Source organism: Enterococcus sp. DIV0008, from assembly GCF_050542615.1.
Lineage (GTDB): Bacteria > Bacillota > Bacilli > Lactobacillales > Enterococcaceae > Enterococcus_D > Enterococcus_D innesii.
This window is the reverse complement of record NZ_CP172937.1, coordinates 3,057,501-3,288,186: the sequence shown is the minus strand read 5'-3', so window position 1 is coordinate 3,288,186 and position 230,686 is coordinate 3,057,501. Positions and strand designations below refer to the sequence as shown.

The window sequence follows — 230,686 nt, the reverse complement described above, 5'->3', positions numbered from 1 at the left end:
TAGCAGAAACCTTGGTTGACCCTGAAACAGGCGAGATCATTGTTGAAAAAGGCACTGTTTTGACTCACCAAGTCATGGAAACACTAGGCGCATTTATCGATAATGGCCTAAACAGTGTAACGTACTATCCATCAGAAGATGGGGTCGTTACCGAACCAATGACCGTCCAAGTCATCAAAGTCTTTTCACCAAAAGATCCAGAACAAGAAGTCAACGTGATCGGTAATGGCTATCCAGATACTGCTACACGTACGGTTCGTCCAGCGGACATCATTGCTTCAATGAGCTACTTCTTCAATTTGATGGAAGGCATCGGCAATGTCGATGATATCGACCACTTAGGAAACCGTCGGATTCGTTCTGTTGGTGAATTATTGCAAAACCAATTCCGGATCGGGCTTGCTCGGATGGAACGTGTCGTTCGTGAACGGATGTCGATCCAAGACACCGAAACTTTGACACCGCAACAATTGATCAATATTCGTCCAGTTGTCGCAAGTATCAAAGAATTCTTTGGTTCTTCTCAGTTGTCACAGTTCATGGACCAAACAAACCCACTGGGTGAGTTGACCCATAAACGTCGTCTATCTGCCTTAGGACCTGGTGGTTTGACCCGTGACCGTGCCGGCTATGAAGTCCGAGACGTTCACTATTCCCACTATGGCCGTATGTGTCCGATCGAAACGCCAGAGGGACCAAACATCGGGTTGATCAACAGCTTGGCCTCTTATGCCAAAGTCAACAAGTATGGCTTCATTGAAACACCATACCGTCGCGTTGACCGCGAAACAGGCCGTGTTACAGACAAGATCGATTACTTGACTGCCGATACCGAAGACCACTACGTTGTGGCCCAAGCAAACAGCTTGTTAAATGAAGACGGCTCTTTCGTAAACGACGTTGTTATGGCGCGTGCTACTTCTGAAAACTTGGAAGTATCGATCGATAAAGTCGACTACATGGACGTATCACCAAAACAAGTAGTCGCAGTCGCAACCGCATGTATTCCTTTCTTGGAAAACGATGACTCCAACCGTGCCTTGATGGGTGCCAACATGCAGCGGCAAGCTGTACCATTGATCAATCCGAAAGCACCTTGGGTTGGTACTGGTATGGAATACAAATCAGCACATGACTCAGGAGCTGCTTTGTTATGTAAACATGATGGGATCGTAGAATACGTGGATGCAGCCGAAGTGCGCGTTCGTCGTGACAATGGCGCATTAGACGTTTATTCTGTTACCAAATTCCGTCGTTCAAACTCAGGAACCAGCTACAACCAACGTCCATTAGTGGCACTTGGTGAAAAAGTGGAAAAAGGCGACATCTTAGCAGATGGCCCATCTATGGAACAAGGCGAAATGGCATTAGGACAAAACGTCTTAGTCGCATTCATGACTTGGGAAGGGTACAACTATGAAGATGCCATCATCATGAGCCGTCGTTTGGTGAAAGATGATGTTTACACTTCTGTCCATATTGAAGAATATGAATCAGAAGCCCGCGACACAAAATTAGGACCTGAAGAAATCACTCGCGAAATCCCGAACGTTGGGGAAGACGCGTTGAAAGACCTAGACGAAATGGGGATTATCCGCATTGGCGCGGAAGTCAAAGATGGCGATCTGCTTGTTGGGAAAGTCACTCCAAAAGGGGTAACGGAACTTTCAGCAGAAGAGCGTTTGTTGCATGCAATCTTTGGTGAAAAAGCCCGCGAAGTGCGTGACACTTCTCTACGCGTGCCTCACGGCGGCGGCGGAATCGTCCACGATGTCAAAATCTTTACCCGCGAAGCTGGCGATGAATTGTCACCAGGTGTGAACATGCTGGTTCGCGTTTATATCGTTCAAAAACGGAAAATCCATGAAGGGGATAAAATGGCCGGACGTCACGGAAACAAAGGGGTCGTTTCTCGCATTATGCCAGAAGAAGACATGCCTTTCTTACCAGATGGCACACCAGTCGATATCATGCTGAACCCATTAGGGGTACCTTCTCGGATGAACATTGGACAAGTATTAGAGTTACACTTAGGAATGGCTGCGCGTCAATTAGGCATTCACGTGGCAACACCAGTCTTTGATGGTGCCAGCGATGAAGATGTTTGGGCAACCGTTGCTGAAGCAGGAATGGCCAGCGATGCCAAAACAGTGCTTTACGACGGACGTACCGGCGAACCATTTGATGGCCGCATCTCTGTTGGTGTCATGTACATGATCAAATTGGCCCACATGGTCGATGATAAATTGCATGCCCGTTCCATTGGACCTTACTCATTGGTTACTCAACAACCATTGGGAGGAAAAGCCCAATTTGGTGGACAACGTTTCGGAGAGATGGAAGTTTGGGCACTGGAAGCATACGGTGCTGCTTACACCTTGCAAGAAATCTTGACCTACAAATCAGATGACGTGGTTGGTCGTGTGAAAACATACGAAGCAATCGTCAAAGGGGAACCAATTCCAAAACCAGGTGTACCAGAATCATTCCGCGTATTAGTAAAAGAATTGCAATCACTGGGTCTAGACATGCGTGTCCTAGATATCGATGATGCAGAGATTGAACTACGCGATATGGATGATGACGATGATGATTTGATCACCGTTGATGCCTTAACAAAATTTGCGGAGCAACAAACAGCCCGTGAATTAGAACAAAAAGCACAAACAGAAGCTAAAAATGCCGCCGACGCGTTGAACCAACAAATCGAGACAGCAGAAGATCGCTTGCAATAATAGACGGCCCTCGCTATTTCCGCCACTAGCGGAAATAGCCCCCGTTCTATCGGATATGTCCATGAAATGAAATGGAGGGAACCTTTTTTGATCGATGTAAATAAATTCGAAAGTATGCAAATCGGTTTGGCTTCTCCTGAAAAAATCAGAAGCTGGTCTTATGGTGAAGTAAAAAAACCAGAAACCATTAACTACCGTACGTTAAAACCTGAACGCGAAGGGTTGTTTGACGAGCGTATTTTCGGTCCAACCAAAGACTGGGAATGTGCTTGCGGCAAATACAAACGGATCCGCTATAAAGGCATCGTTTGTGACCGTTGCGGCGTGGAAGTAACACGTTCAAAAGTGCGTCGTGAACGCATGGGACACATTGAATTAGCAGCACCAGTATCACACATTTGGTATTTCAAAGGCATTCCTTCACGGATGGGTCTTGTCTTAGACATGAGCCCACGTGCATTGGAAGAAATCATCTACTTTGCTTCATACGTAGTGATTGAACCAGGAAACACCAGTCTTGAGAAAAAACAACTATTGACTGAACGGGAATACCGTGAAAAACGTGACCAATACGGTCAAGAATTTTCAGCAGCAATGGGTGCCGAAGCCATCAAACAATTATTAGATGGCGTTGATCTTGAAGGCGAAGTTGCTGAATTAAAAGAAGAATTGAAAAACGCGACTGGTCAAAAACGAACCCGTGCGATCCGCCGTTTGGATATCTTAGAAGCATTCCGTGCTTCAGGAAACAAACCAAGCTGGATGGTCATGGACGTTATCCCAGTTATCCCGCCTGATTTGCGTCCAATGGTGCAATTAGAAGGTGGACGTTTTGCCACAAGTGACTTGAACGACTTGTATCGTCGTGTAATCAACCGTAACAACCGTTTGAAACGCTTGTTAGATTTGAATGCACCAAACATCATCGTTCAAAATGAAAAACGGATGCTGCAAGAAGCAGTCGATGCCTTGATCGATAACGGTCGTCGCGGCCGTCCAGTTGCAGGGCCAGGGAACCGCCCATTGAAATCTCTTTCTCACATGTTGAAAGGGAAACAAGGTCGTTTCCGTCAAAACTTGCTAGGAAAACGGGTCGACTACTCAGGTCGTTCAGTTATCGTCGTTGGTCCATTCCTGAAAATGTACCAATGTGGTCTGCCAAAAGAAATGGCGATCGAATTGTTCAAACCATTCGTGATGCGGGAGCTTGTTTCTCGTGAAATCGCGTCAAACATCAAAAATGCCAAACGCAAAATCGAACGTCAAGAAGACGAAGTTTGGGATGTTTTAGAAGATGTCATCAAAGAACATCCAGTGCTATTGAACCGGGCACCTACGCTTCACAGATTAGGTATCCAAGCATTTGAACCAGTCTTAGTTGAAGGCCGTGCCATTCGTTTGCACCCACTTGTTTGTGAAGCCTACAATGCCGATTTCGATGGAGACCAAATGGCCGTTCACGTACCGTTGAACGAAGAAGCGCAAGCAGAAGCACGTATGCTGATGTTAGCAGCCCAAAACATTTTGAATCCAAAAGACGGAAAACCAGTTGTAACACCATCTCAGGATATGGTCCTAGGGAACTACTACTTGACGATGGAAGAAGAAGGCCGTGAAGGGGAAGGCATGATCTTCCGTGACATGGACGAAGCAGTTACGGCATGGCGCAATGGCTACGTGCATTTACACACACGAATCGCCATCAATCCAAACACTTTAGGGGACAAACCATTCACGTCTGAACAAAAACAACGCTTGATGGTAACAACAGTGGGTAAAGTGATCTTCAACTCGATCATGCCCCCAGAATTCCCATTCTTGAACGAACCGACAGACTACAACTTGACGGTTCAAACACCAGACAAGTACTTTATTGAAGCTGGTACAGATGTGCCTGCCTTCATCAAAGAACAAGAGCTTGTTGGCCCATTCAAGAAGAAAAACTTAGGAAACATCATTTCAGAAGTCTTCAAACGTTTCCGCATCACTGAAACGTCACGCATGCTTGACCGCATGAAAGACTTAGGATACAGCCACTCAACAATGGCGGGTATCACCGTTGGTATCGCTGATATCATGAACTTGCACGAAAAACATGAAATCATCGACAATGCCCACAAACAAGTAGAAACGATCACGAAACAATTCCGTCGTGGATTGATTACCGATGACGAGCGTTATGAACGAGTTATTGGTGTTTGGAATGCAGCCAAAGATGAAATTCAGTTAAAACTGATGGAATCATTGGAAGCGAAAAACCCAATCTTCATGATGTCTGATTCCGGTGCCCGTGGTAACATCTCCAACTTTACTCAGCTTGCTGGGATGCGTGGATTGATGGCTGCGCCTAACGGACGAATCATGGAATTGCCGATCATCTCAAACTTCCGTGAAGGTCTATCTGTCTTGGAAATGTTTATCTCGACCCATGGTGCCCGTAAAGGGATGACCGATACCGCCTTGAAAACAGCCGATTCCGGTTACTTGACACGTCGTCTCGTTGACGTTGCCCAAGATGTCATCATCCGTGAAGACGATTGTGGCACTGACCGTGGTTTAGATATTCAAGCAATTCGCGAAGGAAACGAAATCATCGAATCCTTAGAAGAACGTTTAGTTGGTCGTTACACTCGTAAATCAATCATCCATCCTGAAACTGGCGAAGTGATTCTTGGGGTCAACCAATTGATCACCGAAGACCTAGCCAAAGCAACGGTAGATGCTGGCATCGAAACAGTATCCATTCGCTCTGTCTTTACATGTAACACCAAACATGGTGTATGTAAACATTGTTATGGCCGCAACTTAGCCACTGGTTCTGAAGTTGAAGTTGGGGAAGCAGTCGGTACCATCGCTGCCCAATCAATCGGTGAACCTGGTACTCAGTTGACCATGCGTACCTTCCATACCGGCGGGGTTGCCGGAGACGATATCACGCAAGGTCTCCCTCGTGTCCAAGAAATCTTTGAAGCCCGTAATCCGAAAGGACAAGCGGTCATTACCGAAGTTACCGGAGAAGTCATCGATATCTCAGAAGACCCTTCAACTCGGACCAAAGAAGTGACCATCAAAGGGGAAACCGATACGCGTACGTATACCGTTCCTTATACTGCCCGGATGAAAGTAGCAGAAGGCGACTTTATCCATCGTGGTGCACCATTGACAGAAGGATCGATCGATCCAAAACAACTGTTACAAGTTCGCGATGTCTTGTCTGTTGAAAACTACCTATTACGGGAAGTTCAACGCGTTTACCGTATGCAAGGGGTAGAAATCGGCGACAAACATATCGAAGTAATGGTTCGTCAAATGCTGCGTAAAGTCCGCGTCATGGATCCAGGTGATTCAGGCATCTTGCCAGGAACATTGTTGGATATCGCCGACTTTAAAGACCGCAACTACGACACCTTGGTAGCCGGCGGCGTTCCTGCAACTAGCCGTCCAGTCCTACTAGGGATCACGAAAGCATCCTTGGAAACCAACAGCTTCTTGTCTGCTGCGTCCTTCCAAGAAACCACTCGTGTGTTGACCGATGCAGCGATCCGCGGCAAGAAAGATCCACTTCTTGGATTGAAAGAAAATGTTATCATCGGTAAGATCATCCCAGCTGGTACTGGTATGCCTCGTTACCGTGAAATGGAACCAAAAGAAGTAACAGTTGCCAGCGAAAATGTCTACAGCATCTCAGACATCGAAGCACAAATGGCTGCTGAAGACGCATTGAACAGCCAAAACTAATCAATGCCCAGCACCTGATTGACTCAGTGTGAAGGAAAAGCTTGTCATTCTTCGGAATGGCAAGCTTTTTTTGTTTAGCAAAAGGAGATGTCACGAAAAAGAATGCTCCCTTCTTTCATCTTAGAAAGGGGGGCATTTGGGACGATTAATGAAAGCGTTATTTTTGAAATGTCCAAATCAGTGGACATCGATTAAGAAATACTTGAGCCAAAGAAGGCTATAGTAAAGATACGGAGGGAGACAGTATGAAGCTGAGCAAGAGAGAAACACGTTTGATTGAGCAGTTTATGATACAGGGGATGAATTTGACCGCTAATGAACTAGCCACAGCTGCTAAGGTTTCAACGAAAACCATTTACCGGACGATCAAGCGGATCAATGAGGCTGCTGGTTCAGAAATCATTCGGTCTGAAATCGGCAAAGGATTTTGTTTGGATTATGAAGCATATCTCAGAGGCACGATTGAAAATCAAGAAACGGATCAACATGATGAGCCGCTTGAGCGACGTCATGCGATTGCCTTGCATTTATTGTTTAAATCACCAAAGCGTTTAATGATCAAAGAGTTGTTCGCTCATTACTATTTGAGTGAAGCAGTGATAAGTAGTGATATCAATCGTCTTGCGGAATATTTTCAGTACTTTGAACTCCAGTTGATCCGATCCGATAAGAGAATTGCAGTGATTGGTACCGAAAAAAATATCCGTCGCTGTGTCAATGATCTCTTTACGAAAACCCATGTGTGGAATGAAGAAATGGTCACGCAAAAATATCCCATCAATGCCTTTGATATCAACTTTATTACTTCAATTCTTGAATTCATTGAGCGAAAACTCGCGAACAGTATTGCGTATCCTTACAACATGAATATTTTCTCGCATCTGTATATTCTGATTTTACGAATGAGGGAAGGAGAAATTGACCGTGAAGAGATAATTGAGGGTTTAGATGAGGAAGAACAGCATTTGATTGAACAGCACCAAGAGTTTTATCAAATTGCCCAACAAGTGATTGAAAAAATCAATGCCTATCTCGTGACGGAGCTGCCAGAAAGTGAGGTATTTTATCTCTACCAGTATCTAGTGTCTTCCAGAGTAGAAAACAAACCCTTGGCAATGACCAATCTGACAAAAGAAGCCAGCGAAATCACGGAGTTTTTTACTAAGCAGATGGAAAAAGCACTGGGTATTCAATTGAACCAGCAAACAGACAAGACCGATCTACTTTGCCATATCCAGCCGATGCTCTATCGGCTAAAGAATAAAATTATCGTGAAAAACGGTCTGCTAAATGACATTCAACTAGAGTATCCAAGGATTTTTGAGCAAGTGGCACAAGTCAGCAAGGAAGTGGAGCGAACCTATGGAACGAATCCCATATCGGAAGACGAGATTGGTTTCTTAGTGCTGTATTTTGTGAAATTTAAAGTCATTCGTCGGCGCAGACAGCGAGTCTTAATCATGTGCAGCAGCGGCGTAGGGACTTCTGAGCTGCTGAAAGTCAAAGTCCAACGAGCATTTCCTGAACTGGATATCGTGGATGTGCTTTCCGCTCGTATGTACCGAAAGCATGCGCAAGACTACCAGAATATCGATTTGATCTTAACCACCATTAATTTGCCAGTAGAAACGAAGGTGCCGACGATTTTAGTCAATTCGGTATTTACCAAACAGGATGAAAAGCGAGTCAAACAACTATTAGGAGAGATGTAAAGATGAAAAACGAAAGCCAAACGATCCAAGCGTTCAGTATCGCAGATGTAATCAATCCCAATCTTATCAAGATGGAAATGGAAGCGAATTCAAAAGAAGAGGCAATCACTGAACTCTCTGAACTTTTATATGAAAACCAGATAATTACCGATTTAGCAGGGTTCACCCAAGATGTCTTTGCCCGAGAAATGGAAGGAATGACCGGTATCGGACATGGCTTAGCAATCCCACATGGAAAGTCAGACAGTGTGAAAAAGACTTCCTTAGTGATCGGAAAAACCAAGCGTCCGCTTGAATGGGAGTCCATCGATGAAGCGCCCGTTCAAGTAATTATCTTGTTTGCAGTCAAAAATACCGATGCCAATACGATGCATATCAAGCTGCTGCAAAAGGTAGCGATGCTACTAGCAGATGAATCGTTTATTGATCGTCTCGTTGCGTCAGGGACAAAGGATCAAATGATGACCTTGTTTGCTAAAGATCCAATGGCAGAAAACTAAGAAAGGGGGAGAAGAGATGAAAATCGTTGGTGTAGCTGCTTGTACTTCAGGAATCGCGCATACGTATATTGCTAAGCAAAAAATTGAAACAGCTGCGAAAGAACTTGGTCATGAAGTCCATATCGAAACCCAAGGAACCATCGGGACAGAAAGTGAATTGACAGAAGCAGATATTCATGCAGCTGATGTTGTCATTATTGCGGCAGATATCAAAATCGGCGGCAGAGACCGCTTTGAAGGCAAGCGAATAGTAGAAATTCCAACTAGTATGGTGATCAAAGCGCCTAAGCGTTTGCTTGAAACGATTGAAGAAAAATTAAATCAGGGATGAATCAATGAATGTTCTGACAATGCAAATTTAAAGGGGGATGAAACAAATGATGAAACAGCTGCAGTTGAAAAAACATGCCTTAACCGCCATCTCGTATATGCTGCCGGTCGTTGTAACAGCCGGGCTTTTGATCGCTATCGGAAATCTTACCAACGGCACAGTCATTGAAAATTACGATGCTGCCTATACGATCCCGGATGCACTGGTCTCGCTGGGCGTTTTAGGGATGGGGCTGCTGGCGCCAGTGATTGCTGCCGCGATCGCCTATTCCATTGCCGATCGTCCAGGAATCGCTCCTGGTCTTTTTATGGGACTGATTGCCAATGCGATTGGTGCAGGCTTTTTAGGGGGAATGTTAGGAGGCTATCTCGCAGGTTATCTGGTCTTATTCTTAGTAAAAAACCTTAAAGTACCACGTTGGGCACAAGGTCTGATGCCAATGATGATCGTACCGGTCTTGTCGACACTGATCGTTGGTGCTTTGATGTTCTTCGTCATCGGTGTACCGATCGTGTGGGCTACTGAGGCGTTGACTACCTTCTTAACGAATCTGCAAGGCTCGGGAAATTTCTTATTTGGCGCGATTGTCGGTGGTATGGCTGCCTTTGATTTTGGCGGCCCCGTCAACAAAGTCGCCTCGCTATTTGCTGATGGGCTATTACTGGAAGGCATTCAAGAACCCGAAGCCGTGAAAATTTTAGCCTCAATGGTGCCGCCATTCGGTGTTACGATCTCTTGGGTCCTCTCTCGTCTCTTACGCCGACCCAAATATTCTACGGAAGAAGAAGACAACATCAAGATCGCTTTTCCAATGGGTCTTTGTATGATCACAGAAGGGGTGATCCCGATCGCTGCCGTTGATCCGTTTCGCGTCATTTTTTCTTGTACGGTCGGAGCAGCCGTCGGCGGTGGTCTAAGCATGGTTTGGGGCGTCGGTTCACCGGTACCATCTGGAGGGGTCTTCATCATTCCTGCCATGACGGATCCACTGAAATTTACCATTGCGCTACTGATTGGTTCTGCCATCACCGGTGTTTTGCTCTTTGCATTGAAAAAGGCACCTGTTGAAACGCCCATCGTGGAAGAGGAAGAAGACGTTGACTTTTCGTCGATTGAAATTTCTTAAGAAAAGGAGCGAAGAAGATGTATGTATCAATGAAAGAGATGCTGCAAAAAGCCAATCGAGAAAACTATGCGGTTATGGCGATCAATTGTTTTAACCTAGAAACCGCTAAAGCAGTGATCGATGCCGCTGCAGAAACTCATGCACCCATCATCGTGGATTTGTTGCAAGACCATTTAAAAACCCATCTGGATCATCGTTACTTAACCCAGCCGATCATTCGAATGGCGGAAAATGTCAATGTGGAGGTTGCCATCAATCTGGATCATGGACAGGATATCGCCTTCGTCAAACAATGTCTCCACGAAGGATTCTCAAGCGTTATGATGGATGCCTCTACGCATCCTTTAGAAAAAAACATCGCCATCACCAAAGAGATCGTGCAATTTGCGCAAGCCTATAATGCCAGTGTCGAAGCAGAAGTTGGGGACATGGGAGCAGTGGCTGGGGATCAGTATACCAGCGATGGGATGTATACCGATCCAGAGGAAGCCATCCATTTTATTCGAGCAACCGGGGTCGACTGTCTCGCTCTTTCTTACGGCTCCAGTCATGGGGATTATCCAGAAGGGTACCGCCCGGCATTTCGCTTTGATATCGTTCAAACCATCAAAGAAGCCACTGACCTGCCGCTGGTTTTACATGGTGGCTCGGGAGCCGGCAGAGAAAATATCTTGCGTTCCGTGGCACTAGGAATCAATAAAATCAATGTAGGGGCTGATTTTATGAAAGCCCAAAGAAATGCCCTACACCAACAGCTGGATGCTTGTCCCGAGAGCGATTATCCGACCCTGATCCACCAAACCATCGAAGCAGGAAAAGCAGTCGTTAAAGAGTATATCGAATTATCTGGATCAAAAAACAAATCACTTTAAAAAAGAATGGAGCACACTTATATGTTGATCAATATGAAACAATTACTGACCGTTGCCAAAGAAAATCAATTTGCTGTTGGTGCCTTTAACGTCGCAGACAGCAACTTCTTACGCGTCGTTATCGAAGCAGCGGAAGAAAACGATGCACCAGCCATCATTGCGGTCCACCCCACAGAATTGGCCTTTACAAAGGATGAATTTTTCCACTATGCAGTTTCCAGAGCGAAAAACAGTTCTGTGCCAATCGTGATCCATATGGATCATGGCGACAGTCTGGCGAGTATTATGCGGGCGATCCATTGCGGGTTCAGCTCAGTGATGATCGATGGGTCGTTGCTGCCTTTTGAAGAAAATATTGCTCTGACAAAACAGATTACCGAGATTTGCCATCCGATTGGGGTATCTGTCGAAGGCGAGCTGGGAACGATCGGTAATACCGGAACCTCCGTTGAAGGGGGCGTCTCCGAAGTGATTTATACTCGTCCAGAAGATGCACAAGAATTCATTGAGAAGACAGGCATTGATACACTAGCAGTTGCGATTGGAACTGCCCATGGTATTTATCCAAAAGATATCAAACCGGAATTAAAAATGGATGTCTTGCAAGAAATCAAAGATCGTGTCGATATCCCATTGGTGTTGCATGGCGGATCGGCCAATCCCGATGAAGAAATCGCTCAGGCAGTGGCAATCGGTATCCAAAAAGTAAATATCTCCTCTGACTATAAATACGCCTTTTATAAAAAATGCCGCCAAATCTTAGCAGAAACGGAATTGTGGGATCCAAATGCCATTTACCCAGAATGTATTGAGGCAGCCAAAGCAGTGGTTACGCAAAAAATGACCCTCTTCAATGCAATTGGGAAAGCAGCTCTGTATCGCCAGCAAAACGTCCAGCCATGGCGTAGTGAACAAAATTAAACAGTAAATAAATAACAAAAAAACCCTCGAAAAATCGCTAAATTGCGGCTTTTCGAGGTTTTTTTTTATTGCGCACTCTTTTCTTGCAGCATCCGAATCCCCTTTTCCTGAATCTGCCGAGCGATAAACGCCAAATCATTCGAAGTCAGGTTGATGTCTGCATAATGAAACACATTTTTTCTGCAGGAGGGGGTCAAATTGCCGATGATCAAATCATAAGTCTCGTCCAGTTTGGTCAGAGAAAACGAGTCCAGAGGATTTAAAATCGTGATTGTTAGCTGATAAGGAATAAACTGTTGGATTTTCGTCTGGATAAATTCCGTATGGTAACTATTTGTATCATAAAACAAAGCTAAGCGAAAGTCAGCGTGGGTATCGATGATTTCTTTGGCGAAATTTGGAAAAGAGGTATGGAAAATATAAATTAGGTAATTGATCGTACTTGGTCGAATGATTGGCAAATTCGAATGGGTCAAAACCTGAACGATGTCTTGATTGACTGTCTGTTGGACCAAATCACAGTTATTGACAAAACGAGCAAAGCGATCATCCAAGATGCAGTAAGGAACCTTCAAGTTGATTCCAAGAAAATAGGAAAAGACGACGGCATCCAACTTCTCTTCAAAATTGGCTTCATGATAGTTGTATTTTTTAAATATACGCTTGGTCATTTGATAAAACTCTTGTTTGGTCTCGCGAAAGACAGCGGGGTCTTGACCGATATGGGTTGTGATATAGCCGACCATTTTCTCGACGTAAGCACGACTGTAGCCAGTAAATTCGCTTAAATCGATTTTTTCTAAGAAATATTCGATGTGGTTCCCATTGGGATTGGAAGCGTATAAGCGATCGCGCTTCGTGTTGATATAGATTACAAAGGCAATTTTTTTGATGTCGGAAAAATAAAGTTTTAAGGGTGTCGCAGCAGCCATGATACGGGCGATCTTCAAGAAATCCTGCTCTTGGTTAATGTTGGCATCCACAAATTCATACTGGTACTTCTCTAAGAAGAAAATCAGAAAAAATTGGCGAATATTGTTTTCATTTCCTTTTAACTGGATGGGTTTGGTTGCGATGAAGAAATCATACGGTGCCAGAACCAAATTGATCCTCTTGATCAAACGAATGATCGATGACTTGCTTAAATTTAATTCTAGTGCCAGCATGTCATAACTAGTGAAACTTGATGAGAAGAGTAGTTCTAACAATTGAAACGCAGACGAGCGATTTAAAAACTGGCTGTATACGTCTAGTCGAGTAGCGAAAGGATGCAAGTGTAGGCGAACAGCTGAATAATCGTCAAATTGTAAGTCCAGAAACGAAAATTCATTGTCGATTTCCGCGATATAGGTTTTCGCTGCAGACATTGAAATGGAAAATTTAACTGCCAAATCGTGAAGACTCGTCCCCTGATCGTCTAATAAATACTCAATCAGCTGTAGTTTCTTTTGTGTTGTAGATGATAACAATTTCCGTAACATGATTGCCCCTGAGCCCCCTTTTAAGTAAATAGTATCACGTTTTTACATGTATTCAAAAAAATTGCGTGTTGTATTTTTTTTGAATACATCCCACCCCAAAATTTTGGGAAAATAGAAGTGTGGAATAGTAGTAATACGTTTGATACAAGTAGCAAAGACCAAAATTTTTGAATCATGGGGAGGAGGCAAAAAGCAGTTGTTTGTTGGGATATCTTGCTCACCGTTGAACAATATTATTCGTCGAGCGCTTCCGAGATCAATTGAAAAAATTTATAAAAAGGAATGAACAATTATGAAAAAACAATTTTCTGTCTATATATGTTTGCTAGTCTTGCTTGGTTCTATCCTTTGTGAACCAACGATCATACTGGCAGAAGCAATCAACGCAACCGAAAGCACCGAAAGAACGACCGAAATGTTAGAAAGTACTGAACCTGTGACCGGAACGATCGATACGGAAAAAGCACCTACGGATTCATCGACAGCGGGAGCAGTTCAGTCAGCAACGAGTCAAGTAGAAGAAGAACAAGCAACCGTTCCTAGTGAAAGTCAAGCAACCCAAGCATCTTCGACACTGAATCAAAACAGCATTCAACCCCGAGCACCAGATGCTGAGACGGAAACGGAAGCTTCTGCTACCGCTGAAAATCTTAGTGCCAACCTGAATGAACGGGGCGTGCAGCTTTTTGACAATGTCCGAATCACTGACTTAAACGATCAGCCTTTCACTGCCGAAAATCCACCGATGTATAATGACAATATCAAAATTCATTTTGACTGGTCGTTAGCAGATACGGAAGAAATTCGTGCTGGTGATTATTATACGTATCAATTGCCGAATTATTTTGCCATTCATAACACCGTCAGTGGTGAATTGACCCGTTCCGGCGGACAATCGATCGGAAGCTTTACCTTAGCACTCGATGGTACATTGACCGTTACTTTTAATGAGGCGGCACAAACACTTTCCAACCGCTCAGGGACTATTGATCTGATCACTGAATTAAGTGTAAGCACCGTTACTGAGGAAGTGACCATTCCTACCGGGATTTACGATGAAGATGGCCATGAGATCATCATTACATTGCCTATTTATGAGGTCGATATCATTAAGACTGGTAACGTGACTTCCAGCGGTTCAGTGGTTTGGGAAATTATTTTTAACCAAACCAGTCGTGAATTGCATGATGTGGTGATTACCGATAAGATGCCACAAGGATTAGCTTATAGTACCTCGACAGGCTACTTGTACGATGAATCCACCGATGAATGGATTCGTACCGATGGCTTATATACGTATAACAGTGTTAACAACACGTTTACCTTCAATCAAACGGTTAATCAACCGGTTCGAATCGTCATCAATAGTGCAGTCACCGATCCAACGGCTTCTTCTTTCAAAAACACGGCAACAATCAACGGTAGCGATTTTACAGAAAAAACCGCAGAAGCAACGGTTACCTACGATGAACAATCAGAATACAAACGATTTAAAGGCTACGATCCAGAAACGAAACGAGCATCTTGGGAAATTTCCGTTACATTGGACAAAGATCAAGCCAGAGTTTTGGATCAGACCTACTCGGGAACAGATCCTGAAAAAGCCTTGCACTTTTTTGTTCCAGAGACTTTGGTGATCACAGACAAAGATGGCAACCAAGTCCCTTCAGGAGACTGGTCCTTTGATGGGTCATACCAGCTGGACAAAGAGGGAGAAATCGTACGCTTTGGCATCACGTTTGCCAAAGCTGGCTACTACAAGATCCAATACGACACCCAGTTGTATGAATCGGTTTTAGCCGATACACGTATATACAATTACGCTTCGATCCGCGACAATCAAAATACCTCGTTGACGGGCAGTGGGACAGTGACACCAACCAAAACGATCGGTATCGTGAAAACCGCTGGCACCAAAGACTATGAAACGAAGACTGTCGCATGGAAAATTGAAGCCAATACCAATCAGCAAAAAGTTAGCGACCTGATTATAGAAGACCGCTATCAATTGATCTCTGGTGCAAACAGCAGTGCTTTAGCTTTATTGGCGGATACGCTAGTCGTGACAGCCAGCGGGGTGACCGAGCCTTTAGCGCTCAATACCGACTATACGCTAGAGCTGATCACCGAAACGAAAACGCTAGCCGATGGCTCAACGAAGGAACTTGAGACTGGTTTTCGCATCAAGTTGCAAGGAGCGTACCAAACGACCTCGGCAACGATCACTGCTAATTTCAAAACCAGCTTCGATGTTTCACAGCAGATCGCATTAGGAAGTTCTAGCAGCCGGTTTAGTAATGCAGCGTTTGTCCATTATAAAGATGAAGCCGGCAATACGTTCACGGAAGCTTCTGAATCCAATACTTGGATGGATACCAACTGGTTAAAAAATGCCTTGAAATATGGCCTATTCATTGGTGAAGGGGAAGATGTCGCCAAAGCGATTACCGCTGTATTTGGTCGGAATCTAGGAACTATTTTTGATGAGCAGACTGCTTCAAGCGATCAAGTCTATTGGATGGGGCTATTCAATACGTACAAAGAAAAAATCAACAAAGATGCAATCATCACGGACCAGCTGCAAGAAGGCCAAACCTTGAAAGACTTGGCGCTTTACACGGTCACGGTAACTGGATATACGACACAAATCAGAGCACTGAAAGAGCAATTGGTGCTAAACGAGGATTACAGTTACACTTATGACCCTGACACGAAGAAAGTTACGATCACCTTGCTGAAAGAAACGTCAGAAACACTGGCGGTCTTCTTGGCAACGGAAGCATCTGAAGAAGTATTTACCTACAAAAATACTATTACATTGACGGACAATGACACAACGTTGACGGCTGATGGGCAAGTCGACAAGTCTGCGAAAACGGACTGGTTGATGAAAAACGGCAGCCAGAATGCCGAGAACAATCGATTGCTCGATTGGGAAATCATGATCAACGCGGACAGTCGCAAAATCCACAATGCGGTAGTGACCGATACCATCAACTACAATCAGCACACCTTTTTACGCGATGCCGACGATAACGTGATCGTAGATGTGTATGAAGCGGTCTTAAACAATGGCACTTGGGAAAAAGGGGAAAAAGTCACATTCACCAACGAAGACAATCCGAAAATCACCTCGGATGTGGTCGCAGGGACGCAATCGTTAGTGATCGCTTTTGAAGAATTGATTGATAAACCGTACTTTATCGTTTATCAAACACAACTTGATCCCGGGATTTTGAACAATGAACGGGTGGCCAATAGTGTCAATTTGACGGGTAGTGAGATCGAAATTCACACAGTGACCAAAGAAGTTACCATCAAATCGACAGACGGTAGCGGAACCTCTTCTGGGACGAACGGCTCCTTGACGATCGTGAAATACGATGCCGATGGCACGAAAGAACGAGGGATCGATGAAGAAGCAGTTTTCCAACTAAGCCGCAAAAATGCGCAAAACACCTATGAAGTCATCTTGTCGAATCTGGTGGTGAAAAACAATCAGATCATGGAAAACGGCAACGCCATTGAACGGATCGACAATCTGCGCTACGGTGATTACATGATCCAAGAAATCACCGCACCAGAAGGATATGAACGAGATGCGACTCAGTACACCTTCACTATTTCTGATGAGCAAGTCAATTATGTTTTTGAACTAGCCAATAAGCGAGAAATCAAAGAAACAACCCTTGCCTTGAATGTTCAGAAAATGCTTGATGGACGCGAGTTGAAAGACGGCGAATTTACTTTCCACCTGGTGGATGAAGCTGGCTCTGTGATTTTAACGCAAACCAATGACGGTAACGGTCAAGTTACCTTTGACGCCATCACTTACAACGAGCCTGGCGAGTACCACTATACGATTCGGGAAAAAGCCGGCAACGATCCAACCATCACCTATACTGACAAGGAACTAAAGGTAACTGTGACCGTCACGGAAGAAGACAGCCAGTTGATTGCGAAAGTAGTCTATGAAGGCAATCAAGTCTTTGAAAATGACTATACGCCAAAAGCCGGTAGTGTCGTTTTGAGTGCTGAGAAAGTACTGATTGGTCGTGATTTGAAAGCAGAAGAATTTGACTTCGAGTTAGTCAATGAAGCAGGAACTGTACTTCAAACAAAAGCCAATGATGCAACTGGCAAGATCTACTTTGACGCTCTTCCTTACGATAAAGCAGGTGAATACCGCTATACCATCCGTGAGAAAGCAGGAACTGACGGCACCATCACTTACGATGCAAAAGAACTGGCGGTAGTTGTGACCGTCACCGATGAAGACGGACAGCTTGTGGCAGTTGCCGAATACGAAGGCAACCAAGTCTTTGAAAACGACTATACGCCAAAAGCCGGCAGTGTCGTACTAAGTGCCGAGAAAGTCTTAACCGGTCGTACTTTACAAGCAAATGAATTCGATTTTGAACTAGTCGATGAAGATGGAACTGTACTTCAAACAAAAGCCAATGACGCCACTGGCAAGATCTACTTTGACGCGCTCCCTTACGAGGAAACAGGTGAGTATCACTACACCATTCGTGAGAAGACAGGAACTGACGGTACCATCACTTACGATACGAAAGAACTAGCGGTAGTTGTGACCGTCACCGATGAAGACGGACAGTTGACCGCAGTGGCGGAATATGAAGGCAACCAAGTCTTTGAAAACGACTATACGCCAAAAGCTGGCGGTGTGGTCTTGAATGTAGAGAAAGTGTTGACAGGCCGCACGTTGCAAGCTGACGAATTTATATTTGAACTGGTAGATGAAGAAGGTAACATTCTTCAAACAAAAGCCAATGATGCAACCGGACAAATTGCCTTCGATACTCTTGCATATGACAAGGCAGGCGAGTACCACTACACCATCCGTGAGCAAGCAGGAAACGATGGCACCATCACTTACGATACGAAAGAACTTGCGGTAGTCGTTACTGTGACGGATGAAGCGGGACAGTTGACCGCAGTTGCCGAATATGAAGGTAACCAAGTCTTTGAAAACGACTATACGCCAAAAGCCGGCGGAGTGGTGCTGAATGCTGAGAAAGTATTGACGGGCCGCACGCTGGAAGCCAACGAGTTTGCCTTTGAGCTAGTCGGTGAAGCAGGCAACGTGTTGCAGACGAAAACCAATGACGTAAATGGTCAAATCTATTTCGATGAATTGACATATGGCGAAGTCGGCGAATACCGTTATACGATTCGGGAAAAAGCTGGCGCAGATAGTACCATTACCTATGACACGAAAGAAATTGGCGTTGTCGTAAAAGTCACCGATGAAGACGGGCAACTAGTGGCAAAAGCAACGTATGATGGCAATGCGATCTTTGAAAACGACTATACGCCAAAAGCCGGCAGTGTCGTACTAAGTGCCGAGAAAGTCTTGACCGGCCGCACCTTACAAGCTGACGAATTTGCCTTTGAACTGGTGGATGAAGATGGAACTGTACTTCAAACAAAAGCCAATGATGCAACCGGCCAAATCTACTTTGACGCGCTCCCTTACGATGAAACAGGTGAGTACCGCTATACCATTCGTGAGAAAACAGGAACTGATGGCACCATCACTTACGATGCAAAAGAACTGGCAGTAGTCGTTACCGTCACTGATGAAGACGGACAGCTCGTGGCAGTGGCGGAATACGAAGGCAATCAAGTCTTTGAAAACAGCTATCAACCAAAGGCTGGTAGTGTCGTACTGAGTGCTGAGAAAGTCTTAACTGGTCGTACCTTACAAGCAAATGAATTCGATTTTGAACTAGTCGATGAAGACGGAACTGTTCTTCAAACAAAAGCCAATGATGCAACGGGCAAGATCTACTTTGACGCTCTCGCCTATGATGAAACAGGTGAGTACCACTACACCATTCGTGAGAAAACAGGAACTGATGACACCATCACGTACGATGCGAAAGAACTGGCAGTAGTCGTTACTGTCACTGATGAAGACGGACAGTTGACCGCAGTGGCGGAATACGAAGGCAGTCAAGTCTTTGAAAACAGCTACCAACCACAAGCTGGCAGTGTCGTTCTAAGTGCCGAGAAAACCTTAACTGGTCGTACACTACAAGCAAATGAATTCGACTTTGAACTAGTCGATGAAGAAGGCAACGTACTTCAAACAAAAGCTAACGACGCCACGGGCAAGATCTACTTTGATGCTCTTTCTTACGAGGAGACAGGTGAGTACCACTACACCATTCGTGAGAAAACAGGAACTGACGGTACCATCACTTACGATGCAAAAGAACTGGCCGTAGTCGTGACCGTCACCGATGAAGCTGGACAGTTGACCGCAGTGGTGGAATACGAAGGCGATCAAGTCTTTGAAAACAGCTACCAACCACAAGCTGGCAGTGTCGTACTAAGTGCTAAGAAAGTCTTGACGGGTAGAGATTTGCAAGCCAACGAATTCGCATTTGAATTAGTGGATGAAGCTGGAAAGGTTCTGCAAACCCAACGCAATGATGCAAATGGAAATATTACCTTTGATGCATTGACGTATGACGATGCTGGGGAACATCGTTACACGATTCGTGAAAAAGCTGGCAATGACGCAACGATTATCTATGATGAAACCACTTATCAAGTAACGGTCACAGTCAAAGATCAAGCAGGAAAATTAGTAGCTGAAGCGGAGCAAACGGCAGACATGGTATTCAACAATCGTGTCAAAGAAGGCAAAACAACGAAGCCGGGAACTGACAACTTACCGAAAACCAATGACACCACGACCGCTGGTTGGGTCGTCTTGGGGCTGTTGTTAGTAGTGATCGCAGTAGGCATCTACCTTGATCGCAAAAAACGGACGCCGTTATCATAGGCAGGGGAAGCAACAGAGCAGAAAGAGAAAGCGGGATGAGGCCAACTTGTCCCGCTTTTTCCTGCCCTATTTTTCTTCACTTCAAAGAAAAAAAAGCGTCAAAAGTATGAAACGCTAGAAAGCGAACAATCAGCAAACCAAGACTCAAGAAGGGAACGAAGGGCAACTGCGCCAATCGTTTCTTCCAGATGCCTTGATAGCTAAAAAAAGCGAGGAGACCAAGACTGCTGGCTACTAGTAAGAGGGCCAAAAGTGTCGACGGCGATAGCCAAGTGCCCCAGCCTGCCAGCACTAAGAGATCGCCGTCGCCCATTTTTTCCTGCCAGACAAAAAAGACCAGTGGAACCAGCAAGCCTAAAGACAGCCATTGAAAAGAAGCGCCGCTTCTAAACTGTGCCAGCGCTAGCAGTAGGTGGGCGGGGTACAGCAGTTGTGGGTAGACGCTATAGTCTATCAAGTCGGTCAAGCTGAGTAAAAAGGCACTGGTCAGCCAGACAAAAGCCAGGAAGCTTTCTGAAGCACGAAAGGCAACCCCGCAAAGTCCGCCATAGCATATGCAAGCGAAGATCCAATAAAGTGGGGGTGAAAGCCATCTTGTAGGAAGGAGAAGAAACCAATGGTTATCCGAAACTTTGTTCACTTTCTGGTAGTGAGAACGAGAATCACTTTTTGGTAGATTCCAAAACAGGGTTTGTAAGAGCAAAAGCCAAAAGAAGCCGAGTAAAGCGCCTAAAAAAAACACGAAAATCGTCATTTTTCGTCCCCCCTCATAAAGAAATACGTAAGAGAGTGAGAAATTTTCTCAAATAGATGATTTTGTTGTACTTTTTAATTGTTTCGTATTATCCTTAAAATAGATAATTTAGAGGAGGAATCGTTATGAAATTTGAACAAACAAAAGAAGTATTAAACCAACTTGTTGCTGATTTAAGCCAAATGGCTATGGTCGTTCACCAAACACACTGGTACATGCGTGGACCTGGCTTTTTGACATTGCATCCAATGATGGACGAATTCATGGATGATCTAAATGAGCAATTGGATGAAGTTTCTGAACGCTTGATTACATTAGACGGTTCACCATATTCAACTTTGCGTGAAATGGCAGAACACACTCAAATCCCTGATGAAGTGGGTAACTGGGACCGCACGATTCCAGAACGCTTAGCTACATTGGTGGAAGGCTATCGTTATTTAGCGGACTTATACCAAAAAGGGATCGAAGTATCTGGTGAAGAAGGCGACGATCCAACCCAAGATATCTTCATCGGCTTCAAAACAGCCATCGAAAAACGTATTTGGATGATCCAAGCGCACTTAGGCGAAGCGCCATTGATCGATCCAGCGAAATCTCGCGTACGTCATTAATCCACAAAAAAACCAGCGAAGAATTTTCTTCGCTGGTTTTTTTACTGGCCTGCCAATAATGCTTTGGCGGCTTCAATTTGCTGTGCCACTTGATCAAAACCGGTGCCGCCATAGGAATGACGATTTTTGACGGCGGTGTAGGAGTCAAGTTTTTCAAAAATATCGCTGTCGATGGCAGGATGGATCGCTTGGTATTCTTCCAAGGAAACATCTTGCAGATAGATGCCTTTGCTCAAACACTCGCTGACGAGTTTGCCGACGATCTCATGGGCTTGTCGGAAAGGCACACCTTTGCCAGCTAAGTAATCCGCTAATTCTGTTGCGTTGGAAAAATCCTTTTCAGTGGATTCTTGCATCCGTGCTTGATTGACTTTCATCGTTGCGATCATGCCCGTCATGATCTGCAAGCTTTTCGTGATGGTTTCGGCACTGTCAAACATGCCTTCTTTGTCTTCTTGGAAATCTTTGTTGTACGCCAGCGGCAAACCCTTCATGACCGTCAAAAGACCAAAGAGGTTCCCATAGACACGTCCTGTTTTTCCACGGATCAGCTCCGCCATGTCAGGGTTTTTCTTTTGAGGCATGATGGAGCTGCCGGTGGAGAAGGTATCGGTCAGTTCCACGAATTGGTACTCGTGGCTGCACCAAAGAATCAGCTCTTCACAAAAACGAGACAGATGCATCATCAATAAAGAGGCGTTGCTTAAAAATTCCAAGATAAAATCACGATCGCTGACCGCATCTAGGCTGTTGCTGTAAATATTGCTAAACCCTAACTCTTGAGCGGTGAAATCACGATCGATAGGGAAGGTAGTTCCTGCTAAAGCGGCACTGCCTAAAGGCATCACATCGATGCGACTCAAACTCTCACTGAAACGCTCTTGGTCACGCGTCAGCATACTGTAATAGGCTAAGAGGTGATGGGCAAAAGAAATCGGCTGTGCATGCTGCAGATGGGTATAACCGGGCATGATGGTGTAGATGTTGGCTTCGGCTTGTAAAACCAGCGCTTCTCGCAATTCAGCGATCAAAGTGATCACGTCTTGCACGACTTCTTTCAAATACAAATGCATATCGGTCGCCACTTGGTCATTACGACTACGGGCAGTATGCAATTTGCCTGCCACGGGTCCAATCAATTCATGCAAGAATGTCTCGATGTTTAAATGGATGTCCTCATTTTCAATCGTGAAGGTCAATTCGCCAGCGGCTAATTGCTGTTGAATCGTGGTCAAGCCGCCAATGATCGCTTCGCCATCGGTTTGACTGATGATGCCCGTATGGACCAGCATTTTGACATGTGCCAAACTGCCAAGAATGTCTTGCTTTGCTAACTTTTGATCAAACGTGATGGAAGCCCCAAAAGCATCGATCCATGCTTCATTTTTCCCATCGAAACGTCCGCCCCATAATTTTGCCATATTCTCACCTCAAAAAAAGATTACGGCTGAAGCGGCAGCTTCAGCCGTGCATACTTAAATCAATGTTTCTGTTAGTTGCTGTTGTGCTTGGATCTCAGCGTGCACTTTGCTTGGCAGTCCCCATAATTTGATGAAGCCGATGGCCGCATGCTGATCAAAGGTATCTGCAGAAGTATACGTTGCTAAGTTTTCATCGTACAAGCTGTTTTCAGATTTCCGTCCTTCACAGATGACGTTGCCTTTGAACAATTTCAAACGCACGATCCCGTTGACGTAGACTTGCGTGCTTTTCAGGAAGGTAATCAAGGCTTCCGTCAATGGATTGAACCAAAGACCATCATAGATGACTTGCGCTAATTGCTGCTCGATGATTGGTTTGAAATGCGCCAATTCCCGTACAAAGACCAAATCTTCCAATTCTTTATGAGCCGTCATCAAAGCGATCGCTCCTGGACATTCATAAACTTCCCGTGATTTGATCCCCACCAGACGATTTTCGATATGGTCGATCCGACCAATGCCATGCTCGCCAGCCATCCGGTTCAGTTTCATGATCAATTCTGCTAGATTCATCGTCTCGCCATCAATGGCGGTCGGTACCCCTTGATCAAAAGTGATCTCAACGATCGTTGGTACGTCAGGAGTATCTTCTAATTCTTGCGTGATGGCGTAGGCTCCTTTTGGCGGTGTTGCCCAAGGATCTTCTAAGACGCCGCACTCACAGGCACGTCCCCACAAGTTTTGGTCGATGGAATATGGATTGTCCAAGTCAGCGGGAATCGGCACTCCTTTTTCCGCTGCATAGGCAATTTCTTCTTCTCGGGACCATTTCCATTCCCGAACCGGTGCGATGACTTTCAAGTGAGGCGCTAAAGCAGCGATCGCCACTTCAAACCGAACTTGGTCGTTGCCTTTACCAGTACAGCCGTGGGCGACGGTCGTTGCGCCAGTCGCTAATGCCAACTCCACCAATTTCTTAGCGATCAATGGACGAGACAAAGCGGAAACAAGAGGATAAGAATTTTCATAAAAAGTATTGCCTTGTAAAGCGATCAAAGCAAAATCTTGGGCGAATTCTTCGCGGGCATCGATGGCATAAGATTCAATCGCGCCAACTGCCAAAGCTTTGTCTTTAATGGATTGGGTATCGCGACCTTCACCGATATCTAGGCAGCAAGCCACCACATCATATCCTTGGTCCGTTAACCATTTAATTGAAACGGAGGTATCTAATCCTCCAGAATAGGCCAATATTACTTTTTCTTTCATACTTATTAACTCCTTTTCCACATGTTTTCAAGTGATTGAAGCTATCTTATCAGAATAAAAATAATAAATCAAGGGCAAAATTAAATATTTATACATAAAAATGGTGATTATCAGGTTTTTATACTATTATCGATGGTTAAGGAAAAGAAGTGGATGCTCACTTTATTAATGAAAGTTTATACATGATATTCATAAAGCTATTCAGTTTTAGAAGCCTGCAACAACAAGTTTCGTTTTTCAGAGAAAATGGCAGAAAATGAATGGAGAAAATTTTCAAAAAGAGGCGGAATTACGTTGACATTAGGCTTTATAGAAGGTATTATGTTATATGGTATTGTTTGCCCCACAAGAGCCCCGGAAACTCAAGTGTATGTCAAACATTCGTGAAATTGAATTGGAGGAAAAAATTGTGCGTACAACATATATGGCCAAACCAGGCGAAGTAGAACGTAAATGGTACGTAGTAGATGCAACAGATGTTCCTATGGGTCGTCTTTCAGCAGTAGTAGCATCTGTCTTACGTGGTAAAAATAAACCAACATTCACACCTCATGTGGATACAGGCGATTTCGTAATCGTCATTAATGCAGAAAAAATCAAATTAACAGGTAACAAAGCAAGCGATAAAATTTATTACCGTCATTCAAACTTCCCAGGAGGATTGAAATCAGTCTCTGCTGGAGAATTACGTGCTAAAAATTCTCGTCGTTTGATCGAAACTTCTGTAAAAGGCATGCTTCCTAAAAACACTTTAGGCCGTAAACAAGGAATGAAACTTCATGTTTATGCTGGCGCTGAACACCCACATGCTGCACAACAACCAGAAGTATTGGACATCACAAACTTAATCTAATAGGAGGGAATTTCATTGGCACAAGCTCAATATATCGGCACTGGCCGTCGTAAAAATGCAGTAGCCCGCGTACGTTTAGTACCAGGTACTGGTAAAATTACTGTTAACAAAAAAGATGTTGAAGAATACATCCCACACGCAGACTTGCGTGAAGTAATCAACCAACCATTCGGCGTTACAGAAACTAAAGGTTCATACGATGTTTTTGTAAACGTAAATGGTGGTGGATACGCTGGACAATCTGGTGCAATCCGTCACGGTATCGCACGCGCATTGTTACAAGTTGATCCTGATTTCCGTTTAGCTCTTAAACGTGCTGGCTTACTTACTCGTGACGCACGTATGGTTGAACGTAAGAAACCAGGTCTTAAGAAAGCTCGTAAAGCTTCACAGTTTTCAAAACGTTAATCTTTTTATCGAAGATTTCAAAGCACTCTCCTTTTGGAGGGTGTTTTTTATTTTGAGAATACATATTCTCAAAATAACTATCTTTTTAATATTAGTTCTTTTTCAAATAAAGATCTAATGGTAGATATTGCGAGGAAACAAGCGAAGGAAATATTTATGGTGAATTCACGATAACAATTTTTGTACCCTCCAATATCAGTCTGACGATAACAATTCCTTTATGGATACTTCAGCGTTGGAAAAATTATTTAAAAATCAATTATAATAAGTTATTTCTTACTTGATTTCACAACCGATAGATAAAGAACATAAAGTAAAGTTTTTTAGTGAAATAAATTGCATAAATAGACATGTCGGTTTTTCTCAAGGGAATATTTTAGTGTTGTTTATTGCATTTATTAAAATAATTAAAGGTCTATTATTCGACATATTCTTACAAGGAATAATTGTTGCTATTATTATGATTGGAGTGGGTGTACATATCAATAATATAGAACGTACCAAGGGAGTCGGTGTTATGAAAAGTAGAATAAGCATATAAAGTCTATTTTTTAACTACGCAGCAACTCTGTTTACAGATTTAGCCGTCGCCTTTTCTGTATTAATTCAATTGGTACTTTATTTATTGTGTTTGTTAGATAGTAAGTGGTAAATATTATTCAAATTTTTGTAATGCAGTTTTCAGCTATTCTTGTATCAAGTATTTTAGTAGTTACAATTGGTTTTGTTTCTTATGTTACGATGGTTTTAAAAAGAAGTAATTCGAATGCGAAGGGATCTTTGGATTATGAGAAGAGAGGTTTTGATTTTTATTACTCAGGTGTCCTTAAATAATCAGTCTATCTAAGTTCTCGAAAAAAGTATATAATCAACAATAGAGATCCTGTTTTAGTCATACAAAATTTACGAAGGCAGAAACAGTACAATATCTATTTAAATAATCTATAGATAAATAATTTAGGAACTTTTAAATTTTTTAGAGTAGTAGGTAATGCGAGAAGATAAAAGATAGACGATTTCCTAATTGCCTTTTAAAATATCATTGATTGTTTTGATCGACTTAGTGACGTTTGTTTTTGAAAATGTGTTAGGGGCATTTTTGTAAATGTTTTAGTTTGCTCATTCCGAAATACCTCTTCTCCTCCAACTTCTTCTAAAAAAGAATTTGGTTCTTTAGTATAATTATCTAAAATAAGTCGATCTTCACCTTCATCATGAAACGCAGTTTCTAAAAGTTATTTCATTATAGATAAAACTAATCCAATTCTTCTGGCTAATTGCTTAAAATAATCAATGCGAAAATCCAAGTTCTTATTAGTTGTCATCGTCTTTGAATAAAATAATTCTAATCTATAAGTAGAAGTGATAATAGAGGTGTGTTCAATTAAAGGTTTATAGTAGTAGCAACTTAATCCCATAGCATCATTATTAAATGGATCAAACTTCTATAATAAATTAGCATAAGATAAGGTATCAAAGAGTAGTTCATTAACGATAATTACTTCCTATATTTTATACATTTTGAAATGTATCAAGACTTGAAACAGAGAGAAATTTTGTCCGTTAGTTGTTTGTACAAACTTGATATAATTCAGGTAGAGAAAGGTAACTAAAGTTTATTGTATATTAGGAAAAAGGTTTATTAAACTAAAGATTTCAAATTAATCGATATTTTGTATTCATAAAAAAGCATTGGATTTAGATACTAAAGTAAGATAGAATTCTTTATAACAACTACTATATAATCTTAGAGCATTTGGCTTTGTAGAGATGCACATATATCAATATTAAATCTGTACATATTGAATAAATCTATTTCTCCAGTATATTATTTTGAGAGTTTTCAAATTGGAAGGTGTAAAATTGACTATAAAAAAAATTTTGGAAAGAAAAAGCATTGGTTATTGGGATTTTGCAGATTCAAAATCAATTGGAATACACAAGATAAGTGCGTATCCAGCAACTATGGTTCCCGATATGCAAAAAGAATTAATCAAATCAGTTATGGAAGAAGATCATACAATTAAAAATATATTAGACCCCTTCCATGGATCAGGAGTAACATTAGTTGAAGGTGCAAGTTTAGGATTAAATCCTATTGGATTTGATATTAATCCGTTAGCCAATTTGATCACTAGAGTAAAACTTCAAGGGGTAAGCAAAAAAAGTTTAATAATATCACTTAATAAAATGGAAAAAATATTAGATAATGATGAATTTGAATTTACTTTACATGAATTTACTAATATTAATAAATGGTTCAGAAATGATATTATTGAAAGTTTGAGTAAGATTCGTGCTGCAATTCAATTGGAGAAATATAAAAATATTAGACAGTATTATTGGGTTTGCCTAATAAATTGTATAAAGAGATACAGTAATACGCGAACTTCCACATTTAAATTACACGTTAAAACTGATGAAAATATTCAAGGGATAAGAAATAATGTAATTCATGATTTTTTATATAATATCAAAACGTCATACAAATTCTTACCTGATTTTTCTAGAGAGAGACAGGTTTCTTTATTTATTGGAGATACAGCAAATCTAATTGGTGAAATTGAGGATAACAGTATTGATATAATCTGTACATCACCACCCTATGGAGATAACGCTACTACTGTAACTTATGGTCAGTATTCTATGTTACCTATTTATTGGATAGATAGAAGAGACTTGGGAGTATTTGATGAGAGTCTTATAGAAAATTATTCAAGTATTGATTCTGCTAGTTTGGGTGGAAATAAAAAGAGATCAAATAATACTTTTGATTATTCATCTCATATACTTGAAGATTATTTGGCTAAAATAGATGAGCGAAAAAGGAAAAAAGTTAGGTGTTTTGTAAACGATTATTTAGAAGTTTTTTCTAGTTTGAAATCAAAGTTAAAACCAGATAAATATATGGTTTTAACTTTAGGAAACAGAAGAGTGGATAATCAAGTTCTTCCATTGACTGAAATTACTAGAGAGTTTCTTGAAAAACAAAATTTTACTTTTGAGTTAGAAGTTATGAGAAATATCCCATCAAAACGAATGCCTAGAAAAGTTTCAAAAGTGAAAAATCATGCAGTTAAATCAATGAATACTGAATATGTTTTGATAATGAGAAAAAAGGGGTGAATAGGTTGGAAACAACACAATCACAGATAACTGTCAGCGGTAATATAATTAGCGAATTATCTGAGAAGATTCCTAATAATATTATTGCTTTAAACGAGTTAATAAAAAATTCTTATGACGCAGGTTCACCATGGGTGGAGATAATACTTGATTCTGAAAAGAAGAATCTTATCGTTAGAGACAGTGGAACTGGAATGGATATTGATGATGTTAATAAATTGTTTCATATATCATCAAGTGAAAAAGAATATGGTCATGAGATCGAAGTAAATGGGCATAAAAGATTAATTCAAGGCTCAAAGGGATTAGGATTTTTATCTGTTTTTAAATTTGGACGAAAAGTTAAATGGAAAACTAAGAAACAAGAGGTTTTGGAATTTTCAGTCGATTTTAACAAACTTATTAAAGAGTACAATGTATCAGATTACCCATTAGCAATAACTCATTTTCAAAAAGAAGAGAATGAAACTACCGGTACGGAAATTAGTGTTGAAATTGATGAATACAATATAGGTAATTTGAAAGAGTATCTTTCTGATAAAGTTAATTTAACTAAAATTCTTAATTCTTTTATTTCCAAAAAAAATCAAAAATATAATGAAATTATCCCGGATCCAAATTTCATTATAAAATTGATAATAGATGGAAATGAGTATAGGACAAATACTCAAATTGATTTAGCTATGCAGCATGAGACAAAACAATTTCTTCGTGTTAAATTTTCATCAATCGAAAATAAAATAAATTATTTTTATAAAAACGAATTATTATACTCAGAGGATTTTGTTGCTCAAAACGAGGGTTACTTATTGAATTTAGATATTCAAACTTACATTTTAGAATCTTATGGAAAGAAAAAAATCAATGAACTTTTTTATAATCCTATTTCTCTTGAACTCACACCATTATTGTACGTAAACAATAATCTCTTTAATAATTATTCGATATTTGATACCGGTGTTATGAAACCGATTAAGACTTCTTTAATTTTATCGCAAATGATAGGATATGTGAGTGTCACAAGTTCAGATCCAAGAATTAGTTTTAATTCTGACAGAACACAATTTTCGCAAAATAGTTTAACTGATGATATTACAAATTCTATCAAAGAACTGAATAAAAGAATTCAAACAACAGGTTCAACAATAAAAAACGAGCTCAATGGTAAAACAGCATTATTAAACACAAAAATGATTGATGAAGAAAAAGTTACTGATGAATTTGACACAATGACTTTAGTTAAGTCAGATGTCTTACTAAAAAGCCATATTAATACGAATATTAATAGTGATAAAATTGAGTATAATTTATTTGGTAAAAGTTTTTCTGTAGAAATAATTAAAAAACAAAAGAAAAAAAAAGATATAGAAAGAAAATTCTATTTAGGTGAAATTGATGAAGAGTTTCAGTCTGGAGTTATTAAACTTCGCAGTAACGCTCATAGAAAGATCTTTTATGAAACAGCTGAAACTGATGAAATAAATTTTAATAAGTGTGGACAATGGATCATTAAAGATGAAATGGAAGATGAGATTGTTACTACTACAATAAATATAATTGAACCTGATCCTCCACAAGTCAAGGTTAAAATTAGTGATGTAAAATTGCATCATGAGTATAAATATGATGATCTTTTTACGGTAATAAACAGTTTCGGTGAAAAAGACAAGGGTGTAAAATTAGATGTAATTTGTGATGAATCGGATGTCAACAATCAAAAGAGTAGAGGATTGATAACCTTTGATTCCATAAGAGAAGTTAAATTGAATATAATTCTTAGTGACAAAAAAACTAGCTTAAAACATGAGATAGAGGCATATTTTAGAGTGATAGATCCTTCAAAAGAAATTCAATCTACATTCCACAAACAAGATTTTATTAAGATGCCTGTATCGCAAGCCCATAATTTACCTACAAGTATTAAAGCCTTTGTCACAGAGCTTAACGAACTGGCGCTAAACGATAATTTTAGCTATACTTTTGTGTCCTCAGTTAGAACACTTGTTGAGTTACTTGTCATTGATATTTTAAATAATAGAGGAATTCCTAAAGAGGAAAATTTATCTGATAACTATGAGTTAGTTGTAAAAGATTATGCTCATTTTGTTCAGCTGATTACTGACAACAAAGATAGGCAAATAATTAGTGGTCTAATTAAATCAATTGGCTCAAAGGCTGAGAGAGACAGCTTTTTGGCTTTTCTTAACTTAAGTACGCACGGTAGTAGCAGAATTATTTCTAAAAGTGAGGTTATGAACAAGACAAGAGAGTTAACGACTTTGTTAGAATATTTAAATGCTCTAAACTCATAATTATTTGATATTCAATTAATTAATATATAATAAAATAGCGCATGCTATGGTTTAAATGCAGTCTATAGGATTTTCTTTAACAAGTTTGATGTAGGATTAATACTACCAAGCCATTCATATAAAAGAAATCCTATAGATTGAAATTATAACTGTCTGTTAGCTAAAATGTAGTGCAATTTATTTTAGAGTTCTGATTTTTTAATGGATTATGACAAATTTGGTATAAAAGAATTACACAAAAGAAAAAAGGATAGTACGCAATGGATAATATAAAGGGTGTTCTTTACATAAAGGCCAGGTTTGAAAAACCAGATTCTCTTTTTTGCGAAACAATAAATGAGATTCTTCGTGAGAAGCAGGAATTTTCTTCTAAAGTGTATCAAAATATTGAAAAAATTAATGGTTGGAAAGAATTAGTTGGAGTCAACCCTCTTTACGGATTTATGATGAAGTCTGGTGATTATTTATTAATTGAATCAATTGAAAAAGGGCGATGTGAAATTTTCATTTTGTGGCTAAGTAACATAGAAATTTCTGATTTGTTGGCTTCTTTTGTTGATGAAATAAATCGAAATATACTCAGTGATTGGAAAAGAACTAAATATTACCAAATTTCAACGGTCAAATTGAAATACAATGATACTGAAAAAGTTGTCGTATATCCCGCTTTTGAAGGAAAAGAACAAAAAATAGATTTATATAATGAAATCAAATTTTTGAATTTTCGGAAACAAAACAAGAGATTACCAAGGTATAAAATAGTTTATAATTTCATATTAGTCTTGTTATTTGCCTTTGCTATAATTTTAACAGCTAGTAATAATGAGTCTCTTTACCTTGTTATAGGCATTTTGATACCAATAATAATATCTGTTGTAGAACAAATTATTGATTGGAAATGTTCATTAAAATATGCAATTAGTGTTGATACTTTCAGGATATCAAATGATATTACTAATGATAATGATGCAAATAGTAATATATCTGATCCAGAATAATAATAAGAGGTAGTAAAATGAAAAATAAATTTCCCTATTTTGAAGTAAAACAAAATAATCAAACTTTTTTTATGACTAAAATGCCTATCTCGTTTCTTTCTAAAGTAGTAAATTTTCATTTTCGTAGCCCTTATCAGGAAAATACTGAAGATTTTATGAATTCTGAAAATTATGTTATGAAAACTGAAAGAGAGACCGGTTTAAGATTTGAGAATAATGAAAAAGGTATCCAAAGAAGAACAGATTTGAAACGAATTAAAGACATAGCAAAGTTTGTTAAGGAGTCAGATGGTATTGTTTTTTCTACACCTATAGTTCTTTCTTTTAACGTTTTCGAAGAAAGTGATTATTTAAAGAACTACGATATCGATATAGATTCAAGGAGTCTAAGTTTTTCAGATGAGGTAAAATTTACGATTATAGATGGACAACATAGACTTGCTGGATTAGTAGAAGCATTTAAGGAAACATACAATGACATGGAAATGCCCGTAACACTAATTTTAGATGCTGATTTGTCTGTTGCTACACAGCTTTTTATTGATATTAATGGAAATCAGAGAAAAGTCAATAAATCAATGGTCTATGACCTATATGACAATATCACATACAAAGAGATAGATGAGACTAGGGAATTTGTTCAGGCTGTGAAAATATTAAATTTGAGAGAAACCTCTCCTTTGTATGGGAGAGTGAAACTATTAGGAACAGGAACAGGAACAATATCTCAATCCTTTCTAGTAGATTACTTAAAAATTGTATTTAAAAATATTGATAGTGAATATTTGAATACTCAAGACATTTATTCTATGATGTTTATTTATTTTAATATTGTAAAGACAACATTTCCAGAAAAATGGTACATGCATGATAAAAGTAAAGAAAACAGTCAGTTGGTTAAGACAAATGGTATAGGGGCACTTCTTTTACTATATCCTGAAATTTTCTCAATGTTTGGCAATCCTATAGTTAACAAGGATAAATATAAAGATTACTTTTTTAATAGGAAAGATTTTAACTGGGATGATGAAGACTATAATGGTACTGGGAAAAAGGTTCAAAATCTCTTGAAAGAAAATTTCAAGGAATTTAAAATTAATTAGTAAGTGGTTGGGAAATTGTTAATCGAATAAAAAAACAAGTATAGATTTCTATTAGCATTCAATAGTAGCTGACTTGGTTTTGGTCAATGGGTTCAAAGATTATCCATAAATGTACTTTTTTATCAATAGTCCTTCATATAAAACATAAAAACTGTTAAATATTTATCTAAAAAAATTTTTATAGACTAAAACGCTTAAGCGATAAGAACTTCTGTTTTTAAAAACAAAGACACAGAGAATAATATTGGTCCTAACTCCTCATTACTATATCTTACTTTAAATGCTTTTCTATCCTTGATGTGTATTTTTCTAAGAAAGCAAGTCATTAATCATAGAAATTAATAGCAATAATGTGTTGAATAACGAAATTAATAAATATTATTCCAGAAAATATGTTGCTTATAAAAGTAGCAAACAGTATGATAGGCATCGGTTGATACTTATATAGGTATCAATCGATACATATTATTTATCTAGTAGTTGATGGATTAAAAAAATTTAATTTTTTTCTTTGGTTAAGCCCATTTATTTTTCTAGCTATTAACATGAGAGGAGCGGAGAAAATAATTTTCTTATGTTGTGCTATTTACGAAAACTTTCATTTATCCTCAATCGTCAAAATCTCACGAATATCATCTATATTCAAAGCTTCAGCTATTCGCTCGATGTATTCAATATTGATCCGTTGCCGTTTTCCACTGGATAGTTCACTTAGTCTTGCAATGTCTATATCTGCTCACCTAGAAAGCTCCCGTAAAGAAATATTATATCTTTTCACAAGTTCTTGAATATGGATCACTAACACTTTTTCCTTATACACTAAAATCACCTCTTTATTGATGCTTATATAAGTATCATAGATTATAATGCAAACAAACCTGTTTCTTTATTAGCAAACATAAATGAGTTTTTCTATTTAGTGCTTTAAAGCTAAAGCCACATTCAGTCATTGATATAAACAGAAAATCGGAAAGAGAAAATTGGCTTAATGAGTATCTACTTATCTCTTAAAATGATTTAAAAGTGTGATTACAATGAAATCGTGGTATCAATGCTCACTGGCTTTATAAGAAGTTCTTACATCAGTCAAATTTACCAAATAATCAATACTAGTATTATAATAATTTGCTAACTTTATCAACGTTTGAATAGGAATCTCTAACTCACCGTTCTCGTACCGAGAATACGTGGACTGTGAAATATTTAAAAGAGTAGCAATCTGGTGTTGGGTTAAATCATTGTCTTCCCGCAGATCGCGGATTCGCTGAAACATTCACGTCACCTCGATACTATTCTAAATTATGCTCTTATCGCATATTGACTTTTATGCGTTTTACGCATATTATGTTGTTAGTTACGAGGATAAGGCTTTTGATGGTCTGTTAAATTAAGCAAGTAATCGACGCTAGTAGAATAAAAATCTGCAAGTTTAATCAGAGATTGGGTAGGAATGTCTAATTTCCCTGACTCATAGCGGGAGTAAGTTGTTTGGCTGATATTCAGTAGTTTAGCAAGTTGTTCTTGATTCAAGTCTTTATCTTCGCGTAAGTCACGAATTCTATGATACATAAAAATCACCTCAACCTTATTTTAGGTGAGTAATTTTGTGCTACGGCATATTATGCGTTAAACGCATAATTGTTTTGGATTTTCTGTTAAACATCAATATATTTAGTAACTTACATAGGAAATGAAAGGAGGGAGTACTTGAAAAGCAGAAACAAATTTATCTCTATGTAATTGCCATCTTTAAAGAGGGGTCCATATAGAGGAGAAGTCACTTGGTTGTTACAGACAGGACGAAACACATCAGGAGGAAGCTATGTTCCAAGAAAAAATATTCAATCCAGCAATACTACATGAAAACCGCTTGTCGCCTCGAACCAGTTTTTTTAGTTATGAAACGGTCACAGCAGCTATGCAAGGGGATCCGCAGGCATCTTTTGGGTATCAGTCATTAAATGGTCTGTGGGATTTTTATTTGGGTGAGGCAGAAAATCAAATTGTGTATGAACAAAAAATTGAGGTGCCTGCTCATTGGCAGTTTCAAGGGCATGGAAAACCGATCTATACGAATGTTCAGTATCCTTTTCCAATCGATCCGCCATCTGTTGCGATGGATAATCCAACTGCCTTTTATCGAAAAGCATTTATTGTGGAGGACATCGATCTTGCGTACGTACTTCACTTTGAAGGCGTGGAATCGGTGTTTGAGGTGCATGTCAATGATCAGTATGTTGGCTACAGCACTGGCAGTCGCTTGGTATCGGAGTTTGACATCACGCCATATCTTCAAAAGGGCAAAAATGTGCTTAGTGTGAAGGTGAAGCAATGGAGTGCGATGAGCTATGTCGAGGATCAAGATATGTGGTGGCTTGGCGGAATTTTTAGAGAAGTCTACTTGTTTTCCCGTAAGCCGCAGTCGATCCAAAATGTAACGATCCAAGCAGATTTATGCAATCAATACAAAGATGGCATCTTGGAAGTTTCGCTTTTCTTTAACCCTACAATACCAGAGCAGTTAGAACGTACGATAGAAATCGAATTGCTAGATCAAGAAAATGTAACCGTTTTAAAGAAAGCTGAGAAACGCCACCGAGGAGTGAAAGCGGATTGGACGATTTCTGCAACCATTGAAGAGATAATTCCTTGGAACGCAGAAGAACCATATCTATACCATCTTTTGGTGAAACAGTATCAAGGCGAGGAACTGTTGGAGGTCATTCCGCTCCAAGTCGGCTTTAGACAGATTTCCATAGTTGACGGTATTTTCCAAATCAATGGAAAACGGGTGGTTCTGAAGGGTGTCAATCGCCATGAGTGGCATTGTGAGTCTGGCAGAAGTCTGACGGTTGAGACGATGGAACAAGATGTGCAGATGATGAAAGCATTCAATATCAACGCCGTTCGGTGTTCTCATTACCCAGCAGATACAAAGTTTTATCACCTGTGTGATCGTTATGGGCTGTACGTCATTGACGAAGCAGACATTGAAACTCATGGGATGGATATCACCCAAAGGATCAATGAACTGAGCAGTAGTGAGGAATGGTTGCCGACGTATTTAGACCGAGCAAAAAGAATGGTCGAAAAAAATAGAAACCATCCTTCGATCATTTTCTGGTCGTTAGGAAATGAGTCTGGCTATGGGGAAAACCATTTGAAGATGGCGCAGCTGATCAAGAAATTAGATCCCAGTCGTCTGGTTCATTATGAAGGAGAAGCACGGCACTTGAAAGCCTTGGGAGAATGGCAAGCGTGCCAAGCGTCTGATGTCATTTCGACTATGTATACATCTGTTGGCGAAATGGCAGAACAGGGGGAACGTTCCTTAACACAACCGCATATTTTATGTGAATATGGTCATGCGATGGGCAATGGCCCTGGTGGATTGAGCGAATATCTGAAATTGTTTTATCGCTATCCCCGGTTACAAGGCGGCTTTATTTGGGAGTGGATCGATCATGGCATCAAGAGTATAGACCGCGTTTCTGGTGAGACGTACTACAAGTATGGCGGTGATTTTGCAGAGGAAATCCATGATGGCAACTTTGTGATTGATGGATTGCTATTTCCAGACCGTACGCCATCCCCAGCATTGTTCGAGTATAAGAAGGTGATTCAGCCTGTCAAAATCACCTTCCAGCTCTCAGAACAGATCTATCACATCACTAACCGCTTCGACTTTCGAAATTTAGCGTCTTTACAGCCAGTCCTGCAAATCAAAGAAGACGATCAGGTGATTTTCTTACAAGAGCTGCCAAGAATCAATCTCCTGCCTCAAGAAGAAACAACCATTTCCCTGCCAGAAGAAGCTACGCTGAGCTTAGCAGGAAGAGCACAGGCAGTGGTCACGCTGTTTTTCTTTGAAGAAAGTGCGCCAGATTTTTCTCTAGAACACGCAGTTGCTTGGGAACAAGCCATCATTGATCAACCAATAAAAAGCGTACAAATACCTAAAGCGGATGCCTTTCACTGTTCAGAAACGGCCAATGAACTGAGGATTACTTTGGCTGAGCAGACCTATATTTTTCATAAGAAAACAGGTACCTTGAGCCAGTGGCTCATCGAAGGGCAAGCCTTGCTTACTGAACCGATTGAAATGAACTTTTGGCGGGCACCGACTGACAACGACTTGTTAGGCAGTGAAGAGTTTGGTTCGGCAAGCATCGCCAAGGAATGGGAAGCATTTCGCATTCGCCATTTAAAGGAGCGTGTGCTCGCGTTTACCTATGAACAGCGCCCTGATGAAATAAAAGTCGAGATTCGCCGCAACAGCATGCCTATTTCCCTCGACTGGGGAATTGACTTGTTCTTTACGTATCGTCTTTCATTGGCAGGCGACATCCGTGTCGCAGTCCAAGGAACCCCGTTTGGAAACGGACCGAAAACCCTGCCGCGAATCGGTGTGCAGCTGATGATGGATAAACAACATCAGAATGTTCAGTGGCTGGGACTTGGGCCGCATGAAACCTATCCTGATAGTTGCCAAAGTGGGTTTTTCGATTGGTGGGAAAGAACCGTTCCAGAGATGCACACGCCGTATGTGCGGCCGCAAGAAAATGGCAACCGCATGAAGACCAAATTCTTCCGTTTGTCTAAGCCTTCTGGAGCGGGACTGACTATTTCCAGCAAATCGCTGAATTTTAGTGTGCATCACTACACCCAGAACAATTTGGAACAAGCGACCCATACCAATCAATTAGAAACCAGCGACGCAGTTGCCGTCAACATTGACTATGGGGTGCAAGGACTAGGAAGTGCCAGTTGCGGTCCCGGTATTTTACCGAAGTATTTATTGCAAAATCAGGCGTTTGCCTTTGATTTTCAGATGAACTATCAAAAAGAAGTGGAAGGAGCATGACAATGAAAAAAATAGCTTTATGTATGGCAATGATAGGACTAGGAGGCTTAGCTGCTTGTGGGAATGGCAGCGATACGCCAAAGCGTGAGGGGGGCGAACAAAACGGCGCAGAGGAAATCACCATCTGGGCGTGGGACCCAAAATTCAATATTGCAGCCTTTGAGTTGGCGGAATCGTATCATCAAGAAGAAAATCCAGATTTCAAAATCAATGTCACTGAGATTTCCCAACAAGACAGCGTACAAAAAATGAATACCATCTTTAGTTCAGGCAGTACCCAAGGATTGCCTAATATCGTCTTGATTGAAGATTTTCGCGCCCGTAATTTTTTAGAAGTGTTTCCAGAGTATTTCGTTCCATTGACTGAGTATATAAATGTTGACGATTTTATGGATTACAAAATCGAGGTGTCTTCGATCGATGGCGAGCAGTATGGGATGCCGTTTGATTCAGGGGTAGCGGGCGTTTACTTGCGAAAATCGATCATTGAAGAAGCGGGTTTGGAACTGTCAGATTTCACCAATATCACTTGGCAAACCTTCAATGAATTGGGGATCCGTGTGAAAGAAGCAACTGGCAAACCATTGCTGTCCATCGATATGAATGATCTAGGACATTTGCGAATGATGATGCATTCCAGTGGTTATTGGTATACCGCAGAGGATGGTGAAACGCCGTTTATTGACGGCAATCCTTCTTTGAGACAAGGGATTGAAGATTTGAAAATGCTGCTTGATTCAGGAGTAATGACAACACACAATGGCTGGGACCAAATGCTAGCAGGTTTTAACAGCGGCGAAGTAGCAGGCGTTTTACAAGGAAACTGGATCACGCCATCGGTGAAAGCAGAAGAAAGCCAAAGTGGCGATTGGGCAGTCGTTCCAGTACCAAAGCAAGAATCGATCGAAAGTTCTGTCAATGCGACCAATCTCGGAGGCTCGTCAATTTATGTGTTAGATATCGATGGGAAAGAAGAAGCCCTGAGCTATATTGCTGACGTATTCGGCAAAAATATCGCCTTTTACGAAGAGCTGATTCAAACCGTCGGAGCAATCGGTTCTTACGTTCCCGCTTCACAAGGAGATGCGTATCATGCACCAGATCCCTTCTTCGACGATCAGGCTATCTATCAAGATTTCATGAACTGGGCAAATGAAATTCCTTCAGTAAACTTTGGGAAAAACACTTATGCGTTGGAAGACATCATGAATCAAGGCTTTTTGGACTATGTCAATGGAGCAGATTTGGACGAAGTCTTAAAAAATACGCAAATGATTGCTGACAATCAATTGAATTAACACGGACTGAGGGGCATGTACGATGAAAAATAAATTATTTTATAAAAAAGGAGTGATCACGGGGTGGCTATTTATTGCTATCCCGACACTCTTAATCTTCTTTTTCTCTTTTTATCCAATGATCCAAGCGTTTCTATTATCCTTGCAATCAGGAAGCGGCACCGGGCTGACCTTTAGCGGACTAGCGAATTATCGGCGGCTGTTTTCGGATCAAACCTTTTTGACAGCCACGAAAAATACTTTGATCTTTTTGGGCTTTCAAGTGCCTGTCATGGTCTTGTTGGCCATGTTCTTTTCCGTCCAGCTCAATCAGAAAACCCTAAAGCTAAAAGGCCTGTTTCGGACGATCATTTTTTTGCCAGCAGTGACTTCATTAGTCGCATACTCCATGGTCTTTAAATCACTGTTTGCAACAAATGGCGTGGTGAACGCCCTTTTAGTGAGACTGTCGATTGTCTCTGAGCCGATCGCCTTTTTCTCTAGTCCCTTTTGGTCAAAAGTCATTATCATTTTAGCCATCACTTGGCGCTGGACCGGCTACAATATGATTTTCTTTCTATCGGCTTTGCAAAACATTGACCCAGCAATTTATGAAGCTGCTAGAATCGATGGCGCTTCTCCGACCAAACAATTTTTTAAAATCACCGTCCCTTTGCTGAAGCCAGTCATTTTGTTTTCAGCTGTGACGTCAACGATTGGGACACTACAGTTATTTGATGAACCGATGAACTTGACCCAAGGTGGACCAGGAAACGCCACATCGACGATTTCCCAATATATTTATAATCTCTCCTTTCGCTATACACCAGATTTTGGCTACGCCTCTGCAGTTTCTTATGCCATTGTCGTCATGGTCATCTTCTTTTCCATGATCCAATTTAAGATCGGAGGAGAGGACAAATGAAAAAAGTAGGCACATATGTATTTTTGGGTGTTTTTACCATTCTGTTTGCCTTTCCCTTTTATTTCATGTTAGTGAGTATCACCAATCCTACCGTAAATATCATGCAAGGCAAACTATTGCCAAGTACCCATTTGCTAGAAAACTGGCGTAACCTAGTCGCAACCTATGACTTGAAACAAGTATTCTTTAATAGTGCAAGAATTGCGTTGTTACAGACGATTTTATCCGTGACGATCGCTTCGTTGGCCGGCTACGGATTTGAGATCTATCAAAGCCGATTAAAAAATATGCTTTTTAATATTTTGCTCTTGTCGATGATGTTGCCTTTTGCCGCCACCATGATTCCGCTGTTTCGAATGTTCGGCAGCTTTTCAGTAACGATTCCTTTTATTGGGCTCGATACAGTAGCTTCAGTCATTTTGCCAACACTATCGACCGCATTTCTGATTTTCTTTTTCAGACAAAACACAAAAATGTTTTCCAAGTCACTGCTTGAAGCTGGGCGAATGGATGGCCTGTCGGAACTAGGCTTGTTTTTCCGAATATACATGCCAACCATGAAAACAACTTATGCGGCCGCTGCCATCATTACCTTCATCAATAGTTGGAACAGCTACCTATGGCCGTTGATCACCCTTCAATCACCAGAAAAGCAAACCTTCCCTCTGATGATTTCTGCCATCGGTGCCGCCAATAATCCAGATTATGGCTTAATGATGCTAGCAATCGTGATCGCAACCCTGCCAACAATGGTGGTCTTCTTCTCGCTGCAAAAGTATTTTGTGGCTGGGATGTTGGGATCGGTGAAGTAGGGACGTTTAGAAAGATAGGAAGAATAAAAGACAGACGACTAATTGAGATAGTCATCTGTCTTTTGTTATTGAGTCATTCTGATTTATATCTGATTATTTCTAACTATATCCGCTATAAGCATTGTAATTCTCCAATCAACCTGCCATCAACCTGCCATCAACTTAAAAACTGTCGTCCTTCCTTCTCAATCAATTCACAAGTCCATTTATCCTCAAACAACGACGCCATCTGTCTTGCTTGGGCAAATAAATCCGTATCTCCGATCGCAAAACTTTTTCGAGCAGTGGCTAACGAACAGTAATCATAGCGCTTGCTCTTTTTTGCCAATAGCAGGGCTTGATCCGCGGCTTCTTTCGCCTCTGGGTGTTGCTGTTCTTGCAGATAAAGCAAGGCGACATTCAAATGAATCGCACACTGTAAAGGCACAGTATTTTCTAGTGCTTCGTATTTTTTTAGCTGATGGATCAATTGTTTGGCAATGACGTGGGCGGTTTCAACTGGAAAGTGGTATAAAAGACAATTGATCAATTTGATATCATCAAGGGTCCAGTCGGAATAAGCTTGAAGCGTATCCCAGGGAACCGTCAAAAGAACTTTGGGCAGGCAAGGAATTTCTTTTTCTGCATTCGTTGAGAGCGCTGTGAGAGAGTCGATTACATACAACAATAAGTCAATGGTTTTACTGACGGATGTTTTTTGGGAAAGTAAACATTGCTCTTTCAAAGCAAGCAATGCTTTTAGATCCTGGTTGGAAAACAAAGAGAAAAATTGATGCAAGATTTGTTGTTTTTCATTTAAACGGTATCCTTGGGCGATGTAAAAAAATTCATCAAAACCGCAATCGATTCGCGCTAAAAGTGCGATAAAAAGGGTAACGGAAGGCGTTAATTTTTCATTTTCAAATTTAGACAAGGTGGTTCTTGAAAGCAGGTCTTTACAAACTTGCGCTTGCGTGATGCCGCGGCTTTTTCTGATTTTACGATATGTGGTTCCTAAATTATTCATAGGCGCCTCCTTAAGCAATGTGATTATAGTGTACATAAGATAATTTTGCCCGTCAATCTGGTATAGTAGAACTATTAGACAGCTAGGCAACACCAGATAGAGGAGGCACGAACAAAAATGAATCAGACAAAATAAAATCCTTTACTTAGCAAATGGCGATCAATAACTAGAAAAACGAGCAATCGTTATTTCTAAGTAAAGGTGGAAAACAAATGAAGAGGAATCAGGGATTTACCCAATTGATCATTGGCCAAACAGTGGCGAATGTCGGGGATACCATTTATATTGTGGCAATTATCAGTTCTATTTTTAGCTGGACAGACTCTGCTTTGGCAGCGGCGCTGGTCCCGGTACTAGTAACAGGAGGCGGTGTCATTTCCGGCTTCCTCTCACCGGTCATCACGAGTTATTTTCGCTTAGAACAAGTGCTGAAGGTCAGCCAGATGTGCAAAACAGCCGTGCTCTTTTTTATGACCGCGTATCTCTATTTGAAAGCTGAAACGATGAATCTATTGGTTTTATATTGCCTTGTCGCATTGATTTCGTTTTTGGACGGCTGTTCAGAACCAATTAGCCGTGCCTTGATCCCAAAATATGTGGAAAAGCATCGACTCGTCAAAGCCAATGGAATCTTCAATTCGATGCTTCAAACAGTCAACATCGGCAGTTGGGCGATCGGAACCTCCTTGCTGCTGGTATTTTCTGTTCATCAGTTGGTTTTATTAGACAGCTTTCTGTTTCTAAGTGCCTCGATAGTATTAGCGTTTTTGCCTAGAACGACTCGAGAAAAAAACGAAAAGCAGCCGTTAGCACACCAGTTGTTTATTGGTTGGCGCTGGATTATGAAAGATCCTCTTGTTCGGGTAATCGTTGGCATGGACATGCTGGAAAGTATCGCCAATACAGCCTGGGTGTCCGCAATTGTGTTAGTATTCGTTCGAGAAGTGATGCAGACACCTGATGCTTGGTGGGGCTATATCAACGCCACTTATTTTGTTGGCGCGTTGCTAGGAAGTGCGTTGGTGATGCGATTTTCCGAGCGGTTTGATAAAAACAAACGAACAGCGATTGTAATGGGTGCTGTCTTAGGCGGACTGATCACTGTTGCCGTTGCCCTATCAGGCGATCGCTTTTTGATTCTAGGATTATCCGTTTTAATCGGGCTCTTTTCCCAGATCAAAAATATCCCACAAGCCTCATTAATCCAACAAAAAGTAGCAGCCGATCGATTGGTTGCCATCTACGCTGCCTCAGGCATCTTGAATTCCGGTGTTTTTGCTTTATTCACCTTGTTGATGGGACAGGTGGCAGATGTTTTTGATGTACGGTGGGTGTTTGTTCTTTCCGGCAGTTTATTGCTTCTAGTGGGGCTGATTGCAGGGAAGCTTAAAGTTAGTTAAAAGTAAGCGAGGTAGTGGTCAAGATAAAAACTCCTTTACGAGGTTTTTATAAGATGAAACTAGCTTTAATAGTTTACTTTGATAATGGCACATGAAGATGAAAAAGTAGATACAGCTAGTTAGGAACAGTCCCTGACTAGCTTTTTGTGTGGTGATCTAAACGTTCTTACATCGAGAATACAATGATTATTGTAGATTTGATCGGTAGCTAATCACAGATTATTCATATGCAAAAGTATTATGTGGCTGAATATTGAGATTGACTAAGTATGGGGCTGCTATAGGAGGAAAGCGCAAGCGTCTCTATAGAAAACTTGATTACTTGAAAGAAAAGCTTTGTATTGATTTGGAGTAAATTCACAATTTTTTGAATATCTTTAGTTTTCCGAGATTCCCCTAAAAAGTTCATCTAACAGCTCCTAACCTTATATACATTTACATATCTAACTCTTATCTTTTCGCTTTTAGTTAGTTAAAAAGCAAAAAATAAATGTGAATCCGAGCTATTTTTAAATAATTAACCAGATAATCTTCCGATTGGAACGGTTAAATAGTGAATGATTGGTAGAAAAGAGATTAGAGGATGCGAGTTGTGATAAGTAAACTCATAAAAGAAGAATGCTAGAAAAGTAGAGAAAAAATAAGATTAATGAAATAATCGAGATCCTTATTTTATAACAATTTTCGAAAACCATAAATGAATTGAAGGAAGCTTAGTGTGGGTGAAAGAATAATTACAAAAAAATATTGACTTAAAAAAATGGCTATGGTAATCTATAAACGAAAATGGTGGGAACGTTTCCAAAATGCATCTTCGTTAAATTTTTATTTTTTTAAACGAAAATGGAAACGTTTCTAAAATGTATTGGGAGGAGATTGAATTGGAAAAGACATTGGGACCAGGTGGTGAGATAAGGGCGGTACAACGGGATAAAAAAAATATCTCGAAGTGGGAAAAATTAAAGAAACAGTTGCGGCGTGATAAGTGGATGTACTTGTTGCTCTTACCAGGTATCATCATGACGTTTATCTTTAAGTATGTGCCAATGTACGGTGCTGTGATTGCATTTAAAGACTATAATCCTATGCTAGGAATTTTGGAAAGTCCTTGGGTAGGACTTGATCACTTTAGGGAATTTATTAGTTCACCAAATTTTACGCTTTTGCTGAGCAACACATTAAAAATTAGCATTTATGGTTTATTGTTAGGTTTTTTTCCACCAATTATTTTAGCACTGAGCTTGAATCAAATTATCAATAAAAAAATAAAACAGAAAATCCAGTTGATTCTATATGCGCCGAATTTTATCTCAGTAGTTATTATCGTGGGGATGCTGTTTTTGTTCCTATCCGCAAATGGACCTATTAACGGGTTAGTAGAAAAGGTTACGGGGCAACCAATTATGTTCATGTCTAATCCAGCTTATTTCAGAACGATTTATATTTTATCGGGAATTTGGCAAGGAATCGGCTGGTCATCCATTCTTTACACCGCGACGCTGGCGGGAGTCAGTACCGATTTATATGAGGCAGCAAATATCGATGGGGCAAATATTTTACAAAAGATTTGGCATATCGATTTGCCTGCATTGAGGCCTGTGATGGTGATCAGCTTCATCTTGGCCGCCGGCGGTATTATGAATGTAGGATATGAAAAAGCCTACTTGATGCAAACTTCAATGAACATCCCTGCATCAGAAATCATTTCCACTTATGTATACAAAGTCGGCTTGCAATCAGGTGATTATGCCTACTCTGCTGCTGTTGGTCTGTTCAATATGATTATTAATGTCGTTTTATTACTGATTGTCAACAATATAACCAAGCGGCTAAACGATGGTCAAGGCTTGTAATGAAAGGAGAAAATTATGAATAGTGCTTTATCAAAAATCGACCGTCAAATCTTATGGTTGAATCGAGTGATTGTAACTTTTTTAGTCGTCATCACCATTGTTCCGCTGATTTATGTACTGGTAGCTTCTTTTATGGACCCAGCTACTTTGATCAATAAAGGTATAAGCTTCAATCCGAAAGATTGGACAATACAAGGATATCAGCGGGTACTTGCAGATGACTCCATTTTACGCGGTTTTATAAATTCGTTGTTTTACTCTTTTAGCTTCAGCTTATTGACTGTATTTATTACGATGATCACTGCGTATCCTTTGTCTCGACCTAATTTTGCTGGCAAAAAGATTATTATGACTTTTTTTGTCATTACAATGTTCGTTGGTGGCGGCTTGATACCTACCTATTTATTGGTAAAGAACTTGGGCATGTTAGATAGTGTATGGGCGATTATCGTACCAGGTGCTATAAATGTGTGGAATATTATCTTAGCCCGTACCTATTTTAGTGCTTTGCCAAAAGAACTTTCTGAAGCTGCTACTATCGATGGCGCCAATGACTTGCAAATACTGTTCAAAGTCATGCTTCCATTAGCTAAACCAATTATGTTCGTATTGTTTTTATATGCCTTTGTTGGGCAATGGAACTCATATTTTGATGCCATGATTTACATCAAAGATCCCGACTTACAGCCGTTGCAACTCGTATTAAGAAATATTTTGATCCAAAACCAACCCTCACAAGACATGGTGGGAGCCAATACTGCCATGGCAGAAATGAAACAAATTGCTGAGTTGATCAAATACGCAACGATCGTCATTTCTAGTCTGCCATTAATCATAATGTATCCTTTCTTCCAAAAATATTTTGATAAAGGTGTTTTAGTTGGTTCTGTTAAAGGGTAAGAATTATTCACTATTTGTATGAATAAAAATTATAAAGGAGATTTTAAGATGAAAGCAAAATGGATGCTGCCAATCGTTTTTACTTCCGTACTAATTTTGGGGGCTTGTGGAGGCTCAAAAGAAAAGAGTAAATCAAGCCCTGATTATGAACTAGAAAATGTCTCTTTTCCATTGAAAGAAAAAGTATCTTTAAAAATGATGTCTCAAAGTGCCCCTTTGGCTCCCAATGATCCTAATGACAAATTGATTTTCCAACGATTAGAAGAAGAGACCAATCTCCATATTGATTGGACAAACTACAGTAGTGATTTTGCCGAAAAAAGAAATTTGGATATCGCTAGTGGTGATTTACCAGATGCCATCTTCAACGCCGCTGCAGGTGACTATGATTTATTAAACTGGGCGGAAAGTGGCGTTATTGTACCGATTGAAGATTTGATCGAAGATTATATGCCAAATCTGAAGAAAATTTTTGATGAAAACCCCGAATACCGACAAATGTCTACTGCACCTGATGGTCACATTTACTCTATGCCTTGGATTGAAGAATTAGGCGAAGGAAAAGAGTCGATTCATACAGTAAATGGGATGGCTTGGATCAACAAGGAGTGGTTGGATAATTTGGGTCTTGAAATGCCGCAAACCACTGATCAGTTGATGACTGTGTTGGAGGCTTTCAAGACGCAAGATCCAAATGGTAATGGTGAAGCAGATGAAATTCCTTTTAGCTTTATTAACAATGGAGGAAACGAAGACTTAAAATTTTTAATGGGGGCATTCGGTCTAGGTGATAATGATGACCACTTAGTCGTTGATAACGATGGCCAGGTACAATTTACTGCTAACAAAGAAGGGTATAAAGAAGCCATCAAATATTTCAATGAAATGAATAATAAAGGTCTTATTGATAAAGAGGCTTTCGAACAAGATTGGAATTCGTATGTTGCCAAAGGGAAAGAACATAAGTATGGCGTGTACTTTACTTGGGATAAAGCAAATATCACGGGTGCAGATGATAGTTATGACGTCTTGCCAGTCTTAGCGGGACCAGATGGAACGAAACACGTTACTCGTACGAATGGCATGGGTTTCTCAAGAGATCGTTTCGTAATTACTAGTGCGAATAAAAACTTGGAACTTACAGCTAGGTGGATAGATAAAATGTATGAACCGTTACAGTCTGTCCAAAATAACTGGGGAACCTACGGTGATGAAGCACAGGCGAATATTTTTGAATTAAAGGATGGTATGTTAAAACATTTGCCTTTAGAGGGGACAGCACCGGGGGAACTAAGACAAAAAACCGAAGCTGGAGGACCATTAGCAGTTCTTGATTCTTATTACGGCACAGTCACTACTATGCCAGATGATGCGAAGTGGCGTTTAGATTTGATGCATGACACGTATTTGCCATATATTACAGAAGACAATATCTATCCACGTGTCTTTTTAGAAAAAGAAGAAACAGATCGATTAGCAAAAATTGAAACAGATATGTGGGATTACATCTATCGCAAAAGAGCAGAGTGGATCACCGGCGGTAAAATCGATGAAGAATGGGAAGAATACCTTGCTGAATTGGAACGTGTAGGTTTGGAAGAATGGATTCAAATAAAACAAACTGGCTATGATAATTTTTTGAAGGGAGCACAATAAGTGTTAGTAGAAGAAACGGCGATTTTGGATAAAGCAAATCGATTTATTGAAATGATGCGAGGAAAAGTTAACCCTCAGTATCGACAAAACTATCATTTTTCTGCACCCATCGGGTGGATAAATGACCCCAATGGGTTTATATATTACAAAGGGCATTACCATCTCTTCTATCAATACTATCCTTACGATAGTCGATGGGGGCCCATGCATTGGGGGCATGCGCGCAGTAGTGATTTGGTCCATTGGGAAGATCTACCAGTAGCGTTAGCCCCAGATCAACCTTATGACAGCGGCGGGTGTTTCTCAGGAAGTGCAATTGAAAGAGACGGAAAACTATATTTATTTTATACAGGCTGTCAAGAAATTGATGGTATTAGCCATCAGCATCAATGTTTGGCGGTCTCTGAAGATGGTATTCATTTTAGCAAATACAGTGGTAATCCTGTGGTAGCAGAAAAACAGCTAGGTGAAAATGGGCTGATACAAGAATTTCGTGATCCTAAAGTAATTGTTCACAACGATGCTTACTATATGGTAGTAGCTACTAAATCTACACAGTCTACTGGTAGAATAGTGATGTTTCAATCGTCAGATTTGTATACTTGGCACTTTTACTCTGTGTTGCTAGAAGGGACTTTAGAGCAAGGAATAATGTGGGAATGTCCTGATTTATTCCATTTAGACGGACGAGATGTCTTAATCATGTCACCGATACAAATCAAGAAGAACGGACTGGAATATCATAATATCAGTTCTACCATGGCTTGTATTGGTGAGGTAGACTGGGAAACAGGTCAGATGATAGTTGATAATTTCCATGAAATGGATTTTGGAATGGATTTTTATGCACCACAAACAACAACAGATCCTAATGGTGGACGGGTGATGATTGCTTGGATGCAGATGTGGGATCGTACATTGCCTACACATGAGTTAGGCCATCTTTGGGCAGGCTCTATGAGTTTGCCCCGAGAGTTAAGAGTGAAAAAAAATCGATTGGTACAAAAACCCATCTCAACTGTATATAGTCATTTAGTTTATCAACAAGGCAGTGAAAATATCGCAGTGACTGACACATCAGTCGTATTTCGAAACGCACTGTCGGATTCTTCATATTTACATCTAGTCGCAGATTTGGAGAAAGCAGAAGTTTTTACAATTGAATTACTGCGGTCTAAGACGGATTGTCTCAAACTAACTTATGACACTGCTAAACAGGTTTTTGAATTGGATCGTCAGAAACTAGGAAGAGAGCTTACAGGGGCGGAAGAAGACCCTCTGAATGTCCGAAAAGTTGAAGTACCTTTGATTGATAATCAGCTCGTTCTTGAGATTTTTAGAGATACCTCATCAGTTGAAGTCTTTATTAATGGGTTAGAAGTTATGACGGCTACTTTCTATGAGCTGGAAAAAGCTCGAGATATCTTGTTTCATTCGATTGGAGAAAGTCGTATTCAAGCTTTTGAAACAGCGAGTGTGAAATAAATGTTTGATTGCTTAGGCGATGTATCAATTATTTAATAGGTTTTGAAGGATAATGTTTTTAGAAAAGAACAGATAGCTAGATTTCCCATGGCTTTGCTATTAGTATTTTGAAAAAATTAGTAATTTATGACAAAATTCATTATACTAAACTTGTGCAGAAATGTGAGGGATCAACTATGAAAGCAACAATGAAAGATGTCGCAAAATTAGCAGGTGTCGGAGTAGGAACTGTTTCCCGGGTATTGAATAACGGTTCTGTTAAAGCTTCTACTAGAGAAAAAGTTGAAGCAGCAATGACAGAGTTAAACTATCAACCAGATTTTTATGCCCGGGGGTTAAAGATGAAGCATACGAACACGGTTGCTTTGATTCTACCCACTGTATGGCATCCATTTTTCGGCGAATTTGCCTACCATGTAGAAACAGCATTAGAAAGACAAAACTACAAGCTTTATTTGTGTAACTCCAGTGGTAATAGTGAAAAAGAACAAGAATATATCCAGATGGTCAGCCAAAATAAAGTAGACGGCATCATTGGAATTACTTATTCAGATATCGATGAATACATTTCGAGTAATCTGCCTTTTGTTAGTATCGACCGTTATTTCACTGAAGAGGTGATTTATGTGACCGCTGACAATGCGGCCGGTGGACGTTTGGCTGCAAATGAACTTTATCGCCGAGGATGTCAGAATGTAGCATATATCGGTGGGTACCAAGAAACACCGAATGAAACGAAGAGTCGTCGAAAATATTTTGAGATCGAGTGCCGTCAACTGGGGATTTCCTATAAAGCGTTAGATATGTTAGAACCTTTAGACCATCTCTCAGAACGTGTAACAAATTTTTTGTTAGAGAATCCCGATATCGATGGGATTTTTACGATCAACGATCCGATGGCATTAGCTGTCATTGGTATGCTTGAAAAAATAGGGAAAAACGTACCAGAGGATGTACAAGTTATCGGATTTGATGGTCAAAAGATGACAGAAGGAGACCCTTATCTCGTATCAACGATTGCCCAACCTACAAAGCAAATGGCGGAAGTGGCAGTGGCAAAATTAATTGCTGTCATTAATGGAGAGACAGTAGAAAAACGTACCGTATTGCCGATTGAATTTGGCGAAGGTGGCACAACGAAACCTTTAGTGAGAAACGATTTTGCTTAGTGCAAATACGTTTCTTTTTTTGAAAATGAGTGAATGAAAGGTGTAGATAAAATGTTATATGGTGGAATAGAAGCCGGTGGAACAAAGTTTGTCTGTGGGATTGGTAATGAACAATTACAAGTGATAGAACGGAAAAGTTTTCCTACCACAACACCAGAAGAAACGATGAAGCAAGTGTTTGATTTCTTTGATAAGTACAAAGGAAATATCGCATCAATTGGTGTAGGAGCATTTGGGCCTATTGATATTCAAATCGAATCAAGAACTTACGGATATATCACCAACACACCGAAGTTAGCTTGGCAAAATTATCATTTTGTCGGAGCTTTGGAAAACGCCTTGTCGGTTCCCATCTATTGGACTACCGATGTAAATGCTGCTTGTTATGGAGAATATATGGCAGGTTATGGAAAAGGTAAAAATAGTGTTCTGTATTACACCGTTGGTACTGGTGTTGGTGGTGGTGCTGTAGTGGGTGGGAAAATAGTCGCAGGTTTCAGTCATCCTGAAATGGGACATATGCTCTTACAACGTCATAATGAAGATCAATTTGAAGGAATCTGTCCTTTTCATCATGATTGTTTGGAAGGGTTAGCCTCAGGACCCGCGATTGAAAAGCGCTTTGGAAGAAAAGCCCAGACCATTTCATTTGATCATCCTTATTGGACGATTGAGGCAGATTATCTTGCTCAGTGTGTGTATAACACAACGTTACTATATGCACCGGAAGTAATAATTTTAGGTGGGGGTGTAATGAAACAGCCGCAACTACTCGAGTTGATTCGCCAAGCGTTTAAAGAAAAAATGGGTTCCTATGTGGATACCCCTACTCTCGAAGAATACCTACTAACTCCAATGCTTGCTGACGATGCAGGATTGATCGGCTGCTTAGCTTTAGCAATAAAGAAGTTGGAACAATAGCAGCATGTTAAAGAACGTGTGAGAGAGTTTTTATAGCAGTTAGGATAGATAAAAAGGTTAACTAAAATGTGAGCTAGAAAAAAGGATGGCTAATAATAGATGTTCATATGTATCTTTTTCGTAATCGAATGTTGCGAATAAGAATTTTTTCTTTCGTTCTCCCCTTCAGTTATATTGTTGTCTAGCTGCCTCAAAATTACTTCTTAGTGCTTGGTTTTTTTCTATTAGCCCGAGCAAAGAAAAAGGAAACAGAATGTCTTATTAAAGCCAATTAGGCCTACGCCTAATTGGTTTTCTATATTCCTGTGCTAATTGTGTTTGGGTGGATGAATATCCTTTTTATTAATAATAGTGACGGTGTAATGAACGGTTTTGCTAACGGTAAAATAAGTATATCTAATTCAACTTTCTACTAACGCGAATATCCTTTGAATTTGATTTACTAAAAGCTGGGTAGCTTCTCATCAGTCATCCTGCCCTATTCTCAACAAGTACCTGCCTAATGCCTTCTTCAAACGTTGTGATCTTAAAATGAGGAAATGCCTTTTTGAATTTATCAGAGACAAAAAGATTATCCATCGTGTATCTAGGTAATAACTCACTTAGTTCGCGCGCGTTTTTACTGAATAGCGTAGCAAGTTTAAATTGCCACAAAGGAATGACGCGGTATTTCAATGGTTTGCCTTCAATTTTTTCGGCGAGATCGATCATGTCTTGGAAACTATGAGGTGTATCACAGGGCAAATGCCAAGTCTGGCCATAGGCACTAGGCGTATTTCCGATAAGGGCCATGGCTCGGCTAGCATCAGGTGTCCATATAAGTGTGCGTAAAGTGTCCTTATTGACAGGTATTTTGACGGGAGCATTGTGGACTATATTGTTTAAGACGAGTGTATTAGTAATGCTCTGGGTCTTGCCTGGTCCGTAAAACTCTGGGGCTCGACAAATCACCGCATCTAAACGGCCACTTTCCATCTCGGATAAAACCAATTGAGCCATTTTAGAGCGTACGAGGGACTTCCTGCCTGCTGGAGAAAATGGCGTGTCTTCCTTTTGGGGTGTACGATCCTTTGGATACATATAAGTATTATCAAAAAAAACCAGTTTGCTCTGTGCTTCTTGGCAAGCGCGGATGACATTTTCTGTGATTTTCATAAAATTGGTTTCCCACAGCTCAGCGTCCATCGGTAACCCAACAGTGAAGTAAACAATCTCACTATGTTCAATCGCTTTCTTCGTTTGCGAAAAGTCCATCAAGTCTGCGGAAACGAGCTGGTCTGTAGGATTGATTCTTTGAGGCTTCCGGCTAACTAGTCGAAGCTCATTTGTGTAATTTTTGTATAGTTCTTTTGCTAGTTCATAGCCGATTTGTCCATTGCTTCCTAAAATTGTTTGCATGACTGTACCTCCTCAAGATATAGTTTTGCTACAGCACGTACAGAAAAAGGATTTTGGCCAGTGATAATCCGTCCATCTTTTAGGGCAAATGCTTTATAAAAGCGTCTTTTTTTGAATTGAGCGTTTCGTTCTTCTGCGGCGGTTTGATTAAAGAAAGGAACTTTGTTCATTTTCCCGGCGAGAAATTCTTCTGTTTTCGTAAATCCGGTGATTTTTTTCCCAGAAATCAAAAAGCTTCCTTCTCTATCTTTTATATTTAGTAAACCAGCGATTCCGTGGCAAACAGATAAAATATACCCATTATTTTCATAAATGGCTAAAGCGAGTTCTTGCAGCTCTTTATTATCAGGAAAATCCCACATGACACCATGCCCTCCGGTAAAATAAATCGCATGGTAATCGTTCGGATTTATCTCTGAGGGTTTTTTCGTGTGAATCAAGCCGCTCTGAATGAAATTTTCTTCCAGATAAATGTTCATAATGGCTTGATCTATATATTTCATGCTTCTTGGATCTAGAGGAACAAAGCCTCCCAATGGACTTACGAAATCAACGTCAATCCCTTGTTGGTAGACTTCATCTAGAAACTCGGCACTTTCTCCTAACCAAAGTCCGGTAGCTTCGTTCGTGCCAGCATATTTTTGAATGTTTGTTTCAACAACTAATACTTTCTTCATGATTGGTCCCTCTCGTTCATAATGTGAATGACTTTCGTCAAAAAAGATTGGAGTTTCTTTATTTCTGTTTGCTCGTGATCGAGATAGTAATAATTTTTTGTTCCTTCTTGTCTGAAATTCACGATTTTGGCTTCTTTCAAGATTTTCAAATGATGTGAAATGGCGGGTCTAGATAAATTGGTGGCCTCTAATAAGGAAGTGACCTGTAAGCCAGCACAATTTTCCGCTTCTAGCAACCGAATGATGATAGCTTGTCTTTTTTTGTCACCTAGCGCGATTAAAAAATCACTTAATTCAGAAAAATCTTGTTGCAGATTGGCATAATCTATCATAATTGTCTCTCCTATATGGTTTAAAAGTTTAAACCATTAAACCATAGAGAGAAGATTTTTGCAATGAAAAAAGCTCGAACGCTGGAACCTCTTCCGTCCTATTTTTTGACTATATACGTAACCCTTTTTAGTAGGGGCGTTATGACCGTAGAAAGATGAACCATTCTGAGGCAGCTTTTAAGGCTGCTATCAAGCAACTAGTTGGCAACAATAATGATTAAACGATTGTTCAAACTGGCTAGAAGAGATGGGTGTAAGGCTATTCCTATCACATTATCAAAGCAAGTAGGGCTGACACGTACGGGGCGGTTTACTTTCACACAAGGCACTGGTGGCTAGCAAGGGGGAACCCTAATGTCAAAAATAATTAGGTATCTAATTATTAGGTAGCGAATCTTTTTATTGACTTTCCTTTTTAACCGGTGTATATTCTTTTCGAATAGTTAGATATCTAACATTTGGCGAAGGGGGAGTCGTTTTGGAGGAACTGATCGTTTCGAATTTGATGCGTTCCATTATGAATAAGTCACGGGAATCGATGGAACTGCGTATAAAAGACCTGGATATCAGTCAGCAGCAAGGAAGAATGATTGCGTATATCGCACAAAATGAAGACAAGGGATTGATTCAGAAGGATTTGGCCCAAGTGTTTCAACGTCGTGATGCTAGTATCACAAGTATGCTTCAAGGGTTAGAAAAAAAAGGGTATATCGAACGCCGCATCCCAAAAAATAATGAGCGGCAAAAAAATATATACGTTTTGCCCAAAGGAAAAGCGTTGATTGATCAAACCAATGAAGCTTTTTATGCGGCAGAAAAAGAACTGGTCCAAGCACTGAATGCAGCAGAAGTCGAAGAACTGACTCGTTTGTTAAGAAAAATCGATCAAAGTCTATGAGCAATAAGCAGTCAATCACTGCTTATTGCCTTAAAGTTAGAATTCTAACAGTTAACTATCTAATAGAAGGAGGAATCATCATGGAAGAAGTCACAATGAATGAATCCAATATTTACTACTTAAGCGAAAGTCCGGTGCGAAAGGCAATTGCCCATTTATCGATCCCGATGATGGTTGGTATTTCAACCACGACGATCTATAATTTGATTAATGCCTATTTTATTGGATTGATCCATGATACCAATATGATGTCGGCGATTACCTTGGCGATGCCCATTACGATTCTGTTGATGGCCGTTGGGAACATGCTGGGTGTTGGTGGAGGAAGCTATATCACACGACTACTAGGCAATGGAGACACTCAAAAGGGCAAGAAAGTTGCCGGCTATGCGTTTTACTCGAGCATCCTGCTCGGTGTGATCATAGGGATTGTCGCAGTAATTTTCATGGATCCGTTTATTCATTTACTAGGAGCAGATGGGCAGACATTTTTGTATACAAAACAATATTCACTGATTTTGTTTGTTGGTGGAGCATCGTTCATTTTAAATTTTGCTTTGGAACAGTTGGTGCGTTCAGAAGGGGCCTCAAAAGAATCAATGTATGGCATGTTTGTCAGTGTTGCAGTGAGTATCCTACTTGATGCATTATTGATTCTCGTCTTTAACCTACATGTGATCGGTGCAGGGCTATCACTGGTGATTGCGAATATCGCTTCAACAACGTATTATGTCTGGTTCCTAGAAACGAAAAGCGAGACATTGAAGGGCTTTTTAAAGAGCATGAAACTTTCAATCAAAGATCAGCTAGAAGTTTATAAAATAGGGATATCCGAGCTGTTTAAATCAGCTTTCATGATCGTCACCACATTACTATTGAACAATTTTTCTGCTGAATATGGGGACAATGTTGTGGCTAGCTTTGGTATCGCTGTTCGAATCACGCAATTACCGGAATTTTTAACAATGGGTCTATTTTTGGGCGTCATACCGTTATTTGCCTACAGTTTCTCTGCCCATAACACGAAACGAGTGAAAGAAGCACTGAAAGAAGTATCTTTGTGGATAGGGGGAATCTCCATCCTTTTTGCATTGATTGTGTATTGGTTGCGAGTGCCTGTGCTGGGATTATTCACAAGTGATCCTCGTGTGATCCAAGTTGGCTTAACGATTTTAGGGGCACAGTTGGTTTCTTCGATCTTTAATGGTTTCTCTGGTTTATTCACGGGCATCTTTCAGGCATCTGGACTAGGTGCTCAGACCGGAGTGATGTCCACGATTCAAGGAACATTCTTTATTCCGATCGTTTTAGTGCTGCATCATTTTTATGGATTGGATGGATTGATTTGGTCAATGACGATTACAGAAGGTATCGCGTTTGTTGCGGGTGTCTTAATGATGATTCCTTATCTAAATAAACTAAATAAGAATGATCTGCCCGCCATGCAAAACCAGTAGCATATAAGAAGCAGGTACGTTTGAACTATTGGTTTCTGGATGAAAAGATAGCGAAAGGTTTCTTTTCGAGTCTCGGGCATGGGAAGCTCAACGAAGTTTGCTTTGTTGGGCTTCTTTACTTGCTATTTATTTTCTTTGCATTAAAGTAAGAGGAGATGTTCATTCTGTTATACTTACAATTGAAAAAAATTCATTCAAAGGTCAATGATTTTTGAATGTGTTGATAGAAGAAAAGTGTCTAAAATGAACGTTATTAGCAAAATTATCAAGCGATTGAGGAATCTACTATGCAAAAAAAATTTTATAAAGTTGTCTCTGTCTCGAATAATAGTCGTCTGTTTGCGATTTTAATGGCTTTTTCAGGCGGGGCATTAGATGTTTATTCTCACAATTACTTTCATGGATTAGTTGCTACCCAGACGGGGAACATTATTTTGATGGCTTCGAATTTATCCCAATATAATTGGCAGCAAATGCTGCCTAAGATCGTATCGATCGTTTTGTTTACGGTAGGATTTTTATTAGGTATTCTTCTAAAGCGCAGCAATTTCAGTCATTATTGGCGCAGTTACACCATGCTACCTGTTATTTTATCGAGCTTGATCATTCCATTGTTGTCTCAAAACTTGCACCTTTTTAAAATTGGTCTGCTTGCTTTTGGCAGTGGCTTGCTGATGCTGACGTTTACTGGAACGCAAATCGAAGGAAATCCTTATACGATCATGATGACCTCAGGCAATTATCGGAAAATGCTAAATGAATGGTATCTGTATCTGACCTCACGGAATAAAACGTCGCTTCAAAAACGCAATGCCCATAACTATACGATCGTCGTGCTCTCATTTGTCATTGGTGCTTGTTTACTAGCCTTTGTCAGTCTTGCTTTAAAAAAATATTCAATTTGGATCGTAACTTTCACGTTTCTGCTGGCTCTTTTTATTGAAATCCATCAAGCGAAAAAGACGATTCGATAGTCAAATAAAACCGTCAGAGGGACTCCTTCTGGCGGTTTTTCTTATAAGCTGAAAGAGGAATATTTTTTAGAATGTCCTCACAGCTCCGCAATCTTCCGTACGGTATTGATGGTTCGAATCGTAATCTGTTTGCCGACGATGGTACTGGCTGTTTTTTTCCACCAATTGGTTTTTTGATAGTCTTTGCGGAGGTAAGACCAGAAGACGACGTCTTTGTAAGGAAATACCTGTTCAAGCTCGGCATTCGGAGTCCCGAGTTTTTCAGATAACTCCTCGTAGGTCAGCGAAGGCATCAAAAAGATCAGGTTGTCATAGATGGTTTTATCTTCCGTTCCTGACCAGGCGGGCATATGGGTCAAGCGTTCCTGCAGCTCTGATTGGCGAATGATATAAATAGCGATATCAAAGGAAAAGTACCGTTTGATCATTGCTTTAATCATTTCGGCAAGGGCTTGTGGATCATCACTTTCACTGGAAAAAATCACATTGCCGCTATTCAAATAAGTGACCACATTGCTAAACCCCAATTCTTCAAAACCGGCTTTCAATTCTTTCATAGAAATTTTGTTCTTTCCACCGACATTGATGCCTCTTAATAAAGCGATGTATCGTTGCATGGATAACTCCTCCTTTAAACCCCTTCTTTTAGCTGATTATAGAATGGATGAAGCGGAAGTACAATCATGGCTTCTCAGCTGCCCAAAATACGTGAGCGAGAAACGACGATTGCAAGCTTATTGGTGGAGTGGCTATGGCGCATGTATTTCCGCGCTGCTGATTAGTAAAAACGAAGAAACAGCCTGGAAATGATAACAACCCTCACAAATTTGCTCAAGCAAGCGAATTTGTGAGGGTCACTTTCAGTCGTTTTCTCTGTTTCTGGCTTCGTTGTTAATCCACCGCAATCCTCACAGACACGGTCTGTACGGGGACATCATAAAAGGGATCTTCTCGTCGGCCTAAAAAGTCTTGGGCTTGTTGAGGGAAGAGGGCGTACATCAGCACGTCTTCTTCGCTTTTGGCATACTCAGCGATTTCTTCCCGAAAGGCTGGCAGTTGTGGTGCCAGTAGATCAGCTGGTCTGACGGTGATCACTTCAGCATCTCCGATGATTGTTTCTTTGATTTCGTCGCTGATGGGTGCTGGCGATTGACCGTAAAGTCCTTTGACGTAATCTTTGATCTCACTTGGGACAAGTTTGTAACGTTCTCCTGAAATCACATTCATCAAGGCTTGGGTACCGACCATTTGCGACAATGGGGTCACTAGTGGCGGATAGCCCAAGTCTGCTCTGACTTTTGGTACTTCTGCTAGGACTTCTTCATACTTGTCTTGCAATCCTTGTTCCGTCAATTGGCTGAGTAGGTTTGACAACATGCCACCAGGTACTTGATAGATCAAGGTTTTAGGTTCAATATCTTTGACTTTTGGATTCAGCAGACCTTCTTCACGGAAGCGATCACGAACGGGATTGAAATGTTCAGCAATCTCAGCGACTTTCTGCAAATCAAGTCCCGTAGCAAAGCCGCAATCTTCTAAGGCGATCGCCACAGATTCGGTTGCTGGCTGACTGGTGCCGCCAGCAAAGGAGGAGATGGCGGTATCAATGATGTCTGCACCGGCTTCCGCAACTTTTAAATAAGTCATCTCAGCGATGCCGCTGGTGGCATGGGTATGGACTTCTAGCGGTAGATCGACGGCATCTTTGATTCGGCTGACCAGCTCGTAGCCAGTTTGCGGCGTCAAAACGCCGGCCATATCTTTGATACAGATGGAATCGGCGCCGAGGTTTGCCATTTTGTTGGCAAGGTCAACGAAGTAATCCACGGTATGGATTTGGCTAGTAGTATAAGAGATTGCCGTTTGACAGTGTCCACCGGCTGCTTTTGTGGCGCGGATGGCGGTTTCTAAATTGCGAACATCATTTAAGGCGTCAAACAAACGAAGAATGTCGATGCCGTTTTCGACCGATTTGGTCACAAAGTCAGCAACGACGTCATCGGCATAGTTTTTGTAACCTAAGAGATTTTGTCCCCGTAAGAGCATTTGCAATTTGGTCTTTTTCACTTCTTTGCGGATCGCCCGCAATCTTTCCCATGGGTCTTCATTTAAAAAACGCAGACAAGCATCGAAGGTCGCGCCGCCCCACATTTCAAGGGCATGATAGCCTGCTTGATCCATGGTTTTTAAAATCGGCAGCATATCGCTGGTAGGCATTCGCGTGGCGATCAGACTTTGTTGGCCGTCCCGCAAGACGGTTTCGGTAAATTTGATTTTTTTCATTCTTTCACTCTTTCCTGAATGATTTTACGGATCTGCTGCTGCATATCTGCTACGCTATGAGTTCTAGCACGGCCACAAACTTTGGCATCTTGTTCACAGACGTAGCAGCTTCTTGCTGGCAGTCCGATTTCGGTGCGGCTGATAGGTAAAAGCTGGTCTTGGTTTTTGGCTAAGACATCCAGATCCACCAATCGACCATAAGGATGATGGGTCTCAATCTGAACCATCATTCGTTTTAGTTCATAAGGATCTGTGGGCAGTACGAGATAATATTCCGGTCCAGTTTCCAAACTACGGTATAGGTTTGCCAGTGGAATCAGTTCCTTGACGGCCTCTTCGATTTCCGTAATGAGTTCTTCAAAAACGGCGGTCAATGGGACAGAATTTTTCACGGGACCGGGAATATTCATGGTGGCAACAAGCAATGCCGCTTTTTCATCCGCAGCGAGAAGCTCCCGTTGAAGGGAGCTTCTATTTTCTCGTGCCTGCAGCATGTCGATTAGCGTCACAGGGGTTCCTGAAAATAGGGCATCAGACATTTTTGACCACATCAATGATCGTGCCGTCGCGGTATTCGATCAAAGCGACGGTTTTTTCCCCGTACTTGATTGGTTCGGGTTGACCGACAATGCTGTAGGCTTTTTCTTTTAATTCTTCAATGGTGTATTGGGGAATATCCAATGCTTCAAAATGGCTGATCAAGTCTTTGCGAGCAGGATTGATGGCGATCCCGATTTCCGTAACGACGACATCAATACTGGCACCTGGCGTGACGATCGTGTTGACGGTATCGACGATCGTTGGGATCCGTCCCCGCACAAGAGGAGCGATCACTAAGCTCATTTTGCACGCCATACTAGTATCTGAGTGTCCGCCAGAAGCACCGCGGATCACACCGTCAGAACCGGTGATGACATTGATATTGAAATCCGTGTCTACTTCCAGTGCGGAAAGAATGGCGGTATCCAATTGATTGATAAACGCCCCTTTGCTTAACGGTGAGGCATACATATTGGCATCGATCTCGTAATGGTTGGCGTTTTTCCCTAGCGATTGCGCGGAAGGATGATCAAAGTCTTGGACATCGATCAGTTTTTCCACTAATCCTTCTTCTAACAGTTCCACCATGGCATTGGTAATGCCGCCGAGGGCAAAGCTGGCTTTGATCTCATCTTTGATCATCGCTTCGCGTAAAAAACGAGAAACGGCTAATGCGGCACCGCCAGTTCCGGTTTGGAAGGAGAAGCCTTGTTGGTAGTAAGGCGAGCTGGTGATGACCTTGGCTGCATACTCAGCAATCAGTAATTCCTTTGGATTTTTGGTAAAACGGGTCGCACCTTTTGCGATCCCTGCAGGATCACCGATGGCGTCGACTTCCACGACATAATCGACATCCGTTTGGGGAATGCTGATTGGGGTATTTGGAAACGGCACCAGGGTGTCGGTGATGATCACGACTTGGTCGGCGTATTTTGCATCGACCATCGCATAGCCCAATGAGCCGCAAGTTGCTTTTCCGACGGTACCATTAGCATTGCCATACGCATCTGAGCTAGGCGCCCCTAAGAAAGCGACATCGATGTGGATATCGCCGGCGGCAATCGCACGAGCCCGACCGCCATGAGAACGGATAATGACTGGGGCATCCATAATGCCTTCGGAGATTGCGGCACCGACTTTGTCCCGCAGTCCGCTGGAGGTGATATTGGTCACGACGCCAGATTTGATATGTCCGATCAATGGTTCATGGACATTCGCGATGGAACTAGGGGCAATCGCAAGATTCTTGATGCCCATTTTTGCGATCTCGTCCAAAACGAGATTCATGATAAAGTCCCCTTCGCGAAAATGATGGTGGAAGGAGATCGTCATGCCGTCCGTTAACCCTGTTTTTTCAATGGCTTCACGAATACTGCCCAAGACCTTGCTTTTGCCCGGCAGGACTGGCTCGATCTTGCGACTCGCTTCTTTGTAGGCATGGATATTGGCTGTTTCATTTTCAAAGACCCCGTATTGGGTGGCATAGCATTCAGGGATGTCTTTTCCTGCTTTGTTTAACACCATAATTACACTTCCTCCTCGGTAATCAATTTCGCTGCTTTGGCAAGGGCGATCACGCGTTCCGCTCGCTCAACGATTGGTTTATCGACCATTTTGCCATTCAAGGAAATCACACCAGAGCCTTTGCTTTCGGCTTCGCGAATGGCCCAGATCACTTCTTTGGCCTGTTGGATCTCGGCTTTTGAAGGCGCATAGATCCCATTGACTAGGGGAATCTGCCGTGGATTGATCACTGATTTTCCGTCAAAACCAAGCTGTTTGATGCGAGTCGTTTCAGCGATAAAGCCATCTGTGTCATTGATATCAGAAAAGACGGTATCAATGGCGGCGATTCCCGCAGCTCTAGCTGCATGCAAGATCATACTGCGGGCAAACAACAATTCTTGCCCATCTGGGTAGCGACGGGTCTTCATATTGGTGACATAATCTTCTGCCCCTAAAGCGATCCCGATCAAACGCTCGGAAGCTGTGGCGATGTCTCGGGCATTTAAAACGCCTTCGGCCGACTCGATGGCAGCCATCATTTTGGTGGTTCCTACAGGCAAATCGTTTTCTTCTTCTACTTGTGTGATCACAGCGGCAACGTCAATGATGTCTTGGGCGGTTTCGGTTTTCGGTAGACGAATGACGTTGACCCCCGCTAGGACCATCGCTTCGATATCAAGGGCACCCACCGTGTCGAGGCCGTTGATGCGTACGACGGTTTCGATGGCAGAATAGTCAAAGGTTTTTAAGGCAAAATGCACCAGTGTCCGAGCGGAGTCTTTTTCATTCAAGGAGACCGCATCTTCTAAATCAAACATGACGGAATCGGCGCCATACAATGGTGCATCTCGTAGCATGGCAGCGTTAGCTCCTGGTACAAACATCATCGTTCTTCTTAAACGTTCCATGTGTCGATCTCCTTCCAAGCATACTGTTCTTGTTCGGCTGCCCGATGAACGGCTGTCAGAGTTCGGGCTTTGATGGTACAGTCCAATGCGCCTTTATCGGTGGCGGTGATTTTGGCCTGGGTCACGCCTAGATGGTTCAGTGTCTCAAGGATGACGGCGCGAATTTGTTTGCCGAATTGTTTTTCGACACTGCTATCGAGGGTCAGCTCGATGGTTTGGGTTGTGGTGGGCTCGATCGCGATCAAGATATCACTGGATTCAACAGAGCCGGCAACCGCACTTTTTTTGATTTCCACTTATTATCACCTCTAAATATAGTTATGCTGCATTAAAAATGTGAACGTTGTTTCTGGCAAAAATTGCTGCAAGGAAAGTAAATCTTTTTCTGCAATCGCTTTCCGGGCTTTTGTAGCCGAAACGGTTGATTGGTTGATCTTCAGACGGTCGATCACGATCAGTTCAAGCTCGGGTGAAAAAACGGCAGCCATGGCCTCGTTGTAGAGTTGGGTCACGGGCGAGTAAGGCTCTGAGCCTACAAAACGCGTAGTGATCGCCAACAGCGGGGCAATTTTTTCTTTGAAGAGGGTTGCATCAAAGGCGGCTTGTTTTTTGGCGATCGCCTCAGGTGCTTGCTCTTTCAAGAAATAACTGGGAAAGACCGCCGAAGAGACAAGATAGTTGTTGGTCGGCAGCACCGTTACATTTGGCAGATGAGCCACACCATCCGTCACCATCTGCAGCCGTTCGCTGGCAGAAAATTGCGAGCGGTCTTCTGATAAAACGAACACATAAACCTGTTCTTTTTGACTCGCAGCCGTTTCGACTAAGTACAAATGTCCTTTAGTAAAAGGATTAGCGTTCATGACGATCGCGCCGTTGTTTTGTCCAATTCGCTGCCGTTGCAGCTGTTGGGCATAGCTTTCAAAAGAAGGAACGCCTTGTTCCATGAACAAGATGTCTTGTGCTGCCAGCACTTCACGAAACCCGAGGGATTCAAAAAACAGGCGGTTTTTCGGTGCTGTATAGACGAAGGACTTGCTGAAGCCTTCGTCTTTGATATGATCGCTAAGGTGTGAAATCAATTGCGTCAACAGCTGTTCGGAGCGTCTTTTTTCACAGACCACTACATACTTGATGATATTGGCATAGCAAGAAGCAGTAGCAATCAAGGTTTGCTGATCAAAAATGCCCACGGTATAGGCTACTTCTTCACCGACGGCTAAGCCAGCATGAGTGATCAATTTTTGCCATTGCAAAAAGACTTCCGGATCTTTTTGCAGCCAGATTCTTTTTAAGGTATACATACAATGCCTTCTTTATTTTTTTACTGGAAAGAGCTTCGACAAAAGCAAGGATGCGAAGTAGATGATCAGGATCACGACAAAGACGCCGCCCCAACCGAATAACAACAATTCAAATGAAGTCAGTAAATCTTGACTCATAGTTTTCCTCTCCTTTCTAGTAACCTAAGCAATCAGTGCCAGCAGTAAGCCACCGGCGATGACCGAAGCAATCTGTCCTGAAACGTTGGCACCGGCTGCATGCATCAAGATAAAGTTTTGCGGATCTTCATCTGTCGCCATTTTTTGGATGACCCGACTAGACATTGGAAACGCAGAGATACCAGCTGCACCGATCATTGGGTTGATTTTTTCTTTACGGAACAAGTTCAGCACTTTCGCAAACAACACGCCGCCGACGGAGTCCATAATGAAGGCAACCAGCCCTAAACCAATAACCATCAATGTGTCGACTTGTAAAAATTCTTCATATTGCATTTTCACAGAAATTGATAAACCTAGGAGGATACTGATGATATTCACCAGTTCGTTTTGAGCAGTGATGGACAAACGATCCAAGACACCACATTCCCGCAAGAGATTTCCGAACATCAAAAATCCAACCAATGGCAATGAAACAGGCGCAATCAACCCTGCTACGATCGAGATCACGATTGGGAACAAAATTTTTGCCGTTTGCGAAACTTCTCCGGCACGATACGTCATACGGATTTTTCGTTCATGCTTGGTCGTCACTGCTTTGATGGCTACCGGTTGAATGATCGGTACTAGCGCCATGTAAGAGTAAGCTGCCACCATGATCGCACCCATATATTTCGAGTTCAGCGTATTTGCGACAAAAATCGACGTTGGTCCGTCAGCGGCACCGATGATCCCGATGGAAGCCGCGTCGTTTAAATCAAAGCCAAGCAGCACGGCAACGATGATCGTAAAGAAGATCCCGAATTGTGCAGCAGCGCCAAACAACAGAAGAAATGGATTTTGCAGCAATGGACCGAAGTCGATCATCGCACCAATCCCGATAAACAAAAGCAAAGGGAATAATTCAGTTGAGATCCCCATATCAAACAATACTTGGAACGGGCCAGCTTCTCCACCAGCACTTAACACACCTGAGTTCGGGAAGTTCACTAACAACGTGCCCAATCCCATAGGGACTAACAAGGTTGGTTCATATTCTTTCTTGATCCCCAAATACATCAATAGACCACCGATGAACATCATAACGATCCGTCCCGGCTCTGATCCTAACCCGACTACACCTTCAATTAACGTTTCCACTACGTCACTTCCTTTTCAATAAATTAGCCGATCGTAATCAGCAGTTCTCCTGGGTTGACCATATCGCCCGCATTGACTGCAATGGCAACCACGGTTCCGGCTTTTGGTGCCACGATCTCATTTTCCATCTTCATGGCTTCTAAAATCATCAATGACTGATTTTCTTGTACAGTATCACCTACATTGACCAAGAGACGTAAAATCGTTCCCGGCATCGGAGAATGAATCGGCTCGCCGTCAGCAGGGAGCGTAGCTGGCGCTGGCTGTGGTGCGGCTTCTGGTTCTGGTGTGCTGACTGGCTCTGGTTGAGTAGGTACCGCTGCGGGAGCCGGTGTTGGCACTGCTGGGGCAGGAGCGGTAGTTTGCGGCGCACCGATTTCTTCCATTTCGACAAGGTATTCTTGCCCATCGATTGCTATTTTAAATTTACGTAACATGTTTTTCCCTCACTTGTTTTCATTTTTTTGGCTATTTTTTTGATTGTGAACTGAGAATCAGGCAGCTCTCCGGCGGCAATACTGGCGGCTATCAGGGTGACTCGCTTAAATTCAGGATTGCGTTTCTCAATTCTACGAATGACAAACTGACTTTCAGGGGAACACTCGGCACCTAGTGCGGCGGCTATCAGACTGACTAGTGGATAATCTTCTGCTGGCGCCGGCTGATAGCTCGACATTTCTTGCCAAACAGATGCGGGTGGATCCGCTATCATTTCCCTTGGCTTCAGAGGAGGACTGACAGGCGCATCTGGTTCATCATGCGTTTTTTTGAACAATCTTTTAATAAGATTCATGGGCTTCTCCTTTCTCAATGATTCGTTCTCTTTCATTATAGAAACTCCTGTTCAATCAGCGAGAATTATTTCAGCTCAAAATTGTTTTTTCAGTGTTCCTTTTTTGAGAAAAGAGCGAAAAACCGAGATAAACGTTGTTTTATCAAGGTTTTTCTTGCGTTAATATTCTGTTAAGAACTTTTTAAACGAAAAATAAGATTTGAAAAGAGAAATTGTTTTTTTGCTGTTCTTTTTGTAAACGGGTCTTTTTTTCTAATTCTTGATTGTTTATTCTTAGACGTGTAAAGCATTCAATAACATTATTTCCTTTAAGAAAAGAAAAATTTTCACAAACTAGTGGCGCTTGTCACTAATAAATTACGGGCCTGTAATTTTTTTAAAAATGTTTTTTGATAACGCTTACACATTTCGATGCATGAAAGGAAGAAGAAAATGTTCTTAACAATTTTGTCCTATGCCATGATTATTGTCTTCATGTTTGTCATCATGAAGAAAAAAATGTCACCCTTTACATCCTTAGTAATTATCCCATTACTATTTACCCTCGTTGCGATGGTTGCCGGTGTTTCCGAAAAAGGCAACATCGGAGATTTTGTTCTTGAGGGAATCTCCACTACAGCCAACACAGGGATCATGTTGCTGTTTGCGATTTTGTACTTTTCCATTATGTTGGATGCCGGTTTATTTGATCCAATCACGAAAAAAATGATTTATTTTGCCAAAGGCGATCCGATGAAAGTCTTGATGGCAACGGCAGTCGTTGCCGCTGCAGTCTCTTTGAACGGTGATGGAACGACCACTACCTTGATCTGCTGTTCTGCGTTTATTCCCATCTACAAGAAGCTGAATATGAAAATGATGAACCTTGGTGTCTTGATCATTTTGCAAAACACCATCATGAACTTATTGCCATGGGGCGGACCGACTGCTCGGGCAATGGCGGTGTTGGAAGTTGATGCGGATATTCTTTCTTATTTGTTGCCAGGAATGATTTTGTCTCTGTTATATGTGATTTTCTTCGTGGCTCGCAGAATGGGGATCCAAGAACGGAAACGTTTAGGGGTTACGGAACTGACGAACGATGAGATTTTAGAAATGACGACTGTGACTGATCCTGATACATTAGCGATCCGTCGTCCGAAAAACTTTGTCTTCAATGGTATCTTAACGATCGTCTTGATTGGCTGGTTAGTAGCAAGCTCCTTTATTTCTAGTATCGCTTTACCACCAATCTTGTTATTCCTTGTAGGTACTTGTATCGCATTGATGGTCAACTATCCAATTTTGAAAGATCAATCGTCACGGATCGGTGCCAATGGCGGCGACGCTGTGCAAGTCGTAATTTTAGTTTTTGCAGCGGGCGTCTTCATGGGCTTGTTCCAAGGCTCCGGGATGGCTACGGCCTTAGCGAATAGTTTCACGCAAATTATTCCTAAACAATTGGCCGGTTTCTGGGGGTTAGTTATCGCCCTGATTTCCGCACCAGGAACCTTCTTTATTTCCAATGACGGGTTTTACTTTGGGGTCCTGCCGGTCTTAGCAGAAGCAGGTCGCTCGTATGGCTTCACCAATATGCAGATGGCCTTGGCGTCCTTAATGGGCCAAGCATTCCACTTGTTAAGTCCATTGGTTGCCTTCATCTACTTGCTATTGCGCTTGACGGGCTTAGATATGGGGCAATGGCAAAAAGAAGCGGCGAAATACGCACTGGGAATTTTCGTGATCTTCGTCGTTACGATCGTACTATTAGGTCATATGCCGTTTTATATTCCACAGTAATTTCATACAGAAACTATCGAGCAGGCTGCCATTTTGCTCGGTAGTTTTCCTTGTTTATCGATATATCTATTTTTTCCCAAAAATCTCATTTGTTTTTAGTATGATAGGAGTAAATCATGAATCCAATTATTGATGCAGTAAATAAAAATCTGGATCTGACCAAAAATAAACCATTAAAAGATTTGATCTATGAAGCGTTCAAAAAAACCATCATTTTAGGAGACATTCCCGCAGGCTCTCGCATCAATGAGAAAGAATTTTCCGATACGCTAAATATCAGCCGAACCCCGATTCGTTACGCCATGACTCAGCTCGTGGCTGAAAAACTGGTGGAGCATGTGCCAAAAATCGGCATCGTTGTAAAAGGGATCAGTATCAAGGATGCCTATGAGATTTATGATATCCGCAAATCACTGGATACGTTGGCGACTATTAAAGCAATGGCCTTGATGAGTGAGGAAGATTTCCGGGAGATGCGCTGCTTGTTAGAACATGGCGAACAGCTGAATCGTGAGGATGACGTGGATGGGGTCTTGAAAAACTTTTCTGACTTCAATGCGTTTATTTACGAAAAAAGCCAAATGCTACGGTTAAAAAGTATCGTGCTGGATCTGCAAGCGTACCTCGTGTATTTTCGTGATATTGCGATTCGCTCTTCTAGAAGAAGAGATGCGGCATTGGCGGAACATTGGCTGATTTATCGCGGCATGAGAACCAATGACACGGAACAGATCACGTTGTTGACCCATGAACATTTGGATCACTCCCTGCAATTTATTCTTGCTGAAATGGAGCGAAGAAAAATTGACTGATTCCCGTCTTTTTACCGCCAGCAACTATGCAGTCAATGCGCTGCATTATGAGGTAGCGTTAGCACCCAAGCCTGGTTTAGTAGATCCTTGCTCCTCTGGTGCGCATCAGGACATGAATGTGTTTACCTTTATCAATAGTATCACTTGTTTGGCACCGTTTTTTCAGCGCTATAGCCAAGCCGGTTTCGCCCATACAGGCGCCCTGATCCAGCTGTTTGACCAGTTACGAGGCATCGGTCAAGAAGCAGAAGAAGCGATGCTTCAGGCAACCAAAGGCATCAATACCCACAAAGGGGCGAATTTTTCCTTTGCGATTTTGTTGGGGGCAACAGGAGTCTATTATCAACAAAATGGCAAGGCGGAGCTGACGGCTGAAGATACCAATCAGGTCCTGCAGCTTGCTGCCGATATCTGCCAGCATTTGGTCAAGCAAGACCTGCAGCAAATCACCCACAAAGACCAGTTGTCTTACGGAGAAAAAAATTATTTGACCTATGGCACGATGGGGATTCGTGGAGAAGCTGCAGCTGGGTATCCAACGGTCAAAAAACTGCTGGAGTACTTGCGGCAGCAACCACAAAAAACCTCCGTTTCCTTGTTGCGCGGGTTGGTCTATCTAATGAGTGAAACCGAAGACAGCAACCTCGTCCACCGAGGCGGCTACGAGGCGATGAAGACCGTGCAGCAGGAGATGCAAAAAATTCACCAAGCCAATCTGTCGGATACAGACTTGCTTCGTGAATTAACGACCTATGATCAATTGTTGATCGCACGCCATTTGAGTCCCGGCGGCTCGGCGGATCTTTTAGCGTTGGCCCTTTATTTCTTGCAGCTAGAAGGCGTCTCCTTCTGGTAAAAAGGTATAGCCGATCCCCCAAACGGTTTTCAAAAAACGGGCTTGCTTCGGCTCATCTTCAATTTTGTTTCGCAGATGATTGATAAAAACCATCACGGTATTGGCATCGAATTGGCCATCTTGCCAAACATTGCTGTAAATCTGTTCTTTCGAGAACACTTGATCCGGATTTTCCATGAAAAAGCGCATCAGCATGATTTCTTTTGAAGACAACTTGATGGGCTGATCATTTTTGAAAAACTGATAGCGTTTTTGGTCAAAACGAAACATGCCGCTGCACAGATCTCCTTCCGGTTTAGCGATCCCTTTTTCTCGCAGCACGTTGCGGCGATCTAGAATCGAAACGATTTGTGCTTTTAAGAGTGCCGGTGAAAAAGGCTTCGTAATGTAGTGATCAGCGCCAATCTCATAGCCGTTGATCATATCTTTTTCGTCACTTTTACCGCTCAAAAAGACGATCGGCACCGTGGGGTTTTCTTCTCGAATCAGTTGTGCCAAATGATAGCCGTCATTTTCATGCTCCAAACTGATATCCAGTAAAAAAAGATCAAAGCTGACACGAGAATTGATCGCAATCGTTTTTTCAACGGAATCAGTCTGGTAGATCAAAATGCCCGTCGACTGTAAAGATTTCCAAATCAGCCGCCGAATGGCAGGGTCATCATCAACGATTAAAATTTTTTCATCTCGCAAAATATCCGCCTCCTGTATCAATAGTATTATAGTAAATATGAAAGGGGTTTACAATGAAACCGCCATCAAAGTTTTGGCTGTATTTAAGCGTGGTCGCTACCTTATTCATTACATTGATTGGACTTATTTTTACCTTTACAAGTTATAAAAGCGCACAAAGACAAGCTGAAACCGTCGGGTTGCGGCAGTTAGAAACGGTCAACCAAGCGGCGATCAAGCTGATCAGCCGTAGTATCGAATCGTACCACATGGCTCTTGCCAATTATGCCGATGACCACCTCGAAGGAGCCGCCTTGGCTGACTTGCAGCGGCCCTTAACGTTACCAGTGATCAATTCCGCGAACAATGCCATGGTCGGATTGTTTTTGATCGACCAACAAGGTCAAGTCATCGCTCAAAATACCGCAACGTCTATCAATAAACCACAAGATCCAACGATGCAGGAGCTGTTATTTAAAGATCCATCCTTAGACAAAGTATTAGCAGGACGGCAGGTACAAAATGGGCAAGTCTATTTCGATGGTAAAGAGGCCTATCTAAATGTGTATCAGTCCCTAACCCTTGACGACAAAGAAGCGGTTCTTGTGATGCCTTTGAATCTACAGCGCATGTATCATCATGAATTTACCACCGATCGCAATGTCTCCGGCTATACGATGGTCAAAAACGCCGATATGCGGATCGTTATGCACCCATCGGACGAACAAATTGGTTTTTCCATCGTTGAGAGCCGCAAAAAAGAATTTCCAGAGCTGGATTTCACCGATCTTGAGCGCTTGGAGCAAGAACAAATCGATAATGAAGAGGGCACCTCCGTCTATTATTCTTATTGGTGGAACGAAGAAACACTGCAAAAAGTGCTGAAATTGGCTGCTTATCAATGGATCACCATCGGCGACAGTCGGCTGATCGTCGCCAGCAATGCCGATTTTTTGGAGCAAAGCGGTCTCTTTTTACAAGACAACTTGATTTTGATTGGCCTACTAGGTTTGTTGTTTGTCATTATGATTTTATTGACGGTCCTGATCAAAAACTACATGAAACGCAATCAAGCCTATGTCGAAAACCAAGCATTGAAAGAACGACAACGGCTGTTAAAAGAAAAGCACGAAATCGAAAAAAACATTTTGCAAGAATCAAAACTGGAAACCATTGGCTTATTAACGACCTCGATCGTCCATGACCTAAACAACTTTTTGACGCCCATGATTGGTCATCTGCAATTGCTGATCGAGGAAAACCAACACGATGAAGTCTTGATGGAGGATTTGCAAGAAGTCTGCAATGCAGCAGAAAAAGGCAAAGAGTTATCTAGCAATGTGCTGCGTTTTTCGAAACTCGAAAGTGCCGACAAAACTGTGCAGTCGATCGCCGCCACCTTGACAGAAGCCATCGATACTATGCGCTCGCTATTGCCAAAAGCCTTTTCCCTTACGTATGATATCCAAGAAGCGGGATATGCCGTCTACGAGAAAATCGATCTGCAAGTGATCATTTACAATTTGTTGATGAATGTGTACCAAGCAAATGCCGATTGCAGCATTCGATTGAGTCGCACTTCGACAACAACCGCCAGCTTTCCGTTTCGTAAGCAAGCTTTCTCCGCGCAACAGGAATTTGCTTTGATCGAAATTGCCGACAACGGTCCCGGCATACCAGAAGCGATCCAAGAAAAAATCTTTACCCGCTTCTTCACGACCAAGAGTGCCACTGGCGGTACGGGTCTAGGACTCTTTACTGTCTCTTCAATCGTGGAAAAAAACGACTGGTTGATCGATGTTACGAGTACGCCTAAAGGAACCACCTTTTATATTGGTATTCCTCTAACTGATCCCGAAAAAGCCACTGAAACCAACTGATCCGATGGGGTGGTTTCAGTGGTCTTTTTCTTGGGCATGCTGGAAGGCATTGATTTTTTGCAGGACTAGTAAGACGAGTACCAAAACAAAGATCGCTAAAGCAAAAAATAGGGCATCGTTCGCCATGCCTTGCGTCAATAATAACTCGCGCAAAATCGCAGTGATACTGATCAAAATCAAGTAACGGACGGGAATATGGTGTCCGTCCTTCATATACCGCAGCAACATCAAAATGATTTCTAACAAAATGAATAACGTGGCAATTTCTTCAATCAAAAAGGACAGATGGGGCGCTTCACTTAAAGGAAAGAGCGTCGCGCTGATCATAAAAATCGCTTTTCCCATAAAAATCAAGACGACAACGACTAAGATCGCTAACATGCTATCAATACAGATACTGATCACTCGCTCGAACATCCGGGTCAATTTTTCCATTTGCCACTCCATTTCTGCTTTTTCTTTTATTATACAAAAGAAGGTGCAGGACAAAGGGAAAAGAACAGTGAAAGAACAATCGCGGCCATATCTTTTTACTCGCGAGCTTAACGGTCATTCTATGGGCATGTCTTTTGTGATAGCTTTCAATAGCAGAAAGTAGCGAGGAAAATATAATATCTTTTTTCAAAAAAATTAGGAAATAATGAGAATCAATAGTTAAAATATACACAAATTATTACGAGACACTTAGTTTCTTTTTTTGTTACAATGGTTAAATAAAATAGAACGCTGTTGAAATGTTGCTTAAACAATGTTTTTATCGCTATCGAATAGAAAAATAGTCCGATCGCAAGATATTTACCATTGTTAATAAAGTAACAAGTTGGGCAGAGTTCACAAGAAAAAAGCTTCTTTTCTCATCATATATGACGGGGATCAGTGAGGAGAAAAGAGCAAGAAAAACGGAGGGAAACAAATGAAAAAAAGTGGATGGTCAAAATGGGTGATTGGGGCAGCCTCATTATTGTTGCTTAGTGCATGTGGTGCCGATGGCGGAACAAAAGCCAGCAGCAGTGCGGCAAGCTCTTCTTCAGAAAGTGAAGTCACTTCAGGTGCTTCCCAACAAGAGTATACCGATCCAGCAGAGTTAAAAGATCAATATGATATCGTCATCGTTGGTGCTGGCGGTGCAGGGATGGCAGCCGCCTTGTCGGCTAAAGATGCTGGAATGAATCCAGTCATTTTAGAAAAAATGCCGATCGCAGGCGGAAATACCTTAAAATCTTCTGGCGGAATGAACGCATCAGAAACCAAATTCCAAGAAGCCCAAGGCATTGAAGATTCCAATGAACAATTTTTTGAAGATACCCTTAAAGGTGGTAAAGGAACCAACGATCAAGAATTGCTGCATTATTTAGTAGACAACTCTGCTTCAGCGATTGATTGGTTGGATTCAATGGGGATCACTTTAGACAATATCAGCTATAGCGGTGGTGCCAGTGTAAAACGAATCCATCGTCCTCATGACGGTTCAGCAGTCGGTACGTATTTGGTGGATGGCCTGTTGAGAAACATTCATGAGCAAGAAATTCCTTTGTTTGTAAATGCTGATGTGACAAAAATCAATGAAACAGACGGCAAAGTCACTGGCGTCAACGTGAAAATCAATGGCGAAGAAAAAGAAATCGCTGGTGATGCAGTGGTTGTTACTACTGGTGGTTTTGGCTCCAACAAAGAACTGATCGAAAAATACCGTCCAGATCTGAAAGGCTATGTCAGCACGACTTCTGAAGGAAGTACAGGCGATGGCATCAAGATGATCGAAGAATTAGGCGGCGCAACGGTTGATATGGATCAAATCCAAGTCCATCCAACAGTGGTTCAAGATACAGGCATGTTGATCAGTGAAACCGTTCGTGGAGAAGGCGCCATCTTGGTGAACCAACAAGGGGAACGTTTCTACAATGAATTAGAAACCCGCGACAATGTTTCAGCTGCTATCACGGATCTGCCAGAAAGCTATGCCTACTTGATTTTTGACAATGCGTTAGCAGGTAGAGCCAAACAAGTCGATTACTACAAAGAACAAGGTGTAGTGGTAGAAGCTGACACCATCGAAGCGTTAGCTGAAAAAATCGATGTCGATCCAGCAACCTTGAAGAAAACTTTAGATACATGGAACCAAGCAGTGGCTGACAAAGCCGACAAAGATTTCGGTCGTGAAACGGCGATGGACTATGATTTGACGGAAGGGCCATTCTATGCGATTCAAATCGCACCTGGGATCCACCATACAATGGGCGGCGTCAAGATCAATACGAAGACCCAAGTGTTGAAAGAAGATGGCACACCAATCACTGGCTTGTATGCAGCAGGTGAAGTGACCGGCGGTATCCACGGACAAAATCGAATCGGCGGCAATGCTGTAGCCGACATTATGGTCTTTGGTCGCCAAGCAGGCGCGCAATCCTCTGACTATGTGAAAGAAAACGGGAAATAAGCAGCTGTTTTTTCCTGAAAAAGATCGTCTATAAAGAAAGAAACTTGGAACGAATCCTCTTAAGTGATTAGGAGAATCGTTTCAAGTTTTTTTGTATTTCTCACTGAAAGGACGGAAAACTAGTCATTATAATCTTATAATGATTAGGTCATTTATTATACATATATATATATAAATAAACTATTTTTAAATGGAGGGTTTGCTTTTCACTGAATCGGAATCAATGAATAAACGGATAAGTTTGGTTTATTCGATGATAAAAAATTTTAGGAGGCAGAGTATGAAAAACGCATTGGTAAAATGGTCGGTCGGGGTGGCAATCTTACTTGGAGGGACCTTGTTCTTCACGGGGAAACAAGTATTTGCTCATGGTTATGTGGAATCACCTGTCAGTCGGGGCTATCAAGGGTCTTTGGATCGCAATACGTTAGGGTGGAGCGCTGCGTTTGAAAAATATGGCAATGTCATTTCAAACCCACAATCATTGGAAACTAAAAAAGGCTTTCCAGAAGCAGGACCAGTAGATGGTCGCATCGCTTCGGCAGATGGTGGACTCGGACAAATCGGGGACTTTGTTCTTGATGAACAAGGAACCAATCGTTGGACCAAACAAGACATCAATCAAGGACCATTGCGGGTCAATTGGCATTATACAGCGCCTCACAAGACCACAAAATGGCATTACTATATCACGAAACCAGGTTGGGATCAAAACGCGCCACTTTCAAGAGATAGCTTGGAATTGATCGCTACTGTGAATCACGATGGTTCGGCTGCCAGCAATAGCCCAAGCCATACCATTACCATTCCAGAAAATCGTCTCGGTTACCATGTCATTTTAGCGGTCTGGGATGTTGCAGATACGCCAAATGCCTTTTATAACGTGATCGACGTCAACGTTTCCGGCTCAACGGTCATTCCCGAAAAACCAACAGCACCAGCAAATGTCCGCTCAGAACGAGTGACTAGCAGCACGGTGGCTTTAGCATGGAACGGTCAAACCGATGCGAAAGAATACAACGTGTATCGTGATGGTGCCCTAGTGGCAACGACGACTGAGCCAACCTTTATCGACACGCAATTAAAAGCCAACACAACCTATAGCTATCAAGTAGAAGCAGTCGGCTTTACGGCGTTAGTTTCAGAAAAAAGTGCTGCAGTGAAAGTGACTACCTCAGCAGATAATCAAGTCGAAACACCTTCGACACCAGGCAACCTGCACCAAATGAGCGTGACAGACAGCAGCGTGTCCTTAATGTGGCAAGCATCGACTCATACAAATGGGATCGCTGGATATGACGTTTACCGCAATGGCGTCAAAATTGCTACAGCCACAGGAACAACCTATGAAGACACGAATCTAGCAGCGGATACAACCTACAATTACCAAATCAAAGCAATCAGTAAAACGGGCGAACAATCCGCTTTTAGTAACCAACTGAGCGTGAAAACCAATGCCAAAGAAGAAACGGAAACACCTGGAGGCGGGGAGTCAGAATACCATGTGTGGAAACTAGGTACATTCTCGGCACCAGAAGTGTATACAAGTGGTGAAATCGTGAGCCATAAAGGCAGCAATTATGTCGTGATTAACACCCACTCAAATTACGGGGACACCACTTGGTCTCCTGATCAAGCCCCAACCTTGTTTCAGAAGCTGTAACCCTTGAATGATCAGTAAAGCAAGAGCAGTGCGGAGGCACTGCTCTTGTTGGCTCTTTTATGAGGAAATGAATGAACCTTTGTTTGATTCGTGCAACCAATTGGACGAATTCGTTTGAGGAATGCAAAAAAGTGCTGCTATGCATCATGCGTAGCAGCACCTGTTTTTTTATTTTAGATCAAGAATAGAAGAAACGGATCAAGATCCCACCTAAAATCAACACGATTGCACCGCATAAACGATTGGCCATTTGGGCAAAAGCAATCATTTCCATTCTATCAGAGGCAGACAATACAGCGATATTGCCTGTTCCCCCCATGGAGTTGTTGATCATACCGGCGCCAATTGCGGTTTCAACGGGGTACATCCCCAATACCATCCCGAAGAACCAGCTGGCAGCCCCCATAGATACGACACTGGTTAGGCAAAGCACGACAAATTGCCAAGTAAAGGCAGAGGCCAATGTTGACAGATCGATCAATGCCAAACCAATCCCCGCCAAGACCGCGTGGGTCAGATTCGTCATCACAACATTGTTGAACATCACCACAGAATCTTCGAGTTTCTTAGGGACAATGTTCAAGGCTTTCAGAATAAAGACAATCACGATCATAAAGGCATACTCGTGAATTTTAGGGAAAAAGTCGCTTAAAATTGCACCAACGACCAACAGTGAGAAGGAAAACAGCATCCCGACCCCGATTTGTTGGGCATCAAGCGTTATTTTTGGTTTTTCTAATTCTTCTTTGGTGGCATTGATCAGGGTACCATGGCCATTGTATTTGGTTTTAGCAAAGGCCTTTGCGATAAATAAAGCACCAATAATGGCAAGAATATTCCCGAAAGTAACTGCTGGCGCTAATTGAGAAAAGATGGCGGCTTGATTGCCGTTTGCCAAGCCATCAGCATAAATTTGTGAAAGTGGGGTGATTCCCGCACCCATCCCGCCAGACATCATTGGTAGAGACACATACATCACCGAATCAGCAAAGCCATTGCCTAGCAGCATACCGACAAGGCCGACGGAGAAAAAGCCTACTACCATGGTGATCAAAGCAACAGGAATGAATTTCGTAGAAGCTTTCACCAACAAATTGCGGTTCATACCTAAAATTGAGCCGCAAATCAAAGCGGCAATATAGAAATCAAGAAAGCCAAAACCGCCCCCCATGAAGTCACTGACCGCGTCAATGACTTTCGTGGGTACGAGATGGAAGGAGGCTAAAAGGGTGGCACCAAGCAGGGTAAAAACTGACCCACCGCCCAGATAAGAATTCATGATCGGGAGTTTTTCCCCAATGAAATACAGCAGGTGTCCTAAGGCAACCAGTAATATGGTGATCCCAACCATATTTAATGGCAACTTGTCTAAGGCAATCGCAGTGAATATGACAACCATGAAAAAGAGATACAAGGGAAGACTAATTCCCGAAATCGTCATCGTTTTTAATTTATTCATTTTTCAGACCTTCCTAGTATGTTGGATACCATTTAAGATTTTGGACAGCTTTTGCCATATCGGTTTCTTGCGCTTGGGCTAACCCTTGTTCTTTGGCTTTGTTGGCAACTGCTTCAGCCACTTTGATGGAAACGTCCGCAACGTATTCAAATGGTGGAAGAACAGGTGCACCGGGTTGGCTCAAATCAACCAAACCACTTAATGAGTGAGCAGCGGCACCAATCATTTCGTCGGTCAAGAGAGAGGCTTCTGAAGCTAACATACCCAACCCAAGACCAGGATAGATCAAGGCATTGTTTGCTTGGCCGATTTGGTATTCGACCCCTTTGTATTGGATCGTTCCTGAAGGGACACCGGTTGCCACAAAGGCTTTTCCATCAGACCATTCGATTACTTGTTCAGCCGTTGCTTCTAATTTTTTGGTTGGATTCGAGATAGGGAAAATCACTGGACGAGCAGTGTTTTCACACATCGCTTCCACAACTTCTTTGGTAAAGGCACCGGCATTGGTTGAAGTACCGACCAAAATCGTTGGTTTTGCGACTTTAATGACATTGATCAATTGCGTCATATCGCCAGCATTGGCAAAGTCAGCCCGTTTTTTGGCAAATGGTTTTTGTGCAGGAGTCAAATCGGACATATCATCGAACAAAAGCCCTTGTTTGTCAACCATAAAGAAATGATTGTAGGCTTCTTCTTCTGAAAGACCTTCGCTGACCATTTCGGCATGGACACGGCTGGCAATCCCGGCACCAGCGGAACCACCGCCATAACATAAGTAGACTTGATCCGTTAATTTTTCACCTGTAATATCTAATGCGCCGAAGATACCGCCCAGTACAACGATTCCTGTTCCTTGGATGTCATCGTTAAAAGTTGGAATTGTATGTTTGTATTTGTCCAGAATCGTTGCAGCATTTGAACGGCCAAAGTCTTCCCAATGCAAGTAAAGTTTAGGGAACAATGATTCTGCCGTTTGAACAAATTGATCGATGAATTGGTAGTAGGCATCACCGTAGACACGTTCTTGACGATTGCCTAGATATAAATGATCCTCTAACAATTCTTTACGGTTGGTACCGGCATCGATCACGATTGGTAAAACAGAAGCAGGGTCGATCCCAGCAGCTGCGGTATAAATCATCAATTTACCGACAGAAATATCGACACCTTGGACACCCCAGTCACCAATCCCAAGAATTCCTTCAGCGTCAGTGGCTACGATCAAGCGAATGTCCCGATCGCCAGCGGCATTTTTCAACGTTTCTTCGATGTTTTCTGGATGATTGATATCTAAGTATGCTGCATATTGAGGATCAACGAATAGGCGGCTGTAATTTTCAATGGTATCAGCAATCGTTGGATCGTAGACGATCGGATTGAATTCAACGATATGTTGGTTGAACAAATAGTAGAACAATGTCCGATTGGTATTAAAGATCTCCATTAAAAAGTGACGTTTTTCAATGTCTGATTCTTTGGTGACATATTGCAAATAGGCTTGTTCTGCTTGTTCTTCGATCGTTTGCACGTGAGGGGGCAATAAACCGATCAATCCTAGTTCTTTTCGTTCTTCTTGTGTAAACGCGGTTCCTTTGTTTAAAAATGGGTTATTTAAAATGTCATGTGCTTTCATTATGTTCCTCCAATAGATATATTTTGAGTACTCGATCATTTCCATTAGCTACTTTAATCCTCGGACAGAATTATAGTCAACTATCGGTGGTATAATAAAAATTATTTATAACAAAACCGCTGCTGGTTTAAACCGGTTAAGGGAGGAATCAGACGATGAATATACGAGATTTAGAATACTTTAACGCTTTGGCAGATATGCTTTCTTTTACCCAAGTGGCGCATAAATTTGCCGTCAGTCAACCAACCGTCAGCTACGCTGTCAAACGCTTGGAAGAGCATTATGGCTGTGATTTGATCGTGCGAGAAGCCTCGCATCGCTCCATCTCATTGACCACTGAAGGGGAAATTTTGAAGGCTCATGCGCAATATATCTTAGATGAATTTGTGACCTTGGACCGAGCCATCGACCATGCTAAAAACAACCGGACCCATATCGGTTTGCCGCCAATCATTCGTTCCAAAGTTTTTTCAAAACTCTTAGATGAAAAAGAGATCATCCGCTTTATTTCGAAATTTCACTTGGTATCTGGGGGATCCAATGAATTGCTTTCAAAACTATTATCGGGAAAAATCGATTTTAGCTTGCTGGGCAGTGTCAATCCCCTCGTCCACCCGAATCTGCAGGTGAAGTTGCTGCACCAACAAGAGTTTTTTATTTTTGTGTCAAAAGAAAACCCATTGGCAGAAAAAAAGGAAATCTCATTCGAAGAAGCTGCCGAATATCCCTTTATCCTATTGGAAAAAGGCTATACCCATATGCGCGCCTTTCAGAATTTAAGTGAGAAATCAAAGAAGAAGCCCGAAGTCCCCTTTTATTTTTCAGACGTCCAGACGATTGGCCAGCTGGTCAGTTCCAATATCGGCATTACCTTGATGACGGAATTTCCTGTGTTTCAAGAAATGGAAGGCTTAGTGAAAATACCGCTGGTCCCTGAAGATAAGGAAATTTTTTATATTCAATATGCCTATCTAAAGAGTGCGTTGTTGAATCAAGAGGTCCAAAAGTTGATTAGGATCTTAGATGAGCTGTCTTGGGAGGATGAAGGGTGAAGAATGGGGATTTCTTGAGGTAAGGTCAGAGAAAAATGGTGTAGGTATGTGTTCTTGAGGTAAGAAAAATCTTACAAAGTAGATAAAACGAGTGAATGGTTCCTTTATTTTAGCCCTTTTTATCGCATGAATAAACGCTAAAAACCTTGATAAATATCGGTTTTTAGCGTGGTTTTTGGTATAATAAGGATACAGTAAAGTTTGTGACGGTGGCGCTTTTTTTGAAAGTGAGGTGGTGCATTATGAATGTACTATCGAAATCTGAAGAAAGGAGCAGTCTTTTGCAAGGTGTAGATATAATCGGCATTTTGTTAGCAATAGCGCCTGTTTTATTAGCCTTTATTGGTTTAATCGAAGCATGTGTGAAACTAGCAGATACGATTATAAACACTCGTTCTTCTAAGCGTAAAAGCAAGAAGAAACGAAAAAAGAGTGCAAAAAAATAACCGTCCTCTTTAGCCAGGCGACGATTATTTTTTAAAAAGTAATTAAATCTGGCCACCGTCTTAAGCGGTGCTGTAGGGGAGTTGTTGACGCAACTCCTCTTTACATAGTAATTATAGCAAGATTTCGGTAAGATATCAATCATTGACGCTACAGACGTGCTATTGCACGTCTATTTTTTTGTCCTCCTAATTGGTGGGGCGCAACGATTAGTCGCTTTGGCGTATCACTTGTTTACCAATCAAGATTTCTATGGGTTCGAAGATGGTAAGAAGTACAATATTTCTCCATTAGAAGTATTTTCTGGTATTGATGAAGCTGGTTACCAGTTGATCAAGAAAGTGATCCATCGTAGACTACAGGTTTATTCATTAATCTTAATTATTGTGTTCAGAAACACGTAACAAAATCTATGTTCAGTTATTCAGTCGGTATTAAGTTAGGGTAAAATTTATGATGAAATCGATCAGCCTATAAATTAAGAAGATTACCAAAATACTGACCTTTTATTTTCAAGGGATTACTAAAATAGATAACCATATCGTGCAAAAGCAAAAAAGATAGATCGAAGAGGCTGGTGGAAAAATCGAATCTTTAGAAGAGTGGGTCCCTCTCATGAAAAGATGGGGGGCAACAAATAGAAAGACGAATACGGTAGAATAGCATGTTTTCAGGGATGTAACATGATAATTGCGTGTCTGTTTTGTCGAACACAATGTATAATCCTACTTGACTGATATAGTAATCAGAAAAAATCGGAGATGATCATTGTGAAGAAAATTATTTTAGGGATTGCAGCTGTTCTATCTTTATTAATGGGGTGTAGCAGCTTCAGCTGAAGAATCAGAGATTTGGGTTTCTGAGGGAATTGAAATTATTAGTGATGTTGAAACGGATGCCGATTTAAGCGATCACCCAATTGAAAATATTGGCATAACTATCCCTGGGTTGACTAGAGGAGCTAATGTGCCAAGTAGCAATTGGAACATAGCCTCCAAAGGTAAATATTCCCTTAGTGGAAGTAGTGATCGAGGGGGATACGTGTATTCTTCTTATACATTCAAAGGAAAAACTTCTTATACCGTATCGATTAGTAATACAGGAAAAAATGTTATAGATATAAAGTGTAAAAATAGTAGTACAACGTATATTTCTTTTTCTGTCAAAGCAGGGAAAAGCCGGTCAGTAACCTGGAATGGAATTAAATCTAGTACAACTTGGTATGCTCAATTTTATAATGGTAACTTGATAAACAATTCTTACTCGTTTACAGGTACAATAAAATAATTAGAGCAATTTATGTTTTACAAAATCAATTGTTAAATGGCAATTGCTAAACAAACGAACCCTTGGAGGATAAACTTTATTTATGGAAATCGGAAAAATGTTACGCCAAAAGAGAACTGATTTAAATTTAACACAAGAAGATATTGCGAAGCAGTTTAATGTTACACGTCAAACTGTTTCTCGCTGGGAAAATGAATTATCATACCCTAATATAGATACTCTTGTAGAACTTAGCACTTTTTTTGAATTTTCCTTAGATGAAATTTTACGAGGTGATTCTGTAATGGTAAAAGATTTCGCACAAAAGGTTAATATGTCAAAAAAATACAAAGGATGGAAAATAGCGACACTTTGTTTAACCTTTTTAATTTCTATATTTGTTTTAAACTATTTTTCTCCCTCAATGGATATTGGTAAAGACGATGTAGATTCTGTTACTGTTACTAAATCAAAGGATCACACTAATATTGAGGTTCAATTGAATCTCAATGTATTTGAACAACCTGAAGTCTGGGAATATTATCCGGATCTAGAGGATGGAAAGGGGATTATTGAAGTCTCGAAAAGGATACAGCTACAAGCTATTTTTAATCCAAAGAAGAGAGTGAATTTAGAAATTCCTAATGATTTTCTATCTGATAAGCAAACTATCAAAATTAAAAACACGAATTATACCATCGATTTAGAAACAGGAACTGTAACTAACTAATTCTCTCGTTGAGGATTACTTAACGAACATATAGTGCACGTGAGAGTATCCAGGTAATGTCAACCTATGAAAATATTCCCCTTATTTAATAGAGTGTATTGTAAACCCAAAGGTTGTTTTACCCACAAAATAAAGAGTGTCCAGAGTTATTATCTGGGCACTCTTTATTTTGATCAACTTAATATTATAAATTTAACATCTGATCTAATAAACTATGCTAGGACGGGAGATACTAATCTATTTTACCTCTATCGATTGTTCGTAAAAATCTGAATCACTTTCAATATAGTTAGTTATATTATCCAAATCATTTTTTATATCAGTAATAATCTTCTGATCATTACTCATTACGAAAACACCTAACTTGTTTTTTTCTTCAGAACTGTAGGGGATGAATGCAACATATTTTTGATCAGCCGTAAAAGTGCTAGTATCCGATAATTCTTCACTACCTGAAGCCGACAATGAGACTTCAAATTTATTGTTTTGAGTGGTAAAAATCAATTCTAATTCTCTGCTTTGGGAGTTATTTACAAATTCCGAAGTAACTATTTCTGTCGCTTCTTCAGTCTTTAGATTAGTAGACATGATATGAATGGATTGCCCCGCTTTTTGTTCTACTTTAAACCTTGCGTTATCGCCATCAGTTCTCATAATATCGATGCTATCTCCCGTAGGATTAGTAGCAGAATCACTTGTAGCACTTACTTCGATACTGGAACTACTCGTTTCGTTATTGTTATTTCTGGAAGTACATCCCCCTATAGCCACAAGTACTAGTAATGCTGAAATACTTAAACTGATTTTTTTCATTATAAATCCCTCCTCATTTTACAATATGACTCTTATTTATCTCATTATATATGAATGAGTTCGAATTATGCAAACAAATAAATTTTTAATTTTAAAAGTCTGATAAAGATAAAAAAATAAATAAAGTGCATTATATTATTTATTTACTCTTATGAAAAAAAGATGTATAATAAGTTAAGGCTAGATTAAATTAGTCTAATAAAATTATTTGGAGGTTATCATGAATAAAATTGTTCTTGTGTTATCCGTACTTGTCGGTAGTGTATTTTTGTTGTCAGATAAAGTTTCAGCTAGTCAAATTGAGAACCCTCACGAAATAAATTTTTCAGTTCAAAATATTGATACTGGGGAGTACGCAAATGAAAATGTTGAGATACTAACTAATAAAACTTATGAAGTACCTTCTTTAAGATCAAGTATGATCACTGATGGCAATGTTAGCGAAGAAAAGAGCTACGTTTCTGAGTTTGAGATTGAGTTTACTCCTGAAGATGAAACTATCGGCGATATGATCAAACCATTTGCTAGTAATGATAATGAAACAAATTCAACCGGAGCTGTGAAAGTACTCGCAAGAATTACTTATACAAAATCTGGAGACAACATTAAAGTAACTAGCGCTTCTTCCAGATTTACATTGACCAGTTCCTTTGCAAGTGTTTCAAGCAGAAACTTAAAAGTTCAACAGGGTTTTACCAATGCCTTAGAAAGAACGCCTACTTCTAATTCATTAACCACGTATAATACTGGATGGGGATATGTTTACAATTATGGTGGAGCTGCTACTGCAAAAACTACGGTATCAGGAACAGTAGCAATGTCTGGAATGGCTAGCTATAGAGTTTCTGCAACAGCCTCTAGATTATAAAAAAGGAGAACACAAATGAAAAAAATACTTATCACTCTTATCGGATTTGTCTCATTAACAATATTGTTTGGAAATACTTTACAGGCTAAAGCCGATTCTCTAGCAACTATTCCTACAGTTGAGGCAAAGATTACTTCCGCTGAAGGTGCTGTCGGAGAAGGAAGTACGCAAACAAAAGTTATCGAACATAAGGAATTAACTTATTTAAGTAAATTTTCAATAGTTCCTGCATTAGAAGAAAAGAAGTATGAGACTACTATAGAAGTCGACTATTACTTTACTCCTGATGAATCTGATAATACTAATATTTCCCCATTATCTACTAATACTGGTTCAGCTAATAATGGTGTTGCGAAATCGAGTATAACGTTGACCTATTGGATTTCTGGTAATACTATCAAGGTTGAAAAATGTCATGGATCCTGGAGCAAAGCTTCTACCACATCAATTATCGTCTCCGATCGTTATGTAACTTATAGAGGACCAAATGTTCAACAGACTGCATGGAAATATCCTACTAGCAATACCTTCTCTTATAATACTGGATGGGGATATGCTTCCCAAAATACAGCTGGAAATGGACGTGCATACATGTCTGCTTATACCAGTATTAGTGGTATGGGAAGATTATTCTTGGAAGCAGCACTAAACCTGTAATTGCTTGAAAAATATTTGATTATAATAATAAATATCCCTCGCCAGATTCACTTTATTGGCGAGGGAATTTGGGTGTCCAAAATATACATATAAAAATTTGAGTTTTGGTCCTTATTTTTTGGAAGGCGTATCTAATTAACTTATGTCACGCCCCCATTTTCATTTTACCAATTATATTTTGTTGTTAGTGTTACAGTGTTGTAGCCTGATTTTTTAAACTGATGATACCCTAAAGATTTAGGGCTAGTGTGCAGTATACCAAACGTTGCTTGAGCGCTTCCATATTTGCTATTTTTTACTGTATTCTGATCGCTGTTTATGAGTTTTTTTCCAGATGTATAAGACTCACATTTCGACCAGATAGAATCTTGTTTTTGACTAGCAGTTGAAGTAGCCACAAAAACTAGATTAGATTTTGATAGATTTCCTTTTACTGAAATAGAAGAGCGTGTGCGTGCGTTCGACATTGTTGCTTCGTTTGAGTCAACAACTTCAAGTAGATTTCCTTGTTCGCTTGCAAGAGATGTCGTTGGGGCAGTGAGTGCTATGGTACTTAGAAAGAGTGTAAAAAGCATAATTTTTTTCTTCATTACTTATTCTCCTTTATTGATTTGCTCTAACTTCATGAGTGACTGTTGAATAGCCTGACTTTTTAAATGTCGAATTTGCATAGGTATAGTTTTTTGAAACACTTACTGGTGCATGATTTGTTTTAACAGAATTATAGGCTGTTTTTGTTTTAGTAGAGGACTTATCATTTTTCAGTACACCGTTTGAATTGTAAAGTCGTGATCGTACAAAGATACTGTCCATCATTTTAGCAGCTTCTCCAGTTGCAGAGGACGCTGCACTTATTGGAGCGAGTGTGTAATGGATTGTAGCAGTAGTAGTACACTTGATGGAAGCCCGTGAAACTCCACCAGCCATGGAGCTGGAATCACTATTCGAGACGACTACTTCTTCTAGAATTGGTTCTTCTTGAATATTTTCACCTTCTTCAGAGGCGTATGCAAAACCTGGTAGTGTTGTGAGTGGTAAGAGGCTCAGTACCCCCATTTTATATAGTACTTTTTTCATTATGATGACCTTCTTTCTTTTTATTCTCAAAGTTACCCTTCAAGATGAAAACAATAAATAATACTGCTTTCACGAAAGAGAAACTGTGATTTACTGTATCCAAAGGAACCTCTTTTGCTAACAATAACTGGAAAATAAATGGCACAACTATTGGCGAGATTATGACGTATATACAATATATGAAATATGCGAAAATTAAGTTATTTACAAGATTTGCTGTTTTTTTCATATTTTTCCACCTACTTACTATTTTTTATGAGGATAGGATTTGAGAAATCAATCTCAGTAATAGAATATATCCCATCGTTCATTTGATATGGCGACAGAACATCAACTAATTGAAAAATACTGTTTTCTTTTTTTGTGAAGGGAATTTTAATCGGAATCCTATACAATTTATTATCAGAGATTTCATACACGGTGTTTGGAGGCAGTTCGTTTTTTTCTATGAGAGAGCCATTTACAAAGGAAAGGATAGAGTGTCTGCTGTTCTCATGACTAGTTTGTCCCAAAAGAAGCTCCACACTGTCATTAGATCTTTTTTCAAGTTCGAGGATCGCTTCATTTGAAGATTGAACATTTACCATTGAAATTCTGGCATTGTAATCGTTCGTATCATTATCATTAAGAAATTTAATGGACTGAGGATAGGTACTGTTATTAGTCAAATTGAATCTTAGTCCCATAACTGAGTATTCTAAACTTCTTTCCAAGGTCATCGAGTCGTTCGATTTCGGATATTTAAAAAGTAAAACCATTAGTTCGTTTCCCTCAGAAATATTATCTATTGAAAGGTCTATATTTATTTTCTGTTTATTGGTCAATGAAAACATGTTTGCCGAAGTAACTTCTTTACCATTAACTTCATAGGGAATTTCATGCAAGTCCTTTAAAATGTTTAAGTAATAAAGGTATTGTCCCTCCATATCTTGGATAATTTCAAGATCCCCTGAAAATGAAGATGAGCCGCTTTGGCTTATTTGTGTACCTACATCAACTATCTGACCATTACTATCACGTAATCCATAACTTATGGTGTTTTCGAAAACAATAGTTTGAGTTTCTTCGGACTTATGATTAGTTAATAAGAGGCCGGGCAAAACTAAAAAAATAAGTATGGATAATGCAACTATTGAAAGTATGGTAAACAATAATGACGTTTTTTTATTTTTAAATATTCTCTTTTCCATCATTCACACTCCTTTTCCATTTACATTTTCATAATGCCACATATCTATTTACTTTAAAGGACTAATCTATTTACATTTCAGGTTTACGAAGGGATGTAAACCTGAAGTTTACGTAGTGTAAATAGAACGATACTTATAAATGCCATTATTACAATGTATACTAAGAGAAAAATTTAGAATAGGAGAACGAAATGAACAAAATATTTGCGTTATTTATATTAGGGGTAGGTATTCTTTTTTTTCCAGCCACGGGACTTGCGCACGAAAATGAGGAATTAGTATTTGACCTTGATTCAACAACTATTAGAAGCGAGTCATCGTATATAGATGACTCGGGAGAAACCATTGAACTAATGATTGAAAATATTTCATCCGGTACTAGGGTAGGTAAAGGGACATACAAAGTCTCGAAAAAAAGCACGGGTAATTGGTTAGTGTCGTACAATGTGACTGTTAACTCGAACAAACAATTCACAGCTGCAACTAATTTAAATATGACCACTTATCAAGGAAGTATTACTTCAAGTTCTTTGAGTAGCAATTCATCAAGAGCTATCTGTAATTTCAAACACAAGATTGGAACAATGACTTCTAGTGCGAGCGTGACGACGACTATTTCAAATGGTAAACTGGTTGTAAAATAATAAGTAGGTGTATTTAATGATGGAACTCGGGGAAAAACTTAAGTCACATCGAGAAAACAAAGGATTCTCACAAGTGTTTGTAGCTGAAAAGCTTAATGTTTCAAGACAATCTATTTCAAAGTGGGAAAATGACCGAGGCTATCCTGACTACGATAACTTAATTCTATTGAGCCAACTTTATGAAGTTTCTATTGGAGAGCTACTCGATGAGAATGAAAAATTGAAGAAAAAAATTGAACATAATAATGAAGATATTGCTAGTAAGAAACAGAAGCTCAGACTTTTAAGAAATACCTTGGGAAAAGATGAAAGTCTGGTTTTAATCGGTCTTTCAGCGTTAGCATCGTTCATATTTCCAGTAGGCATTATTGTGTGTATGTTCGTATTTGTCAGAAATAAGCGCTGTAATTCATACTACAAATTAATTTGGCTTATCAGCATTTTAGCACTGGCGTTAAATTTATATGCTGGATACGGACACTTAGCAAATTATATGGGTTGGGGATCAGTTTCGATCGAACAGATTGAATAACGTCAAAATCAGTAGGAGTAAGAATGAAAAAACGAAATTTACTTACTGTTTGTAACGAAAGAAGAAGCGTCAATCAGCAAAAATTAAACTATGCGGAAGAATTTCTTCTATTTAGGGGTAATACTCAGGAAGAACTGTATTCTGATAAAACATTTCTTACACTGATTGATAAAGAAAAAGAATTAGTTCAAGAAAGAGATAAACTATTAAATGAGTAGTCCCATTCTATGGTGAAGACAATTTTAATTCTGAAGGTGTAATAGTAACTACTAAAAATAACCTTTTCGTTTACCTTTAGTAGTAAACCGATGATGTAAACTTTTTGTTCCTTACATTTTTTTCATATTTCAAGGATACTTAGTGTATAAAAAATGAAAGAGGGATCAAAATGAAAAAATCTATCGTAACAACTATGTTAACAGCAATAATTGCATCCACTGTATTTACAGTTTTTGGTGGTGCAGTAACTTATGCTAAAGCAGAAACAATGGAAGAAACTAACGAACTTATTCTTCCTGACGAAAATGCACCAATTTTTTCGGACGAAGGAGCAGAGTACTTAAACATTCCTGAAATTAATCTTGATAATGATACGAACTTGTACTCGGAAGGTACACAAGTAAATACTAGGGTAGCTCAATATAGAATGTGGAGAATTGAATCGAAAACATCAGCTGGTACATCCTATGGCGCATGGAGAAATGGACCGTCTGGAAAGGGAAAAGCAACATTGTCAGCCACTAACTCAAATACTTCTAGTAGATCTGTTTCGTCTTCTATTTCAGGTAGTTATCCAATTGGTGCCGATAAAATCGGAGCATCGTTGGGAATTACAATTGGGCAATCAAAGACTTACGGAGTATCTTATTCTATAAACATCCCCGCAGGTAAAAGACAACAAATAATTTTTAGACCAGTGTACAAATCTACAAAAGTAGTACAGCGTGAATATATAAGTGGGGTCAAAACAAAGACAACTAAAACCGCTACTGTAAAAACCTTTAGTCATTGGGATTACTCATTTAAAAACCTCTAAGGAGAAAAAGATGGAGAAACAATACATTTATAGTTTATTTATCGGATTCATTCTATTTTTTCAATTACAATTGATCAGTTACTGCAACTATCTTTTGGTTAAACAAGGTACAGTCAATGGTGTTTTAGATCCTTATTTATTACTAAAAACGCCATTAATCGTTATCCCCGTCTTGTTTATTTTATATTGTGCATACGGTATTTATAAAACGATTAAGAAATGATAATAAATTAGTGCGCGTGTTAATTCTTCCCCAAATTAACATAATCTCGATATGGAATTCAAAATTAAGAAAAATTATAAAACTGTGGTTACCATTAAAATTGGAGTGTTCAGAAAATGACTGTTTTCTGGACATTCTTTTCTTTGAACAAATTTCTATGAAAAGTATTCTATATAGTGCACAGAAACTCGTAACAAAATCTATGTTCAGCTGAAAATAGGAGACGATGAATTTTAGAACAGTTCGTTACCGGAAGAATATCCACGAAGTTTCAGAGGAAAGCGATAAAAACATAAAAAATCCTCTAGACTCATTCAAATCTACCGAGTATTCGGTTAGCAATTGTGAGTAAGGAGGTGTTTAATAGTTGTTGAAGAAAAACAAGTTGGAAATAGGCACTATTTTTATAGAGTACGTGCATGAAGTTTGAGATTAAACGATTCGTCATTCCAATAGGTGAAACCGATAATATTAGTCTAGCATTTATCAAGTCCGATAACGGAATCTTATATAGAATCAGTACATAGGTGAGGTGGAAGAAATGATTCAAGAGTTGAATCGGTTGATGACGTATATCGAAGAGCGATTAACACAAGAGATTTCACTGGCAGAGGCTGCTAAAACGATGGGGTTATCTGAATACCATTTAAAGCGTACGTTTTCATTTATTGCTGGGATTTCATTAGTAGAATATGTTAGAAATCGACGGTTGGCATTGGCTAATAGTGATTTAATCAACGGTGAATCCGTAACAGAAGTAGCCTTTAAATACGGCTACCAGTCCGTAGAGGGATTTTCAAGAGCATTCCGAGAATGGTCAGGCTTCTTGCCTTCCGAGATTATCAAAAATCAGTTTCAAAAGTCTTTTCCTCCACTATCCTTTTATATTAATGTTAAAGGAGGAGTTTCAATGGATTTTAAAATTGAAGAAAAACCCACATTCAATTTAGTGGGTGTCTCAAAGCGTGTTCCCATACAATTTGAAGGAACAAACAAGGTGGTTCAAGAGCTGGCACAATCAATGACGGAAAAGCAACGAACAGAAATGCGTAAATTAGGGAATATGTATCCTAATCAGGTGTTGAACGCTTCCTACGGGTTCGATGAAGGAAGGATGGAGGAAACAGGAGAACTAACACATTTCATCGGTTTTGCGACAACACAAGAAAATCTTTTTGATGATTTGGAGCAACTACCTATTGCGAAACACAAATGGGCGATTTTCCCAAATAAGGGACCATTTCCTCAGACTTTACAAGATACTTGGGGAAAGATCTACTCTGAATGGCTGCCCTCTTCAAACTACGAATTGGTCCAAGCCCCAGAGCTTTCTTTTACAAACTATGATGAAGGGCTAGAAAATTGTTACAGTGAGATTTGGGTTGCAGTGAAAGAGAAGGAAGCAATTCTTTCAATGTAAAAATATAATAAAGATCATCATTAACCAGAATAAGTCGGCTTTCAGATAACTTATTCTGGTTCTTTGAGTGTCAATATATAGATATGATGTAGCTATTTAGAAAAAAGAATTTTTGAATACTCTTTTTTTCTTTCAGACTTCTTTTTAAGTAAGGTTTTGAAGTGCGAGTTACAGGGTCAGAAACTTAATAGTTTTTGATACGTTGGTAAACACTCGGTATAATAGGCTTGAGAGTCTTCCATAAACTTATTTCATAAAGTTAAGAGGATTTTGCATGATTTTAGATAACATTTTGGTTTAACCAATCAAGCTGCATTAGACAAGGCTGAAGAAAAACTAAGCAAGCAAAAAGCGAAGGAATTATATGATTCAGGAAAAATAAATGAAATCGAAGTTGGCACGTTTAAAGGCTTAGCTGAAATTCATGAGTTTCTCTTTTCAGAAATCTACGATTTTGCAGGAAAAATTCGAACAGTCAATATCACAAAAGGAAATTTTCAATTTGCGCTGGTCATGTACTTGGAGCGTTCGTTAAAGCATATTGATCAGCTGCCGCAAACTTCTTTTGAAGAGATTATCAAGAAATATGTAGAGATGAATATCGCTCACCCTTTTCGTGAAGGAAATGGTCGGACTACTAGAATTTGGCTGGCTCTCATTTAAAAAAAAGAATTGCAGAAAGTTGTCGATTGGTGCTTAATCAACAAAGAAGACTATCTTTCCGCAATGGAGCGCAGTCCAATAAATGACTTAGAAATATGCTATTTAATTTCTAATGCTCTGACTGATAAAATTGACGATCGTGAGTTATATATGAAAGGAATCGATGTTAGCTATTTTTATGAAGGGTACTCTGAATATACGATCGATGATTTGTAAGAGCAGGTGGATCAAATGACAAAATATGGCTATGCACGTATTTCAACTACTTCTCAAAGTACGAAGGAGCAGATTCAACAGCTGCTTGAGAACGATATTGAGAAGAAGAATATTTTTTCTGAAAAATTTACAGGTACAAAACGAGATCGGCCAAAGTTCAATCAGCTTTTGGCTGGTCTCAAGCCTGGAGACGAAATCGTTGTTACGAAACTTGATCGGTTCGCCCGTAATACACGGGAAGCTTTAGAAGTCATTGAGCCTTTGCTTGATGAAACCGTTACGATCAAGGTTTTGAATTTAGGGACAATTGAAAATACGTTGATGGGGAAAATGATCGTCCGCATCTTGAGGAGTATTGCTGAAATGGAACGTGCCATGATCGTAGAACGTACTCAAGAAGGAAAGATTTTTGCTAAAAAGAATAATCCGAACTTTAAAGAAGGACGCCCGAAAGCTACAATTACTCCAAAGAAACACCATGCATATGAACTTCTTATTTCCGGCAAATCATACAAAGAAGTAGAAGCTATCACTAGGTTTAGCCGCAGTACACTTTTTAGAATAAAGAAAAAAATTGAAGAGGATGAGTAAAAAAGTATCAACTATATTAGGATGACTAGTAAAGGAGGACTGGTTTAGCGATGGATATCACCTATAGAAATCTAAATCTGAGTGAGGTTCATTTATTTTGGGATTTGAAAAAGTTATTGGATCAAGAAACTAGGTATATGATGTATGAACCGTCAGAACGAGTGAAAGATGAGGAGAGTTTAAATCAGATTGAAGAGAATATTAAATCAGCCATTAAAAAACGTGACTTTCTTAAGGTAGCATTGAACAATAATAAATTGGTAGGCTATCTATCAGCAGAACGTGGAATTTTTGCTAGAAATCAACATGTAGCCTACTTAACTATTGGAGTATTAAAGGACTATAGCGGACAAGGTATTGCGAAAAAGCTATTTGTATTATTAGACTCATGGGCTAAAGATAATGGGATTGAGAGAATAGAGCTGACAGTTCTTTCACATAATAAAAGAGCCGTTGATTTATATATTCATAACGGTTTTGTTATAGAAGGTGTACGGAAGATATCAATGAAGATAGATGGAGAAAATAAAGATGAGTATTTTATGGCAAAATACTATCATTAGTTTTATGAAAGTAATAATTCAAATGTTGATTGGACCTACAAAGAAAAGAAGTATCTGCTTTGGTTGTGCCAGTTAGATATAGATACCTATGAGACCCTTGAAATGATTCTGGATAAAATTAAGCATATTTGTTTGTTACTTCCTATTCTTCTTATACAACATATATTCAGTGACTACAGCTGCAAGCATATAAACGACGAGACATAAAACAGTATAGACCCCATCTCCAATGAATCCATTCCTATTAAATAGTATTACGATGAAAACAAAAATAAACGACATAGGGAAGAATGTTTTTTGAGCGAACCTCCAGTTTTGATCGTTAGACATACTTTGTTTAGTTCTGTAGCCGATTAGAAAATTTGGTGATGAATTTAATTTGAAAATACTCGCAAGTGATGCTAATAATGAAAGCGTCAGCATAAATAACCCAATATCCACTATGTACCCTCCTTGTTATAACATATATATTAATATATATTAATTGTATCACAGAAAGTAATCGAGTGTCTTTGTGGCTGAAGATGTCCAACTTATTTTTAAGCATGTTATCAATAAGTTTGAAAAAGGTGAAAGTATCGAAGTGAATCTGTTTTTAATAACTTGAAAATTAAATTTCCGAAATATGGTTAAAATTTATAATGAATAGAAAAAAATTAAAGATAGTGTAGCAAGCCGACTTATATTAGTCGTTATTAGCAAGCAAAGCGTTCCCTTTCTTCGCAGTTAGGGAGTGCTTTTATGTTGTAAAGCTAAAATTTTTCTGCCGCTTCCAAACATGGATACGTCATAGATATTAGAGAAAGATTACTTTGTGAGAATAATAGATGCAAAATAATATGAGTACATTCCTAATTATCATCAAATCCTTTTGACATTTTGATACACTAGATGAGACAACTTGCCCCTGAAAGGGGGTGCTTTTATGCTTCAACAAATTCTCACGTTGGTTATCGCCCCAATTTTTTGCGGATTGGATCTGGAAATGATTTCTCGTTGGTTAGACGAGAAAGTCGATGACTAAGAGCTAGTTGTCATTAACCCACACGTTCCGAGTCGCAATGAACGAAAAGAAGCCAGACCTATTGGCAGTAGGGCTGGCTTTTGTACTTCTATGCTCGAAATTCTCACGTTTCGCAAATCTATTTTATCATAGAATATTGAAAAGAACTACCTAGGTCGTTTTTCATATGAAGCGCAACTAAAGATGAACCAAACGGTCCATAATGGTTGCTGTAGCATTGGATCTTTAAAATTTTCTTCCCATTGGTCAAAAGGAAAGATTCGTTGAAATGATCATTTACCCAGTTACTGTTCGCTTTGAGAGTAGAATGAATGAGCTTGATTAAAAGAGACGCAATCAAGCTCATTCAAGGTAGGTGAGTAGAATAGTGAGGTACATATCGAAAATTATTTTACATAATATGGACTCAAATGTGTTTTTCTAACTAGGATACCAGAATAAAGTGCAATATCCAGCAAATCTAATCTGGGTGTTTTTGTTATGTACTAAAGGATAACGTTGACTTATAAGTTAGTTTAAGTTAGTATGTAAATAAGCTTACATCGGCTTAGAGGGAGGCGTATTTATGATTCAAAAGAAAAGGCTTGAGTTAATTTTGGAGGAATTGAAGTCGCGTGGAACTCTTAGTTTGAAGGAAATCGTTACCTTAACAGGTTCTTCAAGAGATACAGCAAGAAGAGATATTGTCAAATTAGCTCAAAATAATGCTATCGATCGCACATATGGTGGAATTAGTTTGCCCAATACCTTTAGTCGTTTAGATGAATATCTTGAACGTACTGAAGATCTTAGTGCTGAAAAAGATATTCTAGCAAAAACTGCTAGTAATTTAGTAAAAGATAATTCCCATATTTTTTTAGATATTTCAACAACGGTCAGTTGCATTCCTAGACATATAAGACCCTATGAGAATATCGTAGCAACGACAAATTCATTAGATATTGCCGATCAACTATTGAGAAATACTAAATGTAAAACTAAGATTTTAGGTGGAACCATCGATCCTATCAAACGAAATGTCGTTGGAACGAAACCAATGCTGGAACTGGATTCATTTATCTTTGATGTTGCTTTTATGAGTGCCGCTGGAATCACAACTTCAGGTATTTATTACGCCTACGATGAAGATATAGATTTCAAAAAGAAGATAAGAAAACAATCCAAATTTGTAGTTTTACTAATTGATAATACAAAAATCGGCTTAAGTCATAACTATAAAGGTTTAGATTTCGAAGATATTGATTTTCTTGTTGTAGAAAGTCGTCTACCAGATGATTTAGAAAGAACAATATCAGATAGTAATGTCTCTATAATAAATTCAAAGTGGGTGCAAACATGATTAAAACGGTGTTATTTGACGTAGATGGAACAATCTTAGATACAGAATTTGTTATGATTAAGTCTTTACAAAAAACTCTAAAAGAAGAGAAAAACTTGGATGTTCCAGAAGAAGATTTAGAGTATATCTTAGGGATACCAGGAAAAAAAGCAATTGAACGGTATTCATCATCTGGAGAGGAAGCTGATAAGCTACATGCATGTTGGTCCGAAAATGTTAAACAATACTCTCATCTTGCGACTTTGTTTCCTCAAGTGGAAGAATCATTGACTAAGTTAAAAGAAAATGAGATACAAATTGGGATTGTTACATCCAAAACAAATGAAGAAATGGAAAATGAATTTGAACATTTTGGTTTAAGTAAACTTTTTGATATTTCAGTAACTGCCTCTGATACAACGAAACATAAACCTAATCCTGAACCAATTTTATATGCATTAAATAAATTAGGAAGTTTACCAGAAGAATCAATTTACATAGGTGATTCTATCTATGATATGCATAGCTCACAATCAGCTGGAGCTAAATTTGCTTTAGCAAAGTGGGGAGCAAAAGAAAATCCACTATTCTCAAGTGCAGATATTAGTTTAGAAACTCCTCTGGAAATATTACAACACTTAAAATAGATTACTTCCTAAAGAAATTACTTTATTTCATTAACGGTTAACATAAGTGAGGATTATTTCCAGTGATTGTTGTAGCAGGAATTTAAAGCCCTGAATTGTGAAATGAGATTGGTCTATCTACGAATGCCTTGTCATTAGTATGTATATGAAAATTGAAACTGGATATAATAGAGCAGATCACGAGCGAACGTTATACAAAAACAATCACATGTTGCACTTAATCCTAACATTCGACATATGTTTTTTTTAAAATTGAAGAAGACAACTTGGGTTTAAGTTTCATCTCCCTGAGGCATGTCTATATCATAAAAATAACCAAAGAAGAAAAAGTATAAATCTTATCGATTATTTTATTGATATAATATACAAAATCATGATATTTCTGCGTATTCATTCATTTATAATTTAGTTCCCCTTGCAAAAGTAAACCGCTTTCTATAAACTAGAAGGCGAATAGAAATCAAAAAAATAGGCACTTCGTATCGGTGCTACCAACACCAATACGAAGCCCTGATCAGTCACACCAATACCCGGATGACCAATCAAGTTGCCATAGTTGATACCCGTAGGCATCAACGTGTTTATTGTACCGAAAAAACGCCTTCATTTCTAGTAGGAGTATGCATTTTTTTCGACAAAAACACAAGAAGCCTAACGCTTATTTAGCTATCTCACAGGCATTGGACAAATCCGTCCAATGCCTTTTTGCTGTGAATCACTACGATTGACTCACGAAGTGAGACAGAGTAGATGATGAACAGTACTAGGCGAGTGCAAGGGAGCGTAGTCACCAAACTAGGAATCACTACGATTGACTCACAAAGTGAGGCAGAGTAGCTGATGAACAGTACTAGGCGCACAATGGGGAGAGTCGTCCTAAAAAAACTGTCGGTTCCACAAAAATGGTACCTGCGCAGTACCATTTCCGCTCCCTAAGTCTAAGTATCTAGCTAATACGAGGACAACGACCAGAAGTTGGCAGAAAAATAGGCAGTCATAGTTGATTCTTGAGGCAAAGAACGACGTTGAATGAAGAAAAAGAAATACCATTGCCAAAAATGGTCAAAATAAGCGTTCATGGGTCAGCCTTTTATTCTAGATAAAAAAGGAAATTTTTGATTTCTATTCGTAAGTATAAACAATGGTTTCACTAAAAAGTCAAAACAGCTAAAGGAGAGTATATGGATAACTACGAAGTGAGTTTTACCCTGATTCTACATGCGGGAAATGCAAAATCAGCTGCCATGATGGCGATTGAGGCGGCCCGCGAAGGAAATTTTGAAGAAGCACAACGTTTGTTAGAAGAAGCCAAAAAGGAGCTTCAGCAAGCCCATCAATGTCAAACCGATTTGGTACAAGCGGAAGCCAAGGGAGAAAAAACGGAATTATCTATTCTATTGATACACGCTCAGGATCATTTAGCAATGGCAATGACCGCCACAGAACAAGCAGCTGAGTGGCTTTATTTATACCAAAAAATTTCTGAATTACAAGGAGGAGTTTCATCATGAGAATTATGTTAGCTTGTGCTGCCGGAATGTCCACTAGTATTTTAGTTGCCAAAATGGAGGAAGCTGCAAAAGAACAAGGAAAAGATTATAAAATTTGGGCGATCGATCAAAGCATGATTGAACGAGAATTAGGCAACTTTGATGTCTTACTTTTAGGACCGCAAGTACAACATACGATGCGTAAAGTGAAAAAAATCGTCAATGATACAGTGCCAGTAGCAGTCATCAAAGCAGTCGACTACGGTCGGGGCAATGGAGCAGCTGTCTTGAAGCATGCGGAAGAGTTAGTAAATGGAGGACAAGGATGAGCGCTTTCGATAAATTCGCTGACAGTGTCAGTATCATTGCAGAAAAAGTAGATGATAACAAATATTTAGGTGTCGTAAAAAATACCTTTACCGTGTTGATGCCCTTCATTATCGTAGGCTCTTTTGCAACATTGGGTAATTCATTGTTAACGAGTGAAACCACAGGGCTGGCACAGTTTTCTGCCCTAAGTTTTTTAGCCGTTATGGAACCAGCCTTTACCGCCATCAACTTTGCGACGATGAATACCATGACGTTAGCCGTAATCGTCATCTTGGGTTGGATTTTAGGCGAACGTAACAATGAGAACGGTATCATGTGTGCAGTGGTTTCCTTGAGTGCCTATGTTTCAGTTGTACCACAGGGACTTGAGACGGTCGTTGATGGAGTGGCAGGAATGGCGGCTGGGCTGCCAGTAGAAACCTTGAATGCTGGCGGACTGTTTATCGGTATGATTTTGACGATGGTTACCGTAGAATTCTTTTGCAAGCTGAATAAGATCGAGCGTCTGCAAATCAAAATGCCGCCGAGTGTTCCTAGCGCCATCAGTAAGTCCTTTAGTGTGTTGGTACCAATCTTTATCACATTGTTTGTGATTGCCATTGCTGGGCGGTTGTTTGAATTGGCATCAGGTCTCTACATCAACGAAGCATTGTACCGCTTCTTGCAAGCCCCATTGGAAGGAATTTTACAGCATCCAGCCGGGATTATTGGTTTAGTGATCATTTCTCAAGTTTTTTGGCTAGTGGGTATCCATGGAGGACTCGTTATTTCTCCAATTCGTAATCCAATTTTGATTGCAGCATTAGCCGCCAATATTGCTGCCTATGAAGCAGGACAAACACCAGATCAAGTCATCACGATGGGTTCTTGGGTAACTTTCCTAGTTGTCGGTGGTGCAGGATTGATTCTTTCTCTGAATATCGGCTTATTGATGTTTTCGAAAAAAGATGACTTACGAGCTGTCGCCAAAATTGGTTTAGTTCCTTCTTTATTTGGTATCAGTGAACCCGTTGTGTTCGGGTTACCGCTAGTATTGAACCCGATTTTTGCGATTCCCTTTGTTCTTGGAAGTGGACTTCCAGCGGCGCTGTTATTAGCTGCCAATCAGTTTGGACTAATCGGCTCGAACATTGTGGATGTACCTTTTGGCTTACCGATCATTGTCGGTGCCTTTCTTGGCTGGGGAATCAATGGAGTCATTTTACAATTGCTGATTATTGTAGTCGGGGTGTTCATTTATTTGCCATTTATTTTCTTGAGCAATCGCCAAAGTGAGTTAGCTGAATAGTAAGAGGATTCTCAAGATGGGTCTGTTTAAGAATACAAGGGAATAGAATGAAGGAGGAGTTTTATGACAAAAAGTTATTTTCCAGAAGGATTTCTATGGGGCGGTGCGATTGCAGCCAATCAAGCAGAAGGGGCATGGAATGTTGATGGCAAAGGCATGTCAGTTGCAGATGTGGCACTATACAAGCCTGACGTTTCTGTAGAAGACTATAAGAAGCAGTGGCATGTCGATGAACAAGCCATTGCTGAAGCGATTGCCGAAAAAGGAACAGGGAACTATGCAAAACGTCGTGGCATTGATTTTTATCACCGATATAAAGAAGATATCGCATTGTTTAAAGAAATGGGCTTTAAGGTATTGCGAGTATCGATCGCATGGACGCGGATTTTTCCTCGGGGCGACGAAGCAAAACCAAATCAAGCAGGATTAGCATACTATCGAGACCTTTTGACTGAGCTGAAAGAGAATGGCATTGAACCATTGGTGACGCTTTCTCACTATGAAATGCCGCTACATCTTGTCACCGATTATCAAGGGTGGGTCTCTCGAGAAGTCGTTGATTTCTTTGTCAAATTTTGCAAGGTCGTTTTTGCCGAATACAAAGACCTAGTGACCTATTGGTTGACATTCAATGAGATCGATAGTGTTTTTCGTCATCCGTTTACGACCGTGGGCGTAGTCGAAGAGCGTTATGAAACAAAACAAGCCGCAGAAGCCGCCATCTACCAGGCCTTGCATCATCAATTTGTGGCAAGTTCGTTGGCAACCAAGTATGGGCGTTTATCAAACCCACAAGCAAAAATCGGGGCGATGGTCACTAAGCTCATGACCTATCCAGAAGATTGCCATCCCGAGAATATTGCTTTAGCAGAAAAAGCCAACCGAGAAAATCACCTGTATTCTGATGTACAAGTCTGGGGAGAATATCCGAAATGGCTTTTGCGAGAATGGCAGGAAAAAGGCATTGAAGTGGCGATGGAAAACTGGGATTTGGCAACGATCAAGGAATACACAGTGGATTTTCTTTCCTTCAGTTATTACATGTCCCTAGTAGTTTCAAAAGATGCCGAACAGCGAGAAAAAGTCAGCGGCAACATTGCGACAGGGGTAAAAAATCCCTACTTACCGATGACAGAATGGGGCTGGCAAATTGACCCAGTCGGACTCCGAATCTCATTGCTCTCCTTGTATGATCGCTATCGAATCCCTTTGTTTATTGTGGAAAACGGCATAGGCGCAGCAGATGAAATCGATGAGAAGGGAGAAATCAATGATCAATACCGCATTGATTATTTCAAAGCCCACTTTGAACAAATCAATTTAGCCCTAAAAGAAGGCGTTGACCTGATGGGTTATACCTCATGGGGCTGCATTGATATCGTCAGTGCCTCGACGTCGCAAATGAGTAAACGCTATGGTTTTATCTATGTTGATGCTGATGATGAAGGAAATGGCACCTACGATCGGAAGAAAAAGAAATCCTTTGATTGGTATAAAAAAGTGATTGCGTCAAATGGGAGTGATTTGGCATAGGGTATTAAGACGAATTTCGCAGGATAGGAAACCTTCCTTTCTTTCTCTGTTGGTCTAAGCAATCACCTTCATGAATTTGGTTTTGAAATTAGGAGAAATTCGAATAGTATTTCTACTTGGAATGATTGTAAAAGGAGAGTACAGAGAAGTTTTTCTCGGTATTCTCCTGCTTTTTTGAGACAAGCTTATGCAATACACCCATTTTCTAAGAGTGAGTAAAAAGTAAACCAAGCCCATTATTGTTGCATATGCAACAATAATGGGCTATTATAGTCCTAGATAGGGAGGGGATAGTTCGTGGAGGATATACTTCGTGAGATAGGTTCGATCAGTAGAATGTTGGAATCAATTGCTAATATTGAATTTAAAGAGGTTCAACTCAGTAAAGGCCAATACATTTACTTAGTTCGTATATTTGAAAATGAAGGAATTATTCCTGAACGATTAGCCGAACTGATCAAAGTTGATCGCACGACTTTGTCCCGGGCGGTAAAAAAGTTAGAGGAAAATGGCTTCATTCTAAAAGAGTCAGACAAAGAAAATAAAAAAATCAAACACTTATACACAACCATCAAAGGAAAACAGGCGGTTCAATTAATCATAAGAGAAAATAACTATTCAAATAAAGTAGCGATTCAACAGTTATCTGCTTTAGAAAGAAAAAATCTTGCGGAAATGCTGGCAAAAATAAAATCTTCGGTAGAAGTTGATTGGGTCAACGTCAAGAATGGGATCAAAAGAGACTATTGAACGAATAACGCCGCTGGGGAGATTGGAACTGAGTGAATGGACATTCATGCTACCTAGGGTAGGAAGCACAGGTAGCTGATATTTTGTTAAGAATGATATAGCTCGGCTGGCTGCTGAAAAAACAGAGAGCCTGAAAAATAAAGGACATGAGTTTGTTCAAATAAACTAAACAGGAGTGTAGAGAAAGTGAAGAAAATAATGATCGATCAAGAATTTTGGGCACTATTTCCAGAAGCACAAATCAACTGCCTTGTTGTAAAAAATATAAACAATGTTGCCGATGCTGCACACGAAACGTTTTTTACTGACTTGCTAAAAAGTAGTAAAGAACAAGCAAAGCGCTACTTAACGACCGACACCTTCAGTGAAAACCAAGTGATCCAAGAATGGCGAAGTGCTTTTCAGCAATTTAAAACGAAAAAAGGGGTACGCTCTTCCATCGAAGCACTGTTGAAACGGGTGAATCAAGACAGAGAATTTTCTCCCATCAATCCTTTAGTAGATATTTATAATAGTATTTCCTTGAAATATGGTGTCCCTTTAGGCGGAGAAGACCTCGATACAATCGTTGGCGACCTTCACTTAGGCGTTGCAAAAGGTGGCGAATCTTTCTTTCCCTTAGGTGCAGATACTGATTCCCCAGCCTTGGAAAAGGAAGTCATTTACTATGATGAGAAAGGGGCAATTTGTCGATGCTTGAATTGGCGGGAAGCCCAACGTACGATGCTAACAGAAGAGACCACCCATGCTGTTTTATTCATTGAATCGATCAATGAAACGCAACGGGCTCGGGCGAATGAAGCAATCAAAGAGTTAAGTCAGTTGGTTCAAGAGTATTTTAACGTAGCAGGTAATGATTATGTGCTAAGGAAAGAAAATCCTGAAATCATTTTGTAAGGGCGAGCTTCTTGTCTATAGGATAAGGATGTACACGTACTTTTTCTCGATTTTGCATACCATTCTCTCATTTTGATTGATTGGTTATCGTGAAAATCTTGACCCAAATATTCGGATGTGCAATAATTAGGTGGAATTTAAATAATGACATTAGATTTGTTCGCCGGAATAAATCTTATTGAAGTCAGAAAAACTAACCTTAGGCTTTTATGGTTAGTTTGTCTGACTTCTTTTTTGTTTTAGGAGGTATAGGCAGATGGTAAAAGAACAATTGAAAGAAAACGGAAACAGCCCTAACCAGTCAGGACTTTCCAGTAAAGAAGCAGAAATGAAGCTAGAAAAATATGGGTTTAATTCCATAGAAAGCAAAGAGGAGAAGCACTTTTATGACTATTTGAAAGAGTCGATGAAGGATATTACCATCTTGATTTTAATCGTTGCAACACTCTTATCTAGTTATGTTGCATTTCAAAATCATCCTGATGATTTTACGGAACCAATAGTCATCTTTTCAATTGTCATTCTTAATCTATATTTGTCGATTCGACAGCAAAAACATGCGGAAAAATCAATGAGTGAATTAAATAAGATGAGTGTTCCCGTAAGTAAAATATTCAGAGATGGGGCGTTAAAAGAGATTGAAAGTTTGAACATTGTTCCTGGTGATATTGTTCAGTTGGCATTAGGGGACCGTATTCCAGCAGATGCTAAGCTTTTAACGAGTAGTAATTTCTTTGTTGATGAATCGTTTCTAACTGGTGAAAGTGAACCAAGTGAAAAAGATCCCACCTATATTTCTTCTAAAGAAGATTCTTTAGGAGACAGAAAAGACTTGGTTTTTTCTGGCTCATTGGTCGTCACAGGAAAAGCAAACGTTCGAGTTGAAAAGACAGGAATGAATACGGAAATTGGTAAAATATCGAGCTTATTAAGCAAGGAAGAAACAACCATAGCACCTTTACAAATAAAAATGCAAAAACTGGGGAAAGTTCTAGGCCTAATCGCTATTCTCTCTGGCTTTCTAGCGATTGCTATAGGAATCAGCAAAGGATTGTCTTTAGAGACCAGTATCATGACTGCAATATCAATGGCTGTTGCTGCTATTCCAGAGGTTTTGCCAGTCGTAGTAACAATCTCTCTAGCTGTTGGGATGAGGAATATGGCACTGAAGAAAACCATCGTTAGGACTCCTTCAACAGTAGAAACCGTTGGGGGTGTTTCAATCATCTGCTCAGACAAAACTGGAACGATTACCGAAAATAAGATGACCGTGAAAGAAGTTGCCACGATGAAGGATAAACTGACTTCTTGCTTAGAAATAACAAAAGAGAAGGAAAAAAATCTCTTATTTCTCTTCTATCTTGCTAGTTCGATGGAAGAAAATACAGCAGTAACCAGCAATCCAACAGAGTTGGGGATCAGAAAAAAACTGGCATCGCTCTTCACTGAAGAGGAATTAGGTAAAGTCGCTTCAACCTTTGAACAGATTCATGAAGTTCCCTTTGATTCAAAACGAAAAAGGATGACCGTCTTATATAAAGTAAACGACCAATATGTTTCTGTCACAAAAGGGGCTTTTGATCGCTTGGATCTCATTGATGCGAACAACCCTGCCTACTTGAACAAGCATGATGAGTTGGCCAATCAAGCATACCGTGTTTTGGGCGTTGCTTATAAAAGATACGATGAAAAACCTACACGTTTTACTGAAGAAATTCTTGAAAGTCAGTTAGAATTTGCAGGATTTGTTGGGATTATCGACCCAGCTCGGCCCGAAAGCTATACGGCTGTTTCTATTGCAAAACAAGCAGGGATTCAAACCGTAATGATCACAGGGGACCACTTACTGACAGCAAAGAAAATCGCAGAGGATGTAGGAATTCTCACCGATGGGAAAAAAGCAATGACCGGAGCGGATTTACATGAAATGAGCGATGAAAAATTAGCTCGTGTGATTGATGACTATCGAGTCTTTGCTCGTACTTCCCCAGAAGATAAAATTCGAATCGTAAAAGCATTCCAAAAAAATGATGAGATTGTCGCTATGACTGGCGATGGTGTCAATGATGCACCTGCATTAAAAGCAGCTGATGTAGGGATCGCAATGGGAGGTGGCACAGAAGTAGCAAAGGAAGCTTCTGATATGGTTTTAGTAGACGATAATTTTGCGACGATTGTTCAGGCGGTTGAAGAAGGTCGACGGGTATACAGCAATATCAGAAAATCATTATATGCGATGTTAGGTTGCAACATTTCTGCACTGACAATCGTTTTAATTTCCTTGCTCGTTGGGTGGGGAGCACCTGTTACAGCGGTTCAATTGTTAATCATAAAAGTAGTTGCAGATGGAATCCCAGGAATGAGTCTTAGCATTGAACCAGTCGATAAAAAAGCAATGATGGAAGCCCCGATCGCTAAATACACGAGCATTTTTGCGCAAGGATTATTGGTAAAAATTTTAGAAATCTCAATGGTTTTTACAGTCGTCACATTAGGCGCTATTCTAATTGGACGTCTAGAATCGATAGAGGTTTCGCAGACAATGACATTTATTGTATTGGGATTATCAACTATTGTGCATATGTTTAATTGTAGAAGTAAAGAATCTATCCTGAAGCTGCGTTTTTTGAGCAATCCGTTGTTAGTAATGACAACCTTCATAGGTGCATTGATCATTATCTTGTTAGTAACGATTCCATTCACGCAAACCATTTTTGGCTTTGTCTCTCTTCGTGCAGTTGACTGGCTATGGGTAATCGGCTTATCCATTTTTCCTTTAGTGTATATTGAAGTGAAAAAATACTTTGGTTTGTTTTAATGTGAATGATAGGAGGGGAATCTTCTGTTTCGTTAAAGCTAGTTACCGAATTAGCAAGGTGGCAAAAACTAGATTCTATTTTTTATTATTGAGATATCAATAATACGGTGAAGCGATGATGCTTAATGAATTGGAGGAATCGTGGGGAAAATAAGCCATCATTCTCCTTTACTCACTATCAAAAGCAACGAGTACTGTTTAGCTATTTCATCTTTATATGAAAATCGTGATTTTAATTTTTTTAAAATTCTTGGTAATCTTAGTCCTGTAAGAAAGATGTATGCATACAAACTTACAGATAAGAGTATCAAAAACCTTCGTTTATGAGAATAACGACTGTGTATCCATCTGTTTTAAAAAAACTTAATCTAACAACATTATTTGAGGCATTCGATTGAATCGGGTGCCTTTTTTTCGTTTTTTCATAAACGAAGATTTTTGGGACAAAACAAGGGGGAGGGACATGTTCAAAAAATTATCAGAATGGATAGTCTTCACTCTAATTGTTGTTATATTTTCATCTAGTAAAGCCGTTGCCGCAGAGGTTCAACGAGTTGAAACAACCGGCACCATTGGATTCACTGGAATCTATGAACCTATTGGTACCCCTGATCCAAAACCACCTGAAAGTATTGTGAGACCACCAATAACTGATGTGGCTAAACCAGATGGTAGATTGCCACAAACAAATGTGATAGGAGATCCCATGCTAATTTGGCTAGGAGTCCTTCTAATCAGTACCGTTTTCTTTTTAGGGAAACGTCAGAAAAACCAAACGACAAAACGATAACAATAAGAAAGTAGGAATCATCAAATGAAATTTATTCGTTTAGCAACAATTGCCGCACTATCAAGTACGATCTTAGCTGGAGGCGCAGTTTCTGTGCTTGCTGAGGAGATAAGAGAAGTGACGACTGAAGGTCAGATCGAATTTAAACCAGCAGAGAACGAAGAATTAGAAGTAATCCCACCGACCGGTCCTGAAGAAGGGCCAGATGTAATCGTTGATCCTGAAGTACCTGGGACAACTGGACCGTTATCTATTTTGAAAGCTGCGACAATGAACTTTGGCTCACAAGTTATTTCAAATCAAGATCGAGATTATAATATGGTTGCTGAGATGCAACAGTTGCGTGACACCGAGGGTGATGAAAACAAAGTACCCTATGTTTCTTTTGCTCAAGTCCAAGACTTACGTGGAAACAATGCGGGATGGGACTTAAAGGTCAGTCTTTCAGAATTTACATCAAATACGCAAAATAATGTATTAACCGGTGCGGAAATTACTTTTGTAGATTCCTATATTGATTATGTAGGTAGTAACCAAGAAAATGCTCCGGTAGCACATGAAGCTGGGCTAAAACTTTTACCAAACGGTGCGGGCCGTTCCGTAATGACTGCAGCACAAATGAAAGGAAACGGCGCTTCTTCCGTTGTCTGGGGGGACCAAGCAGAGTTGAACAGACGGTTTGCGGATGAAACGATTGAAGTTGTCGAAAATGAGGCCATCAAACTATCAGTTCCAGGTTCAACTGCCAAAGATGCGACAACTTATAAAGCAATCTTGACATGGGAGTTAACGACAACTCCAGGTGAAGATGCAGGAGAGTCAGATCCAGGTCAAACAAACCCAGATGGAGACGAATAAGTATAACCACAACATTTGTTGAAAAACTCTCGGCAGCGTCACAATGAAGTTGTGGCGCTGTTTTTCTAAGAAAGGAGCTTTACATTGAAACAATCGATCGCAGTTGCTCAGTCTTGGAAGGGGACTTGGTGGCTGATCCCCCTTTTTTCTTTTATTATGATGCTGTTTCCATTGATCGCTCATGGGGAAGAAGGAACGCTCTCTTTTTATGTCACCCCTGAATTTCCTGAGAGTCAGGTAGAAGGATCTACTAGTTACTTTGATTTGAATCTAGCTGCTGGAGAAACGGAAAACTTGGCTTTAAAACTACAAAATGCCAATAGCGAACCGATTCAAGTGCAAGTGACTCCACATACAGCATATACCAATGTTCATGGTGTCGTTGAATATGGAAAAGATGCCCAAGAACCAGATAGGAGTCTTCCTTATTCCCTAGATGAATTGATCGACCCTTCAGGTGTCATTGACTTAGCAGGAAATGAAACCAAAACAATTATGGTTCCTTTACATATGCCAGAGGAATCGTTTGAAGGATTCTTAGCAGGCGGTCTGCGTATTACAGAAGTCAAAGAAGAAAGTGCAGAGGAACCTACAGAAGAAGAAGGTCTAGCGATCGAGAATGAATTCGCCTATGTCATCGGTGTTGTTGTCAGTAATTCTCGAAATTCAGTCCAACCGAATCTTGATTTGCTAGATGTATTTGCGGATCAGTTGAACTATCGCAATGTTATCAGTGCGACGATTCAGAACTTTACCCCAACGTTTGTAAACCGCATGGCTGTGGAAGCGACCGTTCAACGAGTGGGAGAAACGGATATTCTCTATGAAGCGAGTGAAGAGATGATGCAAATGGCACCAAACTCGCACTTTCACTTTCCGATTTCCCTAGAAGGAGATCGCTTTGTGGCTGGGGAGTATCTCTTGAAGCTAAAAGCAGCTTCTGGTGAGGAAGAATGGACGTGGGGGCGAACGTTTACGATTGAAGCAGAGGAAGCACGCGCCTTTAATCGTGCAGATGTGACGATCGCTACGAGCACCAACTGGTGGATGATTGGGGCATTTATTTTGATCTTTCTTTTGTTGGGACTGGTTTTTTATCTTATCCTCTTGAAAAAGAAAACAAAAGCCAACGAGCAAGAATAACAAAAAGGAGTGAGTAGAATGAACATCCGACTGAAAAAGCGAATGCTCGTGCTGAGTACAACATTATTGTTGTTCATGCAGCCCCTTTCTATGCCAATCAGCATGGTCTATGCAGTTGACCATGCAAGTTCAATAGAAATCCCAAATGACCTCGAACATTTGGATGAGGACGAGGAGAAAACACCGGTCATTGCTTCTTTTGAAAATACGCAAAAAAAACAAGTCGTAGATGAATTGTTCACACTACATTTTAGTGTAAACCGTGAAATCACCGAGGTGACAATCAATATACCAAGAGAAGCAACGATCGTGACAGATGAGCTAGCCTCAGGGATCACTCTGCATCGCACGGAAATGGAGAATCAGTGGATCGTTCGCTCCGATGTACCCTTAGATAAGTTTTCGCTTCCTTTTGTTTTTACGGCTGTCGGCAAGTACGAGCTGATGATAGCTGACACGAAAATGGCAATTGATATTCAGTCAGAAGCCGATGAGCAAACTATTGAAGAAATTCCCATAGAAGCAGAGGAAGAAGTGGGGAGCATCGAGGATGATCAAGCAGATTTAAAAACGTCTGAGTCTTTACAAGAGGATCTGGAACGTTCGTCGGAATCCCTTCGAGATACACAGGATTCTAGTATTCAAGATGTAGCAAATTGGGAAGAATTTATTCGGGCCTTTGTGAACCCGACAGTCACGACGATCAATGTCGTCGCTGATTTTCAGACGCCCAACAATCCTCGCCTCAATCTAACGGATGTAACGGCGGGAGGTACTAGCAACGTTAGTGGGGGAATTACATTTGTTTACCTTACTGTAGCAAATATTTCTAGAAGTTTAACTATTGAAGGAAATGGGCATGAAATTGATTTTCGAGCTGTTACACTCTGCTTTAACAATGTCACCGCCAGTTTAGCAAATCCATGGAATTTGACGTTAAAAGACCTAGAGATCTATCACGGGAACTATTATGGTCCAATAACTTTCAACGATTTGAATATAACAAATCAAACTGCGAGTGAAATCACTTATCACAATATTACTAACTATGGAAACCAATTGATTCATTCCCCGTATTCCAGTATTAAATTTTCAGGCAAGTCTAGTAGTAAACAAGTAGCTGAATACACATCATCGTTTAATTCGTGGCGCATCAATGCATTAGATCAAACAAATATTTTCGCCTCTAATTTAACGATCATGGAAGATGCCGAAGTTGAGCTGGAGACGATCAGTGCCGGAAATTTGGATTTGGGTGGCGTGGTCCATCCCAACAATAACTTTAAAATGGAAAAGAATTCATCTTTGAATGCAATATCAAACGGAAATGCTGGTGAAGCGGATGGGACAAGTTTGCTGGTTAGAAGAGGAAATGTTGAAATCGATGAAGGTGCAACCATGACTTTACAGCCCCAAAACCTCAGGTCAGCTATTTCATTGCGAACGGCAAATTCTGCTCTCAGTATCAAAGAACAAGGTTCCCTTACAATTGACTCTAAAGGAACAAAGTCAAATTTTAATGGGAATATTTACAACATTATTTGGATGGCTGCTGGCAGCAAACTGCTAGTAGAGAATGGGGGTACACTGAGTATTTCAGCCACTGAAATGGGCGCTTCTCCATCAAATATTATCCATGTCGCCGGGAATGCGCAAGTATCCATTGGGAAAGATGCCACATTGGATATCAAAAGTGACAGCACTTCGAATAATCAGAGTTTAATGTACTTTGCTTCTGGTGGTTCAACATTTGAATTTTCTGATGCGCAAGAAGTAAATCTAGAGCGCACGGGGACCATAGCAGGAACTTCTACAGCCAATGGACTGATTAACATCGCAGGAAGTAATGGCCTTCTAGATATAGATGTGCAATCAGTGAAACAGTGGGGGAGAGGAAACTTTGGCGAAACACCCGATCATTCATGGACCCCTATTTTTAATTTGAACCTGCGATATACCGGAGTGGTTCCTCGTATCGAAAGCAGTTCCTCGATCTCACAAGAAACCATTGATAGCTTTCGAGCGAACTTTACGACTCAAAACGTTCAACGGGTCCTATTTGAAAAAATACCAGATGTCCAAGTAAGTATTGATCCTTTAACAGAAGATCCTAATGAAACCAATTCTTACACAGTTACTGGAAAAGCTACACCTCACAGTCTGGTACGATTAGCCGGGGATCTAGCAATCCCAGAGGGGGAAATTCCTTCTCCCAATCTCTCCGAAGAAGCGTTTTATCATGTTGCCGCAGATGAAAATGGTGATTACTATTATGAAATACCTGAAGGACTGCATTTTACCGCGGGCAATACGGTAACTGCCTATGCTTTTTTAAACGGAAAAGATGATACGGCGAGTACGATAGTCGAAGAGAGAAAAAAGATGCCTCCTGTTGATCCGTTAGATCCTGGAATAGAAGTTGTTCCGGAAAATATGCCTATACTACCAGAAAACCAAGGGCAGTTAAGCATTGATTTCATTTCATCCTTTCATTTTGGTTCCCAAGCTATTTCTGCTCGCAGCCAAACCTACTATGCACGTCCCCAACGTTTGTTGAACGAAGATGGGACAGTGAATGAAACGGAAGAACGCCCAAACTATGTTCAAATCAGTGATCGACGACCAGCCAATATACGTGATGGCTGGGAATTAGCTGTGACGCAAAAATCACAGTTCAAAGGGGCAGAAAATCAAGAGCTTATTGGTGCTAGCTTAAGTTTGTCGAATCAACAAGTTATTACCGCGCAAGGTGGTACGGAACCTGAGCTTCAATCGGTTCGCGAACTCATTCCTGGAAATCGAAGGACACTACTCAAAGCCCAAGGAAATCAAGGAACAGGTACTTGGATCTATCGCTTTGGAGATGGAGATACGGCAGGGAAAAGTGTTGCGCTTCACGTACCACAAGGTACAAATCCAGATGCGACTACCTATTCTACCACCCTTGTTTGGGAATTGAGTGCTGTTCCTAGCAATTAAAAACGAAAGGGAAAGAGGATGTGCTCTTTTCCTTTTTCTAATAGTTACGACCACTCTATTTCTTAAGAGAACGGGGCAGAAGTCAGTTGGTTTATTACTTAGTCTATGAGGAAAAAAGTACGCACTAGGTGTGAGTTCTATGCCTGTTAAAAGAAAACTGTGACAGTTAAAGCTTCATGGAAAAAACTTGCCAAAAAGCGCACTCAGGTAGTGAACAAATACAAATTAGGAGATCGACTTTCCTTTATCTGGAGGATTGCTCTTGTCCCTTTCACTATTAAAAGGATAACCTCGACTAGATCAAAAATTTTTTCTTTTTAGTTGATCAGTATTCAACTGGACTCAAAAAGCTATTCTCGAATAGCTAAAAATATTCAAGATACCGCAGGCCGTTTCGGTGAGACGAAACGACATGTAGCTAGACTGAACACTTAGTCTGCTGTCGGGCATTTTTTAGATGGATCGAACCTCAACATTATCCCCTCGCTTTTTAAAGAGAGCCGCAAGACGAGGGAGGATTCTCTTGACAGATATTTAACGCTGGATCAGGGGAGATAGTTGTATCAGAAATAGCCTACATATTGGAAATATCGAAAATTTTTTTGTTTGCATGCCCAAGGAGCAGTGAAAAAGTACCGCTTTTTACTGAAATGAAAGTTAGCGATAGAACAAGAATAGTTTCTAACAGGGGAATTCTGAAACTGAAGGCAAACAAGTGAAAGAGTACTGGGATGAAGGGAAATTATACGAGAGAAAGGAGAACAATCTGATGGGCTTTAAGACGAAAAAAGAGTATATCAATCGTTTTTCTACCGAACTTGAAGAGGCAGTAAACAAATGCGGTAAGTTAAAGAAATATACTCATGAACAATTCGAAAAGTTAGATAAGCTTGAAACAGCTATATCAAGTGAAACATTTTGGAGAATAATTCCAGAAATACTGGGAATTGACGCTAAATTGTGTTTATTAGTTGAATTCTGTCAATATGATGAGTTTTCCAGCGAAGAAATAATCGGCATCATTGAAAATGACTATCGAAATTATCATAAAGAACTGTGTGGCTATTCCTTAAATATGGAACCAACTACCTCTTTGATATTCAATGTATCGTAACAGGATATTGCTCTTCATAATAATCAAGAGCACTCGATCACTATCTCCTGAGTATACTGAATAGGTATGTTGCTCAATCCAGAGGAGCCGGCTCGTGATCTTGTCGATCAATACTAGGTGCGTAAGCTAGTGTAGTCACTCATTTTTTTACAAATCGCCCACCGCTAAAAGTGCATCAAAGACGCTCACGTTCGAGAGGTGTGTGTCTTTTTCGCAGCTCTGAAAGGGCGGTGTTCAAAGGATATAGATAGAGGGAGCGCGAGATATGTTCTGGATGAGCATTAGGCGAAGTACTTATGCTGACTTGATCTATCAAAAAAACGTCTTTGCTCACAAATGATTTTTTTAAGAAATAAAAAAAGGCATTCCCAAAATAGTGAATGCCAATAAAGCTAAAGCTTGGATGAAAACAAAGCTTTTTTACGATTAATTCCCTGTAGGGTTTCCATTAAAAGGACCACTTACGACGACTTTTCCCAACATATGGCCACTTTCGACATCTCTCGTTGCGCGCTTCAAATTTGCCGCGTTGATTCCATCCGAATAGACTTTGCTTAAGGTTGTTTTTAGTGTCCCTTCATTTGCTAAATCAGCAATCATTTTTAGCGCTTGTCCTTGTGTCTCGATTTGATAGTCGTGGTCTGTTTTAGCGAACATATACTCCCAATCAAAGCTAACAGAAAGGTTTTTCCATACACTTAAATCAAGGGGCTCGTGAATGCCAACGATCGTGCCCACATGACCATAAGGTTTTACCAAATGGCTGATTTGATCAAAGTATTGGGTGATGTCAAACAAGACAGCGATATAACCGACATTCGGAACGCCTAATTCTCGAAAGCTGTCTCTTAGGTCATGATGGTAGTCTAAAGGGTGGTCAACCCCGGTTTTTTGAAGCCAGTCAAAATTTTTTGAACTAGCGGTAGCATACACTTCTAGACCTGCCCAATGAGCCAACTGATTCAGTATCGATCCGACACCACCCGCACCATTGATAACGAGAATACTTTTCCCTTGATTGGCGTTTTCTTTAGGAGTCAAGCCGAATTTTTCAAACAGCAATTCATAAGCGGTTAATGCAGTCAATGGGAATGCAGCCGCCTCTTCATCTGTTAAATTTTTAGGGGCTAGAGCAACGATCCGTTCATCGACTGCTTGATATTCTTGATTGCTTCCTGATCGAGTGGTGGTTCCTGCATAAAAGACCCGATCACCAACAGTAAATTTCATGACATCTTTTCCGACAGCGACCACTTCTCCGACCGCATCAAAACCTAAGATACGCAGGGCATTTCGCTTGCGAGTCGTTTGCCGTAATTTGGTGTCGACTGGATTGACCGAAACGGCTTTGATTTTTACTAATAAATCACGAGGACCTGGAACAGGGATTCCTTCTTTTTGGTCAATAAAACTATGCGTAGATTCAATTGGCAGGCCTTCGAAAAAGCCTATTACATTCATCGTTTTCTGTTCTGACATCTTAATTCCTCCTTTTCTGGATAGAAAATCGTATTATTTCTTTTACGTATTGCCCTCCATTTGGATCAAGACCGGTTAGTTTGCTTTCGCAGGACCTTTCCCGATAAAAATGCGGAACAGACTGTAAGGCTTCTCTCTCAGGTCTTCTCCTTTGTGAAAACTAGCCTGCCGTTGCAGCTGGTTGGCGTTAAAATATAAGTATTGATCTGGTCCAATAGATAAAGTATCTGGCCATAAAATACGCGGATCGTGAGCCAAAGTTTCCATAGTACCATCCGTGTGAATCACACGAATGCTGTTGTTTTCATAGTCGCCAGCATAGATCGTTCCATCTTCTGCCGTAATCATGCCATCGGAGGCGCCTTTTTCGCCCCAATCTTTAACATGTGCTTCTAACGCATGATCGTCAATTTCTTTGTTGAAAATTTTATCAGTTTCAATTGAGTATAAATGTCGACTGGATAAAGGACTAAAAAACAAGGTTTTTCCATCGGGAGAAATCGCTAGGCCGTCAGCTGCCACTTGCCAAGGCGAAGTTGTTCCATCAGCCGAGCGATTTAACAAAATCTCGCCTTCAACTTTAGGAATAAAGGCTGGATCAACCGCGGTGGAGGGTGCGCCATCTAAAATACGAAACGCATCGCCAGTACCTAAATCGAGTACGATCAACGCACCAGGACCGGTAATAGAAGAATCGGTTATATAGGCTACCCCTTCAGAACCGCGGCGTAAATCAATTCGAACATCATTCAAATACGTAGAGTCTAGGACGACATCCGGTGAAAAAGTATAGACTTTGCGAATTTGATTAGTACTTAAATCCACAGCAACCAGTTTTGCACCACCCTTAACAGGAACGGTGAATTTGGGTGCAGCGGTATCCAATACCCACAAAGTACCAGCACCATCAGCAACAATACTTTGTACACTTAGAAATCCGTTTTCCGGATTTTGAGGATCAAATGCATTCGCTTCTTGGCTAGGATAAGGAATTAATTTGCCGTCTACTCGTTCAACGACTGTCGCGGTTACTTGGTCTCCCCATTCAGGAAAATTAATAAAGATTCTCCCGGTTTCCGATAAGCTAACACCGGTAGGCATCGCACCATAAAATTCATGGACTTGTTCTAGTTTGCCAAAATAGTTTTCTTTTGCAGCATTCATTACGTATCTTCCTCTCTGAGATTTCCCTATTTCACTTCGACTTCAAAGTTCACAACACCACGAGCTAGGACATGTCCAAAGGTATTAAAAATGAAAAAGGCTGGGGTAGAATCCTCAGGAATTTCAACTTTCTCAATAGCCAATGCCCAAACCGTTAAGAAGTAGTGATGAACACCATGACCTTTGGGCGGCGCAGCACCAATATATTTTTTCATGCGGGCATCATTTGGTAATTGAACGGCTCCTTGTGGCAGCTTTGCGTTATCGCTACTGCCGGCTCCTTGTGATAATTCCTCTACAGAAGCGGGGATATTCATGACTGCCCAATGCCAGAATCCGGATCCAGTTGGTGCATCAGGGTCGTATAAGGTAACCGCATAGCTTTTCGTATTGCTTGGTGCACCGGTCCAATGAAGCTCTGGTGAAATGTCTTGTCCATCCTCAATCCCAAAATCGCCAGACATAAATTTCTTATCCATAAGTTTCCCGTCAACAATGTCCTTACTGGTCACGTGAAACGCTGGCACGTCTTGTAATCCTAAAAATGGATCGTTCATACTATCTCCTCCTTGAAACGTGTTTTTGTAACAAGGACAGCGTAATCCTCGGTCAATGAAATGTAAATTAGGGAATTTTTTTATACCACAATTAGAGGTGAACGAGTGTAAACTGACTTAAGAAGCCTGCTTGCCAGTCTTTATCCGATCTCAAATGGACTTGACCGTAATCAACTAGCCAACCATGAAAATTTTGTGCTTGTTCATTGGTAAATGTATCCGGTAATTCGATCATATTTTGAAGAGTGAGGTAAGTAAGCGGCTCATTTAGGCCTAAGCGACTAAAAATTCGTTGTGCGTATTTATCAGCGATAAACACGACCTTATTAAACACAAAAACCATTAGTACATCTGCCGTTTCATAGCCAACACCATAGATAGCTAGCAACTCTTTTCGTAACTCAGCCTGTTCTTTTTTCTGTATAATACCGATATCATAGTTGTAGCGCTGAAACCAAGAAAAGATTTCTTTTATCGCGCGGGATTTATTTTTGTAGAAACCACTGGGCCGAATCAGATCCTGAAGAAGGAACTGATCAATTTCTGCCAATCTTTTCGGAGAAAATCCAATCTCTCTTCTGATGTTTGCTAAGGAATAGGCCACATTTTTCCAATTGGTATTTTGAACCAAAATTGATCCGACAACGATTTCCCATGGATTTTCTGTATCCCACCACGTTGAATGTTCCATTGATGTGCTTAATGCTTCATATAATTCTTCAATATTTTCAATCTTTTTCACGTTAAAAACCTCATTTTTACTAGCAGTCGCGATCAATTGCAAGTTAAACATTCTTCTTCAAGTAATCCCGCGTTTTTGTGATTAAAATCTTCGCCCCAGCGATACAATAATTCAATGATCTCTTTTAAAGAGTAGCCATAATCGGTCATTCCATACACAACCTGTAATGGTTTTTCCTGAACGACCTTACGATAGATCAATCCATCCTTTTCTAAATCTTTCAACTGCAAAGAGACCATTCTTCTAGTGATGCCAGGAATCAGCTTTTGTAGTTCGTTATAGCGAAGCGACCCATCAAACATCAAATGATATAAGATAACGCTTTTCCAACGACCTGAAATCATTTGTAAAGTCGATTCGACCGCGCAGCCATTTTCGCAATTGTATATTTTTCTTGTCATCTTCCGTTGTCTCCTTTTCCGTATGTCTGAGAGTATCATAAGGATTTACTTACTATTTGTAAAATAATTCATCTCCTAATCGTAAGAAGCAATAAGAAATAGACGTATAAAAAAATTCCCTAATGTACAATTCTTTCTTTTGAATCTATAGTACACGAGTAAGCAAATTTATTACCTTTACAGCTATCTCAAGTAATCCTAATAAACAACTTGCAAAAAACATTTAGGAGAGATTTATTATGAATAAGAACGGTGCAGACTTGATTGTAGATACATTGATTAAAAATGGCGTGGAATATGTCTTTCAATTGCCAGGCGGCAAGTTGGGTCCGCTATTAATGGCTTTGAAGAAACGTGAAGAGATTAAAGTTGTTACGGTAAGACATGAACAAAATGCGGGTTTCATGGCACAAGGAATTGGGCGCATGACTGGTAAACCTGGTGTAGTGATGACTACGTCAGGACCGGGGGCTTTGAATTTGGTCACACCTTTAGCTACGGCGACTTCTGATGGTGACCCGGTATTGGCTATTGCCGGACAAGTTCCACAAGCGAAGTTAGTAACACCGGATCCTCAAAATCCTAATATTTCTGGCGTAATGAATGATTCAACGATTACTAAATATGCCAAGGAAATTCAGCATACCGATGCTCTTGCAGATGAAGTAGCGAATGCGTATGTCTCAAGTATCAATGGCAATCCCGGGGCCGTTTTTATGGATATTCCAGGTAATATTCTGTTAGCTGAGACCACTAAATCTGGTTTGGCTTTTTCGACCTTAGTGAATCAATTGGACAATACGATCAGTGACGAAGCTGCCATTTTTAGTGCAGTTGAGAAAATCAAAGCGGCAAAACGCCCAGTTATTATCGTTGGTGCTCGGGCAGCCGACGATAATGCGGCGGCTGCCATTCAAGCGTTCGTTAAAAAAACGGGAATTCCGGTCGTGGAGACGTTCGAAGCTACAGGTCTATTGACGGACGAGTTTTCTAAAAACTATGTGGGTCGAGTGGGGCTGTTTAATAACCTGCCTGGGGATGAACTAGTTTTTAACAGTGATTTAGTGATTACATTGGGATTAAACTTGGTTGAATACTGGGCTTCTGTTTGGAATACCGATAACAAGCGCATTATTGATATTGATACTGTAGTGGATCATTTAGATGAAACTTATCTCCCTGACACCATACTCTTAGGCAATATCGCAAAAAATCTAAAAAATATTACCAATAGCATAACGGATCAAGCCATTACGGATGAGTGGAAAATGGTTGTCCATGACTTGCAAGAAAAATTGACAGCGAAGAAAAAAGTACCCAGCCAAACAACTGAGGATGAACTACATCCATTGGAAATTGTTGATTCTTTGCAAAAAATAATCGATGCTCATCCAAATACGACCGTTGTTATGGATGGAGGAAGTCATGAAGTGTGGCTAGGTTCATACCTAAAGGTGTATCGGCCAAAACATTTCTTAATGTCTGATGGGGAACAAACCTTAGGCGTCGGTCTTCCTTGGGCGATTTCAGCAGCATTGTTGCGTCCTGAGGAAAAGATTTTGTCTTCAGGTGGGGATGGCAGCTTTATGTTTTCCTCACAAGAATTAGCTACAGTAGCCCATTACAATTTGAATATTGTGCAAGTAATCTGGGTGGATAAAGAATACAACATGGTTGAATTCCAACAAGAACTAGACTATAACGGACAAAAAGAAGGGGTCGATATCGATTATATTGGGTATAAAGAAATGGCTGAAAGCTACGGTATTAAAGCAGTCCGTGTACGCTCCAAAGAAGCTTTAGATGCTGCGTTGAAGGAAGCGTACGCTACGAGTGAACCAAGAGTGATTGAAATGATCGAAGACAATCATGAGAATCTTCATTTACGAGACAAAGAACCGTTTAAAAAGTACTGAATCTTTTTACTACGGACCACAAAACATGTCCTAGAAAAGAATGGCAATCCACCTTTGCTAAGCTAAAGAAAAGAAAATTTTTTTACAATAAAAACAGTGCCTGACTAAAAATATGAAGTGGAATTTTTAGAGAAGCTAGGACAGAACCTTTCATAAAATGCCGTTGGTAAGGACGATGATTCGTTTACTGCTAGCGGTTTTTTTTAGCATCCCCTCTGATTTTTTCGGAGAAAAGGTCTGCCATTTCGGCACTGTCTTAAAAAAGCACATCGATACTCTAAATACGGTGGATAGCGGTGATTTGGATACGTGTTTCTAGTCTTCATAGAGGCAGATTTCAAGTAAGTCGAATGAAGGAAATTAAACACTTCCTATGTTGTTTGATGGAAGGATTATTAGTGAGGAGACTCCTTTATCCAGCTAAGGAATGACTTCTATAGGATGATTTCCTTGTTAATTGTTGCAAGTGTGATGTGTAAAAATATTTTAAGCTTCTTTTTTTAATGAATGGTATGTATAATAAGATCATAAAGCAATAAAGTGTATGCTGAAAAGAGGTCTCTTATGAAAAAATTTGCACTCGGCGTTTTTTGTTTCAGTCTTTTTATCACGGTCGTTGGCTTTTTTTTACAAACGATTTTGATCCCTATTCAAGATTTTGACACAATCAGTCAAGAAGAACTTAAGAATATCCAACTTGACCTTGCTATTAATTATCCGTTAGGAATTGGTATGCTCTATGTCGGACTTCCTTTGTTAGTATGCTCCAGTGGTTATTTGGTTTATTGTTATTTTAGAGATAGGAAGAACTGAAATAAGAGTAAAACTATCTGGAGTATAAAGCTTTCGTTCAATAGGAGGGATAAGTTGAAAAGAGGGTTATTTTTATTGTTTTATGTCCTATGGAAGGGGCTAGCAATACGTGGCATTCCTTCTTCTTATGCAAGATATTTGATGAGTTATAATTATATTGGAATAAAATTACTATTCATTTTATTCGGTACTATACTCTTTCGTAATTATTTAGTAGAGAGTTATCAAAAGCTAAATAAAGTTAAATTAATAAAAATCGTTCTAATCGTTCCTGCGAGTATTATCCTTACCATCGGTTTAATTAATATTCTTTTATTTCGTGATCTCAATGCGTTGATTTTTGTTTATCCCTCAGATCAAAGAACCCTTGCCTTTGTATTTGATGCTCTTTTGCTAGCACCTGTTTTTGAGGAAATGCTTTATCGCTACATACTGATTTATGTTGGAGAAAAACGATGGTTGAGAATCATCACTGCTGTCGGAAGCCTCTTGCTTTTTACTCAGAGTCATATTGTAAATGCGAACGGGAATCTTTTTGCTCTTTTTCCCTACTTTGTCATAGGGTTTTATTTGACGATCACCTATTTACGTAGGGAAAATATTTGGGAATCCATTTTTGCACATAGCTTCTATAATTTCGTTGTGATGGCAGCAGCTATCTTGATTTAAAGATTTCTTTTATTGTTTCCCCTTAAGAGTAGAAGAATTGGGGGCAATTTATCTATAGGTACGTATAGAATCTCTAAAACATATTTGGTGAAAGGAAATTTGAGAGGCCAGATAAGCGTCTTAGGCTTGTTGCTTTGCACAGTTCTACGAATGTACGTCCTTCGTCACTTTGTAGGTCATCATTTAGGACCCACGATTAAGTATGAAAGGCAGTTATTTGATCCGTGCAGATTCACTAGCCGGAGTTTCAAAAACAGTTTCATTTTTACAAAGAAAAGTGACGACCTACCATTCAGTAAGAAACACTATAAGTCCGCCTCCTTTTGCAAGGGGAGCGGACTTATAGTGTTTTCCTTATTAGCTTTCAGTATCTAACATCCGATTCATAAACCATTCCACTTGTTGGGGAGCATCGTGGTCAAAGAATGCGGACTCTTTTTTATCTAAAGCGGCTATTTTTTCAATGTCTTCCTGGGAAAGCTCAAAGTCAAAAATAGCAATGTTTTCAGCCATCCGTTCTGGACGAACTGTTTTTGCTAAAGCGACAATCCCTCTTTGCATCAACCAGCGAAGAACAACTTGGCCAACCGTTTTGCCATATTGCTTGCCAATTTCTGCTAATGTCGGATTGGTAAATAGGTCATGGCGTCCTTCTGCAAAAGGTGCCCAAGCTTCAACTTGGACGTCATATTTATCATGCCATTCCTGATCTTCCACTCGTTGATTCCAAGGGTTCACTTCGATTTGATTGATTTGAGGTTTCACCTCATTCAAGCCGACAAACTCGATCATCTTAGCTGATTTGAAATTTGAAACGCCAATTGCACGTAATTTCCCTGTTTTTTGAGCAGCAACCATGGAGCGCCAAGCACCATAAATATCTCCATATGGTTGGTGAATAAGATAAAGATCAAGGTATGTCAACCCCATTGTTTCAAGCGAAAGTTCAATCGTTTCTTTCGCTTTATCTTCGGAAGTTTGGAGAATAAATAATTTAGAGGTAACAAAAAGTTCTTCTCGAGTGACTAGACCTTCAGTGATGGCGCGCTTGATTCCCTCGCCTGTTTCTGTTTCATTTCCATAAATAGAAGCGGTGTCGATCAGTCGATACCCAGCTTTGATTGCTTGGTAAACAGCTTCTGCTGTTTCTTCCAAAGGAATTTGATAAACGCCAAATCCTAGTTGCGGCATGGTGACACCATTATTGAGTGTGATTGTTTGCATAATGTTTCCTCCTCTAATTTTCATTGCATGTTCTATCCTAAACCTTGGAGTTAAGTCCATAGCAAGTAAAAGATGTTACTTTTTTCGTTCCCATAATTTTTCCACTTTATCAGGGGTCATATTTCCTGCTTTGAATTTTGCGATATGCTCATCATACGTTTCTATCTTATAAATAAGCAGGTCTCGCACTTCCTGCATTTCTGCTAACTTTTTCTCTAATTCTTCGAGTTGATCGGCTAAAATCTGTTTCTGAGCTTTTTCGACATTTTGACTTTCACGCACTTGTGCCAATTGAGCAAATTCAATTAGCGATTCGATGGACAGTCCTGCATTTCGTAAATGTTTTGCTAAATAGATCCAGTTTAGATTATTTGTTGTGTACACCCGATAGCCACTCTCATTGCGTTGGACAGGTGGAATCACACCGACTCGTTCATAATAGCGCAATGTGTCTACGCTCAAATCAAACATTTCCGCTGCTTTTTTTATATTCATCGTTGGTTCTCCTTATCTTTTTCTATAAGTAATCATAAACCCTAAAGTGGACTCTAGGGCAAGTGGTTTAAAATCGTTTGTTTAAAAGAATATATTTTGTTCGTTATGGCGACTATTCGGGAAGAAAAAGCTACAAGTATTTTTATTTCAACAGAATGATTTGAGAAATTATCAATATTGAAAGCTCCTTTTTTAGTGTGTTTCAAAGCAAGTCATACTCTCTTAGAATTGATTGTTTCGTTATCTATTTGAGCGAGGCATTTTTTATCCATAGATTTTAAATAAATCCATCTCATGGTATGATGATGATGAAAATTCTTAACTTGGATCAAGGAAATAATCGGTTCTTGTTATGAAAAACGAAAAAAAGCTGATGAGAGTGTGACTATCCATGAATATAAAAGAAGTAAATAATATGAATCAAAAGTTAGAGCAACAATTAATTGAAGTTTGGGAGAGTTCTGTTAAGGCGACGCACACCTTTTTGTCAGAGTCTGAAATCCAAGCCATTAAGCAATACATTCCAGAGGCATTGCATCATGTGCCGCATTTGATTGTCGTAGAAAGTGAGCATGGAGAGCCAGCTGGTTTCATGGGGATCTCGGATCGAAATCTTGAAATGCTGTTTATAGCAAATGAACAAAGAGACAAGGGCCTAGGAAAGAAACTCTTGGCATACGGGATGGAAAACTATGCTGTAAATGAACTGGGAGTAAATGAACAGAATCCTCAGGCGAAAGGATTTTATGAGCATATGGGATTTGAGGTATACAGAAGAAGCGAGTTAGACGAACAAGGAAACCCTTATCCAATTCTGTATATGAAGAAAGTTGATAACAAATAGCTGTTAAAAAAATTATTTGCGTTTGCGGGAAATATGTAAGAAGGGGTCGAGACATATATAGCTAGTCACGACCCCTTCTTTGATTGCTATTATCCTTATTAATAAGTAAAGTAAGGATCAAATGATTTTCTCTTAACTAGCTTTCTCTTCTTTTTTTATCTCTTCTTTTTTCTGATTTGAAAATGGTGTATCAGTCTCTTCAGGTAAGATGATTGGTGGATGATGGGAATGCTGATTACTTCCACACATGGTGATGATTTGTTCTTTTGAAGCTTCAGAGATTACTTTCATTGTATACCTCTCCTTTCTTTTATATTTCCAGATGACATAAGGTAGGCCTATATCATCTAAATTCATGATCTATTTAACTGAATTAGCTCATCAAATGAACCTAGAAATTCCTGATTTGTTGAGTGAGTAACGACAATGACTATTTTATCTGTAAGTGAGCAGATTAAGTCACTGATAATCATCTCGTTTATACTGTCTAGACCAGATGTTGGTTCGTCAAAAAGAATAACATCGGAATCTTTAAAGATTGCCCGAGCAATCTCAAGCCGTCTAAGCTCGCCGCCAGAAAGAAAGTTTATCCATGTATTATCTTGCGTATCGGTTAAATCATTGTTATCAAAACGATCATCTAATCCACTTCGTTTTAAAACATCAACGATTTTTTCAAGTTCGTATTCACTAAAAATAGAAACGTTGTAAGCAATACTCGTCTGGAAGATAGCAGTTTTTTGTTGGACAAGTGCGACTTTCTCATAAAGGGAGTCTCTAGATAGCTGATTCATCTCTTGCTGGTCAACCAATACTTGACGATCGTCGATAGGGTAAATTCCCGCTAAAATATTCAATAGTGTCGACTTCCCACTACCGCTTGCGCCAGTGATAGCATATTTTTTTCCACGCTCAAATGTTTGAGTAAAACCATTAAAAATCAAGCGATTTCCATGATGGAAATGCAGATTTTCAATCGATAAAGTAGTTATTGGTTCTGCAAGTTCAAGTGAGCGATTGGGCTCATCATCATCGGTGCCATCAATGAAAGCTATAAGATCGTCCGCGACCTTCTTGCTCGCTAAAATATCTGTAACTGAAGTACTGAAATACTCTAACGGACCGGCAATCGTACTCATTAGTGTAGTCATCGCAATAAGATCGGGAATGGTGATTATTTTGGCAGCAACAAAGAAGCCACCAACGATCCATGTCCCTGAATAAGCAAGATCCCCAAGTCCAAAAGAAATTGCATAAGTCAGTCCTTGTAAGGTTTCAAAAGTGATACTTTCCTTTTTTAATCGTTCACTACTGTTAGTAAAAATTTTCGTATATGTTGGAAAACCTTTGCCGACACGTAAGGTCATGTATCCTGAGAGAAGTTGGTCAAATAAACTAAGAGTACGATCTTGCTCCAGAACAACGGACTTGCGACGATCACTAAGGATTCGCTTAGCGAAATAAGGGGCTAGCAAAGGACTAAAAGCTAAGAGCAGCATAATCAATGAAAAAGAAGTGTTTAATTTTAGTGTGAATAAAAGAGAGAATAGAAAGGTAAAAATGCTTAAAATCAGTCCAAATCCGGGCTTTAAAAATTCTAATTCAACGACTTTCATTTCATTTGCCAACTTTGAGAGATACTCGTTTTTCTCATTTTTAAGAAATAGTACCGGATTCATTCGAACGATTTTCTGCGAGAGACTCTCTCTCAGTTGATTCATTATTGATTGAACTAAGACGGATTTACTTCTTCTTGGAATAAAATCGCTCATCGTGTTCAATAAGATGTAAAAGAAGGCGAATATACCAATAAATAAAAGTCTTTTTACATCTCCTGACATAGCAACCTCAGTGATTTGTCTATACACCAAAGCAACCCCAACTTGAATGAGCGCTGCAATTGCGCATAAAATCACATGCAAAAAGAAAAGTGGTTGGTTTCTTTTTAATATTTTTTTCATTCTCTCCCTCCTATGTAAAAACTATATCACAAATTAAAAAAATGTATAATTAATAATTTGTGGATGGTGCGGCTACTAAAAATGAGAGAAAGATACAATTTTAAAGGTATTTAAGCTCTTTTTTGCAATGTATTGACGCATGTAATAGTCACTATTGAACCTTATAAAACAAAAAGCAAAATTTAGATTTTGAGGGAAACGAATGAAGGAGCATGAGAATATTTAGTTGAAATGGATTTATATAGGTAATTTGATAGATCATTAATAGAGTTCAATGATATTCAAAGAGAGACTTAGCTGCTGTACTAAAAATTATAAGGAGTCAAACAAGGTGTAAACCCAAAGCAGCCCCCCGAAAAACAGTTTCGGAGGCTGCTTTGGGTTTGGGGGCTTAGCTAGCTAAGTAATGATCGATCACTAAAAAATGATCAAAACAGAATAGGCAATTTTTTCTTTTCAATCAAAAAATTTTGATCATTTTATCAAGCAGAGGATGGCACAAGTAAGTGGAAAGTAGGTAGTGGCTATTTTTTGTGTTCAGGATGGGGAAGTAGATTTGTCTAGGATACACGTGAGGATAAACGTTTTGAGGATCATTTGTTTTTGACTTACCTATGTGCCATCACTGCGGAAACCCTGTGGATGAAGGCGTCATGTACGACACCAGATACTCGGATGAGAGCTAAAGACGTTTGATTGCCTGTGCCTGACATGCTTTTTCTAACCGCAAAGTCGTAGGGGCTAAAGAGCTACAGCGCTGAGAAAGATGACTGCCCCGTGCGGTTTTGGGTGTTTTTTGAACCCTACAAGCTGCTATTGCTCCTCGCCTATTCGTCGCAAGCTTGGAAGGTCTTCTCAGAAAATGCCCGTCAGCTGTAAGCAAGCTGTCTTTTGCATCAGGAAGCATCAGCGTTCCGACGAATCTTTGTGACCTAGTAGGCGCCCACTCATTTTGGGCAACTTCTATCCGAGAAAACATTGCGTTAGAAGTATGTCTGTCCGTCCTTTCCAGATAAAAGTCAGCTGAAAGAGGGCTGATACTTAACAAAACGGCAGCTAGGACGACCACAAGCGCTCTCAAAAAAACTCAGTCCTTTCTTTTCAATGGTCATTGTTCTTATCTGCACTTCATGATAGCACCGAAACGCGAATTATTTTTCGCGTTTTTTTGTTTTTAAAATAAAAAATTAGGTATTCGCTTTTTTGGGTTAAATGGTATACCTGAGATGGAATAAAAATAATAAAAGAAAGGACAGGATTTACAATGAAGAAAACATCATTAGTTGCAGGTTTCGTTTTAGGTGTAGGCGTTTTGTTTACTCTAGGTGCATGCTCAACAGTGGAAGAATCAGGGGAAGTGGTCTCTGGGTCTGGAACGGAAACGTTGATCAGCGATTCGTCAGATGAAGTAGTTGTGGGAAGTGAAAAATTGAGTGATGACGGGTATTTTGAAGAAATCGTAACTAAGGGAATCGATCCGAAAATCAAAGACGTCGTTTGGTATGAAACGAATTATGAAAATGCTGGTTGGGATCACATTCGCTTTTTAGTGAATCATGTAAAAATCGTGAATGTAGAAGAATTCAAAGACAAAGACAAAGAATACAAAACATTGCTCTCACTGAAATATCAATTGTTTAATGAAGATTCGAAAGACAAAAAAATCAAACCTGACAAAGCCTATTTGGTGTTGAATGATGGCAAAAAAGTAGAAGCGGAAGTGTTTGTGGACTACTTAGATGATGAGATTTTGACCCATGACAAACATAAAGATGGCTTTATTCATTTTAAAGTGGCGCAAGAACAAAGTTTGCCAGCGATCAAAGCGGTCGAAATCGAATTTAAAGCAGATGGAGATTTGACACATACGTACCATATTGATCTATCTTCCGCTGCTGAAAAATAGTATCTAACGATAGGAGGTAAAAAAAATGGATACTAGCAAGAAAAAACTATCATTGTTGAGTTTTTTTGCAATAACTGCTTCAATGGTGATGACGGTATATGAGTATCCAACCTTTGCGACATCGAAGATGAATTTAGTTTTTTATTTACTCGTCGGCGGTTTCCTCTGGTTTATCCCTGTAGCCCTTTGCTCTGCGGAGATGGCTACTGTAAAGGGATGGGAAAAAGGGGGACTCTATACCTGGGTCTCAAAAACATTAGGGAGAAAATGGGGCTTTGCTGCCATTTTCTTCCAATGGTTCCAAATCACGGTAGGCTTTATTACGATGATTTACTTTATTGTCGGGGCGCTTTCCTATGCCCTAAATTGGCCGGCTCTTAATACGAATGTTTGGCTGAAGCTGATTGCCACTTTAGTGATCTTTTGGCTGATTACGATCTCACAATTTGGCGGAACAAAAAATACTGCGAAGATTGCCAAAGTAGGGTTCTTTGTGGGGATCGTCGCAACAGGGATCATTCTTTTTATCTTAGGAATTGTCTACATTGCTCAAGGGAATCCCGTCAAAGTTTCTTTTGGATCAGGCGCTTGGATTCCTGATTTCACGAAAATCAATACGCTGGTCGTTTTTGTTTCCTTTATTTTGGCCTATGCAGGGGTTGAATCTTCTGCCAGTCACGTAAAAGATATGGACAATCCTGGAAAGAATTACCCGAAAGCTATTTTGATTTTAGTTGTAGCAACGATTCTTTTGGATACGTTAGGTGGGGCAACGGTGGCTGCCACGATTCCCCAAAATCAATTGTCTCTTGATACTGGCGTGATTCAAGCCTATTCTTATTTGATCCATCATTTTGGCGGCGGAGAATGGCTGGTTCGTTTGATTGCCGTGGTCATCTGTTTAGGTGTCATTGCAGAAATTGCTGCTTGGGTAGTCGGCCCATCGACGGCGATGCTTGAAGCAGCTGAAAATGGCTTGCTGCCAAAACAAATGGCCAAAGTCAATCAACACAATGTCCCAATCAATATCGTTTTGGTACAAGGCATCATTGTTTCCATTTGGGCGGTTGTCTTGACATTAGGCGGTGGAGGCGCCAATCTATCCTTCTTCGTTGCGATGGCTTTGACGGTCTGCATCTATCTGGTGGCTTATGTCCTCTTGTTTCTTTCCTATATTAAATTAGTCAAAGAAAAAGACGACTTAACAAGAACGTATCATATTCCTGGTGGGAAAAATGTGAAAATTGGTGTTGCGATGGTTGGTTTGCTTGTTTCTATTTTTTCTTTCTTTATTTCCTTCTTTCCACCGAGCGATATCGGCTCCGGAAAGGGCGGAACCTATTTAGCCATCTTGATCATCAGTTGGCTGATTATTGTCGTGATACCGTTTGTCATCTATAAATATGTAGGTGAAAAAGCAAGCGATAAAAAATAAAAAGCACAACCTATGAGGAGGAGAGCTGCATGTTATTTAGTAAAAAAAATCGAAAAGAAGCCCAATATTTGGAGCCTATCTATGGGAATGAGGCAATGGATCAAGCGATCCCTATGTACAAATTACCAAAAGAGTCCTTGGTACCGCGGGATGCCTATGAATTAGTCAAGGATCAATTGATCGATGAAGGGGTCTCAAGACAAAATTTGGCGACGTTTTGTCAAACCTACATGGAACCAGAAGCAGTCAAAATCATGAGTGAAACCCTTGATAAAAACGCCATCGATAAAACCGAGTACCCACGGACAGCAGAAATTGAGAACCGCTGTGTCAACATGATCGCTGATTTATGGCATGCCCCAGAAGCATCCGATTTTATCGGTACATCAACGGTAGGCTCAAGTGAAGCGTGTATGCTAGGTGGATTGGCCTTAAAATTTGCTTGGCGCAATCGGGCAAAAAAACTTGGCTTAGATATCAATAAACAAAAACCAAACTTAGTGATTTCTTCTGCCTATCAAGTCGTTTGGGAAAAATTCTGTGTCTACTGGGACATTGAAATGCGGACAATCCCTATCGATGAAGAACATGGCAGCATCAATGTCGAAAAGGTCACGGACTATTTAGATGAATATACGATCGGAGTCGTCGGTATTTTAGGGATCACTTACACTGGACGATACGATGATATCAAAGCACTAGATAAGAAATTAGAGGAATACAACAAACACACCGACTACAAAGTCTACATCCACGTGGATGCGGCTAGTGGTGGATTGTACACACCATTTATGGAACCAGAACTTGAATGGGATTTCCGTTTGAAAAACGTTCGTTCCATCAGTACGTCTGGACACAAATATGGGTTAGTCTATCCTGGTATCGGTTGGGTGCTTTGGAAAGAAAAAGATTTCTTACCAGAAGAGCTGGTCTTTAAAGTAAGTTATCTTGGCGGTGAAATGCCAACGATGGCCATCAACTTTTCAAGAAGTGCCAGCCAAATCATCGGACAATATTACACCTTTATCCGTAATGGGTTTGAAGGCTACCGCTTGATCCACAAAAAGACCAGTGATGTTGCCCAATATTTAGCAAAAGAGATTGAAAACATAGGTTACTTCGATATTTATAATGATGGTTCACGGTTGCCGATCGTCTGCTACAAATTAAAAGAAGATGCCGATATTTCTTGGAATCTGTATGATTTGACGGATGAATTTGCGATGAAAGGCTGGCAAGTCCCTACCTATCCATTACCTGATAATCTATCACATATCAATATCCAACGCTTTGTCTGTCGGGCAGATTTAAGTATGCAAATGGCAATGGATCTGGTGCAAGACATGAAAGAAGGAATCGAGCGCTTGAACAAGCGACCAAGCCGTCATGTTTCATCCGATCAAACCTATGGCTTTTCACATTAAGAAACGGTATCGCTAGAAACCCTTTCATTGCTTTTTTCAATGAATAAAAGGTCCCTTTATGAAACGTTTTTTGCAAGACTGAATGAACAATGGTTTATAGAAAAATCAAAGGCGGTTGCATCGACTGCCTTTGATTTTTTTGTTTGTAAGAACGGGTAAGCACTTGATAGTGTCGTTTTTTAAGAGAAAGTAAAAAAAACAGTGCTTGATAATTTCATTTATTGACATTTCTGGCTTGTGATAGTATTAATTATTATGGTCTAAATATATTTTTTTAGAGAAGAACGTTTTACATAAACAAAAAGGAAATCTTAGAACGTTGTCGTGAGGGAATTCTTAGGGAAATTCGTCTTGCATCGAGGGTTTTTGTTTGTCAGTCATGGTTTGTTGGGGAGTAAGTGAAGGAAAAGTATGTGGAGAAAGGGCCTGTTTTTACTGCGCTTGTTTGTTTCATAAGTAACGTACTGCTATCTTTTTCTGTAAATTGGTTGTAACTATTCTGAATGAATATAGATTTACACTGGAGGAAAAACAGTCATGTATAAAGAAGACTTACTGGATAAGGACTTGAAATTAGAGTATATCTTGCTCAAATTTTTGTATTTATCGACCGGTCATATCAAAAAAAGTGATGCGTGTCGGGAATTAGATATTACGATGCCGACCTTGACGAAATTATCAGAGAGCCTTCAACGGCAACTAAAAAATGAGAAGGTCTCTTTTATCATCAACCGTTATACGTTGGAACTGCAAGTAACCGATAGTGTCTCACTGGATGATTTGACCGACACGCTATTGAAAAAATCTGCTAAATATCAAATCATCCATTATTTGTTTCAACATGCAGGCTATGATGCCTTCGTCTTGGCTGATGAATTAAACATAAGTGTGGGGACCCTCAATCGATTGATTGCTGAGTGCAATCAGTTGTTGCAGCATTTTGAATTAAAGATCAGAAACAAAAAACTAGTTGGAACGATGACACAACGCATTTATTTTTACTATAATTTTGTCAAAATGGGTGCAACAACGATCGATTCTGTTTTGATCGATGACCTGGTTGCGGAGTTAGCGAAAAAAATAACATTATCGATTGCCCAACAAAAGCAGCTGAAGATCTGGTTGTATGTGATTATGAAAAAAGTCACGTCTCACACGACCTTGGGAAGTTTAAGTCCGGAAGAACAAACCAAAATCGAGCGTTGCCAAGAGATGCCCCTCTGTCACTTTATTCGACAGATCTATGCTTCTAAAAAATGTATCTGCTCAGTAGATGAAGCGAAGATCGTGCCATTCTTTATCTGTCTCTTCCTCATTACGGTGGGCGGGATTCCTTACGAGGAACTTCGCTTAGGACTGTACACTAATAAAAATCCCGTCTTTGAGATCACCGATGAAGTCATGGCAGCAATCCAGTCCATTTATCGTCTTGATGCCTCGCGTACGACGATCGATATCAAAGCCAATGTCTTTTCCTTAATCGCACAAGTTTATTACTTTCATGGAGTGAATTATTCCATCGATCGAGTCACGCTAAATTATTACCACAAAATGTTTCACAATTCCTTGCGGGATCAAGTGATCTCAGACATTCTGGAACACATTATTGCACCGACCAACTTGTTTACGTCCACGAAACTCAACTATCTCAAGAAACGCCTAGTCTTTTTAATTTATATGTTATCGCCTAAAGAAGAATATCGGGTACGGATCGGGGTCTTAAATATGTGCTCCAGTCTTTTGGCGGATGCTTCGATTTACTTGTTAAAAAATGAACTAAAAGGCAAGCAAAATGTTGTTGTTTTACCCTATACTCCGGACGAGACATTTGACTTGTTGATTTCCAATGCCAATCTCCCCCAATTAGGGAACAATTATGACCAATTTTATCAAGTGACCGCCATTGGTGCCGATTTAGATGTCAATCAGGTTTCTGCGATCGTCGATCAAATTGCTTATTCTAAATATCATTCTTTTGTGGTGTGAGCCATCACTTGTTAGTTAAAAAGCAGCGAGTCAACGGATAGGTGATTCGCTGCTTTTTCAATTATCTGCGAAGTAGGGAAAGGAAAAGGCGCTTGAATTGCTCTTGTCATTGATGCCGAGATGAAAACAGAGTCAGTCAAGCAGCTTTCTGCTAGATAAATGTGTCCAGTATCCTTGTATAACGTATCGCAACAGAGCAGAAGTCATCAAACGTGAAAATAACAGAAGGGATTCAAAATGTGGGTTTTGGAAGGATGTAAAAAAAGACCCACATAAAGATGTGAGTCTGCAGTCGTTAGTTGGCTCTATCAATATCAACAAACCGACTAGCTATATTTTTCCAAAAACGGAAGTGTGATAAAATAGAATTCAACTAATAGTTTAGTTCTGATTTTCTCTATTCCGCACTCCGTTCATCAAAAAGTTAATCTCAAGGAAGTTATATTAATGTTCGAGAGAAGAAAAAATCAAACAATTAAGGCAATCTAAAATGATGACTCAAAAAAGCTTAACAGAAATTCTGAACGATAATTTTTTATTAAGGAACTAATGAAAGCGTTCTAATAAGCGCTGAGATAGAACTCAACCAATAGTTTAGTCCTCATTCCCTCTATTCAACGATCCGTTCATTGAAAAGATAATCTGAAGGGAATTATATTAATGTTAGATTTAGGAAAAAATATCAAAGAATTAAGACAATCGAAAAAAATGACCCAAAAAAGTTTAGCAAGAATTTTGAACGTTACGCCACAAGCTGTATCAAAGTGGGAAAGAAATGAGAGCAATCCAGACATTCAGACGCTTATATCTTTGAGTAACTACTTCAATGTTTCTGTTGACGAGATTTTAGGAAGGAAAAGACCTACTTTTTTTGAGACTCTTTTTTCTAAAATGAAAGGATACCAGAACATGGGAAAAACAGGAGATTTAATTAAAACAAAAGATTCAGAAGAAGAAAAGAAGTGGAAAAAAGTTGTTATTTTTGATATCGTCTTTAGCTTCATTGCGGACCAAGGGCTTTTACAAACGCAGGCTTTAAGTAGGAAACTGGAGATGCTTATGCAGAAAAGAGGACATAAAGTTTTAATTGAGACCTATAATTCGAATCAGGTAAATCAATATGGCGGTGAAGCCGATCTTATTTTGCTGACTCCATCTTTCGGGTATGCGAAAAACGAAATTGAACAGAATTTTCCTACAACACCAGTCATAGCTATTTCAAAAAAAGATTACGGGATGCTTAATGTTGAAAAATTGTACAAAGAGATAGAAAATGCATTCGATCGATAGCGGATCTCAAAAGATTTGCTATTTTTGTTTTACGTTTCACTTTGGGACTTTGGTTGGTTCAGCAACCTTATCCGCTATTTCGTTTAATTGAGTTTCTGTTCGTAGACTCAAAGTTGTGCGACACCACTTCCTGCACCTTGTCATTACTGTACTCGGCTTGTGGTTCGCTGCACTTGCCAGTAACTATCTGCGATTGGTTTTGTACCAGCTAGATAAGTGCCATCCATGTCCAGTAGACTCAAAAAAAGATGAAAGTCATTAGCAAAAAAATCTGAGCCAGAATGTGATTTTTTCTGACCCAGATTTGATATTGTGCAACTCATTAGTCCTTATTAACAAAAGCTCATTAGTTCTGATTTTCTAATTTTTCTAGAATCTTTTTGGGAATTGCGTCTTTTTCAACGCCATTCGGGCCTTTTATTGTCCGCTTTTCACTGATCACCGCTTTTACATATGAATTTGGTGTTAGTGGTTTTGCGTTATCTTCTGATAATGAAACCTCGAGTGTTTGTGTGCTACCATCTTCTTTTACAAAGTTTAACGTGTAATCGTAAGAATACCAAGGCGACTGGTCGCCGATGCCGCTTTTACTTTCATGTTCTACCTTAGGCGGAATCTCAGATGGGACATACGCGTAAGCTGTTTGTCCTGAATAGGTGGATTGATAATATTCATAGCCTTTGTATCCGGCAAACCCTAAAAGTACGACTAAGACGAATCCGATTATTTTTTTCATATAAACCATCCTTATCCTCAAATATGGAGCTATTATAACAGAATGGTTCTATAGATGACCTTTCATCAGACGAACAGTTTTGCAAGGAGAAACATTGCTAGCCAGTCGTGAAAAAGCAGGGAACGCCGCTAGTAAAGGGTTCAATCTATAAATTGTCAGGGGATTGGTGCTTAGAGCGACTAGAAATAAGAGGGAAAGTAGACAACAAGACCTTAATTAAAAAACACAGCATGGAAAATGCTTCTTTTTTGTATGCTCACCAGCAGACTATTTGATGAGACGTGCCGTTTGTTTTTTCACTATTGAAAGGCGAAAAATGGCGCACCAGTTTAATAAAAAACCAGCAAAGACGAGCTCTTACGGAGCGTCTTTGCTGGTTTTTTTCTACCGATAATGTTTGAAAGCAGGCCATGACAGCTGCTCACGGCTCGATTTTACTATACAAATCGAGGGCTCTTTTCCTGGCTTCGTTATGGTCGACTATAGGCAACGGATAGTCGGTGCCTAAAACTACCTTTAGGTCGGCTTGTTCTTCGTCAGTCATCAGGTAAGGTTCGTGGATGAATTTTAGCGGCAACTGGGCGAGTTCGGGAACAAATTGTTTGATAAACGTCCCCTCTTTGTCGAATTTTTTCCCCTGAGTGATGGGGTTGAAAATTCGAAAGTAAGGAACGGCATCGGTGCCGGTCGAAGCTGCCCATTGCCAGCCGCCGATATTGCTGGCAGCGTCGTAGTCGATCAATTGTCGAGCAAAATAGGCTTCTCCTTGCCGCCAATCGATCAGTAGATCTTTGGTTAGAAAGGAAGCGACGATCATCCGTAGACGGTTATGCATCCAACCGGTTTGATTCAGCTGCCGCATCGCGGCATCAATGATCGGATAGCCGGTTTGCCCTGCTTGCCATTTGTTAAACGCCTCTTCATCCTTTTGCCAATCCATGTTTCGATATCTCTCAATGAGTTCATAGTTTTTTTGCTCCGGATGAGTGAAGTAGATCATATGATAAAAATCTCGCCAAGCCAGTTCTTTTAAAAAGGTCGCTTTGCCAGTGCTGGGTGGCATTCCTTGGCAAGCGGCCCAAACCTTCCGAATAGAGAGTTGTCCAAAAGACAAGAAAGGGGACAGGCGGCTGGTTCCTTTGATCGAAGGGAGATCACGGTCTTTTTCATAGGCGGCCAAACGCTTTTGCACAAAGGCCTGCAATTGTTTATGCGCATAGTCTTCCCCAACGATCGTTGAAAAATCGGTCTTTCTATTTTTTAGCAGCTCAGCAAGCAACGCTGTCCCTGCTTTAAAGTGACGGGCATCATTAAAATGAGCGGCTTTTTCAAAATCAAGGGCCTGCTTTTGATAGACCGGTTTGGGCAGCTGGATCCATTTCTTATAATAGGGCGTAAATTTTTTGTAGTATGTCCCATCCTCTTTGGTGACTTCCGTTGGTTGGTGTAGATGATGTTCTTCAAAGGAATGGACAGTGACGCCTTTTTTCTCGACCAATTCTTTTATGTAGAGGTCGCGTTTACGACCATATCCACGGTTATCAAAGTTGAAGTAAAGCTGGCTCCATTCTGGATAGTGAGCGAACAACTGATCAAAGGCTTCTGTCAAAGTCCCCGTTAAGAGGTGGATCGTCAGATTTTGCTTTTTGGCAGCCTCGATAAAGTGAGCAACTGCGCTAAAAAAGTAATCATGGCTTGGTGCATCGGGGAGAAACTGCTTTTCATTGAGATGAAACATACACAACAATTGGTCGTTTGCTTGAAGAGACAAAAGCGCCTCAGTCAGTGCCGTGTTGTCCTCTAAGCGTAGATCCTTTCTAAACCACATCACATGAATTGCCATACAAACCTCCTTGATAGTATAACCGTGCAAAAAACGATCGGATTTCGTTTATAGTAATGGAAAGATGGGATTTATTCAAATTTGGCGATTGTTTCAGCTAACCAGAAATCTTGGCAAGCGTGCGTGACTATAGAAAGCGTATGGAACATGAAGATGCGTCGCTTTTCAATAGCCGATCTTGTAAACAAAAAAATCGAACACAGAACAAGAGTCTGCGTTCGATTCTAGCAATCAACAAAATTATTTCATTTTCCGTTCATCTGGCACGATGTCTGCTTTTAACAACCATTTGTGGAAGAACCATTCTGCCACACCGATCAATACTGCTGGGATCAATACTAACATCCAAATGTCATTTGTATAGTCCATATAAGTCAGGTACAGCCATAGGATAAGGGCTGCTGCGCCGGCATCTGCGATCGTTGCCGCAATGTTACCGATCTTCCGCAAAATGACCAAGTCGCCTAGCACATAGATCATCACCACAATGATCACACCGACGATCGTCGAGTCCATAAAACTGACATCATAAATCCCCGACAACACAATCCACAAAATCGCCCAAATCATTAGTGCTTTAACAACCAACGCTTTTAGATGTTTCATTTCATACACTCCTTTTTATTATTTATTCCAAAAGCAAGAAGGTCATCTTAGTGATAACCTTCTATTTCAAGGCTATCATCTGACATTTTTTGTGTCAAAAAAAATGATTGGGATGGTTTTTTATACTAATTTAAGCACAATTGCTTGACGAATGGTCGTGAATAGTTTAAACATTTTAAGGAATAATCAGTGGGATTAGTTTGTTAAATGAAAGAAGAATAGGGTGGATTTTGTAAGGAGAAAAAGTATCGGTACAGTATTTACTGGAATCAAACAATTTAACAAGGCAATTTAAATGGAGCGACCCGCAAAAGTCAGATTTTGATCTGCTTTTCGAGGGTCGCTTTATGCCGTCTTCTTATTTATTTTCTCCTAGCGGCTCGAAAATAATTGATCCCGGTTCCTGCAAATACTACGAAACTAGCCAATAGGAACAAAAATCCTACGGGGATTAGATAGAAATTTTCATGTAAAATGCCGGATTGATCGATGTATTCCACGGCGCTTGCTTTGATGAAGAAGCAGGCAAAGCCGAATAGTAGTAAAAATGTTCCGATCAAGGTCGTGATCAAATTGAGTTTGGCGCGTCGGGTCTCGCTGCCGTCTTTGATTAGTTTTTCAGTGATCTTGTTCACTTGAGTTCCTCCTAAAATCAATTCATCAAGCGAGAGTTCAAAAATCGTGGCGATGGCAATCAGCATTTCTAAATCTGGTAGATTACGATTGTTTTCCCAGTTCGAAACGGCTTGTCTTGTCACGTGTAGTTGAGTGGCAAATTGTTCTTGGGTCAAGTTATTTCTCGTACGTACTTCTTTGATTTTTTCGCCAAATTCCATCTTTTCTTCCTTTCGCTGATGTGACTTAAGCATAGTCGAAACCCTCGTTGGTTCCAAGAAAGCAGGGCTTGCTGCTTGATAAATCAAGGGAAAGTGGTGATTGCGTCACTTGTTTGTCCGCTATTGGTTAGGGAGAGAGCCAATCATCTTTAATAATCAAAGCGATCAGCTGCTAAGTAAACGATTTGATGTGTGTTATTTTTACAATGTATCTTTTCTTTTATTATAGCATTGTGATCGAGGGGAGGGAAATGTGTGATACGGGTCTTTCGCTACTTGATTGGTAGATGTCTAACAGCTGTCGAGAGTATCGAGCGGGGAGCAGCGCAACAGCAAGTTTCTTTTCTTAAAGAAAATCACTTAGTTGACAAATCGCAAAACATCTTGTTTAATATACCCCGAGGGGTATACGAAAGGGGCAAGAAATGTTTTCACTATTTAAGCGCATACCAAGTATGTCAACAGCAGATTTACAAAAAGAAGGAGCCAAAGAATGGACAGTTCTGGATGTACGCACGCCGGCGGAGTACCGCAGCGGGCACATTGCCTATGCGAAAAATGTACCGTTAAATAAGGTTGCTGGATTTACTCAAAAAGGCGACAAGAAACTGGCAGTCATTTGCCAATCGGGGATGCGAAGCAAACAAGCAGCCAAAATCCTAAGTAAAAAAGGTTTTGATGTGGTCAACGTTCGTGGCGGCATGAATCAATGGCGCGGAACAACCAAAGGAGGAAAGTAATGATGGAAAAAATAGTTATTGTCGGTGGGGTAGCAGGGGGAATGTCGGCAGCCACGCGCTTACGTCGGCTTAAAGAAGCAGCGGAGATCATTGTTTTTGAAAAAGGTCCTTTTGTCTCTTTTGCGAATTGCGGGTTGCCGTATGCCATTTATGGTGAGATCAAAGAGCGAGATGCCCTATTGGTCCAAACACCTGAAGCATTAAAGAAACGGTTCAACTTAGATGTGCGACCTTTTCATGAAGTGCTGGCGATCGAGCCAGAGGAGAAAACGGTGACGGTCAAACATGGCGAACATGTCTTCACGGAATCTTATGATGCGTTGATTTTATCGCCGGGGGCAAAACCGCTAGTACCAGCGATCAAAGGGCTAGAAGAAGCAACCAACGCCTTTTCTTTGCGCAATGTTCCTGACTTAGACCAAATCATGGCGCATCTTGAAGACAAAAAGCCTCAAAAAGCCACGATCATTGGCGCTGGGTTTATTGGGTTAGAAGTCGCTGAAAATTTACATAAAAAAGGCCTCGAAGTAACGATCGTAGAAAAAGCACCCCACGTATTGCCACCTTTGGACGAAGAAATGGCTGCGTATGTCAAAAATGAATTGATCAAGCAAGGGGTCAAAGTTTTGACCTCGCAGTCAGCGACCGCTTTTGAAAAAGCAGGGCAAGAAATCGTTCTGGAAGATGGCACGGTCCTGACTTCAGATCTCATGATTCTTTCGGTTGGTGTCCAACCAGAAACGGATTTGGCGAAACGTGCTGGTATTGAATTGGGACGCCGGGGGGGTATCTTAGTAGATGAGCAATACCAAACCAGCAAGAAAGATATTTACGCGGTGGGTGATGCCATCGTTGTGAAACAACAAATCACCAACGAAGACACGCTAATCTCCCTGGCTTCACCAGCCAATCGCCAAGGTCGGCAAGTAGCTGATGTGTTGGGAGGACTGGCTCGCAAAAACAAAGGCAGTATCGGGACTGCGATCGTGCGCGTATTCGATCTTGCAGCAGCTTCCACAGGGTTGAGTGAGCGCAGCGCCAAACTGGCAGGGCTAAATCCCCAGGTGGTTCATCTTTCAGGCAAAGACCATGCAGGGTATTATCCGGATGCGACGGATATTTATTTGAAACTGATTTTTGATGCGGATACTGGAAAAATCTATGGTGCGCAAGGCATCGGTGCCAAAGGGGTCGATAAACGGATCGATATATTGGCAACAGCGATCAAAGGCGGCTTAACGATCTTTGACTTGCCTGAACTGGAATTCACCTATGCACCGCCTTTTGGCTCAGCCAAAGATCCAGTGAATATGCTTGGCTATGCAGCGATCAATCTGGCGGAAGGAATCAGTGAGAATATTCAGTGGCACGAATTGACGGAGGCCTTAGAAAACGGTAAGCAGTTGTTGGATGTTCGTTCAGAGATGGAATTAGCCAATAATGGACGTTTTCAACAAGCGCTCCACATTCCGTTAGATGAATTGAGGGATCGGTTGTCTGAATTGGATCCAAGCGTTTCGTATGTCGTTACGTGTCATAGCGGATTGAGAAGCTACATTGCCGAACGCATCTTAAAACAAGCGGGCATCAATTGTCAAAACCTCGATGGTGCCTTTTCGTTGTATAATACTATTAAGCCGGAGATGATTATTCATGATTAAAGCCATATCTATGGAGGAATTTGCCCAAAAAGAAAAACGTGAACCACTTGAGATCCTTGATGTCAGAGAAGTCGATGAGTTTGCACAAGGACACATCAAAACAGCACAAAACCTACCGTTGAGCGAGCTGACAGAACAAATCAGCGACTTAGAGAAGGATAAAAACTACTATGTCATCTGTCATTCAGGGGCTCGTTCGCAAATGGCATCTGAGTTTTTGAGCCAGCAAGGGTTTCAAGTGACCAATGTCCTCGGCGGCATGTCAGCATGGAGAGGAGAAATCAAACGATGACCGCATGCAACAAAGATATTTTGAATCGGTTAAAACGAACCGAAGGCCAGTTGCGGGGGATTCAAAAAATGATCGAAGACGAGAAAGAATGCGTCGATGTCATCACGCAATTGTCCGCCGTCAGTTCCAGTGTTAACCGTATTATGGGGATCATTGTCGCTGAAAATTTGAAAAATTGTTTGGAAAATCCAGACAGCGACACGGAAACCCAAAAGCAGAAAATCGATCAAGCCGTTCAGCTGATCGTGAAGAAGTAGCGGGATTTTTGACAGTGTTACGATTTAATTTCGTTTGAAAGAGTCTGCTTGTCATCTAGATGTAAGATTCGAAGCTGACCGCAAAAGAAGGGAAATACCTATTTTGCGGTTTTTTGTACATAAAAAATGATTGCGTTTTCTTTTTTTGGATGCTATGATTAATTTAAGAAATAAATAGTGATTTTTTTTATGTGTATGTGACTGTACGGCAGGCAAGGCATAATAAAATCAATTTTGCGAAGGTTCGCAGATTTGATTTTATTATGCCTTTTTTTACGCTCAGAAAGGAGGAAGGGGAAGAATACATGTATTTGATTAAGAAAGTTTTGAATGTAAACGTTATTATTGTTGAAAAAGACAACAAAGATGTTATTGCTTTTGGCAAAGGTATCGGTTATCAGCAAAAGAAAGGTCAATTGATTTCGGAAGAGAAAATCTCTAAATTCTATCTTCCGATTGAAGATAATCGAATGGAGTCCTTGATCACGTTTATGAACAATGTACCTGTAAAGTATATCGAGCTAGCATATGAAGTCATCCAAGAAGCGGAGAAATATCTAAACACGGAATTATCTGCTAATACACTCTTTTCACTGACCGATCATATTTATTTTACTGTCGAGAGGATCAGAGACAATGTCATTATGACTTCTTCAATGTATTGGGAGTTCAAACGATTTTATCCTGAAGAATTTCAGGCTGCTCAAAAAGGTGTTGCCATTATTGAAAAAGCACTTGGTGTTTCTTTGAATGAACAAGAAGCAGCGAACATTACTTTCCATATCATTAACGGAAATAGTCGCTCAGCAATTCATGCCAATGCTATCCAAATCACAAAAATCGTGACAAATATTTTAAAGTCTGTACAAATGTTGGTGAAGAAAAAATTGGATAGCCACAGTCTGCACTATGAGCGTCTGGTTACACATGCCAAATTTTTTGCAGAACGCTATTTAACGAACACGATGTTAAACAATGATGCAGTTTTAATAAAGACAGTCTCTACGCTGTATCAAGAACCGATGGCCTATAGTCAGCGAATAAAACGGACTTTAGAAGAAATCTATGAGAAACCAATCACTGAAGAAGAAATTGCATATTTAGCTATTCATATTAATAGACTATTACTATCACAAAATGAGGAGTGAACCAAATGATTGATAAAAAGAAAGAATCAGTAGACAAAATCATTCAATCGATCGGTGGAGAGAAAAATATTAACGCGGTCTATCATTGTGCAACTCGCCTTCGCTTCCAGTTAAAAGATACCACGCAATTCAATCAAGCACAGGCGAAGGAAATTCCAGGAGTACTAGGGACCAAATTGACTGGAGATGAAGTACAATTTGTGATTGGCGGAGAAGTAGGAAATTACTATTCGACTGTAATCAATCAGTATAAAATCACGGAAAAAAACAGTGATGAAGCTGTAGATACACCTAAAAACGGACTTGTGAAACGAATCGTCGAAAATATTGTTGGTGTAATGGCGCCAATCATTACAGCATTGATCGGATTTGGTTTAATTCGGGCGGTTTTAGCTCTACTGGTCCTTTTGGGATTGAGTAGAGAAAGTTTAAATTATCAAATCATCAATATGATTGGAGACGCCGCCTTTTACTTTTTACCTTTTTTAATTGCGGCTAGTGCGGCACGGCAATTTAAAACCAATCTTTATTTAGCATTGGGGATCACAGGCGTCTTATTACATCCAACATTTCAGAGTCTGGTTGCCTCGGATGTTTCTATGCAGCTGTTTGGGCTTCCGATACGTGAAGCCGCTTATTCAGGAACGGTTATCCCAATCATCTTGATCGTCTGGGTTATGAGTTATGTTGATCGTTTATCTGAAAAGATCATTCCAAGTGTTTTAAAAACCATGTTGAAGCCGCTTTTTATCGTGATCATCATGGCTCCGCTCGCATTGATGATCTTAGGACCCATCGGCGCGATTTTTGGAGATGGATTGTTCTTTGTTGTGGATTATCTGCGAGTGACTGTTCCATGGCTCGTGCCGACACTGATGGGCATCTTCACGCCTTTATTAGTAATGGTTGGTATGCACACGGCTTTGACTCCGATTGCGCAAGTCTCCTTTTCAACCGTAGGCTTTGAAATCGTCCAAGGACCAGGTATGTTAGCAAGCAACATTTCGCAAGCGGGTGCCGCCTTTGGGGTATTTGTTAAAACCAAAGATAAACAGATGAAACAAATTGCTTTTTCTAGCGGCATCACGGCGCTGTCTGGTATCACGGAACCTGCGCTGTACGGGGTTAACTTGAAACTGAAAAAACCACTGATTTATGTGATGATCTCAGGTGGAATTGCTGGTTTTTATGCGGGTATCAGCGGACTAGTCCGCTATTCATTCGGATCGCCAGGGCTTTTGACCTTGCCGGTATTTTTCGGAGAGGATGCCTCTAATATTGTAAAAGCAGCCATAACATTGGCGTTAGCTTTTTCGATATCATTTGTTTTGACAGTCATTTTTGGTTTTGAAGAGAGTATTGAAGAAGATATGAAAGCGTTGGAGAAGCCTTCACCGATTGCTTCAGAAAAACGAACAGCGGCTGAAGAAGCATTGATTCAAGGCTTCGTCCGTGGCAGCATTTTGCCGCTGAGTGAAGTAGCTGACGAGGTTTTTGCCACCGAACAAATGGGACCAGGGCTGGCGATCGATCCTGTGTCAGGAGAATTCCATTCACCGATTGAAGGCACGATAACAACTGTCTTTCCAACAAAACATGCCATCGGGTTGCGACATGATAATGGATTAGAAATGTTACTGCATATTGGATTAGATACAGTGAAACTGGATGGAGAGGGATTTGAACTTTTTATTGAGGAAGGTCAGCGAGTAAAGGCGGGTGATTTGCTAGCCCGTGTTGATATTGATTTTATCAAGTCTAAAGGCTACGATCCAACTTCTGTTTTGATTTTTATGAACAATCAGAATGAACCGGTATTTTTTGAGCACGATGAATTGATTGATTACTCGAATAAATTAGTAACAATTATTTAGAAGAAAGAAGGGGAAAAAATGAAAGCAAAATTTCCAGATGGATTTTATTGGGGTGGGGCGACAGCTGCCAATCAATTAGAAGGAGCGTATCAAGCGGACGGCAAAGGAATGTCAATCAGTGATCTGCTTCTGGGAGGCGATGTGAACACGCCTCGGCGAATCACCACAGAAATTGAAGAAGGTGCTTTTTATCCAAGTCATGAGGCGATTGATCATTTTCATCGATACAAAGAGGATATTGCTTTATTTGCAGAAATGGGATTTAAGCTGTATCGCTTTTCTATCGCATGGACTCGTATTTTTCCGACCGGTTTAGAGAAAGTACCAAATGAAGAAGGGTTAAAGTTTTACGATGGTCTTATCGCAGAACTAAAGAAGTACGAGATAGAACCGATGGTCTCATTGTCTCATTATGAATCACCGATAGAAATGACAAAGCAGTTTAATGGCTGGGAAAGCAGAGAAATGATTGAAGCATATGAAAGATTCGCCAAGACGGTCATTGATCGCTATCAAGATGATGTGAGATATTGGCTGACGTTCAATGAAATCAATATTTTATCCAGAGATGTAGGGGTGGGTACGTATTTAGGAGGAGGAATGTATCCAAAGGATATTGATGATTTTTTGAATACTAAAAATATCGATAACAGCCAGCAGCGGTTTCAGGCGCTCCACCACCAATTCGTTGCAAGTGCCCGAGTGATCAAGTACGCAAAAAGTCTACACAAAAATTTGCAAATGGGCTGTATGATTGCCTATCGAATGATTTATCCGTTGTCTTCTCATCCAGAGGATATTCGTTTCGCACAAGAGATGACTAATATCAGTAATTTTTACTGTGGTGATGTTCAAGTGAAAGGTCGCTATCCATATTTTGCTAAAAAGTTTTGGCAAGATAGAGGGATCGATCTTACTATCGAAGCAGGAGATTTAGAAGTACTGAAAGAGGGCACTGTTGATTTCTATACGTTTTCTTACTACCAATCTTCTACTGTGACTAAAGTAAATGATCAAGCCGAAAAGCAAACGGGGAATTTTTTCAATGGGGTTAAAAATCCGCATCTTACAGCGAGTGAATGGGGCTGGGAAATCGATCCATTAGGATTGCGCATCGCGTTAAATCAAATTTATGAACGCTATGAAATTCCCTTGATGGTGGTCGAAAATGGGTTAGGTGCAATAGATACCCTCATTGAAAAAAATGGTGAATATACAGTCGAGGATGATTATCGTATCGACTATTTACGAAGCCATATTAAGGCAATGGCTGATGCTATTGCAGATGGCGTCGATCTTATCGGATATACTTCTTGGGGGCCCATCGACCTTGTTTCAGCAGGAACTGGACAAATGGCAAAACGCTACGGGTTTATTTATGTAGACAAGCATGACGATGGTACTGGCTCGTTGGCTCGCTATAAGAAAAAGTCCTTTTATTGGTACAAAAAAGTGATTCAATCAAATGGTGAAGGAATTAATTAGAAAATCGCAAGCTCAAGTTATTATAGAAAAAAGCGAAGGTGCTGCTGAGCCTTCGCTTTTTCGTTGCCTACAATTGGACAGGTGGATTAGTTGTGGCTGACTTCTTCGTAAAAGATAGCATTGCGTTCTGCAATTAGTTGGGTTTCCCTTCGCTCTAATTCAAGAAAGGTTTCGTCTGCCAGCAATTCGGCAGCGGAGTAGCCGGCAGCCAAGAAATTTTCGGCATAGGTCAATTTCTGATTCGTGATGTTTCTTCGTTGCTCGGCAATGACGAGCAGCTGTTTCACATTCATACACTCACTCCATTCTTATATAAAAAGCAAGTACTAAAAGAGGACAGCTAATAATACTTGCAAGTCAACGGTGAAGGCGGGATATCAATCATGCTCGGCTATTCATAAAAAGAGAAAAACGGCAGGTTCGTTTCTGATTGGTCGTTTTATACGGAAGCTTTATACTAAGTATAAAAAAATTTCCCCCGTAGTAACAGAACCTAGTCGTTTACATAAAGCAACCATTGGTTTACATTACTCGGACAAGTGGGTGTCACAAGAAAACCAAGCAATTTTTTCTAGGGAAACGGCGGGATTTGACGACAAAAAAAACTGTGGCCGCATCAAGCGGTCGCAGGTTTCACGGGCTAGTAGAAATAGCTTAAACGGTTTGTTTTGCTGGGCGCAGCAAGACTTCGCTGATCGCCACATGTTTGGGCTGTTGAATGGCATAAACCACTGCATTTGCTACATCTTCTGGCGTTAGGCTGTTGCCTTCTACGCGAGAGGTTTCTTTCAAGGCTGCTTCTAGTTGAGCATTACCGACGGTTTCAAACAATTCCGTGGAGACCATTCCCGGAGAGACGATGGTTGAGCGAATGCCATGTTCACGTTCTTCTTGGCGCAAGCCTTCCATAATTGCACGGACTGCAAACTTTGTCCCGTTGTACACGGCAGAACCTGGGTAAATGACATGTCCGGCAACTGAGTCAGTGGCGATGATCAAGCCGTCTTGTTGTTTTTGCATGATGGGCAGCACAGCGCCGATCCCGTTCAATACCCCCATGATATTGATATCCAGCATTTTTTGCCAGCTGTCATAGTTCAACTCTGCTAAGTTTCCTTGAGGCATGATGCCAGCATTATTGAAAAGGACATCAATCCGACCAAAGGAGGTCATGGCTAAATCAATGACTTGTTGGACTTGTTCGCGATTGGTGACATCGGCTGTTTGATACAAGACATTTTCTCCTAGTTTTTCAGCCAGTGCTTTGATGCGCTCTTCACGGCGGGCGGCGATTACTACTTTTGCCCCTTGTTCGGCTAGTTTAACGGCGGTTGCTTCCCCAATTCCTGAAGAGGCTCCCATAATTACGATAACTTTCTCTTTGATTTCTGACATTTGTCTTTCCTCCAGTGAATGATTTTTTTCATCGAATCCTGCTACTGCCAATGCCAAACCTGTGAAACGATAGGTGATTGACAGTACAGTGCTTGCGGTGTATTTTAATTGTAGAACCTGAAGTTAGGTTTAGGTCAAGCGATAAACAAAATTTTTTTAGGAGCGATGCAAGTGAGTTACTCGATTGGTGAAGTATCAAAAACAACTAATATTCCCATCTCGACACTACGTTACTACGATCGAGAGGGAATGTTTCCGAATATGGCCCGTAGCAATGGCGGCATTCGGGTGTTTTCAGAAAAAGAAGTAGCGACGATCAAAGTGATCGATTGTTTAAAAAATACCGGCATGCCCATCAAAGACATCAAGAATTTCTTGGATTGGGGCGAGGAAGGCGATGCGTCTTTGCAGAAACGGCAGCAGCTGTTTCATGAACGCTTGGAAGAAGTCACAAAGCAAATGGCAGCCTTGCAAGAAACCATGAATACGATCAAATACAAATGCTGGTACTACGATACAGCAATGGCAGCAGGCACCGAAGCGGTAGTAAAAGAGCTACCGCTAGAAGAAATACCAGAAGAAGTCCGGGCATACAAACTGTAAGCAAAGAGAAAAACCACCTGCTGTTTTTGCAGGTGGTTTTTCGATTGTACTAGTTTTGCTGGGAAAATCAACCTTGCCAGTTGCCATTTTCTAATGAAAGACTGACAATCCCACGAAAATGGGCTCTGTTATTCAGTAGCCCTACTCAATAACCCCCACTGGAATCAAATAGCGGGGTTCATTTTCCGTCGGCAGTTGTAATAATTCTTTGAGTTCATGATCCGTGAAGGCGCCGATCGGCACAGCGCCTAATCCTAACGCTTGGGCTTGCAAAAGGACGTTTTGGGCGGAATGTCCGACTTCGATATAGGCATAACGTTCGATTCCTCGGTCCCCATAGCGCTCGATCAGTCGTTCATAAACCACTGTATAAAGCAATGTAGCAGGTGCTCGTTGGATCGCTTGCTGATCCAACGAACCTTCCGCCAATGCGGTCCGAAAATCGCCGGCAAGAACTTTTGCTAAGGCATGTTGCTCAGGTTGATACAGATAAAGCCCTGGCTCAAGCCCCGTTACCTGTGTAACCACGACATAGAGGTCTAAGGGATACAAGGCACCAGCCGAAGGCGCTGTCCGGCGACCATCTTCTGTAGTGACACCGGCAGCGGCCCATAAAAGCTGTGCCAGCTGTTCTTGTGTTAGCTCGGTGTCTTGAAAATCCCGTTGCGAGCGCCGCTCGAAGAGAGCTTCCGCCACACTGGTTTCCCCATCTAAGATTGGTTGCGGCAATGGAAAAGTTTCATAGGAAACCGCTGGTTCAAAAGGAGTGACCGTGTCGGTAGTCGGTTGTTCTTCAATCGGTGCCGTATCCGCACTGCAGCCAGTGAGGAGTAAGCCCAGCACCAAAAGAGCGCCTAAACGAGCAAAGCGAAATCGTTTGTAACGGATCATGAGGATTCCTGCTTTTTACTATGGACTTCGTGTTATTTATAAGTATAACAAGGATTGCTTTTTCATGCGCTTTTATTCACAAATGTGTGAGCAGTGGCAACCGCATCAGCTCAATCAGGTCATAGGGAAAGCAGACTTTTTAATATTTTCTAAAGGCTTTAAAAGTATTGCCATCGAGAAATCGTCTAGATTCTGTTCTGGCTCTTTCAATCAATGATCATTGGAAAAGAGTGTAGCAAATGCCAGAGTGTTATCTAAAGGAAGACAAGCATCATAAGATGGGGAACAACCCTTCGAGGAGCTTTCTGGAATCAATAAAGCCCCCTTGTCTCTTGCGACAAAGGGGGCGGGACTAACTATTCATTTCTGCGACTTCTTCCTCCATATCAAATTCTAACTGTTTGGCAGCATTAAGCTGGTCGCTATAGTAGCTGGCAAGCTCTTCAGCAGATTGCGGTGTTAGATTGTTGAAGGCAAAAGTCACATAGGAGCCATGATCCTCTAGACAAATCGAATTGATAGTGAAGCGACGCTTATCATCGTAAAAGACGTAACTTTCACATGGTACGAAGATTTGCTCGGGATGAGTCCGGACACGGAAGCCATTGAAACTCATTTGATACATTTCGAACGTCTTCGCATCATAAGAAAGCTGACGATTGATGGCGATACTCAAGGCTTCACTATCACTTTCGATAAAACGGTTTTTCCCGATCAAAATGGCATAAAACAAGCCATAGAGGTTATAGATCGACCAAATCAAGGTCACGATATAGCCGAATTCATAGCCTTCTCCTCGGTACAAACGATACCCAGCTACCAGACAGGCAAAGGAAATCCAAGTAAAGAGGATGATGTGGGGCAAGACAGTTCGCCAATCAAAGGCGTTGCTGCCGACGATCTCTTTTTTGGTCACGTTGAATTTTTTCTGTGATTTCATAAATTCTTTGATCAATGCCCCAGTGTGGATAGGAGCGACAAAGCAATCATAGATGTGGGAACTTGTCAGGTTCCTGATCTTAGGGACATACAGCCGAAACGACAGGGAAATCATAATGAAAGGCGGTAAAAAGAACAACAATAATTGGTGATTGTTGCTTCTGACGATAAAGATATCAAAAACCATAAATAAGGTTGGTGCCAATAAAAAGATGATTTTTTGGAAAGAGGTAAACCAATACAAATAGGAGTTGTAATAACAAAGTTTTTGCATAAAAGACAACCCTTTTAACCGGCGCGGTTTGAAGTGGTCAAAAATTTGTTTCGTTCCTTGCGCCCACCGAGTCCGTTGTGAGGTCAGCTCTTTGGCAGTGTAAGGAGTGATCCCCAAGGCATAGGCTTTATTGATAAAAATCGTTTCATAGCCGGCGTCTTGTAAAAGCATCCCGGTCGCCATATCTTCGGTGATACTGCTGGTAGGAACGCCGCCGATCTCTTCAAGGGCACTGCGACGAATGATGGCATTGGTACCGATATGGATCAAAGCATTCTCACGAGAAAGTGCTGGTTCTAGAAAGCGCATGAATAATTCCTGTTCGTTGTACATGGATTTGCGCAGTAATTGAAAGGGATCTTTGTTATAAAATGTTTGTGGATATTGCACCAATGCGACTTTAGGATTGCGGAAATAGTCGACAGCTTCAAAAATAATGTTCTTTTTGACGATAAAGTCAGCATCCAGAAGCAAAATCAAGTCACTGCTGGTTTGGGACAAGGCATAGTTGATATTCCCAGCTTTGGCATTGGCATTTCCTTCGCGGGTCAAATAGCCGAGATTCATTCGCTCGGCCATTTCTTTTAGTTCCTCTCGATGGCCATCATCGCAGATATAGATTTTTTTATTGGGGTATTTCAAGGCTTTGACAGCTAATGCTGTGGCGATCACCAGCTTGATGTCTTCATTGTAAGTACAAATAAAAGCGGCGACACTTGGCAAGAATTCTTCTGCTTCATCCCCCTCGTAGCGGTATTCTTTTGAGAGCTTATTGGAAAAAAGGTAAACAAAAAAGCCATAGACAAATAAACCAATGACTTCCGCAATATAGAGAATGATCCCAAATACTAGTGAAGCAGAACTATCAATCGGGATCGTGAAAAATAAACGCCAAACCAAGTAAATAAACAGAAAAGTAATCGTGATCTTCGAAAACAGCTGTTTGATGCGATTATTTTTCTTTGCCAGGAAATACAACAAGAAAATGACCAAAAACAACCCAGATAAATAAACCAATTCCAAACCAATCTCCTCCTTTGTTATACTAAAATAGTAATAAGTTTTTAAAAATAAATCAAAGTAAACGATTGCATGTTTTTTAACATGTAAGAAAGAAGAAGGAGGACAAGTACGAAGAAGCGAAAAAAGCCATACAAAAACCCTCCAGCAATTCGTTGCTGGAGGGTTTCATTTAATTGGCAGCTGCCAATGCTGCTTGGTTTTGTTTGGCATGATAGGCTTCCACGTCTAGGATGGCTTGTTTGAACATTTCTCGCGTGATCTCATAAGGCACGTGGACGATGTCATTGGTGGTCATTGCTTTGTCTAAGATTGCCTCAAGATCGCTGGTGTCGTTAAGGCCCATATCCGCTAGGCAAACCGGCAGTTTGTTTTCCTTCATAAAGGCGTAGATGCGCTGGAAGAGGGCTTCTTGCTGATCGAGCTGCAACAAGGCCAAAACGCCGTAACTAACGGATGCGCCGTGTAAATAGTCTTCCATTTTTTCCAAAACGGTCGTTCCGTAGTAAAAGGAATGAGCAAGGGCGGAGTTGTAATCATTGATGACTAAGACGGAAACTAAGCCGGTGGTTACGATGATATCCAAGACGACTTGCTCAATGGCATAAGACGGCTGATTGGCGGCACTGTCTTTCAAGGCTTGTGTGCCGTATTGCAATAAGCGTTCCGTGCACATTTTGCCGATTTGGATGCCTAACCCATCGGTGTAATCTAACTGATCGCCCCGCGCTGAAAATGTCGATTCGATCTCTTTGGAGAGGGCATCGCCGATTCCTGCCCATAAGTACTTGTCGGGGGCTTGGGCGATGATCTCACTGTCGATAAAGGCATGGGTCGGCGGTTGCGAAGGGAAAAACAACCCTTGCATCTCGCCGTTTTCTTTATAGATGACACAAACCGCGGTGACTGGTGAGCAGTTGGAGCCGATCGTTGGGAAGGTGAAGACTGGTTTGCCAGCTTTTTCCCCAACCACTTTGACGGTATCGCAAACGCGGCCGCCACCAACGGCGAATAGAACATCGGCGGCTTGGACACTTGGAGTAGCTAACAGCTGATCGACGTTTTCATAGGTCGAGTTGCCGCCGTACCACAAGGTATCCGTCACTTGGACTGCTGACGTTAAAGCGGCTTTAATCTTGTCTTCAGCTTTTTCAAGGGCGGTTTTTCCGCCGATGATCACGGCATTGGTGCCGTATGGTTTTACGATGTCATTTACTTTTTCGTAGGCGTCCGCCCCGATTGTGTAGTTTGGCAAAAAGATACTTTGACTCATACTGTTTTCCTTCTTTCTTGGCCACGAGATTGGCTAAAATTGGTCCGGTAATTTGATGGATCACCATGCCGACTGCGGCAGGGGTAACGGCTGCAGCAATGGCGGCAAAGTGGGCATTAGCTAACGAGATCGCTAGGCCGGTATTTTTCATTCCTAATTGAAACATGATGGATTTGGCTTGGGTGGCACTGACGCCCATCACACGGCTCAGACCATAGCCTGCGCCGTAGCCGATCAAGTTATGGAGCAAGACTAAGAAAATTACGATCAAGCCAGATTGGACGATGACGGCGCCGTTGCGAGCGACAGTTCCGGCAACGATCAATAAGATACTAACGGAAGAAATCAACACAAATGATTGTAGGAATCGCTCGATGTGCTTGGCAATGAGTTTGTGGACGATTACCCCTAAAATGATCGGCAAAAGCACCATCTGCAAGACAGACAAGAGCATTTCCCAGAAAGAGATCTCAGTATACTGACCAGCCAAGACGTAAACTAAAAAGGGTGTAACGACGGTCGCTAACAAGGTCGATACCGTGGTCATAGAAACGGTGAGGGCGACATCGCCTTTGCCGATAAAGGTCATGACATTGCTGGCGGTTCCACCAGAAACGCAACCTAGTAGGACAAACCCGATGATCAAACCGGAAGAAAGACCAAACAGCTGCGCTAAGCCGTAAGCCACCAAAGGACTGATGGTGAACTGGAAAAGCACTCCTAAGATGAATGCTTTAGGCTGTAAGACGACCATTTTAAAAGCAGCAACGTTTAAAGTCATCCCCATACAAAACATGATGATGCTCAGAAGAATCGTTGTACGAGGCGGAATCCATAAGAAGGGTTGCGGGAAGAAATAAGAGACGATCATCAATAAAATCATGATGTAGATCAAATACTTGTTTACAAAAGCAGCGATCGTGTTGACGGTTTTCATAAGAAAAAATCATCCTTCCTTTTTCTGCTTGACCAATCAAGTGTTCAAACAGAAGGGGTCTTTAGAATAAGTGCAGTGCATAACCGCGGGGAATCGGCAGCAGTTGTTCAACGAGCGTTTTCGGATCTATCTGACATCAATGTGTCAGTTTGTAAAAGGTCGCTTCCTTGAAAATGGGTATAAAAAAACACTCCATCTCAAGAAGCTGTTCTTCTTTTTGGATGCAATGTGAATAGGGACTCTTTGAATGTATAAAATCAAACAGTCCCGGCTATAATAATAAAATAATTCGTTTGCTAACATTGGTGCGGGTCATATACGCCACCTTCCTTTTCTTTATTTGGAATTTTCTAAATATTTAAATTATTTCTACCTAGTCTACAAAAGAGTCGAGGCTTTGTCAATCGTTTGAGAAAATTTTTTTCATTTTTTTGGGTGTTTTTTTAAAAACATGGGTTTCTATGGGGAAAAACAGCAAGAATTGGTTTGTGCTGTGCCTTTTTCCCTTTTTTTAGGAACAGAATAGTTGTTGGATCTTGGTTTTTGTCCTACGATGATACTAGTAAGAGTTGGAAAAAGAAACGAGAGGAGCAAAGAAAATGAAAATTTTTGTCGTTGGTGCTACCGGACGGGTGGGCCAAAAATTGATCGCCTTTCTAGAAAAACAAGGACACATCGTTTATGCTGGTGCGCGCAGCAGTGAGAAAATCACAGAAACGGAGACGATCAAGCCCGTGTTCTTTGATTTACACACGGAACCGGAAGAGATGGCGGCCAAATTCGCCGATGCGGAAGCGGTATACTTCGTGGCGGGTTCCCGAGGCAAAGACTTGCTGCAATCCGATCTGTATGGTGCCGTCAAAGTGATGCAAGCCGCCGAATCAAAAGGAATCAAACGCTACATCCACCTTAGCTCAGCCTATGCCTTAGAACCTGAACAGTGGCAAAGGGAAGGCATGGCGTCATTGATGGATTACACGATCGCCAAGTTTTTCTCTGATCGCTGGCTGATCGACAACACCGCACTAGACTATACGATTTTGCAGCCGGGTGCGTTGAAAGAAACTCCAGGATCTAGTTTGATCGAGATCAGTGAAACGACCTCTGGTGCGATCCCCATCGAGGATGTCGCCGTCTTGTTAGGTGAAATGCTGGAACGTCCAGCAACCTATCAAAAAGTCATCAAAGTCCAAGCTGGGGAAACACCCATCAGTGAGGCACTGGATCAGCTTTAAGGCGAGCCTTTGGGCTTGAAGAGAATGTACTGAAGGAGCTGTACGGCAATGAATCGTTGTCGTGCGGCTTTTTTTCGTAAAAACTTTGAGATGCCCCTTCATTGCTATGAAAGCGATGACTCTTGACTTTGGAAAAATAGTTTGTTACGCTTATTGCTAACTTTAGAGGGGGTGGTAAACGAATGTCAAGCGACTCGAGTGACGGTGAGCAGAAACACTATTTTGACTTACCTTACTTTTTAATTGAATAGGAGACCAACAACAGCGCGTTATTTAGGAGCAGTTTCTAAATAAGGGGCTTATTTGTGTTATCCATCAATGAAAAAAGAAAAGGAAGAAGAATAAATGAATAAAAAAGAGTTTCAATTATCAGTGTCAGAAACAATCGAACAGTATCAGGTGCCCTCTATCGATCAAGGATTAGATGAGGCGCAAGTAACCGAGCGGTTAGAAACCTACGGATTGAACCAATTAGCGGTCAAAAAAACCGCCAAGTGGCGGTTGCTGCTGCGGCAATTCCATAACACGATCATCTACATTTTGATTTTCTCTGCCATCTTAACGCTGCTGATGGGGCATTTCTCTGATGCCGTGATCATTGGCATCGTCGTACTGGTCAATGCGTTGATCGGTTATTACCAAGAAGCCAATGCTTCCGATGCGTTAGAGCGGATCAAAGAGATGCTATCAGCAGAAGCCACGGTCTATCGGAATGGGATTCGTCAAGATATTCCAGCTGCCGAAGTCGTTCCGGGGGATGTCGTATTCTTAGAAGCCGGCGACAATGTGCCTGCGGATCTGCGGATCATCGAAGCCGATAACTTGCGTATCCAAGAATCCGCCTTGACTGGTGAAGCCGATTCGGTGGAAAAAATAACAGATGCCTTAGTGGATGAAGCAACCCCATTAGCAGAACAACGGAATTTGGCGTTTGCTTCAACTTCCGTGACGTCAGGAAGCGGGAAAGGGATCGTGATCGCTACCGGCGCCACGACTGAGATCGGGAAAATCTCCACAGAAGTCAACCAAACAGAAGAACGAAAAACGCCGTTAATGAAAGAGATCGATGGACTGGGGAAAGGCATCACCTATGTGATCATGGGCGTGGCAGTCTTGCTGTTTATCGTCAGTTTGTTCCAGCAAACCTATGCGATCTCTGTCTTGTCCTTAGCCGTCGTCACCATGATCGTCGGTTCGATCCCAGAAGGATTGCCCGCAACGACCTCGGTGGTTTTGGCGATGGGTGTCAGTGATATGGCAAAAAACAAGCACACCATCATCAAAACACTGCCAGCGGTTGAAACGCTAGGCTCAGTGGATGTGATCGCGACGGATAAGACCGGTACCCTGACCAAAAATGAAATGACAGTTAAAGACATCGTATTGGCTGAGCAGGAATACGAAGTGACGGGTGACGGCTATGCGCCGGTGGGCGTGATTCGTCCAAAGCAGGAGGACGTTCGCACGCAAGACATCTTGCAGTTGTTTTTGGAAGCTGGCTACGAAGCCAACGATACGGTATTGGTGCCAGAAGGAAATCACTGGACGATCAATGGAGAACCAACAGACGGCTCCTTTTTGACGCTGTATCATAAGCAATTTGCCTATCCGCAAGCACCCGCTTACCAAGAACTGGATATGCTACCCTTTGATTCGGACAACCGCTACATGGCGAAACTAGTGGCAAACCCTGCGGGGGAACGCTTGTTATTTGTTAAAGGCTCCCCAGATAAATTGTTTGAAATGGTGCAAAAACAAGCGGCACCTTTTAATGAAGCCTATTGGACAGGTCATGTTCGCCGCTTGTCGGCAGAAGGCAAACGAGTGGTAGCGGTGGGCTATCAGAAAGTTTCGATTGATCACATTGATGAAACGATTTTTGGGCAAGGGCTGCAATTACTAGGGATCGCCGGGATCATCGATCCGCCGCGAGAAGAAGTGATTGCCTCCCTGAAGGAAATGAACCAAGCCGGTGTTCAAGTGAAAATGATTACTGGGGATCACCCTCTGACCGCCAAAGCGATTGGGGAAAAGCTTGGCTTAGCGGATGAGATTCACGTCGTGACTGGGGCCGAGTTGGATCAGATGAGTGAAGCTGAATTTCAAGATGCTGCCTTGACGAATCAAGTCTTTGCACGAACCACGCCGAAAAATAAATTGGACATTATCAGAGCGCTGCAAGCCAAAGGCAAAGTCACGGCGATGACAGGGGACGGGGTCAACGATGCCCCTGCGTTGAAGCGGGCGGATATCGGTGTAGCGATGGGGATCAGCGGCACGGATGTAGCCAAAGACTCTGCTGATATGATCTTGACCGATGACAATTTCGGTACCATGTCCTTAGCGATTCGCGAAGGACGCAGGATCTATGACAACATCAAAAAGAGCATTCTGTTTCTGTTGCCGACATCTTTTGCCGAAGGGCTGATCATTGCCTTTACGATCATGATGCAAAAAGAATTGCCGCTGCAGGCGACACAACTGCTGTGGATCAACATGGTTTCTGCTATTACGATCCAGTTTGCGTTTATCTTTGAACCAGCAGAGTCTGGGATCATGAGCCGCAAGCCGCGAAAGACAGGCAATAAATTGTTGAATCGTCACGATATTTGGCAGATGGCGTATGTGTCGATCTTGATGGCAGTCATCAGTTTGATCGCCCATGACTGGCTCTTGCTACAAGGCGTCAGCGAAGCCGTTGCTAGTACCATGATGGTCAATATCGTGGTCTTGAGTAAGATTTTCTATTTGTTCAACATCCGTACCAGTGCACCAGCGTTTTCTAATGCTTCCTTCACCAATCCAAAAGCGTTCGTGATCATTGGGGTGATGCTGGTTCTGCAACTGTTATTGACCTATGTTCCATTTATGCAAAGCGCCTTTCATACTGAGGACATGTCCTTGATTGGCTGGGTCATCTCAGCAGCTTCTGGGATGGTCGTCTTACTCGTGACGGAGTTCGATAAATGGCTTCGTTCGAGAAAAAATATTTAACCTAGGTTTTCTCGTGTTTTTTACAGGCAAAATCGCCTTGCTGCAGCTCAGGAAAATGGCGGAACGACAAGGGATTTCTGCTGTCGCTGCTTTGGGGTTGCCAAAAGAAAAAGCCAAGAGGAATTCCTATTGGCTTGTAATCAGGCCTATTGACAAACAAAAATGGTCGGGCTAAAATGCACATGAATTGAATAGTATTCTTCGGGGCAGGGTGTAATTCCCGACCGACGGTGACAAGTACAATGCTTGAAGTCCGTGACCCGCATAGCTATGCGGTGGAGCCAGTGTGAATCTGGCACCGACAGTGAAAGTCTGGATGGGAGAAGAAAAACCACAAAATTTCAAGGGGCGCAGTGCGTCTAAAATTGATTTTTTGCCGGTCTTGTTTGTCTATGCCTCGTGAGATTCTCACGAGGCATTTTTTTATTGAAAGGAGGAAGGAAGATGCATAACGAATACATGCGTTTGGCGATCGCAGAAGCCAAAAAAGGGCGTTACCAAACCTTTACCAATCCGCTAGTGGGCGCTGTGATCGTCAAAGAGCAACGGGTCATTGCCAAAGGGGCTCACTTAGTCTATGGGCAGCCCCATGCGGAACGAAACGCCATCGAACAATGCCATTCCTCCGAAGACCTAATCAATTCGACTTTATACGTGACGTTAGAACCTTGCAACCATCAAGGAAAACAGCCGCCTTGCACCCAGCTGATCATCGACAGCGGCATCAAAAAGGTAGTCGTCGGCCAGTTAGACCCTAACCCGATCGTGGCTGGACAAGGCAAGCGCTTTTTAGAAGAACAGGGCATCGACGTGTTGGTGGGCATCGAAGAAACAGAAGTGCGCCGTTTGAATCCACACTATAATTTTTACCATCAGCATCAGCGACCTTACGTGGCGTTGAAGCAAGCGATCACTTTAGATGGCCGGATCGCTCATGATGCGTTAACCCGCAGTGCGATCACTGGTTCAGCGGTTTGGCAAAACGTCCATCAAGAACGTGGGGACTATCAAGGAATCTTAGTGGGCAGTCAGACGGTGTTGACGGATGATCCCACGTTATTGACCACGGTTGAAACCAGCTTTCCGCCGATTCGCATCGTGTTAGACCGTCGGGGGCGAACGCTGTCGCAACCCCATTTGGCACTGTTTGCCGATGATTCAGCACCCGTGTGGATTTTTACGCAGCAGACAGTTGTCAGCGACTTGCCAGCGCATGTGTCAGTGATCCAGCTGGAAGAGTTGACGATTGTTGCATTGTTGAAGGAGCTTGCCGAACGACAGGTCCAATCGCTTTACGTAGAAGGAGGCGCTGCGATCCATGATGCCTTTTTAGCCAGCGGACTGTGGCAAGAAAGCATTACCTATGTGGCGCCAAAGTTTCTTGGGGGCAATAGTCTCGCAAGTTTTACCAGTGAGCGTACCCCGAAACAGCTGCAGCAGCTAACAGAGGTGACGGTGACGGCAGTTGGGGAAGATGTTTGCATCCGAGGAAGGAGACCAGAGGAATGTTCACAGGATTGATTCAGGAAAAAGGCCGCATCAAAGAGATCCGCAAGCAAAGCCACACGATCCAGCTAACTTGCAGTGCGTCGGAAGGCTTGCTGGCGGATTACCAGATCGGAGACAGTATGGCGATCAACGGGACGTGTTTGACGGCGATCGCCAAACAAGCGACGACGTTTACGGTGGATATCATGCCAGAAACCTTTCAACGAACGACCTTTAAACAACTCTCGGTGGGTGCCGAAGTCAATTTGGAGCGAGCGATGGCAGCGACACAGCGTTTTGAAGGCCACTTTGTCGCTGGCCACATTGATGTAACGACCCGTTTGATCCAGAAAAAGCAGTTGGAAAATGCCTTGATCTTGACGTTTGCTTATCCTGTCAGTGTGCAAGGGGAAATCATTCCGCAAGGGTCGATTGCGATCAATGGCGTCAGTTTGACGGTCACCCAGACGACGGCACAGGCCTTTTCCGTTAGCTTGATTCCCCATTCCAAAGACCAGACGACGCTGGGGCAGTTGAAACAAGGGGAGTGGGTCAATATCGAGACGGATATGATCGGGAAATATGTCAAATACCAACGAAAATGAAAGAAGGCAGACGATGCATAAAGTAGAACAAGCAGTGGAATGGTTAAAAAAAGGCGGCTTAGTGATTGTCGCCGATGATGAAAATCGGGAATCAGAAGGAGATTTGATTGGGATCGCTGAATACGCAACGCCAGAAGCCGTCAATTTTATGGCGACTTATGGCCGCGGCTTGATCTGTGCACCCATCTCACAAGCGATCGCTGAAAAGCTGGCATTGCCTGAGATGACCGCCAATAATACGGATGCCTTTGGCACCGCGTTTACCATCAGTGTCGATCACGTGACGACGAGTACGGGAATTTCTGCGAAAGACCGGGCAGTGACGATTGAAAAGTTGGCTGATCCTGCGTCACAGGCTGCGGATTTTTATCGCCCTGGACATATCTTCCCATTGACCGCTCAACCTGGCGGCGTGTTGGAACGCAGAGGACATACAGAAGCGGCTGTGGATTTAGCGAAGCTTGCTGGCAGCGTGGAAGCAGCCTACATTTGTGAGATTTTAAATGAAGATGGCACGATGGCTCGGGTCCCAGAATTGAAAAAATTAGCAGAAAAATGGCAGCTGCCGTTTTTGACCATTGATGAGTTGGCGGAATATCTACGAGGAACTGCACCTATCACCGTGGATCTGCCAACGGCTTATGGGGCGTTCCAATTGACCTTATTTGAAGATGAATTCGGCAATGAACACCTTTTACTAGCTAAAGGCGAGATTCAACATACTACCGAGCCGCTGTTACTACGGATCCATTCAGAGTGTTTAACAGGCGATGTCTTCGGCTCTCATCGCTGTGATTGTGGCGAACAGCTGCAAGAAGCGATGCGGCAGATCGAAGCAAAAGGCCGTGGTGCGATTTTGTATCTACGCCAAGAAGGCCGCGGTATTGGCTTGCGGAACAAGCTCCGTGCCTACCAGTTGCAGGAACAAGGATTGGATACGTATGAAGCAAATATTGCATTGGGTTTTGCAGCAGATGCTCGTCATTACACGTTTGCTGCCGATGTTTTACGTTCCTTAGAAGTGCAGGAGATTCAACTGATGACCAATAACCCTGACAAAGTGAAGGAATTAGAAAGCTTAGGGATCAAGGTAGCAGAACGGATTCCGCTGGAGATGCCTGCGCATAAAGAAAACAGCAGCTACTTGAAAACGAAGAAAGAAAAGTTTCACCATTACCTATCTATTTAATCAACCAAAGGAGAATGAGCGATGACAGTATTTGAAGGAACGTTTCAGGGAGAGGCAGTCAAAGTAGGGATCGTGGTCTCACGATTCAACGAGTTTATCACTTCCAAGTTAGTGGAAGGCGCCAAAGACAATTTGTTGCGTCATGGAGTCAAAGCAGAAAACATCGATGTGTATTGGGTTCCAGGGGCTTATGAGATTCCGTATATTACCAAAAAAATCGTTGACCACAAACAATACGATGGGATCGTGACATTAGGTGCCTTGATTCGCGGAGCAACGACCCACTATGAATTGATCTCAAATGAAGTGGCGAAAGGCGTAGCCCAAATTGGTCTGAATGCCGACATTCCGATCATGTTTGGTGTGTTGACGACTGAAACGATCGAACAAGCCATTGAACGGGCGGGAACCAAAGCTGGCAACAAAGGCAGCGAAGCCGCTCAAGGTCTTTTGGAGATGATTTCGTTGAATCAGCAAATCCTTGGCAACGCATAGGTTTCACGTTCGAACAAAGGGAAGCTAGCAAGAACAAGCCTGCCTAAGCATAGGCATTAGACTGGAGACAGACTTCGTACAAAATGAAGTCTGTCTTTTTTTCATCATTAAAAAAAATGGATCATTTTACCAAATGATTCGCTTCTTCACGGGTACCGTATTTTCGATAGGTCAATGGAGAGGAAAACGCCCAATCAATCACGAACATTAGAATAACTCTTATTTAAGGAAATTTTCAGAAAATTATTTACATTTCACAAAAGGTTCCTTATAATGACTCTATTCATTGAGAGTGATTCTCATTTGCAAATAGATGTCAAAGCAGCACATGGCTTTGGCGCTTTTCATGAGAAGAACTGTTATAAGCGAAAAAACGCACAGATGCTTCTTTTACGATGGCGGCGAGGCAACAGTCAGGTTGTTTTTGCTGTGAAATCTGAGGGGATCGTGCTGAATAAAGGAGAATCACATGTCGGTAGGGTTGATTAAATCAAATCGTTGGATGGTTTCGACAATCATTTGCTGTGTTTTAGTTGTCGCCATTCTCTTATCTGTAGGAGTTGCTTTGGCAAACGGCCAAGCCAATATCACCCTTGGCGAAGTTTACCAAATTCTCTTCTATAAAATCAGCTATGGGTTGGTTGGTGATCTTTCAGGCATTTCAGACGCAAACATCAATATCGTCTGGTTTGTTCGGGCACCGCGGGTCTTGCTTTCTATTTTTGTGGGCATGGGGTTAGCGATCAGCGGGGCAGTTATGCAGGCGGTGGTCCAAAATCCATTGGCAGATCCCTATATCCTAGGGATCTCTTCAGGCGCATCCCTAGGGGCGACCTTCGCCATCTTAGTCGGTTTTGGCGGATCGGCGCTAGTCTTGCAGCTGGGCTTATCGTTTGGCGCCTTTGCAGGAGCGGGGATTGCCACCATTTTGGTGCTGCTGCTTGCCAGTATCGGTGGGAAAATGACTTCCACAAAACTTGTGCTGTCGGGGACGATCGTCAGTGCCTTATGCAGCTCTGTTTCAAACTTGATCATCTATCTGGCTAGCAATGCAGAAGGGATGAAGACCGTAGCGTTTTGGTCGATGGGCAGCCTAGCCTCGGCTTCTTGGAACAAATTGGGCTTTATCGTGGTTCTGGTTTCTTTGATCACGCTCTTCTTCCTGACGCAATACCGTGTTTTGAATACGCTTTTGCTGGGGGATGAAGTTGCCTCCACCTTAGGGGTCAAGCTGACCTTCTATCGTCGTTTTTATATGCTGCTAGCAGCGCTATTAACCAGTATCATCGTTGCGAATTCTGGTATGATCGGCTTTGTCGGCTTGATCATTCCTCATATCGTACGTGGAGTCAGCGGGTCGGATCATCGCCTGTTGATGCCATTGACCGCTTTGACAGGCGCGTTGTTTTTGATTTGGGCGGATGTGATCGCCCGTTCGACATTGCAAGGAGTCGAACTGCCAATCGGGATCATTACAGCGCTGATCGGTGCCCCGATCTTTATCTATATCATTGTCAAACGGCAATACAACTTTGGGGGGTGACGGAATGAAATTAGCAGTTGAAAAGCTCAATCTGACGATCGGGGATCAGCAGATACTAAAAGACATCTCCGTCCAAACCGCACAAGGGCAATTTGTCGGCTTGATTGGGTCCAACGGCAGCGGCAAATCTACATTGTTAAAAGCTATCTACAAAACGTTGAAACCTGACAGCGGCGACATTTATTTGGGTGAGATGAATATTTTGAAAAGTTCCGAAAAAAAAGTCGCCCAGCAAGTCAGCGTCGTCAGTCAATTCAATGAGTTGAGCTTTGATTTAACAGTAGAACAGATGGTGCTTTTAGGCCGCACGCCCCACAAGGGGTTGTTGGAACAAGACACCAAAGCCGATCATGAGCTGGTCACCGAAGCCTTAGCCAAAACAGGGCTAAGTGCCTACAGAAAACGCAGCTACCTCTCATTATCAGGAGGCGAAAAACAGCGGGTCGTCCTTGCTCGTGCCATCACCCAAGAACCGAAATTTATGATTCTCGATGAGCCGACCAATCATTTGGATATCCGATATCAACTGGAAATCTTAGAGACCGTCAAGCATCTGAAGATTGGCTTGTTGGCGGCGCTGCACAATTTGGAACAAGCAGCCAATTATTGCGACATTATCTATGCCTTAAAAGATGGTCGGGTCGTAGGGTATGGCGAACCAGAAACGTTGCTGACAGAAGAACTGATCGAAGAGATCTATGGCGTGAAATGCAGTATTTACCATCATCCGATCACAGGCGGATTAGGGTTTCATTATTATTTTGAAAAGGAGCAAACAGATGAATAAATGGGGAAAAATGATTGGGGTAGGATTGGCAGTCTTTACATTAAGCGCTTGCGGCAATGCGAAGGATGAAGGAACTTCGGCTTCTTCCTCACAGGCAGAAAGTACGTATCCTTTAACCATCAGCAACTACACCAAAGCAGAGGGCGGCACGCAATGGACTGCCAAGGACCAAACCTTTAATGAGGCACCGAAAAAAGTCGTTGCCAACACACGACCAGCAGCGGAATTGCTGCTGCATCTCGGCCTCAAGGATCAGATTGCGGGTGTCGGTGCAACCTTTGGTGCCGCTGATGAGGAAGTTGCTGCTGATTACGCAGAACTCAACGACCTGGGCAGCGACTATATCAGTAAAGAAACAGCCTTAAGTGTGGATCCAGATTTGATTTTTGGCCGCGGGGGACTTTTCGATAACCAAGATTGGGGCGTCGGCACCGTTGATTCCTTAAACGAGATGGGCATTCCGACTTATGTCCAAGAAACCTCTGTCACTGGGGCGACGTTTGATTCTGTTTATCAAGACATTGAAAACCTTGGTAAGCTCTTCAATGTCCCTGAGGCAGCCGCTGCTTTTGAAAAAGAATTAAAGGATCGTCAGAGTGCCTTGGAAGAAAAAGTAGCAGACAAAGAAGAGCAAACCTTTGCCCATCTCTTTATGTCCGATCCAAGTGTGGTCAGTGTCTATGCCGCTCAAGATGAGTCTTTTTTCAATAGCAACTTTGATATGATCAAACTGAACAATGTGTTTCAAGACTATTCAGGGGAAGTCAGTGTCGAAACTTTGATCGAAACGGATCCCGATGTCTTGATCGTCGGCGACTGGTCAACGATCGAAGGCAGTGTTTCCGGTCAAGAAATCATTGAAGGCTTATACAAAAACGACAAACTCTCTAGCATGAAAGCCATCAAAAACAAACAAGTCTACAGCATGGACTACAATTATCTCTTTGGCTACGGCTACCAAGCCTTAACTGGTTTGGAAGAACTGGTAGAGCAAATGGCACAATAAACACCTCCTGTTGCATAAAAAGGAGAACCAACTTTTTATATAATAGAAGAAAACCAACGTTTCACTGGCCAATCGACCACAGAAACGTTGGTTTTTTTGTATTTAAGAAAAGCACCCTTTGCCGCTGCCCGTTCCGCAACAAGTAGCCCGTTAGCTGTTTTTTTCTGTCACGTGGTCCATTTGATAGCGAGACAACAGCTTTTCTTTGTGTTTTTGCATGATCGTCTCGAGAGAAATATCGTATTTATCGGCGAGAATAAATAAGTTATCCAGTACATCGCCCAATTCTTCCGTCAGGTTTGCCAGTTTTTCTTCTGGCAAGCCTTCTTGTTCGTCGGGACGGTCACGACCGATCTCCAATGTCCGAATGGCACGGCTCACTTCCCCGACTTCCTCTGCTAAAAAATTCGCCCGAATAAACGGATCATATTGATACCAGTTGCGGGCTTTGTAGAAGTCACTGATAAATCGTTGATATTCCTCAATGTTCATAAATTTTTTCTCATCCTTTCCCAGAACCTTTATCAGAATCATGATATACTATTTCAAAATGATTGAGAAGGATGATGAAGAGTTTTATGAAAATTGCAGTCTATTGTGGTGCCAGTGTCGGTAATGAACCTAGTTTTGCAACAGCCGCCCAAGAATTGGGGCAGTGGATCGCTTCAAGAAAAAATACGCTAGTTTATGGCGGCGGAAAAGCCGGCTTGATGGGCGTGCTGGCAGATGCTGTCTTAGAAAATGGCGGTCAGGTGATCGGGGTGATCCCAACCTTTTTAAAGGATCGGGAACTAGCACATCCTGGATTGACCGAACTCCATGTCGTCGAGACAATGTCAGAAAGAAAACGAAAAATGTTCGAATTGTCGCAGGCGTTTGTCGCACTGCCAGGTGGTCCGGGTACGCTGGAAGAAATCACGGAGATGATCTCGTGGTCAAGAATCGGTCAAAACCCGAATCCTTGTGCTTTTTATGATGTGAACAACTTTTACCGCGCAACGAGAGCCTTGTATGACAATATGGTGGAAAACGAGTTCTTGACGCAGGCCGATCGCGAAAAAATCGGTTTTGCGCAAACAACGAATGAACTTGAAGCCTTTATTCAAGCCTACGAACCGCCAGTTATTCGGCAGTATTAAGCGGCGGCTATTGCAAAAGAGCAGGGCGAAGTACCGGTGGGTGTCGTCTTGCTCTTTTGCTTCTTTGACGCATTCTTAGTATAATGGGGTTTGTTTTGCAAGTGGGGTCATAAAATAAGATCCTTGGACAAAGAAATGGAGCGTAAATCATGACAACAAATTTTTGGGCTGAATTGCCGAAGCCTTTTTTTATCCTAGCACCAATGGAAGATGTCACCGATGTCGTTTTTCGGCATGTCGTTCAAGCTGCCGGCGCACCAGATGTTTTCTTTACGGAATTTACCAACTCCGATAGTTACTGTCATCCAGAAGGACGCGACAGTGTGCGGGGACGTTTAGTCTTCACCGAAGATGAGCAACCGATGGTGGCACACATTTGGGGCGATAAGCCAGAGTATTTCCGTGAGATGAGTATCGGATTAGCCGAGATGGGCTTTAAAGGGATCGACTTAAATATGGGCTGCCCAGTGCCAAACGTTGCCGGACGAGGCAAAGGCAGCGGCTTGATCTTGCGACCGGACGTTGCGGCTGAGCTGATCCAAGCAGCCAAAGCTGGCGGGCTGCCGGTCAGTGTCAAGACGCGTTTGGGCTATACCGAACTAGGAGAAATGGAAGCTTGGTTGACCCATGTCCTGCAACAGGATATCGCCAACCTTTCGATCCATTTGCGAACCCGCAAAGAAATGAGCAAGGTCGATGCTCATTGGGAATTGATTCCTGAAGTGGTTGCCTTGCGGGATAGAATCGCCCCACAAACGAAGCTGACGATCAACGGCGATATCCCTGATCGTACCAAAGGTTTGGAGCTAGCAGAAAAATATGGCGTAGACGGAATCATGATCGGTCGGGGTATTTTCAAGAATCCCTATGCCTTTGAAAAAGAACCGAAAGAGCATACCTCAGAAGAGCTATTAGGCTTGTTGCAGCTGCAATTAGACTTGCAGGACCATTACGCCAAAATGGTGCCACGCTCGATCGCAGGATTGCATCGTTTCTTTAAAATCTATGTCAAAGGCTTCCCTGGTGCCAGTGATTTGCGAGCAAAATTGATGAATACCAAATCAACGGATGAAGTTCGGCAACTGCTGGCAGAGTTTGCTGAGAAAAAGAACCACGAGGAAAGTATTGAAGCGTAAGTTTCAATGCTTTTTTTGTTTTTGGTTGCTGTACCCGCTCTCATTGTCAATCCTTCCTTGACAATAGATAGGTACCTATGTAAAATGGAGAGCGGACTTTTAACTAGGTACCTATCTAAATAGTGAAGAGGCGAAAGGAGCTGAAGGTCGATGGTTTCCGAACAAGAAATCGTGGAACGATTGTTTGAAGTGTATAAATTAAATCGGCGGTATGCGGAACAAAAATATGGGCGCTTTATGCCAGGTCGGGGACAGTTCAATTGCCTACTGGTATTGGACGAAAAAGGCACGTTGACTCAAAAAGATCTCGCCGCGTATTTAGCGATTCGTTCGACATCCACTGGCGAACTACTAAAGAAACTGGCTGAAAAAGGGCTGATCCAAAAAGAAGTCGATCCGAAAGATAAACGCAGCCATTTGATTTCGCTGACAGAAGCAGGCAAGGAAGAGGCACAGCGAATGAAAGAAAAACGTAGCAAGGCGCACCAAGAAATGCTGACCTATTTGACGGCAGAAGAAAAACAAGCCTTTGGTCAAGCCTTAGCAAAAATCGAACAGTTTTATCTTGAGAAGGAGGCGGACGTTGATTGAGTGAAACAGTCCAACGAACGGAACGTCAGCGGACGCTGATTTTTATTAATTTAATGATTACATGTATTGCCGTATCCATGTTGGCGACCGCCTTGACGACGGCTTTACCCGCCATCGTCACTGACCTGCAGATTTCCGTCACTACGGGCCAATGGCTGACAAGCGGTTATTCCTTGGCGATGGCGATCGTTATGCCCTTGACGGCATATCTTATGAATCGTGTGCCAACCAAAAAGCTCTATCTCGCTGCATTAGGAATTGCGTTGGTGGGCTTGCTGCTTTGTGCTGCAGCGCCCAATTTTCTAGTCATGATGCTTGCTCGTATTTTGCAGGCCGTAGGCAATGGAATCTTGACCGCAATGGCGCAAGTGATCCTCTTATCGATCTATCCGATCAATCGCATCGGTGTGGTGATGGGCTGGTATGGACTCTCAATTACCGCGGCACCCGTGATCGCACCGACGATCGCTGGGCTGATCGTGGACCGCTTGAACTGGCATGCGATTTTTTATATCGTTGCCGTGATCGTTTTGATCTCGTTGATTTGGGCCATAAAGGTTTTTGATGATGTGTTACCAGTAAGCAACAGCAAATTTGATCAGACCTCTTTTGTTTTGAGTGCCTTCGCCTTTGGTGGGATCACTTTAGGCTTTGGCAATATCGGCAGCTATGGCTTTTTCAGCTTACCCGTTTTAGGAACCTTAGGGATCGGTTTGGTAGCAGGGATCTTCTTTGTCTTCCGTCAGTTAAGAGCGGAAACCCCATTTTTGGATCTGCGGGTCTTGAAAACAAAAGAATATGCCATCAGTGTCTTTGGCAGTATCATGCTTTACTTGGTCTTGATGGGTTCGGCGATGCTGATGCCGCTTTACGTGCAGTCGATTTTAGGCAAATCAGCGACGATCTCAGGGTTAGCCGTTTTGCCAGGTTCCTTGGTCTCGGCTTTTTTAAGTCCGGTGGCTGGACGAATCTATGACAAAGTCGGCATCCGTCTGTTGACGATTTTCGGCGGCGGCTCACTGGTCTTGAGCAACATCGGCATGTATTTCATCCATATGCACACGGGTATTTGGGTAGCAGTGGTTTTGAACATGCTGCGCTGTGCCGCCACCGGCTGTTTGTTGATGCCCTTTGTGACGTGGGGAAATAAAAATATTCCGCCGCAGCTGACGGCGCATGGAACAGCGTTATTGACTTCTTTGCGGACGGTGGCAGGCGCCATCGGAACAGCATTATTTGTCGGGATCATGAATAGTGTGGCGCAAAACAGCACGACCTTAACGGGGACGAGTGCACTGCTTCATGGGATGAATGTTTCTTTCTTATTGATGACGATCGCTTCTGGTCTGCTGTTTGCAACGGGGCTATTTTTGATTCGTGATCAGAAACCAGAAGCCGTGTGGCTGGAAGGTGCGGAAGAACCGCTGGAATAAGCTCATCATTTAGTACAGTTCATAAAGCGTAAGAAGGTTTGCGAAGTTTTGGAATCAAGAAAAACGAAGGAAAACACACCCTCTCCAATGAAGATGAAAATATAGGTTGAGAGAAGAAAATCTGCCGGATCCGCAAGAAGCGTTCTTTGCGGCCGGCAGATTTTTTTAACCGTCTTCTTTTAGGTAGCGCCATAATGTCGTTCGGCTGATTCCTAGTTGAATAGCGGTTTTGGTTTGATTGCCCTCGTTTTGCTCTAATACATTTAGAATGATTGTTTTTGTATAGTCAAACAATGTCGGAGGTTGGAGGCTGCTTTTAGTCGTGAAATTGTCTTGTATATTAGTGAAATTTTGTATCAAACGTTCTTTATTTAGTAATTCTGCAACCTGGTGTTCAGAAATATAATGGGAATTCGCATTTAATACCAGTTCTTTGACACAGTATTGCAGCTGATCAAAATTTCCCGGCCAGTCATAGGCCATAAAGGCTTCTAACGCTCTAGGATCGAAGCCCATGATATCTTTGCTGCATTCAATATTCATCTTATTTAAAAGTAGTGTCGTGATAATACTCAATTCATTTTTTCGCTCACGAATCGTAGGAGCATAGATTTTGGCACTGCCTAACTGGCTTGCCAAGCGAGTAAAGGTTGTTGAATCACTTGTTTTATTGTTGTCATAGGTAAAGAGCAGCCGGTTGTTTTTCAAGACATTCGTCGTTTTGATCAAAGAGACAAGCCGTTCAATTGAAGCGGGCTTAAGCTGCTCAGCATGATCGAAGAAAATGGTATTGTGGACATCAACAAAAGGGCCATTGGCTGCATTGACTAGAAACTTCCATAACTTGTCTGTAATCAAAGCACAGTTGACGGTAATCAGATAGTTAGTGTCTTGCGTCTGGGACAAGTAAATCTGATAGGCGATATTTTTCTTCGCTGTGCCGCTTTCTCCGAATACTAGGTAGGAAGAATAGCTGGCTTCTTTTTTCTTGAGTTCCAGCTTGATTTCTTGAGGAATGAATTGTGAAAACAGCAGCTGCTTTGAAAAAACGGCTGCAACCTCAGCTTTTTTTTGATAGGTGATACCGTGTTTATTGGAAATAGGTGGTGTATTTTTCTCGTTTATAAAACAACAGTAATACTTCTGGTGATCAATAATATATGTTTTGACTGTAACTGTAACGAAACAGTTCTTTACTTGAGAATAGTGCTGTAGCTCTTTTTTTTCGGATTTCGTCTGTAAAATTTTGATGATTTCTGATGCAAAAATCGGGTCAAGGGTGGAAAATTCAACCTTATAATCATCGTCGCAAAACAGAATATCTTGTTTCAGGCAAAGCAACCCTTTTTCCAGAATCTCTTTTTTATGTTTGACTTGATTGACGTGATCGATGATCGTCAGGGCGTCTTCATAGGCACGTTTGATGCTCTCCAATCCTGACGTGATCAAAAGGGTGTTTAACGATTTTAAAAGAGCAGTACGATTCGTAATTGCATCGCATAAAATCAATTCATATTTTTTTTCTGCCAATGAATCGAGCATCTCGTGAGCATTGATATCCTCGTCGATGGTATAGATTTCAATGTTCAAACCTAAGAGATCGCAAAGTAAGTGCGCTTTTTCAGTAATACTAGGGTAGCCGACAATGACGAAGTTGTCTGTGTAATTTTCGGCCAAGCGAATGGCACTATGAACATCGTAAATCGATAGCGAGACATCAATTACCGGCAAAGAAACCACTCTTCGGATTAGTTTGGCAGTCCCACCGCGAGAAATGATCGCATCATATCCGTCATTGCAAAGTTGCGTTGCCAATTTTTGCCCTTCCACCAAATCGGCCGTATAAATAGTCGTCTCAACTTCAGGGTATTGCTCACCAATAATAGTCATTGAATAATTTAATTCTTCATAAGGTGCGATTCCTAAAATTTTCCTCTTCATTTTCTTCACCTTCAAAAGTGTTTCATTTGTAAACGATAATAACACAGAAAAACGATTAAGTATCCGTTTTCATTTAAACTGTTTCGAAATTAAACGATTTTTCTTTTTTTTAGAATGTAACCGCTTATTTTTTGTCGCTATAATCAAACCAAGAAGTCCGAGGTGGTGAGTAGATGTTAAAGTTGTTAGTTATTGCAGACGACTTTACAGGAGCGCTTGATACTGGGGTTCAATTTTCTAGACAGGGTATTCAAACTTTGGTCTCGACGGAAGCAGTTGTTCATTATGAGGAGATTCCGCATGAGATGGAGGTGCTGGTTCTTAACACAGAGAGCAGGCACTTAAACTTTGACACGGCTTACGAAAAAACCAAAGCCATTCTAGAAGAGGCACAAGCTGCCGGAATTCCCTATATCTATAAAAAAGTAGATTCGGCATTGAGAGGAAATATCAGTGCTGAGATAAAAGCAATGATAGATACGCATAAGCAAGCGGTCATCCCGTTTTTGCCTGCGTACCCCGAAATGAATCGAGTGTTGATCGATGGTCATTTATATATTGATGATGTCTTGGTTACAGAAAGTGTTTTTGCAGATGACCCATATGAACCAGTAATAGAAAGTAGTGTGATACAACGATTAAAGACGGAAGCTGACATCGAAGCAGTACTGGTACAAAATGATCAATTGCCAAACATTGGTGTGGCAGTCTTTGATGCCCAGACAGACGAGATGCTGGCAAAACATGGCAGACAGCTGAAAGAAAAAAAACTTCTGGGACTGACAGTCGGATGTGCTGGGTTTGCAAAGACTTTAGCACATGAACTGTTTCCAGAAGGGAGTAAAGTCCAGTTGCAGCTTGAAAAACCGATCGTGGTCATCTGCGGCAGTGTGAACCCTATAACGAAGAAGCAGATTGCTTATGCGCAAAAGCGCTCCCCACGCATTTCTTTGTCGGCAAAGCAATTGTTGGATGATACCTATTGGGAGAAAGAAGTGGGACGGCAAGAGGTGAGCGCCTATCATGAGCTGTTGAAAAAGGAATCCCTGGTCGTTTTTGATACCTGCAGCGATCAAACGACTGCTGAGCTTCTTACGCTTAGCAAAGAGCTGGGACTGACTGCAAAGGAGTGCCGCTTTCGCATAGGAGAGGCACTGGGGAAATTGACAAAAACACTTTGGTCTCAGCAACACAAAAACACATTTCTATTTACAGGTGGAGACACCTTATATCAAACGATGAGGGTTTTAGGTGTGACCGGTATCAAACCTTTGGTAGAACTCAAACCTGGCGTGGTTTTATCTGTAGTGGAGTGGAATAACAAAGAAATGCAGGTGATTACAAAATCCGGTGGGTTTGGCTCAGAAACATTATTTGAAGAAATCAAGCAGTACGAAACAATCAAGGAGGAATTGAAATGTTAACAGATTACAGTTTAAAAATGCCTAAAACGATTTTTGCAGGTGAACATGCAATCGAACAGCTGAAACCGATTATCAATAGCGGGATCCGTAAAATCGTTCTGTTTACTGATAAAAGCCTTCTCGCTTTGGGATTAATCGATTTGCCGATTCAACTAATCGAAGAAGCTGGAATTGAGTATACAATTCTTTCAGATATTCCAGCAGAACCTAATTATCACGAAGCCCAAGCGATGGTTGATGCTTTCAAAAATGAGCAAGCGGACTTTATTGTTGCTGTCGGCGGTGGTTCGGTCATGGATGTAGCAAAACTTGCTTCGATTTCAGCAACAGATGAGTATACCATCAAAGATTTGTTGGATGATCCGCTAGCGGCTAAAAAACACGTGAGAAGTTTGATGATTCCTTCGACGGCCGGAACGGGTGCAGAAGCAACACCGAACGCCATTGTCGGTGTACCAGAAAAAGACTTAAAGATCGGGATTGTCAATCCGGAAATGATTGCTGATTTTGTTCTGCTAGATGGGCGAATGATCAAGGATTTACCCAAACCAATTGCCGCAGCTACCGGTGTGGATGCGTTATGTCATGCGATCGAATGTTTTACCTCAGCAAAAGCCAATCCAATCAGCGACACCTTTGCCCTAGAGGCTCTAGACTTGATTATGAATCATATCATTGAAGCCTGTACAAATCCAGAAGCGCTTGAAGCTAAGCGCAGTATGCTGTTAGGCTCCTTTTACGCCGGTGTTGCGATCACGGCGTCTGGTACGACAGCTGTCCATGCGCTGTCTTATCCGTTGGGCGGAAAGTATCATATTGCCCATGGAGTGTCCAATGCGATCCTGTTAACACCAGTGATGAAATTTAATGAACCTGCTATCAAAGAATTGTTGGCTGATGCCTACGATCGCGTGATTCATGATGGGGATCAAACCCTCTCTATCGATGAAAAATCAGCGTTCATGATTAACAGATTAGAAAACATCGTTCGCATCTTAGAGATCCCGACAAGCCTAAAAACCTTCCATGTGCCAGAAGAAGACTTGGAAGGTTTAGTGGCAGCTGGTATGGAAGTTACCCGTCTGCTTGTCAATAACAAACGGGAAGTGACACCTGAAGATGCTCGAGCGATCTATCAGCAAATCTTATAAGTCAGTGTTGGAAAGGAGGATGAGTATTATGAAGAAAATTATCGGCATTACTATGGGGGATCCTGCTGGAATCGGACCTGAGATTTCTCTTAAAGCTTTTGCAAAACCGGCCCTTTACGATCATTGCCGACCATTATTAGTGGGGGATCGGAGTGTTGTTGACTATTATTTAGCAAAGCATCCGGAACTAGCACTAAAAGTAAATTCCATTGAGCAGCCCAAAGAAGGAAGGTATATCTTCGGCACAATTGATTTGATTGATTTGAAAAAGGTAGATATGGCCAGTTTTCTTATTGGCGAGGTATCAAAGACTGGCGGTGATGCCGCCTTTCAATACGTCAAGAAAGTCATTGAGCTAGCATTAGCCGGAGAGATTGATGCCACAGTGACTAATCCTCTGAATAAAGAAGCGATGAATGCAGCCGGACACCATTATGCTGGACACACAGAAATCTATGCAGACCTGACAGATACAGACAAGTACACGATGATGCTGGCAGATGGGAATCTGCGAGTCGTTCACGTATCAACACATGTTTCTTTGCGGGAAGCTTGCGATCGTGCAACGAAACAGCGTGTATTGGATGTGATCCGTATCGCAGACAAAGCTTGCAAAGATTTGGGTATTGAAAACCCGAGGGTCGCTGTTGCTGGGTTAAACCCTCATTGCGGAGAAAATGGCTTGTTTGGTCGGGAAGAAATCGAGGAAATCAATCCTGCTGTTGAAGCAGCTAAAGCAGAAGGTATCAATGTTTCCGGTTCACTGCCAGCGGATACACTTTTTTCAAAAGCCAATGGGGGGATGTATGACATTGTTGTAGCGATGTATCACGATCAAGGACATATTCCATTGAAATTATTAGGGTTCGTTTATGATCAAGAGGCACAAACTTGGCAAGCAGTAGAAGGGGTCAATATCACCTTGAATCTTCCGATTATCCGAACGTCGGTAGATCATGGGACTGCCTTCGACCAAGCTGGCAAGTGGACTGCCAGCGAATCCAGCTTAGAAAATGCCATCGACTATGCGATTCGCCTGGCTGAGCATACTAAATAATAGGACAAACAATTCAAAATAAACAAAAACAAAGGGGAGAATTATGGTGATTCAACTAGAACAAGTTCGTCAATCTGAGCCGAATGGGATCATGTACCGAGATGCATTTCTAAATATTGATTTTGGGCTGATTCCTACCGGCGGCAACAATACGGCTCATGCGCCGGCTTTGATCGAAACCGTAGATAACGGGATGCTGTGTGCGTGGTTTGCTGGCAGCTTTGAAGGAAGTGGGGATATCTCGATCGTGGTCTCTAAATTAGAGCCCACGACTCAAAAATGGTCTGATCCAATCACTGTTTCGAAAGGTATCGACCGAAGCGAACAAAATCCTTCTTTTTTCCGCGCACCAGATGGAAAGATCTGGCTGATTTATACCTCTCAACTCAGCCGACAAGAAGGTAAAGACAATATGCAGTTTACTTCGATCATCATGGTCCAAAAGTCAGATGATGAAGGGCAAACTTGGGGAGAGCCCGAGGTTTTATTTGAGAAAGAAGGCACCTTTGGTCGACAAGGTATCCAAATTTTGAGTAATGGCCGCTGGATATACAGCACTTGGCTGTGTGAAGATTCTGCCGAAGGTTTGACGAATGATCCAACAGAATTTCAAGTATCGGACGACCAAGGAAAAACATGGCGGGCTGTACGAATGCCGGATAGCAGCGGACGCGTCCATGCCAACGTCGTAGAGGTAGAACCGGGACATTTGGCAGCGTTTATGCGGAGTCGATTTGCCGATTTTGTGTATATTAGTGAGTCCTTTGATTTTGGTGATAGTTGGTGCGTGCCTGCGGCCACAGGACTACCGAATAATAATGCAAGTGTTAGTGCGATCAAACTGGCTAGCGGGGAGATTGCATTGGCGTACAATCTTAATTCTGCGCCAAATGCGACTTTTGGTAAAGTTGCTTGGCCGGGACTGCGCAATCCAGTGGCTGTCTCTGTAAGTGAAGATGTTGGCAAAACATGGCCAATTGGCCGGATTTTTGAAGCCGCAGAGGGATATATTGGGACGGAAAACAAAACCAATAATTCACAATATGAATACCCAACGATCTATCAAGACAAAGAAGGGCTTTTACATCTAGTCTATGCCTATCGAAATCGACTTTGCGTAAAATATATTCGGTTTACTCCTAAAGATCTATTCGGAGAAAAGCGGGAAATGATGGGGGTGTATAATCCGACCTCCGGTGAAGGGGTTGAGGAGGCAAGTAGTTGACGATAGAGGTGTCTTAGGCTGTTGCCAATCATCAAGCAAAGCATCTATCAGCCAATCTATTCAAATGAAAACGTATTCTGAAGGAAGAAAAGGAGTAATCACAATGAAATCAATTGAATTAAAAGGAATTATCAGCCCTATCCTAACACCTATGTACGAAGATGAGAGTATCAACTTTGAGGAGTTGCGTCATCAAGTAGATCGAATGATCGACAACGGAATTCATGGCATCTTCCCGTTTGGAACAAACGGCGAAGGTTACATCTTATCTGCAGAGGAGAAAAAGCAGGTATTAGAAGTCGTTGTAGACCAAGCTGCCGGTCGGGTACCAATCTACGCTGGTTCCGGCGCGATTTCTACGAAAGAAACGATTGAACAGAGCAAGATGGCGCTAGCTGTTGGAGCAGATGTTTTATCGATCATTACACCAAGTTTTGCAGCAGCCAGCCAAGAAGAAATCTATACCCATTACAAGACGGTTGCTGAAGCTGTAGATTTGCCAATCGTCCTGTATAACATTCCAGCTCGGACGGGAAATGCCATTGCTCCAGCCACCGTTGCCCGTTTGGCACAAATTGACAACATCATTGGTGCCAAAGATTCTAGTGGGAATTTTGCTAATATTCTAGGTTATATCGAAGCTGGTAAAGCAAAAACAAACGGAACGTTTTATACGTTGTCGGGGAATGATCAGCTGATTATCTGGACGTTATTAGCAGGCGGAACCGGTGGCATCGCTGGATGCGCGAATGTGTATCCGAAGACAATGGCTTCTATCTACGATCTTTTTGTAGAAGGGAAGATTGAAGAGGCGAAAACTGCAAATGAACGCATTCAAAACTTCAGAAACTGCTTCAAATATGGCAACCCGAATACGATTGTCAAAACAGCCACTGCTTTACTTGGTAGCAACGTCGGAAAATGCCGAGCACCATTCAATCAGATCCCAGACGAAGGGATCGCTGCATTGAAAAAAGTATTAGCAGAAGACAAAGAAAAAGGTCTGTGTTAACAGGCGTAAAACGGCAGCTCTTAGCTGCAAACGTAAGCATGATGGATAGGCGGACGAATCAGCCGCTTATCCGACAGCTTGCAGCAAAATTAAAAATTAGGAGGATGTTATGACTATTCAAATGATGACTGCACTAGCTATTACCGTAGTCATGATTATTTTGATCATGATTGAAAAAATTCCCTTCGGGGCGGCGCCCTTATTTGCTTGTTTATTATTAGTTATTTTCGGTATTACAGATATCAAAGGTGCCTTTGCGGGTTTCTCAAATTCAACGATCATCATGTTGGCGGAGTTTATGGCCATCATCGCCGCATTGGAGAAGACTAGCTTCATCGTCGTCTTTAAAAAAGCGATGTTTTCCATGGCCAACAAAGGCGGCTTCAAATCCTATCTTTTGATCATTCTTGTCGTGATGTTAGGTGGCAGTTTGTTTGGGACGGGATCAACTGCGTATTATGTACTGACATTGGGGTTGTTGTCCACGTTGCCCTATTCAAAAAAATTGCCGCCGTCAAAAGTCATTATGACTGCCGGTTTTGCTACTAATCACCCCTTGATTCCTTTTAATACAGCGTTGCAGTATGGCATCGTCATTGCTGTGTTAAATGCTGCAGGGATCATGGCGGAAGTTTCTGTCTTTAAATTTGCAATTGTCAATTTATTTTTGTCGATCGGCTTCTTACTCAACTGTATCATCCAATATAAGTTTCTTCCTGACCATCCGACATCAGAAGACTCGCAAGCAGTGGTGTCAAATGATGGGCAGGTACCTGCTTCGCAACTGCCACGATGGAAAGAATTGACTACCTATGGTGTATTTGTGTTTGCTGTTGTTGGTATGCTGTTGCAAAGTCAAATTGGGGATGCAGGGTATGCGATGGCCGGTCTATCCGTTGCAGTGATTTTACTGATCGGTGTTTTGGATTTCAAAGAAATTCGAGATGCGATCAGTGCGCCAATCATCTTAATGTCTGCGGGGGTCATCGGTGTTGCTGATGCTCTGGGAAGTACTGGTTTAACGAATTTAGTCGGAACGACTGTAGCAGATATGCTGGGTACAAACGTGAACCCTTTCGTGATGATTTTTGCCTTTTGTGTTCTGACCAGTCTATTAGCGACGTTGACTGGTTCGACAATCGGTACGGTTTACGTCTTTACGCCGTTGGCAATTGCTACTTGTACAAGTTTAGGATTGGATCCGACTGCTGCTGCTTGTGCTATCGTCATCTCTGGCTGGTGTGGCCATTTCTTACCGATTGATGGTATGCCCGCGATGATATTAGGTACTGGAAAGTACACGGCGGTTCAATTTTGGAAGTTTACCGTTCCGCAATACTTTATTCGACTGGTCTTCTTGACTGTCGGATCGATCTTAATGTTCCCAATGTAAGAGGGCAAAAAACTACTTTGAATGAGGTGTAGAAAATGGAAAACAATTTTGAATTAGAACACATCGGTATCAATACTGCAAATGAAACACAAGCACAAGAGCTTGCGAAACAACTGAGCATGATTTTTAATCTAATCCCCCGTCATGGACAAAAATCAGAGTTTGCTGGCGATTATTTTGAATGTATGAAGGCACCTTTTTTAGGAACAAACGGTCATATCGCCATGCGTACAGCTGATTTGGAGAGTGCTGTTGCGGAACTTGAAGCAAAAGGCCTGGTGTTTAATATGGATACAGCAGCCTACGATGAAGAAAACAAACTGAAAAATATTTATTTAGCAGATGAGTTTGGTGGATTTGCTATCCACATTTTAAGAAAATAAGACGTTCTTTTTCGATTTTCTTTTCTGGTCAAGTGAAAGTCATAGCAGGCTGAATCTACATTCTGCTATGACGTTTTTTAATAAGTTCAAAGTAGGGCGGCCGAAAAAGAAAGGAAACAGCGGTAATCAAAGAGGAGTTGAAGACAATGGACTTATGGTTTACTCAAAGGAAAGAAGAAGTTTTGCGTGCATTGGATACCAATGAAAAAACTGGATTATCCACTCAAGAAGCGCAACAGCGGCTGCAGTCTTTCGGCAGAAATGAATTAGAAGCCAAAAAGGGCGATAGTCTATTAAAAAAAGTGATCGATCAATTAAAAGATCCGATGATCATCGTTTTGTTGATTGCAGCATTTTTATCCTATGCTGCTAGCGGATTTGAAGATTGGATCGAGTCAGTGATCATATTGCTGATTGTTGTGATCAATGCCATCATTTCGATTTCGCAAGAAAATAATGCCAATAAATCTTTAGAGGCTTTGCAAAAGATGTCAGCACCATTAGCAAAAGTGATTCGGGACGGAAAACGAGAACAAGTAGATACCGCATCACTAGTGCCGGGAGATATTATTGAGTTGGAAGCCGGAGACTTGGTACCGGCAGATGTCAGAATCCTTTCAGCAGCGAACTTAAAGGCAGATGAGTCAGCTATGACGGGGGAATCTGTTCCTGTTAATAAAAAAGCGCTGGAAGGACTGCCGCAAGAGACGGTTCTAGCTGATCGCAAAAACATGCTGATTTCCTCAACGGTTATTACAAATGGCCGTGCTGTGTGCGTAGTAACGAATACGGGGATGAAAACAGAGGTCGGAAGAATCGCGAACTTACTGATCTCCGAAGACGAGAACATCACTCCGTTACAGCGTAAAATGGCTGAAATCTCAAAACTGCTATCGATGATCTGTTTAGGAATCTGCATTTTAATGTTTATTGTCGGGATCTTGTACGGTCGCCCGATTTTGGATATTTTTATGATGGCAGTCTCGCTGGGGGTAGCTGCGATTCCGGAAGGATTGGCTGCAATTGTAACGATTGTTTTGGCGCTAGGTGTGCAGCGGCTAGTCAAGCGACACGCAATCGTTAAAAAACTGCCGGCAGTTGAGACCCTTGGTGCAGCTTCAGTGATCTGCAGCGATAAGACCGGGACATTGACCCAAAACAAAATGACGATCGTAGAAACTTTCCTTTATGATGACCATACAGTCGACAGGTTGTTGACGATCGGGGCACTGTGCAATGACTCTAAACTAGTCAGCAGCGGTTCTAGTGAATTTCAAGTATCCGGGGATCCTACCGAAACAGCTTTTGTAACGAAAGCCTATGAAGAAAAGCTGGACAAAAATGAACTGGAAGCAAAATTTCCGCGAAGGGCAGAAATCCCTTTCGATTCAGAGCGTAAATTGATGAGCACCATCCATCAAACAGAACAGGGCTTTCGGGTAATGGTGAAAGGTGCCCCTGATGTTTTGCTGAATCGATGTCTACTTTCAGAGACAGACGCGGAACAAATATCTGCGAAGAATGCTGAGATGGCATCAAAAGCTTTACGAGTTCTAGGGGCTGCTTACAAAGATATCGCTGAAATTCCACAAGATTTAAAGACAGAGGACATCGAAAGTGAGCTGACTTTTGTTGGTTTAGCAGGAATGATTGATCCTCCGCGTCAAGAAGTCAAAGAAGCAGTCGCACAGTGTTATGAGGCGGGAATCCGACCAGTCATGATCACAGGGGATCACAAGTTGACGGCGGTTGCGATCGCCAAAGAATTAGCTATTTATCGACCAGGTGATCGAGCGATGACGGGTACAGAGCTGGATCTGGTCCCGCAAGAGATTTTGGAGGAAGAAGTAGGCAACTATTCTGTTTATGCACGGGTTTCGCCTGAACATAAGATGCGGATTGTCAAGGCTTGGCAAGCAAAAGGAATGGTCGTTGCGATGACAGGCGACGGGGTGAATGATGCCCCAGCACTAAAAGCTGCGGATATCGGCTGTGCGATGGGAATCACAGGAACCGATGTAGCTAAAGGTGCAGCCGATATGATCTTGACGGATGACAATTTTGCCACGATCGTTCATGCAGTAGAACAAGGGCGAGGGATTTATGCCAACATTAAAAAGTCTATCCAATATCTGCTGAGTTGTAATATTGGGGAAATCATCACGATCTTTGTTGCTACCGCACTCAATTTCCATCAAATGCCGCTAGTTGCGATCCAACTGCTTTGGTTGAATCTTGTCACAGACTCACTCCCTGCATTAGCCTTAGGGATGGAGCCCGTTGAGCCAGGTGTCATGCAACAAAAACCACGAGATTCCCGAAAAAGTATTTTTGCAGACGGTTTTGCCGCAAATATGATTTTTTACGGTGTGTTGGTAGGGGCAATCACATTAGCTGCATACTGGCTGGGAGAATATGTCTTGTCTGATCCAACCATCGCAGATGGTACGGCAAATACAATGGCTTTTGCCACTTTAGTTTTTGGTGAACTGACGCGAGCTTTTGCTGTTCGCAGTGAAACACGCTCTATCTTCCGAATTGGAATTTTCTCAAATAGTGCAATGAATAAAGCATTTCTGGTCAGCTTGGTCTTGCAATTAGCTGTATTGTTTATTCCATTCCTGCAAGATATTTTCAAGGTGCAAAGCCTGACAGGCGTTGAATGGACGATTGTCATCTTGTTATCACTGATTCCGCTGATCGTTAGTGAGATTTCTAAAGTTTTTCGTTTTAAGGAAGTGCAGACAGCTGTTGCTAAGTAAATTTCCCTAGAAGATAAAAAGTTGGGTCCCTTCTCTAAGGAGTTAATCAGAGAGGGGACATTGTTTCGTTCCTAAGAAAAACCCAACTGGCCGTCTGCTTGCGAATGAAGCTCAGTTTATATGGACAGCAATATGCTAAAAAAATTCTGTGCATGGAGAAAGAGCTATACGCGTTGGAACCGCCCAATGGCAGATGTTCTTGATTTATTTCATGAAACTCTATGAAAAACCAAAAAATTCGATATAATAAGATAACTTATGGTTTAGGAGGAGTATTTTTTTTCAGGAAAGACTTGCTTTCATGGAAAAAAATCAGGGAGAAAATGAAGAATAAAGGCGTTTATTTTGGGTTGTCTGCCTATGTCTTGTGGGGCTTGGTCACACTATATTGGAAAATAATCGTTGGGGTTTCGCCGTTAGCAACGATGTGCTACCGAATCTTGTGGTCCTTTGTTTTTATGGTGTTGTTTATCGTGCTTTCCGGGAAGAAAACGCAATTTTTACAAGAAGCGCGTCTGCTGTGGAAGAACAAAGCATTTGCTGGACTGATCGTTTTAGCGTCTGTGCTGATCTCCATCAACTGGTTCACTTTTATCTTCGCGGTGAGTGCGGGCCACGTGATGCAAGCCAGCTTAGGCTATTACATCAATCCGCTAGTCAATGTCTTGTTAGCAACCGTTTTTTTGAAGGAACGTCTTAGTCGTACTGGCATGCTGGCGTGTCTGCTGGCAAGTATCGGGGTAATCTTATTATCGATCCAAACAGGAACGATTCCTTATGCCTCACTGATCATGGCCTTTTCCTTTAGTACGTATGGCTTGATCAAAAAAAGGATCCCCATTAGTTCGGTTACTGGGTTAACGATCGAAACGATGGTGATTTTCCCCTTTGCGCTCGTGTATATTTTAGGATTTTCAACCGTCGGCTTTATGAATTATCCCTTGCAAACCAATCTCTTATTGATGGGTGCCGGGATCGTGACGGCTATTCCGCTGTTGCTGTTTGCGGAAGCCGCGAAAAATGTTTCTTACATTACGCTTGGGTTTATTCAATACGTCAACCCGACGATCATGCTTTTGTTGGCCATCTTTTTGTTTCACGAAACCTATTCACTGGCCCAATTTTCCGCCTTTGCGTTTATTTGGCTGGGGATCGCGGTCTTCACCTATGGCACGTTAGGCACGGCGATGAAAGAGCGGCGCATGGGACAGCAAAGAAAGCAACTCTGATAGATCAGGAATGGCTGCAACTGGGCCGTTCCTTTTTTATTAAAAAACAACTCAATTTAGATAGTGAAGGATGTTGCAAGGAGAATTGTTCAATGGTATAACAAAGGAAAAGCACGTTGCAGAAATTCTGATTGAAAAGGGTTGCATCTGCCACAGGGGTGTGTTATTATTCTTTCAGTTACAAGGATTGTTACTGTTCGGCAGGCAAAACCAGAATTGACCGTAGCGCGCTAATGGGGAGATTCTAGGTTTTTTTATTTTGGAGTGAGGGAAAACGATGGTTATTGGGAAAATATTAAATAATAATGTCGTCATCTCGACCAATGATGCCGGTCAGGAAGTGATCTATATGGGTCGTGGCATTGCGTTTAAGAAGAAGGTCGGCGATCCCGTGGATGAAGCCTTTGTCGAAAAAGAATTTGTGTTAAAGGATACGTTTACCGCAAATCAGTTTCAGCAATTGTTTTCAGACATTCCTGTGGAAGAAGTCGAAGCCGTCAAGCAGGTGGTGGATGATGCAGAAGCGTCATTGGGGATCGAGCTGTCGCCAAATATTTATTTGACACTGACCGATCATATCCATTATGCGCTTGTTCGGGCACGTGAAGGCATTGAGCTGCCGAATCCATTGTTGTTTGAGACCCGCAAATTTTATCCGAAAGAGTATGCGGTTGCAGCAGATGCCGTTGCTTATTTTGAAAAAGTCTTCGGGATTTCATTGCCGGAATCGGAAATTGGCTTTATCGCCTTTCATATCGTCAATAGCGAACAAGCCAATGGTACGATGGAAACCACGATGCAAGCGGTAGAGATCGTACGTGACGTACTGGCGATCATCAGTCGCTTTTATGGACGAGTCTTTAACCCAGATTCCTTGAATTATCAACGGATCACCACGCATTTGCAGTATTTTGCGCAGCGCTATTTAAGCGATGAACTTTCGGGGGAAAAAGATGAATTTTTATTTGCCCTTGTGCAATCGAAGTACCCTAAAGCGTTTCAAACGGTCCAACGGATCAACGAATATTTGATCAAAACCTACGACAAATCGATCGGTGAATCAGAAATGATCTACTTAACGATCCATATCGAACGTGTCGTCAATGATCAAACCAATTAACATTCAATCATTAACGGATTGTTACTGTCAGGCAGGCAATACCCAGATTGAAAAGACAACAGTCAGCGAGGAAAAGACTCGTTGGACGGTCGTTTTTTCAATCTGGGTTTTTTTATTAAAAAAGGAGTGTTGAAAAAATGAGTTCAAATAAAGAAATTGCCGTTCGCGTCCTCGATGCGGTGGGTGGAAAAGAAAATGTCAACAGCGTGGTGCATTGTGCGACCCGCTTGCGTTTCAAATTAAAAGATGAGAACAAAGCGGATACGGCACGCTTGAATCAAGACGACGACGTGATCCAAGTCGTTCAAAGCGGCGGACAATACCAAGTGGTGATCGGCAGTCATGTCAGCGATGTTTATCGTGAATTGAATGGAGTAGCGAACTTCGATGGCGAAGCAGACAGCAAAGGCGACAAAGGCAACCTGTTGAATCAACTGGTGGATATTATTTCGTCGATCTTCACGCCGTTTTTAGGCGCAATGGCAGGTGCCGGGGTCTTAAAAGGATTCTTGACGCTGGCAGTCACCTTGAATTGGCTGGCAGCTGATTCTGGTGTCTACACTGTATTGTATGCGATTGCCGATGGGTTATTTACCTATTTACCAGTGATGTTGGCTTTTACTGCAGCGAAGAAGTTTCGTACCAATGAATTTCTAGCGGTTTCCTTAGCGATGGCATTGGTTCATCCAAACATTACCGCTTTGGCAGGACAAACGTTGAGTTTCCTAGGCTTACCGGTCATTATTGGTGCGAGTGCTTATATGTCTTCCGTCATTCCGATTATTTTAGCGGTCTTTTTACAAAGCTATGTGGAGCGTTTCTTTAAAAAAGTCATTCCTAGCTTCTTACAGATCATCTGTGTGCCTTTAGCGGTCTTCTTGATCATGGCGCCATTGACCTTTATTGTCGTCGGTCCACTAGGAACGATTTTAGGAAACTTGTTAGGTAGTGCTTACGACAGCATTTACCACTTTAGCCCACTGATCGCCGGGGCTGTCATGGGTGGTTTATGGCAAGTCTTTGTGATGTTTGGCATGCACTGGGGCTTTGTACCGATCATGATGTTGAATCTCAGTCAAACCGGTGTCGATACGATGGTGCCGATGCTGTTGCCAGCTGTCCTTTCTCAAGGGGGTGCAGCGCTAGCAGTATTCTTTATGACAAAAAATGTGAAACTGAAAGGGTTGGCCCTTTCTTCAACGATCACCTCAATTTTTGGGATCACAGAACCGACGGTGTATGGGGTAACCTTGCCTTTGAAAAAACCATTTATCGCCGCGTGTATCAGTGGTGCCATCGGGGGAGCCTTCATCGGCTTCAGCCAAGTCGAAAACTATACCTTTGGGTTAGTCAGCTTACTAAGTCTGCCGTCCTTTATCCCACAAGATACGAAAGATCTAAGTGGTCTGATCGCAGCTTCCATCGGCACGGCTATCGCTTTTGGCGCAGCGTTTGTCTTGACCTTCTTCTTACGTTTTGAAGATCAGCCAGCAACCGATGCCAGTGCAGCACCGGCAAAAGAGCCAGTTACACCCACAGATAGTTCGTCTAAAGAACGTGTGATCCTCAGCAGTCCGTTAGAAGGCAAAGTGGTTCCCTTAGCAGAAGTCAAAGACCAAGTCTTTTCTTCTGGTGCATTAGGAAAAGGCATCGCCATCGAACCGACCATCGGGGCTTTGTATGCGCCGGCAGATGGCACCATCACGACGCTCTTTCCTACCGGCCATGCCGTTGGTTTGACCACCACGGATGGAGCAGAAGTCTTGATGCATATTGGTATGGATACCGTGGAACTAGATGGCAAAGGCTTTGAGGTCTTTATTAAACAAGACGATCAAGTCAAACGCGGTGATTTGTTAGTGAAATTTGATCTAGATACGATCAAAGCAGCCGGCTTATCCGCGATCACACCAATCGTTGTGACGAATACCCCGCAATATTTAGATGTGATGGATATGAATCAAACCGATGTCTTGCAAGGAGAAGACTTCTTAGCCATCGTAAAATAAGCAAAAGAAACCCGATCCTCGACTGAATATCAGCAAGGATCGGGTTTTTTGTAAGAAAATAAGGCGCAGTTGCCCTTCTCGCTTGCCTGACATGGTAGCAAACGCTTGTCACAGCGCGAGTTAAGAGCAAGACCAACATCAGGAATGCCTACTCAGGGAAAACCCGAACATTCTTGGGGACTGCTCCCTACACATGGCTTAAATTTTCGGCAAGCGACTCTAAAGCGGGGAAATCGAGAATTGCATAGCCCTGTTTTTGTTTTTCGATCAGCTTGTCTTCCCGAAAGCTGGTAAAGGTTCGTAGCAGGTGGCGATAGCTGACATTCAAGATTGCGGCACAGGTGGTCAACTGAAAGGAAAAGTGTTGATTTTCTTGATGGGCAAGAATAAATTTGGCCAACCGTGTCTCTACAGGTTCCGTCAATGAATTCGCTAAGTTGATCCCCGAATTCAAGCGGGAACTGAGCAACTGACAGATGGTTTGCAAAAAGCGGACGTCTTGTTGCAAGGTGCTGCGGTAGCGATTCAAAGGGATGCAGACGCAGACGCAAGCAGAAGCGGCTTTGACACTGCTTTTTGGCAAGAGTTCCCACAAAGAGGAAGCTTCCCCTAAAGGTGCAGCCGGCTTGGCGTAATCAATACAAATCGTTTGGGTATCCGAAGAGAAAGAATAGACCATCACGGTTCCTTCTACGAGAAAATACAAGTATTCAGAAGGCGTACCCGTTCGAATCAGGTGCTCTTCTTTTTCAAAGGAATGCAAAGTGGCCATCGCTAACAAATCATTGTCCATATAAGATTGCAGATCGTATGTGTCAATGTAATTACTGAGGCGTGCGGTATCATCGATTTTTTTCATGGAAATCAGCCACTCCTGAATGGTTTTCTTTAAGTATAGCTTAGTTCCCCTTTTGACTCAACACGAACGATAAATAAAATCTAATGTAAATTGTATGTAAAAATAAGGTAAAATAGGACATGTGTCACTTCATTTTGACGGGATACTTGGTATGATTTGAATGTAAGAAAGCGTCAAACCATTAGGAGGAGAAAAAATGCCATTGAAACGAATTGTTAAAGGAATGTTAGGAATTGCGTTAGTTGCCGCATTGACCGGCTGTGGGAATGGGAGCAGCAGCAGCGACAGCAGTGCCGCAGCCGAAAAAGAAAAGCTGGTGGTACAATTCGTGCCGACCAATAATGACGGCTCGATGCAAGCCAAAGCAAAACCGTTTGCTGAGTATTTATCAAAAAAATTAGACCGTGAAGTAGAAGTAACGTTAGCAACGGATTATTCGACGATCGTTGAAGCCATGGCTTCTGGACAAGTTGATTTAGGAATCATGCCGCCAGCCGCTTATGTTCAGGCCAAAGACATGGATGCAGCCGAAGCGATTTTGACTTCTCAATTAGGTGCCTATGATCCAGAGACCGGCTTGCCATTAGAAGGGGAAAAAACCAATACCTTCAAAGGGGAGATCTTGGTTCGTGCGGATAGCGATATGACAGAATTGACGGACTTAAAAGGGAAAAAAATCGCTACATTGAGTCCGAACTCTGCCAGCGGCTATATTTACCCAGTTGCCGAGTTGAAAGATGCAGGAGTTGATCCAACGACGGATGCTACATTAACGACGGTGAACGATATTCCAAGTGAGATCACTGCAGTCTTGAATGGTCAGATGGATGCCGCCTTTGTGTTTCAAGGGGCACGGAATGTCTTTGCGTCAAGCTTCCCAGATAACGATTTATTCGAAGATCTAAAAGTTCTTTACTTAACCGAAGGGGACATCCCGAATGACGCCATTGCCGTTCAACCGACGATGGATGCTGAACTAAAAGAGCAGATTAAAGAAGTGTTCTTGAACATGGCAGATGATGAAGAGGGTGCCGAAGCAATGAGCTTGTGGGGACACCAAGGGTATGAAGAAGCAGCAGATTCTGCTTACGATACCATTCGCGATTATACACAACGAGCAGCAGAGTAAAAAATCAGGGATTGCGGTAGAAGGATAACGGGACACGGAGATGTGCAGCGATTTACTAGGGGAATAGGTGGAATACGCAGTACCAGTGCATTTTTTAGTGAAATAGACCGTGACCGATTGGGGAAACTTTGCCGCGGTCCCTACATAATGGAGAAAACAGATGATAACTTTTGAGAATGTATCCAAAGTCTACCCAAATGGGGTCAAAGGATTACAGAACATAGATGTAACGATTGAACAAGGAGAATTTGTGGCAATCATTGGTTTGAGTGGTGCTGGTAAGAGTACCTTTCTGCGCTCGATCAATCGCTTAGTGCCAATCACTGAAGGAGATATTCGGGTAGACGGCAAATCAGTCACGAAAGCCAATAAAAAAGAATTGCGCTTGATTCGTCGACAAATCGGATTGATCTCGCAAAGCTTCAATTTGGTCAAACGTAGTACTGTCCAAAAGAATGTGCTATCTGGTCGTTTGGGGTATTACGGGACATGGAAAAGTATTTTAGGGTTGTTTACGAAAGAAGACTACGAAAGAACGAAAGAAGCGCTAGCGACTGTCGGCTTGTCAGACAAACTGCAAACGAGAAGCGACCAGTTGAGTGGTGGTCAACAGCAGCGAGTATCCATCGCCCGTGCCTTGGTTCAACAAGCGCCGGTGATTTTAGCTGATGAACCCGTGGCATCACTAGATCCCATCACGACAGAGAAAGTGATGGAGGATCTGAAGAAGATCAATCAAGAAATGGGCAAAACGATTGTCATCAATCTGCATTCGATTCCCTTGGCTCGTCAGTATGCGACAAGGATCATTGCCTTAAAAGCAGGTGCGATCGTTTTTGACGGCAACGCAGCCGCTTTGACAGATCAGCGTTTAGAACAAATCTATGGCAAAGCAATTTTTGAAGAAAAGGCAGGAGAAATCGATGAAACTGAAAGAAACAGTTCATTTTAATTGGTACAAGCACCTGCTGCTGGTTCTTTTATTGCTGCTCTTTTTTCAAAGCAGTGCCTGGATCACGGGGGCTGATTTTGCCCAAGTGTGGTCGAATCGCAGCCAGATGACGGCTTTCATGGCTCGATTTTTGCATCCGGATTTTAGTTATTTACCGCAACTGATGATGCCCTTGATCAAGACATTGCAGATGTCCTTTTTAGGCACTGTTTTAGGAGTAGTCGCAGCAATACCGGTGAGTCTGTTGGCGACGACAGTCGTGACAGAAAGCCGTTGGGTCTCGGTGCCGATGCGTTTTCTCTTAGGGCTGGTGCGGACGATTCCCAACCTATTGTTGGCGGCATTGTTCGTAGCGATTTTTGGGATCGGTGAAGCCACTGGTGTTTTGACCATCGCGGTCTTTACCTTTGGTATGGTTTCACAGCTGATGTTCCAAGCGATCGAAACCATTGATTTTGCGCCAATCGAAGCAGCAGCGGCGGTAGGAGCGAATAAATTTCAAGTGACCGTTTGGGCGATCATTCCTCAAGTCATCAGCCAGTTTGCCAGCTATACTTTTTATGCCTTTGAAGTCAATGTTCGAGCTTCGACGGTGTTAGGGTATGTTGGTGCCGGCGGGATCGGGGTCATCTTGAACGCCTCATTGGCATTGTTGAATTATGAGCGGGTCTCGATCATTATCTTGACGATTTTGCTGACGGTAGCGATCGTTGATTTTCTCAGTGAGCGGGTAAGGAGGTCATTCCTATGATGATCAGAGAAGTGAAGAAAACGACTTGGCTATTATGGGGACTCTTTGCTATCTTACTGGTATTATCCGCAGCGACGCTGGATTATTCCGGATTGAGTACTTTTTCCTTAGCGATGGGAAGAGATGTCCTGCAAGGGTTGAGTCAGCCAGACTGGTCTTTCTTTTACGACGGTAGCGGGGAGGATCTGTGGAGCTTATTGTTACTGACGATCGGCATCGCTTGTCTAGGAACGATGATCGCAACAGTCTGTGCGATACCGGTGACTTTGCTGAGTGCCGCCAACCTATGGGCTTCTGCGCCGTGGGTCGCGAAGGCCGGCAAAATGATCTGCAATATCTTGCGGGCATTTCCAGAGCTAGTTTATGCGATTATTTTTGTCCGTGTGGTAGGTCCGGGACCTTTCGCTGGGGTTATGGCGATCGGTGTCCACCAGATCGGTATGCTGGGCAAGTTGTTTACCGAAGAAATGGAAGCCATGGATGAGCGCTTGACGGAAGAGATGCAAGCAGTTGGTGCCAACTTTTGGCAGACGATGTTTTTCGTGCGGGTCCCTTATTTAGCACCCATCTATAGTTCCTTTGCATTGAATCATTTTGAAATTGCGGTCCGCAGTGCGGCAACATTAGGATTAGTCGGTGCTGGCGGGATCGGTGCACCATTGATTTTTGCTATTCAAACCAGAACCTGGAGCAAGGTAAGTATTATTTTGTTGGGCGTCGTTGTGACCGTCTTCTTATTAGACCAGTTGACTGGAATCATCAGAAAGAAATTGAGATAAACCTATGAATGTATTGCATATATCAGATATCCATTTTCGAGAAAGTTACCTGCCTTGTGAAGAAGGGTATCAAGGAATGCTGGCAGCCATGCAAAATCCCTTGATTCCTCTGGAAGAGTGTATCCAGGATGCCAAGGCGCGAGGGGCGATCGATTTGGTGGTGATCAGTGGCGATTTGACCGAAGATGGCGCGCCTGCCGATTATGCCTCTTTGAAGAGATATTTAGAAAAAGCCTTTGGCTCAGTGCCGTTCGTGGTAACGCTAGGTAATCACGATATCAAACGGCATTTTCGCCAAGGCTGGCAAGGCAAGTCAGTAGAAACCGCCAGTGATACGCCTTTTAATCAAGTCTATGAAACGGAGACATTGGCGATTGTGACTTTCGATAACTCCTGTTATGGCTATGCCGACGGTATCGTAGATGAGCGACAGTTTGAATGGCTGCAAGCCACGCTGGCTCAGCTCAAAGAGAAAAAGATCGCCTTTGTGACGCACCATCATTTGTTGCCTTATCAAGCAAGCACGCCGGCGTGGGCCGGTGCCGATCGTTTGGTAGCATTATTGCAGCAGTATCAAATCTCTTGTATTCTCAGTGGACATACCCATCATGCGTTTACGGGAACGATCGCAGGGATCCCTTACTATACTGTGGCAAGTATGTCGTTTGTCGGGGAAGATGAAGGCGAGGGGATGGTCCGTTTTGAAGAACGCTATGGATATAATTTGTATCGTTTCGAGGAAGGTGCGCTGGTTCATCAATCCTCAGAAAACTATCGACCGAACCGTGTATTGATGCGGGTCAACATGCAAGGATAAAAAACAGACGTTCCGTCAACTCTGCCTTTAGCAGCAGAAAAGGAACGTCTGTTTTTGTGTAAAAAAGGCTTAACCTTGATTGCCAAAGGTTTTGACAACTTCAATCGTGCCGTCGATATGGAAAAACAAGGTATAGTTTTCTTCGGTTTTGATACCGTCAAAGCGGCGAGCATAATACGTGACCGCATCTTTGAAGGTTTGTGGGGGAACCCCTAAAAAATCAGCGCATGCCGCCAATGTTTTGCAGCCTTCTTCAAAACAAGCGATGATATCATAGGGCGTGACCACGATCGCAGAACCAATGTCGCGGGCTTTGCGTTCTTGTTTGCGCTTTTCGTTGGTGTCTTGGGCGGTAATGTCGCCAGCACTGGTCAGATAATGACCGATTTCTTCACCGATGGTGCTCAAGAGGTCTTCTTGTGATTGGTCAGGGTTCAAGTAAATATGGTGATCGATGTACAATCCTTGCTGACCATCAGGCATATTTTTATCGAAAATAAAGTGCAAGTCTGGGTAGGCGGCCATCAGTTCTTCTACTTTATCCATTTCCATCATTCCTTTTGGGCGTGCCGCTGTTTTATAAATTCAATATAGCTGAGGATGTCTTCCATCTGCTCATCGGTGACGTCATCATCAATATGGGCCGCAACGGTTTGAACTTTTGCAGAGGGCGGAGTAAAGCCTGCCGGGACTTGTCTGCCTAATAAAAAATCGGTGGATACTTGAAAAATCTCCGCGAGTTTGACGATGGTCTCGCCATCGGGTTCGTTACGATCATTTTCGAAATGCGAATACGCTGCGCGGGTGATCCCTAGCTGATCTGCGATCTGCTGTTGGGTTTGATTGGTTCGTAGTCTGAGTGTTCTTAGCCGTTCGCCAAGCATGAGTGATCGCCTCCTTTTTTGTAGTATAGCACGTTGGATATAATTTGTATCTATTTTTGTATTATTTGATATAAAAAATATCACATCAGTTGACGATACGAATCGTATCTTTTATACTGGAAACAGATGATATGAATTGTATCAAAAAGAATGGGGGAGGATCATGGATACATCGATCGTAACAGTTGTCTTGCCGTCACTCATTACTGGTGTACTTACTTATTTGGCTACCCGAGTATCCAGCAAAGCGAATTTGGAACAAACGAATATCGAAAATGCCCAAAAGCTTTACCTAAAATATGAACAGATCAATCAAGAATTGACCCATAAAATCGACCAGTTAGAAGAAGAAGTCCAAAAGACCACCAAAACCTACCAAGAAGAAGTCTTGGTCTATCAAGGAAAGCTTGCTACTGCCCAAAGCGAACGGGATTTTTTGCGGGCAGAAAATCAGGTGCTGAAAGAATGGCAGCGAGTAAATCAAGTGCTTGGGACGCGTGAAGAGAAGCAACATTCCGCCGTTGGCTAATAGAAAAAAACTGCTTATCCATCAATAAGCAGTTTTTTTTCTAGTTTTTATTCTTTAATTGATCATTTGTTCATTCACGTAGGCAGCATAAAGCGGGTGATTGCTGATCAATTCTGCATGGGTACCTTGACCGGTAATGGTACCTTTTTCTATAAAGTAAATTTGATCGGCATCCACGATGGTCGATAAGCGATGAGCAATCACTAATGTCGTGCGCCCTTCCATCAAATGATCCAACGCCCGCTGGACCTTTTCTTCCGACTGAGAATCTAGGCTGGCGGTCGCTTCATCCAGCATCAGCAGCTTGGGGTCTCGCAAGAATGCTCGTGCGATGGCGATCCGTTGTTTTTGCCCGCCAGATAGTTTGACGCCGCGTTCGCCGATTTGTGTTTCTAGTTTTTCGGGGAACTCTTGGACGAACTGATCGGCATAAGCCAATGCCAGTCCTTGCCACAATTCCTCCTCTGACAGCGTCCGTCCCAATCCGTATTGCAAGTTTTCCCGAATCGTACCGGCAAAGACCGCACTGTCTTGGGAAACATAGCCAATCTGTGCCCGCCAGTCCTGCAGATCAATGTCAGCTATCGGCTGTTCACCAATCAGCAAGCGCCCGCTAGTGGGTTCATAAAAGCGTTCTAGTAAAGCAAAAATCGTGGATTTTCCACCGCCGCTTGGTCCCGCAAAAGCAATCACGGTGTTGGGCTTGGCTTCAAAAGAAATGTTTTGCAAAATCGGCCGTTTGGGATCGTAACTGAAATCGATCTGTTCTGCCCGTAAGACAGCGCCATCGATGGCAGCTTTAGGTGCTGCCTGGATCGGCTCCAGCGGCGTATCCAAAATTTCTTGGATCCGTTCCGTAGCACCCATCGCTTTTTGAACTTGCGAAAAGAACATCGCAAACGTCGTCACCGGCGCAATAATATTAAAGAGATACAGTAGAAAAGCGATCAATGCACCACTCGTCAAGGTGCCGGCTTGGACGCGGATCGCGCCATAACCGAGGATTCCTACGAGTAAGCCCAGCATGGCCGTCGTCATAATTGGCTGCAAAATCGCACTAACTTTCGCATCCTTGACCCCGAGGGTAAAAATTGCCCCAATGTTGCGCCGACCGTTTTCCTGTTCACTGGCTTCTCCGTTGCTGGCTTTGATCAAACGGATCTCTGAGAGTTTTTCGCTAGCATCCGCATTGAAATCGGCAGTCGCTGCTTGCAGCTGGCGTCCTAGTTTTGACATGATCTTGCCGATTGGCCACATGATCAAGGTGATCAAAGGCACCGCACTGAACATGATCGCCGCCATCTGCCAATCCATCAAAAACAAGATGATCATCGAACCAACCAATTGGATCAAGCCAGTGACAAAGCTGGGAAATTGCGAGGTGACTAGTTCTTTGATCACGGAAGTATCGTTGACGAGTCGCGAACTGCTTTCCCCCGACTTGTGGTCATCAAAATAGCTGACTGGCAAATGCAGCAGATGTTTCCAAAGACGTTCCCGCAATGTTTTCACGGCACTTTCTCCCACATAGCGCAAGAGAAAGCCGCCTAAAGTCCCTACGCCTAATTGCAGCACAAAGGCTAGGATCAAAACGACCAGCATGGAGGTGCTGAACGTGGGGGTGCCGCTGGCATCGACCAGCGTTTTCGTCAGCTGCGGCACGACCAAACTGGCGGCACTTGTGATCAGGCTAAAGAGCATCCCTAAAAGAAACAAGCCTTTCTTGGGGTTGACACTGACGATCAGGTGGATAAAGTCTTTCATTTTAAATTTGTTTTTGTTCACTGTTGGTGTCGTTGTTTCCATTCGTTTTCCTCCGCAGCAAGCAAGGTAGCTCACTGCTTTTTCTTTTTAATTAAGTGCTATTAGAAATCCTGCCAATCATCCTCGGCTGTTTCGTCTTTAGAAGTGGAAGTAGGGTTTGGTTTGTGGTCTTGTCCAAACCCGTAGGCATCAAAAAAGTTGCCTTTTACCCATGTGTACCGTGGATCATTCGCCTCGCTATTATCAAACGGTTCTAATGGCTCAAATGGCCGATTGCCAAACAGGCCGCGATGTCCAGGAAACGGCATTTGCCGCATAGCTTCTTTGATTTGTTTTTTCATTTGGCGTCGCTCGTTAGTGCCCATGTCTTGCCAAGTATCTTTCATTTGTTGCCTCATTTTTCGGCGTTCGTCATTCGTCATTTCCTGCCAATTTCCGCCCCATTGCTTCATCATTTCTTCACGAATCTCTTGCATGACTTGCAAACGATCCATGGGATCAACAAAGCGTTGTGTCTGTTGCTGAAAGTCAGCCTCCCATCCAGCAGCAATGTTTTCAAGCAGACGGGCAAATTCGGTTTGTTCTTCCTCTGTTAACCCAGCAAAAAACGTTTGACTGCTGGTGGCTTCTTTTTGTGCCAGTAATTTTTCTGCTTTTTTTCGTCCAGTCTCTGTCAGATAGATTCGTTTGATCCGTTTGTCGGCTGCATCTTCTTTACGCTGGATATCCCCACTGTTTTCCATTTTCTTCAATAGTTCTGCCAAGGAACTTGGCCGTAAATCTAAAACTTCTGCGAGGTAATTTTGCACCAAGCCATCTTCTAAGTTTAAAACGGCAAGGACGCGTTGCTGTCCAGAAAGGCGTTGGTTGTTTTGGCTCATAAAGGCATTGCTGGCTTCGCTGATAAAACGAAGCTGTTTCATTAAGTGATCGGTCATTGTACTCATTGAAAACACTCCTTTTGGATTATTGTTCGGTACCTAACGATATCGATGGATTGATTATAGTTCGGTGCCGAACGAATGTCAAGAGAAAATAGTTTGTTTTTTTCTAACAAAAAGTAAGCAAAAGGATTGACTTACTAAAAGTAAGTTTGGTATGCTGAGTCCATCGTTTAAGAAAACACAATAAAAGGAGTACAAAAGAATGGTCTTTGGATTTGGGAAAAAAGAACAAATAATTGAAAAAGAAGTGATTAAAGAGGTGTATCGCACCCCGGAAAAGAAAAAAGCGCAAAAAATCGGAATCATCGTTGGCAGTACGAGAGAAGGCCGCGTGAGTCCGCAAGTAGCCAATTACGTGTTACAAACAGCACGAGCACATAGCGACCGCTCGTTTGAAATCATTGATATCAAAGACTACGACTTACCCTTTATGGGTACAGGCGAAGCGAACCAAGCGTGGAACGAAAAAATCGCTGAATTAGATGGCTACATCTTCATCGTGCAAGAATACAATCATGGGGTCTCGGCTTCCTTGAAAAATGCGTTGGACAGCGCCCGCGAGGAATGGTTCAACAAAGCAGCAGCAATCGTCAGCTATGGTTCAGCAGGTGGGATTCGGGCCGCTGAGCAAGTTCGCTTGATTTTGGCGGAACAAAAAGTAGCCACGGTGCGCACTAATCCAGCCTTCAACTTATTTACTGATTTTGAAAATTTTGCCACCTTTACTCCTGGCGAACATATGACGGCAGGAATGAACGATATGTTGACGGAATTATTGGACTGGGCAGACACATTTGCCAATCGTTAAAAAACAAACGAAGACAATCTTAGGAGGAACCTATCATGAAATTTGGTATTATTTTAGGCAGTACAAGAGAAGGACGCGTTAGTCCGCAAGTCGGAGCATATATTCAAGAAATTGCTACTCAACGGTCAGAGCATCAGTTTGAGATCGTGGATGTAAAGGCATTTGATTTACCGTTTATGGGAACGGCTGAGCCAAACATGGCATGGAACAAAAAAATCGCTGAGTTAGATGGCTATATCTTCATCGTGCAAGAATACAACCACGGTTTTGCAGCTTCCTTGAAAAACGCCGTAGATTCTGCTCGGGAAGAATGGTTTGATAAAGCAGCTGGGATCGTCAGTTATGGTTCTGGCGGTGGGATTCGGGCCGCTGAACAATTGCGCAACGTATTAGCTGAACAAAAAGTTGCCACCGTGCGGACTAACCCAGCCTTCAATCTCTTCACTGATTTTGAAAATTTCAGTACCTTCAAACCAGGTGCGCACATGGCTGCAGGTGTCAATGACATGCTAGATGAATTGTTGTTGTGGTCAACGGCTTTTGCCACGATTCGCTGATCTGTTTAGGATGTCACCATTTATCATCGATCATTTGCTGTTTCATTCATTGGATGGAACAGCATTTTTTTGCGTTTCCAAGGGATGGTTTTCACTGGAAAGGCTATTTCACTGAAAGAATGACTAAAAATCGGGTATACTAGAAGAGCAGAAGATGCGGGCAACTGCGTTCGATTTTTCCAAAAACGAGCACGCAACCAGTAACAGAGGAGTGAACAAGAGCATGAATCTACTTTTTGCGATTGATGATCGATTCAGTGAACAATTAAAAACAACGTTATATTCAATCAAACGTCATACGACAGCAGCATCTTTCGATGTCTATGTCTTACAAGAAAAAGAATTGAGACAAGGTGCAGAGCTAGAGGTCTTTTGTCAAAAATTGGCGATGACCTATCATCCCGTCGTCATCGGTTCTGGTTCGATCTTTAAAACGGCACCAGTTAGTGACCGCTACCCAGAGTCGATCTACTATCGATTGTTGGCACAAAATTACTTGCCGCAGCAGGTGGAAAAAATCCTGTATCTGGATGCGGATATTTTGTGCATCAATGATTTGCGCCCCTTGTATGAGCTGACGTTAGGGGATTTTCTGTATGCCGCTGCCAGCCATTCTAAACTGACAGAAGTGACAACAGTCATCAATAAAGTTCGGTTACGCAATTATGAGTCGGAAGGCTACTACAATTCAGGCGTTTTGCTGATGAACGTGCATCAGCTACGGCAAGAGGTCAAAGAAACAGAGATCGCAGCCTTCATTGAGAAAAATCATTTGAACCTCTTTTTGCCGGATCAAGATATTTTGAATGGGTTATATGGTGATCGAGTGCTGGCGATTCCTGATCAGCTCTATAACTATGATGTACGGAAAAACCGTACGTATGAGACGATCAGCCTAGGGGAATGGAGTTTGGATTGGGTCATCGAACATACCGTTCTGCTGCATTTTTGTGGCAAAGAGAAGCCGTGGAAGAAAGGCTATCGCAGCCGCTACGGTTCGTTATACAAATATGTAGAAAATGAACGGCGGAAGTTTGAAGAGGAACAATCAAAGTAGCTGTCATTGAATATAATCAAAATTACCTTGAAAGAAACGTCCACACGGGCGTTTCTTTTTTTAAGCGTTCTATTCTGCTTTTTTTCGATTCGATGGTACGATGAAACTAGCGAGTCATGAAAAAAAGAAGGAGTGGAGAACATGAAATTTTTAATTTGGCTGGTCTGTGTAATCGGCATTGAAGCAACAGGAATCATCTCGAGTTTGTTTGCAGGGGACATTGCCGGAACGTATGCGCAAATGGAAAAACCCTTTTTGGCCCCTCCTGGCGGGATCATTGGGATTGTTTGGACGATTTTGTATGCTTTTATGGGAACGGCGTTGTATTTACTGATCGTAGCCAAAGTCAATCCAGCACTTAAAAAGAATGCCTATATCTTCTTTGCGATCCAGCAAGTATTAAACTTCTTGTGGAGTATTGTTTTCTTTGGCTGGAATGCTTACTGGGCCGGAACCATCATTATTGTCTTGTTAGTGTTATCAGTAATTATCTGTATGATCCTCTTTGCTCGTATCGACAAAAAAGCAATGTACTTGTTTATTCCTTATTTGATTTGGTGTTTATACGCCGGCTACTTAACGATTGGCTTAACTTTATTGAATGCCTGATAGAAAAACCCTCTTCCAAGCGTCATGTTGGAAGAGGGTTTTTTCTTTTAGATATAGTCTTCAGTCAATTCCATAAAGCTGGCAACATCTTTTAGGACCATGTCGATCCCTGCTTGCCAGAAGTCTGGTTTCGTTAAATTGACACCAAGGTGTTTTTGTGCCAATTCTTCGGTGGTCATTGAAGCAGTATCTTGCAATAAAGCAATGTATTCTTCTTCAAAACTAGACCCTTTTTCATTGGCATACGCGTAGATCCCCATACTAAAGAGGTAACCAAAGGTATACGGGAAGTTGTAGAACGGCACATCGTCAATAAAGAAGTGCAATTTGGCTGCCCAGAAATGTGGGTGATAAGTCGCTAACCCATCGGCATAGCTTTCTTTTTGCGCCGCTGTCATCATTTCCGTGATTTGTTCCGCTGAAACCAAGCCCTTTTGACGAGCTTGATAGAAACTGTTTTCAAAAATAAAGCGTGCGTGGATGTTCATGAACATCGCGATCGCATTTTGCATTTTGGCATCCAATAGATTGATTTTTTCTTCTTTTGTTGTTGCTTCTTTAAGGGTTGCATCCGCAACGATCAATTCAGCAAAGGTACTTGCTGTTTCGGCAACGTTCATGGCATAGTTGCGGTTTAATTCCGGCAGCTCCCAAAGAACGCTGCTGTGAAACGCGTGACCGAGCTCATGGGCAAGCGTCGCTACTTCGTTGACTGAATTGCTGTAGGTCATGAAAATACGTGACTCTTTGGTTTCTGGCAAGCTGGTGCAATAGCCGCCAGGACGTTTGCCTGGACGATCTTCTGCTTCGATCCAGCTTTTTTCAAAAGCAACTTGGGCAAAGTCAGCCATTTTCGGACTGAACTTACGGAAGTTGGTCAAAATAAAGTCAGCTGCTTCATCAAAGGTGTAGGTTCTTTCTTCCATGTCCCCAAGAATGATCGGCGCATCTTGGTCTTGCCATTCCATTTTTTCTTTGCCGAAAAGCTGGGCTTTGCGGGTCAAGAAATCAACGATCGGCTGTTTGTTTTTTTGGATCGTGCCCCACATAGCATCCAATGTCGCTTTTTGCAGACGATTGTATTCTAATGGTTCCTTCAAGTAATCAGTGACACCGTGAAGTTTGAAGGTAGAGAGGCGGAAACCGTCTAAGTGGTTCAAGGTATCCGCAAAGAGGTCTTCTTTTTCTGCCCACGTCTTTTCCCAAGTATCGAATAAACGCGCACGAACTTCCGGATCAGGATCGCCCATCATTTTATTGAAGGCTTGACCAGCTGACAACTTGATCGTCGTGCCGTCTTCTTGCAGGAAAGGAATTTCGATTGAGGCAACGATTGTATCGTAATGTTGGCTCCAAGCATTCAAGCCATCTAAATTTAAAGTGTTGATGATGGTTTCTTCTGCCTCGGATAACAACTCTTTGCCGTCGCGGCGAATCTCGCTTAAACGAAAAGCGACAGATGCTAAGTTTTCTGCTTTAACTAGTGCTGTCCAATCATCCTCAGAAATTTCTGTCAATTTTTTTGAAAAAACGGTTTGTGCTGCTTGCAGTGCTGGCAATTTTGCATAGAGGTCACCCGTCAGGATTTTGGCTTTGCTGTCATTGACATTGGCTGAAAGCAAGGCATTGATAAAGCTGCCACATTGTGAAAATCCTTGATTGATAGTTGCGGATAAATCAAGTAACTCTCCTAATTTTGCTGCATCGTCTTCGCTGTTGGGCGACCATGCATCGACTGTTGTTCGGTAATTTGCAATTTGTTCTTCCAGTTGGCTCATGCGTTCTTTTAATTGAACAGAATCGCTGCCTCCCGGAAAGATTGTTTCTAGATCCCAATTGATTGAATAGGTCATTCCTATCAAACCCCTTTCTTTTCCTTCGATCTTATTAAGTATAGCATAACGAAATTTGGTCGCAACCATCAGAATCCTTATGAAATAAGGGTTTTTGATGAAACTGTACCAAAAACAAAAAATGGAATGTATATCTCCTTGATCTATTGATAGGGCGGAAAAACGTCAAAAATAAAAAAACTATTACATCCTCATCAAATTCTTAGAAAAAAAACGATGGATAAATATTACATATGAAAAAAAACAGCGAGTAAAAAAACGTCTGAAGAGCGATATTCGCTTTTTCATGCATAATGCCAAATCCTTTGCGAAAAGAACACGAAATATACCACTACGAAAGCGTATACAATTAGGTAGCATAGAGGCGTAAACAGAAGAAGGAGGAAGAAAAATGCCAAATGCTATTCATGTTTTTTCAGAGATTGGACGCTTGAAGCAAGTCATGCTTCACCGCCCTGGTCGGGAATTGGAGAACCTTGTTCCTGATCATTTGAACCGCCTGCTATTTGATGATATTCCTTTTTTGGAACAAGCCAGAGCAGAACATGATCGGTTTGCGGAAGTCCTACGTCAAAATGATGTGGAGGTGTTGTACCTAGAAGATTTAGCTGCTGAATCGCTCACGTCACCAGAAATCAAACAGCAATTTCTCAAGGATTATTTAGCGGAAACAACGATCCAAAGTCCCGAGATCATCAAAGAAGTCACGGATTATTTTCTGTCTTGCGACAATGATCGGGAACTGATCGACAAAACCATGGCTGGTTTAGCCAAAAATGAACTGGAGCTGCCAAACACCCAGAGCCTCGCTGGGACCGTGGATGATCAATACCCATTTCTGATCGATCCAATGCCGAATTTGTATTTTACGCGCGATCCCTTTGCGACGATTGGAAACGGCGTTTCGTTGAATCGCATGTATTCAGAAACAAGACGGCGCGAAACGTTATACGGCAAATATATTTTTGCTCATCATCCAATGTTTCAGCAAAATCCGCCTCATATGCTTTATGATCGCGCCCAACCAACCCGCATCGAAGGTGGCGACGAATTAGTTCTGTCAAAACATGTGCTGGCGATTGGTATCTCGCAACGAACGGATGCCGCTTCGATTGAGCAGCTGGCCCGCAAAGTGTTCGAAAATGAGCCAAGCTTTGAATATGTCCTAGCGTTTGACATTGGTCAAGAGCGCAAATTCATGCATTTAGATACGGTATTTACAATGGTCGATCATGACAAGTTTACGATTCATCCAGAAATCGAAGGAGAGCTGACGGTTTATTCAATCTCACGAGCAGGTGATGGGGTGACGATCAAAGAAGAAAAGGACACGTTGGAAAATATTTTATGTCGCTATCTAGAACTAAATGCGGTTGAATTGATTCGTTGCGGTGGCAGCGATTTGATTGCAGCGGCTCGGGAACAGTGGAATGACGGTTCGAATACTTTAACGATCGCACCTGGCGAAGTCGTCGTATATGACCGCAATACCATCACCAATCAGAAGTTGGCAGAAGCCGGCATCAAATTGCACAAAATCTCCGGCAGTGAATTGGTTCGCGGTCGTGGCGGCCCTCGCTGCATGAGCATGCCATTTGTTAGAGAAGATATTTAAATCAGAGGAGGAATCATCGATGGAACAAGTATTTAAAGGAAAAAGTTTTTTAGCAGAAAAAGATTTTACGAAAGCCGAGTTAGAATACCTCATTGATTTTTCAATCTATTTGAAACAGTTGAAAAAACAAAATATTTCTCATCGCTATTTGGAAGGCAAGAACATTGCTCTTTTGTTCGAAAAAACATCGACTCGGACACGGGCGGCCTTTACGACAGCTGCCATCGATCTTGGTGCCCATCCAGAATTTTTAGGCGCGAATGATATCCAGCTAGGCAAAAAAGAATCCGTCGAAGATACAGCAAAAGTTTTAGGCAGCATGTTTGATGGCATTGAGTTCCGCGGGTTCAGTCAACAAGTCGTTGAAGATTTAGCCAAATTCTCCGGTGTTCCTGTTTGGAATGGCTTAACCGATGAATGGCACCCAACCCAAATGATCGCTGACTTTATGACCATCAAAGAAAACTTCGGTACCTTGGAAAACATTACGCTAGTTTATGTGGGTGACGGTCGGAACAATATGGCAAATAGTTTGTTAGTGACGGGGGCGATTTTAGGGGTCAACGTTCGTATCTGTGCACCAAAAGAACTTTTCCCAGCGCAAGAAGTGACAGATTATGCCAACGAATTTGCTAAAGAATCTGGCAGTCAGTTGATGGTAACAGACGATATCCAAAAAGGTGTTAAAGATGCAGACGTCTTGTATACCGATGTTTGGGTGTCAATGGGGGAAGAAGACCAGTTCGAAGAGCGGGTGAAGCTGTTGAAAGATTACCAGATCAACCGCGAAATGGTGATGGCTACCGGAAAACAAGACGATGGCCTGATCGTGCTTCATTGCTTGCCAGCGTTCCATGATACGAATACGACGTATGGAAAAATGATCGAAGAAAAATTCGGCATTTCTGAAATGGAGATCACAGACGATATTTTCCGTAGTCACTGGGGTCGTCAATTTGAAGAGGCTGAAAACCGGATGCACTCAATCAAAGCGATCATGGCAGTAACCTTAGGCGATCTATTTATTCCTAGAGTGTAAGAAGGAGCAGTGAGCAGATGAGTGAAAAGAAACCAACGATCGTTGTCGCCCTTGGCGGCAACGCCATCTTAGCAGAAGATGCCAGTGCCAAAGGGCAAAAAGAACGGCTTAAACAGACGGTCGAGTATTTAATTCCCCTGATTCAAAAAGACGTTCATTTGATCATTACCCATGGGAATGGGCCCCAAGTGGGAAATTTGGTGTTGCAGCAGCAAGCGAGCGATTCTAGTAAAAATCCAGCGATGCCTTTAGATACCTGTGTCGCCATGACCCAAGGCAGTATTGGCTATTGGTTGCAAAATGAGCTGAGAACCCAGTTGAAAGCAGCTCAAATAGCGAAGCCGGTGGTGACTGTGGTCACGGAAATTACAGTCGATGCCCAAGATCCAGCATTTGCCCATCCGACAAAACCGATCGGTCCTTTCTTAACGGAAATGGCTGCCAAAGAAGCCATGGCGGCAACAGATGCCATCTATCGTGAAGATGCTGGTCGTGGTTGGCGGAAAGTCGTAGCCAGTCCTGCACCACAAGCGATCCAAGAAGTTGCCAGCATCAAAGCGCTGATCGAACAAAACACGATCGTCATTTGTGCAGGAGGCGGCGGCATTCCTGTGTTAGACAATGGCCTGGGTGTTGAAGCCGTGATCGATAAAGATTTTGCTTCTGAAAAATTGGCTCGTTTGGTCGATGCGGATCAGCTGATCATTTTAACGGGCGTAGAAAAAATCGCTTTGAACTTTGGCAAGGAAAATGAGCAGTGGTTGGATCATGTGACCGCCGCTGAATTGGAAACCTATGTCGATGAAGGCCATTTTTCACCAGGTAGTATGTTGCCGAAAGTGCAAGCCGCTTTGAATTTTGTCAAAATGGGGGCGGAAAAACAGGCAGTGATTACTTCTTTAGACAAGCTGGCAGACATCGAAGACGCTGGTACGCAGATCACCTGGAAATAAGCGAAGCAGCAAAGCAAGACCCAAAACATTGGAGTGAGAAAAATGATCGACCACCAAATAAAAGATCCATCAACAAGAGTGAACAGCTTTCAATGGCTGGAAGAAGAAAATCAGCAGCGGTTGAAAGAGCATATTTACTGCCGTACGTACAAAAAAGGCCAGGTACTTTTTTATGAAGGCGACGTAAGAGATCGGATATTCCTCGTGATAGAAGGACTTGTGCGGATCGAAAAAACCGACGGAACTGATTCCTATTGTTATGTAGATTTTGTTGGGCCTGATCAGTTATTTCCTTTGATTGGCTTGTTTGAAAGAGACAACTATGATGTATCGGCATTCGCTGCAACAGACATTGTCGTGCAGTTTGCAGCGATGTCGCTGTTTGAACCGCTAGTTGTTTCGTCTACAAGTCAGTTGCTGTGGCTCAATCAGCAAATGAGCCGGCAATTGGAAAAACAAAGACGCCGTGTCGAGTATTGTGTCACCTCCAGTGCGCAAACAAGAGTCGTCAATACGATTGGTCTTTTGATGATCGAACATGGGCAGACACAAGGTGAGCAGATTCGCATTCCTTTTCCCGTTTTTATCAATGATATAGCCAAGTACAGTGGAACGACCCGAGAGACAGTCAGTCAAACGCTCAAGGCGCTCGTGCATAAAAGAAAGATTTATTATCGCTACAAAGAACTCATTATTTATGACCAGGATTATTTTTCTCATGTTGTCAATTAATGGTAGGCAGCAAATAGGATTGATTCAATAAAGGGGGAACACAGATGAAAAAAAAGCAAAAAGAAAAAAAGTCGCTGACATCGTTCAGTATCTTATTTCTGATCATTATCGCCTTGACGGTCGCTTCCTGGCTTTTAGCAGGGCAGCCTTTTGCGCCTTCTTTACCAGCAGGCCAAGAAGAGATGGTCAGCCAAGTGGTAGGTGCCAAGTTTTCTGATTTCTTTATGGCGCCTTTTAACGGATTTCGTGATGCGATCGAGATCTGTGTGTTTATTCTCTGTTTAGGTGGTTTTTTGAATATCGTCACGCGAACAGGCGCTTTGGAAGCCGGGATTCAACATTTGGTCAAAAAACTCAAAGGCAATGAGTTGATTTTGATTCCGATTTTAATGATCCTGTTTTCGATCGGCGGCTCCACTTATGGAATGGCGGAAGAAACGATTCCTTTTTATTCCTTATTAGCAATCACGATGGTGGCATCAGGTTTTGATACGATCGTCGCAGCAGGAACCGTTATGCTGGGTGCGGGTGCTGGCGTGATTGGCTCCACCGTCAATCCCTTTGCGACCGGCGTTGCGATGGATGCCTTGCGAAGCATCGATATTGCCCCAAACAACGGCACGATCTTAGTAGTCGGGGCAATGCTTTGGTTAGTCACGACCGCATACTGTATCTTTGTAGTGATGTCTTATGCCAAAAAAGTCAAAGCTGACAAAGGGTCGACGATCTTATCGCTGCAAGAGCAAAAAGAAATGGAAGAACATTTTGTCAAAGACACGAACGAAACCTTGGCGTTTACGCAAAAACATCGACTGATTCTAACGATTTTTGGCTTATCCTTTGTGATCATGGTGGTTTCCTTGATTCCTTGGGGAGACTTTGATATCCATGTGTTTGACGGTTGGACCGCCTTTTTAACCGGCAATAGCTTCGGAGAATGGTATTTTGGTGATTTGGCCATGTGGTTCTTCTACATCAGTATCATTATCGCGTTGATTCAAGGGTTCTCAGAAAAAGAAATCGTGACCAACTTTATTGATGGGGTCAAAGACATTTTATCAGTGGTCTTGATCATCGTTGTGGCACGGGGTGCTTCCTATATTATGCAGACGACCTACTTGGATCTGTTTATTTTGGATCGGGCTTCTCATCTTTTAGAAGGCTTATCGCCCGTCCTGTTCGTGATTGGCGCCTACATTTTGTATTTGCTCTTATCGTTCTTGATTCCATCAACTTCCGGACTAGCGTATGTATCGATCCCAATCATGGGAGCTTTGGCGCAAAGCATCGGACTCAATCCGAACGTTATGGTGATGATCTTTACTGCTGGTTGCGGATTAGTGAATTTGATCACACCAACTTCTGGCGTCGTGATGGGGGGATTGGAGCTGGCTCGGGTCAACTATTCCACTTGGACCCGCTTTATGCGCAAACCGTTACTTGTGATTGGGGTTTCGAATCTGCTGATCTTGATCTTCTCGATGCTCTTCCTTTGATAGGCAATCTGTCTTGCTGCTCCCCCACTGAGTGAGAGGTTCTGCTTATTTAAAAAGATCTGAGAGGAGCTGATTGAACAAATGAAGAAAAAAGAGCGTCAAGTGATCATCAAACGTCTTTTTGCGGAACACCGTATCGAATCTCAAGAAGAATTGATGAACTTATTAAAACAAGAGAACGTTACAGCAACCCAAGCGACGATTTCCCGTGATATGCGAGAAATGAATATTGCCAAAACCTATGCGAAAAATGGCCGTCCTTATTATTCGATTTTTGAATCAAAAGAGCGCAATTTGGAGGACAAAATTGCTTTTTCTATGTATGAATATTTAAAAGCGATCACGCAAGTCGAGTTTATGGTGGTGGTGCATACTGCGGGAAATGGAGCAGATGTCATCGCCAACTACCTAGATGAGATGGAGCTACCGGAGATCGCCGGTACCATCGCAGGTTTTGATATCCTATTGATCATTACCCCTTCAAAAGCTGCTGCTGAAGCCGTCGTTCGCCGCTTAAATCATTATGTCGAGGGCTATGAGATCGGTACAAGCCTCTTCAAGGATGAACCACAGGTCTGAAAATAAGCAAAAACTTGCAGGTAGGCAGCGATGTGTCGCTTAAGTTGTTTCAAAAGAAGTATGTCAGCTCTATAAGGATGAACAAAGCTGTTTTTACTGACTAGTGAATGATGAAAAAATCCGTGCGTCGAACAGAGATAGGTTCGACGCACTTTTTTTATAGGTAGAACATGGTTAAGCAGGAAGGTCACGACAGCAGTTGGTTATTATGGGAGAGTGCTGAAAGGAGACGGTATTATTGAATCAGTTGGTCACTGATCTTGTAGGATCAACGGTCTCGAGATAAAAAAAGTGGCCATTTTCATAAGTAAAGACCATAAAACCGCAATTAGCCAATCGTAAAGGGGGGACTTCATTTGGAAATAAGTGTTTGAAAAAATAAAAGATTGCACCGTTGTGGGAGACAACTAAGGTATTGTCAGCTTTGGTAGTGGTCATGATATCTACAAGCTCGGCAAACATTCGTTGGCGAACTTCAGCAGCAGATTCTCCGCCGAAGGATTGATAAAAATGTTCGTAAGCTTTTGGTCCTTTCGGCTGCAAGTGGGTACTTTCTCCCTCGAATAGACCAAAATTCATTTCTTTCAATCCTTTTCGGCGCTCATAGTCGGTTGTCCCGCAGATTATTTCTAGTGTGTCACAGGCCCTTTCTTGAGTCGATGCTACTGCATGGCCGAAAGTTAGTTGGTTTCTTGCAAAGTAAGCTTTTGCCTTATGGGCTTGCTCTTTGCCGGTCTCCGTTAGGGGAGAATCACACCATCCTTGTACTTTGCCAAGTTTGTTGAAAAGAGTTTCTCCGTGGCGCATTAAGTATAACCGCTTCATAATCATTACTCCTTTTTTACTATTGTAGCTGTTTGGGTGTACTTGAAGTCAAGGGGAACAAGCCTTGTTTTTTTTGTGACCACAAAAGCCATATTGAACCCTTAAAAAATGGATAAGCATTGTTTCTAGCTGCGTAATTTTGAGCAGACTATTTATTAAGTGGATACATCACTTATCTTAGGAAAGATCAAGTGATCACCTAATCGCCAGAAAGTCTATGCCTAAAAAGCATAGGAAGGCGTTTTTTAAGCAATAGACATCGCTTTTTGTTTGAATTAAACTTTAGCTAACAAAGAAAATAGTGGGGAGTGATCAGTAAAATGGAGTATACCAAATTAGGCAATACGGGTTTGGATGTTTCCAAAATCTGTTTAGGTGCGATGAGTTTCGGTGACCCAGTCAATTGGATACACAAATGGGTTTTGGAAGAAGCTGACAGCCGTCCAATCATTAAAGGGGCACTTGACTTGGGAATCAATTTTTTTGATACGGCGAATGTTTATTCAATCGGGCGTAGTGAAGAGATTCTAGGCGCAGCATTGAAAGACTATGCTAAACGGGATGAAATCGTGCTGGCAACAAAAGTACATCAGAAAATGTTTGATGGCCCTAATGGCGGTGGACTTTCTCGGAAACATATCATGTCCCAAATAGATCAAAGCTTGAAACGTTTGCAAACAGACTATGTTGATCTATACATCATTCATCGATGGGATTACAACACACCGATCGAAGAAACGATGGCAGCCTTACATGATGTGGTCAAATCAGGAAAAGCTCGCTATATTGGCGCATCAGCGATGCATGCTTACCAATTTCAAAAAGCCAATTATATTGCTGAGAAAAATGGTTGGACCAAATTCGTTTCTATGCAGAATCATTTAAACTTGATCTATCGTGAAGAAGAAAGAGAAATGATTCCTTATTGTGAATCAGAAGGTATCGCTCTTACACCGTACAGTCCATTAGCCTCTGGTCGTTTGGCCAGAAGCAACAATGAGTCATCAAAACGGTTAGTGACTGATGAGGTTGCTCGCTCCAAATATGACGAAACCGCAGATAAAGACCAACTGATTATTGACCGCGTTGGAGAATTGGCTAGTCGCTATGGTGTCAGTCGAGTAGAAATCTCTTTAGCTTGGTTATTCAGCAAACCAACTCTGGCAGCACCAGTGATTGGCGCGACGAAAATGTCTCATGTTGAAACAGCAGTTAAGGCGACAGGCATTGCTTTGGATCCCGCTGATATTGCATATCTCGAGGAGCCTTATGTTCCTCATCGAATCGTTGGGTTTGAATAATTCGTTTCCTTCTAGGTTATGGTCTGAGAAATGAGAAAAGTATCTGAATGGCATGAAAAGCTGTTTCAGATACTTTTTTATGTTTTTTGAGGAATCGCTTTGAAAGAGAGACTCTAAAGGAAGATCGTTTTTCATCGAAACGCTGAAAGATCAATAGAACGCTCTTTTTGAAAAACAGTTGCATCACCAAATGAAAATGGTAAGATAGGAAAATGAGGAGTGAAAATTATGAAAAAATTACTGAAAGAACCGAATTTTTACTTTTGTATCGCAGTTGCGGTCATGGTCATCCTCTTTATCAGCTCTTCACAAACCTATGAGCAGCAATCGCAAATCGGGTTGCTTTCACGAATCTTAAAAAATGAACCATTGAAAGAGTGGCTAGAGAAGATTTCTTTTTCCTATGCTGGTTCGGAGATCAGTATTGCGGAAAAAGGCTATTTCTCCTTTGTGGAATTTTTCATTCGTAAAGGCGCACATTTCTTTACCTATTTTGTCCTAGGGGGCAGTTTGTTTTTCGTGCTCGTTTATCGCCGTATGCCGTATTGGCTAGCCGCTTTTTTTGCTTGGTTGGCAGCCACCGGCTATGCTGGGATCGATGAATACCATCAAATGCTGACGGGAGGTCGGACGCCGCTTTTTCAAGATGTCATGCTGGATTCAGCTGGAGCACTGACCGCCGTTCTTTTGGGGTGGTTGATTTGTCAGCTATCGAAAAAGTCACCTAAACGCCGCAAAACATAACGAGTTGTCGGCGTTTTTAAGCGTTAAGCTGTTAGAAAGTATAAAAAACAAGAGGCGAAACCAATGGAAAAAAGTTTGAGTAGTGTCAAAGGCAAAACCGAGTTTGTCGTGCATGAAAGTTTGCCGGTGGGGGTTCTTCTCGCAATGGCTGGCGGCTTTTTAGATGCCTATACCTATCTCTTTCACGGTGAAGTGTTTGCGAGCATGCAGTCGGGGAATGTTATTTTGTTAGGGATCAATCTTTCAACGGGGCAGTTTGAACAAGCCTTTCGGTATCTGCCACCAATCTGTATGTTTTTAGTGGGGATCGTGGTGACGAATTATCTGCAGCATCATTTTCCGACTGGTGGTTGGATCGTTTGGCAAAATGCTGCGTTGATCTTTGAAGCAATCGGTATTTTGGTTCTGGGCTTTTTTGCGCGTTCTTTACCCAATGTCCTGGTTGATTCCGGATTATCTTTTTTTGCAGCGATTCAATATGCCGCCTATCGGCGCTTGGCAGGGATGCCCTATGCCACCACGATGACCACTGGCAATTTACGTTCGCTGGCTGATTACTTGTATTTGCGCTGGTTTAAGCAGGACCGATCAGTGACACCCAAGATCATTTCTATTTCCTTGATCATCGGCGGTTTCTTTTTTGGGGCGGTTTTAAGCAGCTTGCTAGGAATTTTCTTATTCCACCGGACCATCTGGGTGGTTTCAGGAATTTTAGCCCTGGTGTTGGGAATCACGATCCACAGTCAAAATAAAGAATAGAAAAAAGACATTTCCCGGAATGTCTTTTTTGTCTTACTTTTTTGTGCTCGCGCGTGAATCTTTGAGATAAAGCGCTATTTCTACCAGCAGTGCTGCTAGAAGATAGCTGCCAAGTACGGCTAGCTGGTAAAATTTCTCTTCAATCAGCTCGTTGCGCTGCAGCAAAATGACCCCACCTAGAAAGAGCATCGCCAACAGGGAGAACCACTGCTGGGAAAAACGCCAATTGCTGACACTGGCTGTACTGCGCTTGGTGCGAAAGCCGAAGATATAATTGGGTTCTTCTCGGTAAAAGAATCGGAAGACGATGAAAAAAATACCCGTAAAAATCAACAACAAAAGGCCAATATCGATCGAGATCACTTCCTTTCAAGCGAGGTTTGTTGGGAAAATCAGCGAATAAAGAGGATTATCTATTTATTGTACTCGCTGTAAAGGGTTCTATGAAGGGGAACTATTGAAAAAATAGATAGTTTTGCGTAAATAAAAAGGGAGGGCGCTATAAGTCGCCATCCCTTTTTCAATTATCCGCGTTGAAATGGTCCTTTTGGTGCAATCAGTTCAAGATTGGTACCGTCTGGATCTGTAAAGTAGGCAACACCTGTCCCGAACCCGCTTTTTAAACCATCTTGTTCTTCAAAAACGATTGGGGTACCGTCAGGTTCAACCCCGATGGCTTTTAGACGAGCAACGGCTTCATCAATATTTTCGACTTCAAAACAAAGATGCATGGCACTGATTTGCTCATTGGAATAGCTAGCTTTGTTGGATTTTGGTTCGACGTATTCTAAAAGGTCGATGTTGAGATTGTCTAAATGAAGATTGGCGTATTTGATCAATGTATCCTCTAAACCTTGCGTTTGCGCCATTCGTTTGCCACCGATCGTATCTTGATTGGCGATTTTCTTTCCAGTTAATGCTTCATAAAATTGGATGGAACGTTCGAGATTGCTGACGGTGATTCCCACGTGGTTCACCATTGAAAATCCTGTGTTTGTGTTTGTCATTCTACTTCCTCCTAAGGTTTTGTTTAGTATATAGTGTGATTAATGAAAATCGAATGTGTCTGGATCTGGACCCACTCGCAGGTCCTCATTTAATGTGTTCAAGCGGGCCATTTCCTCTTCTGATAAACGGAAATCAAAAATCGCTGCATTGGCAATCATTCGCTCAGGGTGTGTCGATTTGACATTGACTAAGATTCCTTGTTGGATAGCCCAGCGTAAAAGCACTTGTGCCGCTGATTTTTGCTGTGCATCGGCAATCGCCAAGACGGTGTCATCTTTCAGCAGTTTGCCTTGCATCAAAGGTGACCAAGCTTGGATCGCAATCCCCTTTTCAGCACAAAAGTTCCGCAGGTCATGCTGCGTCAGTTTGGGATGCAGTTCGATCTGATTGACGACAGGAACGACCTTAGCAACGGCCAATAATTGCTCCAAGTGATGAATCTGGAAGTTGCTGACCCCGATTGCTTTGATTTTTCCTGCAGCATACAAGTCTTCCAATGCGCGCCATGACTCTTGAAATGCCTGATTTCCCGGCCAATGGATCAAGTACAAGTCGAGATACTCGAGGTTTAAGCGGGCCAAACTTTCATTGAAGGCGTGGATCGTTTCATCATAAGTTAAATGATCGTTCCAAAGTTTGGAAGTGACAAAGAGTTCTTCACGAGCCAGCCCCGTTTCTTGTAAGCCTTGTTTGATTCCTTCCCCTGTTCCTGTTTCATTGCCGTAAATAGCCGCCGTATCAATCAGGCGATACCCATTGACGATGGCCTGTTTCACGACCTCTGCTGTTTCAGCTTCAGGGATTTGAAAGACACCTAACCCCAAACCGGGGATTTTACTGCCATTGTTCAGTGTAACGGTATCCGATAATTTTTCGATCATAAAAACATCTCCTTTATTTTTTTCTGTAATCATCATATAATGAGGAGGTAAGGTTGTATAGTACGTACTTTTTTGTTTGATACACACCTTTTGGTAACTTTTGTATGTTAGCAAACATGATGAGGTGAAAAAAATGGAAGAAAAAATTTATAATATTGGTGTAGAAGCAACAATGGATGTCATCGGCGGGAAATGGAAACCAATCATTCTTTGTAATTTACGCCATGGGGCATTGCGTCCTAGTGATTTACGGCGGAAAATTCCTGGCATCAGTCAAAAAATGTTGACGCAGCAATTGCGGGAATTAGAAGAGTCTGATATCGTTACCCGTAAGTCCTATAATCAAGTACCACCCAAAGTTGAGTATTCCTTGAGTGAATATGGAGAAACGTTAGGCGGCTTATTGGATACCCTTTGCCAGTGGGGGACGATGCACGTCGCCGCGCTGCAAGACAAAGGAGAGCAAGTTACTTTGTTAGAACAAGAAGAAGCGATGGTCTAGCAAAGGGCAAGTGGCATGAGAAAAGGCCGGCAGAAACCATTGGTTTCCGTCGGCCTTTTTAGGTTATGCTTGTTGGATCAATTCTAGAATGCCTTCAGTATTCATGCCGCTGTAATGATTGACAGGAAACGACAGGCGTTTGATGCGCGGTGGGATAGCTTGTTGGATCATTGGATCTGTTAAAGAAAGCAAGGGGTCGACCAAAACGATTTTTTCTTGCGAAAAACGATAACTTGCTAGTCGTTCCGGTGCCAGAACCGTCACGCTGATTTGATCCTCAGAAAGCATTTGGATGTTGCGGGCAAAAATTTTAATCAAACTTCCAGCCAAAGTAGAACGATCGATGAAGACGACTTTTTCCAAAATGATTCTCCTTGTTAATCAATATAGTTAATTAAGTATATTAATTAACTGGTGCTTTGTAAATAGGAACATGGGGGAAATAACAAAAAAGCCGCAAAAGAATTTTCTTTTGCAGCTTTTGGTTCATCTATAAAAAGGTCTGAATCTTTTTTCGGTTAAATCACGATCACGGGTGTCCCGACTTCGGCTTGGCTGTACAATTCTTTCATGACGCCTGGCGGAGTATTGATACAGCCGTGAGAGCCGCGGGTTTTCCAAAGATCACCACCGTATTCCGTTTGCCAATCAGAATCATGGATTCCGACACCCGTCCAATCAATCGGCATCCAGTAATCAACAGGGGACGCATAATCTTCACCGGTCAAGGTTGCATCTTCTTCTTTGTTCCAGACATAGAAGACACCAGTTGGCGTTGGTGTAGCTGGTTTCCCAGAGATAATTTTCGTATCTAGCACCAGCTCGCCATCTTTGTAATACCACATGTGTTGGTTTTTCAAATCAACTTCAATATACGTGTTGCCAAATAACGGGCTGCCAGCATCGGTGCTTCCTTGAGCAATCGGTGTGCGGGTGAAGTCTTCGCCGGCTTTTAATGCCTCGATCAATGCTTCTGTTTCCGCATCGGTTTGGATCGTCCAGCTGAGGGTGCCGGCTGGAACTGTTACTTCGCCTTGTTTGGTACTCTTGAAGGTCGAAGAATTGGTGCTGGTGTTGTATTGCTCACCGATCGAAGCGACATAGCTTCTTACTTTGTCTTCGTCGATCGTGGTGTTGCCATCTTTGTAAGAGAGCCAATCCATGATCGATTCTCTTGGAATTTGAAACGTGTTTCCGTTGATCGTATAATTGCCGGTTACTTTGGCGATTTTATTCAACGAATCCATTTCTTTGGTTAGATCAGGATCATCAGCGGTCACACTTGGTTTTGTGATGTAATCGCCGAGATTTAGTTCCTTTTCGCCGCTGACGATGGCTTCTTGTAAGTCAGCCACTGCTTTGTCCACATCAATGGCATCGCCGTCAACTTCTGGTTTGATAGAAAAACCGTCTTCGCCTTTTTTCAATGTTGCATCGGCAGACTTGGTGCGATCCTCATTTAAAGTTTCTAGTTCCTTTTGAATCGTGTCTGTTTCGCTGTTTAGCGTATCTTGATCTACCGAGAGATTATCCAGTGTTTTTTCTTCTGTAGCAGAAACGTAAGCCATTCCCCAACTCCACTGGTTCTGTTCATCTTTTAACGATTGTAGCTCATCGGTGAAATCCGTCTGTAAACCAAATTGAGCAAGGTTGATTGTCTTCCATTCGCTATCGCCTTCTTTGATGGTGAAATCTTCTTGCGAATAGCGGTCATGCAGCAGAGCATTGGCCTCAGCGACGGTTTTGTTGCTGATATCGATGCCCTCAATTTCAGTCTTTGGTAAAAAACGGTTTGCATAATATGTACTTCGGTAGGTATAGCCGCCAGCGATCACTACTAATAAAGCAGCCACAACGATCAGAACAATTTTCTTGGTATTGTTCTTGGCGTCAGTATGTTTGTTTGAACGAGTCATTCAACTACTCCTTTTTTCTAATGGCATAATAGATAATAACGCTTAAATCATACCATATTCCCCCAGGAAAGCGAATATGGCAAATGAAACTTCCATGAAAAATAGAAAATTCTTAAACTATCTTTAGCTAAGCTGTAGAAAAGCATTTCATTGCATAAAAAAACTGAACGAACCGGCAGCAGGTCATCTTGATCAAATTGTTCTGAAAAAGAGTAAGCTGTAAGGTTCGTTCAGTTGCATGGTTGATTAGCTAAACGAAGTGAAAGAAATTATTGATTGTCTTCTGCATCTAGTTTTGCAAAAGCTTCATCAAGAATATCTTTTAATTGTTTTGCAGAAGCGGCCATCCGGTCTTTTTCCCCATCCGTCAATGGGATCTCAATCACTTTTTGGATCCCTTGGGCGTTGATGACTGCAGGCGCACCGATGTACAAGTCGTTTAAACCATATTCGCCATTCATATACACAGATAGTGGTAAGACAGCATTTTCATCGTCTAAGATCGCACGAGTGATCCGTGCTAAAGCTACTGCGATCCCATAGAAAGTCGCACCTTTTTTCTCGATGATGGTGTAGGCTGCATCACGAACGCTGAAGAAAATGTTGACCATGGCTTCTTCATCGATGTCTGGGTTATTTTTGACCCATTCATAGATTTGTAGGCCAGCTACGTTGGCATGAGACCAAACAGGGAATTCTGAATCGCCGTGTTCCCCTAAGATATAGGCATGGACGTTACGGGCATCGACATCGACCAATTCAGCCAATGCTTGACGGAAACGGGCAGAGTCTAATGAGGTACCTGAACCGATAACGCGTTCTTTCGGGAAGCCTGAGAATTTCCAAGTAGAATAAGTCAAAATATCGACTGGGTTTGCTGCAACTAAGAAAATTCCGTTAAAGCCTGAATCAACGATTTGGGTAACTACTTCCCGGTTGATTTTCAAGTTTTTATGAACCAAATCTAAACGGGTTTCGCCTGGTTTTTGAGGCGCACCAGCAGTAATAACGACTAAATCAGCATCATGCGCGTCTTCATAAGAAGCGGCATAGATTTTTTTAGGGGAAGTAAAGGCCAAAGCATGGGACAAGTCAATTGCGTCGCCTTCTGTTTTTGCTGTATTTATATCAATGATTCCGACTTCTTGCGCAATGTTTTGGGTCACCAGCGCAAACGCGTAACTAGAACCAACCGCACCGTCTCCAACAAGAATTACCTTTTGGTGATCTTTTTTGTTCGTTTTTGCAGTCATCTGTGTATCATTCCTTCCGCATAATTGTTTTACTCGCTATCATCCTACCATTTTCAAGTATATTTGTCATGTGATTTGCACAACAATATTACACAAAATATCACTGTTTCAGTTGTAAATGCTTTCTTTGTTATTACGTCAAAAAGAAGATATACCAACGTTTTATTAAGATTCGTTAAGAAAGATAAAAACTGAGCAAGAGGACGCCACCATAACAGTCCATTTCGTGTTATAATTACCTAAGCAAAAGAACTGGGCGCATTTGTGTGCCCAGTATTTTGTGTTTGGATAAGAAAACCGATAAAATAGATGAAGAATCAGCTTGAAACTAGAAATAATGGAGCGTAACTAAAAAATGAAAATGATTGTAGGCTTGGGAAATCCCGGCAAAAAATATGAAAAAACCAAACATAATGTTGGCTTTATGGTAGTGGATGCGTTGGCACAAAAGTACCAAGCAACCTTTAAAAAGTCGGCTTTTGAAGCAGAGGTGGCAGAGTTTTTCTTGAAGGGTGAAAAAATTCTTTTGGTCAAACCGCAAACCTTCATGAATGAATCGGGTCGTGCGGTAGGTCCGTTGATGACCTATTTTGGCATCTACCAAGAAGAATTAGTGGTGGTCTATGATGACCTTGATTTAGCATTAGGGAAAATCCGCTTGCGCCAAAAAGGCAGTGCAGGTGGCCACAATGGGATCAAGAGTTTGATCGCTCACTTGGATTCGACAGTCTTTGACCGTATCAAAATTGGGATCGATCGGCCGCGTCCGGGACAAACCGTGGTCAATCATGTGCTGAGTCCTTTTGCAAAAGACGATCTGCCGATCGTTTTACAAAGTATTGATAAAGCGGTCGAGGCAAGTAGTGATTACTTGACCAACGGCGACTTTCTTGCCACAATGAATCGATTTAACTAAGGAGGGCCGAGATGGATTTAATTGAATTAATAAATAAAGTGCCGACAGTGGCGGCTTGGCATACAGGTTTACGTGAACAGGCCCCCCGGCAATTATTGACCGGTCTAGCTGGATCGGCAAAAACATTAGCGATCACCGGTGTGTATCAGGCATTTCAAAAGCAAGTGATCGTGGTGACACCAAATCTCTATTATACAAATCAACTAGCCGAAGATCTGCGTAATGTGACGGAAGATGTCTATGTTTTTCCAGTGGATGAAGTGTTGTCAGCCGAAATGGCTTTTTCTTCACCAGAAGCACGAGAAGAACGAGTGGCCGCGCTGAATGCTGTTTCGCAAGGGAAAACCGGGATCTATGTGTTGCCGGTGGCGGCTTTGCGAAAGTATTTACCTGAAAAGAAAACCTGGTTAGCCAACCAATTCCAATGGCAGATCGGCGATGAGATCGATTTAGAGTGTTTGCCGCAACAATTGATCTTGATGGGTTACGAACGGCAGTCAATGATTGGCAAACCCGGCGAATTCAGTATTCGTGGAAGCATCCTCGATATATACCCATTAAATGCCGAATACCCCGTACGGATCGAGTTGTTCGATGTGGAAATCGACTCGATGCGTTCTTTCAACGTGGAAACGCAACGCTCAGTGGAAACGCTGCAACAAGTGGCTATTTTACCCACTACTGAATTAGTTTTCTCAGCGGAAGATTTAGCTGCGGGGCAAAAGCAGTTGCAAGAATTATTGAACAAGCGGTTGGCAGTCACCAAAGAAGCAACCGATCGTGCCTTTTTAGAAGACTATTTCGGCCAATTGGCCTCCCAGTGGCAAGCGGGGATTCCTGGTGAAAGTGCCCGTTATTACACGGATTTGCTGTATCGTCAGCAAACAAGTGTCTTAGATTATTTTTCTGAGGATGCCTTTTTAATGATCGATGATTATGCCCGGATCATGGAGACCAATCGTGAGATCGAACGGGAAGAAGCGGAGTGGCATACCCAAAAATTAGCGGAACTGCGGGTCTTTTCTGAACAGCAATTCGGGATCGATGTCCATCAGCTACTACAAAAAGAAACCTTTGTGACCAGCTTCTTTTCTTTATTCCAAAAAGGAATGGGGAACATTCGCTTCCAAGCGATCCATCAATTCCAATACCGGCCGATGCAGCAGTTTTTCAGCCAAATGGGTCTCTTGAAAGTTGAGATCGATCGCTGGGAGAAGCAGCAGCAGACGGTGATTTTCCTGGTCAGTGACCAAGAACGGGCCAAGAAGTTAGAGCAAGATCTGCGAGATCATGATATCTATGCCGTGCAGACGCAACAAGACCGCCTGTTTACGGGACGCACCCAAATCGTGGTGGAACGTTTGCAAAGCGGCTTTGAAATGCCGCAAGACAAGCTAGTGGTGGTTACGGAAAAAGAAATTTTCCAAAAGATGAACAAAAAAAGAGCCCGCCGGCAAAATGTCACCAATGCGGAACGGCTCAAAAGCTACAATGAGTTAAAAGCGGGCGACTATGTCGTCCATGCGAATCATGGGATCGGGAAGTACATCGGCATGGAAACCTTAGAAGTCGATGGCGTCCACCAAGATTACATGACGATCTTGTACCAAAACGAAGACAAGCTCTTTATTCCAGTCACCCAACTGAATTTGATTCAAAAATATGTGGCTTCCGAATCGAAAACACCGAAAATCAATAAATTAGGTGGCAGCGAGTGGGCGAAGACCAAGCGCAAAGTGACGGCTAAAATTGAAGACATCGCGGATGATTTGATTTTATTGTATGCCAAACGCGAATCAGAAAAAGGTTATGCCTTTCAACCAGACGATGCCTATCAAAAAGAATTTGAAGATGCTTTTCCGTATTCGGAAACCGATGATCAACTGCGCAGTACGGCAGAGATCAAGCGGGATATGGAAAAAGAAAAACCGATGGACCGCTTGTTAGTCGGAGATGTCGGTTTTGGGAAAACAGAAGTGGCGCTGCGGGCTGCTTTTAAAGCAATCAAAGAAAGCAAACAAGTGGCTTTCTTAGTGCCGACAACGATCTTGGCGCAGCAGCACTATGAAACGATGGTCGATCGTTTTGAAGGGTTCCCCGTCAATGTTGGGGTGCTGAGTCGTTTTCGGACGAAAAAACAGCAGAATGAAACGATCGAGCAAGTGCGCAAAGGGCAAGTCGATATTTTGGTGGGGACCCACCGATTATTGTCAAAAGATGTTGAGTTTGCCGATTTGGGCTTGTTGGTGATCGATGAAGAACAACGTTTTGGGGTCAAACACAAAGAGCGCTTGAAACAACTGCGTTCGCAAGTCGATGTGTTGACGTTGACAGCAACGCCGATCCCACGAACATTGCATATGTCGATGCTGGGGGTGCGGGACCTATCTGTGATCGAAACACCACCGGAAAATCGTTACCCGATCCAAACCTATGTGATGGAGATGAATCCAGGAGCGGTGCGAGAAGCGATCCAACGGGAGATGGCCCGGGGAGGGCAAGTGTTTTATCTCTATAATCGTGTCGATACGATCGAGCGAAAAGTCGAAGAACTGCAGGCGTTAGTGCCTGATGCACGAATCGCTTATGCCCACGGGCAAATGACCGAGATCCAATTGGAAAATACGTTGTTTGACTTTATTGAAGGCCAATACGATGTGTTGGTGACAACGACGATCATTGAAACCGGTGTGGATATTCCCAATGCCAATACGTTGTTTGTAGAAAATGCCGATTACATGGGGCTTTCGACGTTGTATCAGCTGCGCGGCCGTGTCGGACGGAGCAATCGAGTCGCCTATGCGTATTTCATGTATGAACAGCAAAAAGTGTTGAACGAAGTCAGTGAAAAACGACTACAAGCCATTAAGGACTTTACGGAGTTAGGTTCAGGATTCAAAATCGCGATGCGCGATCTTTCGATTCGGGGAGCGGGAAATCTATTGGGGGCGCAACAGCACGGCTTTATCGATGCAGTCGGGTTTGACATGTACTCGCAAATGCTGTCGGAAGCAGTCACTCGTAAGCAAGGGAAAAATACCCAAACAGAGAAAACGACCGTTGAGATTGATCTGGGGATCGATGCCTACTTGCCGACTTCGTATATTGAAGATGAACGGCAAAAAATCGAGATCTACAAACGAATTCGTGAGCTGGAATCCCAAGAAGCAGTCGATGAACTTCAAGATGATTTGTTAGACCGTTTTGGAGAATACCCTGTTGAAGTGGCGCACCTCTTAACGGTGGGCGAGATCAAGATGAACGGCGATCGTGCCTTGTTAGAAACTATCCGTAAGCAGCAACAGACGGTGTCATTTACTTTGAGTAAAGTCGGCACGAAAAATTATTCGGTGGAGCAGCTGTTTGAGGCATTAAAAGCCACTAAATTAAAAGCCACGATGGGTGTCGATCATGAGCAAATGACCATCAAATTACAGATTCCGCCAGTGATGAAAGAAAGCACCTGGCTATTAGAAATCCAAGATTTTGTCAAAGCATTACGGGAACAAAAATACGCCAGTCAAGGCTAGAAAGGAACCAGAGGGATGCCGAAATCACAATTGAAGCGTACGATGGAAGGGGCGTTTATTTTAACGATCGCTTCCTTTATCGCAAAAATCTTAAGTGCCGTTTATCGGGTCCCTTTTCAGAACCTGGTAGGGGACGAAGGGTTTTATGTGTATCAACAAGTCTATCCGATTTATGGATTGGCAATGACTTTGGCGTTGTCAGGTTTGCCACAGTTTATCTCCCGTATTGTCGCTGAAGAACCCGATCCTTTGAAAAGCAAGGAACGGCTGCAAGCTTTGACGCCTTATGTGCTTTGGTCGGCGATCGGCTTATGGGCTATGACCTTTTTATTTGCCGGTCCAATCGCGCAAGTGATGGGGGACTACCAACTGTCAGGCTTGATTCGAGTCGTTTCCTTTACCTTCTTGTTTGTCCCACCTTTGACCTTTTATCGAGGAATGTTTCAAGGGAATTTACAAATGGTGCCAACCGCAGTTTCCCAAGTCGTAGAGCAGCTCCTTAGAGTCGGGGTGATTTTAGGTGCTGCGGCAGCTTTCCAGCAATTGGGTTGGACGGTTTATCAAACGGGGACTGTCGCCATGATGGGTGCCTTAGTCGGGGGGCTTGCGGCGTGGTGGATTTTAAGTTACTATAGCCGACAAATCAACGGCAAACGCTTATCGTTATGGCATAAACCAGTCACTAGTATAGGAGAAAACACTGCTGTTTTATCAGCCTCTTTGAAAAAACGGTTCTTCTTAGAAGGCGGTCTGTTGACGATTTATAGCGGCTATTTGATCTTGTTCCAGTTAGCGGATTCGTTTTTGTTGACCAATGCACTGGAAGCAGGTGGGTTGACGGCACAAGCAGCTCGGATTTCGAAAGGGATCTATGATCGAGGACAACCCCTCGTCCAACTAGGTCTTGTGGTGGCGATGGCGCTAAGTTCGACGTTTTTGCCAACATTGACCAAGTATTTGACGGTAAAAAATCAGCAGCTGTTTGAAAAGTCGGCAAAAATGTATTTACGCCTAACAATCGGGATTGCTTCGGCTTCCGCCGTAGGCTTAGCGATTTTGCTGCCTTATATCAACTTTGCCTTATTCAAAGACGGATCTGGCAATGCGGCGCTAGTATTGTTTGTCTTTTCCATCGCTCTGATGGCGACAATTCAAGCTTATCAAAGCATTCAACAAAGCCGCAGTACCTATACCTTCGGCTTGATCGCTGCGGGGATCGGTCTTTTGGTTAAATGTCTATCGATGTGGCCGCTGACTGCTTCTTATGGGACTGCAGGAGCAAGTATCAGTACGCTGTTGGGGTTAGGAGCGACCTTATGCTGTTTTGTGGTTTCCGAACAGCGTCGAGCACAAAGTAGCATCAATCGCTTTTGGTATGAAGGAAATTATGGAAAAAAATTATTTATTTGTTTAGGGATCATGGCAAGCGTGCTATTCTTATATTATAGCTTCGTGGCGATCTTATTGAACGGTCCTTTGACCCATCGACTACAGGCGCTGCTTTTTTGCCTAGGCGGTGTCGGTCTGGGAGGCGCAGCCTTTATCGGGGCAGCGATCAAAATCAAATTGTTAACGATTCGCGAATGGCTGTTAGTTCCATTTGGAAAGAAACTATTAAGAAGAGGTGAAAAACATGAGATTAGATAAATTTCTTAAAATCTCCCGCATCATCAAGCGTCGCTCTGTGGCCAAAGAAGTGGCAGACAAGGGACGCATTCAGATCAACGGCAAATTAGCCAAGTCAAGCAGTGACGTCAAAGTAGGCGATACTATGCGCATTCAATTCGGGAATAAGGTCTTGGAAGTAAAAGTTAATGAATTGCATGAATCGACGAAAAAAGAAGACGCTGCAAAAATGTATGAGATCGTTTCAGAGGAAAGAATCTCAGAAAATGCTTGATTTTTACGGCATTTTCAGTTAGACAAGCTTTGCGGATGTTGGTATAATGTAAAAAACAAAGACAGCGACGGGAGCGAGTTCAGGTGGCAAAAGAATCAAATAGAAAAATAGAACTATTGCAGACCGATTATGCGAAAGAGCAATTTGCCAAGTTTGAAAAAGAGCGGCGGCAAGTCGTGTTTCGCCGACGTCGGCTGGTGGCGTTTTTCGTAGCGGCATTAGCGATATTTGCGATCGTAGGCATTCAGATGTTCAACGATCAAATGCGCCTGCAAAAGCTAAAGGAATATAAGGCGGAAACAGTCGCTGAACAAAAAGAAGCTGAACAAAAAGTGGCTTCGTTGGAGCGGGATGTTGCCTTACTGAAAGACGATGAATATGTAGCGAAATTGGCCCGGAGCCGATTCTTCTATTCAAAAGATGGCGAAAAGATCTATCCGGTCTTGCCGGACGGAACGGATTCTCAGAGCACGAATGAAGACTCTTCACAAAGCGAGCAAGAATCATCATCCACAGAGTCACAAGATTAAGCAATGTCATACCTACTCAGCGCAGTAGTTTGAATTATTTTAAATGGGTAAAAATTAGGAGGAACATTTTTTATATGTCAATCGAAGTTGGAGCGAAACTAAAGGGCAAAGTGTCTGGTATTACAAATTTTGGTGCGTTCATTGATCTTGGTGAAGGGAAAACTGGTTTGGTGCATATCAGTGAAGTATCAAACGGATTCGTCAAAGACATTCACGACGTGTTGTCTGTTGGGGATGAAGTGACAGTACTTGTTACGGCAATCGGCAACGATGGGAAAATTGGACTATCGATCCGCAAGGCAGAAGATAAGCCGGAAGAAAAACGTGAATACCCGAAAAAAGAATTCAATCGACCAAATCCGAAAAAATCTTTTTCACGCAATCAAACTACGAATGTAAATAAACAAGACTTCGATTCATTGATGAGTTCTTTTCTAAAAGATAGTGATGATCGTCTTTCATCATTACGTCGAAATACAGAAGGAAAACGCGGTGGCCGCGGCGGACGCCGTAACTAAACATGAATAGCAAGTTGGAAAAAGCTGGAACAAAACTGTTGGTTCGTTTTGTTTCAGCTTTCTTTCTTGTGGGTCTACCGAAAGAAAAGGAGGTCATAAGATGGTCATTCAAACCGTTCGAGGGCAAATCGCTGCTATCGATCCGGAAAAAAAACGCCGCTTTTTGCTGGCGGTATCGACGGGCGTCGACTCCATGGTCTTGTTGCAGGTCTTTTGTCAGTTGTTTCCCGAAATGCAAAAAGAGCCATGTTTTGGCGTGGCACATGTGAACCATCAATTGCGTCCAGCATCTGCTGAGGAAGCGGCTTTTTTACGGCAGTACTGCCAGGAACGCGGCATTCCTTTTTATGAGCGGTGTTGGGAAAATCCGCCAGAAACCGGCGTAGAAGCTAGCGCTCGTGACTTTCGCTATACGTTTTTTGCCGATGTCATGTCCCAAGAAGGCTATGATGTTTTGCTGACTGCTCACCACAGTGATGACCAAGTAGAAACGATGCTGATGAAGATGATTCGAGAAGGCCGCTTGCAATCGGCTGGCGGGATGCAGCAGCAGCAGCCTTTTCACACAGGAGTCCTGTTGCGGCCGCTGCTTAGTGTCAGTAAGGCAGCGATTTACGACTATGCGCAAGCACAGCAGATTCCCTACTTTGAAGACGAAAGCAATCACGAACCGTTGTATTTGCGAAACCGACTACGCCAGCAAGTAGTGCCGGCATTAAAAGCGGAAAATCCGCAACTGCTGCCACATTTTCAACAGCTTTCTGTAGAAATGCAGTTCGCCAATCAGTTGATCCAGCAAGAGCAGCAGCAATGGTTGTCTGCGTTCGTTCAACAGCAAGCTACTCGCTTAGTGATCAATCTGCAACAGCTGCCGACGTTTTCGCCGGCGCAGCGCTATTTTTTCTATGCTGGGTTTTTGCAGCAAGCAGAAGCTTTTACAAAGCAGCCACTCAATCAAAAACAGCTGCCGCAGTTATTGCGTCTGCTAGACGAAAAGAAAGGGCAATGGCAATTGGCATTGCACAAACAGTGGCAGTTGCGGCGCAGTTATGACCAATTATTATTGGAACCTGTAGCTGTTTCCCAAAAGCCTGCAACGCCGTTGACAGAAGTCAGTCAGCGTCTGGTTTTAGGGGAGGGGATCTATCTGTCTGAAAAGGAATGGATTGGGTATTTTCCGATAAATGAACAGCATATTCCCAAAAAAATCACAAATTGGTCAGAGTTTTCCCAAGATTTACCGCTAAACTATTCCTCTGAGCTGATCGTACGTAAGCGTCAGCCCGGAGACCGAATCCGCTTGGCGCGTGGCCTGACCAAAAAGATCAGTCGTTTTTTTATCGATTCAAAAATTCCTAATGAAGAGCGAGAAAAAAGTTGGGTCGTCACAAACCTTGATAAACAGGTGATTGCCTTACTACCTCATGCATTTTCCTATTTGAGTATTGCGCCAGAAACTGATAAAATACACTACATACTTCTTTATAAATATCAGAAGTAAGAGTTGGAAGGAGAACTTTATGCTAGATAAAGATATTGAGAAAATTTTGATTTCCCGTGACGAAATCAAAAATCGTTGTGTGGAACTTGGTCAAGAATTAACGGCGGCTTATGCGGATAAAAATCCTCTAGTCGTAGGTGTACTGAAAGGTGCCGTTCCTTTCATGGCAGACATCGTTCGTGAGATGGATTGTTACTTGGAGTTAGACTTCATGGATGTCTCAAGTTATGGCAATGCCATGATTTCATCTGGAGAAGTCAAAATCATCAAAGATTTAGATACAAATGTTGAGGGCCGCGATCTTTTGATCGTTGAAGACATCATTGACAGCGGTCGCACGTTGGCTTATCTGGTAGATCTATTCAAATACCGTAAAGCGAAATCAGTGAAAATCGTGACGTTATTAGATAAGCCGGAAGGCCGTGTTGTTGAGATCGATGCTGATTATGTCGGTTTCGATGTGCCAAATGAGTTTGTTGTTGGATATGGACTGGACTATGCAGAGCAATATCGAAACTTACCTTACGTTGGCGTCTTAAAACCTAGTGTTTATCAGTCAAATTAGTGACTGTTCTAAATCAATTGTGATACAATTAAATGGTCAGGATTGATAAAACAAAATAGCCAGGGAGGTACGCATGAATAAGAAAAATAACGGTATGGTAAAAAATACCTTATATTATGTACTTGTCTTGTTGGCAATGGTCATGGTCGTTTATTTCATCTTTGGAAATGGCAATCAGCAGACCCCAACGATCGAGTACTCCACGTTTACAGAACAACTGAAAGACGGGAAGGTCAAACAATTTACTGTCCAACCCGCTAACGGTGTTTATCGAATCGTGGGTGAATACAATGAAGAACAAACTGTCAGCAATGACAACAGCTTGTCTGTTTTAGGCAATACACAGGCAAGTTCGACCCGCTTTTCAACGATTATTTTACCAAATGATTCTACGCTGAGCGAAGTCACCAGTCTGGCCTCAGCACAAGGGGTCAAAACTACCATCGAAGAAGAATCCAACAGTGGTATTTGGTTATCGCTTTTGGTTAGCTTCTTACCACTTGTGATCATCATTTTCTTCTTCTACATGATGATGAGCCAACAAGGCGGCGGCGGTGGCGGTGGCGGCCGTGTGATGAACTTTGGCAAATCAAAAGCCAAAGAAGCGGACAAAAAAGCCAACCGCGTACGTTTTTCAGACGTAGCCGGTGCAGAAGAAGAAAAACAAGAGCTTGTCGAAGTCGTGGAATTCTTGAAAGATCCTCGACGTTTCGTTGAATTAGGCGCTCGTATCCCCGCAGGTGTCTTACTTGAGGGACCTCCGGGAACCGGGAAAACGTTACTAGCCAAAGCCGTTGCTGGTGAAGCTGGCGTACCGTTTTACTCGATCTCTGGTTCAGATTTCGTTGAAATGTTTGTCGGTGTCGGTGCAAGCCGGGTGCGTGACTTATTTGAAACAGCGAAGAAAAATGCACCAGCCATCATCTTTATCGATGAAATCGATGCTGTCGGTCGCCAACGTGGTGCCGGTATGGGTGGCGGACATGATGAGCGGGAACAAACATTGAACCAGTTATTGGTTGAAATGGATGGTTTTGATGGAAACGAAGGCGTGATCGTCATTGCCGCAACGAACCGTTCGGATGTTCTAGATCCAGCGTTGCTACGTCCAGGACGTTTTGACCGTCAGATTTTAGTTGGTCGTCCAGACGTGAAAGGCCGCGAAGCAATCCTCCGTGTCCATGCCCGCAACAAACCTTTATCAGATGATGTTGATTTGAAAGTCGTTGCCCAACAAACACCAGGGTTTGCCGGTGCGGATCTGGAAAACGTCTTGAACGAAGCGGCATTAGTTGCTGCTCGTCGTAACAAGAAAAAAATCGATGCTTCAGATATCGATGAAGCGGAAGACCGCGTGATCGCTGGTCCAGCGAAGAAAGATCGGGTCATCAACAAACGCGAACGTGAAATGGTTGCTTACCATGAAGCAGGACATACCATTGTTGGGTTAGTCTTGAGTCGTGCCCGTGTGGTACACAAAGTAACGATCATTCCTCGGGGACGTGCGGGTGGTTACATGATCGCCTTGCCGAAAGAAGATCAATTCTTGATGACCAAAGAAGATATGTTTGAACAAATCGTTGGGTTGCTTGGTGGTCGTACGGCTGAAGAAATCATCTTCGGGGTACAATCAACGGGTGCTTCCAATGACTTTGAACAAGCAACTGCGCTTGCAAGAAGTATGGTGACAGAATATGGAATGAGTGACAAGTTAGGTCCAGTTCAATATGAAGGAAACCATCAAGTCTTTGTTGGTCGTGATTATGGTCAAACAAAAGCTTACTCTGAACAAGTTGCCTTTGAAATCGATCAAGAAGTTCGCAAGATTTTAATGGATGCTCATCAAAAAGCCCATGAAATCATTGAAGAACACCGTGCACAGCACAAATTGATCGCTGAAAAACTGCTTGAACATGAAACATTAGATGCCAAAGCAATCAAATCCTTGTTTGAAGAAGGCAAAATGCCTGAAGGAACCGAAAGCTCTGAGTATCCTAGTGAAAAAGCCCAAACGTTTGAAGAAGCGAAACGTGCGCTGGAAGAAAAAGATGCAGAGAAGCAAGCTGCAGAAAAACACAGTGAAGATGCACAATCAAACGATTTTGATCAACAATTGGAAGACGTTCGCCGCAATAGCGAAAGCCAACCGACTGATCAAGAAAACAAAGATGATAACGCCTAAAACAAGACGTATCAAGGCGCCGAGGGAACTCGGTGCCTTTTTGTTTCTATTTAAGAAGACTTTCCTTAAATTCAAACACATTCAGTTGAAAAAAGCGGCGCTTCCTAGTATGATTCATTAATGAATAAAAAGGAGAATCAAGATGAAGGATTATTTAGTAAAAGCACTAGCATATAACGGCTTCGTCCGGGCATACGCCGTATCGGCAACAGAGACGATCGCCGAAGCACAACGACGTCATGAAACATGGAATACTGCATCTGCTGCTTTAGGGCGAGCGATGGTGGGAAGTTTGTTATTAGGCAGTACCTTAAAAGGGGAAGACAAATTGACCGTCAAAATTCAAGGAAATGGTCCTGCTGGGGCAATCGTCGTAGACAGCAATGGCCGTGGGGACGTAAAAGGATACATAAAAAATCCGCAGATCAGTCTGCCGTTGAACCCTCAAGGAAAATTGGACGTTCGGGGCGCAGTGGGTGACCAAGGGATCTTTACCGTGATCAAAGACTTAGGGCTAAAAGAACCCTTCTCTGGACAAACACCGATCGTCTCGGGGGAGCTTGGGGAAGACTTTACTTATTATTTAGCAGTGTCAGAACAGATTCCTTCTGCTGTTGGTCTGAGTGTATTAGTAGAAACCGATGATTCGATACGGGCAGCCGGTGGCTTTATGTTACAGATCATGCCTGGTGCCAGTGAAGAGATCATTGATGCCATCGAAAAACGTTTGGGAGAATTGCCTCGAGTATCAACCTTGATCGATGAAGGCCAATCACCAGAAGAGATCTTAGCGACATTGTTGCCAGACACGACAATCGAAGTACTAGAAAAAATGCCAGTCCAGTTCCATTGTGATTGCACGAAAGAAAAATTTGCGACAGCGATCATCACCTTAGGGGCTGACGAGATCCAAGCGATGATCGATGAAGAACATGGGGCAGAGGCAGTCTGCTCGTTTTGTGGCAACAAGTATCATTTTGATGAAACGGAACTGGCGGCGTTGAAGAAAGAGGCGGAAGCGTAAGTGAAAGATAGACAGACATGGCAGATCGGCTCGGTTGAGATTCCTAACCGCGTCGTCGTTGCGCCAATGGCAGGGATCACCAATTCTGCGTTTCGTGTGACAGTCAAAGAATTTGGCGCGGGTTTAGTCGTCTGTGAGATGATCAGTGATCGAGGAATTCAACTGCGTAATAAGAAGACCCTTGAGATGCTGTTTATTGACGAGACGGAGCATCCTCTTAGTATTCAGATTTTTGGTGGGAATAAAGCATCCTTAGTAGAAGCAGCGCAATTTGTCGCAGAGAACACAACTGCCGATATCATTGATATCAATATGGGGTGTCCTGTAAACAAAATCATCAAAGCAGAAGCTGGTGCGAAGTGGCTCTTAGATCCCGACAAGGTTTATGAAATGGTTCATGCTGTTTCCAGTGCGATCGACAAGCCCGTTACCGTCAAAATGCGGATCGGCTGGGATGAGCAGCACGTCTTTGCGGTTGAGAATGCCCAGGCCGCAGAAGCAGCGGGTGCCGCAGCAATCGGTATGCATGGCAGAACCCGTGTACAGATGTATGAAGGATCGGCTGATTGGGACGTTTTGAAACAAGTGAAGCAAAGTATCACGATTCCCTTTATGGGCAACGGCGATGTCAAAACCCCTGAAGATGCCAAACGAATGTTGGAAGAAGTCGGCGCCGATGCAGTGATGATCGGACGGGCAGCCTTAGGCAATCCGTGGATGATTCACCGCACCAAGCAATACTTAGAGACAGGCGAGTTATTGCCGGAACCAACACCACGAGAAAAAATTTCGACAGCGAAACTTCATTTAGAACGGTTGGCTGATCTAAAAGGGGAAAAAATCGCTTCGCGAGAATTCCGCCAACATGCTGCGTACTACTTAAAAGGTATTTCGCGGGCAGCCAAAGTGAAGGCAGCTATCAATCAAGCAGAAGATAAGCAGACGATTTTTGATTTATTAGATGCATTTGTGGAAAAGACCGAAAAACAGCCGGTAGCAACTCTTAAGGAATAAGAAACAAATCAAGTCGATTCGAAAGTTCGGCTTGATTTTTTGCGTCATCATTGGCATTATAAGAAGGAAACCCAAGTTAAGAATGGAGGAAAACTCGTGACAGAGGAACGACAAACACAAGAAGAATTGAATGATCAAATGTTGGTTCGCCGTGAAAAGATGGAAAAACTACGGGAAGAAGGCATTGATCCTTTTGGCAAGCGATTCGAACGCACCCATAATTCTGCCGAGTTACATGAGTTATTTGATCAAAGAACCAAAGAAGAATTAGCCGAAATGAATCTTTCAGCAAGCATTGCAGGAAGAATCGTTACAAAACGTGGAAAAGGGAAGGCTGGTTTTGCGCATTTACAAGACCGCGAAGGCCGTATTCAAATATATGTACGTAAAGACCAAGTAGGGGACGAACCTTACGAAGTATTCAAACATGCAGACTTAGGTGATTTCTTCGGCGTATCTGGCGAAATCATGAAGACTGATACCGGCGAAGTGACCATCAAAGCCAAAGAAATCGTGATTTTATCAAAAGCATTGCGTCCATTGCCTGACAAATACCATGGCTTGACGAACGTAGAACAACGCTACCGTCAACGATACTTGGATTTGATCAGTAATAAAGAAAGCTTTGATCGTTTCATGAAACGAAGCCAAATCATCAGCGAAATTCGTCGTTACCTTGACGGTCATGGGTATATCGAAGTCGAAACGCCAGTATTGCATAATCAAGCAGGTGGTGCAGCGGCTCGTCCCTTCATTACCCACCACAATGCTTTAGATATGGATCTGTATTTACGGATCGCTCTTGAGCTTCACTTAAAACGATTGATCGTGGGCGGCATGGAAAAAGTTTATGAGATCGGCCGCGTTTTCCGAAATGAAGGAATCGATACGACCCATAACCCTGAGTTTACGATGCTAGAAGCGTATACGGCATATACAGATTTTAAAGATGTGATGGATCTAACCGAAGGCATTATTCGTAATGCTGCTGAAAAAGTCTTGCATACAGCAACGATCCAATACGATGGACAAGAAGTCGATCTAGCTAGCGACTTTGCACGAATCCATATGGTCGATGCAATCAAAAATCAAACAGGTGTGGATTTCTGGCAACCAATGTCCGTTGAAGAAGCTCGCAGCTTAGCGAAAGAACATCATGTTGAAATCACTGATGCCATGACTGTTGGCCATATCATCAATGAATTCTTTGAGACATTTGTTGAAGAAACGTTACAGCAGCCAACCTTTGTCTTTGGTCATCCAGTGGAAGTTTCGCCATTAGCGAAAAAGAATCCAGAAGATGAACGCTTTACCGACCGCTTTGAATTATTTATCGTTGGTCGTGAATTTGCGAATGCCTTCACGGAATTGAATGACCCAATCGATCAAAGAGAACGTTTTGAAGGGCAAGAAAAAGAGCGCGAAGCAGGAAATGATGAAGCCCATGGGGTGGATGAAGATTTCTTAGAAGCGCTTGAATACGGTATGCCGCCAACTGGTGGATTAGGGATCGGGATCGATCGCTTAGTGATGTTGTTGACCGATGCGCAATCGATTCGCGACGTTTTATTATTCCCGACAATGAGATAAAAAAACTCCGTCCACTCGCAAGAGATGGGCGGTTTTTTTCTTGTCTGCTGGATCAGGGAGAAAAACAGCGAGGAAATAGAGGGAAATACGTTAGGGCAGATGCTAGAAAACGGATTAAATGCGAACGATAAAAGCTGGATCCAATGCGATTAGACGGGTTTGTAAAAATTAAAAAAAGCCATAGAAAATGATTGACCGCAAGGGATTTAGTTGGTATATTATTACATGTGCCAAATGACTAAATGAATTCCTAAAAAGAATTGAAAAAAGTAGTTGACGCACAGCTCGACAGATGATATTATAACGAAGTCGCAATTTTAAAACAGTTAATCGATGTTGATACACCAACAAAATTAATTGAAAAAAGTTGTTGACAAATAACAAATCATTTGTTATTCTAATAAAGTCGCTGAGACAGCCGCTACGAAGTTGAAAAACAACGAGTGAAAAAAACTTTTAAAAAAAGAGTTGACAATCAAACGTCGCTCTGATATGATATAAAAGTTGCTAACACAGCGCGGTAGACCTTTGAAAACTGAACAAAGCAAGCAAACGAACCAATGTGTAGGACGTTTCAATTTATTGAAACAAATACATGCAAGCAATAGCTAGCAAAGTTAATTTTTATGAGCTTAATGACCGTATGGTCATTCAAACAAATCATTATGAGAGTTTGATCCTGGCTCAGGACGAACGCTGGCGGCGTGCCTAATACATGCAAGTCGAACGCTTTTTCTTTCACCGGAGCTTGCTCCATCGAAAGAAAAAGAGTGGCGAACGGGTGAGTAACACGTGGGTAACCTGCCCATCAGAAGGGGATAACACTTGGAAACAGGTGCTAATACCGTATAACACTATTTTCCGCATGGAAGAAAGTTGAAAGGCGCTTTTGCGTCACTGATGGATGGACCCGCGGTGCATTAGCTAGTTGGTGAGGTAACGGCTCACCAAGGCAACGATGCATAGCCGACCTGAGAGGGTGATCGGCCACACTGGGACTGAGACACGGCCCAGACTCCTACGGGAGGCAGCAGTAGGGAATCTTCGGCAATGGACGAAAGTCTGACCGAGCAACGCCGCGTGAGTGAAGAAGGTTTTCGGATCGTAAAACTCTGTTGTTAGAGAAGAACAAGGATGAGAGTAAAATGTTCATCCCTTGACGGTATCTAACCAGAAAGCCACGGCTAACTACGTGCCAGCAGCCGCGGTAATACGTAGGTGGCAAGCGTTGTCCGGATTTATTGGGCGTAAAGCGAGCGCAGGCGGTTTCTTAAGTCTGATGTGAAAGCCCCCGGCTCAACCGGGGAGGGTCATTGGAAACTGGGAGACTTGAGTGCAGAAGAGGAGAGTGGAATTCCATGTGTAGCGGTGAAATGCGTAGATATATGGAGGAACACCAGTGGCGAAGGCGGCTCTCTGGTCTGTAACTGACGCTGAGGCTCGAAAGCGTGGGGAGCGAACAGGATTAGATACCCTGGTAGTCCACGCCGTAAACGATGAGTGCTAAGTGTTGGAGGGTTTCCGCCCTTCAGTGCTGCAGCAAACGCATTAAGCACTCCGCCTGGGGAGTACGACCGCAAGGTTGAAACTCAAAGGAATTGACGGGGGCCCGCACAAGCGGTGGAGCATGTGGTTTAATTCGAAGCAACGCGAAGAACCTTACCAGGTCTTGACATCCTTTGACCACTCTAGAGATAGAGCTTCCCCTTCGGGGGCAAAGTGACAGGTGGTGCATGGTTGTCGTCAGCTCGTGTCGTGAGATGTTGGGTTAAGTCCCGCAACGAGCGCAACCCTTATTGTTAGTTGCCATCATTTAGTTGGGCACTCTAGCGAGACTGCCGGTGACAAACCGGAGGAAGGTGGGGATGACGTCAAATCATCATGCCCCTTATGACCTGGGCTACACACGTGCTACAATGGGAAGTACAACGAGTTGCGAAGTCGCGAGGCTAAGCTAATCTCTTAAAGCTTCTCTCAGTTCGGATTGTAGGCTGCAACTCGCCTACATGAAGCCGGAATCGCTAGTAATCGCGGATCAGCACGCCGCGGTGAATACGTTCCCGGGCCTTGTACACACCGCCCGTCACACCACGAGAGTTTGTAACACCCGAAGTCGGTGAGGTAACCTTTTTGGAGCCAGCCGCCTAAGGTGGGATAGATGATTGGGGTGAAGTCGTAACAAGGTAGCCGTAT

At 41.9% G+C, this 230,686-nt stretch carries 203 protein-coding genes, 1 rRNA gene, 2 pseudogenes and 1 riboswitch (2 of these 207 only partly in view); of the genes and pseudogenes, 140 read left to right on the top strand and 66 right to left on the bottom strand.

Annotated features, from left to right (window positions below; translation table 11 throughout):
* The 8 genes from rpoB to IGI84_RS15430 form a co-directional block, all read left to right on the top strand.
* On the top strand, positions 1 to 2,735 hold the 3' portion of the coding sequence (gene rpoB / locus IGI84_RS15465) for a DNA-directed RNA polymerase subunit beta (RefSeq protein WP_008381746.1). It extends 883 nt beyond the left edge of the window; the window shows 2,735 of its 3,618 coding nt (coding positions 884-3,618); its start codon lies beyond the left edge, outside the window; the stop codon is at positions 2,733 to 2,735.
* A gap of 87 nt (positions 2,736 to 2,822) precedes the next feature.
* Positions 2,823 to 6,473: a DNA-directed RNA polymerase subunit beta' gene (rpoC, locus tag IGI84_RS15460; protein WP_081119190.1), complete on the top strand. Its 3,651-nt coding sequence runs from the start codon at positions 2,823 to 2,825 to the stop codon at positions 6,471 to 6,473.
* A gap of 245 nt (positions 6,474 to 6,718) precedes the next feature.
* Positions 6,719 to 8,185, top strand: a complete 1,467-nt coding sequence (locus IGI84_RS15455) for a BglG family transcription antiterminator (RefSeq protein WP_420699016.1) — start codon at positions 6,719 to 6,721, stop codon at positions 8,183 to 8,185.
* 2 nt (positions 8,186 to 8,187) lie between these two features.
* Positions 8,188 to 8,685 (top strand): PTS sugar transporter subunit IIA, encoded by a 498-nt coding sequence (locus IGI84_RS15450; protein ID WP_430600548.1) that lies wholly within the window; start codon positions 8,188 to 8,190, stop codon positions 8,683 to 8,685.
* A 16-nt stretch (positions 8,686 to 8,701) separates the two neighbouring features.
* Positions 8,702 to 9,016, top strand: a complete 315-nt coding sequence (locus tag IGI84_RS15445) for a PTS fructose transporter subunit IIB (protein WP_140966048.1) — start codon at positions 8,702 to 8,704, stop codon at positions 9,014 to 9,016.
* Between the two features lie 46 nt (positions 9,017 to 9,062).
* The gene (locus tag IGI84_RS15440; protein ID WP_430600546.1) at positions 9,063 to 10,142 is read left to right on the top strand and encodes a PTS fructose transporter subunit IIC; all 1,080 of its coding nucleotides are present in this window, start codon (positions 9,063 to 9,065) and stop codon (positions 10,140 to 10,142) included.
* A gap of 17 nt (positions 10,143 to 10,159) precedes the next feature.
* A complete protein-coding gene (locus tag IGI84_RS15435) occupies positions 10,160 to 11,014 on the top strand; it encodes a class II fructose-bisphosphate aldolase (RefSeq protein ID WP_430600544.1) in 855 nt (284 codons plus the stop codon).
* 21 nt (positions 11,015 to 11,035) lie between these two features.
* A complete protein-coding gene (locus IGI84_RS15430) occupies positions 11,036 to 11,935 on the top strand; it encodes a ketose-bisphosphate aldolase (protein ID WP_005230365.1) in 900 nt (299 codons plus the stop codon).
* Between the two features lie 65 nt (positions 11,936 to 12,000).
* On the opposite strand, the gene IGI84_RS15425 is transcribed toward IGI84_RS15430, so the two are convergent.
* Complete coding sequence (locus tag IGI84_RS15425) at positions 12,001 to 13,416, bottom strand: helix-turn-helix domain-containing protein (protein ID WP_430600542.1); 1,416 nt, start codon at positions 13,414 to 13,416, stop codon at positions 12,001 to 12,003.
* Between the two features lie 292 nt (positions 13,417 to 13,708).
* On the opposite strand from IGI84_RS15425, the gene IGI84_RS15420 reads away from it, so the two are divergent.
* On the top strand, positions 13,709 to 20,233 hold the full coding sequence (locus IGI84_RS15420) for a Spy0128 family protein (RefSeq protein ID WP_430600540.1): 6,525 nt from the start codon (positions 13,709 to 13,711) through the stop codon (positions 20,231 to 20,233).
* A gap of 76 nt (positions 20,234 to 20,309) precedes the next feature.
* Here IGI84_RS15420 and IGI84_RS15415 read toward each other — a convergent pair whose 3' ends face one another.
* On the bottom strand, positions 20,310 to 20,987 hold the full coding sequence (locus IGI84_RS15415; RefSeq protein ID WP_270267107.1) for a prepilin peptidase: 678 nt from the start codon (positions 20,985 to 20,987) through the stop codon (positions 20,310 to 20,312).
* A gap of 125 nt (positions 20,988 to 21,112) precedes the next feature.
* On the opposite strand from IGI84_RS15415, the gene IGI84_RS15410 reads away from it, so the two are divergent.
* On the top strand, positions 21,113 to 21,601 hold the full coding sequence (locus IGI84_RS15410) for a Dps family protein (RefSeq protein WP_005230382.1): 489 nt from the start codon (positions 21,113 to 21,115) through the stop codon (positions 21,599 to 21,601).
* 41 nt (positions 21,602 to 21,642) lie between these two features.
* Here the strand turns inward: IGI84_RS15410 and argH are convergent, their stop codons facing one another.
* Both argH and IGI84_RS15400 read right to left on the bottom strand, forming a co-directional pair.
* Positions 21,643 to 23,022, bottom strand: coding sequence for an argininosuccinate lyase (gene argH, locus IGI84_RS15405; protein ID WP_375806922.1), 1,380 nt, complete (start codon positions 23,020 to 23,022; stop codon positions 21,643 to 21,645).
* Between the two features lie 54 nt (positions 23,023 to 23,076).
* A complete protein-coding gene (locus IGI84_RS15400; RefSeq protein ID WP_142966870.1) occupies positions 23,077 to 24,291 on the bottom strand; it encodes an argininosuccinate synthase in 1,215 nt (404 codons plus the stop codon).
* Between the two features lie 406 nt (positions 24,292 to 24,697).
* Between IGI84_RS15400 and rplM the strand changes: the two genes are divergently transcribed.
* The 6 genes from rplM (at position 24,698) to IGI84_RS15370 (ending at position 33,091) form a co-directional block, all read left to right on the top strand.
* Positions 24,698 to 25,144, top strand: a complete 447-nt coding sequence (rplM, locus tag IGI84_RS15395) for a 50S ribosomal protein L13 (RefSeq protein ID WP_301280258.1) — start codon at positions 24,698 to 24,700, stop codon at positions 25,142 to 25,144.
* A gap of 15 nt (positions 25,145 to 25,159) precedes the next feature.
* The gene (gene rpsI, locus IGI84_RS15390; protein WP_003128901.1) at positions 25,160 to 25,552 is read left to right on the top strand and encodes a 30S ribosomal protein S9; all 393 of its coding nucleotides are present in this window, start codon (positions 25,160 to 25,162) and stop codon (positions 25,550 to 25,552) included.
* Between the two features lie 1,848 nt (positions 25,553 to 27,400).
* Positions 27,401 to 28,678: a DNA methyltransferase gene (locus tag IGI84_RS15385; RefSeq protein ID WP_430600537.1), complete on the top strand. Its 1,278-nt coding sequence runs from the start codon at positions 27,401 to 27,403 to the stop codon at positions 28,676 to 28,678.
* Between the two features lie 5 nt (positions 28,679 to 28,683).
* The gene (locus tag IGI84_RS15380) at positions 28,684 to 30,990 is read left to right on the top strand and encodes an ATP-binding protein (RefSeq protein ID WP_430600535.1); all 2,307 of its coding nucleotides are present in this window, start codon (positions 28,684 to 28,686) and stop codon (positions 30,988 to 30,990) included.
* Between the two features lie 260 nt (positions 30,991 to 31,250).
* Positions 31,251 to 31,988 (top strand): hypothetical protein, encoded by a 738-nt coding sequence (locus tag IGI84_RS15375; RefSeq protein ID WP_430600534.1) that lies wholly within the window; start codon positions 31,251 to 31,253, stop codon positions 31,986 to 31,988.
* Positions 31,989 to 32,005: 17 nt separating this feature from the next.
* Entirely contained in the window at positions 32,006 to 33,091 is a 1,086-nt protein-coding gene (locus tag IGI84_RS15370) for a DGQHR domain-containing protein (RefSeq protein WP_430600532.1), read from the top strand.
* Between the two features lie 598 nt (positions 33,092 to 33,689).
* On the opposite strand, the gene IGI84_RS15365 is transcribed toward IGI84_RS15370, so the two are convergent.
* The 3 genes from IGI84_RS15365 to IGI84_RS15355 all read right to left on the bottom strand — a co-directional run bounded on the left by IGI84_RS15365 (position 33,690) and on the right by IGI84_RS15355 (position 34,660).
* Positions 33,690 to 33,815, bottom strand: coding sequence for a hypothetical protein (locus IGI84_RS15365; protein ID WP_333474041.1), 126 nt, complete (start codon positions 33,813 to 33,815; stop codon positions 33,690 to 33,692).
* Between the two features lie 324 nt (positions 33,816 to 34,139).
* Positions 34,140 to 34,364 (bottom strand): helix-turn-helix domain-containing protein, encoded by a 225-nt coding sequence (locus tag IGI84_RS15360; RefSeq protein WP_115233002.1) that lies wholly within the window; start codon positions 34,362 to 34,364, stop codon positions 34,140 to 34,142.
* 77 nt (positions 34,365 to 34,441) lie between these two features.
* Positions 34,442 to 34,660: a helix-turn-helix domain-containing protein gene (locus tag IGI84_RS15355; protein ID WP_015510596.1), complete on the bottom strand. Its 219-nt coding sequence runs from the start codon at positions 34,658 to 34,660 to the stop codon at positions 34,442 to 34,444.
* A 253-nt stretch (positions 34,661 to 34,913) separates the two neighbouring features.
* Between IGI84_RS15355 and IGI84_RS15350 the strand changes: the two genes are divergently transcribed.
* The 4 genes from IGI84_RS15350 to IGI84_RS15335 are packed head-to-tail and all read left to right on the top strand — an operon-like array spanning position 34,914 to position 40,969.
* Positions 34,914 to 37,955: a glycoside hydrolase family 2 TIM barrel-domain containing protein gene (locus tag IGI84_RS15350; RefSeq protein ID WP_430600530.1), complete on the top strand. Its 3,042-nt coding sequence runs from the start codon at positions 34,914 to 34,916 to the stop codon at positions 37,953 to 37,955.
* A 2-nt stretch (positions 37,956 to 37,957) separates the two neighbouring features.
* A complete protein-coding gene (locus IGI84_RS15345) occupies positions 37,958 to 39,253 on the top strand; it encodes an ABC transporter substrate-binding protein (protein WP_270267096.1) in 1,296 nt (431 codons plus the stop codon).
* A gap of 22 nt (positions 39,254 to 39,275) precedes the next feature.
* Positions 39,276 to 40,157, top strand: a complete 882-nt coding sequence (locus IGI84_RS15340) for a carbohydrate ABC transporter permease (RefSeq protein ID WP_087626655.1) — start codon at positions 39,276 to 39,278, stop codon at positions 40,155 to 40,157.
* Positions 40,154 to 40,969 (top strand): carbohydrate ABC transporter permease, encoded by an 816-nt coding sequence (locus tag IGI84_RS15335; RefSeq protein WP_087626654.1) that lies wholly within the window; start codon positions 40,154 to 40,156, stop codon positions 40,967 to 40,969. Before IGI84_RS15340 ends, IGI84_RS15335 begins: the two co-directional genes overlap by 4 nt.
* A 157-nt stretch (positions 40,970 to 41,126) precedes the next feature.
* Here IGI84_RS15335 and IGI84_RS15330 read toward each other — a convergent pair whose 3' ends face one another.
* Entirely contained in the window at positions 41,127 to 41,975 is an 849-nt protein-coding gene (locus IGI84_RS15330; RefSeq protein ID WP_413158535.1) for a helix-turn-helix domain-containing protein, read from the bottom strand.
* Positions 41,976 to 42,187: 212 nt separating this feature from the next.
* On the opposite strand from IGI84_RS15330, the gene IGI84_RS15325 reads away from it, so the two are divergent.
* The 7 genes from IGI84_RS15325 (at position 42,188) to IGI84_RS15295 (ending at position 51,359) form a co-directional block, all read left to right on the top strand.
* Positions 42,188 to 43,375: an MFS transporter gene (locus IGI84_RS15325; RefSeq protein ID WP_430600527.1), complete on the top strand. Its 1,188-nt coding sequence runs from the start codon at positions 42,188 to 42,190 to the stop codon at positions 43,373 to 43,375.
* A gap of 860 nt (positions 43,376 to 44,235) precedes the next feature.
* The gene (locus IGI84_RS15320; RefSeq protein WP_005233042.1) at positions 44,236 to 45,228 is read left to right on the top strand and encodes an ABC transporter permease; all 993 of its coding nucleotides are present in this window, start codon (positions 44,236 to 44,238) and stop codon (positions 45,226 to 45,228) included.
* 15 nt (positions 45,229 to 45,243) lie between these two features.
* Positions 45,244 to 46,128 carry a carbohydrate ABC transporter permease gene (locus IGI84_RS15315; RefSeq protein WP_411415907.1) on the top strand — a complete coding sequence of 295 codons (885 nt, stop codon included), beginning with the start codon at positions 45,244 to 45,246 and terminating at the stop codon, positions 46,126 to 46,128.
* Between the two features lie 48 nt (positions 46,129 to 46,176).
* Entirely contained in the window at positions 46,177 to 47,784 is a 1,608-nt protein-coding gene (locus IGI84_RS15310) for an ABC transporter substrate-binding protein (RefSeq protein ID WP_411415906.1), read from the top strand.
* Positions 47,785 to 49,269, top strand: coding sequence for a glycoside hydrolase family 32 protein (locus tag IGI84_RS15305; RefSeq protein WP_411415905.1), 1,485 nt, complete (start codon positions 47,785 to 47,787; stop codon positions 49,267 to 49,269).
* 176 nt (positions 49,270 to 49,445) lie between these two features.
* Positions 49,446 to 50,438 carry a LacI family DNA-binding transcriptional regulator gene (locus IGI84_RS15300; protein WP_002323463.1) on the top strand — a complete coding sequence of 331 codons (993 nt, stop codon included), beginning with the start codon at positions 49,446 to 49,448 and terminating at the stop codon, positions 50,436 to 50,438.
* A gap of 51 nt (positions 50,439 to 50,489) precedes the next feature.
* Entirely contained in the window at positions 50,490 to 51,359 is an 870-nt protein-coding gene (locus IGI84_RS15295; RefSeq protein WP_042890387.1) for an ROK family protein, read from the top strand.
* Positions 51,360 to 51,827: 468 nt separating this feature from the next.
* Here IGI84_RS15295 and IGI84_RS15290 read toward each other — a convergent pair whose 3' ends face one another.
* From IGI84_RS15290 to IGI84_RS15280, 3 genes are read right to left on the bottom strand one after another with little or no spacing between them, the layout of a single operon-like run.
* The gene (locus IGI84_RS15290) at positions 51,828 to 52,757 is read right to left on the bottom strand and encodes an NAD-dependent epimerase/dehydratase family protein (protein ID WP_216691516.1); all 930 of its coding nucleotides are present in this window, start codon (positions 52,755 to 52,757) and stop codon (positions 51,828 to 51,830) included.
* Positions 52,742 to 53,434 (bottom strand): type 1 glutamine amidotransferase domain-containing protein, encoded by a 693-nt coding sequence (locus tag IGI84_RS15285; protein WP_420699025.1) that lies wholly within the window; start codon positions 53,432 to 53,434, stop codon positions 52,742 to 52,744. Before IGI84_RS15285 ends, IGI84_RS15290 begins: the two co-directional genes overlap by 16 nt.
* Positions 53,431 to 53,766 carry an ArsR/SmtB family transcription factor gene (locus tag IGI84_RS15280; RefSeq protein ID WP_077454166.1) on the bottom strand — a complete coding sequence of 112 codons (336 nt, stop codon included), beginning with the start codon at positions 53,764 to 53,766 and terminating at the stop codon, positions 53,431 to 53,433. Before IGI84_RS15280 ends, IGI84_RS15285 begins: the two co-directional genes overlap by 4 nt.
* A gap of 517 nt (positions 53,767 to 54,283) precedes the next feature.
* Here IGI84_RS15280 and IGI84_RS15275 point away from each other — a divergent pair.
* From IGI84_RS15275 to IGI84_RS15265, 3 genes are all read left to right on the top strand, one after another.
* A complete protein-coding gene (locus tag IGI84_RS15275; protein WP_416232390.1) occupies positions 54,284 to 54,664 on the top strand; it encodes a MarR family winged helix-turn-helix transcriptional regulator in 381 nt (126 codons plus the stop codon).
* 80 nt (positions 54,665 to 54,744) lie between these two features.
* Entirely contained in the window at positions 54,745 to 56,121 is a 1,377-nt protein-coding gene (locus IGI84_RS15270) for an MATE family efflux transporter (protein ID WP_430600525.1), read from the top strand.
* A gap of 287 nt (positions 56,122 to 56,408) precedes the next feature.
* Positions 56,409 to 57,095 carry a YoaK family protein gene (locus IGI84_RS15265; RefSeq protein WP_200127237.1) on the top strand — a complete coding sequence of 229 codons (687 nt, stop codon included), beginning with the start codon at positions 56,409 to 56,411 and terminating at the stop codon, positions 57,093 to 57,095.
* 77 nt (positions 57,096 to 57,172) lie between these two features.
* Here IGI84_RS15265 and IGI84_RS15260 read toward each other — a convergent pair whose 3' ends face one another.
* The 11 genes from IGI84_RS15260 to IGI84_RS15210 all read right to left on the bottom strand — a co-directional run bounded on the left by IGI84_RS15260 (position 57,173) and on the right by IGI84_RS15210 (position 65,743).
* The gene (locus tag IGI84_RS15260) at positions 57,173 to 57,712 is read right to left on the bottom strand and encodes a DUF1697 domain-containing protein (RefSeq protein WP_430600524.1); all 540 of its coding nucleotides are present in this window, start codon (positions 57,710 to 57,712) and stop codon (positions 57,173 to 57,175) included.
* Between the two features lie 274 nt (positions 57,713 to 57,986).
* The gene (locus IGI84_RS15255) at positions 57,987 to 59,378 is read right to left on the bottom strand and encodes an oxaloacetate decarboxylase subunit alpha (RefSeq protein ID WP_430600522.1); all 1,392 of its coding nucleotides are present in this window, start codon (positions 59,376 to 59,378) and stop codon (positions 57,987 to 57,989) included.
* Entirely contained in the window at positions 59,375 to 59,917 is a 543-nt protein-coding gene (gene citX, locus IGI84_RS15250; RefSeq protein WP_430600521.1) for a citrate lyase holo-[acyl-carrier protein] synthase, read from the bottom strand. The genes IGI84_RS15255 and citX overlap by 4 nt, the downstream gene beginning before the upstream one ends.
* Positions 59,910 to 61,442 (bottom strand): citrate lyase subunit alpha, encoded by a 1,533-nt coding sequence (gene citF / locus IGI84_RS15245; RefSeq protein WP_016613723.1) that lies wholly within the window; start codon positions 61,440 to 61,442, stop codon positions 59,910 to 59,912. The genes citX and citF overlap by 8 nt, the downstream gene beginning before the upstream one ends.
* 2 nt (positions 61,443 to 61,444) lie before the next feature.
* Entirely contained in the window at positions 61,445 to 62,332 is an 888-nt protein-coding gene (gene citE / locus IGI84_RS15240) for a citrate (pro-3S)-lyase subunit beta (RefSeq protein WP_144771995.1), read from the bottom strand.
* Positions 62,320 to 62,628: a citrate lyase acyl carrier protein gene (gene citD / locus IGI84_RS15235; RefSeq protein ID WP_005230465.1), complete on the bottom strand. Its 309-nt coding sequence runs from the start codon at positions 62,626 to 62,628 to the stop codon at positions 62,320 to 62,322. The genes citE and citD overlap by 13 nt, the downstream gene beginning before the upstream one ends.
* A 12-nt stretch (positions 62,629 to 62,640) precedes the next feature.
* Complete coding sequence (gene citC, locus IGI84_RS15230) at positions 62,641 to 63,636, bottom strand: [citrate (pro-3S)-lyase] ligase (RefSeq protein WP_430600519.1); 996 nt, start codon at positions 63,634 to 63,636, stop codon at positions 62,641 to 62,643.
* Positions 63,637 to 63,648: 12 nt separating this feature from the next.
* Complete coding sequence (locus tag IGI84_RS15225; RefSeq protein ID WP_008381833.1) at positions 63,649 to 63,774, bottom strand: OadG-related small transporter subunit; 126 nt, start codon at positions 63,772 to 63,774, stop codon at positions 63,649 to 63,651.
* A gap of 24 nt (positions 63,775 to 63,798) precedes the next feature.
* Positions 63,799 to 64,914, bottom strand: coding sequence for a sodium ion-translocating decarboxylase subunit beta (locus IGI84_RS15220; RefSeq protein WP_081119350.1), 1,116 nt, complete (start codon positions 64,912 to 64,914; stop codon positions 63,799 to 63,801).
* A 23-nt stretch (positions 64,915 to 64,937) separates the two neighbouring features.
* Positions 64,938 to 65,351: an acetyl-CoA carboxylase biotin carboxyl carrier protein subunit gene (locus IGI84_RS15215; protein ID WP_195266322.1), complete on the bottom strand. Its 414-nt coding sequence runs from the start codon at positions 65,349 to 65,351 to the stop codon at positions 64,938 to 64,940.
* Positions 65,330 to 65,743, bottom strand: coding sequence for a hypothetical protein (locus tag IGI84_RS15210; RefSeq protein ID WP_430600518.1), 414 nt, complete (start codon positions 65,741 to 65,743; stop codon positions 65,330 to 65,332). The genes IGI84_RS15215 and IGI84_RS15210 overlap by 22 nt, the downstream gene beginning before the upstream one ends.
* Before the next feature lie 396 nt (positions 65,744 to 66,139).
* On the opposite strand from IGI84_RS15210, the gene IGI84_RS15205 reads away from it, so the two are divergent.
* The 3 genes from IGI84_RS15205 (at position 66,140) to citG (ending at position 69,154) form a co-directional block, all read left to right on the top strand.
* A complete protein-coding gene (locus IGI84_RS15205) occupies positions 66,140 to 67,486 on the top strand; it encodes a CitMHS family transporter (RefSeq protein WP_034872423.1) in 1,347 nt (448 codons plus the stop codon).
* 116 nt (positions 67,487 to 67,602) lie between these two features.
* Positions 67,603 to 68,298, top strand: coding sequence for a GntR family transcriptional regulator (locus tag IGI84_RS15200; protein WP_005233081.1), 696 nt, complete (start codon positions 67,603 to 67,605; stop codon positions 68,296 to 68,298).
* Positions 68,291 to 69,154: a triphosphoribosyl-dephospho-CoA synthase CitG gene (citG, locus tag IGI84_RS15195; RefSeq protein WP_430600516.1), complete on the top strand. Its 864-nt coding sequence runs from the start codon at positions 68,291 to 68,293 to the stop codon at positions 69,152 to 69,154. The genes IGI84_RS15200 and citG overlap by 8 nt, the downstream gene beginning before the upstream one ends.
* Here citG and IGI84_RS15190 read toward each other — a convergent pair.
* Complete coding sequence (locus tag IGI84_RS15190) at positions 69,131 to 69,847, bottom strand: response regulator transcription factor (protein WP_008381846.1); 717 nt, start codon at positions 69,845 to 69,847, stop codon at positions 69,131 to 69,133. The genes citG and IGI84_RS15190 overlap by 24 nt on opposite strands.
* 53 nt (positions 69,848 to 69,900) lie before the next feature.
* Between IGI84_RS15190 and IGI84_RS15185 the strand changes: the two genes are divergently transcribed.
* The gene (locus tag IGI84_RS15185) at positions 69,901 to 71,706 is read left to right on the top strand and encodes an ATP-binding protein (RefSeq protein ID WP_430600515.1); all 1,806 of its coding nucleotides are present in this window, start codon (positions 69,901 to 69,903) and stop codon (positions 71,704 to 71,706) included.
* A gap of 15 nt (positions 71,707 to 71,721) precedes the next feature.
* Here IGI84_RS15185 and IGI84_RS15180 read toward each other — a convergent pair whose 3' ends face one another.
* A complete protein-coding gene (locus tag IGI84_RS15180) occupies positions 71,722 to 72,141 on the bottom strand; it encodes a phosphate-starvation-inducible PsiE family protein (protein ID WP_232845437.1) in 420 nt (139 codons plus the stop codon).
* A gap of 478 nt (positions 72,142 to 72,619) precedes the next feature.
* On the opposite strand from IGI84_RS15180, the gene IGI84_RS15175 reads away from it, so the two are divergent.
* Both IGI84_RS15175 and IGI84_RS15170 read left to right on the top strand, forming a co-directional pair.
* The gene (locus IGI84_RS15175) at positions 72,620 to 74,143 is read left to right on the top strand and encodes a flavocytochrome c (protein ID WP_005233089.1); all 1,524 of its coding nucleotides are present in this window, start codon (positions 72,620 to 72,622) and stop codon (positions 74,141 to 74,143) included.
* Between the two features lie 280 nt (positions 74,144 to 74,423).
* Positions 74,424 to 75,806 (top strand): lytic polysaccharide monooxygenase, encoded by a 1,383-nt coding sequence (locus IGI84_RS15170; protein WP_430600514.1) that lies wholly within the window; start codon positions 74,424 to 74,426, stop codon positions 75,804 to 75,806.
* Positions 75,807 to 75,984: 178 nt separating this feature from the next.
* On the opposite strand, the gene IGI84_RS15165 is transcribed toward IGI84_RS15170, so the two are convergent.
* Both IGI84_RS15165 and IGI84_RS15160 read right to left on the bottom strand, forming a co-directional pair.
* On the bottom strand, positions 75,985 to 77,265 hold the full coding sequence (locus tag IGI84_RS15165; RefSeq protein WP_144772004.1) for a 2-hydroxycarboxylate transporter family protein: 1,281 nt from the start codon (positions 77,263 to 77,265) through the stop codon (positions 75,985 to 75,987).
* Between the two features lie 13 nt (positions 77,266 to 77,278).
* Positions 77,279 to 78,901, bottom strand: coding sequence for a malolactic enzyme (locus IGI84_RS15160; RefSeq protein ID WP_252708804.1), 1,623 nt, complete (start codon positions 78,899 to 78,901; stop codon positions 77,279 to 77,281).
* Positions 78,902 to 79,056: 155 nt separating this feature from the next.
* On the opposite strand from IGI84_RS15160, the gene IGI84_RS15155 reads away from it, so the two are divergent.
* The 4 genes from IGI84_RS15155 (at position 79,057) to IGI84_RS15140 (ending at position 82,393) form a co-directional block, all read left to right on the top strand.
* The gene (locus IGI84_RS15155; RefSeq protein WP_252708803.1) at positions 79,057 to 79,953 is read left to right on the top strand and encodes a LysR family transcriptional regulator; all 897 of its coding nucleotides are present in this window, start codon (positions 79,057 to 79,059) and stop codon (positions 79,951 to 79,953) included.
* A gap of 242 nt (positions 79,954 to 80,195) precedes the next feature.
* A complete protein-coding gene (locus IGI84_RS15150; RefSeq protein ID WP_086338795.1) occupies positions 80,196 to 80,399 on the top strand; it encodes a hypothetical protein in 204 nt (67 codons plus the stop codon).
* 162 nt (positions 80,400 to 80,561) lie between these two features.
* The gene (locus IGI84_RS15145) at positions 80,562 to 80,801 is read left to right on the top strand and encodes a DUF6075 family protein (protein WP_430600513.1); all 240 of its coding nucleotides are present in this window, start codon (positions 80,562 to 80,564) and stop codon (positions 80,799 to 80,801) included.
* A 965-nt stretch (positions 80,802 to 81,766) separates the two neighbouring features.
* Positions 81,767 to 82,393, top strand: a complete 627-nt coding sequence (locus IGI84_RS15140) for a helix-turn-helix domain-containing protein (protein ID WP_430600511.1) — start codon at positions 81,767 to 81,769, stop codon at positions 82,391 to 82,393.
* Between the two features lie 237 nt (positions 82,394 to 82,630).
* On the opposite strand, the gene IGI84_RS15135 is transcribed toward IGI84_RS15140, so the two are convergent.
* On the bottom strand, positions 82,631 to 83,206 hold the full coding sequence (locus tag IGI84_RS15135; RefSeq protein ID WP_430600509.1) for a hypothetical protein: 576 nt from the start codon (positions 83,204 to 83,206) through the stop codon (positions 82,631 to 82,633).
* Between the two features lie 220 nt (positions 83,207 to 83,426).
* On the opposite strand from IGI84_RS15135, the gene IGI84_RS15130 reads away from it, so the two are divergent.
* Positions 83,427 to 84,074 carry a hypothetical protein gene (locus IGI84_RS15130; RefSeq protein ID WP_430600508.1) on the top strand — a complete coding sequence of 216 codons (648 nt, stop codon included), beginning with the start codon at positions 83,427 to 83,429 and terminating at the stop codon, positions 84,072 to 84,074.
* Between the two features lie 15 nt (positions 84,075 to 84,089).
* A complete protein-coding gene (locus tag IGI84_RS15125; protein WP_430600507.1) occupies positions 84,090 to 84,731 on the top strand; it encodes a hypothetical protein in 642 nt (213 codons plus the stop codon).
* A gap of 164 nt (positions 84,732 to 84,895) precedes the next feature.
* Here the strand turns inward: IGI84_RS15125 and IGI84_RS15120 are convergent, their stop codons facing one another.
* The 3 genes from IGI84_RS15120 to IGI84_RS15110 all read right to left on the bottom strand — a co-directional run bounded on the left by IGI84_RS15120 (position 84,896) and on the right by IGI84_RS15110 (position 86,998).
* A complete protein-coding gene (locus IGI84_RS15120) occupies positions 84,896 to 85,321 on the bottom strand; it encodes a hypothetical protein (RefSeq protein WP_096741923.1) in 426 nt (141 codons plus the stop codon).
* Between the two features lie 13 nt (positions 85,322 to 85,334).
* Positions 85,335 to 85,808: a hypothetical protein gene (locus IGI84_RS15115; protein WP_430600506.1), complete on the bottom strand. Its 474-nt coding sequence runs from the start codon at positions 85,806 to 85,808 to the stop codon at positions 85,335 to 85,337.
* A 239-nt stretch (positions 85,809 to 86,047) separates the two neighbouring features.
* Positions 86,048 to 86,998 carry a hypothetical protein gene (locus IGI84_RS15110; RefSeq protein ID WP_430600505.1) on the bottom strand — a complete coding sequence of 317 codons (951 nt, stop codon included), beginning with the start codon at positions 86,996 to 86,998 and terminating at the stop codon, positions 86,048 to 86,050.
* 191 nt (positions 86,999 to 87,189) lie between these two features.
* Here IGI84_RS15110 and IGI84_RS15105 point away from each other — a divergent pair, with 191 nt between their 5' ends.
* The 9 genes and pseudogenes from IGI84_RS15105 to IGI84_RS15065 form a co-directional block, all read left to right on the top strand.
* Positions 87,190 to 87,642 (top strand): DUF5626 family protein, encoded by a 453-nt coding sequence (locus IGI84_RS15105; protein ID WP_430600504.1) that lies wholly within the window; start codon positions 87,190 to 87,192, stop codon positions 87,640 to 87,642.
* Positions 87,643 to 87,658: 16 nt separating this feature from the next.
* Complete coding sequence (locus IGI84_RS15100) at positions 87,659 to 88,174, top strand: helix-turn-helix domain-containing protein (RefSeq protein ID WP_229045654.1); 516 nt, start codon at positions 87,659 to 87,661, stop codon at positions 88,172 to 88,174.
* A 23-nt stretch (positions 88,175 to 88,197) separates the two neighbouring features.
* Positions 88,198 to 88,392, top strand: a complete 195-nt coding sequence (locus IGI84_RS15095; protein WP_086291511.1) for a hypothetical protein — start codon at positions 88,198 to 88,200, stop codon at positions 88,390 to 88,392.
* 170 nt (positions 88,393 to 88,562) lie between these two features.
* Entirely contained in the window at positions 88,563 to 89,210 is a 648-nt protein-coding gene (locus IGI84_RS15090) for a hypothetical protein (RefSeq protein ID WP_430600503.1), read from the top strand.
* A 764-nt stretch (positions 89,211 to 89,974) separates the two neighbouring features.
* Positions 89,975 to 90,853, top strand: coding sequence for an AraC family transcriptional regulator (locus tag IGI84_RS15085; RefSeq protein WP_086291514.1), 879 nt, complete (start codon positions 89,975 to 89,977; stop codon positions 90,851 to 90,853).
* 274 nt (positions 90,854 to 91,127) lie between these two features.
* A pseudogene (gene fic / locus IGI84_RS15080) lies at positions 91,128 to 91,732 on the top strand (protein adenylyltransferase Fic).
* Between the two features lie 15 nt (positions 91,733 to 91,747).
* A complete protein-coding gene (locus IGI84_RS15075) occupies positions 91,748 to 92,323 on the top strand; it encodes a recombinase family protein (RefSeq protein ID WP_430600502.1) in 576 nt (191 codons plus the stop codon).
* Positions 92,324 to 92,373: 50 nt separating this feature from the next.
* A complete protein-coding gene (locus IGI84_RS15070) occupies positions 92,374 to 92,886 on the top strand; it encodes a GNAT family N-acetyltransferase (RefSeq protein WP_096741911.1) in 513 nt (170 codons plus the stop codon).
* Positions 92,887 to 92,895: 9 nt separating this feature from the next.
* Positions 92,896 to 93,093, top strand: a pseudogene (locus IGI84_RS15065) (hypothetical protein); the annotation flags it as partial.
* On the opposite strand, the gene IGI84_RS15060 reads toward IGI84_RS15065, so the two are convergent.
* Entirely contained in the window at positions 93,022 to 93,309 is a 288-nt protein-coding gene (locus tag IGI84_RS15060; RefSeq protein WP_226818314.1) for an SdpI family protein, read from the bottom strand. The pseudogene IGI84_RS15065 and the gene IGI84_RS15060 overlap by 72 nt on opposite strands.
* Positions 93,310 to 93,811: 502 nt before the next feature.
* On the opposite strand from IGI84_RS15060, the gene IGI84_RS15055 reads away from it, so the two are divergent.
* The 3 genes from IGI84_RS15055 (at position 93,812) to IGI84_RS15045 (ending at position 95,875) form a co-directional block, all read left to right on the top strand.
* Entirely contained in the window at positions 93,812 to 93,910 is a 99-nt protein-coding gene (locus IGI84_RS15055) for a type I toxin-antitoxin system Fst family toxin (protein ID WP_123906408.1), read from the top strand.
* Between the two features lie 565 nt (positions 93,911 to 94,475).
* Positions 94,476 to 95,249, top strand: coding sequence for a DeoR/GlpR family DNA-binding transcription regulator (locus IGI84_RS15050; protein WP_077454073.1), 774 nt, complete (start codon positions 94,476 to 94,478; stop codon positions 95,247 to 95,249).
* A complete protein-coding gene (locus tag IGI84_RS15045) occupies positions 95,246 to 95,875 on the top strand; it encodes an HAD family hydrolase (protein WP_086291518.1) in 630 nt (209 codons plus the stop codon). Before IGI84_RS15050 ends, IGI84_RS15045 begins: the two co-directional genes overlap by 4 nt.
* A 950-nt stretch (positions 95,876 to 96,825) precedes the next feature.
* Here IGI84_RS15045 and IGI84_RS15040 read toward each other — a convergent pair.
* Positions 96,826 to 96,954 carry a hypothetical protein gene (locus IGI84_RS15040; RefSeq protein ID WP_257791493.1) on the bottom strand — a complete coding sequence of 43 codons (129 nt, stop codon included), beginning with the start codon at positions 96,952 to 96,954 and terminating at the stop codon, positions 96,826 to 96,828.
* Positions 96,955 to 97,056: 102 nt separating this feature from the next.
* Here IGI84_RS15040 and IGI84_RS15035 point away from each other — a divergent pair, with 102 nt between their 5' ends.
* The 12 genes from IGI84_RS15035 to IGI84_RS14980 all read left to right on the top strand — a co-directional run bounded on the left by IGI84_RS15035 (position 97,057) and on the right by IGI84_RS14980 (position 111,865).
* Positions 97,057 to 97,386 carry a PTS lactose/cellobiose transporter subunit IIA gene (locus IGI84_RS15035; RefSeq protein WP_325907733.1) on the top strand — a complete coding sequence of 110 codons (330 nt, stop codon included), beginning with the start codon at positions 97,057 to 97,059 and terminating at the stop codon, positions 97,384 to 97,386.
* A complete protein-coding gene (locus tag IGI84_RS15030; protein WP_077454076.1) occupies positions 97,383 to 97,694 on the top strand; it encodes a PTS sugar transporter subunit IIB in 312 nt (103 codons plus the stop codon). The genes IGI84_RS15035 and IGI84_RS15030 overlap by 4 nt, the downstream gene beginning before the upstream one ends.
* Positions 97,691 to 98,983: a PTS sugar transporter subunit IIC gene (locus IGI84_RS15025; RefSeq protein WP_201690632.1), complete on the top strand. Its 1,293-nt coding sequence runs from the start codon at positions 97,691 to 97,693 to the stop codon at positions 98,981 to 98,983. Before IGI84_RS15030 ends, IGI84_RS15025 begins: the two co-directional genes overlap by 4 nt.
* A 63-nt stretch (positions 98,984 to 99,046) precedes the next feature.
* Positions 99,047 to 100,516: a glycoside hydrolase family 1 protein gene (locus tag IGI84_RS15020; RefSeq protein ID WP_086291521.1), complete on the top strand. Its 1,470-nt coding sequence runs from the start codon at positions 99,047 to 99,049 to the stop codon at positions 100,514 to 100,516.
* A gap of 297 nt (positions 100,517 to 100,813) precedes the next feature.
* On the top strand, positions 100,814 to 101,266 hold the full coding sequence (locus IGI84_RS15015) for a MarR family winged helix-turn-helix transcriptional regulator (RefSeq protein ID WP_010748920.1): 453 nt from the start codon (positions 100,814 to 100,816) through the stop codon (positions 101,264 to 101,266).
* Positions 101,267 to 101,464: 198 nt separating this feature from the next.
* Positions 101,465 to 102,163 carry a B3/B4 domain-containing protein gene (locus tag IGI84_RS15010; RefSeq protein ID WP_430600968.1) on the top strand — a complete coding sequence of 233 codons (699 nt, stop codon included), beginning with the start codon at positions 101,465 to 101,467 and terminating at the stop codon, positions 102,161 to 102,163.
* 256 nt (positions 102,164 to 102,419) lie between these two features.
* Positions 102,420 to 104,981, top strand: coding sequence for a cation-translocating P-type ATPase (locus tag IGI84_RS15005; RefSeq protein ID WP_430600501.1), 2,562 nt, complete (start codon positions 102,420 to 102,422; stop codon positions 104,979 to 104,981).
* A 463-nt stretch (positions 104,982 to 105,444) separates the two neighbouring features.
* Entirely contained in the window at positions 105,445 to 105,771 is a 327-nt protein-coding gene (locus IGI84_RS15000; RefSeq protein ID WP_430600500.1) for an LPXTG cell wall anchor domain-containing protein, read from the top strand.
* A gap of 24 nt (positions 105,772 to 105,795) precedes the next feature.
* Positions 105,796 to 106,629, top strand: coding sequence for a WxL domain-containing protein (locus IGI84_RS14995; protein ID WP_430600499.1), 834 nt, complete (start codon positions 105,796 to 105,798; stop codon positions 106,627 to 106,629).
* A gap of 84 nt (positions 106,630 to 106,713) precedes the next feature.
* Positions 106,714 to 107,772, top strand: coding sequence for a DUF916 and DUF3324 domain-containing protein (locus IGI84_RS14990; RefSeq protein WP_430600498.1), 1,059 nt, complete (start codon positions 106,714 to 106,716; stop codon positions 107,770 to 107,772).
* A gap of 18 nt (positions 107,773 to 107,790) precedes the next feature.
* A complete protein-coding gene (locus IGI84_RS14985) occupies positions 107,791 to 110,751 on the top strand; it encodes a WxL domain-containing protein (RefSeq protein ID WP_430600496.1) in 2,961 nt (986 codons plus the stop codon).
* A 715-nt stretch (positions 110,752 to 111,466) separates the two neighbouring features.
* Positions 111,467 to 111,865, top strand: a complete 399-nt coding sequence (locus IGI84_RS14980) for a DUF7006 family protein (RefSeq protein WP_430600495.1) — start codon at positions 111,467 to 111,469, stop codon at positions 111,863 to 111,865.
* A 426-nt stretch (positions 111,866 to 112,291) separates the two neighbouring features.
* On the opposite strand, the gene IGI84_RS14975 is transcribed toward IGI84_RS14980, so the two are convergent.
* From IGI84_RS14975 to IGI84_RS14955, 5 genes are all read right to left on the bottom strand, one after another.
* Positions 112,292 to 113,344, bottom strand: a complete 1,053-nt coding sequence (locus IGI84_RS14975) for a zinc-binding alcohol dehydrogenase family protein (protein ID WP_081119378.1) — start codon at positions 113,342 to 113,344, stop codon at positions 112,292 to 112,294.
* A gap of 75 nt (positions 113,345 to 113,419) precedes the next feature.
* Positions 113,420 to 114,508 (bottom strand): major royal jelly family protein, encoded by a 1,089-nt coding sequence (locus tag IGI84_RS14970; protein ID WP_252708795.1) that lies wholly within the window; start codon positions 114,506 to 114,508, stop codon positions 113,420 to 113,422.
* Between the two features lie 26 nt (positions 114,509 to 114,534).
* Complete coding sequence (locus IGI84_RS14965) at positions 114,535 to 115,065, bottom strand: YbhB/YbcL family Raf kinase inhibitor-like protein (protein ID WP_077454086.1); 531 nt, start codon at positions 115,063 to 115,065, stop codon at positions 114,535 to 114,537.
* Between the two features lie 91 nt (positions 115,066 to 115,156).
* The gene (locus IGI84_RS14960; RefSeq protein WP_200126717.1) at positions 115,157 to 115,858 is read right to left on the bottom strand and encodes an endonuclease III domain-containing protein; all 702 of its coding nucleotides are present in this window, start codon (positions 115,856 to 115,858) and stop codon (positions 115,157 to 115,159) included.
* Positions 115,840 to 116,208, bottom strand: a complete 369-nt coding sequence (locus tag IGI84_RS14955; RefSeq protein WP_077454088.1) for a winged helix-turn-helix transcriptional regulator — start codon at positions 116,206 to 116,208, stop codon at positions 115,840 to 115,842. The genes IGI84_RS14960 and IGI84_RS14955 overlap by 19 nt, the downstream gene beginning before the upstream one ends.
* A 239-nt stretch (positions 116,209 to 116,447) precedes the next feature.
* Between IGI84_RS14955 and alsS the strand changes: the two genes are divergently transcribed.
* The 3 genes from alsS to IGI84_RS14940 all read left to right on the top strand — a co-directional run bounded on the left by alsS (position 116,448) and on the right by IGI84_RS14940 (position 119,606).
* Positions 116,448 to 118,124, top strand: coding sequence for an acetolactate synthase AlsS (alsS, locus tag IGI84_RS14950; RefSeq protein WP_430600494.1), 1,677 nt, complete (start codon positions 116,448 to 116,450; stop codon positions 118,122 to 118,124).
* Between the two features lie 564 nt (positions 118,125 to 118,688).
* Positions 118,689 to 118,937 carry a hypothetical protein gene (locus IGI84_RS14945; RefSeq protein ID WP_081119374.1) on the top strand — a complete coding sequence of 83 codons (249 nt, stop codon included), beginning with the start codon at positions 118,689 to 118,691 and terminating at the stop codon, positions 118,935 to 118,937.
* A 54-nt stretch (positions 118,938 to 118,991) separates the two neighbouring features.
* Positions 118,992 to 119,606: a CPBP family intramembrane glutamic endopeptidase gene (locus IGI84_RS14940; protein WP_081119373.1), complete on the top strand. Its 615-nt coding sequence runs from the start codon at positions 118,992 to 118,994 to the stop codon at positions 119,604 to 119,606.
* A 357-nt stretch (positions 119,607 to 119,963) separates the two neighbouring features.
* Here the strand turns inward: IGI84_RS14940 and IGI84_RS14935 are convergent, their stop codons facing one another.
* Positions 119,964 to 120,830 carry an aldo/keto reductase gene (locus IGI84_RS14935; RefSeq protein WP_170920173.1) on the bottom strand — a complete coding sequence of 289 codons (867 nt, stop codon included), beginning with the start codon at positions 120,828 to 120,830 and terminating at the stop codon, positions 119,964 to 119,966.
* 75 nt (positions 120,831 to 120,905) lie between these two features.
* Positions 120,906 to 121,325, bottom strand: a complete 420-nt coding sequence (locus IGI84_RS14930) for a MerR family transcriptional regulator (RefSeq protein WP_430600493.1) — start codon at positions 121,323 to 121,325, stop codon at positions 120,906 to 120,908.
* Positions 121,326 to 121,716: 391 nt separating this feature from the next.
* Here IGI84_RS14930 and IGI84_RS14925 point away from each other — a divergent pair, with 391 nt between their 5' ends.
* Positions 121,717 to 122,169 (top strand): GNAT family N-acetyltransferase, encoded by a 453-nt coding sequence (locus IGI84_RS14925; RefSeq protein ID WP_077454093.1) that lies wholly within the window; start codon positions 121,717 to 121,719, stop codon positions 122,167 to 122,169.
* Positions 122,170 to 122,301: 132 nt separating this feature from the next.
* On the opposite strand, the gene IGI84_RS14920 is transcribed toward IGI84_RS14925, so the two are convergent.
* Both IGI84_RS14920 and IGI84_RS14915 read right to left on the bottom strand, forming a co-directional pair.
* On the bottom strand, positions 122,302 to 122,460 hold the full coding sequence (locus IGI84_RS14920) for a hypothetical protein (protein ID WP_008380281.1): 159 nt from the start codon (positions 122,458 to 122,460) through the stop codon (positions 122,302 to 122,304).
* Positions 122,461 to 122,522: 62 nt separating this feature from the next.
* A complete protein-coding gene (locus IGI84_RS14915; protein WP_077454095.1) occupies positions 122,523 to 124,130 on the bottom strand; it encodes an ATP-binding cassette domain-containing protein in 1,608 nt (535 codons plus the stop codon).
* A 1,264-nt stretch (positions 124,131 to 125,394) separates the two neighbouring features.
* Between IGI84_RS14915 and IGI84_RS14910 the strand changes: the two genes are divergently transcribed.
* From IGI84_RS14910 to IGI84_RS14890, 5 genes are all read left to right on the top strand, one after another.
* A complete protein-coding gene (locus IGI84_RS14910; RefSeq protein WP_005230557.1) occupies positions 125,395 to 126,036 on the top strand; it encodes a hypothetical protein in 642 nt (213 codons plus the stop codon).
* Positions 126,037 to 126,061: 25 nt separating this feature from the next.
* On the top strand, positions 126,062 to 127,471 hold the full coding sequence (locus IGI84_RS14905; protein ID WP_016612532.1) for an amino acid permease: 1,410 nt from the start codon (positions 126,062 to 126,064) through the stop codon (positions 127,469 to 127,471).
* 29 nt (positions 127,472 to 127,500) lie between these two features.
* Positions 127,501 to 128,895, top strand: coding sequence for a glutamate decarboxylase (locus IGI84_RS14900; protein ID WP_430600491.1), 1,395 nt, complete (start codon positions 127,501 to 127,503; stop codon positions 128,893 to 128,895).
* A 537-nt stretch (positions 128,896 to 129,432) separates the two neighbouring features.
* Entirely contained in the window at positions 129,433 to 130,881 is a 1,449-nt protein-coding gene (locus IGI84_RS14895; RefSeq protein WP_430600490.1) for a helix-turn-helix domain-containing protein, read from the top strand.
* Positions 130,882 to 131,541: 660 nt separating this feature from the next.
* Entirely contained in the window at positions 131,542 to 132,171 is a 630-nt protein-coding gene (locus IGI84_RS14890) for a helix-turn-helix domain-containing protein (protein ID WP_200126711.1), read from the top strand.
* Positions 132,172 to 132,517: 346 nt separating this feature from the next.
* On the opposite strand, the gene IGI84_RS14885 is transcribed toward IGI84_RS14890, so the two are convergent.
* From IGI84_RS14885 to IGI84_RS14870, 4 genes are all read right to left on the bottom strand, one after another.
* Entirely contained in the window at positions 132,518 to 132,907 is a 390-nt protein-coding gene (locus tag IGI84_RS14885) for a YxeA family protein (protein ID WP_229045653.1), read from the bottom strand.
* A gap of 421 nt (positions 132,908 to 133,328) precedes the next feature.
* Complete coding sequence (locus IGI84_RS14880) at positions 133,329 to 134,750, bottom strand: cryptochrome/photolyase family protein (RefSeq protein ID WP_430600488.1); 1,422 nt, start codon at positions 134,748 to 134,750, stop codon at positions 133,329 to 133,331.
* A 240-nt stretch (positions 134,751 to 134,990) separates the two neighbouring features.
* The gene (locus IGI84_RS14875; RefSeq protein WP_144771778.1) at positions 134,991 to 135,356 is read right to left on the bottom strand and encodes a DUF2512 family protein; all 366 of its coding nucleotides are present in this window, start codon (positions 135,354 to 135,356) and stop codon (positions 134,991 to 134,993) included.
* Positions 135,357 to 135,718: 362 nt separating this feature from the next.
* Complete coding sequence (locus IGI84_RS14870; RefSeq protein ID WP_375838779.1) at positions 135,719 to 136,192, bottom strand: DUF3955 domain-containing protein; 474 nt, start codon at positions 136,190 to 136,192, stop codon at positions 135,719 to 135,721.
* Between the two features lie 425 nt (positions 136,193 to 136,617).
* On the opposite strand from IGI84_RS14870, the gene IGI84_RS14865 reads away from it, so the two are divergent.
* The 7 genes from IGI84_RS14865 to IGI84_RS14835 all read left to right on the top strand — a co-directional run bounded on the left by IGI84_RS14865 (position 136,618) and on the right by IGI84_RS14835 (position 143,649).
* Positions 136,618 to 136,932 carry a rhodanese-like domain-containing protein gene (locus tag IGI84_RS14865; protein ID WP_010748940.1) on the top strand — a complete coding sequence of 105 codons (315 nt, stop codon included), beginning with the start codon at positions 136,618 to 136,620 and terminating at the stop codon, positions 136,930 to 136,932.
* A gap of 2 nt (positions 136,933 to 136,934) precedes the next feature.
* Positions 136,935 to 138,593: an FAD-dependent oxidoreductase gene (locus tag IGI84_RS14860; protein WP_430600967.1), complete on the top strand. Its 1,659-nt coding sequence runs from the start codon at positions 136,935 to 136,937 to the stop codon at positions 138,591 to 138,593.
* Positions 138,586 to 138,885 (top strand): rhodanese-like domain-containing protein, encoded by a 300-nt coding sequence (locus IGI84_RS14855; protein ID WP_010748942.1) that lies wholly within the window; start codon positions 138,586 to 138,588, stop codon positions 138,883 to 138,885. Before IGI84_RS14860 ends, IGI84_RS14855 begins: the two co-directional genes overlap by 8 nt.
* Entirely contained in the window at positions 138,882 to 139,142 is a 261-nt protein-coding gene (locus IGI84_RS14850) for a metal-sensitive transcriptional regulator (protein ID WP_005230585.1), read from the top strand. The genes IGI84_RS14855 and IGI84_RS14850 overlap by 4 nt, the downstream gene beginning before the upstream one ends.
* Before the next feature lie 305 nt (positions 139,143 to 139,447).
* The gene (locus IGI84_RS14845; RefSeq protein ID WP_200126699.1) at positions 139,448 to 140,290 is read left to right on the top strand and encodes a PRD domain-containing protein; all 843 of its coding nucleotides are present in this window, start codon (positions 139,448 to 139,450) and stop codon (positions 140,288 to 140,290) included.
* 5 nt (positions 140,291 to 140,295) lie between these two features.
* On the top strand, positions 140,296 to 142,164 hold the full coding sequence (locus tag IGI84_RS14840) for a beta-glucoside-specific PTS transporter subunit IIABC (RefSeq protein ID WP_077454104.1): 1,869 nt from the start codon (positions 140,296 to 140,298) through the stop codon (positions 142,162 to 142,164).
* 18 nt (positions 142,165 to 142,182) lie between these two features.
* Complete coding sequence (locus IGI84_RS14835; protein ID WP_077454105.1) at positions 142,183 to 143,649, top strand: glycoside hydrolase family 1 protein; 1,467 nt, start codon at positions 142,183 to 142,185, stop codon at positions 143,647 to 143,649.
* An 86-nt stretch (positions 143,650 to 143,735) separates the two neighbouring features.
* On the opposite strand, the gene IGI84_RS14830 is transcribed toward IGI84_RS14835, so the two are convergent.
* Entirely contained in the window at positions 143,736 to 143,942 is a 207-nt protein-coding gene (locus IGI84_RS14830; protein ID WP_008380254.1) for a hypothetical protein, read from the bottom strand.
* 361 nt (positions 143,943 to 144,303) lie between these two features.
* Complete coding sequence (locus IGI84_RS14825; protein WP_200126691.1) at positions 144,304 to 145,044, bottom strand: SDR family oxidoreductase; 741 nt, start codon at positions 145,042 to 145,044, stop codon at positions 144,304 to 144,306.
* 165 nt (positions 145,045 to 145,209) lie between these two features.
* On the opposite strand from IGI84_RS14825, the gene IGI84_RS14820 reads away from it, so the two are divergent.
* Positions 145,210 to 145,647 carry a MerR family transcriptional regulator gene (locus tag IGI84_RS14820; protein WP_077454108.1) on the top strand — a complete coding sequence of 146 codons (438 nt, stop codon included), beginning with the start codon at positions 145,210 to 145,212 and terminating at the stop codon, positions 145,645 to 145,647.
* Between the two features lie 141 nt (positions 145,648 to 145,788).
* Here IGI84_RS14820 and IGI84_RS14815 read toward each other — a convergent pair whose 3' ends face one another.
* The 4 genes from IGI84_RS14815 to IGI84_RS14800 form a co-directional block, all read right to left on the bottom strand.
* Positions 145,789 to 146,538, bottom strand: coding sequence for a SagB/ThcOx family dehydrogenase (locus tag IGI84_RS14815; protein ID WP_081119230.1), 750 nt, complete (start codon positions 146,536 to 146,538; stop codon positions 145,789 to 145,791).
* 352 nt (positions 146,539 to 146,890) lie between these two features.
* The gene (locus IGI84_RS14810) at positions 146,891 to 148,774 is read right to left on the bottom strand and encodes a glycosyltransferase family 2 protein (RefSeq protein WP_430600487.1); all 1,884 of its coding nucleotides are present in this window, start codon (positions 148,772 to 148,774) and stop codon (positions 146,891 to 146,893) included.
* 169 nt (positions 148,775 to 148,943) lie between these two features.
* Complete coding sequence (locus IGI84_RS14805) at positions 148,944 to 150,044, bottom strand: iron-containing alcohol dehydrogenase family protein (protein ID WP_200126687.1); 1,101 nt, start codon at positions 150,042 to 150,044, stop codon at positions 148,944 to 148,946.
* Positions 149,980 to 150,981, bottom strand: coding sequence for a bile acid:sodium symporter family protein (locus IGI84_RS14800; protein WP_008380241.1), 1,002 nt, complete (start codon positions 150,979 to 150,981; stop codon positions 149,980 to 149,982). The genes IGI84_RS14805 and IGI84_RS14800 overlap by 65 nt, the downstream gene beginning before the upstream one ends.
* Positions 150,982 to 151,580: 599 nt before the next feature.
* Between IGI84_RS14800 and IGI84_RS14795 the strand changes: the two genes are divergently transcribed.
* The 9 genes from IGI84_RS14795 (at position 151,581) to IGI84_RS14755 (ending at position 162,323) form a co-directional block, all read left to right on the top strand.
* Positions 151,581 to 152,216 (top strand): NAD(P)H-binding protein, encoded by a 636-nt coding sequence (locus tag IGI84_RS14795; protein WP_123833958.1) that lies wholly within the window; start codon positions 151,581 to 151,583, stop codon positions 152,214 to 152,216.
* Between the two features lie 345 nt (positions 152,217 to 152,561).
* The gene (locus tag IGI84_RS14790; RefSeq protein ID WP_430600485.1) at positions 152,562 to 155,210 is read left to right on the top strand and encodes an HAD-IC family P-type ATPase; all 2,649 of its coding nucleotides are present in this window, start codon (positions 152,562 to 152,564) and stop codon (positions 155,208 to 155,210) included.
* A gap of 193 nt (positions 155,211 to 155,403) precedes the next feature.
* Positions 155,404 to 155,542, top strand: a riboswitch (FMN riboswitch).
* Positions 155,543 to 155,654: 112 nt separating this feature from the next.
* Positions 155,655 to 156,731, top strand: coding sequence for a bifunctional diaminohydroxyphosphoribosylaminopyrimidine deaminase/5-amino-6-(5-phosphoribosylamino)uracil reductase RibD (ribD, locus tag IGI84_RS14785; protein ID WP_200126683.1), 1,077 nt, complete (start codon positions 155,655 to 155,657; stop codon positions 156,729 to 156,731).
* Positions 156,716 to 157,303 carry a riboflavin synthase gene (locus IGI84_RS14780; protein WP_200126681.1) on the top strand — a complete coding sequence of 196 codons (588 nt, stop codon included), beginning with the start codon at positions 156,716 to 156,718 and terminating at the stop codon, positions 157,301 to 157,303. Before ribD ends, IGI84_RS14780 begins: the two co-directional genes overlap by 16 nt.
* A complete protein-coding gene (gene ribB, locus IGI84_RS14775; RefSeq protein WP_430600484.1) occupies positions 157,281 to 158,492 on the top strand; it encodes a 3,4-dihydroxy-2-butanone-4-phosphate synthase in 1,212 nt (403 codons plus the stop codon). The genes IGI84_RS14780 and ribB overlap by 23 nt, the downstream gene beginning before the upstream one ends.
* A 21-nt stretch (positions 158,493 to 158,513) precedes the next feature.
* Positions 158,514 to 158,987, top strand: a complete 474-nt coding sequence (gene ribH, locus IGI84_RS14770) for a 6,7-dimethyl-8-ribityllumazine synthase (protein ID WP_005230622.1) — start codon at positions 158,514 to 158,516, stop codon at positions 158,985 to 158,987.
* Between the two features lie 469 nt (positions 158,988 to 159,456).
* On the top strand, positions 159,457 to 160,530 hold the full coding sequence (locus IGI84_RS14765; protein WP_430600483.1) for a FecCD family ABC transporter permease: 1,074 nt from the start codon (positions 159,457 to 159,459) through the stop codon (positions 160,528 to 160,530).
* Between the two features lie 4 nt (positions 160,531 to 160,534).
* Positions 160,535 to 161,317, top strand: coding sequence for an ABC transporter ATP-binding protein (locus IGI84_RS14760; RefSeq protein WP_010748955.1), 783 nt, complete (start codon positions 160,535 to 160,537; stop codon positions 161,315 to 161,317).
* Positions 161,310 to 162,323 carry an ABC transporter substrate-binding protein gene (locus IGI84_RS14755; RefSeq protein ID WP_086332738.1) on the top strand — a complete coding sequence of 338 codons (1,014 nt, stop codon included), beginning with the start codon at positions 161,310 to 161,312 and terminating at the stop codon, positions 162,321 to 162,323. Before IGI84_RS14760 ends, IGI84_RS14755 begins: the two co-directional genes overlap by 8 nt.
* 150 nt (positions 162,324 to 162,473) lie before the next feature.
* Here IGI84_RS14755 and IGI84_RS14750 read toward each other — a convergent pair whose 3' ends face one another.
* A complete protein-coding gene (locus IGI84_RS14750) occupies positions 162,474 to 162,815 on the bottom strand; it encodes a MazG nucleotide pyrophosphohydrolase domain-containing protein (RefSeq protein WP_015510530.1) in 342 nt (113 codons plus the stop codon).
* 86 nt (positions 162,816 to 162,901) lie between these two features.
* On the opposite strand from IGI84_RS14750, the gene IGI84_RS14745 reads away from it, so the two are divergent.
* The 4 genes from IGI84_RS14745 to IGI84_RS14730 all read left to right on the top strand — a co-directional run bounded on the left by IGI84_RS14745 (position 162,902) and on the right by IGI84_RS14730 (position 166,622).
* On the top strand, positions 162,902 to 163,462 hold the full coding sequence (locus IGI84_RS14745; protein WP_170927553.1) for a TIGR00730 family Rossman fold protein: 561 nt from the start codon (positions 162,902 to 162,904) through the stop codon (positions 163,460 to 163,462).
* Between the two features lie 149 nt (positions 163,463 to 163,611).
* Entirely contained in the window at positions 163,612 to 164,598 is a 987-nt protein-coding gene (locus IGI84_RS14740; RefSeq protein WP_015510528.1) for a tRNA dihydrouridine synthase, read from the top strand.
* 150 nt (positions 164,599 to 164,748) lie between these two features.
* Positions 164,749 to 165,189, top strand: a complete 441-nt coding sequence (locus IGI84_RS14735) for a MarR family winged helix-turn-helix transcriptional regulator (RefSeq protein ID WP_005230651.1) — start codon at positions 164,749 to 164,751, stop codon at positions 165,187 to 165,189.
* Entirely contained in the window at positions 165,186 to 166,622 is a 1,437-nt protein-coding gene (locus tag IGI84_RS14730) for an MDR family MFS transporter (RefSeq protein WP_430600482.1), read from the top strand. Before IGI84_RS14735 ends, IGI84_RS14730 begins: the two co-directional genes overlap by 4 nt.
* 165 nt (positions 166,623 to 166,787) lie before the next feature.
* Here the strand turns inward: IGI84_RS14730 and IGI84_RS14725 are convergent, their stop codons facing one another.
* The gene (locus IGI84_RS14725) at positions 166,788 to 168,563 is read right to left on the bottom strand and encodes a PrpR N-terminal domain-containing protein (RefSeq protein WP_430600481.1); all 1,776 of its coding nucleotides are present in this window, start codon (positions 168,561 to 168,563) and stop codon (positions 166,788 to 166,790) included.
* Between the two features lie 173 nt (positions 168,564 to 168,736).
* Between IGI84_RS14725 and IGI84_RS14720 the strand changes: the two genes are divergently transcribed.
* The 11 genes from IGI84_RS14720 to IGI84_RS14670 all read left to right on the top strand — a co-directional run bounded on the left by IGI84_RS14720 (position 168,737) and on the right by IGI84_RS14670 (position 183,328).
* Positions 168,737 to 169,987: a four-carbon acid sugar kinase family protein gene (locus IGI84_RS14720; RefSeq protein ID WP_201690543.1), complete on the top strand. Its 1,251-nt coding sequence runs from the start codon at positions 168,737 to 168,739 to the stop codon at positions 169,985 to 169,987.
* Positions 169,981 to 171,138, top strand: coding sequence for an iron-containing alcohol dehydrogenase (locus IGI84_RS14715; protein WP_430600480.1), 1,158 nt, complete (start codon positions 169,981 to 169,983; stop codon positions 171,136 to 171,138). Before IGI84_RS14720 ends, IGI84_RS14715 begins: the two co-directional genes overlap by 7 nt.
* A 25-nt stretch (positions 171,139 to 171,163) precedes the next feature.
* Positions 171,164 to 172,195 (top strand): 4-hydroxythreonine-4-phosphate dehydrogenase PdxA, encoded by a 1,032-nt coding sequence (pdxA, locus tag IGI84_RS14710; protein ID WP_411813659.1) that lies wholly within the window; start codon positions 171,164 to 171,166, stop codon positions 172,193 to 172,195.
* Between the two features lie 43 nt (positions 172,196 to 172,238).
* A complete protein-coding gene (locus IGI84_RS14705; protein ID WP_228079059.1) occupies positions 172,239 to 173,420 on the top strand; it encodes a sialidase family protein in 1,182 nt (393 codons plus the stop codon).
* Between the two features lie 103 nt (positions 173,421 to 173,523).
* Entirely contained in the window at positions 173,524 to 174,432 is a 909-nt protein-coding gene (gene dapA / locus IGI84_RS14700) for a 4-hydroxy-tetrahydrodipicolinate synthase (RefSeq protein ID WP_430600478.1), read from the top strand.
* A 109-nt stretch (positions 174,433 to 174,541) separates the two neighbouring features.
* Positions 174,542 to 175,825 carry an SLC13 family permease gene (locus tag IGI84_RS14695; protein ID WP_151196040.1) on the top strand — a complete coding sequence of 428 codons (1,284 nt, stop codon included), beginning with the start codon at positions 174,542 to 174,544 and terminating at the stop codon, positions 175,823 to 175,825.
* Positions 175,826 to 175,860: 35 nt separating this feature from the next.
* A complete protein-coding gene (locus IGI84_RS14690) occupies positions 175,861 to 176,208 on the top strand; it encodes a 2-dehydro-3-deoxyphosphogluconate aldolase (protein WP_194195628.1) in 348 nt (115 codons plus the stop codon).
* Positions 176,209 to 176,354: 146 nt separating this feature from the next.
* Complete coding sequence (locus IGI84_RS14685; protein ID WP_220426987.1) at positions 176,355 to 178,970, top strand: calcium-translocating P-type ATPase, PMCA-type; 2,616 nt, start codon at positions 176,355 to 176,357, stop codon at positions 178,968 to 178,970.
* A 323-nt stretch (positions 178,971 to 179,293) separates the two neighbouring features.
* Complete coding sequence (gene rarD, locus IGI84_RS14680; RefSeq protein WP_194195626.1) at positions 179,294 to 180,199, top strand: EamA family transporter RarD; 906 nt, start codon at positions 179,294 to 179,296, stop codon at positions 180,197 to 180,199.
* 277 nt (positions 180,200 to 180,476) lie between these two features.
* Positions 180,477 to 181,319, top strand: a complete 843-nt coding sequence (licT, locus tag IGI84_RS14675; protein ID WP_005233287.1) for a BglG family transcription antiterminator LicT — start codon at positions 180,477 to 180,479, stop codon at positions 181,317 to 181,319.
* A gap of 137 nt (positions 181,320 to 181,456) precedes the next feature.
* Positions 181,457 to 183,328, top strand: coding sequence for a beta-glucoside-specific PTS transporter subunit IIABC (locus IGI84_RS14670; protein ID WP_430600476.1), 1,872 nt, complete (start codon positions 181,457 to 181,459; stop codon positions 183,326 to 183,328).
* Between the two features lie 187 nt (positions 183,329 to 183,515).
* Here IGI84_RS14670 and IGI84_RS14665 read toward each other — a convergent pair whose 3' ends face one another.
* On the bottom strand, positions 183,516 to 184,187 hold the full coding sequence (locus IGI84_RS14665; RefSeq protein ID WP_005233292.1) for a cyclic nucleotide-binding domain-containing protein: 672 nt from the start codon (positions 184,185 to 184,187) through the stop codon (positions 183,516 to 183,518).
* A 196-nt stretch (positions 184,188 to 184,383) separates the two neighbouring features.
* Between IGI84_RS14665 and IGI84_RS14660 the strand changes: the two genes are divergently transcribed.
* The 5 genes from IGI84_RS14660 (at position 184,384) to IGI84_RS14640 (ending at position 188,615) form a co-directional block, all read left to right on the top strand.
* The gene (locus tag IGI84_RS14660; RefSeq protein WP_016620312.1) at positions 184,384 to 185,316 is read left to right on the top strand and encodes a phosphate/phosphite/phosphonate ABC transporter substrate-binding protein; all 933 of its coding nucleotides are present in this window, start codon (positions 184,384 to 184,386) and stop codon (positions 185,314 to 185,316) included.
* A gap of 160 nt (positions 185,317 to 185,476) precedes the next feature.
* On the top strand, positions 185,477 to 186,268 hold the full coding sequence (gene phnC / locus IGI84_RS14655) for a phosphonate ABC transporter ATP-binding protein (protein WP_005230661.1): 792 nt from the start codon (positions 185,477 to 185,479) through the stop codon (positions 186,266 to 186,268).
* Positions 186,240 to 187,019, top strand: a complete 780-nt coding sequence (gene phnE / locus IGI84_RS14650) for a phosphonate ABC transporter, permease protein PhnE (protein ID WP_010748971.1) — start codon at positions 186,240 to 186,242, stop codon at positions 187,017 to 187,019. Before phnC ends, phnE (IGI84_RS14650) begins: the two co-directional genes overlap by 29 nt.
* A complete protein-coding gene (gene phnE, locus IGI84_RS14645) occupies positions 187,016 to 187,798 on the top strand; it encodes a phosphonate ABC transporter, permease protein PhnE (RefSeq protein ID WP_220426990.1) in 783 nt (260 codons plus the stop codon). Before phnE (IGI84_RS14650) ends, phnE (IGI84_RS14645) begins: the two co-directional genes overlap by 4 nt.
* A 4-nt stretch (positions 187,799 to 187,802) precedes the next feature.
* The gene (locus tag IGI84_RS14640; protein ID WP_077452411.1) at positions 187,803 to 188,615 is read left to right on the top strand and encodes a metallophosphoesterase family protein; all 813 of its coding nucleotides are present in this window, start codon (positions 187,803 to 187,805) and stop codon (positions 188,613 to 188,615) included.
* Between the two features lie 69 nt (positions 188,616 to 188,684).
* Here the strand turns inward: IGI84_RS14640 and IGI84_RS14635 are convergent, their stop codons facing one another.
* A complete protein-coding gene (locus IGI84_RS14635) occupies positions 188,685 to 189,161 on the bottom strand; it encodes an ImmA/IrrE family metallo-endopeptidase (protein WP_034858679.1) in 477 nt (158 codons plus the stop codon).
* Between the two features lie 5 nt (positions 189,162 to 189,166).
* On the bottom strand, positions 189,167 to 189,499 hold the full coding sequence (locus IGI84_RS14630; protein WP_005230670.1) for a helix-turn-helix domain-containing protein: 333 nt from the start codon (positions 189,497 to 189,499) through the stop codon (positions 189,167 to 189,169).
* Between the two features lie 163 nt (positions 189,500 to 189,662).
* Between IGI84_RS14630 and IGI84_RS14625 the strand changes: the two genes are divergently transcribed.
* Positions 189,663 to 190,028 (top strand): hypothetical protein, encoded by a 366-nt coding sequence (locus IGI84_RS14625; protein ID WP_430600475.1) that lies wholly within the window; start codon positions 189,663 to 189,665, stop codon positions 190,026 to 190,028.
* 54 nt (positions 190,029 to 190,082) lie between these two features.
* Here the strand turns inward: IGI84_RS14625 and IGI84_RS14620 are convergent, their stop codons facing one another.
* Positions 190,083 to 191,834 carry an ABC transporter ATP-binding protein gene (locus IGI84_RS14620; RefSeq protein WP_272017572.1) on the bottom strand — a complete coding sequence of 584 codons (1,752 nt, stop codon included), beginning with the start codon at positions 191,832 to 191,834 and terminating at the stop codon, positions 190,083 to 190,085.
* Between the two features lie 59 nt (positions 191,835 to 191,893).
* Entirely contained in the window at positions 191,894 to 192,739 is an 846-nt protein-coding gene (locus IGI84_RS14615) for a MarR family transcriptional regulator (protein WP_220426992.1), read from the bottom strand.
* A 199-nt stretch (positions 192,740 to 192,938) separates the two neighbouring features.
* Here IGI84_RS14615 and IGI84_RS14610 point away from each other — a divergent pair, with 199 nt between their 5' ends.
* The 4 genes from IGI84_RS14610 (at position 192,939) to IGI84_RS14595 (ending at position 195,767) form a co-directional block, all read left to right on the top strand.
* Positions 192,939 to 193,544 carry an NADPH-dependent FMN reductase gene (locus IGI84_RS14610; RefSeq protein WP_142425166.1) on the top strand — a complete coding sequence of 202 codons (606 nt, stop codon included), beginning with the start codon at positions 192,939 to 192,941 and terminating at the stop codon, positions 193,542 to 193,544.
* Positions 193,545 to 193,579: 35 nt separating this feature from the next.
* A complete protein-coding gene (locus tag IGI84_RS14605; protein ID WP_077452405.1) occupies positions 193,580 to 194,101 on the top strand; it encodes an NADPH-dependent FMN reductase in 522 nt (173 codons plus the stop codon).
* 223 nt (positions 194,102 to 194,324) lie between these two features.
* Positions 194,325 to 195,158, top strand: a complete 834-nt coding sequence (locus tag IGI84_RS14600) for a glycosyltransferase family 8 protein (RefSeq protein WP_368255723.1) — start codon at positions 194,325 to 194,327, stop codon at positions 195,156 to 195,158.
* 141 nt (positions 195,159 to 195,299) lie between these two features.
* Positions 195,300 to 195,767 carry a TspO/MBR family protein gene (locus IGI84_RS14595; RefSeq protein WP_081119244.1) on the top strand — a complete coding sequence of 156 codons (468 nt, stop codon included), beginning with the start codon at positions 195,300 to 195,302 and terminating at the stop codon, positions 195,765 to 195,767.
* A 47-nt stretch (positions 195,768 to 195,814) separates the two neighbouring features.
* Here the strand turns inward: IGI84_RS14595 and IGI84_RS14590 are convergent, their stop codons facing one another.
* Positions 195,815 to 197,620 carry a M3 family oligoendopeptidase gene (locus IGI84_RS14590; RefSeq protein WP_420699049.1) on the bottom strand — a complete coding sequence of 602 codons (1,806 nt, stop codon included), beginning with the start codon at positions 197,618 to 197,620 and terminating at the stop codon, positions 195,815 to 195,817.
* Between the two features lie 391 nt (positions 197,621 to 198,011).
* On the opposite strand from IGI84_RS14590, the gene arcA reads away from it, so the two are divergent.
* From arcA to IGI84_RS14560, 6 genes are all read left to right on the top strand, one after another.
* Positions 198,012 to 199,235: an arginine deiminase gene (gene arcA, locus IGI84_RS14585; RefSeq protein WP_086291565.1), complete on the top strand. Its 1,224-nt coding sequence runs from the start codon at positions 198,012 to 198,014 to the stop codon at positions 199,233 to 199,235.
* Positions 199,236 to 199,254: 19 nt separating this feature from the next.
* Positions 199,255 to 200,274 carry an ornithine carbamoyltransferase gene (gene argF / locus IGI84_RS14580; RefSeq protein WP_312731381.1) on the top strand — a complete coding sequence of 340 codons (1,020 nt, stop codon included), beginning with the start codon at positions 199,255 to 199,257 and terminating at the stop codon, positions 200,272 to 200,274.
* A gap of 17 nt (positions 200,275 to 200,291) precedes the next feature.
* Positions 200,292 to 201,227 carry a carbamate kinase gene (gene arcC / locus IGI84_RS14575; protein WP_077452400.1) on the top strand — a complete coding sequence of 312 codons (936 nt, stop codon included), beginning with the start codon at positions 200,292 to 200,294 and terminating at the stop codon, positions 201,225 to 201,227.
* Positions 201,228 to 201,269: 42 nt separating this feature from the next.
* The gene (locus IGI84_RS14570; RefSeq protein WP_077452399.1) at positions 201,270 to 201,959 is read left to right on the top strand and encodes a Crp/Fnr family transcriptional regulator; all 690 of its coding nucleotides are present in this window, start codon (positions 201,270 to 201,272) and stop codon (positions 201,957 to 201,959) included.
* 44 nt (positions 201,960 to 202,003) lie between these two features.
* On the top strand, positions 202,004 to 203,455 hold the full coding sequence (locus IGI84_RS14565; protein WP_194195618.1) for a YfcC family protein: 1,452 nt from the start codon (positions 202,004 to 202,006) through the stop codon (positions 203,453 to 203,455).
* 81 nt (positions 203,456 to 203,536) lie between these two features.
* Positions 203,537 to 204,034, top strand: coding sequence for an arginine repressor (locus IGI84_RS14560; protein ID WP_081119251.1), 498 nt, complete (start codon positions 203,537 to 203,539; stop codon positions 204,032 to 204,034).
* Between the two features lie 243 nt (positions 204,035 to 204,277).
* On the opposite strand, the gene IGI84_RS14555 is transcribed toward IGI84_RS14560, so the two are convergent.
* Positions 204,278 to 204,859 carry a histidine phosphatase family protein gene (locus IGI84_RS14555; protein WP_081119252.1) on the bottom strand — a complete coding sequence of 194 codons (582 nt, stop codon included), beginning with the start codon at positions 204,857 to 204,859 and terminating at the stop codon, positions 204,278 to 204,280.
* 320 nt (positions 204,860 to 205,179) lie between these two features.
* Between IGI84_RS14555 and IGI84_RS14550 the strand changes: the two genes are divergently transcribed.
* From IGI84_RS14550 to IGI84_RS14540, 3 genes are all read left to right on the top strand, one after another.
* A complete protein-coding gene (locus IGI84_RS14550; protein WP_086291569.1) occupies positions 205,180 to 206,160 on the top strand; it encodes an aldo/keto reductase in 981 nt (326 codons plus the stop codon).
* Positions 206,161 to 206,388: 228 nt separating this feature from the next.
* Complete coding sequence (locus tag IGI84_RS14545) at positions 206,389 to 206,904, top strand: VanZ family protein (RefSeq protein ID WP_081119254.1); 516 nt, start codon at positions 206,389 to 206,391, stop codon at positions 206,902 to 206,904.
* A gap of 63 nt (positions 206,905 to 206,967) precedes the next feature.
* On the top strand, positions 206,968 to 207,663 hold the full coding sequence (locus IGI84_RS14540) for a YoaK family protein (protein WP_077452393.1): 696 nt from the start codon (positions 206,968 to 206,970) through the stop codon (positions 207,661 to 207,663).
* Between the two features lie 33 nt (positions 207,664 to 207,696).
* Here IGI84_RS14540 and IGI84_RS14535 read toward each other — a convergent pair whose 3' ends face one another.
* The 3 genes from IGI84_RS14535 to IGI84_RS14525 form a co-directional block, all read right to left on the bottom strand.
* Positions 207,697 to 208,026 carry an SdpI family protein gene (locus tag IGI84_RS14535; protein WP_420699050.1) on the bottom strand — a complete coding sequence of 110 codons (330 nt, stop codon included), beginning with the start codon at positions 208,024 to 208,026 and terminating at the stop codon, positions 207,697 to 207,699.
* Positions 208,027 to 208,187: 161 nt separating this feature from the next.
* Positions 208,188 to 208,670: a VOC family protein gene (locus IGI84_RS14530; protein WP_005233337.1), complete on the bottom strand. Its 483-nt coding sequence runs from the start codon at positions 208,668 to 208,670 to the stop codon at positions 208,188 to 208,190.
* Positions 208,671 to 208,709: 39 nt separating this feature from the next.
* A complete protein-coding gene (locus IGI84_RS14525; RefSeq protein ID WP_430600966.1) occupies positions 208,710 to 209,588 on the bottom strand; it encodes an aldo/keto reductase in 879 nt (292 codons plus the stop codon).
* Positions 209,589 to 209,685: 97 nt separating this feature from the next.
* Between IGI84_RS14525 and IGI84_RS14520 the strand changes: the two genes are divergently transcribed.
* Complete coding sequence (locus IGI84_RS14520; RefSeq protein WP_077452389.1) at positions 209,686 to 210,054, top strand: winged helix-turn-helix transcriptional regulator; 369 nt, start codon at positions 209,686 to 209,688, stop codon at positions 210,052 to 210,054.
* Positions 210,055 to 210,117: 63 nt separating this feature from the next.
* On the opposite strand, the gene IGI84_RS14515 is transcribed toward IGI84_RS14520, so the two are convergent.
* From IGI84_RS14515 to IGI84_RS14505, 3 genes are all read right to left on the bottom strand, one after another.
* The gene (locus IGI84_RS14515; RefSeq protein WP_430600473.1) at positions 210,118 to 210,417 is read right to left on the bottom strand and encodes a hypothetical protein; all 300 of its coding nucleotides are present in this window, start codon (positions 210,415 to 210,417) and stop codon (positions 210,118 to 210,120) included.
* 155 nt (positions 210,418 to 210,572) lie between these two features.
* Positions 210,573 to 211,970, bottom strand: a complete 1,398-nt coding sequence (locus tag IGI84_RS14510; protein ID WP_200126649.1) for a L,D-transpeptidase family protein — start codon at positions 211,968 to 211,970, stop codon at positions 210,573 to 210,575.
* Positions 211,971 to 212,239: 269 nt separating this feature from the next.
* Complete coding sequence (locus tag IGI84_RS14505) at positions 212,240 to 213,223, bottom strand: L-lactate dehydrogenase (RefSeq protein WP_005230720.1); 984 nt, start codon at positions 213,221 to 213,223, stop codon at positions 212,240 to 212,242.
* A 355-nt stretch (positions 213,224 to 213,578) separates the two neighbouring features.
* Here IGI84_RS14505 and pth point away from each other — a divergent pair, with 355 nt between their 5' ends.
* The 13 genes from pth to IGI84_RS14440 all read left to right on the top strand — a co-directional run.
* A complete protein-coding gene (gene pth, locus IGI84_RS14500) occupies positions 213,579 to 214,139 on the top strand; it encodes an aminoacyl-tRNA hydrolase (RefSeq protein WP_015510502.1) in 561 nt (186 codons plus the stop codon).
* An 11-nt stretch (positions 214,140 to 214,150) separates the two neighbouring features.
* Positions 214,151 to 217,669 (top strand): transcription-repair coupling factor, encoded by a 3,519-nt coding sequence (gene mfd / locus IGI84_RS14495; protein ID WP_368255734.1) that lies wholly within the window; start codon positions 214,151 to 214,153, stop codon positions 217,667 to 217,669.
* 15 nt (positions 217,670 to 217,684) lie between these two features.
* Positions 217,685 to 219,316 carry a putative polysaccharide biosynthesis protein gene (locus IGI84_RS14490; RefSeq protein ID WP_200126645.1) on the top strand — a complete coding sequence of 544 codons (1,632 nt, stop codon included), beginning with the start codon at positions 217,685 to 217,687 and terminating at the stop codon, positions 219,314 to 219,316.
* On the top strand, positions 219,303 to 219,569 hold the full coding sequence (locus IGI84_RS14485) for an RNA-binding S4 domain-containing protein (protein ID WP_005230745.1): 267 nt from the start codon (positions 219,303 to 219,305) through the stop codon (positions 219,567 to 219,569). The genes IGI84_RS14490 and IGI84_RS14485 overlap by 14 nt, the downstream gene beginning before the upstream one ends.
* Before the next feature lie 83 nt (positions 219,570 to 219,652).
* On the top strand, positions 219,653 to 220,099 hold the full coding sequence (locus tag IGI84_RS14480; protein ID WP_200126643.1) for an FtsB family cell division protein: 447 nt from the start codon (positions 219,653 to 219,655) through the stop codon (positions 220,097 to 220,099).
* Positions 220,100 to 220,173: 74 nt separating this feature from the next.
* Positions 220,174 to 220,617, top strand: coding sequence for a S1 domain-containing RNA-binding protein (locus IGI84_RS14475; RefSeq protein WP_005233352.1), 444 nt, complete (start codon positions 220,174 to 220,176; stop codon positions 220,615 to 220,617).
* Positions 220,618 to 220,717: 100 nt separating this feature from the next.
* Positions 220,718 to 222,118: a tRNA lysidine(34) synthetase TilS gene (tilS, locus tag IGI84_RS14470; protein WP_200126641.1), complete on the top strand. Its 1,401-nt coding sequence runs from the start codon at positions 220,718 to 220,720 to the stop codon at positions 222,116 to 222,118.
* Positions 222,119 to 222,137: 19 nt separating this feature from the next.
* Entirely contained in the window at positions 222,138 to 222,683 is a 546-nt protein-coding gene (gene hpt / locus IGI84_RS14465; protein WP_005230750.1) for a hypoxanthine phosphoribosyltransferase, read from the top strand.
* A gap of 73 nt (positions 222,684 to 222,756) precedes the next feature.
* Positions 222,757 to 224,865 carry an ATP-dependent zinc metalloprotease FtsH gene (gene ftsH, locus IGI84_RS14460; RefSeq protein WP_142425152.1) on the top strand — a complete coding sequence of 703 codons (2,109 nt, stop codon included), beginning with the start codon at positions 222,757 to 222,759 and terminating at the stop codon, positions 224,863 to 224,865.
* 142 nt (positions 224,866 to 225,007) lie between these two features.
* Positions 225,008 to 225,889, top strand: coding sequence for an Hsp33 family molecular chaperone HslO (gene hslO / locus IGI84_RS14455; protein ID WP_430600472.1), 882 nt, complete (start codon positions 225,008 to 225,010; stop codon positions 225,887 to 225,889).
* On the top strand, positions 225,890 to 226,903 hold the full coding sequence (gene dusB, locus IGI84_RS14450) for a tRNA dihydrouridine synthase DusB (protein WP_077452381.1): 1,014 nt from the start codon (positions 225,890 to 225,892) through the stop codon (positions 226,901 to 226,903).
* Positions 226,904 to 226,999: 96 nt separating this feature from the next.
* Positions 227,000 to 228,493, top strand: a complete 1,494-nt coding sequence (gene lysS, locus IGI84_RS14445; RefSeq protein WP_005230758.1) for a lysine--tRNA ligase — start codon at positions 227,000 to 227,002, stop codon at positions 228,491 to 228,493.
* Between the two features lie 661 nt (positions 228,494 to 229,154).
* Positions 229,155 to 230,686 (top strand): 16S ribosomal RNA (locus tag IGI84_RS14440); it runs 28 nt beyond the window's last position.

Coding starts and splice junctions, on each gene's coding strand:
- IGI84_RS15455 (WP_420699016.1), top strand. CDS start 6,719: ATGAAGCTGAGCAAGAGAGAAACACGTTTGATTGAGCAGTTTATGATA.
- IGI84_RS15450 (WP_430600548.1), top strand. CDS start 8,188: ATGAAAAACGAAAGCCAAACGATCCAAGCGTTCAGTATCGCAGATGTA.
- IGI84_RS15445 (WP_140966048.1), top strand. CDS start 8,702: ATGAAAATCGTTGGTGTAGCTGCTTGTACTTCAGGAATCGCGCATACG.
- IGI84_RS15440 (WP_430600546.1), top strand. CDS start 9,063: ATGATGAAACAGCTGCAGTTGAAAAAACATGCCTTAACCGCCATCTCG.
- IGI84_RS15435 (WP_430600544.1), top strand. CDS start 10,160: ATGTATGTATCAATGAAAGAGATGCTGCAAAAAGCCAATCGAGAAAAC.
- IGI84_RS15430 (WP_005230365.1), top strand. CDS start 11,036: ATGTTGATCAATATGAAACAATTACTGACCGTTGCCAAAGAAAATCAA.
- IGI84_RS15425 (WP_430600542.1), bottom strand. CDS start 13,416: ATGTTACGGAAATTGTTATCATCTACAACACAAAAGAAACTACAGCTG.
- IGI84_RS15420 (WP_430600540.1), top strand. CDS start 13,709: ATGAAAAAACAATTTTCTGTCTATATATGTTTGCTAGTCTTGCTTGGT.
- IGI84_RS15415 (WP_270267107.1), bottom strand. CDS start 20,987: ATGACGATTTTCGTGTTTTTTTTAGGCGCTTTACTCGGCTTCTTTTGG.
- IGI84_RS15410 (WP_005230382.1), top strand. CDS start 21,113: ATGAAATTTGAACAAACAAAAGAAGTATTAAACCAACTTGTTGCTGAT.
- argH (WP_375806922.1), bottom strand. CDS start 23,022: ATGGCAAAATTATGGGGCGGACGTTTCGATGGGAAAAATGAAGCATGG.
- IGI84_RS15400 (WP_142966870.1), bottom strand. CDS start 24,291: ATGAAAGAAAAAGTAATATTGGCCTATTCTGGAGGATTAGATACCTCC.
- IGI84_RS15375 (WP_430600534.1), top strand. CDS start 31,251: ATGGATAATATAAAGGGTGTTCTTTACATAAAGGCCAGGTTTGAAAAA.
- IGI84_RS15370 (WP_430600532.1), top strand. CDS start 32,006: ATGAAAAATAAATTTCCCTATTTTGAAGTAAAACAAAATAATCAAACT.
- IGI84_RS15360 (WP_115233002.1), bottom strand. CDS start 34,364: ATGTTTCAGCGAATCCGCGATCTGCGGGAAGACAATGATTTAACCCAA.
- IGI84_RS15355 (WP_015510596.1), bottom strand. CDS start 34,660: ATGTATCATAGAATTCGTGACTTACGCGAAGATAAAGACTTGAATCAA.
- IGI84_RS15350 (WP_430600530.1), top strand. CDS start 34,914: ATGTTCCAAGAAAAAATATTCAATCCAGCAATACTACATGAAAACCGC.
- IGI84_RS15345 (WP_270267096.1), top strand. CDS start 37,958: ATGAAAAAAATAGCTTTATGTATGGCAATGATAGGACTAGGAGGCTTA.
- IGI84_RS15340 (WP_087626655.1), top strand. CDS start 39,276: ATGAAAAATAAATTATTTTATAAAAAAGGAGTGATCACGGGGTGGCTA.
- IGI84_RS15335 (WP_087626654.1), top strand. CDS start 40,154: ATGAAAAAAGTAGGCACATATGTATTTTTGGGTGTTTTTACCATTCTG.
- IGI84_RS15330 (WP_413158535.1), bottom strand. CDS start 41,975: ATGAATAATTTAGGAACCACATATCGTAAAATCAGAAAAAGCCGCGGC.
- IGI84_RS15325 (WP_430600527.1), top strand. CDS start 42,188: ATGAAGAGGAATCAGGGATTTACCCAATTGATCATTGGCCAAACAGTG.
- IGI84_RS15320 (WP_005233042.1), top strand. CDS start 44,236: ATGTATTGGGAGGAGATTGAATTGGAAAAGACATTGGGACCAGGTGGT.
- IGI84_RS15315 (WP_411415907.1), top strand. CDS start 45,244: ATGAATAGTGCTTTATCAAAAATCGACCGTCAAATCTTATGGTTGAAT.
- IGI84_RS15310 (WP_411415906.1), top strand. CDS start 46,177: ATGAAAGCAAAATGGATGCTGCCAATCGTTTTTACTTCCGTACTAATT.
- IGI84_RS15300 (WP_002323463.1), top strand. CDS start 49,446: ATGAAAGCAACAATGAAAGATGTCGCAAAATTAGCAGGTGTCGGAGTA.
- IGI84_RS15295 (WP_042890387.1), top strand. CDS start 50,490: ATGTTATATGGTGGAATAGAAGCCGGTGGAACAAAGTTTGTCTGTGGG.
- IGI84_RS15290 (WP_216691516.1), bottom strand. CDS start 52,757: ATGCAAACAATTTTAGGAAGCAATGGACAAATCGGCTATGAACTAGCA.
- IGI84_RS15285 (WP_420699025.1), bottom strand. CDS start 53,434: ATGAAGAAAGTATTAGTTGTTGAAACAAACATTCAAAAATATGCTGGC.
- IGI84_RS15280 (WP_077454166.1), bottom strand. CDS start 53,766: ATGATAGATTATGCCAATCTGCAACAAGATTTTTCTGAATTAAGTGAT.
- IGI84_RS15275 (WP_416232390.1), top strand. CDS start 54,284: ATGAATAAGTCACGGGAATCGATGGAACTGCGTATAAAAGACCTGGAT.
- IGI84_RS15270 (WP_430600525.1), top strand. CDS start 54,745: ATGGAAGAAGTCACAATGAATGAATCCAATATTTACTACTTAAGCGAA.
- IGI84_RS15265 (WP_200127237.1), top strand. CDS start 56,409: ATGCAAAAAAAATTTTATAAAGTTGTCTCTGTCTCGAATAATAGTCGT.
- IGI84_RS15260 (WP_430600524.1), bottom strand. CDS start 57,712: ATGCAACGATACATCGCTTTATTAAGAGGCATCAATGTCGGTGGAAAG.
- IGI84_RS15255 (WP_430600522.1), bottom strand. CDS start 59,378: ATGAAAAAAATCAAATTTACCGAAACCGTCTTGCGGGACGGCCAACAA.
- citX (WP_430600521.1), bottom strand. CDS start 59,917: ATGTCTGATGCCCTATTTTCAGGAACCCCTGTGACGCTAATCGACATG.
- citF (WP_016613723.1), bottom strand. CDS start 61,442: ATGGTGTTAAACAAAGCAGGAAAAGACATCCCTGAATGCTATGCCACC.
- citE (WP_144771995.1), bottom strand. CDS start 62,332: ATGGAACGTTTAAGAAGAACGATGATGTTTGTACCAGGAGCTAACGCT.
- citC (WP_430600519.1), bottom strand. CDS start 63,636: ATGTATACCTTAAAAAGAATCTGGCTGCAAAAAGATCCGGAAGTCTTT.
- IGI84_RS15225 (WP_008381833.1), bottom strand. CDS start 63,774: ATGAGTCAAGATTTACTGACTTCATTTGAATTGTTGTTATTCGGTTGG.
- IGI84_RS15215 (WP_195266322.1), bottom strand. CDS start 65,351: ATGTTACGTAAATTTAAAATAGCAATCGATGGGCAAGAATACCTTGTC.
- IGI84_RS15210 (WP_430600518.1), bottom strand. CDS start 65,743: ATGAAAGAGAACGAATCATTGAGAAAGGAGAAGCCCATGAATCTTATT.
- IGI84_RS15205 (WP_034872423.1), top strand. CDS start 66,140: ATGTTCTTAACAATTTTGTCCTATGCCATGATTATTGTCTTCATGTTT.
- IGI84_RS15200 (WP_005233081.1), top strand. CDS start 67,603: ATGAATCCAATTATTGATGCAGTAAATAAAAATCTGGATCTGACCAAA.
- IGI84_RS15185 (WP_430600515.1), top strand. CDS start 69,901: ATGAAACCGCCATCAAAGTTTTGGCTGTATTTAAGCGTGGTCGCTACC.
- IGI84_RS15180 (WP_232845437.1), bottom strand. CDS start 72,141: ATGGAAAAATTGACCCGGATGTTCGAGCGAGTGATCAGTATCTGTATT.
- IGI84_RS15175 (WP_005233089.1), top strand. CDS start 72,620: ATGAAAAAAAGTGGATGGTCAAAATGGGTGATTGGGGCAGCCTCATTA.
- IGI84_RS15170 (WP_430600514.1), top strand. CDS start 74,424: ATGAAAAACGCATTGGTAAAATGGTCGGTCGGGGTGGCAATCTTACTT.
- IGI84_RS15165 (WP_144772004.1), bottom strand. CDS start 77,265: ATGAATAAATTAAAAACGATGACGATTTCGGGAATTAGTCTTCCCTTG.
- IGI84_RS15160 (WP_252708804.1), bottom strand. CDS start 78,901: ATGAAAGCACATGACATTTTAAATAACCCATTTTTAAACAAAGGAACC.
- IGI84_RS15155 (WP_252708803.1), top strand. CDS start 79,057: ATGAATATACGAGATTTAGAATACTTTAACGCTTTGGCAGATATGCTT.
- IGI84_RS15150 (WP_086338795.1), top strand. CDS start 80,196: ATGAATGTACTATCGAAATCTGAAGAAAGGAGCAGTCTTTTGCAAGGT.
- IGI84_RS15140 (WP_430600511.1), top strand. CDS start 81,767: ATGGAAATCGGAAAAATGTTACGCCAAAAGAGAACTGATTTAAATTTA.
- IGI84_RS15135 (WP_430600509.1), bottom strand. CDS start 83,206: ATGAAAAAAATCAGTTTAAGTATTTCAGCATTACTAGTACTTGTGGCT.
- IGI84_RS15130 (WP_430600508.1), top strand. CDS start 83,427: ATGAATAAAATTGTTCTTGTGTTATCCGTACTTGTCGGTAGTGTATTT.
- IGI84_RS15125 (WP_430600507.1), top strand. CDS start 84,090: ATGAAAAAAATACTTATCACTCTTATCGGATTTGTCTCATTAACAATA.
- IGI84_RS15120 (WP_096741923.1), bottom strand. CDS start 85,321: ATGAAGAAAAAAATTATGCTTTTTACACTCTTTCTAAGTACCATAGCA.
- IGI84_RS15115 (WP_430600506.1), bottom strand. CDS start 85,808: ATGAAAAAAGTACTATATAAAATGGGGGTACTGAGCCTCTTACCACTC.
- IGI84_RS15110 (WP_430600505.1), bottom strand. CDS start 86,998: ATGGAAAAGAGAATATTTAAAAATAAAAAAACGTCATTATTGTTTACC.
- IGI84_RS15105 (WP_430600504.1), top strand. CDS start 87,190: ATGAACAAAATATTTGCGTTATTTATATTAGGGGTAGGTATTCTTTTT.
- IGI84_RS15100 (WP_229045654.1), top strand. CDS start 87,659: ATGATGGAACTCGGGGAAAAACTTAAGTCACATCGAGAAAACAAAGGA.
- IGI84_RS15095 (WP_086291511.1), top strand. CDS start 88,198: ATGAAAAAACGAAATTTACTTACTGTTTGTAACGAAAGAAGAAGCGTC.
- IGI84_RS15090 (WP_430600503.1), top strand. CDS start 88,563: ATGAAAAAATCTATCGTAACAACTATGTTAACAGCAATAATTGCATCC.
- IGI84_RS15085 (WP_086291514.1), top strand. CDS start 89,975: ATGATTCAAGAGTTGAATCGGTTGATGACGTATATCGAAGAGCGATTA.
- IGI84_RS15075 (WP_430600502.1), top strand. CDS start 91,748: ATGACAAAATATGGCTATGCACGTATTTCAACTACTTCTCAAAGTACG.
- IGI84_RS15070 (WP_096741911.1), top strand. CDS start 92,374: ATGGATATCACCTATAGAAATCTAAATCTGAGTGAGGTTCATTTATTT.
- IGI84_RS15060 (WP_226818314.1), bottom strand. CDS start 93,309: ATGCTGACGCTTTCATTATTAGCATCACTTGCGAGTATTTTCAAATTA.
- IGI84_RS15055 (WP_123906408.1), top strand. CDS start 93,812: ATGCTTCAACAAATTCTCACGTTGGTTATCGCCCCAATTTTTTGCGGA.
- IGI84_RS15050 (WP_077454073.1), top strand. CDS start 94,476: ATGATTCAAAAGAAAAGGCTTGAGTTAATTTTGGAGGAATTGAAGTCG.
- IGI84_RS15045 (WP_086291518.1), top strand. CDS start 95,246: ATGATTAAAACGGTGTTATTTGACGTAGATGGAACAATCTTAGATACA.
- IGI84_RS15040 (WP_257791493.1), bottom strand. CDS start 96,954: ATGAACGCTTATTTTGACCATTTTTGGCAATGGTATTTCTTTTTCTTC.
- IGI84_RS15035 (WP_325907733.1), top strand. CDS start 97,057: ATGGATAACTACGAAGTGAGTTTTACCCTGATTCTACATGCGGGAAAT.
- IGI84_RS15030 (WP_077454076.1), top strand. CDS start 97,383: ATGAGAATTATGTTAGCTTGTGCTGCCGGAATGTCCACTAGTATTTTA.
- IGI84_RS15025 (WP_201690632.1), top strand. CDS start 97,691: ATGAGCGCTTTCGATAAATTCGCTGACAGTGTCAGTATCATTGCAGAA.
- IGI84_RS15020 (WP_086291521.1), top strand. CDS start 99,047: ATGACAAAAAGTTATTTTCCAGAAGGATTTCTATGGGGCGGTGCGATT.
- IGI84_RS15010 (WP_430600968.1), top strand. CDS start 101,465: ATGATCGATCAAGAATTTTGGGCACTATTTCCAGAAGCACAAATCAAC.
- IGI84_RS15005 (WP_430600501.1), top strand. CDS start 102,420: ATGGTAAAAGAACAATTGAAAGAAAACGGAAACAGCCCTAACCAGTCA.
- IGI84_RS15000 (WP_430600500.1), top strand. CDS start 105,445: ATGTTCAAAAAATTATCAGAATGGATAGTCTTCACTCTAATTGTTGTT.
- IGI84_RS14995 (WP_430600499.1), top strand. CDS start 105,796: ATGAAATTTATTCGTTTAGCAACAATTGCCGCACTATCAAGTACGATC.
- IGI84_RS14985 (WP_430600496.1), top strand. CDS start 107,791: ATGAACATCCGACTGAAAAAGCGAATGCTCGTGCTGAGTACAACATTA.
- IGI84_RS14975 (WP_081119378.1), bottom strand. CDS start 113,344: ATGTCAGAACAGAAAACGATGAATGTAATAGGCTTTTTCGAAGGCCTG.
- IGI84_RS14970 (WP_252708795.1), bottom strand. CDS start 114,508: ATGAATGCTGCAAAAGAAAACTATTTTGGCAAACTAGAACAAGTCCAT.
- IGI84_RS14965 (WP_077454086.1), bottom strand. CDS start 115,065: ATGAACGATCCATTTTTAGGATTACAAGACGTGCCAGCGTTTCACGTG.
- IGI84_RS14960 (WP_200126717.1), bottom strand. CDS start 115,858: ATGTTTAACTTGCAATTGATCGCGACTGCTAGTAAAAATGAGGTTTTT.
- IGI84_RS14955 (WP_077454088.1), bottom strand. CDS start 116,208: ATGACAAGAAAAATATACAATTGCGAAAATGGCTGCGCGGTCGAATCG.
- alsS (WP_430600494.1), top strand. CDS start 116,448: ATGAATAAGAACGGTGCAGACTTGATTGTAGATACATTGATTAAAAAT.
- IGI84_RS14945 (WP_081119374.1), top strand. CDS start 118,689: ATGAAAAAATTTGCACTCGGCGTTTTTTGTTTCAGTCTTTTTATCACG.
- IGI84_RS14935 (WP_170920173.1), bottom strand. CDS start 120,830: ATGCAAACAATCACACTCAATAATGGTGTCACCATGCCGCAACTAGGA.
- IGI84_RS14930 (WP_430600493.1), bottom strand. CDS start 121,325: ATGAATATAAAAAAAGCAGCGGAAATGTTTGATTTGAGCGTAGACACA.
- IGI84_RS14925 (WP_077454093.1), top strand. CDS start 121,717: ATGAATATAAAAGAAGTAAATAATATGAATCAAAAGTTAGAGCAACAA.
- IGI84_RS14920 (WP_008380281.1), bottom strand. CDS start 122,460: ATGAAAGTAATCTCTGAAGCTTCAAAAGAACAAATCATCACCATGTGT.
- IGI84_RS14915 (WP_077454095.1), bottom strand. CDS start 124,130: ATGAAAAAAATATTAAAAAGAAACCAACCACTTTTCTTTTTGCATGTG.
- IGI84_RS14910 (WP_005230557.1), top strand. CDS start 125,395: ATGAAGAAAACATCATTAGTTGCAGGTTTCGTTTTAGGTGTAGGCGTT.
- IGI84_RS14905 (WP_016612532.1), top strand. CDS start 126,062: ATGGATACTAGCAAGAAAAAACTATCATTGTTGAGTTTTTTTGCAATA.
- IGI84_RS14900 (WP_430600491.1), top strand. CDS start 127,501: ATGTTATTTAGTAAAAAAAATCGAAAAGAAGCCCAATATTTGGAGCCT.
- IGI84_RS14895 (WP_430600490.1), top strand. CDS start 129,433: ATGTATAAAGAAGACTTACTGGATAAGGACTTGAAATTAGAGTATATC.
- IGI84_RS14890 (WP_200126711.1), top strand. CDS start 131,542: ATGTTAGATTTAGGAAAAAATATCAAAGAATTAAGACAATCGAAAAAA.
- IGI84_RS14885 (WP_229045653.1), bottom strand. CDS start 132,907: ATGAAAAAAATAATCGGATTCGTCTTAGTCGTACTTTTAGGGTTTGCC.
- IGI84_RS14880 (WP_430600488.1), bottom strand. CDS start 134,750: ATGGCAATTCATGTGATGTGGTTTAGAAAGGATCTACGCTTAGAGGAC.
- IGI84_RS14875 (WP_144771778.1), bottom strand. CDS start 135,356: ATGAAACATCTAAAAGCGTTGGTTGTTAAAGCACTAATGATTTGGGCG.
- IGI84_RS14870 (WP_375838779.1), bottom strand. CDS start 136,192: ATGGAATTTGGCGAAAAAATCAAAGAAGTACGTACGAGAAATAACTTG.
- IGI84_RS14865 (WP_010748940.1), top strand. CDS start 136,618: ATGTTTTCACTATTTAAGCGCATACCAAGTATGTCAACAGCAGATTTA.
- IGI84_RS14860 (WP_430600967.1), top strand. CDS start 136,935: ATGGAAAAAATAGTTATTGTCGGTGGGGTAGCAGGGGGAATGTCGGCA.
- IGI84_RS14855 (WP_010748942.1), top strand. CDS start 138,586: ATGATTAAAGCCATATCTATGGAGGAATTTGCCCAAAAAGAAAAACGT.
- IGI84_RS14850 (WP_005230585.1), top strand. CDS start 138,882: ATGACCGCATGCAACAAAGATATTTTGAATCGGTTAAAACGAACCGAA.
- IGI84_RS14845 (WP_200126699.1), top strand. CDS start 139,448: ATGTATTTGATTAAGAAAGTTTTGAATGTAAACGTTATTATTGTTGAA.
- IGI84_RS14840 (WP_077454104.1), top strand. CDS start 140,296: ATGATTGATAAAAAGAAAGAATCAGTAGACAAAATCATTCAATCGATC.
- IGI84_RS14835 (WP_077454105.1), top strand. CDS start 142,183: ATGAAAGCAAAATTTCCAGATGGATTTTATTGGGGTGGGGCGACAGCT.
- IGI84_RS14830 (WP_008380254.1), bottom strand. CDS start 143,942: ATGAATGTGAAACAGCTGCTCGTCATTGCCGAGCAACGAAGAAACATC.
- IGI84_RS14825 (WP_200126691.1), bottom strand. CDS start 145,044: ATGTCAGAAATCAAAGAGAAAGTTATCGTAATTATGGGAGCCTCTTCA.
- IGI84_RS14820 (WP_077454108.1), top strand. CDS start 145,210: ATGCAAGTGAGTTACTCGATTGGTGAAGTATCAAAAACAACTAATATT.
- IGI84_RS14815 (WP_081119230.1), bottom strand. CDS start 146,538: ATGATCCGTTACAAACGATTTCGCTTTGCTCGTTTAGGCGCTCTTTTG.
- IGI84_RS14805 (WP_200126687.1), bottom strand. CDS start 150,044: ATGAGTCAAAGTATCTTTTTGCCAAACTACACAATCGGGGCGGACGCC.
- IGI84_RS14800 (WP_008380241.1), bottom strand. CDS start 150,981: ATGAAAACCGTCAACACGATCGCTGCTTTTGTAAACAAGTATTTGATC.
- IGI84_RS14795 (WP_123833958.1), top strand. CDS start 151,581: ATGAAAATTTTTGTCGTTGGTGCTACCGGACGGGTGGGCCAAAAATTG.
- IGI84_RS14790 (WP_430600485.1), top strand. CDS start 152,562: ATGAATAAAAAAGAGTTTCAATTATCAGTGTCAGAAACAATCGAACAG.
- ribD (WP_200126683.1), top strand. CDS start 155,655: ATGCATAACGAATACATGCGTTTGGCGATCGCAGAAGCCAAAAAAGGG.
- IGI84_RS14780 (WP_200126681.1), top strand. CDS start 156,716: ATGTTCACAGGATTGATTCAGGAAAAAGGCCGCATCAAAGAGATCCGC.
- ribB (WP_430600484.1), top strand. CDS start 157,281: ATGTCAAATACCAACGAAAATGAAAGAAGGCAGACGATGCATAAAGTA.
- ribH (WP_005230622.1), top strand. CDS start 158,514: ATGACAGTATTTGAAGGAACGTTTCAGGGAGAGGCAGTCAAAGTAGGG.
- IGI84_RS14765 (WP_430600483.1), top strand. CDS start 159,457: ATGTCGGTAGGGTTGATTAAATCAAATCGTTGGATGGTTTCGACAATC.
- IGI84_RS14760 (WP_010748955.1), top strand. CDS start 160,535: ATGAAATTAGCAGTTGAAAAGCTCAATCTGACGATCGGGGATCAGCAG.
- IGI84_RS14755 (WP_086332738.1), top strand. CDS start 161,310: ATGAATAAATGGGGAAAAATGATTGGGGTAGGATTGGCAGTCTTTACA.
- IGI84_RS14750 (WP_015510530.1), bottom strand. CDS start 162,815: ATGAACATTGAGGAATATCAACGATTTATCAGTGACTTCTACAAAGCC.
- IGI84_RS14745 (WP_170927553.1), top strand. CDS start 162,902: ATGAAAATTGCAGTCTATTGTGGTGCCAGTGTCGGTAATGAACCTAGT.
- IGI84_RS14740 (WP_015510528.1), top strand. CDS start 163,612: ATGACAACAAATTTTTGGGCTGAATTGCCGAAGCCTTTTTTTATCCTA.
- IGI84_RS14735 (WP_005230651.1), top strand. CDS start 164,749: ATGGTTTCCGAACAAGAAATCGTGGAACGATTGTTTGAAGTGTATAAA.
- IGI84_RS14725 (WP_430600481.1), bottom strand. CDS start 168,563: ATGAAGAGGAAAATTTTAGGAATCGCACCTTATGAAGAATTAAATTAT.
- IGI84_RS14720 (WP_201690543.1), top strand. CDS start 168,737: ATGTTAAAGTTGTTAGTTATTGCAGACGACTTTACAGGAGCGCTTGAT.
- IGI84_RS14715 (WP_430600480.1), top strand. CDS start 169,981: ATGTTAACAGATTACAGTTTAAAAATGCCTAAAACGATTTTTGCAGGT.
- IGI84_RS14705 (WP_228079059.1), top strand. CDS start 172,239: ATGGTGATTCAACTAGAACAAGTTCGTCAATCTGAGCCGAATGGGATC.
- dapA (WP_430600478.1), top strand. CDS start 173,524: ATGAAATCAATTGAATTAAAAGGAATTATCAGCCCTATCCTAACACCT.
- IGI84_RS14695 (WP_151196040.1), top strand. CDS start 174,542: ATGACTATTCAAATGATGACTGCACTAGCTATTACCGTAGTCATGATT.
- IGI84_RS14690 (WP_194195628.1), top strand. CDS start 175,861: ATGGAAAACAATTTTGAATTAGAACACATCGGTATCAATACTGCAAAT.
- IGI84_RS14685 (WP_220426987.1), top strand. CDS start 176,355: ATGGACTTATGGTTTACTCAAAGGAAAGAAGAAGTTTTGCGTGCATTG.
- rarD (WP_194195626.1), top strand. CDS start 179,294: ATGAAGAATAAAGGCGTTTATTTTGGGTTGTCTGCCTATGTCTTGTGG.
- licT (WP_005233287.1), top strand. CDS start 180,477: ATGGTTATTGGGAAAATATTAAATAATAATGTCGTCATCTCGACCAAT.
- IGI84_RS14670 (WP_430600476.1), top strand. CDS start 181,457: ATGAGTTCAAATAAAGAAATTGCCGTTCGCGTCCTCGATGCGGTGGGT.
- IGI84_RS14665 (WP_005233292.1), bottom strand. CDS start 184,187: ATGAAAAAAATCGATGATACCGCACGCCTCAGTAATTACATTGACACA.
- IGI84_RS14660 (WP_016620312.1), top strand. CDS start 184,384: ATGCCATTGAAACGAATTGTTAAAGGAATGTTAGGAATTGCGTTAGTT.
- phnC (WP_005230661.1), top strand. CDS start 185,477: ATGATAACTTTTGAGAATGTATCCAAAGTCTACCCAAATGGGGTCAAA.
- phnE (WP_010748971.1), top strand. CDS start 186,240: ATGAAACTGAAAGAAACAGTTCATTTTAATTGGTACAAGCACCTGCTG.
- phnE (WP_220426990.1), top strand. CDS start 187,016: ATGATGATCAGAGAAGTGAAGAAAACGACTTGGCTATTATGGGGACTC.
- IGI84_RS14640 (WP_077452411.1), top strand. CDS start 187,803: ATGAATGTATTGCATATATCAGATATCCATTTTCGAGAAAGTTACCTG.
- IGI84_RS14635 (WP_034858679.1), bottom strand. CDS start 189,161: ATGGATAAAGTAGAAGAACTGATGGCCGCCTACCCAGACTTGCACTTT.
- IGI84_RS14630 (WP_005230670.1), bottom strand. CDS start 189,499: ATGCTTGGCGAACGGCTAAGAACACTCAGACTACGAACCAATCAAACC.
- IGI84_RS14625 (WP_430600475.1), top strand. CDS start 189,663: ATGGATACATCGATCGTAACAGTTGTCTTGCCGTCACTCATTACTGGT.
- IGI84_RS14620 (WP_272017572.1), bottom strand. CDS start 191,834: ATGGAAACAACGACACCAACAGTGAACAAAAACAAATTTAAAATGAAA.
- IGI84_RS14615 (WP_220426992.1), bottom strand. CDS start 192,739: ATGAGTACAATGACCGATCACTTAATGAAACAGCTTCGTTTTATCAGC.
- IGI84_RS14610 (WP_142425166.1), top strand. CDS start 192,939: ATGGTCTTTGGATTTGGGAAAAAAGAACAAATAATTGAAAAAGAAGTG.
- IGI84_RS14605 (WP_077452405.1), top strand. CDS start 193,580: ATGAAATTTGGTATTATTTTAGGCAGTACAAGAGAAGGACGCGTTAGT.
- IGI84_RS14600 (WP_368255723.1), top strand. CDS start 194,325: ATGAATCTACTTTTTGCGATTGATGATCGATTCAGTGAACAATTAAAA.
- IGI84_RS14595 (WP_081119244.1), top strand. CDS start 195,300: ATGAAATTTTTAATTTGGCTGGTCTGTGTAATCGGCATTGAAGCAACA.
- IGI84_RS14590 (WP_420699049.1), bottom strand. CDS start 197,620: ATGACCTATTCAATCAATTGGGATCTAGAAACAATCTTTCCGGGAGGC.
- arcA (WP_086291565.1), top strand. CDS start 198,012: ATGCCAAATGCTATTCATGTTTTTTCAGAGATTGGACGCTTGAAGCAA.
- argF (WP_312731381.1), top strand. CDS start 199,255: ATGGAACAAGTATTTAAAGGAAAAAGTTTTTTAGCAGAAAAAGATTTT.
- arcC (WP_077452400.1), top strand. CDS start 200,292: ATGAGTGAAAAGAAACCAACGATCGTTGTCGCCCTTGGCGGCAACGCC.
- IGI84_RS14570 (WP_077452399.1), top strand. CDS start 201,270: ATGATCGACCACCAAATAAAAGATCCATCAACAAGAGTGAACAGCTTT.
- IGI84_RS14565 (WP_194195618.1), top strand. CDS start 202,004: ATGAAAAAAAAGCAAAAAGAAAAAAAGTCGCTGACATCGTTCAGTATC.
- IGI84_RS14560 (WP_081119251.1), top strand. CDS start 203,537: ATGAAGAAAAAAGAGCGTCAAGTGATCATCAAACGTCTTTTTGCGGAA.
- IGI84_RS14555 (WP_081119252.1), bottom strand. CDS start 204,859: ATGAAGCGGTTATACTTAATGCGCCACGGAGAAACTCTTTTCAACAAA.
- IGI84_RS14550 (WP_086291569.1), top strand. CDS start 205,180: ATGGAGTATACCAAATTAGGCAATACGGGTTTGGATGTTTCCAAAATC.
- IGI84_RS14545 (WP_081119254.1), top strand. CDS start 206,389: ATGAAAAAATTACTGAAAGAACCGAATTTTTACTTTTGTATCGCAGTT.
- IGI84_RS14540 (WP_077452393.1), top strand. CDS start 206,968: ATGGAAAAAAGTTTGAGTAGTGTCAAAGGCAAAACCGAGTTTGTCGTG.
- IGI84_RS14530 (WP_005233337.1), bottom strand. CDS start 208,670: ATGACAAACACAAACACAGGATTTTCAATGGTGAACCACGTGGGAATC.
- IGI84_RS14525 (WP_430600966.1), bottom strand. CDS start 209,588: ATGATGATTACAGAAAAAAATAAAGGAGATGTTTTTATGATCGAAAAA.
- IGI84_RS14520 (WP_077452389.1), top strand. CDS start 209,686: ATGGAAGAAAAAATTTATAATATTGGTGTAGAAGCAACAATGGATGTC.
- IGI84_RS14510 (WP_200126649.1), bottom strand. CDS start 211,970: ATGACTCGTTCAAACAAACATACTGACGCCAAGAACAATACCAAGAAA.
- IGI84_RS14505 (WP_005230720.1), bottom strand. CDS start 213,223: ATGACTGCAAAAACGAACAAAAAAGATCACCAAAAGGTAATTCTTGTT.
- pth (WP_015510502.1), top strand. CDS start 213,579: ATGAAAATGATTGTAGGCTTGGGAAATCCCGGCAAAAAATATGAAAAA.
- mfd (WP_368255734.1), top strand. CDS start 214,151: ATGGATTTAATTGAATTAATAAATAAAGTGCCGACAGTGGCGGCTTGG.
- IGI84_RS14490 (WP_200126645.1), top strand. CDS start 217,685: ATGCCGAAATCACAATTGAAGCGTACGATGGAAGGGGCGTTTATTTTA.
- IGI84_RS14485 (WP_005230745.1), top strand. CDS start 219,303: ATGAGATTAGATAAATTTCTTAAAATCTCCCGCATCATCAAGCGTCGC.
- IGI84_RS14475 (WP_005233352.1), top strand. CDS start 220,174: ATGTCAATCGAAGTTGGAGCGAAACTAAAGGGCAAAGTGTCTGGTATT.
- tilS (WP_200126641.1), top strand. CDS start 220,718: ATGGTCATTCAAACCGTTCGAGGGCAAATCGCTGCTATCGATCCGGAA.
- hpt (WP_005230750.1), top strand. CDS start 222,138: ATGCTAGATAAAGATATTGAGAAAATTTTGATTTCCCGTGACGAAATC.
- ftsH (WP_142425152.1), top strand. CDS start 222,757: ATGAATAAGAAAAATAACGGTATGGTAAAAAATACCTTATATTATGTA.
- hslO (WP_430600472.1), top strand. CDS start 225,008: ATGAAGGATTATTTAGTAAAAGCACTAGCATATAACGGCTTCGTCCGG.